Annotated in this window: 189 protein-coding genes, 4 tRNA genes, 1 other RNA gene, 9 pseudogenes, 2 riboswitches and 1 other annotated feature (2 of these 206 running past the window's edge); of the genes and pseudogenes, 166 read left to right on the top strand and 37 right to left on the bottom strand. The window is 42.4% G+C overall.

The genetic code is table 11. The features are described 5' to 3' along the window. The 11 genes and pseudogenes from rfbB to ACFSN5_RS06565 all read left to right on the top strand — a co-directional run. On the top strand, positions 1 to 682 hold the 3' portion of the coding sequence (gene rfbB / locus ACFSN5_RS06615; RefSeq protein ID WP_165210369.1) for a dTDP-glucose 4,6-dehydratase. The gene continues 365 nt to the left of window position 1, outside the view; the window shows 682 of its 1,047 coding nt (coding positions 366-1,047); its start codon lies off the left edge, out of view; the stop codon is at positions 680 to 682. Between the two features lie 112 nt (positions 683 to 794). Then, positions 795 to 1,265 carry a hypothetical protein gene (locus ACFSN5_RS06610; RefSeq protein ID WP_165210372.1) on the top strand — a complete coding sequence of 157 codons (471 nt, stop codon included), beginning with the start codon at positions 795 to 797 and terminating at the stop codon, positions 1,263 to 1,265. Between the two features lie 130 nt (positions 1,266 to 1,395). After that, positions 1,396 to 2,190: a dihydroorotate dehydrogenase electron transfer subunit gene (locus ACFSN5_RS06605; protein WP_165210375.1), complete on the top strand. Its 795-nt coding sequence runs from the start codon at positions 1,396 to 1,398 to the stop codon at positions 2,188 to 2,190. A 9-nt stretch (positions 2,191 to 2,199) separates the two neighbouring features. Further along, entirely contained in the window at positions 2,200 to 3,135 is a 936-nt protein-coding gene (locus tag ACFSN5_RS06600; protein WP_165210378.1) for a dihydroorotate dehydrogenase, read from the top strand. A 383-nt stretch (positions 3,136 to 3,518) separates the two neighbouring features. Continuing rightward, positions 3,519 to 4,217 (top strand): orotidine-5'-phosphate decarboxylase, encoded by a 699-nt coding sequence (pyrF, locus tag ACFSN5_RS06595; protein WP_165210381.1) that lies wholly within the window; start codon positions 3,519 to 3,521, stop codon positions 4,215 to 4,217. Between the two features lie 45 nt (positions 4,218 to 4,262). Beyond that, positions 4,263 to 4,892, top strand: coding sequence for an orotate phosphoribosyltransferase (gene pyrE / locus ACFSN5_RS06590; protein WP_165210384.1), 630 nt, complete (start codon positions 4,263 to 4,265; stop codon positions 4,890 to 4,892). A 41-nt stretch (positions 4,893 to 4,933) separates the two neighbouring features. Beyond that, a pseudogene (locus tag ACFSN5_RS06585) lies at positions 4,934 to 5,282 on the top strand (MmcQ/YjbR family DNA-binding protein). 10 nt (positions 5,283 to 5,292) lie between these two features. Next, complete coding sequence (locus ACFSN5_RS06580) at positions 5,293 to 5,793, top strand: YbhB/YbcL family Raf kinase inhibitor-like protein (RefSeq protein WP_165210555.1); 501 nt, start codon at positions 5,293 to 5,295, stop codon at positions 5,791 to 5,793. Positions 5,794 to 5,820: 27 nt separating this feature from the next. Next, positions 5,821 to 6,474: a uracil-DNA glycosylase gene (locus tag ACFSN5_RS06575; RefSeq protein WP_165210387.1), complete on the top strand. Its 654-nt coding sequence runs from the start codon at positions 5,821 to 5,823 to the stop codon at positions 6,472 to 6,474. A 17-nt stretch (positions 6,475 to 6,491) separates the two neighbouring features. Next, a complete protein-coding gene (locus tag ACFSN5_RS06570) occupies positions 6,492 to 7,760 on the top strand; it encodes a dihydroorotase (protein WP_165210390.1) in 1,269 nt (422 codons plus the stop codon). A 137-nt stretch (positions 7,761 to 7,897) separates the two neighbouring features. Continuing rightward, on the top strand, positions 7,898 to 10,417 hold the full coding sequence (locus ACFSN5_RS06565) for a 5'-nucleotidase C-terminal domain-containing protein (protein WP_165210393.1): 2,520 nt from the start codon (positions 7,898 to 7,900) through the stop codon (positions 10,415 to 10,417). Positions 10,418 to 10,487: 70 nt separating this feature from the next. On the opposite strand, the gene plsY is transcribed toward ACFSN5_RS06565, so the two are convergent. Further along, positions 10,488 to 11,129, bottom strand: a complete 642-nt coding sequence (gene plsY, locus ACFSN5_RS06560; protein WP_165210396.1) for a glycerol-3-phosphate 1-O-acyltransferase PlsY — start codon at positions 11,127 to 11,129, stop codon at positions 10,488 to 10,490. Between the two features lie 152 nt (positions 11,130 to 11,281). Between plsY and parE the strand changes: the two genes are divergently transcribed. The 10 genes and pseudogenes from parE to ACFSN5_RS06510 all read left to right on the top strand — a co-directional run bounded on the left by parE (position 11,282) and on the right by ACFSN5_RS06510 (position 21,420). Beyond that, positions 11,282 to 13,225 carry a DNA topoisomerase IV subunit B gene (gene parE, locus ACFSN5_RS06555; protein WP_165210558.1) on the top strand — a complete coding sequence of 648 codons (1,944 nt, stop codon included), beginning with the start codon at positions 11,282 to 11,284 and terminating at the stop codon, positions 13,223 to 13,225. 347 nt (positions 13,226 to 13,572) lie between these two features. After that, positions 13,573 to 13,979: pseudogene (locus ACFSN5_RS06550) on the top strand (GTP pyrophosphokinase); the annotation flags it as partial. A 22-nt stretch (positions 13,980 to 14,001) separates the two neighbouring features. Further along, positions 14,002 to 14,607 carry a protein adenylyltransferase Fic gene (fic, locus tag ACFSN5_RS06545; protein ID WP_165210399.1) on the top strand — a complete coding sequence of 202 codons (606 nt, stop codon included), beginning with the start codon at positions 14,002 to 14,004 and terminating at the stop codon, positions 14,605 to 14,607. A gap of 269 nt (positions 14,608 to 14,876) precedes the next feature. After that, complete coding sequence (gene parC / locus ACFSN5_RS06540; RefSeq protein WP_165210402.1) at positions 14,877 to 17,336, top strand: DNA topoisomerase IV subunit A; 2,460 nt, start codon at positions 14,877 to 14,879, stop codon at positions 17,334 to 17,336. A gap of 486 nt (positions 17,337 to 17,822) precedes the next feature. Further along, positions 17,823 to 18,845: a branched-chain amino acid aminotransferase gene (locus ACFSN5_RS06535; protein ID WP_165210405.1), complete on the top strand. Its 1,023-nt coding sequence runs from the start codon at positions 17,823 to 17,825 to the stop codon at positions 18,843 to 18,845. Between the two features lie 168 nt (positions 18,846 to 19,013). Beyond that, the gene (locus ACFSN5_RS06530; RefSeq protein WP_165210408.1) at positions 19,014 to 19,244 is read left to right on the top strand and encodes a DUF2969 domain-containing protein; all 231 of its coding nucleotides are present in this window, start codon (positions 19,014 to 19,016) and stop codon (positions 19,242 to 19,244) included. Positions 19,245 to 19,295: 51 nt separating this feature from the next. Then, a tRNA-Tyr gene (locus tag ACFSN5_RS06525) sits at positions 19,296 to 19,376 on the top strand. A gap of 155 nt (positions 19,377 to 19,531) precedes the next feature. Continuing rightward, positions 19,532 to 19,603: transfer RNA gene (locus tag ACFSN5_RS06520), tRNA-Gln, on the top strand. A gap of 115 nt (positions 19,604 to 19,718) precedes the next feature. Next, on the top strand, positions 19,719 to 20,915 hold the full coding sequence (gene rpsA / locus ACFSN5_RS06515; protein ID WP_165210411.1) for a 30S ribosomal protein S1: 1,197 nt from the start codon (positions 19,719 to 19,721) through the stop codon (positions 20,913 to 20,915). A 433-nt stretch (positions 20,916 to 21,348) separates the two neighbouring features. Continuing rightward, positions 21,349 to 21,420 (top strand) — tRNA-Arg (locus ACFSN5_RS06510). 72 nt (positions 21,421 to 21,492) lie between these two features. Here the strand turns inward: ACFSN5_RS06510 and ACFSN5_RS06505 are convergent. Continuing rightward, positions 21,493 to 22,095 carry a TVP38/TMEM64 family protein gene (locus ACFSN5_RS06505; protein ID WP_165210414.1) on the bottom strand — a complete coding sequence of 201 codons (603 nt, stop codon included), beginning with the start codon at positions 22,093 to 22,095 and terminating at the stop codon, positions 21,493 to 21,495. A gap of 75 nt (positions 22,096 to 22,170) precedes the next feature. Between ACFSN5_RS06505 and ssrA the strand changes: the two genes are divergently transcribed. Then, positions 22,171 to 22,519, top strand: a transfer-messenger RNA (tmRNA) gene (gene ssrA / locus ACFSN5_RS06500). 40 nt (positions 22,520 to 22,559) lie between these two features. After that, a complete protein-coding gene (locus ACFSN5_RS06495; RefSeq protein WP_165329133.1) occupies positions 22,560 to 23,201 on the top strand; it encodes a DUF3862 domain-containing protein in 642 nt (213 codons plus the stop codon). A gap of 50 nt (positions 23,202 to 23,251) precedes the next feature. Here the strand turns inward: ACFSN5_RS06495 and ACFSN5_RS06490 are convergent, their stop codons facing one another. From ACFSN5_RS06490 to ACFSN5_RS06480, 3 genes are read right to left on the bottom strand one after another with little or no spacing between them, the layout of a single operon-like run. Beyond that, positions 23,252 to 24,037, bottom strand: coding sequence for a hypothetical protein (locus ACFSN5_RS06490; RefSeq protein WP_165329092.1), 786 nt, complete (start codon positions 24,035 to 24,037; stop codon positions 23,252 to 23,254). Between the two features lie 9 nt (positions 24,038 to 24,046). Continuing rightward, a complete protein-coding gene (locus ACFSN5_RS06485) occupies positions 24,047 to 24,745 on the bottom strand; it encodes an ABC transporter ATP-binding protein (protein WP_165210420.1) in 699 nt (232 codons plus the stop codon). A gap of 15 nt (positions 24,746 to 24,760) precedes the next feature. After that, positions 24,761 to 25,135 carry a GntR family transcriptional regulator gene (locus tag ACFSN5_RS06480; protein WP_165210423.1) on the bottom strand — a complete coding sequence of 125 codons (375 nt, stop codon included), beginning with the start codon at positions 25,133 to 25,135 and terminating at the stop codon, positions 24,761 to 24,763. Positions 25,136 to 25,315: 180 nt separating this feature from the next. On the opposite strand from ACFSN5_RS06480, the gene ACFSN5_RS06475 reads away from it, so the two are divergent. The 12 genes from ACFSN5_RS06475 to ACFSN5_RS06420 all read left to right on the top strand — a co-directional run bounded on the left by ACFSN5_RS06475 (position 25,316) and on the right by ACFSN5_RS06420 (position 44,417). Beyond that, entirely contained in the window at positions 25,316 to 28,420 is a 3,105-nt protein-coding gene (locus ACFSN5_RS06475) for a DNA polymerase III subunit alpha (protein WP_165329091.1), read from the top strand. An 81-nt stretch (positions 28,421 to 28,501) separates the two neighbouring features. Further along, positions 28,502 to 29,515 (top strand): 6-phosphofructokinase, encoded by a 1,014-nt coding sequence (pfkA, locus tag ACFSN5_RS06470; RefSeq protein WP_165329090.1) that lies wholly within the window; start codon positions 28,502 to 28,504, stop codon positions 29,513 to 29,515. 74 nt (positions 29,516 to 29,589) lie between these two features. Further along, complete coding sequence (gene pyk / locus ACFSN5_RS06465; protein ID WP_165210432.1) at positions 29,590 to 31,092, top strand: pyruvate kinase; 1,503 nt, start codon at positions 29,590 to 29,592, stop codon at positions 31,090 to 31,092. Between the two features lie 512 nt (positions 31,093 to 31,604). After that, positions 31,605 to 32,165: a signal peptidase I gene (lepB, locus tag ACFSN5_RS06460; RefSeq protein WP_165210435.1), complete on the top strand. Its 561-nt coding sequence runs from the start codon at positions 31,605 to 31,607 to the stop codon at positions 32,163 to 32,165. A gap of 317 nt (positions 32,166 to 32,482) precedes the next feature. Further along, positions 32,483 to 34,294 (top strand): glutamine--fructose-6-phosphate transaminase (isomerizing), encoded by a 1,812-nt coding sequence (gene glmS / locus ACFSN5_RS06455; protein WP_165210438.1) that lies wholly within the window; start codon positions 32,483 to 32,485, stop codon positions 34,292 to 34,294. Positions 34,295 to 34,748: 454 nt separating this feature from the next. Next, complete coding sequence (locus tag ACFSN5_RS06450) at positions 34,749 to 36,527, top strand: PTS mannitol-specific transporter subunit IIBC (protein ID WP_165210441.1); 1,779 nt, start codon at positions 34,749 to 34,751, stop codon at positions 36,525 to 36,527. A 43-nt stretch (positions 36,528 to 36,570) separates the two neighbouring features. Continuing rightward, positions 36,571 to 38,523: a BglG family transcription antiterminator gene (locus tag ACFSN5_RS06445; protein WP_165210444.1), complete on the top strand. Its 1,953-nt coding sequence runs from the start codon at positions 36,571 to 36,573 to the stop codon at positions 38,521 to 38,523. Between the two features lie 2 nt (positions 38,524 to 38,525). Beyond that, a complete protein-coding gene (locus ACFSN5_RS06440) occupies positions 38,526 to 38,963 on the top strand; it encodes a PTS sugar transporter subunit IIA (protein WP_165210447.1) in 438 nt (145 codons plus the stop codon). Between the two features lie 22 nt (positions 38,964 to 38,985). Next, on the top strand, positions 38,986 to 40,131 hold the full coding sequence (locus ACFSN5_RS06435; RefSeq protein WP_165210564.1) for a mannitol-1-phosphate 5-dehydrogenase: 1,146 nt from the start codon (positions 38,986 to 38,988) through the stop codon (positions 40,129 to 40,131). Positions 40,132 to 40,334: 203 nt separating this feature from the next. Next, entirely contained in the window at positions 40,335 to 42,167 is a 1,833-nt protein-coding gene (locus ACFSN5_RS06430; protein ID WP_165210450.1) for a DUF262 domain-containing protein, read from the top strand. A gap of 1,021 nt (positions 42,168 to 43,188) precedes the next feature. After that, positions 43,189 to 43,389, top strand: coding sequence for a hypothetical protein (locus tag ACFSN5_RS06425; RefSeq protein WP_165210453.1), 201 nt, complete (start codon positions 43,189 to 43,191; stop codon positions 43,387 to 43,389). Between the two features lie 695 nt (positions 43,390 to 44,084). Further along, on the top strand, positions 44,085 to 44,417 hold the full coding sequence (locus ACFSN5_RS06420) for a zinc ribbon domain-containing protein YjdM (protein WP_165210456.1): 333 nt from the start codon (positions 44,085 to 44,087) through the stop codon (positions 44,415 to 44,417). Positions 44,418 to 44,497: 80 nt separating this feature from the next. Here the strand turns inward: ACFSN5_RS06420 and ACFSN5_RS06415 are convergent, their stop codons facing one another. Next, positions 44,498 to 45,523, bottom strand: coding sequence for a S66 family peptidase (locus ACFSN5_RS06415; protein WP_165210459.1), 1,026 nt, complete (start codon positions 45,521 to 45,523; stop codon positions 44,498 to 44,500). Between the two features lie 229 nt (positions 45,524 to 45,752). Here ACFSN5_RS06415 and ACFSN5_RS06410 point away from each other — a divergent pair, with 229 nt between their 5' ends. From ACFSN5_RS06410 to ACFSN5_RS06400, 3 genes are read left to right on the top strand one after another with little or no spacing between them, the layout of a single operon-like run. Beyond that, complete coding sequence (locus tag ACFSN5_RS06410; protein ID WP_165210462.1) at positions 45,753 to 46,394, top strand: amino acid ABC transporter permease; 642 nt, start codon at positions 45,753 to 45,755, stop codon at positions 46,392 to 46,394. Positions 46,395 to 46,403: 9 nt separating this feature from the next. After that, positions 46,404 to 47,036, top strand: coding sequence for an amino acid ABC transporter ATP-binding protein (locus ACFSN5_RS06405; RefSeq protein ID WP_165210465.1), 633 nt, complete (start codon positions 46,404 to 46,406; stop codon positions 47,034 to 47,036). A 14-nt stretch (positions 47,037 to 47,050) separates the two neighbouring features. Continuing rightward, positions 47,051 to 47,902 (top strand): amino acid ABC transporter substrate-binding protein, encoded by an 852-nt coding sequence (locus ACFSN5_RS06400; protein ID WP_165210468.1) that lies wholly within the window; start codon positions 47,051 to 47,053, stop codon positions 47,900 to 47,902. 634 nt (positions 47,903 to 48,536) lie between these two features. On the opposite strand, the gene ACFSN5_RS06395 is transcribed toward ACFSN5_RS06400, so the two are convergent. The 7 genes from ACFSN5_RS06395 to ACFSN5_RS06365 all read right to left on the bottom strand — a co-directional run bounded on the left by ACFSN5_RS06395 (position 48,537) and on the right by ACFSN5_RS06365 (position 58,196). After that, positions 48,537 to 49,733: a cation diffusion facilitator family transporter gene (locus ACFSN5_RS06395; protein ID WP_165210471.1), complete on the bottom strand. Its 1,197-nt coding sequence runs from the start codon at positions 49,731 to 49,733 to the stop codon at positions 48,537 to 48,539. 110 nt (positions 49,734 to 49,843) lie between these two features. After that, positions 49,844 to 51,187 (bottom strand): alanine/glycine:cation symporter family protein, encoded by a 1,344-nt coding sequence (locus ACFSN5_RS06390; protein ID WP_165210474.1) that lies wholly within the window; start codon positions 51,185 to 51,187, stop codon positions 49,844 to 49,846. A gap of 127 nt (positions 51,188 to 51,314) precedes the next feature. Beyond that, on the bottom strand, positions 51,315 to 52,676 hold the full coding sequence (locus tag ACFSN5_RS06385) for an alanine/glycine:cation symporter family protein (RefSeq protein ID WP_165210477.1): 1,362 nt from the start codon (positions 52,674 to 52,676) through the stop codon (positions 51,315 to 51,317). 129 nt (positions 52,677 to 52,805) lie between these two features. Then, positions 52,806 to 52,927, bottom strand: a riboswitch (glycine riboswitch). A 281-nt stretch (positions 52,928 to 53,208) separates the two neighbouring features. Beyond that, positions 53,209 to 54,345 (bottom strand): ABC transporter ATP-binding protein, encoded by a 1,137-nt coding sequence (locus tag ACFSN5_RS06380; protein WP_165210480.1) that lies wholly within the window; start codon positions 54,343 to 54,345, stop codon positions 53,209 to 53,211. Positions 54,346 to 54,621: 276 nt separating this feature from the next. Beyond that, the gene (locus ACFSN5_RS06375) at positions 54,622 to 55,458 is read right to left on the bottom strand and encodes a sugar ABC transporter permease (protein WP_165210483.1); all 837 of its coding nucleotides are present in this window, start codon (positions 55,456 to 55,458) and stop codon (positions 54,622 to 54,624) included. Continuing rightward, the gene (locus tag ACFSN5_RS06370) at positions 55,458 to 56,819 is read right to left on the bottom strand and encodes a carbohydrate ABC transporter permease (protein ID WP_165210486.1); all 1,362 of its coding nucleotides are present in this window, start codon (positions 56,817 to 56,819) and stop codon (positions 55,458 to 55,460) included. Before ACFSN5_RS06370 ends, ACFSN5_RS06375 begins: the two co-directional genes overlap by 1 nt. A gap of 150 nt (positions 56,820 to 56,969) precedes the next feature. Next, on the bottom strand, positions 56,970 to 58,196 hold the full coding sequence (locus ACFSN5_RS06365; RefSeq protein ID WP_165210489.1) for an extracellular solute-binding protein: 1,227 nt from the start codon (positions 58,194 to 58,196) through the stop codon (positions 56,970 to 56,972). A 916-nt stretch (positions 58,197 to 59,112) separates the two neighbouring features. Between ACFSN5_RS06365 and ACFSN5_RS06360 the strand changes: the two genes are divergently transcribed. The 12 genes from ACFSN5_RS06360 to ACFSN5_RS06305 all read left to right on the top strand — a co-directional run bounded on the left by ACFSN5_RS06360 (position 59,113) and on the right by ACFSN5_RS06305 (position 72,095). After that, positions 59,113 to 60,147, top strand: coding sequence for a LacI family DNA-binding transcriptional regulator (locus ACFSN5_RS06360; RefSeq protein ID WP_165210492.1), 1,035 nt, complete (start codon positions 59,113 to 59,115; stop codon positions 60,145 to 60,147). A 65-nt stretch (positions 60,148 to 60,212) separates the two neighbouring features. Next, positions 60,213 to 60,653 carry a DUF7679 family protein gene (locus tag ACFSN5_RS06355; protein ID WP_004229725.1) on the top strand — a complete coding sequence of 147 codons (441 nt, stop codon included), beginning with the start codon at positions 60,213 to 60,215 and terminating at the stop codon, positions 60,651 to 60,653. A gap of 322 nt (positions 60,654 to 60,975) precedes the next feature. After that, positions 60,976 to 63,270 carry a DNA helicase PcrA gene (pcrA, locus tag ACFSN5_RS06350; protein WP_165210495.1) on the top strand — a complete coding sequence of 765 codons (2,295 nt, stop codon included), beginning with the start codon at positions 60,976 to 60,978 and terminating at the stop codon, positions 63,268 to 63,270. A gap of 829 nt (positions 63,271 to 64,099) precedes the next feature. Next, positions 64,100 to 65,380, top strand: coding sequence for an O-acetylhomoserine aminocarboxypropyltransferase/cysteine synthase family protein (locus ACFSN5_RS06345; protein ID WP_004225586.1), 1,281 nt, complete (start codon positions 64,100 to 64,102; stop codon positions 65,378 to 65,380). A 15-nt stretch (positions 65,381 to 65,395) separates the two neighbouring features. Further along, a complete protein-coding gene (locus tag ACFSN5_RS06340) occupies positions 65,396 to 66,133 on the top strand; it encodes a cyclase family protein (protein ID WP_004229079.1) in 738 nt (245 codons plus the stop codon). Positions 66,134 to 66,304: 171 nt separating this feature from the next. Then, positions 66,305 to 66,823 (top strand): adenine phosphoribosyltransferase, encoded by a 519-nt coding sequence (locus tag ACFSN5_RS06335; RefSeq protein WP_004227881.1) that lies wholly within the window; start codon positions 66,305 to 66,307, stop codon positions 66,821 to 66,823. Between the two features lie 105 nt (positions 66,824 to 66,928). Continuing rightward, positions 66,929 to 67,873: a homoserine O-acetyltransferase MetA gene (gene metA, locus ACFSN5_RS06330; RefSeq protein ID WP_004227062.1), complete on the top strand. Its 945-nt coding sequence runs from the start codon at positions 66,929 to 66,931 to the stop codon at positions 67,871 to 67,873. Positions 67,874 to 67,882: 9 nt separating this feature from the next. Next, positions 67,883 to 68,575: a DnaD domain-containing protein gene (locus ACFSN5_RS06325; protein ID WP_165210501.1), complete on the top strand. Its 693-nt coding sequence runs from the start codon at positions 67,883 to 67,885 to the stop codon at positions 68,573 to 68,575. 115 nt (positions 68,576 to 68,690) lie between these two features. Next, on the top strand, positions 68,691 to 69,368 hold the full coding sequence (locus tag ACFSN5_RS06320; RefSeq protein ID WP_165329089.1) for a tRNA (adenine(22)-N(1))-methyltransferase: 678 nt from the start codon (positions 68,691 to 68,693) through the stop codon (positions 69,366 to 69,368). Next, positions 69,365 to 70,153 carry a Nif3-like dinuclear metal center hexameric protein gene (locus ACFSN5_RS06315; RefSeq protein WP_165329088.1) on the top strand — a complete coding sequence of 263 codons (789 nt, stop codon included), beginning with the start codon at positions 69,365 to 69,367 and terminating at the stop codon, positions 70,151 to 70,153. Before ACFSN5_RS06320 ends, ACFSN5_RS06315 begins: the two co-directional genes overlap by 4 nt. 9 nt (positions 70,154 to 70,162) lie before the next feature. After that, entirely contained in the window at positions 70,163 to 70,987 is an 825-nt protein-coding gene (locus ACFSN5_RS06310; protein ID WP_165210510.1) for a ZIP family metal transporter, read from the top strand. A gap of 7 nt (positions 70,988 to 70,994) precedes the next feature. Continuing rightward, the gene (locus ACFSN5_RS06305) at positions 70,995 to 72,095 is read left to right on the top strand and encodes an NAD(P)/FAD-dependent oxidoreductase (RefSeq protein WP_165210513.1); all 1,101 of its coding nucleotides are present in this window, start codon (positions 70,995 to 70,997) and stop codon (positions 72,093 to 72,095) included. A gap of 295 nt (positions 72,096 to 72,390) precedes the next feature. Here the strand turns inward: ACFSN5_RS06305 and ACFSN5_RS06300 are convergent, their stop codons facing one another. The 3 genes from ACFSN5_RS06300 to ACFSN5_RS06290 all read right to left on the bottom strand — a co-directional run bounded on the left by ACFSN5_RS06300 (position 72,391) and on the right by ACFSN5_RS06290 (position 74,546). Beyond that, a complete protein-coding gene (locus tag ACFSN5_RS06300; protein ID WP_165210516.1) occupies positions 72,391 to 72,582 on the bottom strand; it encodes a hypothetical protein in 192 nt (63 codons plus the stop codon). A gap of 68 nt (positions 72,583 to 72,650) precedes the next feature. Continuing rightward, entirely contained in the window at positions 72,651 to 73,463 is an 813-nt protein-coding gene (locus ACFSN5_RS06295) for a sugar phosphate isomerase/epimerase (RefSeq protein WP_165329087.1), read from the bottom strand. Positions 73,464 to 73,529: 66 nt separating this feature from the next. Continuing rightward, positions 73,530 to 74,546, bottom strand: coding sequence for a lactonase family protein (locus ACFSN5_RS06290; RefSeq protein WP_165329086.1), 1,017 nt, complete (start codon positions 74,544 to 74,546; stop codon positions 73,530 to 73,532). A 132-nt stretch (positions 74,547 to 74,678) separates the two neighbouring features. Between ACFSN5_RS06290 and ACFSN5_RS06285 the strand changes: the two genes are divergently transcribed. The 7 genes and pseudogenes from ACFSN5_RS06285 to budA all read left to right on the top strand — a co-directional run bounded on the left by ACFSN5_RS06285 (position 74,679) and on the right by budA (position 83,834). Continuing rightward, complete coding sequence (locus ACFSN5_RS06285) at positions 74,679 to 75,161, top strand: NUDIX hydrolase (RefSeq protein ID WP_165329085.1); 483 nt, start codon at positions 74,679 to 74,681, stop codon at positions 75,159 to 75,161. 8 nt (positions 75,162 to 75,169) lie between these two features. Beyond that, positions 75,170 to 76,339 (top strand): AI-2E family transporter, encoded by a 1,170-nt coding sequence (locus ACFSN5_RS06280; RefSeq protein ID WP_165329084.1) that lies wholly within the window; start codon positions 75,170 to 75,172, stop codon positions 76,337 to 76,339. After that, entirely contained in the window at positions 76,329 to 77,555 is a 1,227-nt protein-coding gene (locus tag ACFSN5_RS06275) for a tetratricopeptide repeat protein (protein WP_165329132.1), read from the top strand. The genes ACFSN5_RS06280 and ACFSN5_RS06275 overlap by 11 nt, the downstream gene beginning before the upstream one ends. 172 nt (positions 77,556 to 77,727) lie before the next feature. Beyond that, positions 77,728 to 77,796: pseudogene (locus tag ACFSN5_RS06270) on the top strand (YSIRK-type signal peptide-containing protein); the annotation flags it as partial. 387 nt (positions 77,797 to 78,183) lie between these two features. Further along, positions 78,184 to 80,991: pseudogene (gene ldcB, locus ACFSN5_RS06265) on the top strand (LD-carboxypeptidase LdcB/DacB); the annotation flags it as partial. Positions 80,992 to 81,366: 375 nt separating this feature from the next. Further along, positions 81,367 to 83,040, top strand: coding sequence for an acetolactate synthase AlsS (alsS, locus tag ACFSN5_RS06260; RefSeq protein ID WP_165213265.1), 1,674 nt, complete (start codon positions 81,367 to 81,369; stop codon positions 83,038 to 83,040). A 74-nt stretch (positions 83,041 to 83,114) separates the two neighbouring features. Next, positions 83,115 to 83,834 carry an acetolactate decarboxylase gene (budA, locus tag ACFSN5_RS06255; RefSeq protein WP_165213267.1) on the top strand — a complete coding sequence of 240 codons (720 nt, stop codon included), beginning with the start codon at positions 83,115 to 83,117 and terminating at the stop codon, positions 83,832 to 83,834. Positions 83,835 to 83,878: 44 nt separating this feature from the next. Here the strand turns inward: budA and ACFSN5_RS06250 are convergent, their stop codons facing one another. Further along, a complete protein-coding gene (locus ACFSN5_RS06250) occupies positions 83,879 to 84,331 on the bottom strand; it encodes a GtrA family protein (RefSeq protein WP_165213269.1) in 453 nt (150 codons plus the stop codon). 79 nt (positions 84,332 to 84,410) lie between these two features. On the opposite strand from ACFSN5_RS06250, the gene ACFSN5_RS06245 reads away from it, so the two are divergent. The 22 genes from ACFSN5_RS06245 (at position 84,411) to ACFSN5_RS06140 (ending at position 114,862) form a co-directional block, all read left to right on the top strand. Continuing rightward, a complete protein-coding gene (locus tag ACFSN5_RS06245; RefSeq protein ID WP_165213271.1) occupies positions 84,411 to 84,806 on the top strand; it encodes an ABC transporter ATP-binding protein in 396 nt (131 codons plus the stop codon). Between the two features lie 79 nt (positions 84,807 to 84,885). Then, positions 84,886 to 84,981: riboswitch (PreQ1 riboswitch) on the top strand. Between the two features lie 2 nt (positions 84,982 to 84,983). Continuing rightward, positions 84,984 to 85,484, top strand: a complete 501-nt coding sequence (locus ACFSN5_RS06240) for a QueT transporter family protein (protein ID WP_165213273.1) — start codon at positions 84,984 to 84,986, stop codon at positions 85,482 to 85,484. Between the two features lie 67 nt (positions 85,485 to 85,551). Next, positions 85,552 to 87,510 carry an NAD-dependent DNA ligase LigA gene (ligA, locus tag ACFSN5_RS06235; RefSeq protein ID WP_165213275.1) on the top strand — a complete coding sequence of 653 codons (1,959 nt, stop codon included), beginning with the start codon at positions 85,552 to 85,554 and terminating at the stop codon, positions 87,508 to 87,510. Between the two features lie 9 nt (positions 87,511 to 87,519). Next, positions 87,520 to 88,536, top strand: a complete 1,017-nt coding sequence (locus ACFSN5_RS06230) for a diacylglycerol kinase family lipid kinase (RefSeq protein ID WP_165213277.1) — start codon at positions 87,520 to 87,522, stop codon at positions 88,534 to 88,536. Positions 88,537 to 88,768: 232 nt separating this feature from the next. Continuing rightward, positions 88,769 to 88,966: a F0F1 ATP synthase subunit C gene (locus ACFSN5_RS06225; RefSeq protein ID WP_004229660.1), complete on the top strand. Its 198-nt coding sequence runs from the start codon at positions 88,769 to 88,771 to the stop codon at positions 88,964 to 88,966. A gap of 37 nt (positions 88,967 to 89,003) precedes the next feature. Then, positions 89,004 to 89,708, top strand: coding sequence for a F0F1 ATP synthase subunit A (gene atpB, locus ACFSN5_RS06220; RefSeq protein ID WP_165213279.1), 705 nt, complete (start codon positions 89,004 to 89,006; stop codon positions 89,706 to 89,708). A gap of 20 nt (positions 89,709 to 89,728) precedes the next feature. Further along, a complete protein-coding gene (gene atpF, locus ACFSN5_RS06215) occupies positions 89,729 to 90,226 on the top strand; it encodes a F0F1 ATP synthase subunit B (protein ID WP_165329082.1) in 498 nt (165 codons plus the stop codon). Further along, positions 90,226 to 90,762, top strand: coding sequence for a F0F1 ATP synthase subunit delta (locus ACFSN5_RS06210; RefSeq protein ID WP_165329081.1), 537 nt, complete (start codon positions 90,226 to 90,228; stop codon positions 90,760 to 90,762). Before atpF ends, ACFSN5_RS06210 begins: the two co-directional genes overlap by 1 nt. Before the next feature lie 15 nt (positions 90,763 to 90,777). Next, the gene (gene atpA / locus ACFSN5_RS06205; protein ID WP_165329080.1) at positions 90,778 to 92,283 is read left to right on the top strand and encodes a F0F1 ATP synthase subunit alpha; all 1,506 of its coding nucleotides are present in this window, start codon (positions 90,778 to 90,780) and stop codon (positions 92,281 to 92,283) included. Between the two features lie 12 nt (positions 92,284 to 92,295). After that, the gene (locus tag ACFSN5_RS06200) at positions 92,296 to 93,174 is read left to right on the top strand and encodes a F0F1 ATP synthase subunit gamma (RefSeq protein WP_165213285.1); all 879 of its coding nucleotides are present in this window, start codon (positions 92,296 to 92,298) and stop codon (positions 93,172 to 93,174) included. Positions 93,175 to 93,362: 188 nt separating this feature from the next. Beyond that, positions 93,363 to 94,769: a F0F1 ATP synthase subunit beta gene (gene atpD / locus ACFSN5_RS06195; RefSeq protein ID WP_165213287.1), complete on the top strand. Its 1,407-nt coding sequence runs from the start codon at positions 93,363 to 93,365 to the stop codon at positions 94,767 to 94,769. Positions 94,770 to 94,781: 12 nt separating this feature from the next. Next, positions 94,782 to 95,201 carry a F0F1 ATP synthase subunit epsilon gene (locus ACFSN5_RS06190; RefSeq protein ID WP_165213289.1) on the top strand — a complete coding sequence of 140 codons (420 nt, stop codon included), beginning with the start codon at positions 94,782 to 94,784 and terminating at the stop codon, positions 95,199 to 95,201. A 349-nt stretch (positions 95,202 to 95,550) separates the two neighbouring features. After that, positions 95,551 to 95,787: a DUF1146 family protein gene (locus tag ACFSN5_RS06185; RefSeq protein WP_241154233.1), complete on the top strand. Its 237-nt coding sequence runs from the start codon at positions 95,551 to 95,553 to the stop codon at positions 95,785 to 95,787. Between the two features lie 61 nt (positions 95,788 to 95,848). After that, the gene (gene murA / locus ACFSN5_RS06180) at positions 95,849 to 97,117 is read left to right on the top strand and encodes a UDP-N-acetylglucosamine 1-carboxyvinyltransferase (RefSeq protein ID WP_165329079.1); all 1,269 of its coding nucleotides are present in this window, start codon (positions 95,849 to 95,851) and stop codon (positions 97,115 to 97,117) included. After that, positions 97,117 to 97,308 (top strand): DNA-directed RNA polymerase subunit beta, encoded by a 192-nt coding sequence (locus ACFSN5_RS06175; protein ID WP_165329078.1) that lies wholly within the window; start codon positions 97,117 to 97,119, stop codon positions 97,306 to 97,308. Before murA ends, ACFSN5_RS06175 begins: the two co-directional genes overlap by 1 nt. Positions 97,309 to 97,362: 54 nt before the next feature. Beyond that, positions 97,363 to 98,232, top strand: coding sequence for a DNA/RNA non-specific endonuclease (locus tag ACFSN5_RS06170; protein WP_165329077.1), 870 nt, complete (start codon positions 97,363 to 97,365; stop codon positions 98,230 to 98,232). 316 nt (positions 98,233 to 98,548) lie between these two features. Then, a complete protein-coding gene (gene pheS / locus ACFSN5_RS06165; RefSeq protein ID WP_165329131.1) occupies positions 98,549 to 99,592 on the top strand; it encodes a phenylalanine--tRNA ligase subunit alpha in 1,044 nt (347 codons plus the stop codon). A gap of 20 nt (positions 99,593 to 99,612) precedes the next feature. Next, positions 99,613 to 100,134, top strand: coding sequence for a GNAT family N-acetyltransferase (locus ACFSN5_RS06160; RefSeq protein WP_165213299.1), 522 nt, complete (start codon positions 99,613 to 99,615; stop codon positions 100,132 to 100,134). A gap of 56 nt (positions 100,135 to 100,190) precedes the next feature. Continuing rightward, the gene (pheT, locus tag ACFSN5_RS06155) at positions 100,191 to 102,596 is read left to right on the top strand and encodes a phenylalanine--tRNA ligase subunit beta (RefSeq protein WP_165213301.1); all 2,406 of its coding nucleotides are present in this window, start codon (positions 100,191 to 100,193) and stop codon (positions 102,594 to 102,596) included. A gap of 360 nt (positions 102,597 to 102,956) precedes the next feature. Next, positions 102,957 to 106,238 carry a GbpC/Spa domain-containing protein gene (locus ACFSN5_RS06150; protein ID WP_165213309.1) on the top strand — a complete coding sequence of 1,094 codons (3,282 nt, stop codon included), beginning with the start codon at positions 102,957 to 102,959 and terminating at the stop codon, positions 106,236 to 106,238. 357 nt (positions 106,239 to 106,595) lie between these two features. After that, complete coding sequence (locus ACFSN5_RS06145) at positions 106,596 to 111,749, top strand: GbpC/Spa domain-containing protein (protein ID WP_165213319.1); 5,154 nt, start codon at positions 106,596 to 106,598, stop codon at positions 111,747 to 111,749. A gap of 317 nt (positions 111,750 to 112,066) precedes the next feature. Beyond that, positions 112,067 to 114,862: a cation-translocating P-type ATPase gene (locus ACFSN5_RS06140; RefSeq protein ID WP_165213321.1), complete on the top strand. Its 2,796-nt coding sequence runs from the start codon at positions 112,067 to 112,069 to the stop codon at positions 114,860 to 114,862. Between the two features lie 212 nt (positions 114,863 to 115,074). On the opposite strand, the gene ACFSN5_RS06135 is transcribed toward ACFSN5_RS06140, so the two are convergent. After that, on the bottom strand, positions 115,075 to 116,748 hold the full coding sequence (locus ACFSN5_RS06135) for a KxYKxGKxW signal peptide domain-containing protein (protein WP_165329076.1): 1,674 nt from the start codon (positions 116,746 to 116,748) through the stop codon (positions 115,075 to 115,077). A gap of 336 nt (positions 116,749 to 117,084) precedes the next feature. Continuing rightward, positions 117,085 to 117,343, bottom strand: a pseudogene (locus ACFSN5_RS06130) (IS982 family transposase); the annotation flags it as partial. Positions 117,344 to 117,909: 566 nt separating this feature from the next. On the opposite strand from ACFSN5_RS06130, the gene hisC reads away from it, so the two are divergent. From hisC to hisE, 12 genes are all read left to right on the top strand, one after another. After that, positions 117,910 to 118,956: a histidinol-phosphate transaminase gene (gene hisC, locus ACFSN5_RS06125; protein WP_165329075.1), complete on the top strand. Its 1,047-nt coding sequence runs from the start codon at positions 117,910 to 117,912 to the stop codon at positions 118,954 to 118,956. Then, complete coding sequence (locus tag ACFSN5_RS06120) at positions 118,953 to 119,927, top strand: ATP phosphoribosyltransferase regulatory subunit (protein WP_165329074.1); 975 nt, start codon at positions 118,953 to 118,955, stop codon at positions 119,925 to 119,927. Before hisC ends, ACFSN5_RS06120 begins: the two co-directional genes overlap by 4 nt. Further along, entirely contained in the window at positions 119,924 to 120,571 is a 648-nt protein-coding gene (hisG, locus tag ACFSN5_RS06115) for an ATP phosphoribosyltransferase (RefSeq protein ID WP_165329073.1), read from the top strand. Before ACFSN5_RS06120 ends, hisG begins: the two co-directional genes overlap by 4 nt. Further along, positions 120,568 to 121,851, top strand: a complete 1,284-nt coding sequence (gene hisD, locus ACFSN5_RS06110) for a histidinol dehydrogenase (protein ID WP_165329072.1) — start codon at positions 120,568 to 120,570, stop codon at positions 121,849 to 121,851. Before hisG ends, hisD begins: the two co-directional genes overlap by 4 nt. Then, complete coding sequence (serB, locus tag ACFSN5_RS06105; protein WP_165329071.1) at positions 121,838 to 122,485, top strand: phosphoserine phosphatase SerB; 648 nt, start codon at positions 121,838 to 121,840, stop codon at positions 122,483 to 122,485. Before hisD ends, serB begins: the two co-directional genes overlap by 14 nt. Next, entirely contained in the window at positions 122,485 to 123,981 is a 1,497-nt protein-coding gene (locus tag ACFSN5_RS06100; protein WP_165329070.1) for an ATP-dependent nuclease, read from the top strand. The genes serB and ACFSN5_RS06100 overlap by 1 nt, the downstream gene beginning before the upstream one ends. A gap of 21 nt (positions 123,982 to 124,002) precedes the next feature. Then, positions 124,003 to 124,587: an imidazoleglycerol-phosphate dehydratase HisB gene (gene hisB / locus ACFSN5_RS06095; protein ID WP_165329130.1), complete on the top strand. Its 585-nt coding sequence runs from the start codon at positions 124,003 to 124,005 to the stop codon at positions 124,585 to 124,587. Position 124,588: 1 nt separating this feature from the next. Then, the gene (gene hisH / locus ACFSN5_RS06090) at positions 124,589 to 125,197 is read left to right on the top strand and encodes an imidazole glycerol phosphate synthase subunit HisH (protein ID WP_165329069.1); all 609 of its coding nucleotides are present in this window, start codon (positions 124,589 to 124,591) and stop codon (positions 125,195 to 125,197) included. A gap of 329 nt (positions 125,198 to 125,526) precedes the next feature. After that, the gene (gene hisA / locus ACFSN5_RS06085; protein WP_165210593.1) at positions 125,527 to 126,246 is read left to right on the top strand and encodes a 1-(5-phosphoribosyl)-5-[(5-phosphoribosylamino)methylideneamino]imidazole-4-carboxamide isomerase; all 720 of its coding nucleotides are present in this window, start codon (positions 125,527 to 125,529) and stop codon (positions 126,244 to 126,246) included. Between the two features lies 1 nt (position 126,247). Continuing rightward, complete coding sequence (hisF, locus tag ACFSN5_RS06080; protein ID WP_165210596.1) at positions 126,248 to 127,006, top strand: imidazole glycerol phosphate synthase subunit HisF; 759 nt, start codon at positions 126,248 to 126,250, stop codon at positions 127,004 to 127,006. Beyond that, positions 127,003 to 127,332 (top strand): phosphoribosyl-AMP cyclohydrolase, encoded by a 330-nt coding sequence (gene hisI, locus ACFSN5_RS06075; protein WP_165210599.1) that lies wholly within the window; start codon positions 127,003 to 127,005, stop codon positions 127,330 to 127,332. The genes hisF and hisI overlap by 4 nt, the downstream gene beginning before the upstream one ends. Before the next feature lie 14 nt (positions 127,333 to 127,346). Further along, entirely contained in the window at positions 127,347 to 127,661 is a 315-nt protein-coding gene (gene hisE, locus ACFSN5_RS06070) for a phosphoribosyl-ATP diphosphatase (protein ID WP_165210602.1), read from the top strand. 200 nt (positions 127,662 to 127,861) lie between these two features. Here the strand turns inward: hisE and ACFSN5_RS06065 are convergent, their stop codons facing one another. Next, positions 127,862 to 130,024: an LTA synthase family protein gene (locus tag ACFSN5_RS06065; RefSeq protein ID WP_165210605.1), complete on the bottom strand. Its 2,163-nt coding sequence runs from the start codon at positions 130,022 to 130,024 to the stop codon at positions 127,862 to 127,864. Positions 130,025 to 130,141: 117 nt separating this feature from the next. On the opposite strand from ACFSN5_RS06065, the gene ACFSN5_RS06060 reads away from it, so the two are divergent. The 7 genes from ACFSN5_RS06060 (at position 130,142) to ACFSN5_RS06030 (ending at position 136,702) form a co-directional block, all read left to right on the top strand. Then, positions 130,142 to 131,302, top strand: a complete 1,161-nt coding sequence (locus ACFSN5_RS06060) for a class I SAM-dependent rRNA methyltransferase (protein WP_165329068.1) — start codon at positions 130,142 to 130,144, stop codon at positions 131,300 to 131,302. Between the two features lie 7 nt (positions 131,303 to 131,309). After that, complete coding sequence (aroD, locus tag ACFSN5_RS06055; protein WP_004229706.1) at positions 131,310 to 131,987, top strand: type I 3-dehydroquinate dehydratase; 678 nt, start codon at positions 131,310 to 131,312, stop codon at positions 131,985 to 131,987. After that, positions 131,977 to 132,843 carry a shikimate dehydrogenase gene (locus ACFSN5_RS06050; protein ID WP_165210611.1) on the top strand — a complete coding sequence of 289 codons (867 nt, stop codon included), beginning with the start codon at positions 131,977 to 131,979 and terminating at the stop codon, positions 132,841 to 132,843. Before aroD ends, ACFSN5_RS06050 begins: the two co-directional genes overlap by 11 nt. Before the next feature lie 38 nt (positions 132,844 to 132,881). Then, positions 132,882 to 133,949 (top strand): 3-dehydroquinate synthase, encoded by a 1,068-nt coding sequence (gene aroB / locus ACFSN5_RS06045; protein WP_003048890.1) that lies wholly within the window; start codon positions 132,882 to 132,884, stop codon positions 133,947 to 133,949. Next, positions 133,950 to 135,116: a chorismate synthase gene (gene aroC, locus ACFSN5_RS06040; RefSeq protein ID WP_165210614.1), complete on the top strand. Its 1,167-nt coding sequence runs from the start codon at positions 133,950 to 133,952 to the stop codon at positions 135,114 to 135,116. Between the two features lie 128 nt (positions 135,117 to 135,244). Beyond that, the gene (locus ACFSN5_RS06035; RefSeq protein ID WP_165210617.1) at positions 135,245 to 136,348 is read left to right on the top strand and encodes a prephenate dehydrogenase; all 1,104 of its coding nucleotides are present in this window, start codon (positions 135,245 to 135,247) and stop codon (positions 136,346 to 136,348) included. A gap of 12 nt (positions 136,349 to 136,360) precedes the next feature. Continuing rightward, entirely contained in the window at positions 136,361 to 136,702 is a 342-nt protein-coding gene (locus ACFSN5_RS06030) for a YlbF/YmcA family competence regulator (protein ID WP_004225626.1), read from the top strand. 69 nt (positions 136,703 to 136,771) lie between these two features. Here ACFSN5_RS06030 and ACFSN5_RS06025 read toward each other — a convergent pair whose 3' ends face one another. After that, entirely contained in the window at positions 136,772 to 137,854 is a 1,083-nt protein-coding gene (locus tag ACFSN5_RS06025; RefSeq protein ID WP_165210620.1) for a DEAD/DEAH box helicase, read from the bottom strand. A 138-nt stretch (positions 137,855 to 137,992) separates the two neighbouring features. Here ACFSN5_RS06025 and udk point away from each other — a divergent pair, with 138 nt between their 5' ends. From udk to ACFSN5_RS05955, 14 genes and pseudogenes are all read left to right on the top strand, one after another. Then, positions 137,993 to 138,619, top strand: coding sequence for a uridine kinase (udk, locus tag ACFSN5_RS06020; RefSeq protein ID WP_165210623.1), 627 nt, complete (start codon positions 137,993 to 137,995; stop codon positions 138,617 to 138,619). Positions 138,620 to 138,641: 22 nt separating this feature from the next. Continuing rightward, complete coding sequence (locus ACFSN5_RS06015) at positions 138,642 to 139,406, top strand: hypothetical protein (protein WP_241154195.1); 765 nt, start codon at positions 138,642 to 138,644, stop codon at positions 139,404 to 139,406. A 962-nt stretch (positions 139,407 to 140,368) separates the two neighbouring features. Beyond that, a complete protein-coding gene (locus ACFSN5_RS06010) occupies positions 140,369 to 141,922 on the top strand; it encodes a 2-isopropylmalate synthase (RefSeq protein WP_165329067.1) in 1,554 nt (517 codons plus the stop codon). A 49-nt stretch (positions 141,923 to 141,971) separates the two neighbouring features. Next, a complete protein-coding gene (gene leuB, locus ACFSN5_RS06005; RefSeq protein WP_165210629.1) occupies positions 141,972 to 143,009 on the top strand; it encodes a 3-isopropylmalate dehydrogenase in 1,038 nt (345 codons plus the stop codon). 2 nt (positions 143,010 to 143,011) lie between these two features. Continuing rightward, on the top strand, positions 143,012 to 143,302 hold the full coding sequence (locus ACFSN5_RS06000) for a DUF1294 domain-containing protein (protein WP_165210632.1): 291 nt from the start codon (positions 143,012 to 143,014) through the stop codon (positions 143,300 to 143,302). After that, positions 143,280 to 144,668, top strand: a complete 1,389-nt coding sequence (gene leuC, locus ACFSN5_RS05995; protein WP_165210635.1) for a 3-isopropylmalate dehydratase large subunit — start codon at positions 143,280 to 143,282, stop codon at positions 144,666 to 144,668. The genes ACFSN5_RS06000 and leuC overlap by 23 nt, the downstream gene beginning before the upstream one ends. Positions 144,669 to 144,678: 10 nt before the next feature. Next, positions 144,679 to 145,269 carry a 3-isopropylmalate dehydratase small subunit gene (leuD, locus tag ACFSN5_RS05990; protein ID WP_165210638.1) on the top strand — a complete coding sequence of 197 codons (591 nt, stop codon included), beginning with the start codon at positions 144,679 to 144,681 and terminating at the stop codon, positions 145,267 to 145,269. 99 nt (positions 145,270 to 145,368) lie between these two features. After that, entirely contained in the window at positions 145,369 to 146,154 is a 786-nt protein-coding gene (locus ACFSN5_RS05985) for an L-threonylcarbamoyladenylate synthase (RefSeq protein ID WP_165210641.1), read from the top strand. A 68-nt stretch (positions 146,155 to 146,222) separates the two neighbouring features. After that, positions 146,223 to 147,026, top strand: coding sequence for an alpha/beta fold hydrolase (locus tag ACFSN5_RS05980; protein WP_165210644.1), 804 nt, complete (start codon positions 146,223 to 146,225; stop codon positions 147,024 to 147,026). Between the two features lie 26 nt (positions 147,027 to 147,052). Beyond that, a pseudogene (locus ACFSN5_RS05975) lies at positions 147,053 to 147,242 on the top strand (class I SAM-dependent methyltransferase); the annotation flags it as partial. A 329-nt stretch (positions 147,243 to 147,571) separates the two neighbouring features. Continuing rightward, the gene (locus ACFSN5_RS05970) at positions 147,572 to 148,246 is read left to right on the top strand and encodes an MIP/aquaporin family protein (protein ID WP_165210647.1); all 675 of its coding nucleotides are present in this window, start codon (positions 147,572 to 147,574) and stop codon (positions 148,244 to 148,246) included. A 180-nt stretch (positions 148,247 to 148,426) separates the two neighbouring features. Next, the gene (locus tag ACFSN5_RS05965) at positions 148,427 to 148,924 is read left to right on the top strand and encodes a GAF domain-containing protein (RefSeq protein WP_165210650.1); all 498 of its coding nucleotides are present in this window, start codon (positions 148,427 to 148,429) and stop codon (positions 148,922 to 148,924) included. Next, complete coding sequence (gene dnaX / locus ACFSN5_RS05960; RefSeq protein ID WP_165329066.1) at positions 148,924 to 150,612, top strand: DNA polymerase III subunit gamma/tau; 1,689 nt, start codon at positions 148,924 to 148,926, stop codon at positions 150,610 to 150,612. Before ACFSN5_RS05965 ends, dnaX begins: the two co-directional genes overlap by 1 nt. 137 nt (positions 150,613 to 150,749) lie before the next feature. Further along, on the top strand, positions 150,750 to 150,971 hold the full coding sequence (locus tag ACFSN5_RS05955) for a DUF3272 family protein (RefSeq protein ID WP_277423760.1): 222 nt from the start codon (positions 150,750 to 150,752) through the stop codon (positions 150,969 to 150,971). On the opposite strand, the gene birA is transcribed toward ACFSN5_RS05955, so the two are convergent. After that, positions 150,946 to 151,887, bottom strand: coding sequence for a bifunctional biotin--[acetyl-CoA-carboxylase] ligase/biotin operon repressor BirA (gene birA / locus ACFSN5_RS05950; protein ID WP_165210656.1), 942 nt, complete (start codon positions 151,885 to 151,887; stop codon positions 150,946 to 150,948). The genes ACFSN5_RS05955 and birA overlap by 26 nt on opposite strands. 136 nt (positions 151,888 to 152,023) lie before the next feature. Between birA and ACFSN5_RS05945 the strand changes: the two genes are divergently transcribed. The 5 genes from ACFSN5_RS05945 (at position 152,024) to ACFSN5_RS05925 (ending at position 158,220) form a co-directional block, all read left to right on the top strand. Beyond that, a complete protein-coding gene (locus ACFSN5_RS05945; protein WP_165329065.1) occupies positions 152,024 to 155,023 on the top strand; it encodes a type I restriction endonuclease subunit R in 3,000 nt (999 codons plus the stop codon). A gap of 373 nt (positions 155,024 to 155,396) precedes the next feature. After that, entirely contained in the window at positions 155,397 to 155,873 is a 477-nt protein-coding gene (locus ACFSN5_RS05940) for a helix-turn-helix transcriptional regulator (protein ID WP_165329064.1), read from the top strand. Beyond that, positions 155,873 to 156,643, top strand: a complete 771-nt coding sequence (locus ACFSN5_RS05935; protein ID WP_165329063.1) for a zeta toxin family protein — start codon at positions 155,873 to 155,875, stop codon at positions 156,641 to 156,643. Before ACFSN5_RS05940 ends, ACFSN5_RS05935 begins: the two co-directional genes overlap by 1 nt. A gap of 185 nt (positions 156,644 to 156,828) precedes the next feature. After that, positions 156,829 to 157,473: a hypothetical protein gene (locus ACFSN5_RS05930; protein ID WP_165329062.1), complete on the top strand. Its 645-nt coding sequence runs from the start codon at positions 156,829 to 156,831 to the stop codon at positions 157,471 to 157,473. Positions 157,474 to 157,479: 6 nt separating this feature from the next. Then, positions 157,480 to 158,220: a Panacea domain-containing protein gene (locus ACFSN5_RS05925; RefSeq protein ID WP_165329061.1), complete on the top strand. Its 741-nt coding sequence runs from the start codon at positions 157,480 to 157,482 to the stop codon at positions 158,218 to 158,220. Between the two features lie 285 nt (positions 158,221 to 158,505). Here the strand turns inward: ACFSN5_RS05925 and ACFSN5_RS05920 are convergent, their stop codons facing one another. Beyond that, complete coding sequence (locus ACFSN5_RS05920; RefSeq protein ID WP_165329060.1) at positions 158,506 to 159,612, bottom strand: hypothetical protein; 1,107 nt, start codon at positions 159,610 to 159,612, stop codon at positions 158,506 to 158,508. Between the two features lie 707 nt (positions 159,613 to 160,319). Here ACFSN5_RS05920 and ACFSN5_RS05915 point away from each other — a divergent pair. The 9 genes from ACFSN5_RS05915 to ACFSN5_RS05875 all read left to right on the top strand — a co-directional run bounded on the left by ACFSN5_RS05915 (position 160,320) and on the right by ACFSN5_RS05875 (position 171,259). Then, positions 160,320 to 161,456, top strand: coding sequence for a hypothetical protein (locus ACFSN5_RS05915; RefSeq protein WP_165329059.1), 1,137 nt, complete (start codon positions 160,320 to 160,322; stop codon positions 161,454 to 161,456). Positions 161,457 to 162,333: 877 nt separating this feature from the next. Continuing rightward, positions 162,334 to 163,326: a DUF3644 domain-containing protein gene (locus ACFSN5_RS05910; protein ID WP_165329058.1), complete on the top strand. Its 993-nt coding sequence runs from the start codon at positions 162,334 to 162,336 to the stop codon at positions 163,324 to 163,326. Between the two features lie 253 nt (positions 163,327 to 163,579). Continuing rightward, the gene (locus tag ACFSN5_RS05905; RefSeq protein WP_165329057.1) at positions 163,580 to 165,196 is read left to right on the top strand and encodes an ATP-dependent nuclease; all 1,617 of its coding nucleotides are present in this window, start codon (positions 163,580 to 163,582) and stop codon (positions 165,194 to 165,196) included. 3 nt (positions 165,197 to 165,199) lie between these two features. Beyond that, complete coding sequence (locus tag ACFSN5_RS05900; RefSeq protein WP_165329056.1) at positions 165,200 to 166,081, top strand: HNH endonuclease; 882 nt, start codon at positions 165,200 to 165,202, stop codon at positions 166,079 to 166,081. A gap of 33 nt (positions 166,082 to 166,114) precedes the next feature. After that, positions 166,115 to 167,329 carry a restriction endonuclease subunit S gene (locus tag ACFSN5_RS05895; protein ID WP_241154241.1) on the top strand — a complete coding sequence of 405 codons (1,215 nt, stop codon included), beginning with the start codon at positions 166,115 to 166,117 and terminating at the stop codon, positions 167,327 to 167,329. Between the two features lie 13 nt (positions 167,330 to 167,342). Further along, positions 167,343 to 168,935, top strand: a complete 1,593-nt coding sequence (locus tag ACFSN5_RS05890; protein ID WP_241154240.1) for a TIGR04141 family sporadically distributed protein — start codon at positions 167,343 to 167,345, stop codon at positions 168,933 to 168,935. Between the two features lie 44 nt (positions 168,936 to 168,979). Further along, positions 168,980 to 169,732 carry a hypothetical protein gene (locus ACFSN5_RS05885; RefSeq protein WP_165329054.1) on the top strand — a complete coding sequence of 251 codons (753 nt, stop codon included), beginning with the start codon at positions 168,980 to 168,982 and terminating at the stop codon, positions 169,730 to 169,732. A gap of 194 nt (positions 169,733 to 169,926) precedes the next feature. Beyond that, the gene (locus ACFSN5_RS05880) at positions 169,927 to 170,232 is read left to right on the top strand and encodes a helix-turn-helix domain-containing protein (RefSeq protein ID WP_165329053.1); all 306 of its coding nucleotides are present in this window, start codon (positions 169,927 to 169,929) and stop codon (positions 170,230 to 170,232) included. A gap of 52 nt (positions 170,233 to 170,284) precedes the next feature. Next, positions 170,285 to 171,259 (top strand): Fic family protein, encoded by a 975-nt coding sequence (locus ACFSN5_RS05875; RefSeq protein ID WP_165329052.1) that lies wholly within the window; start codon positions 170,285 to 170,287, stop codon positions 171,257 to 171,259. Positions 171,260 to 171,413: 154 nt separating this feature from the next. On the opposite strand, the gene ACFSN5_RS05870 is transcribed toward ACFSN5_RS05875, so the two are convergent. Both ACFSN5_RS05870 and mazE read right to left on the bottom strand, forming a co-directional pair. After that, positions 171,414 to 171,755, bottom strand: a complete 342-nt coding sequence (locus ACFSN5_RS05870) for a type II toxin-antitoxin system PemK/MazF family toxin (protein ID WP_165329051.1) — start codon at positions 171,753 to 171,755, stop codon at positions 171,414 to 171,416. Beyond that, positions 171,745 to 171,972, bottom strand: coding sequence for a type II toxin-antitoxin system PemI/MazE family antitoxin (gene mazE / locus ACFSN5_RS05865; RefSeq protein WP_165329050.1), 228 nt, complete (start codon positions 171,970 to 171,972; stop codon positions 171,745 to 171,747). Before mazE ends, ACFSN5_RS05870 begins: the two co-directional genes overlap by 11 nt. 110 nt (positions 171,973 to 172,082) lie before the next feature. Between mazE and ACFSN5_RS05860 the strand changes: the two genes are divergently transcribed. The 9 genes from ACFSN5_RS05860 to ACFSN5_RS05820 all read left to right on the top strand — a co-directional run bounded on the left by ACFSN5_RS05860 (position 172,083) and on the right by ACFSN5_RS05820 (position 182,785). After that, positions 172,083 to 173,690: a type I restriction-modification system subunit M gene (locus ACFSN5_RS05860; protein WP_165329049.1), complete on the top strand. Its 1,608-nt coding sequence runs from the start codon at positions 172,083 to 172,085 to the stop codon at positions 173,688 to 173,690. 111 nt (positions 173,691 to 173,801) lie between these two features. Continuing rightward, a complete protein-coding gene (relB, locus tag ACFSN5_RS05855) occupies positions 173,802 to 174,050 on the top strand; it encodes a type II toxin-antitoxin system RelB family antitoxin (protein WP_165210695.1) in 249 nt (82 codons plus the stop codon). After that, complete coding sequence (locus ACFSN5_RS05850; RefSeq protein WP_206221351.1) at positions 174,043 to 174,297, top strand: type II toxin-antitoxin system RelE family toxin; 255 nt, start codon at positions 174,043 to 174,045, stop codon at positions 174,295 to 174,297. Before relB ends, ACFSN5_RS05850 begins: the two co-directional genes overlap by 8 nt. A 261-nt stretch (positions 174,298 to 174,558) precedes the next feature. Then, positions 174,559 to 175,926, top strand: coding sequence for an FAD-dependent oxidoreductase (locus ACFSN5_RS05845; RefSeq protein ID WP_165329048.1), 1,368 nt, complete (start codon positions 174,559 to 174,561; stop codon positions 175,924 to 175,926). Positions 175,927 to 176,630: 704 nt separating this feature from the next. After that, positions 176,631 to 177,818: a methionine adenosyltransferase gene (metK, locus tag ACFSN5_RS05840; protein ID WP_004227152.1), complete on the top strand. Its 1,188-nt coding sequence runs from the start codon at positions 176,631 to 176,633 to the stop codon at positions 177,816 to 177,818. A 367-nt stretch (positions 177,819 to 178,185) separates the two neighbouring features. Next, positions 178,186 to 179,445 (top strand): UDP-N-acetylglucosamine 1-carboxyvinyltransferase, encoded by a 1,260-nt coding sequence (locus tag ACFSN5_RS05835; protein ID WP_165329047.1) that lies wholly within the window; start codon positions 178,186 to 178,188, stop codon positions 179,443 to 179,445. Positions 179,446 to 179,866: 421 nt separating this feature from the next. Then, on the top strand, positions 179,867 to 180,502 hold the full coding sequence (locus ACFSN5_RS05830; RefSeq protein ID WP_165329046.1) for an SDR family oxidoreductase: 636 nt from the start codon (positions 179,867 to 179,869) through the stop codon (positions 180,500 to 180,502). Positions 180,503 to 180,928: 426 nt separating this feature from the next. Then, positions 180,929 to 181,555: a nitroreductase family protein gene (locus tag ACFSN5_RS05825; protein ID WP_165329045.1), complete on the top strand. Its 627-nt coding sequence runs from the start codon at positions 180,929 to 180,931 to the stop codon at positions 181,553 to 181,555. A 189-nt stretch (positions 181,556 to 181,744) separates the two neighbouring features. Continuing rightward, positions 181,745 to 182,785, top strand: a complete 1,041-nt coding sequence (locus tag ACFSN5_RS05820) for an LLM class flavin-dependent oxidoreductase (RefSeq protein WP_165210710.1) — start codon at positions 181,745 to 181,747, stop codon at positions 182,783 to 182,785. A gap of 65 nt (positions 182,786 to 182,850) precedes the next feature. Here the strand turns inward: ACFSN5_RS05820 and ACFSN5_RS05815 are convergent, their stop codons facing one another. Next, complete coding sequence (locus ACFSN5_RS05815) at positions 182,851 to 184,767, bottom strand: BglG family transcription antiterminator (protein ID WP_165210713.1); 1,917 nt, start codon at positions 184,765 to 184,767, stop codon at positions 182,851 to 182,853. Positions 184,768 to 184,990: 223 nt separating this feature from the next. On the opposite strand from ACFSN5_RS05815, the gene ACFSN5_RS05810 reads away from it, so the two are divergent. The 6 genes from ACFSN5_RS05810 to ACFSN5_RS05785 all read left to right on the top strand — a co-directional run bounded on the left by ACFSN5_RS05810 (position 184,991) and on the right by ACFSN5_RS05785 (position 188,689). Further along, positions 184,991 to 185,458 carry a PTS sugar transporter subunit IIA gene (locus ACFSN5_RS05810; RefSeq protein WP_004225791.1) on the top strand — a complete coding sequence of 156 codons (468 nt, stop codon included), beginning with the start codon at positions 184,991 to 184,993 and terminating at the stop codon, positions 185,456 to 185,458. Positions 185,459 to 185,714: 256 nt separating this feature from the next. After that, positions 185,715 to 186,032 (top strand): PTS fructose transporter subunit IIB, encoded by a 318-nt coding sequence (locus ACFSN5_RS05805; RefSeq protein ID WP_004229762.1) that lies wholly within the window; start codon positions 185,715 to 185,717, stop codon positions 186,030 to 186,032. 12 nt (positions 186,033 to 186,044) lie between these two features. Next, entirely contained in the window at positions 186,045 to 187,136 is a 1,092-nt protein-coding gene (locus ACFSN5_RS05800; RefSeq protein WP_004228918.1) for a PTS fructose transporter subunit IIC, read from the top strand. Positions 187,137 to 187,164: 28 nt separating this feature from the next. After that, positions 187,165 to 188,058, top strand: coding sequence for a ketose-bisphosphate aldolase (locus ACFSN5_RS05795; protein ID WP_165329044.1), 894 nt, complete (start codon positions 187,165 to 187,167; stop codon positions 188,056 to 188,058). A 295-nt stretch (positions 188,059 to 188,353) separates the two neighbouring features. Further along, the gene (locus ACFSN5_RS05790; protein ID WP_165329043.1) at positions 188,354 to 188,515 is read left to right on the top strand and encodes a bacteriocin; all 162 of its coding nucleotides are present in this window, start codon (positions 188,354 to 188,356) and stop codon (positions 188,513 to 188,515) included. A gap of 18 nt (positions 188,516 to 188,533) precedes the next feature. Then, positions 188,534 to 188,689, top strand: coding sequence for a bacteriocin class II family protein (locus ACFSN5_RS05785; protein ID WP_165329042.1), 156 nt, complete (start codon positions 188,534 to 188,536; stop codon positions 188,687 to 188,689). Positions 188,690 to 188,771: 82 nt separating this feature from the next. Here the strand turns inward: ACFSN5_RS05785 and ACFSN5_RS05780 are convergent, their stop codons facing one another. From ACFSN5_RS05780 to ACFSN5_RS05765, 4 genes are all read right to left on the bottom strand, one after another. After that, entirely contained in the window at positions 188,772 to 189,164 is a 393-nt protein-coding gene (locus ACFSN5_RS05780; protein ID WP_165329041.1) for a hypothetical protein, read from the bottom strand. 106 nt (positions 189,165 to 189,270) lie between these two features. Continuing rightward, positions 189,271 to 189,648 (bottom strand): hypothetical protein, encoded by a 378-nt coding sequence (locus ACFSN5_RS05775; RefSeq protein WP_165329040.1) that lies wholly within the window; start codon positions 189,646 to 189,648, stop codon positions 189,271 to 189,273. Between the two features lie 205 nt (positions 189,649 to 189,853). Further along, positions 189,854 to 191,089, bottom strand: a complete 1,236-nt coding sequence (fabF, locus tag ACFSN5_RS05770; protein ID WP_165210722.1) for a beta-ketoacyl-ACP synthase II — start codon at positions 191,087 to 191,089, stop codon at positions 189,854 to 189,856. A gap of 407 nt (positions 191,090 to 191,496) precedes the next feature. Then, a complete protein-coding gene (locus tag ACFSN5_RS05765; RefSeq protein WP_165210725.1) occupies positions 191,497 to 192,234 on the bottom strand; it encodes a DUF4064 domain-containing protein in 738 nt (245 codons plus the stop codon). Positions 192,235 to 192,814: 580 nt separating this feature from the next. On the opposite strand from ACFSN5_RS05765, the gene ACFSN5_RS05760 reads away from it, so the two are divergent. The 5 genes from ACFSN5_RS05760 to ACFSN5_RS05740 all read left to right on the top strand — a co-directional run bounded on the left by ACFSN5_RS05760 (position 192,815) and on the right by ACFSN5_RS05740 (position 197,663). Next, a complete protein-coding gene (locus tag ACFSN5_RS05760) occupies positions 192,815 to 193,255 on the top strand; it encodes a VOC family protein (protein WP_165210728.1) in 441 nt (146 codons plus the stop codon). 78 nt (positions 193,256 to 193,333) lie between these two features. Further along, entirely contained in the window at positions 193,334 to 193,702 is a 369-nt protein-coding gene (locus tag ACFSN5_RS05755; RefSeq protein ID WP_165210731.1) for a glyoxalase, read from the top strand. 14 nt (positions 193,703 to 193,716) lie between these two features. Next, positions 193,717 to 194,184, top strand: coding sequence for a GNAT family N-acetyltransferase (locus ACFSN5_RS05750; RefSeq protein WP_165210734.1), 468 nt, complete (start codon positions 193,717 to 193,719; stop codon positions 194,182 to 194,184). 822 nt (positions 194,185 to 195,006) lie between these two features. Further along, complete coding sequence (locus ACFSN5_RS05745; protein WP_165329039.1) at positions 195,007 to 196,338, top strand: hypothetical protein; 1,332 nt, start codon at positions 195,007 to 195,009, stop codon at positions 196,336 to 196,338. Next, entirely contained in the window at positions 196,335 to 197,663 is a 1,329-nt protein-coding gene (locus ACFSN5_RS05740) for a GHKL domain-containing protein (protein ID WP_165210740.1), read from the top strand. The genes ACFSN5_RS05745 and ACFSN5_RS05740 overlap by 4 nt, the downstream gene beginning before the upstream one ends. Positions 197,664 to 197,776: 113 nt before the next feature. Here the strand turns inward: ACFSN5_RS05740 and ACFSN5_RS05735 are convergent, their stop codons facing one another. Beyond that, positions 197,777 to 198,400 carry a Pr6Pr family membrane protein gene (locus ACFSN5_RS05735; protein WP_165210743.1) on the bottom strand — a complete coding sequence of 208 codons (624 nt, stop codon included), beginning with the start codon at positions 198,398 to 198,400 and terminating at the stop codon, positions 197,777 to 197,779. Between the two features lie 136 nt (positions 198,401 to 198,536). Between ACFSN5_RS05735 and ACFSN5_RS05730 the strand changes: the two genes are divergently transcribed. The 5 genes from ACFSN5_RS05730 (at position 198,537) to ACFSN5_RS05710 (ending at position 201,761) form a co-directional block, all read left to right on the top strand. Beyond that, positions 198,537 to 199,691, top strand: coding sequence for an Mbeg1-like protein (locus ACFSN5_RS05730; protein ID WP_165329038.1), 1,155 nt, complete (start codon positions 198,537 to 198,539; stop codon positions 199,689 to 199,691). A gap of 99 nt (positions 199,692 to 199,790) precedes the next feature. Next, positions 199,791 to 200,186 (top strand): stress response transcriptional regulator NmlR, encoded by a 396-nt coding sequence (gene nmlR, locus ACFSN5_RS05725; protein ID WP_165329037.1) that lies wholly within the window; start codon positions 199,791 to 199,793, stop codon positions 200,184 to 200,186. Between the two features lie 80 nt (positions 200,187 to 200,266). Further along, a tRNA-Thr gene (locus tag ACFSN5_RS05720) sits at positions 200,267 to 200,339 on the top strand. A 322-nt stretch (positions 200,340 to 200,661) separates the two neighbouring features. Then, positions 200,662 to 201,222 (top strand): hypothetical protein, encoded by a 561-nt coding sequence (locus ACFSN5_RS05715; RefSeq protein WP_165329036.1) that lies wholly within the window; start codon positions 200,662 to 200,664, stop codon positions 201,220 to 201,222. Between the two features lie 53 nt (positions 201,223 to 201,275). Continuing rightward, positions 201,276 to 201,761, top strand: coding sequence for a hypothetical protein (locus ACFSN5_RS05710; protein WP_350018427.1), 486 nt, complete (start codon positions 201,276 to 201,278; stop codon positions 201,759 to 201,761). Positions 201,762 to 201,798: 37 nt separating this feature from the next. Here the strand turns inward: ACFSN5_RS05710 and ACFSN5_RS05705 are convergent. Both ACFSN5_RS05705 and ACFSN5_RS05700 read right to left on the bottom strand, forming a co-directional pair. Beyond that, a pseudogene (locus tag ACFSN5_RS05705) lies at positions 201,799 to 202,685 on the bottom strand (fumarylacetoacetate hydrolase family protein). 506 nt (positions 202,686 to 203,191) lie between these two features. Beyond that, positions 203,192 to 207,315, bottom strand: a pseudogene (locus ACFSN5_RS05700) (GH32 C-terminal domain-containing protein); the annotation flags it as partial. Positions 207,316 to 207,877: 562 nt separating this feature from the next. On the opposite strand from ACFSN5_RS05700, the gene uvrC reads away from it, so the two are divergent. Both uvrC and gorA read left to right on the top strand, forming a co-directional pair. After that, positions 207,878 to 209,668: an excinuclease ABC subunit UvrC gene (uvrC, locus tag ACFSN5_RS05695; RefSeq protein WP_165210764.1), complete on the top strand. Its 1,791-nt coding sequence runs from the start codon at positions 207,878 to 207,880 to the stop codon at positions 209,666 to 209,668. A 177-nt stretch (positions 209,669 to 209,845) separates the two neighbouring features. Next, a complete protein-coding gene (gene gorA, locus ACFSN5_RS05690; RefSeq protein WP_165210767.1) occupies positions 209,846 to 211,198 on the top strand; it encodes a glutathione-disulfide reductase in 1,353 nt (450 codons plus the stop codon). A gap of 78 nt (positions 211,199 to 211,276) precedes the next feature. Here gorA and ACFSN5_RS05685 read toward each other — a convergent pair whose 3' ends face one another. Continuing rightward, positions 211,277 to 212,524 carry a bifunctional folylpolyglutamate synthase/dihydrofolate synthase gene (locus ACFSN5_RS05685; RefSeq protein ID WP_165210770.1) on the bottom strand — a complete coding sequence of 416 codons (1,248 nt, stop codon included), beginning with the start codon at positions 212,522 to 212,524 and terminating at the stop codon, positions 211,277 to 211,279. Continuing rightward, positions 212,524 to 213,036 carry a DUF4175 domain-containing protein gene (locus ACFSN5_RS05680; protein ID WP_165210773.1) on the bottom strand — a complete coding sequence of 171 codons (513 nt, stop codon included), beginning with the start codon at positions 213,034 to 213,036 and terminating at the stop codon, positions 212,524 to 212,526. Before ACFSN5_RS05680 ends, ACFSN5_RS05685 begins: the two co-directional genes overlap by 1 nt. A 181-nt stretch (positions 213,037 to 213,217) precedes the next feature. On the opposite strand from ACFSN5_RS05680, the gene ACFSN5_RS05675 reads away from it, so the two are divergent. The 11 genes and pseudogenes from ACFSN5_RS05675 (at position 213,218) to ACFSN5_RS05625 (ending at position 225,480) form a co-directional block, all read left to right on the top strand. Beyond that, entirely contained in the window at positions 213,218 to 214,363 is a 1,146-nt protein-coding gene (locus ACFSN5_RS05675) for a cysteine desulfurase family protein (RefSeq protein ID WP_165210776.1), read from the top strand. A gap of 57 nt (positions 214,364 to 214,420) precedes the next feature. Beyond that, a complete protein-coding gene (thiI, locus tag ACFSN5_RS05670) occupies positions 214,421 to 215,635 on the top strand; it encodes a tRNA uracil 4-sulfurtransferase ThiI (RefSeq protein WP_165211307.1) in 1,215 nt (404 codons plus the stop codon). Positions 215,636 to 215,645: 10 nt separating this feature from the next. After that, complete coding sequence (locus tag ACFSN5_RS05665; RefSeq protein WP_165210779.1) at positions 215,646 to 216,299, top strand: hypothetical protein; 654 nt, start codon at positions 215,646 to 215,648, stop codon at positions 216,297 to 216,299. Then, positions 216,274 to 216,819, top strand: coding sequence for a GNAT family N-acetyltransferase (locus tag ACFSN5_RS05660; protein ID WP_165210781.1), 546 nt, complete (start codon positions 216,274 to 216,276; stop codon positions 216,817 to 216,819). The genes ACFSN5_RS05665 and ACFSN5_RS05660 overlap by 26 nt, the downstream gene beginning before the upstream one ends. 297 nt (positions 216,820 to 217,116) lie before the next feature. Beyond that, positions 217,117 to 218,295: a CapA family protein gene (locus ACFSN5_RS05655; RefSeq protein WP_165329034.1), complete on the top strand. Its 1,179-nt coding sequence runs from the start codon at positions 217,117 to 217,119 to the stop codon at positions 218,293 to 218,295. A gap of 30 nt (positions 218,296 to 218,325) precedes the next feature. After that, a pseudogene (locus ACFSN5_RS05650) lies at positions 218,326 to 218,858 on the top strand (GNAT family N-acetyltransferase). Positions 218,859 to 218,882: 24 nt separating this feature from the next. Further along, positions 218,883 to 219,470: a TMEM175 family protein gene (locus tag ACFSN5_RS05645; RefSeq protein ID WP_002264144.1), complete on the top strand. Its 588-nt coding sequence runs from the start codon at positions 218,883 to 218,885 to the stop codon at positions 219,468 to 219,470. Between the two features lie 64 nt (positions 219,471 to 219,534). Continuing rightward, positions 219,535 to 219,635: a sequence feature (ribosomal protein L21 leader region), on the top strand. 40 nt (positions 219,636 to 219,675) lie between these two features. Then, a complete protein-coding gene (rplU, locus tag ACFSN5_RS05640) occupies positions 219,676 to 219,990 on the top strand; it encodes a 50S ribosomal protein L21 (protein ID WP_165210787.1) in 315 nt (104 codons plus the stop codon). 9 nt (positions 219,991 to 219,999) lie between these two features. Beyond that, complete coding sequence (locus tag ACFSN5_RS05635; protein ID WP_004228332.1) at positions 220,000 to 220,332, top strand: ribosomal-processing cysteine protease Prp; 333 nt, start codon at positions 220,000 to 220,002, stop codon at positions 220,330 to 220,332. Between the two features lie 23 nt (positions 220,333 to 220,355). Then, on the top strand, positions 220,356 to 220,649 hold the full coding sequence (gene rpmA, locus ACFSN5_RS05630; RefSeq protein WP_004229856.1) for a 50S ribosomal protein L27: 294 nt from the start codon (positions 220,356 to 220,358) through the stop codon (positions 220,647 to 220,649). Between the two features lie 430 nt (positions 220,650 to 221,079). Beyond that, positions 221,080 to 225,480, top strand: a complete 4,401-nt coding sequence (locus ACFSN5_RS05625) for a glycoside hydrolase family 70 protein (RefSeq protein ID WP_165210790.1) — start codon at positions 221,080 to 221,082, stop codon at positions 225,478 to 225,480. Between the two features lie 93 nt (positions 225,481 to 225,573). Here ACFSN5_RS05625 and ACFSN5_RS05620 read toward each other — a convergent pair whose 3' ends face one another. Next, positions 225,574 to 226,545, bottom strand: coding sequence for a KxYKxGKxW signal peptide domain-containing protein (locus tag ACFSN5_RS05620; protein WP_165210793.1), 972 nt, complete (start codon positions 226,543 to 226,545; stop codon positions 225,574 to 225,576). Positions 226,546 to 226,945: 400 nt separating this feature from the next. Further along, positions 226,946 to 228,376, bottom strand: a complete 1,431-nt coding sequence (locus ACFSN5_RS05615; protein ID WP_165210796.1) for a KxYKxGKxW signal peptide domain-containing protein — start codon at positions 228,374 to 228,376, stop codon at positions 226,946 to 226,948. 275 nt (positions 228,377 to 228,651) lie between these two features. Here ACFSN5_RS05615 and ACFSN5_RS05610 point away from each other — a divergent pair, with 275 nt between their 5' ends. Together ACFSN5_RS05610 and ACFSN5_RS05605 are read left to right on the top strand one after the other, a co-directional pair. Beyond that, positions 228,652 to 229,341 carry a YoaK family protein gene (locus ACFSN5_RS05610; RefSeq protein ID WP_165210799.1) on the top strand — a complete coding sequence of 230 codons (690 nt, stop codon included), beginning with the start codon at positions 228,652 to 228,654 and terminating at the stop codon, positions 229,339 to 229,341. 683 nt (positions 229,342 to 230,024) lie between these two features. Further along, positions 230,025 to 230,686, top strand: the 5' portion of a protein-coding gene (locus tag ACFSN5_RS05605) for a LysR family transcriptional regulator (protein ID WP_165210802.1). It continues 244 nt past the right edge of the window; 662 of the gene's 906 nt are visible here — the first part of the coding sequence; the start codon lies at positions 230,025 to 230,027; its stop codon lies off the right edge, out of view.

The following is a 230,686-nucleotide window of genomic DNA, read 5'->3' as shown; positions in this document are numbered from 1 at the left end:
TGTCTCTACTGACGAAGTTTATGGCGATCTTCCGCTTCGTGAAGATTTGCCAGGTCATGGTGAAGGCGAAGGTGAGAAATTCACAGCTGAAACTAAGTACAACCCATCATCGCCTTATTCATCAACCAAGGCAGCGTCTGACTTGATTGTCAAGGCATGGGTGCGCTCATTTGGTGTTAAGGCAACTATTTCAAACTGTTCAAACAACTATGGTCCTTACCAACATATTGAGAAGTTCATTCCACGTCAAATTACCAATATCCTGTCTGGTATTAGACCCAAACTTTATGGTGAAGGTAAAAACGTGCGTGACTGGATTCACACCAATGACCATTCAACTGGTGTTTGGGCTATTCTCACTAAAGGCCGTATCGGTGAAACTTATCTCATCGGTGCTGATGGTGAAAAGAACAACAAGGAGGTTCTGGAACTCATCCTTGAAAAGATGGGGCAGCCAAAAGATGCCTATGACCACGTAACAGATCGTGCGGGACATGATTTACGCTATGCCATTGACTCTACCAAACTCCGCCAAGAGCTTGGCTGGGAACCGCAATTCACCAACTTTGAAGAAGGGTTAGAAGATACCATCAAATGGTATACTGAGCATAAAGATTGGTGGCAAGCTGAAAAAGAAGCAGTCGAAGCTAATTATGCTAAGACACAAAAAGTTTTGAAATAAGGAAAACGGGCTCGCAAGCCTGTTTTTTAATAGTCCAACTGAGGACCTGAGGCTTAATTTTGCTACCATTTTATGGTAGAATAGAGAAAAATAAGAAGTAAGGGAAGTAACTATGGAGCAAATCCTGCAAGATTATCAACAACTGTTGCACAAACTAGCCGTTACTCGGCATTACCTGCATTTGTTTGAAACCGAATTAAGTATGATTCAGCACGAGCCATCACTCTTGGAATTCTCGGTTGAAACGGTTTTGATTAAGCCAGAAATTGACAAGATTTTGGAAGCCTGCCGGCCACTTAAACGTCAAGAGGAAAAGGTTCAGGCCCTGTCTTGGTATGATGAGCCATCTTTTCGCCTGATGAATAGTTCATTGGATGTTGTGGGAGACTGGCTGTCACAGCTGGCCTTCTTGGAAGAAGTAGCTGTTGCTCAACCATTTTTCTATAATCTCTTAGATCAGGACCGAGCTAAGTCTTTTGGCATCTTAGTTGATCTCTTTGGCAGTTTGCAGGTTGCTAGTGCAGCTCTCAAGGAAGAATATGAACGCCCTTATGAGGTCTTGACAGATCAATCTACAAAGTAAAATTTATGACCTTTAAAACAGTCCAGAGAGGCTAAAAAGGAACCGATAAAGGCTGAAGATTGTAGTTTTCTGCCCCTATTTGTGCGACCTTGCCCTCTGGGTGAGGTCTTTTTGTTAGAAAGGACAGCTTATGCAAGTACAAGAAAAGCCAGCTATTCTCAAAGAAAACCTCAAAGTAGTCAGTCAGGTTGAGATTGCTCCTCATATTTTTAAGATGGTGCTGACTGGACAAATGGTTCATGAAATGAAAGAAGGACAATTTCTTCATCTGCGGGTGCCCGATCCTAGTAAGCTTTTACGGCGGCCGATTTCTATCTGTGAAATTGACCAAGAAACTCAGCAGGTTAGCATAATTTATCGGATTCAGGGTATGGGGACAGAACTCTTGTCCCATTTAAAATCTGGTGATTTTGTAGACACTATGGGGCCTCAGGGAAATGGTTTTGACCTATCGGTGGTCAATCAAGGTGACAAAGTCCTCCTTATCGGCGGAGGTATCGGTGTTCCGCCGCTTTATGCAACCGCCAAGGCTCTGGCACAAAAGGGAGTAGAAGTGACAGCTGTTTTAGGCTTTGCCCATAAAGCTGCGGTCATTTTAGAAGAAGAAATGCAGCGAGTCGCCAAGGTAGTGATTACTACGGATGATGGCTCTTATGGGATCAAAGGCTATGTCTCAACGGTTGTTGATGAACTGGCCGACGATTTTGCAGCTATCTATTCCTGTGGAGCACCGGGGATGCTCAAATATGTTGATAAGAAATTTGCCGATCACCCTCATGCTTACATGTCCTTAGAAGAAAGGATGGCTTGCGGGATGGGAGCTTGCTATGCCTGTGTCGTTCATCTTAAAGACAAGTCCGAAGCTGCCAATAAGCGAGTTTGTGAGGATGGACCTGTCTTTGAAACAGGTAGTGTTGTACTCTAGGAGGTTACTATGACTGAAAATCGTTTAGCGGTTTCCTTGCCGGGCTTAGAATTGAAAAATCCTATTATCCCAGCCTCTGGCTGCTTTGGCTTTGGTCAGGAATACGCCAAGTATTACGATCTTGATAAGTTGGGCTCTATTATGATTAAGGCAACGACGAAGGAAGCACGCTTTGGCAATCCCACCCCGCGTGTTGCTGAAACACCGTCTGGCATGCTCAATGCTATCGGGCTCCAAAATCCCGGTGTTGATGCTGTTTTAGCTGAGAAACTTCCTTGGCTGCAGGAGCATTATCCTGATTTGCCCATTATCGCTAATGTTGCTGGCTTTTCTAATGAGGAGTATGCCTATGTTGCTGGAAGGATTTCACAGGCGCCAAATGTTAAAGCGATTGAGCTTAATATCTCTTGTCCCAATGTCGACCACGGTAATGCTGGCCTTCTGATTGGTCAGGTTCCTGAATTGGCTTATGCGGCAACTAAAGCTGCCGTCGAAACCTCCCAAGTCCCAGTCTATGTTAAATTAACACCTAGCGTCGCTGATATTACGCAGGTAGCCAAAGCGGTTGAAGATGCTGGTGCCACCGGCTTTACTATGATTAACACTCTAGTGGGCATGCGCTTTGACTTGCAAAGCCGAAAACCTATCATTGCCAACGGAACAGGCGGCATGAGTGGTCCAGCAGTCTTCCCAGTCGCCTTAAAATTGATTCGTCAGGTTGCCCAGAGCTCCAGTCTTCCTATTATTGGCATGGGCGGGGTTGACAGTGCTGAAGCAGCTATTGAAATGATGATAGCCGGAGCCTCAGCAATTGGTGTCGGTACAGCTAATTTCACCGCCCCCTTTGCCTGCCCCAATATTATCGCTGACCTACCCAAGGTTATGGATAAGTACAGTATTGAGAGTTTGGAAGAGCTAAGAAAAGAAGTTCGGAAAATCTTATAAATTTTCTAACGGCTGATTATCAAGTCTGTAGAGAAGTACTCTATACTGCTGTACCTCTTACAGCATTTGATTGACAGTTCAGCACCTGTAAGTTACAATAGAACCAATAATAAACCTTTAAGTTCAGTCCAGAGAGGCTAGCAAGGGAATCACGATATTAGGGGTGAGGATTGCCCTGATTTTGTCATACCTTGCCTCTTTGGCAAGGTTTTTTCTATGACGTTAGTTGAGATAGTTGACCGTAAAAGCCACACTCTGGACTCAGTTTGCACGAAAGTAAAAACGAGATTCTGCAAGATTATTGGTGATTATTGCAAGGTAGAAATTTGCTGTCAAATAAGTCTCCCATTTATCTATCAATAGAAAGGACATTCAAAACAGTTATGAGAGAATCACGCCCTATCGTCGCCCTCGACTTTCCTTCCTTCGAAGCGGTCAAAGAATTTTTAGACTGTTTCCCTCGGGAAGAAAAACTCTATGTCAAGATTGGTATGGAACTTTACTACGGGGCAGGTCCTGAGGTTGTTTCCTATGTCAAATCACTGGGACATTCCGTCTTTTTGGATTTAAAATTGCATGATATTCCCAATACGGTCAAGTCTGCCATGGCAGTTTTAGCCAAGCTTGGTGTGGATATGACTAATGTCCATGCGGCTGGTGGCGTCGAAATGATGAAAGCTGCCAGAGAAGGTTTAGGAAGGGGTCCTAAATTGATTGCTGTGACTCAGCTGACGTCTACATCTGAGGAGCAGATGAGAGACTTTCAAAATATTCAGACCAGTCTGGAAGAGTCGGTCTTGCATTATGCCCAAAAGACGCAAGAGGCTGGTTTAGACGGCGTGGTCTGCTCAGCTCATGAAGTAGCTAAAATTAAGACAGTAACTTCTGAGGACTTTATATGCTTGACCCCAGGTATTCGTCCAGCGGGCTCGGCTGTCGGTGACCAAAAACGGGTGATGACTCCAGCTGATGCTTACAGAATTGGTTCTGACTACATCGTGGTTGGACGGCCTGTTACTCAAGCTGAGGAGCCTGTCGCAGCCTATCAAGCTATTAAAGCTGAGTGGAATGCTCAAGCCTAAAACTTACAAACTAACCTAATCCCCAATTTAGAACGGAGAAACTTTATGACATTAGCATCACAAATTGCATCAGATTTACTAGATATCAAGGCGGTTTACCTGAAACCTGAGGAGCCATTCACTTGGGCTTCAGGCATCAAATCCCCAATCTATACAGACAACCGCATCACCCTTTCCTATCCTGAAACCCGCAGCTTGATTGAAAATGGCTTTGTTGAAAAAATCAAGGAAGAATTTCCAGAAGTTGAAGTGATTGCTGGGACAGCGACAGCTGGGATTCCTCACGGGGCCATCATTGCAGATAAGATGAATCTGCCATTTGCTTATATCCGCAGCAAACCCAAAGACCATGGTGCGGGAAACCAAATCGAAGGCCGGGTTGCTAAGGGGGAAAAGATGGTCATTATCGAAGATCTGATTTCAACGGGCGGCTCTGTATTGGAAGCTGTCGCAGCTGCGGAGCGCGAAGGAGCTGATGTCCTTGGTGTCGCAGCTATTTTCACCTATGAACTACCCAAGGCTGATAAGAACTTTGCTGATGCAGGGGTGAAATTGGTAACCCTATCCAACTATTCTGAACTCATCAAAGTAGCCAAGGTTCAAGGTTATATCAACGCTGACGGTCTGCAACTGCTGAAAAAATTCAAAGAGAATCAAGAAACTTGGCGGGATTGATTCTGTCGCTGTAAGAAAGAGAAAATTAATAGGAGGTTCCAATGGCTTTTGGCAATTTCACCAAGCGGGAACTGCTGGATTGGCTGGTCGATCTGACTGGAGCTGAAGAGGCTTATCCCTTTACACGTGAGAAAAGTAAGGATACACCAGTCATTCGGCATCGCCGCAATCAAAAAATGCTGGCGCTGGTGACACAGAAAAGACGGAAAACTCCTGCTCAACCTCAAACTCCAACCCGAACAGGTAGAGATGATGATGGATACCAAGGGCGTTATCCCAGCTTATCACATGAATAAAAAACACTGGCTCAGCGTTTTAGTCAATGAAACTGAGCTGAGCGAACCTGAACTTGAGGCTATGGTACTGGAAAGCAGCCGTTTAACACGTTAGGAGGTTAATGATGAAAATTACAGTTCCTTTTGAAAATAAAATTATTCCAGATCGTTACAGTAAACATACTGGTGAACTTGAATTGGGGAATGCCATTGTATCCTTCCCTTTTTCCATAGAAGATGTACCTGCGGGCACTAAGACCTTTGCTTGGTCTTTTGTTGACTACGATTCGATTCCAGTCTGCGGTTTTGCTTACATTCATTGGATAGTCGCTAATGTCCCTGCTGCTAAAACTGTGATTGAGGCAGATTTTTCCCGAACGGACAGCCAGCATCTCCATGGTAAAAACAGCCTTGTCAGCAAATTTTTATCAACAGATTTTTCGGCTATTGAAGATAATTACATCGGACCTTACCCGCCAGATAAAGATCACCTTTATACTCTAAAAGTTTATGCTTTGGATACTGAGCTTGCACTTGATCATGGGTTTTACCTTAATGAGCTGATGCATGCAGTTGAAGGTCATATCTTGGCCGAAGCTGAGATTGATTTGATCGGTAAAGTCTGATTCTGAGCTAAGAAAGGATGCTGCCCTATGGAACATTCAAGTTGGCATGAGCTGATTAAAGCTCAGTTACCCGAACATTATTTTGGGAAAATCAATGCCTTTATGGATCAGGTTTACGCCCAAGGCGTCGTCTATCCGCCGCGGGAAAAAGTTTTTAATGCCATTCAAACGACGCCTCTGGAAAAGGTTAAAGTGGTTATTATTGGTCAGGATCCTTACCATGGTCCCAAGCAGGCTCAGGGCCTGTCGTTTTCGGTACCTGAGGCTATCCCAGCCCCGCCGTCTCTGCAGAATATTCTCAAAGAGTTAGCACAGGATATTGGTCAGCGTGACCATCATGACTTGACGCCTTGGGCTAAGCAAGGTGTACTCTTGCTCAATGCTTGCTTGACAGTACCAGCTGGCCAAGCTAACGGTCACCAAGGACAGATTTGGGAGCCCTTTACAGATGCGATTATCAAGGTCGTCAACGAACAGGACAATCCCGTTGTCTTTATCCTCTGGGGAGGCTTTGCTCGCAGGAAGAAGGCCTTGATTAGCAATCCCATCCACCATATTATTGAATCTCCTCATCCTAGTCCGCTGTCAGCTAATCGTGGTTTCTTTGGCTCGCAGCCGTTTTCGAGAGCTAACGAGTTTTTGAGGGCAGATGGAATTGAGCCGGTAGACTGGCTCCGATGAAAAGGAGGACATAAAGCATGTTATTAATTAAAAATGGCCGAGTGATGGATCCCAAAACGCAATTCGATAAGATTTGTGATATCTTGGTGGATGGCGATAAAATTGTCAAAATAGCTGAAACTATTGACGTAGCAGATGCACAGGTTATTGATGCGAGTGGTCTAGTGGTGGCTCCAGGATTAGTTGATATTCACGTTCACTTCCGCGAACCCGGACAAACTCATAAAGAAGATATTCATACAGGAGCTCTAGCTGCAGCAGCAGGAGGGGTAACGACAGTGGTTATGATGGCCAATACCAATCCAACTATTTCAGATATCCCTACCCTTAAGGAAGTTTTGGCTAGTGCGGCTAAGGAGAACATTCATATCTACACCAACGCTACGGTTACCAAAAATTTTGACGGGCAGAATTTGACAGATTTTAAAGCTCTCCTAGAGGCAGGAGCTGTTTCTTTCTCGGATGATGGGATTCCTCTGCAAAGCAGCAAGCTAGTCAAAGAAGCCCTAGAATTGGCTAAGGAGAATAATACTTTCATTGCTCTGCATGAAGAAGATCCGGAACTTAATGGTATTCTTGGGTTCAACGAAACTATTGCCCGTAAGGAATTTGGTTTTTGCGGAGCAACGGGTGTGGCTGAATATAGCATGATTGCGCGTGATGCCATGATTGCTCATGCTGTTCAGGCTCATTTGCACATCCAGCACTTATCAAAAGCTGAATCTGTCCAAGTTGTTAAATTTGCCCAAGAACTGGGGGCTCCTGTAACAGCAGAAGCGGCACCCCAGCACTTCTCTAAGACCGAGGATCTACTTTTGGTCAAAGGGGCTCTAGCTAAAATGAATCCACCTCTGAGGACGGAAAGCGACCGCCTAGCTGTGATTGAAGGACTTAAATCAGGTGTTATTTCTGTCATTGCTACTGATCACGCTCCTCATCATAAGGAGGAAAAAAACGTTGAAGATATGACCAAGGCACCCTCAGGTATGACTGGGCTGGAAACCTCGCTTTCGTTGGGATTAACGAATTTAGTAGAGACTGGTGATTTGAGTCTCATGGACTTTTTGGCCAAGATGACTAGCAATCCAGCAGCTATGTATGATTTTGATGCTGGCTATCTGGCTGAAAATGGCCCAGCCGACATCCTTATATTTGCGGATAAGGAAGATCGTCTGATTTCGGATCAGTTCGCTTCCAAGGCCTCAAATTCGCCCTTTATTGGAGAGACTCTAAAGGGCGCGGTTAAGTATACTATCTGCGCTGGTCAAATTATTTATCAAGCATAATCGTGAAAAGACTAGGAGTTGTAAGCATCATCTAGTCTTTTTCTAACTTAAAAAGTTATTTTTTCTGAACAGTCTCATTTAAATTTATTACTATTTATTGTATAATGAGTAGTAATAAATTTATTTTGGAGTTCTTCATGCGCAAGCAAACAATCTTAATCCCAACCTTATCTGCCCTCTTATTCTCGACGGCAATTTTATCCAATAAAGTGTATGCTGACGAGGCAAATGCTGCTAAACAGGCAGATACTCAGGCGGACTCTATCCAGTTGACAAATTCGGGACAAGCAACAGGCGTTGAAGAACCTGCGACCGGACCGGAGGCAACCTCTGAAAAGACGATTGCGGCCAATTCGAATGAAAAAAATCTAACAACTGACCTCCTAGCTTCTGAGGCGAACAATCAAAATAAGCAAGAACAAGAAACTCCAATCACCCCCAAAGCTAGCGCTACAGAAACAGCTGTTGAAACTGCGTCAAAGTCTGGCTCGGACATCACAATTATTCATACTAATGATGTCCACGGACGACTGGTCGAAGATAATAAGAATGGTGTCATTGGCGATGCCAAGCTAGCTAGTATTGTAAAAAAATCTCGCCAGCAGGGTGAAACGCTTGTTTTTGATGCAGGAGACGCCTTTCAAGGCTTACCAATTTCCAACAGCAGTCAGGGAGAGGCGATGGCTGATGTTATGAATGCTATCGGCTATGATGCTATGACGGTAGGGAATCATGAATTTGATTTCGGCCTTTACCAGCTGAAACGTCTCAAGGAGAAGTTGCAGTTTCCTATCATCAGTTCCAATATCTATGTTAATGGTGCCCGACTCTTTGCGCCGTCAACGATTATTGATAAAACTCCGAATCAAGATGGCGATGAATTTGTTGTTATTGGAGTTACAACGCCTGAGACAGCTACCAAAACTCATCCTAATAACATTAAAGGGGTAACTTTTGCTGATCCAATAACGGAAGTTAATAATGTTATTGCTCAAACTGAGGCTCAGGCTCGGGCAGAAGGAAAGCAGTATCACAATTATGTCATTTTAAGTCACCTTGGTGTTGATGCAACAACCAAAAAAGAATGGCGGGGCGATAGCTTAGCTCACACCTTAGCCAGCAATAAATTGTTAAAGGGTAAAAATGTCATCTTGATTGATGGGCATTCTCACACAGTTTTGCAACTAAATGATGGGAATGTTACCTATAATCAAACTGGCAGCTATCTCAATAATATTGGACATATCACGTTAAATTCTGAGCGTGTTCTATCTGCAGGTGTTATCACATCTGAGCAAGCGATGACTGTTACACCTGATCCAACTGTTGCTGGTTTGCTTGAAAAAATTCAGGCTAAATATCAGGCAGAAAGTTCAAAGGTTGTTAGAGAAAACAGCCCTGTTGAATTAAATGGCGATCGTATGAATGTTCGAGTGCGACAAACTAATCTTGGCGATGCGGTTGCTGACTCGCTTTTGGCTTACGGTCAAACAGGTTTTAAGCACAAGTCTAATTTAGCAGTCACCAACGGCGGGGGACTGCGGGAGACCATTAAGCAAGGCCAGCCAATTACCAAAGGAGATATCACAGCGGTTCTGCCTTTTGGTAACAGTGTGGCTCAAATTGAGGTAACTGGTCAGGATATCCTTGATATGTTCAAGACTTCACTCGGCTCAATCACTCAGCTGAATCCTTCAGGGCAGCCAATCTTAGATGAAGCTGATAATCCTCTATTAGAACCCAGTGGCGGATTCTTACAAGTAGCGGGTGTTCGTGTTTATTATGATACCAATTTAGCAGCTGATCAACGTATCCTAGGCATCCAAATCTGGGATCCAGAGAGCGATAACTATCTGGCGTTGGACTTGACAAAAAACTACTATTTAGCTACCAATGATTTCTTAGCTGCTGGTGGAGATAATTATAGCATGCTGGGCGGCCCTCGCGAAGAAGGACCATCTATGGATCAAGTCTTTGCAGATTATCTCAAATCAGATGTAGATTTGTCACAGTATAAGGAAGTTACTCCCAATGATCGAGTAATTTCCATTTCTGCAACTCATTACTATGACAAGGATTGGATTAAGCGGCATATTAGACGCTCCGATCGTGTTCGAAAAAAGCCTCAGCCTGCACCAAGTCGTGGCTCACACAGGAAACCTGATCCAAGCAATCAACTTTCCATTCCAAAAAAGGACGGAATAGCAGGTTCAACAGGGTTGCCTGATAAAAATAAGACCGATAAAGACCTTGCTCAGTCCAAAGCTGATTCTATTTCCGATACTATCAAAGAAATGGATAAACAGCTGGAGATCAGTAAGACTCTTGATGACTTAAAAAAGGCTAAGGATGATTCAAAGTCTCAATCAGATGATGCTGCTATAGAGGATAATAAACCAGCTTCTGGTAAGGTTGATCTGCCAGATGTTAGCTCTCCAGCTACTGGCAATGCTGCTGGTTCAGGTTCAAGTTCTGGCGGGCAATCAGGAACTGGTCCAGCCGATTCCAACCTAGAGGCCAGTTCGCGTCCTAGTGGAACAAGAACTGATGTTGCTACGAATAATCGCTTTAACGAAATTTTGGTCAGCGTGGTTGGTGTGACTATCATTGCAGCTGGTGCCGTTGCAGATCACTTGCGAGTTCGTAGACGTAAATAAGTAGAATAAATAAAAAGGACATCCTTGCTGGATGCCCTTTTTGCAATAAATTGGCTGGCTAATACTAGGCTTATTTTTTAGGGTGTTGGTGGGTCAAATTCAACCCGAAGGGAACTAAACTTTCTTCCTTATTTCTAATGCGCACCATATTATCCTTGTGCCGCGTAATAATAATCAAGGCTAGACAAGAGACGACCAGAGTAAAGAGCCAGTCGTAGCTCGGTAGGATAAAATGGATAGCAGGAAAAGTGAAGAGAGTCACCAGTCCGAGTAAAGAAACAGCGATACTTGAAAAAGAAATCATACTGGTTAAGAAGAGGATTGTGAAGAAAATGGCCAGCAAAAAGAGGCAATAAAGGGGGGTGAAGCCCAAGAGGACCCCAGCGCTGGTAGCGACAGCTTTACCTCCCTTGAAGCCGGCAAAGATAGGGAAAGTATGTCCTAGAACGGCGAAGAAACCGATGATAAGGGGAGAAATAGTAGTTGCCCCACACCAGATAGGCAGAAGGACAGCCAGGGTACCCTTGAGCATATCAATCAGAAAGGTAACTGTGCCAGCTGTTTTTCCTAGCACGCGGAAGGTATTGGTCGTCCCAGTATTTCCACTGCCATATTCGCGAATATTCTTGTGGTAGAAAATTTTACCAATCCAGAGTCCAGCCGGAATGGAGCCCATTAGATAAGCAATGACGATAAAAAAAATAGTTTCCATGCTGTCATTATATCAAAAATCAAGACCTGATTACAGCTTTCTTGGAAGAAAGCCTGCTGAAAAGCATAAATTAAAGCCTTGAGGCTAAATTTTTTTGCAAATTCCTTCAAAAACTTGTAATATAAGAGGGATGAATAATTGGGAGGTCAATGTTGGCTAAAAAAGAAATTTCAATTACTAATTATAATGATGATGCTATTCAGGTGCTAGAAGGGTTGGATGCGGTCCGCAAACGTCCCGGGATGTATATCGGATCGACCGATGGAACGGGCCTCCACCACCTAGTTTGGGAGATTGTCGACAATGCTGTCGATGAGGCTCTGTCTGGCTTTGGGGATCGCATTGAAGTGGTCCTTCATCAAGACGGTTCGGTCAGCATAACCGACAGTGGTCGGGGAATGCCGACTGGCATGCACGCTACAGGCAAGCCCACAGTTGAAGTCATTTTTACCGTGCTTCATGCCGGAGGTAAGTTCGGCCAAGGCGGCTACAAGACTTCTGGTGGCCTGCATGGGGTCGGATCTTCTGTCGTTAATGCCCTGTCTAGCTGGCTGGAAGTTGAGATTACCCGTGACGGAGCCATTTATAAGCAACGATTTGAAAATGGTGGCAAACCCGTCACTACCTTAGAAAAAATCGGAACGGCACCCAAGTCCAAGTCGGGTACCAAGGTTACCTTTAAACCTGATGATACAATCTTCTCAACAACTGATTTCAAATTTAATACCATTTCTGAGCGGCTCAAGGAATCCGCCTTCCTGCTCAAGGAAGTGACCTTGGTCCTCAAGGACGAACGCACAGATGAAGCAGCTGAATTTCATTACGAAAATGGCGTACAGGATTTTGTTTCCTATCTTAATGAAGATAAGGAAACCCTGACCCCTGTTATCTATTTTGAAGGAGAAGACCAAGGCTTCCAAGTTCAGGTCGCCATGCAGTATAACGATGGCTTTTCAGATAATATCTTATCTTTTGTTAATAATGTCCGTACTAAAGACGGAGGAACTCATGAGACAGGATTAAAAACGGCCATCACAAAGGCCATGAATGATTATGCCAGAAAGACTGGTCTGCTCAAGGATAAGGATAAAAATCTGGAAGGTTCAGATTACCGTGAAGGCCTCTCTGCCGTCTTATCTATCCTTGTTCCTGAGGAACATTTGCAGTTTGAAGGGCAAACCAAGGATAAGCTGGGCAGCCCTCTGGCCCGTCCCGTTGTTGATAGCTTGGTTTCAGATCAATTGACCTTTTTCCTAATGGAAAATGGTGAGCTGGCCTCCAGTTTGGTTCGTAAGGCTATCAAAGCGCGTGATGCCCGAGAAGCAGCCCGCAAAGCTCGTGATGAAAGCCGCAATGGCAAGAAAAATAAAAAAGATAAGGGGCTTCTCTCAGGAAAACTGACCCCTGCTCAATCTAGAAATTCTAAGAAAAATGAATTGTATCTGGTGGAGGGGGACTCAGCCGGCGGATCTGCTAAGCAAGGGCGCGACCGCAAGTTCCAAGCCATTCTACCGCTGAGGGGGAAGGTGCTTAATACAGAAAAAGCCAAAATGCCCGATATCCTTAAGAACGAAGAAATCAATACCATGATTTACACGATTGGTGCTGGTGTTGGACCGGATTTCAATCTTAATGACATCAATTATGACAAGATTATTATCATGACCGATGCAGATACCGATGGTGCCCATATTCAAACGCTTTTGCTAACCTTCTTCTATAGGTACATGCGCCCACTAGTTGAAGCAGGTCATGTCTATATTGCTCTGCCGCCTCTCTATAAAATGTCTAAGGGCAAGGGTAAGAAGGAGCAGGTAGCATACGCTTGGACTGATGGTGAGCTAGAAGAGCTCCGCCAGAAATTTGGTAAAGGTTCAGTTCTTCAGCGCTATAAGGGGCTGGGTGAGATGAATGCTGACCAACTCTGGGAAACAACCATGGATCCTGACAATCGCACCTTGATTCGTGTAACTATCGAAGATCTAGCCCGTGCCGAGCGCCGCGTCTCCGTCCTCATGGGCGACAAGCCTGCCCCACGCCGCCAATGGATTGAGGATAACGTCAAGTTTACCTTGGAAGAAAGTACGGTGTTTTGATTGCTTATTTGAAAAGATAATAAAGCATCTACTTTCACAACGTAACAGGCTGTGGCCTGTCATCTCCTCACTAGCTTATCATCTGTCAATATAATATCGTTTTTGACGGATAAGCGTTATAATTGATCCGCTAAAGACGAATGAAAGCACGAGGAAAAACGGGTTTAACAAAGGTTGGATTAAGATAGTGGCTTGTGCTATGTCTGTTCTTGCAGCTCTTTACTTTATGTTTACAGACAAATTTATCTTAGGAATGATTATGCTCGCCTTTGCTGTAGGTCTTTGGGAAAAGTCGTAGACTGGACAGTGTTGCTAAAGAAGAGCGTCTTAATGCTGTGATGCCTACCAATCTCCGTGACGCCATTAATGATTATCTTATGCGAGCTGATATCGATGCATTTGCTACGTTTGCCGCGTAAAAACTTCTAAGTCACTTTTAGATAAAATCGAACGATTTAGAGAGCGCAAAGAGGTCTGTCTAGTTAATGCTATTTTAAATAATATCTTTAGTGCTCGGATGATTTTAACGTCCGAAGAGACCTCTCAGGTTATGGAACGTTTGGATATATGGCAGAAAAAATGTGGGCTGAAAAACTGGTACCTGCGGGATAAGGACGGTTATGTTGGTATTGACATCTATTTCAAAAATAAGAGAAATTTCTACTATCCATGGGAATTGCAACTATGGGATGAGAAGGATGTTGAAGGAAATGTCGCTAGCCATATTAAATATAAACGAAAATGTGTGGAGTGATTAGGTTAGTAGGTGAGGAAATATGGTTTTAGAAAATAAGTTAGGTTTGACAGATTCGCTTGAGCTCTCAAAAGCTGAAGAAAAAATCAGTAAAGAAAAAGCTAAACGTCTATTTGAAGAAAATTTATTGTCTGATAAACCTGCAGGTACTTACGAAACTTTAGCATTTATTCATGGATTTTTGTTCGAAGATATTTATGATTTTGCTGGAAAGTTGCGCTTAGTTGATTTAGCAAAGGGTGGATTTCGCTTTGCTCCCTTAGTCTACTTGAAAGCTTCGCTTAAAACCATTAACAGTATGCCTCAAGATACTTTTGATCACATTATTGAAAAATATGTTGAACTGAACATTGCCCATCCTTTTCGCGAAGGCAATGGGCGCAGCATGCGTCTCTGGTTAGACCATTTACTAAAAAATGAGATTAGTCAAGTCATCGACTGGTCACAGGTCGATAAAGAAGATTATCTTCTGGCTATGGAACGTAGTCCAGTGCGTGATATTGAAATCAAGTATATCCTCAGAAAAGCACTCACGGATGACATCGATAACCGTGAGCTCTATATGAAAGGTGTCGATCACAGTTACGATTATGAAGGTTATCGCCTTTATAGAACCGAGGAGCTGTAAGAAGAGATGATAGTTATCAGAAATCGGAAATTTCGAGTCGAAGTTTCAAATTTAGCTATGAAAGCATCAGCGGTCGCTAGCATCGCCACTTAAGAAAAGTGTCAAAAAGAAATTTTCTACGTACAATAAATAAGAAAGGAATGTTCAGCTAGCATCAACTGAACACGCCCTAAAGACTGTGTCAAAAAGATAAATCGTCTAGAAAATCTTGATTTTCTGCCGATTTCCTGTTTTGACTTTGTCTTTTTTACGGGCTTTGTATCTTAATTATGTCTAACATTCAAAACATGTCCCTTGAGGACATTATGGGAGAGCGCTTTGGCCGCTACTCCAAATATATCATTCAAGAGCGGGCTTTACCTGATATCCGTGATGGTTTGAAGCCAGTACAGCGTCGTATCCTTTATTCCATGAATAAGGACGGGAATACTCATGATAAGGGTTATCGTAAGTCTGCCAAGTCAGTCGGTAATATCATGGGGAATTTTCACCCGCATGGGGATTCATCGATTTATGATGCCATGGTGCGGATGTCGCAGGACTGGAAGAATCGTGAGATCCTCGTAGAAATGCACGGGAATAACGGTTCTATGGACGGTGATCCACCGGCTGCTATGCGGTATACAGAGGCTCGCCTGTCGGAAATTGCAGGATATCTCCTTCACGATATTGACAAAGATACAGTGCCTTGGGCCTGGAACTTTGATGATACGGAAAAAGAACCGACAGTCCTGCCTGCTGCCTTTCCCAACCTTTTGGTTAATGGAGCAACTGGTATTTCGGCTGGTTATGCGACCGATATTCCACCCCACAATCTAGCTGAGGTCATTGATGCAGTTATCTATATGATTGACCATCCTAAGGCTACGGTTGATAAGCTCATGGAATTCATGCCTGGACCAGACCTACCGACAGGCGCCATTATCCAAGGAGCTGACGAAATCCGTAAAGCTTATGAAACTGGTAAAGGGCGTGTGGTTGTGCGTTCGCGTACAGAGATTGAGCCTCTCAAAGGTGGTAAGGAACAAATTATTGTTACCGAGATTCCTTATGATGTCAACAAGGCCCTGCTGGTCAAGAAAATTGATGAGGTTCGTATCAACAATAAAGTACCTGGCATCGCTGAGGTACGGGACGAATCTGATCGTGATGGTTTGCGCATTGCCATTGAACTTAAGAAGGATGCGGACAGTCAAGCGATTCTTAACTACCTGCTTAAATACACCGACTTACAAATCAATTATAACTTTAACATGGTGGCCATCGATAATTTCACGCCAAGGCAAGTTGGGATTATTCCAATCCTGACTAGTTATATTGCCCACCGGCGGGATATTATCGTGGCCCGCTCTAAATTCGATAAGAAGAAGGCCGAAAAGCGTCTCCATATTGTAGAAGGACTGATTAGGGTACTCTCTATTTTGGATGAAGTGATTGCCTTAATTCGGGCTTCGGAAAACAAGGCGGATGCTAAGGAAAACCTTAAGGTCTCTTATGACTTTACCGAGGAGCAAGCCGAAGCTATTGTGACCTTGCAGCTCTACCGTCTGACCAATACTGACATCGTCACTTTGGAAGAGGAGGATGCAGCTCTGCGGGAGCAAATTGCTACCCTCAAAGCCATCATCGGCGATGAACGCACCATGTATAATCTCATGAAACGTGAACTCCGTGAGGTTAAAAAGAAATTTGGTAACCCTCGTCGTTCAGAACTGCAGGCTCAAGCACAAGCGATTGAAATTGATACAGCCAGCCTGATTGTCGAAGAAGACACCTATGTCAGCTTAACTCGCAGCGGCTATGTCAAACGAACCAGCCCGCGTTCCTACAATGCGTCTACACCTGAAGAACTAGGCAAGCGGGATGACGATCAAGTTGTCATCATTGCACCGGCTAAGACAACCCAGCACCTGCTGATTTTTACCAATCTCGGCAATGTCATCTACCGACCGATTCATGAACTGACTGATATTCGTTGGAAAGATATTGGTGAGCATCTTTCACAAACGGTAACAAATTTTGCGACCGATGAAGAGGTACTCTATGCCGAAATCATTGATGACTTTATCCCTGAAACTTACTTTGCAGTGACTAAGCAAGGGCAAATTAAGCGAGTGGATCGGACTGAATTTCAGCCATGGCGGAGTTATAAAACTAAATCGGTTAAGTATGCCAAACTTAAAGGTGAAGAAGATCAGATTGTTACTATTGCTCCAATCAAGTTGGATCAGGTCATGATAATTACTGAAAAAGGCTATGCCCTACACTTTTCTATTGAAGAGGTGCCTGTTGTTGGTGCTAAAGCAGCAGGAGTCAAAGCTATCAACCTTAAAGATGGTGATACCGTTAAGTCAGCTTTTATTGCCAACACTAAATCCTTCTTTATTCTGACTCAACGCGGCAGTCTCAAGCGGATGGCAATGGATGATATTCCATTAGCCAAGCGGGCAGGGCGTGGCCTGCAAGTTCTCAGAGAACTCAAGTCAAAACCGCATCGCATCTTCCTAGCAGGACCGGTCCTGTCAGATGCCAATACCCAAGACCTTGACCTCTTCAGTACAGAAGTCCAAGAATCTAATGACCAACAGATTTTGGAAGTCATGTCTAAGACTGGTAAGATTGAACAAGTCAACTTGGTTGACCTAGGTCTATCTGAGCGTACCAGCAACGGTAGTTTCATTTCAGATACCATCTCAGATGAAGAAGTCTATAAAGCAGAAGTGAAATAGCTCCATTTTAAGAAATTAGACGATTCCATCGTCTGATTTCTTTTGTTTTAGAGGATAATTAAAAGAATATTATCAAGAACAGTTCACGTTAAATAAGAAAAGTAACATGAAAATTCTATAGTTTTTACACTTATCTGCTTATCGATACTTTTGCTATTTTTGCTATTATGATGGTAAAAATTTATGGGCCCTTAATTTTGAAATTTAATCACACAGATGTAACGGTAAAAGAGCCTTATATTACTGATTGATGGTTTAAAAAATCATCAGGAATTGATTGAGAAAAGATAAGCATTGTAATGTGTCAAACTTTGATTATCCTTGGAAAAGTTTGTCAGTAGCCAATAATAAAAAAATGAACTGTTTGAAAATGAGCAACTCTTCCTATTAACCAAATTTTCTGAATTTTTCCACAAAAACCTTGAAAAAGCAACTAAAAAGGACTACAATAAAATCATATTACCTGTTAGAAAGAGGGATTGATTTATGACAGTTGATTTAGATTGGGAAAACTTGGGGTTTGAGTATCACAAACTCCCTTATCGCTACCTTTCTTATTATAAGGATGGTAAATGGGACGAAGGCAAATTGACAGAAGACGCGACTTTGCATATTTCTGAAAGCTCTCCAGCTCTGCACTATGGCCAACAAGCTTTTGAAGGATTGAAAGCCTATCGCACCAAAGATGGTTCAGTTCAACTTTTTCGTCCTGACCAAAATGCGGCTCGCCTGCAACGAACAGCTGACCGCCTCTTGATGCCACAAGTACCGACTGATAAGTTCATTGATGCTTGTAAGCAGGTCGTTAAGGCTAATGAAGACTATGTGCCGCCTTATGGTACAGGAGCAACCCTTTATCTGCGTCCTCTCTTGATTGGAGTCGGTGATGTTATCGGAGTGCATCCAGCTGATGAATATATTTTCACAGTATTCGCTATGCCAGTTGGTAACTACTTCAAGGGTGGCTTACAGCCAACTAACTTCTTGATTCAAGACGACTATGACCGAGCTGCTCCTCATGGTACAGGTGCTGCTAAGGTTGGTGGTAACTATGCGGCCAGTCTTATGCCGGGTGACATTGCCCACAATACAGGCTTCTCGGATGTCATCTATCTGGACCCTGCTACCCACACGAAGATTGAAGAAGTGGGTTCAGCAAACTTCTTCGGTATCAGTAAGGATGATGAGTTTATAACGCCGCTCAGCCCATCGATCCTGCCGTCTATCACTAAATACTCCTTGCTTTATTTGGCAGAACATAATCTTGGTCTCAAGCCTGTTCAAGGTGATGTCTTTATTGATGATTTGGATCGCTTCAAAGAAGCCGGTGCTTGCGGTACTGCAGCAGTTATCTCCCCAATTGGTGGTGTTCAACACGGTGATAATTTCCATGTCTTTTACAGTGAAACAGAAGTAGGACCTATCACCCGTAAGCTTTACGATCTCTTGACTGGTATTCAATTTGGTGATGTCGAAGGTCCAGAAGGCTGGATTTATAAGGTCGATTAAACGTTTATATACCTAATCAACTTCCTGAAAGTTTAGTTTCAGGGAGTTTTTTTGGTTAAATCGAAATGAAAAACTACTAGTTAAAAATAAATAGCATTTCACCTTGCATGCCATCATGATTTTTTGTAAAATTAAAAGGAAATTTAATCAAAATAAGGAAGTTAAACCATGGCAAAAAAAGATAAAAAAATTGAAATCCAGTTAGCGGATGCTCAAGTCCTTGTTTCAGGCAAGCGGTTGGCCGGCTACGAACTGACCATTGGGAAACGTACCGTCGGTCAAATCGTAGAAGTAGATGGTCAGTTTACGACTGTTGAAAAAGAAGGACTCAAAGATTCCTACAAAACCTTAGATCAGGCAATAGAATCAATCATTGAAAGTTACAACCTAAATCACTAAAAACTGTTGACATTAAGGGTTCCTTTATGTTAGAATGAACCCTAGTTGCATGGAAGGGTAGCGAAGAGGCTAAACGCGGCGGACTGTAAATCCGCTCCTTCGGGTTCGGGGGTTCGAATCCCTCCCCTTCCATACTCAGGATACAAAGACCGTTTAAAAATCCGTACGAAATAGGAAGCTGACGAAGCGTTAGATATAACGCTAGGAAGTTTATCTTTTTCACTAGGGTTTTAGGTCGTGTTCAACTTGGTTCTCTAATTTGTCCTGAGTATTAAGTTATTTGCTTTTGGGGTATAGCCAAGCGGTAAGGCAAGGGACTTTGACTCCCTCATGCGTTGGTTCGAATCCAGCTACCCCAGTCTGAGGTTATGAGGCTAGTCCTTAAACCGTTAAGTTATCCTTGCGGGTTGCCTTAAGAAAATATAGTGTTGTCGAGAGCTGGCCAGTTCAGTTCTTGCTGGAGGTTTTTTTAGAATGAATGAATTTGAAGATTTGCTAAACAGTGTTAGCGAAGTTAACCCTGGTGACGTTGTCACTGCTGAAGTTTTGACAGTTGATAATGATCAAGCAAACGTAATTATAGAAGGTACTGGTATTGAAGGTGTCTTGACTCTTCGTGAATTGACTAACGATCGTGAAGCTGACATTAATGACTTTGTTAAATCTGGTGATAAGATTGAAGTTCTTGTTCTTCGTCAAGTTGTTGGTAAAGACACAGATACTGTTACTTATCTTGTCTCTAAAAAACGCTTAGAAGCACGTAAAGCTTGGGATAAACTTGTCGGTCGTGAAGGTGAAGTTGTAACGGTTAAAGGAACTCGTGCCGTTAAAGGTGGACTGTCAGTAGAATTTGAAGGACTTCGTGGATTTATCCCTGCTTCTATGCTTGATACGCGTTTTGTTCGTAATACAGAACAATTTGTTGGTCAAGATATCGAAGCTAAAATCAAAGAAGTTGATCCAGCTGAAAATCGTTTTATTCTTTCGCGGCGTGAAGTTGTGGAAGAAAAGAATGCAGCAGCTCGTCAAGAAATCTTCTCTAAACTTGAAGTTGGTTCAGTTGTTCAAGGTAAAGTGGCTCGTTTAACTAGCTTCGGAGCTTTTGTTGACCTTGGCGGTGTTGATGGACTTGTTCACGTGACTGAGCTGTCTCATGAACGTAATGTATCACCTAAGTCAGTTGTTTCTGTTGGCGACGAAATTGATGTTAAAGTTCTTGCTATTGATGAAGAGGCAGGGCGTATCTCACTCTCATTGAAGGCTACAACCCCTGGACCATGGGATGGTGTTGAACAAAAATTAGCTGCTGGCGATGTTATCGATGGCAAGGTTAAGCGTTTGACTGATTTTGGTGCTTTTGTTGAAGTTCTCCCTGGTATTGATGGACTTGTTCACATTTCACAAATTTCTCACAAACGTGTTGAAAATCCAAAAGATGTCCTTTCAGTAGGTCAAGAAGTTCAAGTAAAAGTTTTGTCAGTTGATGCTGATGCAGAGCGTGTATCATTGTCAATCAAAGCTCTTCAAGAACGTCCTGCTGATGCAGAAGGCCAAGGAGAAAAACGTCAATCACGTCCACGTCGTCAAAAACGTGAAAGACGCGATTACGAATTGCCAGAAACCCAAACAGGTTTCTCAATGGCAGATCTCTTTGGAGATATTGAATTGTAAGATAAAGCAGCCTACAGGCTGTTTTTTTGTGGTCACAAGCAATATATTAGAAAAATCTTGTTTTGAGCAGACAGCGATTTGTACAGCAGAAACAGTAGGCTCTTTTTGGTATTTCAAAGAGTTTGAGTCTGGTAAACTTATCAAGTTCCTAGAGTCATTCTTGTTCCACAAGTAGTGAAAAATATTAGTATGAGAAAATTACTGAGAATCATAAGGGGACGCAAAATGCGACCAACGAGCTGGTCGCGTTCATTAAAAATTAGATCAACCACTATCCCAAGAAACTACTCGGTTACAGATCTCTTCAGATGATTTTTGTGGCTGGCTAACTTCGACTTAAATTTTGCCACTTACTTTGAGAATAACACCTATCTAAAATCTTATTATTTCCTATAGCAAAATCTTTTTGAACATGGTATAATACTATCTGTTGCCACTCTTAGTGTAATGGATATCACGTAAGATTCCGGTTCTTGAGATGGGGGTTCGATTCCCTCAGAGTGGAAAGAAAGAGGCTGAGACAAAAGTTCTCAGCCTTATTTATTTGGTCAATTTTATTTTTGCTCAGTTTCTATGACTATTTCTTAGTAAAGCCGAAAAGGTAATAGGCCCATTTACCACCAAGTTCCCAAATCAGATTATAACCGACAACAGAAATGGGTTTGGTCCAAATCATAATCATGGTGAATTTTTTCAAGGACATATTGGTCAGACCAGTGACCATGACCATGAGATCAGCTGGAGAGACAGGAGAGACCATACAGAAGATAAAGAAACGTTCATAACCGGGGCTTTCCAGCTTGGCCTCATACTTCTTAAAGGTCTCCTCTTTAACGAAAAGAAGAATAAATTTACGGCCAAAATTTTGAACCAAAATAAAAAGAATGATACTGCCAATGATAATACCGATAGAATTATAAAGCAGACCTTGCCAGAAACCAAAGACAGCAAAACCAACAATAGTCGTGACTCCACCGGGAATGATGGGTAAAACCACTTGAATAATTTGAATAAGCGTAAAAATCAGAGGGGAGAGTATCTTGTATTGAGCAACCCAGGTTTTAAAGCGCTCAAAATCACTCAGTGTTCCATCTTTAAAGAGCCAAATAACTAGAATAGCACTGACAATTAAGACTAGCCAGCCTAACCATTGAATGGCTTTCTTGAAAAATTCATACATGGTTTGATTATACCCTAATTCACTTATTTTTGCTATTTCTAACTGGATTTGTTATAATGGCTCAAGTAATGTTTAGGGGTCGTTACGGATTCGACAGGCATTATGAGGCTTGTTTTGCAACCCATCGGCAGATGTTAAAATGCCAGTTAAATATAACTGCAAAAAATACAAATTCTTACGCAGTAGCTGCCTAAACACCAGCCTGTGTGACTAATAACAGATTGCTTGTGTTTGTTTATTAGTCTTAAAATCAGCAAGCTACATTAGGTTGCAGTCAGGTCAGCCTAAAAGAGATTTACTGACTCGCAAGACTTGGGCTTGAGTTATGTGTCGAGGTCTTGTTAAATTAATACATAACCTATGGTTGTAGACGAATAAGTTAGCAGGTGTTTGGACGTGGGTTCGACTCCCACCGGCTCCATAGAAAATTTCTAATTTTCGGATAAAAGGAAGGGTTTTTTATGATGAAAAAAGTCATTACAGGTCTCATGAGTCTCCTGGCGATTACAGTTTTAGTGGCTTGCCATAAGTCAAGCAATGATGATAACTCAACGTCATCATCTTCTTTATCTCTATCATCTTCCACGCTACAGAGCTCTGATAACCATGATAATGTTCGAAAAAACTTTGATAAGGTAAGTTTGGGTAAGGCTGATAATGATTTTTCTGGGGGTACGAATTTAGCTCAGTTGAAACAATATTTCGGTGAGCCTAAAGCTCATAAGCAAGAAAAGCCTTCATCGGGGAATATCACTTTAGAAGTTTATACTTGGAATATTGGTAGTATTACTGTTGAAGTCAAGCTCTTTAACGATAGTACGCTGGTTCGTTCGATTAAAGGCTATTCTTATCATCGCTCTGCTAATTTTTCAGCTAAGGATTATCAAAATCTGAAGACTGGTTATGCCTACTCGGATATGGTAGCGAAATATGGGGCTCCCGACAGTCTATCAGAGGCAGCATCCTCAGATAAGACTGAATTACAGGCAGTCTGGTCTAGTAACCTCAAGCTCGCCAAAGGGCAAAAAGATGGTCAGATGATTCTGAACTTCACTAATGGTAAATTGACTGATAAGGAACAAACCGGCCTAGGTACGGCTAAATAAGTTATAAAAAAGACCTCTGCGAGGTCTTTTTTATGGGAGTTATATGGGAGTTATTGGATATCAACTTTATTTTTAATAATGTAATGGCTGGTTAGATACCAAACAAGAGCGAGAGCAGCATCAATGATACTACCAACAATCAGCCGCGTATTGTAATCTGTAAGAATATCTTTACTACCAGTTGCGAGTTGAAGAAAACTACTGATAAACGTCAAGATACCCTCAATAACAAAGTAGCAGACAAAGGCCATCAAAACTCGATGGTTGCGGAAGAGCTGGCCAACAGTGATAGACGCATATATCAAGAGGATATTAGAGATCCAGCTGATGATAGCGCTGACTAAGGAGAGTAGAACGCCACTTCTGATAGTTGCAACGGTGGCATTTGGAGAGGCCGATTTAAAAAATCTATAAAAAGCCGAAGTATCCTGGTGATTAACAAAACTGTAGATTAGTCCTAGGGAAAGAGCAATCACTATACAATTCCCAATGGTTAGGGTTGTAGCAACTAAGAGTTTTGAAGAAATCAGTTGACTTTCCTTAACGGGTAAGGTCAAAGTGAGATAACCTTCTCGGCCAAAGAGATTACTGTAGAAGCGTCTAATGATTAAAATCAAGGTTGCAATTAATTGACCGACAATCAAGCAGGCAAAGGCTAAGATGACCAAGATAAAGATTAGAGCCAGAAAACCGCCGCTTTCAAAAAGATCATAGTGATGGCTGATATAGGAAGCATAGAAGCTCAAAACCAAACTGGCAAGCAAAATTAAGCCATTTAGGGCTAGATACCAGTGACCGATAGCCTTAAATTCATATTTAACTAATTTACCAAACATGGGGACCTCCTAATTCTGAAACATTTCTCTAAAGAGAGCATCGATAGATTTTCCGTGTTCAAAGCGAATATCATCACTATTACCTTCAAGAATAACCTTACCCTCTTTTAGGAAGATCACATCATCCAGTATTTGCTCGACATCAGTAATCAAGTGGGTAGAAATGATCACTGATGCTTCCTCTGAATAATTGTTGATAATGGTACGCAGAATATAGTCGCGTGCTGCAGGATCAACTCCGCCGATAGGTTCATCTAACACATAAAGTTTAGCTTGACGACTCATGACTAAGATGAGTTGAACCTTTTCTTTAGTCCCTTTAGATAAGTTTTTGATCCTTTCTTTAGTATCAATGCTTAAATCTTTGAGTAGAGCTTGAGCTTTATTAACATCAAAGTCTTGGTAGAAGTCTTGAAAAAGGTTCACAGCTTGATTTACGGTCATAGTTTCGTTGAGGTAGCTGGTGTCTGGAAGATAGGAAACGATTTTTTTACTGTTGACAGATGGATGGAAACCATCGACGACTATTTCACCACTGGACTGCTTTAAAAGACCATTGATAAGTTTAATTAAGGTTGTTTTACCGGATCCATTAGGACCGAGTAGACCAACAATTTTTCCGCTAGAAACTGTTAAACTCACGTCATCTAGGGCTGCTTGCTTGCCATAAGATTTTGAAACATGATGGATTTGTAATAATTTCTCCATGCTTACGCTCTCTTTCTAATTTACTGAATTCTGTTTAAGATAATTGTCAATTTCTGCTAAAATTTCTCGGTCAGAAAAACCGATATTTTCCATATTTAACATGAAATTAGCAATTTCATCTTGAGCTAATTCTGCGCGCTTTTCTTCAATTAAACTAGCATCTTCAGTTACAAAGCGTCCCGCAGTTCGCCGTGAGAAGACCATTCCTTCCCGTTCTAACTCGGTAAAAGCTCGTTGCATGGTATTGGGATTGACTCCAGCTTCTTGGGCGTAATCGCGAACGGTCGGCAATTGTTCACCCTGCTTCATTTCCTGGCTAACGATTTTGATTTTAATATTTTTTGCAATTTGCAAATAGATTGGTGATTTTTCATCAAAGGTCCAAGCCATAGTATCTCCCTTCTAAATTTAATAATTGTCATAGATAAATGATACAGTATTTTTATTAAAAATTCAAGCTGAAAGATCCTTTAATAGCCTATAATTGGCTGTTTTTAAGGCTTTAAGTAGGATAAATGATGCGTTTCATAGTATAATAGTAGCAAGTTAAAACAAAAGAAAGGACTACCAATGTTTGCCCCCTTAGATACTAAGACAGTATATAGTTTTATGGATAGTCTGATCGATCTTAAGTCTTATGTGCAAAAGGCTAAAGACTTGGGTTATAGTCATATTGGTATTGCGGACAAGGACAATCTCTATGCAGCCTATCACTTTGCTGTAGAGGCAAAAAAAGAGGGTTTGCAGCCTGTTCTGGGCATCGAGCTAACCTTCCATCAGGATGATGAAATCTTCAGTGTGCTCCTGCTCGCTCTCAATACCCAAGGTTATAAAAATCTTCTCAAACTTTCTACGCTAAAAATGAGTGATGGGCTAATTTTAGAAGATTTATCAAATTATCAGCAGGGGTTGGCTATTCTAGTCCCTTATTTTGCTGGTCTTGAGAACCTGCAACTGCCGTTTGATTACTATATTGGAGTTTCTTTGGATAGTCCTCAGCAGGTTTACTCCAAACCTATTTTACCCTTGCAGACGGTTCGTTATTTTTCTGAAGAAGAGCGAGAAAGTCTGCAGGTCCTTCATGCCATTTCGGACAATCTCCCTTTGAAAGATGTTCAGCCGCCCAAGGCTCACCAGCAGCTTTATCCCCAGATTGAGATGGAGCAGCTTTTTCAAGAACGTTTTCCAGAGTCTTTGGAAAATTTGGAGCGAGTTTTAAATTCGGTTTCTTATCAGTTTGACCATGAACTAAAATTACCTCGCTTTAATCGCGATAAAGAGGCTGTAGTCGAGTTGCGAGAGCGAGCAGAAGCAGGACTCAAAGAAAAAGGGCTCTTTAATACCGCTTACCAAGAGCGTCTGGATAAGGAATTAGGGATTATCCATAAGATGGGTTTTGATGACTACTTTCTGATTGTTTGGGACCTTTTGCGGTTTGGTCGTTCTCGTCACTATTATATGGGTATGGGCCGGGGCTCAGCTGCAGGAAGCTTGGTAGCCTTTGCTCTTGACATTACAGGCATTGATCCTATTAAAAACAATCTGCTCTTTGAACGCTTTTTGAATGAAGAACGTTATTCCATGCCAGATATTGATATCGACCTTCCTGATGTTTATCGGACTGAGTTTCTCCGCTATGTCAGAGATCGCTACGGTAGTCGTCATTCAGCTCAGATTGTAACCTTTTCAACCTTTGGTGCTAAGCAGGCTATTCGAGATGTTTTCAAGCGCTTTGGAGCAGCTGAATATGAACTGACTAACATCACCCGCAAAATTAGTTTTCGCGATGATCTGAGTTCTGCTTACGAAAAGAATATGTCTTTTCGGCAAATTATTAACAGCAAGCTGGAATATCAAAAAGCTTTCACCATTGCAAAGAGGATTGAGGGGCTGCCCCGTCAGACCTCCATTCATGCAGCTGGTATTGTCATGAGTGATGATGACTTGACTGACCATATTCCGCTCAAGGCTGGCGAAGATATGATGATTACCCAGTATGATGCAGGAGCAGTTGAAGCTAACGGCCTTTTGAAAATGGACTTCCTAGGCCTGCGTAATCTAACCTTCGTTCAACGAATGGCCGAAAAATTAGCAGAAGAACAAGGTGTTCAGCTGGATATCAAGAGCATTGATTTGGAAGATCCTGATACCCTAGCCCTCTTTGCTGCTGGCAAGACCAAGGGAATCTTTCAGTTTGAACAAGCTGGGGCCATCAATCTCTTGAAACGAATCAAGCCAGCCAAGTTTGAAGAAATCGTTGCTACGACAAGTCTTAATCGACCTGGAGCTAGTGATTATACCGAGAACTTTATCAATCGTAAATATGGTAAAGAAGCAGTTGACCTGATCGATCCCTTGGTCGCTCCTATTTTAGAAGGGACTTACGGCATTATGCTTTATCAGGAGCAGGTCATGCAGATTGCTCAAGTGTTCGCTGGTTTCACATTGGGAAAGGCTGATCTTTTACGGCGAGCTATGTCCAAGAAAAACCAAGCAGAAATGCAGAAGATGGAAGCAGACTTTCTGCAAGGAGCTAAGGATTTGGGGCGCAATCCGTCCACTGCTAAGGAGCTTTTTGAGCGGATGGCTAAGTTCGCAGGCTATGGTTTTAATCGCAGCCATGCTTTCGCCTATTCGGCTCTAGCCTTCCAATTAGCTTATTTTAAGGCTCATTATCCTTCTATTTTTTATGATGTCATGCTCAACTATTCCAGCGCTGACTACATCACGGATGCTCTGCAAACTGATTTTACAGTTGGTACCCTATCCATTAATACGGTTCCCTATAGAGATAAGATTTCGGATGGCATCATTTACATGGGTTTAAAGAATCTCAAGGGATTTCCTAGAGAACTAGCCTATTGGATTATTGAGCAGCGTCCTTTTAAGTCAATCGAAGATTTTTTGACTCGTCTGCCAGAAAACTATCAGAAGGTAGACTACATCCTCCCTTTAATTCAGATTGGTCTCTTTGACCAATTCGAACCCAACCGCCGTAAAATCGAAGAAAATTTAGAGTCTCTCTTCACCTTTGTTCATGAGCTGGGCAGTCTCTTTGCGGAATCTTCTTACAATTGGGTTCAGGCCGAAGATTATACAGCCAGTCAAAAGTACAATTTAGAAGTCGCTCTTTTAGGCGTTGGTATTAGTCCCCATCCGCTAGTCTCCTTAGCAAAAGATTTGAAGGGAAGTTACAGTCCATTTGAAGAATTGATTGCGAATAGTCAAACCAAAGTTTTAGGACAAATTGAATCGGTGCGCGTGATTCGCACGAAATCCAAAGGAGAGCAGATGGCCTTTGTCAGTCTAACAGACACCAAGCAAAAATTGGACGTGACTGTTTTCCCCGAGGCTTATAGACAATGGAAGGCTTATCTTAAAGAAGGAGAAATCTACTATATAACTGGACGAGTCCAAGAGAGGGACGGCCATTTACAGTTGGTTCTCCAGTCTTTGGAACCGGTGAGCCAAGAGAAGTTTTGGATTCAGCTGGCTGACCATGCCCATGATCAAGAGATAGCCCAGATTTTACAAGCCTACCCAGGTTCTATTCCGGTCGTCCTCCACTATCAGGATACGAACCAAACCATGCAGAGCCAGCAGCTCTTTGTAGCCAAGTCAGAAAAGCTTCAAAAAGAGCTGACAAACTTTGTCATGAAAACGATTTATCATTAAAAAAATTCCGAAAAAAGAGCATTTTAAAAACGAATGTGCTATAATTAAAGGGTTAAAAATAATAAAGGAGTAACAGGTATAATGAAACGTATTGCTGTTTTAACCAGTGGTGGTGACGCCCCTGGCATGAACGCTGCCATTCGTGCTGTCGTTCGTAAAGCAATTGCCGAAGATATGGAAGTTTTCGGAATTAACCGTGGTTATGCTGGTATGGTTGAAGGAGACATCTTCCAATTTGATAGTCAAGCTGTCTCAAATATCATCAACCGTGGTGGTACCTTCCTTCAGTCAGCCCGCTATCCAGAATTTGCCACTCTTGAAGGGCAACTGAAAGGTATTGAACAACTTAAGAAACACGGCATTGAAGGTGTTGTTGTTGTTGGTGGTGATGGTTCTTATCATGGTGCTATGCGTTTAACAGAACACGGCTTCCCAGCAGTCGGTCTTCCAGGTACTATCGATAATGATATTGTCGGTACTGATTACACAATTGGTTTTGACACAGCGGTCACAACAGCGACAGAAGCTTTAGATAAGCTTCGCGATACTGCCTATAGTCATGGGCGAACATTTGTCGTAGAAGTAATGGGGCGTAATGCTGGTGATATTGCCCTTTGGTCTGGTATTGCAGCAGGTGCTGATCAAATTATTGTTCCAGAAGAAGGCTACGATATCAAGGATGTTGTTGCCAAGGTTAAATCTGGCTACGAAAATGGTAAACAACGCCACATTATTGTTCTAGCCGAAGGCGTTATGAGTGCTCAAGAATTTGCTGCTAAGATGAAAGAAGCAGGGGATACTAGTGATCTTCGTGCAACGAGTCTTGGGCATGTCGTTCGCGGTGGTGCTCCAACAGCCCGTGATCGTATCCTTGCTTCTTGGATGGGCGCTCACGCTGTTGAATTGCTTAAAGAGGGTCGCGGCGGACTTGCCGTTGGTATCCACAATGAGGAATTGGTAGAAAGTCCAATCCTGGGAACAGCAGAAGAAGGGGCTTTATTTAGCTTGACTGAAGATGGTAAAATTATCGTCAACAACCCACACAAAGCTCGTCTTGATTTCGCTGATTTAGCCCGTGACTTGACGACCTACTAATCAGCCCAACATTTATTAAATCTAGTTAATCCTGTCCCAAAAGGGATGTAAAATAGAGGGAGTTCATATTTATCATGAATAAACGCGTAAAAATCGTTGCAACACTTGGTCCTGCGGTAGAGATCCGTGGTGGTAAAAAATTTGGTGATGATGGTTATTGGAGTGAAAGCCTTGACCATGAAGCATCAGCAAAAAACATCGCTGGTTTAATCGAAGAAGGTGCTAATGTTTTCCGCTTCAACTTCTCACATGGTGACCACGCAGAACAAGGGGAACGTATGGAAGTTGTCCGTAAGGCAGAAGAAATCGCTGGTCAAAAAGTTGGTTTCTTGTTGGATACAAAAGGGCCTGAAATCCGTACAGAATTGTTTGCAGATGACGCTAAAGAATACTCTTATAAAACTGGTGACAAGCTTCGTGTCGCAACGAAACAAGGGATTCAATCTACAAAAGATGTGATTGCCTTGAATGTTGCCGGCGCACTTGATATCTTTGATGATGTTGAAATTGGTAAGCAAATTCTCGTTGACGATGGTAAACTTGGTCTTCGTGTTGTCGGTAAAGATGCTGCGACTCGTGAGTTTGAAGTTGAAGTTGAAAATGATGGTATCATTGCTAAACAAAAGGGTGTGAATATTCCTTATACCAAGATTCCTTTCCCAGCTTTAGCAGAACGTGATAATGCTGATATTCGCTTTGGCTTGGAACAAGGCCTTAACTTCATCGCTATTTCATTTGTCCGTACGGCTAAAGACGTTAACGAAGTTCGAGCTATCTGTGAAGAAACAGGTAATGGACATGTGAAATTGTTAGCTAAAATCGAAAATCAACAAGGCATTGATAATATCGATGAAATCATTGATGCTGCGGACGGCATCATGATTGCGCGTGGTGATATGGGTATTGAAGTCCCATTTGAAATGGTTCCAGTTTACCAAAAGATGATCATTACTAAAGTTAACGCCGCTGGTAAAATTGCTATCACAGCCACCAACATGCTTGAAACAATGACTGATAAGCCACGTGCAACACGTTCAGAAGTATCTGACGTCTTCAATGCCGTTATCGACGGTACTGATGGTACAATGTTGTCTGGTGAGTCTGCAAATGGTAAGTACCCACGCGAATCAGTTCGTACTATGGCTACCGTTGATAAGAACGCTCAAACGCTTCTCAGTGAATACGGCCGGTTGGATTCTTCTAAATTTGAACGTTCAACCAAGACAGAAGTGGTGGCATCAGCTGTTAAAGATGCTACTAACTCTATGAACATCAAATTGGTCGTAACCATTACAGAGTCTGGAAATACTGCTCGTCTGATTTCTAAGTATCGTCCGGAAGCTGATATTTTGGCTGTTACTTTTGATGAGATTACTCAAAAATCACTTATGCTTAACTGGGGTGTCATCCCAGTCGTAACTGATAAACCTGCATCTACTGATGACATGTTTGAAGTTGCTGAACGTGAAGCAGTGAAATCTGGCTTGGTTGAATCAGGTGATGACATCGTTATCGTTGCTGGTGTTCCTGTTGGTTCAGGTGGTACCAACACTATGCGTGTTCGCACTGTGAAATAAGCTATTGAAAAGCTCTATGAAAGCTATCACAGAAATGTGGTGGCTTTTTTGACTGCTTGTCTCTGGAAGTTTGGACAGTAAGGAAGAGTTTCTGCGGAAAATAAACGGTATTTCAAATTTAGAAATATATTATGAGCTACATGAAAAAGGGTGATTCCTAATGTTGAAATTTCTTCATAAATAACGGCAACATCAGTCAGATCCTAGATCTATGGGGCTACATTACTTTTGTGAGATGGCAGTGAGTCCAAGATATCTTGTATGAGTGTATATCTCATCAGCCTTGGCATGTTACCCCTGTTGATAAATTCGAGATCGAGAATGCTATGCAATTTCTCCACGGTGATGCTAGCAGCTAAGAAAAAGATACCGTTACAAATACCTAATCTAGTCCTCTAAGTCAAGGTGATCCTGTCATGTTTCTGTTGTTTTCTGATAGGGATTTGTTAAGTCACTGGCCTTTTCTAATCAATAAAGAAATGTTATAATGTAGGTCATTGGAAGGAGTTTCTATGGTTAGACGTGATCTTATAAGAAACATTATAATTTTTTTAGTCCTCATATTAGCATTTATCTTGCTGCGTATCTTTTTGTTTTCAACAGTTAGGATAACATCCGATACAGAAAATCATTATCTTAAAAAGGGCGATTTAGTGACAGTCGTTCACAAGCGCATCCCTACATATAAGGATTTTGTCGTCTATAAGGTTGACAGTAAGGAATATATTGGCCGGATTGTTGCCAAATCTAATCAAACAGTGACTTCCATGGATGATGTTCTCTATGTTGATAATAAGGTAAAAAATGAAACCTACCTAAAAAAAGAAAAGGACGCCTTTCTCAAGAAGGCTCAACCAGGTCAATACTTTACGGAAGATTTTACAGCTCAGACGATTGGTAAGAGTGATAAGGTCACTAAGGTTCCAAAAAATTCCTACTTGATTCTAAATGACGAGCGTCAAAATAAAAATGATAGCCGTAAGTTCGGATTCATTTCCAAAAAGCAAATCAAGGGAGTCGTTTCCTTCAGGCTTTGGCCTCTGAGTAAATTCGGTTTTGTAACTGTGGAGTAGCTTTGCTACTCTTTTTTGTCGCAGATAGATCGTTTCGTGCAATCTCCTCTAGCTAGCAAGGAAATGCCATTCTCAAATATTATCTTGCTTGGGAAGAGAAACTGAATCCCGATTAGCAAAAAACTGAGCTAGGGACTGTGGCTTCTTAGGCAGTAAGTTGAGATGTTTAGGGCTAATTGAACTATACCAATTTTTCTCTTGACAAAGTGAAAACATTTAAATATACTGTATTTATCGTGATTGGTTTCAAGAATAGACTAGACCAATTTAAAGCGAAATAGAAAAAGGAGAGGTAGCTTAGCTACCGATTAAAAAGTATGTGTGGAATTGTCGGTGTTGTCGGAAATCCAGAGGCAACTGATATTTTAATTCAAGGTTTGGAAAAATTGGAATACCGTGGCTATGATTCAGCCGGTATTTATGTGACGGATGGTCAATCAAGTCATCTGATTAAGGCTGTCGGGCGGATTGCTGAATTGGCAGCTAAAGTTGGCAATATAAAAGGAACTGCTGGCGTTGGTCATACGCGCTGGGCAACCCATGGACCGGCAAGCGAGGTCAATGCTCACCCTCATCAATCACAAACAGGACGTTTCACCTTGGTGCATAACGGTGTGATTGAAAACTATCTTGATATTAAAAATACCTATCTTGCTGACCATGATTTCAAGGGGCAGACAGATACAGAAATTGCGGTGCATCTGATTGGTAAATTTGTCGAAGAAGATGGCCTCGATGTTTTATCTGCCTTCAAGAAAGCTCTTTCTATTATTGAAGGATCTTATGCCTTCGCCTTCATGGATGCTAATGATAGCGAAACGATCTATGTTGCCAAGAATAAATCACCGCTTTTGATCGGCTTGGGTGATGGCTACAATATGGTTTGTTCCGATGCCATGGCTATGATTCGCGAAACTAACCAGTTCATGGAAATTCATGATAAAGAGCTGGTTGTTGTTAAAGCTGACAGTGTTCAAGTGCAGGACTATGATGGCAATGTGCAAGAACGTTCTAGCTACACAGCAGAGTTAGACTTATCTGATATTGGTAAGGGAACCTATCCTTTCTATATGCTGAAAGAAATTGATGAACAGCCAACCGTTATGCGCAAGCTTATCAATACTTATGCAGATAGTCAAGGTAAAATGACGGTTGATCCTGCCATTGTTAAATCTGTTCAAGAGGCTGATCGTATTTATATCTTGGCAGCCGGAACCTCTTATAACGCTGGTTTTGCTGCCAAATCAATGTTTGAACAGTTGACGGATACGCCAGTTGAGCTTGGCGTTGCTTCTGAATGGGGCTATAATATGCCCCTTTTGAGCAAGAAACCTATGTTCGTTCTTCTCAGCCAATCTGGTGAAACGGCTGACAGCCGTCAGGTCTTGGTTAAGGCCAATGCCATGGGAATTCCAAGTTTGACTGTAACGAATGTTCCAGGTTCTACCTTATCGCGTGAAGCAACTTATACGATGCTCCTTCATGCTGGTCCAGAAATTGCTGTTGCTTCTACTAAGGCCTATACGGCTCAAATTGCAGCTCTTGCCTTCTTGGCTAAGGCTGTCGGTGAAGCCAATGGTAAGCAAGAAGCTCTTGACTTTGATTTAGTTCATGAATTATCCATCGTAGCTCAATCCATCGAATCAACCTTATCTGAAAAAGATGTCATCGCTAAGAAGGTTGAAAAGCTCTTGCCAACCAGCCGCAACGCTTTTTACATCGGTCGCGGTACTGATTATTTCGTGGCTATGGAAGCTTCCCTCAAGCTCAAAGAAATCTCTTATATCCAATGTGAAGGTTTTGCGGCTGGTGAGCTTAAACACGGGACAATTTCTTTGATTGAAGAAGGAGTACCAGTTCTAGCTCTTATCTCTTCCAGTCCTAAAGTAGCTGCCCACACTCGTGGTAATATCCAAGAAGTGGCAGCCCGTGGTGCCAGTGTATTGACTGTTGTCGAAGAAGATCTGGCAACAGATGCTGATGATATTATTGTCAATAAGGTCCACCCTTATTTAGCTCCAATCTCTATGGTTATCCCAACTCAACTGATTGCTTACTTTGCTTCCTTGCAGCGCGGATTGGATGTTGATAAACCGCGTAACTTGGCCAAAGCTGTTACCGTAGAATAGCAAGAGAAGGCGATAAGAAAAGGACTGGGTGGCTAGAAACAGGCCTAAGTGATGATTTCCAGCGACTGCCTAGGCTTTCTGATTATATTGAACAGAGAAGAGAGCATAAAGCTTTTGTTACTGATGCTTAAAGGAAAAAGCTCATGTGACAGCTTCAACGGTTGACTCGTCTATACTTATTTTAAAAATCAAGCTTAAGAAGTTTTTCTTAGGCTTTTTGAATGGCTTGAGTTGATGTCTCCAATAAGCCGAGCAGCTTTGTCAAAGATTTGTCTTTGTGGCAAAGATTTTTTGCCAAAGTTTGAGTGTTTTGGCAAAAAGAAAAGTCTTATAATAAAATCGTAGAAGATTGAAAGGAAACGAATAAGCTGCAGGAGAGAAAACACTCATCTCACTGGAGATTTTAATTTAGTTTCTAGTTTTCAATAATTCCATTTTAAAGGAGGATATCTTCATGTCTAACGGGAATTCATTGAAAGTCAGAATCCAGAAACTGGGGACTGCACTTTCAAATATGGTTATGCCAAATATTGGTGCCTTCATTGCCTGGGGGGTAGCAGCTTCGCTCTTCATTGCAACGGGTTACCTCCCTAATAAGGACCTAGATGCCAATGTTGTCGGTCCTATGCTAAAATACGTCCTGCCACTTCTGATTGGTTATACGGGTGGTTATAATGTTCATAAACAACGCGGTGGCGTTATCGGGGCTATTGCTTCTTTCGGTGCCATTGCCGGTTCAACCGTTACGATGTTCATCGGTGCTATGATTATGGGGCCTTTGTCCGCCTGGGTATTGAAGAAATTTGACGAAAAGGTTCAGCCAAAAATCAAAACTGGTTTTGAAATGCTGGTGAATAACTTCTCACTCGGTTTAATTGGTTTTGCCTTCATGGTTTTATCTTTCTTCATCATTGGCCCAATCGTAGCGCAATTGACCGAATGGGTTGGTATCGGTGTAGAAGCTATTGTCAAGGTTCATCTCCTGCCAATTGCGAACTTGATTATTGAACCAGCTAAGATTCTTTTCCTCAACAATGCTCTTAACCACGGTATCTTCACTCCACTTGGTACAGAACAGGTAGCTAAGGTTGGTAAGTCGGTTCTCTTCTTGCTGGAGGCAAATCCTGGACCAGGTCTCGGTGTGCTGATTGCCTATGCTGTCTTTGGTAAAGGTTCAGCGAAATCCTCTTCTTGGGGAGCTATGATTATCCACTTCTTTGGTGGTATCCATGAAATTTACTTCCCTTACGTTATGATGAAACCAGCTATGTTCTTAGCTGTTATTGCCGGTGGTTTGGCCGGAACTTTCACCTTCCAAACACTGGGAGCTGGATTGACAGCGCCTGCTTCGCCGGGTTCTATTATCGCTATTATGGGGATGGCGCCTAAAGGCTGGGGACCTCACTTGGTCGTTTTAGCCGGTGTCTTTGCGGCAGCTATAGTATCTTTCTTGGTAGCTTCCGTTATCTTGAAATCCGATAAGTCTGATGATGATTCCCTAGAAGCGGCTCAAGCGGCTACCCAAGCGGCTAAGGCAGAATCTAAAGGGGCAACTGCTCAGCCAATGGCTAACTCAGGCGATATTACAGCAGACAATATCCAACAAATTATCTTTGCCTGTGATGCTGGTATGGGAAGCTCAGCTATGGGGGCCTCAATCCTGCGTGATAAGGTTAAGAAATCCGGTTTGGATATTCCGGTAACTAACATGGCCATCTCTAACCTGACCGATAAAGATCATACCTTGATCGTTACTCAGGAAGAGTTAGCAGATCGGGCGGCTGAACGAACTCCTAGCAGTGTTCATGTTACCGTTGATAATTTCTTAGCAACACCTAAATATGATGAGATTGTTGGCCTTCTAGCTGGCGAAGCTACAGCTAATCAAACGGCAGCAGCTCCTCAAACAGAAGCAGAAGGACAGATTGCCGATGATTTAGATTTGAACTACATTGATGAGGTTGTTTTTGCCCATGGTAAGGCAGAAGGCTCAGCCACTATGGGACAAGCTACTCTGGAACTCATCTTTAAAAATCATGGTATTGGTATCCCGGTTTCTAAGGCAAGCAATGAAAATCTTAGCAACTTTAACGCCAAGAATATTTTGGTAGTGACGACAATTGCTAATCAATCGGCTGCTCAGACTCATGCTCCGCATGCGCAATACTTGGTTGTAGACAGTCTAGTAACGACACCGGAATATGATAAGATGGTTGCTCGGATGCATAAATAAGTCAAGATTTTTAAAGGCTGATTAAAAGTAGTACAATGGGCTTATGATATTGACAAAACGTGAAGAAAAACTAGTTAAGGCTTTCCTCGATGCAGGAAAGCTTTCCATAGGTGATATTCAAAAGGTTTTGAATGTGTCTCAAAGGACAGCCTATCGGACTATTTCAGACTTGACTGATAGCCTGAAAGCAGTAGGAATTCAGTTGAAAAAAGAGCAAAAAAAGTTTGCCCTATCAGGAGACCTTTCCAAATTAAGCTCTCTCTACAGTCAAGAAGATTATAGCCGCAGCGAACGCCTTAATCTGATTTGTTTAGCTCTATTGAGGGCCGATAAACCTTTGACCAACGCCTATTTTCAAGAAGAACTTATGGTTAGCAATGTCACTGTTATTCAAGATATCACTGATGTTGAAAATCGTCTCGCTGAATTCGATGTTCAGATGGAACGAAAGCAGGGCTACTTTTTGAGGCTGACGGCAGAGCAGCACCGCTATTTATTGGCTGTGCTCCTGACTCATCTGATCAGATCAGCCGATTTCAAAGCAGGTCAATTTGGTCAGTGGGCTAATAATCTAGAGGAACCGCTCAAAAAGGCTAAACAGGCTTTCCGTGAAGCCCAAGCCTTTATGCCAGAAATGGATCCTAAGTTATTGCAATTTTTCACTATCCTTCTGGCCCTTTCCAAGTATTTTGGACAACCTAAGGCTGTAACGCATGTCAGCAAGCAGTCTTTGGAACTAGCCCAGAAACTTTTTGCCACATATTCGAAATTGACAGCCCAAGCTTATGCTATTAATGATATCGTTTATTGGGCAGATCGATTCGATGAACTTTATATCAAACGTCAAGAAAATCCTCTCTATGTAGAAACGTTTGATAGTCAGTATTTTTATAATGTGACTAATTTGATTGATAAGGTCTCCTCTTTTACCAAGATTAACTTTGTTAAGGATAAGACCCTCTTTCATTTTCTCTTTCATCACTTACGCTTGAGTTTGGCTATCCCTCAGCTCTTTCCTGATCAGTCGGTCTCATCAACAGCACATCTGGTGGCTTATCAAAATGAGTTTCTCCATCGGATCATTCGGCTGGTGGTCAAAGATCTCTTTCCTGCCTATCTGCAAAATGAAGCTGAGTATGAATTGATAACACTCCACTTTGCTTCCAGCATTAGGCGGAGTCCGGATATCTATCCGATTCAGATTTTGCTGCTGACCAACCAGCGTCCCTTGGCTATCGAACTTCTGATTACTAGGATAAAGTCGATTGCGCCTTTTGTTCAGTCGGTTCAAGTCAAGCGCCTTGAGGAATTTGATGCCTCCTATTTGGAAACTTATGATTATGTTCTAGCGACTAGTCCCAATGAGTACGAAGGGGTTGATGTTATTTCGACCTATCCGAATACGGCAGAGATTTTGCGCCTGCAAGATCGTTTGCAGGCGGTTCAATTAGACCGCAATCAGCAAAGAGAACGCAATATTGAGCTGGTTGGCAAAACCGATTTACAGCTTTATTTAGAGGCAAATCGGGAGCTCTTGGATCGTTTTCAGTTAAGAACATTAGACAATGCGTCTTCTTTCGAAGAGACAGTAGCTGAAATTGTCCAAGATTTGCCTTTCATTTCAGATCGGGACTATTTGACAGAAAAACTGCTTAAGCGTTTTTCCCTAAGTCCCTTTGCCATTCCTGAAACCGGCTTGGCCTTGTTGCATACGCAGTCTCACGCAGTAGAAAAAAGTCAGTTCATGGTTTATCAATTAAAGCAGGGCGTTGAAGCTTTGTCAATGAACCATGAGAAGGAAGAAGTCAGTCGGATTTTGGTTATGCTGACGAAGGACAATAGTCAAGATGAAGTCAAAAAACTGATGTCGGCTATCGGCCAGTCCATTATTGAAAACCATCTCTATACTGAAATTTATAAAACTGGTAATCAGGAGATTATCTACCAATTATTAAATAAGATTTTTACAGAAACAATCAAAGATTTGGAGACTTAACTATGGAATTTGAAAAAACACTGATTAAACTTAATCAGCAATTTGCCACTAAGGAAGAAGCTATCCGTTACTGCGGTCAACTTTTGGCAGACAGCGGCTATGTTAATCCTGAATATATCGAGGCTATGGTGCAGCGTGACCAAGAGCTATCGGTCTATATGGGGAATTTCATTGCCATTCCGCACGGAACAGACGAGGCCAAAAAGGAAGTGCTCAAGTCTGGCATCACAGTCGTTCAAGTACCCAAGGGGGTTAATTTTGGAACAGAGGAGGAACCACAAATCGCAACAGTCCTCTTTGGAATCGCTGGTATCGGTGATGAACACTTGGAGATGATTCAAAAGATTTCCATCTTCTGTGCGGATGTTGACAATGTCGTTAAATTAGCCGATGCTCAGTCTGAGGATGAAGTTATTCGCTTATTAAACAGTGTTGCCTAGATAGAAGGAAAAGAGGTTTATGATGAAAAAAGCAGTACACTTTGGTGCCGGAAATATCGGCCGAGGCTTTATTGGTGAGATTTTATTTGAAAATCATTTTGATATTACCTTTGTTGATGTTAACGAAGCCATTATCAATGCGCTTAATGAGCGCCACAGTTATGAGATTGAAATTGCTGAGGACGGTCAGCGTCATATCGCTGTGTCAGGTGTTAGCGGTATCAATAATGCTCAAGATCCAGAGGCTGTCGTGGCAGCTATCACACAAGCAGATATTATCACTACGGCCATTGGTCCTAATATCCTACCGCTTATCGCTGAATTGGTAGCAAAGGGGATCGAAGCCCGCCAAGCCGCTGGCAGTCAGCAGGCCATTGATGTTTTAGCCTGCGAAAATATGATTGGCGGGTCAGAATTCCTCTGGTCCGAAGTGCAGAAGCACTTATCTGAAGCTGGTCTGGCCTATGCTAAGGAATATGTCGGCTTCCCTAATGCGGCTGTCGATCGCATTGTTCCGGCGCAAAGCCATGAAGATCCTCTTTTTGTGGTGGTTGAACCCTTCAAAGAGTGGGTTGTTGAAACTGGCCGCATGAAAAATAAGGCATTGAAACTGGACGGTGTTCATTATGAAGAAGAATTGACGCCTTTCATTGAGCGCAAGCTCTTCTCAGTCAACTCTGGTCATGCGACATCTGCCTATACAGGTGCCTTCTATGGCGCCCAAACGATCCTTGAAGCACTTAAAAACGAAACGGTTAAAGCTAATGTCGAAGCAGTTCTAGCAGAGATCCGCAGTCTCTTGATAGCTAAATGGGGCTTTGATGAAGCAGCCTTGGTTGATTATCATAAGGTCATCATCTCTCGCTTTGAAAATCCTTATATTGTCGACGATGTGACCCGTGTTGCCCGCACGCCAATCCGCAAATTGGGCTTTGATGAGCGCTTTATCCGCCCGATTCGTGAATTAAAAGAGCGCGGACTTTCCTATGACAATCTTTTAAAAACCGTCGCCTTTGTCTTCAAATACAATGATCCTGAAGACCCGCAATCTGTTGAATTGCAAGACCTCTTGGCTAGCAAGTCGCTACCAGAGGTTATCGCCCAAGTCACAGACCTTAAAGACCAGGATCTCATTAAAGAGATTGAAAATGCAGTCACTTCAATCTAGAAATAGACAGCAGTCATGTTAAAAGCAAGCTAAATTGATAGCTTGCTTTTTTTATAGCTCTGAAAAGTAATTTTTAAACGTATTATTAAATTTTCTGAAATTAGTGTATAATTAAAGAGGAGGTATATAGTAACTATTAATATCAATATTTATTTATTACAATTAGTCAAGTGTAGCACAAACTTAGCAGTAGGAGTAATGTAATGTCAACAACAATTGAAGTCAATAAGCAGACAGTTAAACAACTTTTAGAAACAGGAAAAAATAAAATATTTGTTATTCCTGAGTATCAGAGGCCATATGCTTGGACAGCTGATCAAATTCAGACTTTATTTGATGACCTTGTGGAATATACAGAGACTACTGCAGGCAATAATAGTAGTGAAGAAAGTACTTACTTTTTGGGGACGATTGTTTCGTATGAAAATGATGATAATGAGCAGGAAATTATTGATGGTCAGCAACGCATTACTTCACTATTCTTACTATTAAGAGCTATATACTCTAAGTTGGTTTCAATGAGTGAAACACCACAGTCAAAAAATTTCATCACACAAATTGAATCAGCCTTGTGGCAGCAAGATGAGCTAACCGCAGAAGTTGATTTTGAGAAGATATTAATTATTTCTAGGGTGATGGGAGAAGAAGGTAATGAAATCTTTTCTAATATTTTAGTTACTGGTACAGTGAAAAAAGGAGCAAAAGATAATTATTCTCTTAACTACAGTTTATTGACAAAATTAATTGAAGAGTATGCTAGCAAAGAGCCAGAGTTGTTTTATTGGTTAATTCGGAATATATTAAATAGGGCAATTTTACTTCCTATTACTGCTGATACACAAGATACTGCCCTAACCATATTTTCAACTCTGAATGACCGGGGATTAGCATTATCTGACGCTGATATTTTTAAAGCTAAGATATATAATCACCTAGATGAAACGGACAAACAATCTTTCATTGAACATTGGAAACAGCTTGATGAAAATGCAATAAACGCAAATGAAAGTATACAAAAGCTATTCTATTATTATATGTTCTATTTAAGAGCAAAAGAGAATGATAAAAATACAACAACGCCTGGTATAAGGAAATATTATTCTCAAAATCAGTATAAAAGACTCTATGCTAAGAACTTGTTAACTGAGTTAAGTGCATTGTTAAATTTATGGATTGTTGTTAACAATAATACAATAATTGATGATGAAGCTTGGTCAGAAAATAACGAGATTCTAAAAGTCTTAGACGCCTTGTCCTCATACCCGAATGAATTCTGGAAATATCCTGTTGTTATTTACTATTTAAGATATAAGGATTCTGTGGAATTTGAAAGTAACTTTCTAACTTTCCTCAGACGTTTGTTCGCAGTTCTATCTGCTCGGTATATAGTAACTCCAACTATTAATGCTGTAAAGCGCAGCATATTGAATTTAAATGCAGAAGTTTACCGCTCTGAAAATCCAAAATTTGATTTTAAACCTGTTGATGAAGAGGAATTAAAAGAAAAGATAAAATATTCTCATAGAAACACAGTTCGAATGATTTTGAAAGTTCTTGCCTATCAAAAACAAGAAGGTTTACTTCCTCCTAAGTGGGAAATTGAGCATATCTTGCCTCAAAAATGGCAAAGTAGTTACTTTCCAGATAGTACAGAACAAGAAGTAAAACTTCTTACCGAACATATTGGCAATAAACTTCCTTTTGAGAAGAGACTGAATATTATTGCGGGTAATGGTTATTTCCAAAAAAAGCAAGATAGTTATAATAAATCAAAAATTGCAATTGTTCAAGAGTTATCTCAAGAAAAATCTAAATGGGGACTAGATGATATTAGAGAAAGAGATATAAGGATTTCGGATAACTTGCTGGATTTGCTTAAATCGTGGGGGTTAAACAAGATTGATTCGGAAAATAATAACAATAATGAATCAAAATATGAAATTCCTGCTGATAGAATAAAAGACTATAATCAATTTTTGAAGATGTTCAATAAGGAAGACTCAGATAATAATAGGAAACAATTTTTACAAATATAGATAATAATTCTTATAGACTATTTGCTCCCCGATCCTACAGTAGAATAGTACTATTAATGCAAATGGAAGAATAGGAGTGAATAAAGATTGTAATAATAGCGAAGTTTAGATGTTAGAGTAAAATAAATAGTTTAGTAGACTGCTTTACTCCCAAAACAAAATCTTAGGTCACTTTGAAAAATTCTCTTTGTAGTCATTTATCTTGTAAGCGGTAAGAATTTGTAGAATAGTAATAATTAAACCTTGATGAGATTAGAGGATAGAGTAACATCTGTTCTCTTTTTTGTTACCTTTAGTTTTAATTTTGTGGGACTGTTATACTCGAAGAAGCTCCATCATTTCTGACAATGAGAGTTGGCTACTAGTAGTCATTCCGCAGTTTGCGTTGGTTGCCAAGCAGTATTTGCTGGCTATCTATTGACCGAGAGAACGGTACAAACCACCTATTTGATGGGGAAGCTGGATTAGTTTAGGACTTAATAGAATTGTAATTTAGCTCAGTTTAAAAAATGCTATAATCAAATGTGATTTCTGACTGATTGAAAAGGACATAGGGTAGTGGCCAAAGCTCAGGATGCTGATAGGATTTTCAACACTAGTGAAACAAATTATTTAAGTTCGTCTGAAAAATCCGTGACAAACTAGGCGTGACCCTGAGCTAGATATGAGTTGCTGCTGGATTTGCCTTCTGATTTCTTGGTGATTTTGTATATAGGGGTTCTTCTATTGAAGGGGTTCTCTACTTTGCAAAAAATTTACAGCTGGAAATGGGAAAGATCCTCACACGGCACTTATTAAAAATTGGGCAACTTTAAACTAGAGCACCAGCTTAATGGTTGACTACCTCTGGAATGATAGCGATGGCTATTACGAGCAGGATCTGTGATTTTAGCAAGTACGAAAATGGGCAACATTATCTCAGGAGTAAAGAGAAAGTCCTTAAGTAAAGATAGAAAAATCTTGTCGCAGTCTGATAACAAAGGTCAGCAATAGATATCCACTAAAGAGAGGGGAAGCGAGTATGGAAGAAGATAATGAATTTGAATCAGCTTTTTCGACAGGCAAGGAAAATAATTCTCCTATCTTTTCAGGCCGAGATCCAAAGCCAGTGCCTGAAAAGAAAGACGCCAAAAGCTTTAAAAAAGGGCTCATACTAGCCTTTGGTGGAGTTATCGGGGTCACATTTTTAATCGTGTTAGTTGTTTTTATAGTGAATAGATAATTTTGGTCTGACTGCAAAATTTAAGCATGGCCTTGCTAAAGGAGCAAGGACCTGTACTTAGACTTATCAGGAATTTCAGAGTTTGAAAATGAGTAGTTCTTATGGACAGAGGACTTCAATAAAAGGAACGGATATGATAAGATTGCCAGTCAATACGGAAAAAGAGAGGATCACTTTCCCACAATAGTCTAAGTTTGAGTTATTGCCCTAATCCAGACAATTTGGATCTGAGCGTTGATAAGAAAGATAAAAACTGCTACCACACTTGCAAATCATTAAGTAACTGGGAAATAAGGATTTTTGCCCCAAGAGGAAGCTAGGGATTTTTTGAGAAAACTAAGTCTGATAACCTTGAAGTTGGGATAGTAAAAACGGTTAAGGAGAAGAGAGTTATCACTCTGTCATTACGAAATTGGAATACCCACACGAAAATAACTTTCTCCGGCCTGATGGTCTTGGACTAGAGTTTACGATAACCTATATAAATAGCTATGCAGTAAAGACTATTATCAAGTAACTATGAACTCTGCACAAAACAGACAGTATACGTTAAATAAAAAGAACTCTTCTAAAGAATAGTAGAAGCTCCTTACCTGAGGATTTCTGGCAGTTTCCCTTACCTCAAAACTAGCTTGCCCAGCTATCAGAATTAGGGTAAAATAGCTTAGTAAGTATTTTTAGAAAAGGAAAAATCTATGTCTTTACCAAATTGCCCCAAATGTAACTCGGAGTATGTTTACGAGGATGGTATCCTTTTGGTCTGTCCAGAATGTGCTTATGAGTGGGATCCAAACGAAGCTGCCGAAGAAGAAGGCTTAGTCGTTCTTGACAGTAACGGTACGCGTCTGTCTGATGGTGACAGCGTTACGATCGTTAAAAATCTCAAGGTCAAGGGAGCTTCAAAGGATCTCAAGCAAGGGACTCGTATAAAAAATATCCGACTGGTCGAAGGGAATCACAATATCGACTGTAAGATTGATGGCTTTGGTGCCATGAAACTCAAGTCAGAGTTTGTTAAAAAAATATAAATCCCTATAAAGTTCAAGGCAAAGACCTTGGGCTTTTTAACTGAAAAGACGAGGGCGAATTTATGTCGCCTCGTCTTCTACTATGATTGAAATCTAATGACAGATGCGGCCGCATCTACTTTGGCTGGGACACCCAAAGGAATGATAGCTCTAGGGGTAGCGTGCCCAACGTTGACATTATAAAGAATGGAGATATCTGTATCAATCACTTCCAGCAAGATTCGTTTATAGTCATCATAATAGGTTTCATCCATAGGCTTACCAACAATGACACCATTCAGGACCTCAAAAATACCAGTAGTTTTTAATGTTTCCAGCATGGTACGATAAAGGGCAGGTTCTGGTTTCTCTTCACTGGTTTCCAACAGGAGAATTTTTCCCTGCCAATCACTCAAACTGGGAAAGAGCTGATAACGCTGACAGAGGGCACTGCTGTCTTCATAGCGTGATGAATCAAAAATTTGATAGAGAGATTCCAAACACCCGCCTAGGATCGCTCCTTCAAATTGAGGACTTCCCTTCAATAACTCAAAGTCTTCATTTTTATGCATAATCCGACTGGTTCCTAAGACCTTGGGACTAAAATCTGTCCGCTCCTCATACCAGATAGCACTGGGCCTGATTTCTGAGATGCGACCTGTTTCTAGCAGTTCTTTAAAGTAATGAAAGGAGTAGGGCAGCATCCCTTGGTCTAATTCACAGATATCTGGCAAAAAGGCTTGACCGTAGAAGGTTTTAAGTCCTAACTTATGCAACATCAAGTGATTCATAGTAGTATCGGAAAACCCTAAAAAGATTTTTTGCTGGAGCGCTTGTTGCAGTTCGTTATGGTCAAATAAGTAAGGCAGGAGGCGGTGGGTATCATCGCCGCCAATAGCGCATAATATCATATCAATGGTAGGGTCTTTAAAAGCAGTGAGTAGATCTTGTGCTCTGGCTTGAGGATTCTCCCGCAGATAGTCAATACCTTTGAGAGCATGGTCTAAAAAAACAACTTCCAGCCCCAGCTGCTCCAAGCGTTTGACCCCTAAGTCCGCTTCAAACTTAATAAATTCCTCCCCAAGGATACCGCTGGACAGACTGACAATCCCAATCTTTTTAATCATAAAGGGCGCCTCCTTTTTGAAAATTACCAGCATTATAGCATACTAACCCTTGCTAGGAAAGGCTGAAAATAGTTGTGGATCTGTTTTTACCGATAAGTAATTTTGAAAATTTCAAAGAGAAGAATACAAATGTATTTTTTTCATTTTTATATGAATAAAAATAAATTGAGCTTTCAAACTGTCTGAGAATTTGGTATAATAAGGCATATCTTCACGTTAGGAGCCAGCTATGTCGTATGTATTAGAAATTCTTCCTGCACTCTTGAATGGAGCTCTCGTAACCTTACAGGTTTTCTGTATCGTTATCGTCTTATCCATTCCTTTAGGGATAGTCCTTGCCTTTTTGATGCAGATTAAGTTCAAGCCCTTAAACTGGCTTTTAACGCTCTATGTTTGGGTGATGCGCGGGACTCCGCTCCTCTTGCAGCTCATCTTCTTTTACTATGTTCTGCCAAGCGTTGGGATTGTCTTTGATCGGTTGCCAGCTGCTGTTTTGGCTTTTACTCTCAACTATGCAGCCTACTTTGCGGAAATTTTCCGCGGCGGTATTGCTGCTATCCCTAAGGGACAGTATGAGGCAGCTAAGGTCTTGAAATTCACCCAGTTACAAACCATCCGCTATATTATCTTGCCGCAGGTGGTTAAAATTGTTCTGCCGAGTGTCTTTAATGAGGTCATCAATTTGGTTAAGGATTCCTCACTAGTCTATGTACTGGGAGTCGGCGATCTTCTCTTGGAGAGCCGAACAGCTTCCAACCGTGACGCCAGCTTGGCTCCTATGTTTGTTGCGGGTGCCATCTACCTGCTCTTAGTTGGTGTAGTGACCCTAGCCTCTAAACGTATTGAAAAGAAATTTAATTTTTATAAGTAGGAGGGGTCTATGTTATTAGAATTAAAAAATATCTCCAAACAGTTCGGCCACAAACAGATTTTTAAAGCGTTTAATCTTAATGTAGAAGAAGGAAAGATTTTAGCCATTGTAGGCCCTTCCGGTGGCGGGAAAACGACCCTCTTGAGGATGCTGGCTGGGCTAGAAACAATCGATTCTGGTCAAGTCATTTATCAGGGGGCAGAAGTCCCTTTGAATCACTTAGAATCCGAAAATATTTTGGGTTTTGTGTTCCAAGATTTTCAGCTTTTCCCTCATTTGACAGTGCTGGAAAATCTGATGCTCTCTCCGACCAAAACGATGGGGATCACTAAGGAAGAGGCTCTGAGAAAAGCCAAGGAACTACTAGCCAAATTAGGCCTCGAAGAGCACGGACAGGCCTATCCTTTTTCTCTTTCCGGCGGTCAGAAACAGCGGGTCGCTTTTGCGCGTGCTATGATGATTGATCCCAAAATCATTGGCTATGATGAGCCAACTTCGGCCTTAGATCCCGCTTTGCGCCAGGAGGTTGAAAAGTTGATTTTGCAAAACCGTGAAATGGGCATTACCCAGATTGTTATTACGCATGATATGGATTTTGCCAAAAATGTTGCGGACGATATTTTGACGATTAACCCTAAATAGATAAAGGATAGACGATGAAAAAACTAATAAGAAGTCTCTCCATGGGATTGATGCTCCTTCTGGCAGCCTTGGTCTTAGTAGCCTGCAGCTCTCGGTCTAACTTCGCGACCGAGACGGATCAGTGGTCAACCTACAGTAAGGAAAAAACGATTAAAATTGGTTTTGATGCTACCTTTGTACCCATGGGCTTTGAAGAAAAAAATGGTAAGTACACCGGTTTCGATGTGGACTTAGCCAATGCTGTGTTTAAAAAGTATGGTATCAAGGTAGAGTGGCAGGCTATCGACTGGGACATGAAAGAAACCGAGCTCAAGAATGGGACCATCGATCTGATTTGGAACGGTTATTCTGTGACCGATGAGCGCAAGAAAGAACTTACCTTCACCGATCCTTACATGGTTAACCAGCAGGTGGTCGTGACCAAGAAGTCCTCCAATATTTCCAGCATCGATATGATGTCTGGAAAGAGATTAGGAGCCCAAGCTGGCTCCTCAGGCTATGATGCCTTTGAAAGTCAGCCTAACCTGCTCAAGAATAAGGTCAAGGATAAGAAGGCAATCCAATATTCGACCTTTACTCAGGCTCTGATTGACCTGAAGGCGGGCCGAATTGACGGCCTCTTGATCGACCGTGTTTATGCCAATTATTACCTCGAACAAGAAGGAGAGCTGGACAGCTACAATATTATACCAGCTGGCTATGAAGCTGAGAGCTTTGCTGTCGGCGCCCGCAAGTCTGATAAGACCTTGGTGAAAAAAATCAACCGAGCCTTCAAAGAACTTTACCAAGACGGCCAATTCCAGAAGATTTCCAAGAACTGGTTTGGTGAAGATGTGGCAACCAAGCAAGTTAAGAATACAAATTAGAGAGTGGGACAGACAGCCATGATGGCTTAGCCTTCGCCCACAAAATATTGTAATCTCCGGAGATTACGTATAAAAAAGATTTTCATTTTAGAAATTCTTTATCATCAACTCCGATTTCACAAAACATAAAATATAAAACGAACAATGATGAATTTCAGATGATTAAAATTCTATCGTTGTTCGTTTTATGACAGGACAGCTGACTTTTATTTCATGTTTCTTTCGTACCAATAGACAGAGCCTAACAGAAAGAGAGTGGCTAGAAATCACCATTTTATGACGATTTCTAGCCACTCTCTCACATTTTAAGGTTCAGGCCTTTGCCGCTTTCCTATTCTTAGGCGGCAGGCCTTGGCAGTTTATCTCCAGACTGCTTAAGAAGGTGCCTGAAAATGGGATTGCACTACAAGATGATAACCAACCAGCAGTGGTTCATTGGTGCTAAAGTACCTAATGAACTGTGCAGGGGAAAGACTTCTTGGCAGAGCCAACAAGCCTTTATCCCAACCACTGCACCTAGCAAATATAATTGACTAAATAAAACAAGGCTGAGAACTTTTGTCTCAGCCTCTCACCACTGTGCCAAACTGCTCTATCCAAAGCTGATAGGAGGAAGAACTTTTGTCCTATCCTCTTATGCTCTCTGTTCTGGGGTGATTTGGTGAAATACTAGTTTCCAAGTTTCATGGCGTCGCCAGATGCTGACATGCTGCTGATTTTCCAGACGATAGGTAATCAGCTTGGTCTTCTGACTGATAGAGGTCATTTTGAAGTACTGAAAATTGCTGGAGTAGTAGGGGGCCAGCTCAAGAAAACGATGCTGAGTCAAGACCTGACCATGCTCATTGACCAGCATAAAATCCTCGGCAATATAAGTCTCATAGTCAGGGATCTTGGCTAAAACTAGCTTTTCAAATTTGTAGAGCTTATTGTAAACATTATCGGAAATTTCATCCTCAGGAATGGGAGCCGGCTCGACGTGGATGTCCACATCGTAGACTTGAAAGTCATCGTGGAGCAGCTGCTCTACTTGTTCGGTAATGGCATGGCTTTCATAGACAGAGAGGTCAGGATTCATTTCTAGGACGAGATCGAGGAAGATATTAGAACCATAGGTTCGGCCCCGTTGGGATTTGACGGCTGTAATCTTGGGAATTTGTAGGATAGCCTTTTCATATTCAGCCAGTTGTTTATCGTCAAATCCGTCTGATAAGCTAAAGGTGGCCTGAATAAAAATGTCGTAAGCCGTCTTGAGAATGAAGTAACAGATAATGATGGCAGCAATCCGGTCAATGATGGCTAGGTTCATAGAACTAGCAACGATGGCAACCGAAGTTCCCAGCGAAGTCACCGCATCTGACAGGTTATCCTTGGAGGCCGCCAGAAGCGCTGATGACTTAACCTTCTTAGAGAGATGGCGGTTGTAGAAGTAGACACCGTACATGACCAGAGCTGAAATCAGACCGACCGAGGCACCCAGAGGGTCAATGGCCGTTTGACTATTACTGAGGAGCTTTTTAATGGTTTCCATGAGGACCTGAAAACCAACCAGAAACATGATAAAAGAGGTCAAGAGACTGGCAAGATCCTCAATCTTCCAGTGGCCAAAGCGGTGGTCCTCATCGGCCGGTCGACTAGCCAAATAGAGGCCAACTAAAAGGATAAGATTACTCATGATATCCGATAGATTATTAAACCCATCGGCTGTCAGCGATGAGGAATGGAGTATGTAGCCAGAGAGGAGTTTGCCTAGAGCGAGGACCAGATAGGCAAAAATAGAGACAATGGGCCCCCGTCTAGCAAATTTAATCGATTCTTCCGCAGTCACCATAGGTCCTCCTAAATAATTATAATGGCTTTATTATAGCAGAATTGCTGGCATCAAGCCAATCAAGTTACTGTCAAAAAATCCCCTAGATTTGCCTAAGGGATATCTTTTTATTATTTGCTCAAATCTAGCTCAGATTTAGCAAAATATTTTTTGGTTTCCGCAAGGATGATTGGAGAAAGTCCCAGCAGGGCTACCAGATTGGGGAAGGCCATCAGGCCATTGACAATATCAGCGATGGCCCAGATGGTTTCCAGCTTGATAAAGCCCCCGATAGCTACCATAGCCACGAAAAATGCCCGATAAACTGGAATGGACTTAGCTCCAAAGAGAAATTCAAAACAGCGTTCTCCATAGTAAGACCAACCTAAGATAGTTGTAAAGGCGAAGAGGACAAGACTGACAGTCAAAGCTAAAATTCCCCAATTGCCAAAGACAGACGCAAAGGCTGATTGGGTCAGGATGGCTCCGTCTAAGTTTGAGGACCAGCCGCCTGTAACAATGATAGCCATCCCCGTCAGAGTACAGATGATGATAGTATCAATAAAGGTTCCTGTCATAGAAATCAGCCCCTGCTCAACGGGTTCTTCAGTTTTGGCAGCAGCAGCGGCGATAGGAGCAGAACCAAGCCCAGACTCATTGGAGAAGACCCCACGAGCAACCCCTTTTTGCAGGGCGACCATGACCGTTGCTCCTATAAAACCGCCAGCAGCAGCGTGGCCAGTAAAGGCAGAAGAGAAGACTAGTCCGATACTGGGCAGAAGTTTGTCATAGTTAACTGCCAGAATAGTGAGGCCGGCTAGAACATAGATAACAGCCATAAATGGGACTACCAAGGTGGAGACACGTGAGATGGATTGAATACCACCGAAGATAATAATAGCAACGAGAATAGCTAGGACGACACTGACATAACGGGGGTCCCAGCCGATACTGTTTTTGATGGAATCGGTGATAGAGTTAACTTGGGTGAAGGTACCCGATCCTAAGAGGGCCGTCATGGTTCCAAAGATAGCAAAGAGAATTGCCAGCCATTTCCAATTTCTACCCAGACCATTGACGATGTAGTACATAGGCCCGCCAGCGATTTCACCATTTTCATCTTTTTCGCGGAATCTAATAGCCAAGAGTCCTTCGGAATACTTGGTTGCCATCCCGAAGAAGGCTGCCATCCACATCCAAAAGAGAGCTCCGGGGCCACCTGCCTTGATAGCCGTGGCCACTCCAACAATGTTTCCTGTTCCGACCGTAGCGGCCAGAGCCGTACAGAGGGCAGCGAAGCTGGAGACGTCTCCATGACCTTCGCTATCAGCGAAAATCAAGCGAAGAGCCTTGGGAAGTTTAACAATCTGCAGCAATCCCAAACGAATACTGAGATAGATCCCAGTCCCAACTAAAAGGATAAGAAGGGGCGGGCCCCAGATGAAGGTGTCAATCTTATTGAAAAAATCTAGCATAGTATTTCCTATCTTTTTCTTTTATATGGCAGGAAAAAGGGGCTAGTTGTCTAGCCCCGCCTGACACATTCTAAAATATATACCTTCGTATTATATAAAAATGTGACTGGAATTTCAAATTCTACTTTTAATTATCAAATGATTTGCCAGCCTTGCGCTTGAAGTATGACTGAGTTTCCTTGATGATAATGGGTGACAGGACTAAGAGGGCAATCAAATTTGGCAGAGCCATGAGGCCATTAACAATATCTGCAATTTTCCAAATGACCTGCAACTGCAGATAGCCGCCAAGTGCTACCATGAGGACAAAGATACAGCGGTAAATGGTGATGCCCTTAGTCCCAAAGACAAATTCGACACAGCGTTCCCCATAGTAAGACCATCCCAAGATAGTTGTAAAAGCGAAAAGGGCCAAAGACAAGGTCAGGACCAAACTACCGATATGGCCAAAGACAGAAGCAAAGGCCGATTGAGTAACAGCAGCCCCTTCTAAGCCCTTGACAGACCATTGACCAGTAATCAAGATGGAAAGTCCGGTTAGGGTACAGATGATGATCGTGTCGATAAAAGTTCCTGTCATGGAAATCAGCCCCTGCTCAACAGGTTCTTCAGTTTTGGCAGCAGCTGCAGCGATGGGAGCAGATCCCAGACCAGATTCATTAGAGAAGACCCCACGAGCAACCCCTAGACGAATGGCCTGCATAACTGTTGCCCCAGTGAATCCGCCAACAGCTGCTGTCGGTGTGAAAGCTGATTTAAAGACAGCGACAAGAGTTGGGATTAGGTTGTGGAAGTTGATGGCGATGATGGTTACAGTTGCCAGAATATAGAGAGCAGCCATAAAAGGGACCACTTTTTCTGAGACCTTGGAGATGGATTGAATACCGCCAAAGACGATGATCGCAACCAAGATTGCAATGACAATGCTAACCACTTTGGGTGACCAAGCAAAAGTATTTTGCAGGGAGCCCGTGATAGAATTAACCTGAGAAAAAGTCCCGATACCAAGTAAAGCAACCAAAATTCCTGCTAAAGCAAAGAAGTAAGCAAGCGGTTTAGCAATGACTTTTAAGCGGCCGGTAATCCCATTGGTAATATAATACATAGGTCCGCCGGACACTTGGCCGTTATCATCCTGGGTCCGATACTTGATAGCCAGCAGCCCTTCGGCATACTTCGTAGCCATCCCAAAGAAGGCTGCCATCCACATCCAGAAGAGGGCTCCCGGTCCGCCAGTTCCAATAGCCGTAGCAACCCCGACAATATTTCCGGTTCCAATGGTAGCGGCTAAGGCAGTTGCTAAAGCTGCGAAACTGGAGATATCTCCTTCACCTTGGTCTTCTGCAAAGATGAGTTTGAAAGCCTTAGGTAAGCGTAGCACTTGCAAGAATCCCAAGCGAATGGTTAAATAAATCCCCGTTCCAACTAAGAGTACCAGCAGGGGCGGCCCCCAAACAATATCATCAATTTTCGTAAAAAAGTCCAGCATGACTATTCCTCCAAAGTTCTAAGATTATCAAGCACCTACACAGGATTAGTCCAAGCAAAAAAGCCCAGACTAATCTGATTCTGGACTTGGAGGTACTAACAGCACACCCAAAAAAGCCTTGATCTTTTGGGCTGAATTTCTGTCCTTTTGCCTGAGAGTTTGAGTAAAGCGAATTTACCTTGCCCCTTCGGCGTTTTCTAGCTATTGGGCTACCTGTCCCTTCAGTAGAAAATCTCTCCAGAAGTCCGTCCATCATCAGTCCCATTCTATGACTAGAAACCTGAGAGCATTACTCCTTCGGCGAAAGGTCTAACCTTTTCTCTCCTGATGATTTCAATCGGTTATTTGATAAATATGCTACTAGTTTAGCTAAATATCCGAATGCTGTCAAGACGAATTTAAGAAATTACCCATTAAAGACGAATAATCTTAGAGAGAATTGCCACAAAGGGCCCTAAGTTTATTCGTATTGTTATAAGATATAGAAAAACTCCAAGAGCTAGGAACCCTTGGAGTTTGTAATGATAAGCCGTTAAGCGTCAATGCGTTTAGTCGTTGCCTTATCAAAGAAATGTCCTTTAGCGACATTGAAGGCCACATTGATGTGTTCACCTGGGGCTAAGTAATCGCGGGCATTGACCCGAGAGGCAAATTCTTGATTACCGACCTTACAGTAGAGCACGGAGTCGCTACCCAATAATTCGGAGATTTCGACGCTAGCATTAACAACAGCAGATGGGAAGGTTGTTTGAGCAATCTCAGCTGCAGAGATATCCTCCGGACGAATACCAAAGGTAACTTCCTTGCCCATATAGCCCTTGCTTTCTAAAAGTTTCTTTTGGCCTTCGCTCAGGGAGATCTCAAAACCTTTGCCATCGGAGATAGTGTCATGATTGACAGTGACATCGAAGAAATTCATAGCTGGACTGCCAATGAAACCTGCAACAAATTTATTGGCTGGTTTGTTGTAGAGTTCCTGCGGTGTTCCGATTTGCTCCACCTTACCAACCGTACCTGTACCAGCTTCGTTCTTACTAGCTGACATGATGACAATCCGGTCAGCCAAAGTCATAGCTTCGGTTTGGTCGTGGGTCACATAGATGGTCGTTGCTCCAATCCGACGGTGAAGTTTTGCAATTTCGGCACGCATAGATACCCGCAATTTAGCATCCAAATTTGACAGAGGTTCATCCATCAAGAAAACCTTAGCATCACGCACAATTGCTCGTCCCATGGCCACCCGTTGCCGTTGACCACCAGACAGGTCAGCTGGTTTACGATTGAGTAATTCTTTCAGACCGAGAATATCGGCTGTTTCCTCAACTCGTTTACGAATCTCATCCTTCTTATACTTCCGCAGCTCCAGTCCAAAGGCCATATTTTCATAGACAGTCATGTGGGGATAGAGAGCGTAGTTTTGGAATACCATAGCAATATCACGGTCTTTGGGAGATTTATCATTAACTAAAACATTATCAATATAGAGTTCTCCCTTGCTGATTTCTTCTAAGCCAGCAATCATTCGCAGGGTAGTTGATTTACCGCAACCAGAAGGGCCTACAAAAACGATAAATTCCTGATCTTTGATATCAAGGTTGAAATCTTCAACAGAGTAGTAGTCGCTGTTGGGATATTTTTTATAAATTTTATCAAGTTTTAATGTTGTCATAATATTTTCCTTTTATCTAAGATGAACCCAGTTCATTGATTATAGTGATGACCAGTAAAATGTTAAGTGATTGAGTGAAAGGTGAATCACTCAAACATCAATACAGCAAAGACGGTTGTGTAAAGAGCGCCATTGAGTTCGAGTGACAAGTTTCTGACAAAAAGATTGGCAGCTGCTTTAGCTTGAGCTAACTCAGATACGAACACCTTTAGATTAAAGATTGGGTGTCATTTTTTTAACTGTCTAAGATTTAGTTGACGCTCTTACATCTTACTTTTATTTCACAGAACCGCTGGTAATACCTTCAACATAGTATTTTTGCATGTACAGAAAGAGGAGGGTAATGGGGATAGCGATAATTACAGAACCAGCAGCAAAGGCTTTGAACCATTCATTGATAGTATCTTGTTCCAACATGGCAAAAAGTCCGATGGCTACTGTATATTTTTCTGTCGCATCTCCCAAGATAACCTTAGCGAAGATAAAGTCCATCCAAGGGGCGATGAAAGTAGTCAAGGCTGTATAGACAATGATAGGTTTAGATAAAGGCAGGGTAATCTTGAAGAAGATATCCTTGCGGGTTGCGCCATCAATCATAGCTGATTCATCCAAGGAATAAGGAATGGTATCAAAGAATCCTTTGGCAATGTAGAAACCAAGGGCAGCTCCAGCAGAATAAACTAATACAAGAGCTGTTAGGGTCTGGGTCAAGTCAAGGGCCTTCAAGATGTAGTAGATGGCAATCATGGACATGAAGCCAGGAAACATATTGAGGACCAGAGCCAGTTTCAAAAAACTATTGCGGAATTTGAATTTAATCCGACTGAGCGAGTAGGCGATAGCCACCGTAATGAACGTTGAGATAACACAAGAGCAGATGGCAACGATCAGAGTGTTCATAAACCATCTCGCAAAAGGAAAGGAATCGTTGTTAAAGAGCTTGATATAGTTGTCCAGTGTAAAGGTTTTGGGAATGATATAGCTGACAAAAGCTGTTCCCTCACCACGAAAAGAAGTCAAAACGACCCAGAAAATAGGGAAGAGCCAGATGATGGACAAGATAACCAGCAGAAGATAGGTTAGACTTAAATTAATGCGCTTTTTTGTTTTCATTATTTGACAGCCCCTTCCTTATAAGAACTTGTTCTTGTGTAGGCCAGCAAGCTAAAAGCAGCAGACAGGATGAAAATCAAAATACCAATAACAGAAGCAAGATTGTAGTCCTTAGCTGAAACAGTCAGCTTGTAAAGCCAGGTTACCAAGAGATCTGTTGAACCCGCCTGATAGAAGTTAGGATTATTTGGACCACCACCGGTTAAAAGATAAATAACGTTGAAGTTATTGATATTACCGATGAACTGTTGGATTAGAGTAGGGGTCATGATAATCAAAATTTGTGGAAAGGTAATCCGTTTGAAAATTTGGAACTTGCTTGCTCCATCAATTTCAGCAGCTTCCAATTGTTCTTGAGGCAGGTTCATAATAATGGACGTTGATACCAACATGGTATAAGGGATACCGACCCACATATTGACAATAATAATCGAGACCTTAGCCCAAGTTGGATTAGTCAAGAATGGCAGAGGATGGCTAGTAAAACCGAAATTCATCAGGAGCTCATTCAAAGGTCCGCCAGGTGCCAGAAGGTTTTTCATAATCAAAAGGGAAATAAAAATTGGAACGGCAATGGTGATAACGAAAATCGTCCGCCAGAGCTTCTTAAATTTCAGACCTTTAGTATTGATAATCAGTGCCAAGATAATCCCAAAGAAAAAATTGGTGATGGTAGCAAAGACAGCCCAAATTAAAGTCCAAGTCAGGATTGGAAAGAAGGAACCAGCCATTCGACCAGTTAGGACATTACCGAAGTTGGAGAACCCAACCCAATGGAAGAGACTGCCTGGTGGCAAGTGATTATGGTCAAAATTGGTGAAGGCTAAGCAAACCATGTAAACCAGAGGGACAATGGTAAAGAGCAGGACTCCCAGAAGAGGAATGGACATCATGGACATGTGGAAACGGCCATCTGCCAGACTGGCAAAATCTTCTCTAAAGCTTGGCACGTTGAGCCCTTCAGATTTAATCACATAAAGATTGCGAGCACTTTTTAGATTACACCAATAAATGTAAGCAAAAACACAGCAGAAGACTAGGGCTGCAATCCCAAAGATGAGGAGCAGCATAGAGTTATCACCGTCGACAGTCTTGGTAATTTCAATACCATCAACAGTTTCTGTTACGGTTCCTTGAGTATGGGTTCCTAAGGTAATCAGGCCTTTGAAAGCGGGGATAACCTGCAGAACAAAGCTGATCAGAAAGATGATTTCTGATAGAAGGAAAAACAGTCCCTTAATAATTTGCTTGTTTGCGAGATTGGCTGCCCCCATAATCAGGGGAGACAACTTAATGTCTAGGCCTCCATTTTTGAGCGCCTCTCGCACAGCTACCTTTTCGTAGTAGTTAGAGTTGTTCATGTGTAGCCTCCAAAAAGTAAATCAAAATATACTTTATTTAACTCATGAGTTAAACTGTAAGGAGCAAAAATTATTTTCTCGAGATAAGACAAGGAGGCTGAGATAAAGCTCTCAACCTCTCGGTCTATTCTATTCAGGAAGGTATGAGTCTTATTTCGTTGAAGCCAAGTCTTTATCGAATTGTTGAAGTTTAGTCATGTAGTCAGCTTGAGAAATTTTACCAGAATAAGGTCCACTAAGCAATGGAGCTGATAAATTCCAGAAGGTTGACATTTGGCTAATCTTAGGCATTACAACAGTGTAGTCACTTGAGCTTGTCATAGTCGCAACAACCTTAGCTAATGGGTCAGAAGTTACGGCATCTGAAGCTTGAACATCCTTGTTAGAAGGAACAATGCTGCGAGTCTTGAATTGGTTGGCTTGACTATCTTTTTCAGTCAAGAAAGCAGCCAATTTGTAAGCAGCAGCGATACGTTTGCTATTGCCCTTAGCAGGAGCTTGGTTAACAGCATAGAGTTTAACACCCATAAAGGCCTTTTGTTGGACTTCTTGTTCACCAATTTGAACAGTTGGGTAAACAGCTACTCCCATCTTACCTTTACCAAGGGCTTTCAGAGCATCTGGGTAGTTCCAAGGTCCAGTTTCGATAGCATCTACAGAAGCGTTACCGAATTTAGAAACAGCTTCGTTATCAGGGACGTTGACAAAGCCAGAATTATCCTTTTGATTAGCTAGCCATTGCATAACAGCGACCCCTTTTTCGTTAGCCCAGTTTGTTCCTTTAACATCTTCACCATTTGCTCCGAAGAGGTTATTACCAACAGACAACATCAATGGTGCAATAGCATACGCATTAACCTCATTGAGACTAGCACCAAATTTTGCTTTAGAAGTCATGGTTTCGTAAGATTTAACATCTTCGGCAGACAATTTATCTTTATTGTAAAGAAGAACTTGTGATTCAACACCGAATGGGAAGGCATAGGTCTTGCCCTTATATTGAGCACCAGCTACAGCATTTTCAACATTGTTTGCTTTAACTTCTTTCACATATTTGTCAGGAATTGGTTGGATGATTTTTGCTTCAACCAGCTGCCCTAATTGGTCATGAGGCATTGAGAAGACATCAGCAGCAGCGGCAGAGTCTTTAGAAACCACTTCTTGAGCCTTCGAATCGTTAGATTCTTTGACTTCAATCTTGATACCCTTGTTTTCTTTTTCAAAAGCTTTGATGGTGTCAGAATAAGACTTCTTAGCACCAGTTGGAACCCAGAGCTTGAGGGTCGTACCAGAAGACTTGTTGCCAGAGCAAGCTGCTAGGGTTACGACGGATAACAAGGCGACACCGCCTGCAATCACCTTTTTCCATTTTTTCATGTTTATTCCTCCTAAAACATAAAAATTAAATTTACAATGTTATTATGAAATCGTTTGCAAAAAAAGTCAAGTATTTTTATAAACATATCCTATAAAAATATATTTGAAGAACTTTCTTAGTCTTAGAAGTACTGAAATAACAACAGTTTTAGTTAAAATAGCAAAATGACTAAATAGCACGCAAACGCTTGCATAAATTATTGCATTTTAGCCATATTGTTGTAAAATTGAGGAGTGAAAGACTTACAAACAGAGAGTGAGACAAAAATCAGTAGGGAGTGAGATCAACCTAAAAATTGAAAATTTTGGTTCTCACCACTCCTTAATTTTAAGGTGATGGCTTGAAAGAGAAGAGTCTCTCCCCAGACTTTTTAATCCCCCCACACAGCTCAAAAGGTTCCTCTGACCTTTTGAGGTCGGAAATAAGATGAACGATGGTCATCACATTCGTTTAGGTCTGTCTGTTTCGGTCTTATGACAACAGGAAAACCAACCACTGCGTCAATCTGGTAAATCTAGAATAATGCTAGGAGTCTGGACTTTTGTCCTAGACTCCTTATGCAGGCAAAATGATGGGAATAAACTCATATTTTAATCATTCGACTGATTATGAATCCGTTACTCAATCATAACTTTGATAATATTCTCATATTAATGACTCAAGAAAACCGAAAATCTCCTAGTGTGGTGAAAATCTCTGACAGCCTAGTATGTATCGAGACTTTTGCGACTGTTTATCTTTGGGAAAGATACCCTTTATCTATTGAATTGAGTTTTAAAGTCATAAATTGAAAAATATCAGAAATAGTGCTAGCCCAATTAACTGTGAGACTAAGGAGTTCTCGTTGCTTGGAATTAAATGGTTTACTTTTACGCGAAAAGAATTTAGCTACTTTTTAGAAGGGAGAGGATTATTTTGGTGACTATAAAGGATGTGGCAGAACGAGCAGGTGTCAGTCCCTCGACTGTCAGTCGAACCCTAAAGAATAGCTCTGCCATTTCGCAGAAAACAAAAGATAAGGTCAGAAAGACTATGAAGGAACTGGGGTATGTCCCAAACATTGCTGCTAAAATGTTGGCCAGTACTGATAGCCATGCTATTGGTGTTGTTTTCCCACCAATGATCAAGCAGGATCGGCATAGCCAACCCTTCAATATGGAGATTTTGACTGTTATCAATCATGAAGCTAAAAAGCACCACTATACCATTTCTGTTGTTGTAGGTTCATCAATAACTGAGTTGGAAGAGCAAATCAAGCGGATGTATGCTGAAAAGCGAGTGGATGGTTTTGTCGTCCTCTATTCTATGGCTGATGACCCAGTACAAAAATTTCTTAGGAATAATCAAATTCCCTTTGTCATTCTGGGAACACCAGTTGACTATGAGAATGAAACAACCTATGTTGATAATGACAATAAGCTCATGGCTCGTACAGCTGTCGATTATCTGGCTGAGCTTGGTCACCGTAATATTCTCTTTGTGACCGATGATCAGACCAGTGAAGTTTTTCTTGAGCGTTATATTGGCTATGAGATCGGCATGAGTCGAAAAGATTTGATTAGCCACTCTTCTGTGCTATTTGATCAATCGGATCTGCCGAATCTTCAAAAGTTTTATGACTATGTTCAGGCTAAGCATATCACGGCTCTAGTGGTTATTGATGATATGACCGCTCTCAAGGTTATGGAATTCTTCAATTGTCATGGTTTACAGGTACCGGATGATTTGTCTCTAGTTTCTTTTAACAATTCTCCTTATGCCCACATTATCCATCCTTATTTGACGTCTTTTGATATTGATATTTCAAGTTTGGGAAGGGTTACCTTTGAACGAATTTTGGCTCTGGTTCAAAAAAAGGCAAAAAATCAGGCTAAGGTTTTGGTTCCCTTTAGCTTGAAGAAGCGGGAAAGTGTGCGTGATGTCAGAGAATCAAGAGATGAAAATTCTTGAGCTAACTAGGAACGCTTATTTGGGAGCTTATGCTATAATAACTCTAACTGTAAGGGGGAGAGGTTATGGCCAAGCGTAAGAAAATTTTCTATGTCCAAGTGGAATTTTTAAATGGTAAGCGCTGGCACTATCAGCTGCCCCGCGACCTGCAAAAGCCTATGCGGATGCATTTCCATGAGCATCCTGATGATTGGAAAAACCTGCTTTTCGGGGCTTTGATAAATGTCCCGACGGACGTTTACAAAGAGTCCAATAATTACCAACCCCTCATACACTTGGCTCGGGTTCGTAAGCTTTACTATCGTTACGAGGAGCAGTACTGGCGAACTAGAGGCCAATTTTTAACCAGAGAGAATTGGCAGACAGCCGGTTTGAAACATTTTAGGGAGAGCGTTCGCTTTCTGCGACATGATTTCAGATGGCGAAACAAGCTGATTATCACTTTAGATTATTGCCGTTGGCGCTATCGCTACCGAAATTTTTTGAAAAAAGCAGGAAATATCTGATTTCTTTAGTCTGATTTAAGCAAAACCAGCTATACTATAACCATCCTAAATAAACTTTTCTTTTTCATAATCTCCGAGGAAGTGCCTAGCCGTTTGGTTAGGTTCTTTCTATTTGTATTTCTTTAAAAATAGGGTGCCTTTCCTAGGGACTACATCACCTGCGTTCAGATTTCTAATTTTTTGCGAAGACTAAATTCTCAGGCTAATTTTCAGATTTTACAGCTGCATAGAACTTAAGCATTTTCTGCGAAGTACTTAACGGCTTAGTATCTTTTTCATATTTGTGTTATAATTTTAGGGCGAAATTGAAAGGGAGAAAAGCATGAATCCTTTACTGAATGGAATGAATGACAAACAAGCAGAAGCGGTCAAAACAACGCAAGGACCGCTTTTGATTATGGCTGGAGCAGGCTCTGGTAAGACCAGAGTTTTGACTCACCGAATTGCTTATTTAATTGACGAAAAGATGGTTAATCCGTGGAATATTCTGGCTATCACTTTTACCAATAAGGCAGCTAGAGAAATGCGGGAGCGGGCCATGCTGCTCAATCCAGCTACCGAAGAGACCTTGATTGCGACCTTCCACTCCATGTGCGTACGGATTTTACGGCGGGACGCTGATCATATTGGCTATGACCGTAATTTCACCATCGTTGACCCTGGCGAACAGCGTACCCTTATGAAGCGAATCATCAAAAGTCTCAATCTAGATTCGAAAAAATGGAATGAGCGAGCTATTTTGGGAACGATTTCTAATGCTAAGAATGACTTGATTGATGAAATTGCTTATGAGAGTCAAGCTGGTGATATGTACACGCAGATTGTTGCCAAGTGCTACAAAGCTTATCAGGAAGAATTGCGCCGCAGCGAAGCCATGGACTTTGATGATTTGATCATGCTGACGCTTCGCCTCTTCGACAGTCACCCCAATGTTTTGGCTTATTATCAGCAGCGCTATCAGTATATCCATGTCGATGAGTATCAAGATACCAATCATGCCCAGTATCAGCTGGTTAAGCTCTTGGCATCTCGCTTTAAAAATATCTGCGTAGTCGGGGATGCTGACCAATCCATCTACGGCTGGCGCGGTGCTGATATGCAGAATATCCTAGATTTTGAAAAGGATTATCCTGAGGCCGCAGTTGTTCTCTTGGAAGAAAATTATCGCTCCACCAAGAAAATCCTTCAAGCCGCCAATGATGTGATCAATCATAATCGTAATCGGCGTCCTAAAAAACTTTGGACACAGAATGCGGACGGTGAAGAAATCACGTATTACCGTGCCAATGATGAAAGGGATGAGGCCGTTTTTGTCGCTTCAACGATTGACCGAGAAGTGCGCGACAATGGACGTGATTTCAAGGACTTCGCTGTCCTCTACCGTACCAATGCTCAGTCACGGACTATTGAAGAAGCCCTGCTCAAATCCAACATTCCCTACACTATGGTTGGCGGTACCAAGTTCTACAGCCGCAAGGAAATCCGTGATGTCATTTCTTATCTCAATGTTATTGCCAATACCCATGACAATATCAGCTATGAGCGAATTGTTAACGAGCCCAAGCGAGGTGTGGGACCTGGCACATTGGAGAAAATACGGACCTTTGCTCTTGGGCAGAATCTCAGTCTACTGGAAGCCTCTGAGCAAATCATGCTCTCGCCTATAAAGGGGAAGGCAGCACAGGCCGTTTGGGATTTAGCTAACACGCTATTGACGCTGCGATCAGACTTAGATAAATACAGCCTTACCGAGTTAGTAGAAGAAGTACTAGACAATACTGGTTATTTGGAAGCCTTGCAGCTGCAAAACACCTTAGAAAGTCAGGCTCGGATTGAAAATATTGAAGAATTCTTGACCGTTACTAAAAACTTTGATGACAATAAGGAAGATGCTCCTGAAGATGAAACTGGTCTGGATAGGCTCAGCCGTTTCCTTAACGACTTGGCTCTGATTGCAGATACTGATGATGGTGATGCCGAATCAGCTGAGGTGACCCTCATGACCCTGCATGCGGCCAAGGGATTAGAGTTTCCTGTCGTCTTTCTCATCGGTATGGAAGAAAATGTTTTTCCTTTGAGTCGGGCAGCCGAAGATCAAGATGAGTTAGAAGAGGAACGCCGTCTGGCCTATGTTGGGATTACCCGAGCGGAAGAAGTCCTCTACCTAACCAATGCCAATAGTCGCACCCTCTTTGGGAAATCCAGCTACAATCGGCCAACACGTTTTATCAAGGAAATTTCCGATGATCTGCTGAATTACCAGGGTCTGGCTCGGCCTGTCAATACGTCCTTTGTGGCTAGTTATAGTGACAGCAGCGAAACGAAGTTTGGTCAAGGTATGAGTTTAGCTCAGGCTCTGCAAGCCAGAAAATCCCAAGCAGCTCCTAAATCCTTTGCACCCGCCCGCCCCGCAGGGGCTCAAGCTCAGTCAGCAGGTTCTGATAAGCCGGCTGTCGATTGGCAAATCGGTGACATCGCTCACCACCGTAAGTGGGGGGATGGTACAGTACTAGAAGTCTCCGGATCCGGCAAGACACAGGAACTCAAAATCAATTTCCCAGAAGTCGGTCTCAAAAAAGTTTTGGCCAGTGTGGCGCCGATTGAAAAAGGAAGCTAAAAATAACCCTTCGCTAACCGCCTTATTTGAAAGAGCAGCCTATCGAGATAAGGCAGGCAGCATGGAGGTCTACCTGCGCCCTCATTTCCCTTCTATGAGATTCAGACTTCTCAAAGACAGGCCTTGTATCAGGATTTTCTAAACAATGAAAAGAGCCAAAACAGATTGACCAGAAACTTTTAGAGGCTTGCTGGCAGGCGAACCAGTGTGACTACCAATATTTTGTCGGAGATTACCTGAGAGCCTTTCAAAAAGTGCTGATCCTTGAGGATATTCCTAGAATAGAGCGTTTTGCAAGGAGCAAGCAGCGGTCGAATATGATTGGTTTTCTGGACAGGATTAGCGGTGAAATTGGCCTCATTGATAAATGTGTTAATGATGTGATGCCGGCCTGAGCAAATGATGATAATGACTTTTGGATGAAACGGCTGGCTTATTGACCATCAGCTGGGAAGAAAGACAGCTACCGATACAGTACTGCTTGAGCAAATTTTAGCAGCCAACCTTGGAAACGATGAGTTTTTCATAAATAAGGAAACGGTTGGGTTCTGTGAGATTGCTCAAAAATAGATTCTGACTGGGTACGATATTTTTTCAAAGAATATGGGCACCTCATGTCCTCCTTGTTTATCAAGGAAAGCAGCAAGCATTTATAATCTCAGTGAGCCAATTCTAAATGTGGATAGATTTTAGACGAATCAATCTGATATTTTTACCATAAACGCATGAGATATAGCTTTCGGCTATATCTTTTTTATTTAGATAACTATTAGTCAAGAAAAAGTTTTAGGTGTAAAATAAGCCTAATGATATCTATGGAGGAATGATTATGACAACAGACTATTCATTTGAAACCCTACAGCTGCACGCCGGTCAAACAGTCGATCCAACGACTAAATCACGTGCCCTGCCGATTTACCAAACCACATCCTATGTTTTTAATGATTCGCAGGATGCTGAGGATTCTTTTGCTCTGCGGACAGAAGGAAATATCTATACGCGGATTACCAATCCAACGACTGCCGTTTTTGAAGAGCGGATGGCAGCGTTAGAAGGCGGTGTCGGTGCTTTGGCGACGGCTTCTGGCATGGCAGCCATTACTTATACGGCTCTTGCTTTAGCGCATGCTGGGGACCACATTGTATCAGCAACGACAGTATACGGCGGTACCTTTAACTTACTCAAAGAAACCCTGCCGCGCTATGGAATTACAACCAGTTTTGTGGACGTGGCTGATTTTGCCGCTATCGAAGCCGCTGTTAAGGACAACACCAAGTTTATTTTAGCTGAGACGCTGGGAAATCCCTTGGGGAATGTTGCTGATCTTGAAAAACTCGCAGAGATTGCCCATCGTCATAGTATTCCTTTGGTTGTTGACAATACCTTTGCCACCCCTTATCTCATCAATGTTTTCTCATACGGTGTTGATATTGCCGTGCATTCGGCCACTAAATTTATCGGCGGTCACGGTACTTCTATCGGTGGTGTAATTGTGGACTCGGGCCAATTTGACTGGGAAAAATCCGGGAAATTCCCGCAGTTTGTCGATGAAGATCCGTCTTATCACAATCTCAGCTATACCCGTGATATCGGGGCAGCAGCCTTTATTACAGCGGTTCGCACACAATTGCTGCGCGATACCGGTGCCTGCCTCTCGCCCTTCAATGCCTTTCTTCTGACACAAGGACTGGAGACTTTGTCTCTGCGGGTTGAACGCCATGTTGAAAATGCCAAGAAAATCGCAGAATATCTGGAAAATCATCCTAAAGTGACTAAGGTCAACTACGCCAGTCTGCCATCAAGTCCTTACTACGAATTGGCACAAAAATATCTGCCTAAGGGTGCCAGCTCCATCTTTACCTTCAATGTCGCAGGAGGAGCAGAAGCTGCTCGTAAGGTGATTGACAGCTTAGCCATTTTTTCAGATCTTGCCAATGTCGCTGATGCTAAGTCTCTTGTGGTGCATCCGGCCACCACAACTCACGGTCAGATGAGTCCGGAGGATCTCCTTGCCTGCGGTATTGAACCTAACCAAATCCGTATTTCTATCGGTTTGGAAAATGTCAATGATTTGATTAGTGATTTGGATCAAGCTTTAAAACAGATATAATTTGGGAGGTTTTTTATGGTAAGTCTGAAAGAAGCCTTTGCCATCTTTAAACAGGCAAAATTAGTTGATTTAACCCATCAAATTTCAGAGACCAGTCCCCATTTTCCTGCCTTACCAGCTCTTGAAAAAAAGGACATTTTTACCCTTGAAGATGGTTTTCATGTCCAACAATTCAAAGTGGTCGGTCAATACGGCACACATATTGATGCCCCTGTTCATTTTGTGGAAGGCGGTAAATGGCTGGATGAACTCCCCCTAGAAGACCTTTTCTTGCCTCTTTATGTTTTGGACTTATCCAAAGAGGTTGCTGAAAATCCCAATTATGAAGTGCGGGTAGAGGATATTTTAGATTTTGAAAAGAAACATGGCAGGATAGAAGCAGCTGCCTTTGTCGCTTTTCGGAGTGACTGGTCTAAAAGATGGCCCAACCAAGACGCTATCAGGAATCTCAACACTCAAGGTGTGCAAGAAACGCCGGGCTGGAGTCGGGAAGCTCTGGAGTTCCTCATCAAAGAGAGAAAGGTTAAGGCTCTCGGACATGAAACCTTAGATACCGATAGTGGTCAGACGGCTGCTAAAAATGGAGCTCTCCTTAATGAATATTATCTTCTGGAACAAGGCATTTACCAGCTGGAAGTCATGGCTAATTTGGATCAAGTTCCAGCAACTGGCAGCTTTATTGCTATTAGTTATCCCCATTGGGAAAAAGCCACCGGTTCCCCTGTTAGAGCCTTTGCCTATGTTGAACAATGAGAAATTTGGTAGTCAATTTGGCTACCAAATTTTTCGTCCTTATTTCAGGCTGAGGTCTTCTTGATGAGGACTGAGCCCTATGCTTCAAAATAATTTTTAAATCTTTTATGCCAATTTATGCTATAATGAAATGTAAAACATTTTTGGCTGAGAGCCGATAGAAAGAGCGTTATGGATTTAACAAAGTATATTGCATCAATTAAAGATTACCCTCAAAAAGGCATTACCTTCCGTGATATTTCTCCTTTAATGGCTGATGGCAATGCCTACAGCTATGCTGTTCGTGAGATTGTCCAGTACGCTACAGACAAAAAGATTGATATGATTGTTGGACCTGAAGCGCGCGGTTTCATCGTTGGTTGTCCAGTTGCCTATGAATTGGGAATCGGCTTTGCACCAGTGCGTAAGCCTGGTAAATTACCCCGCGAGGTTATCTCTGCTGACTATCAAAAAGAATATGGGATGGATACCTTGACCATGCATGCTGATTCTATTAAACCAGGTCAACGGGTCCTAATCGTGGATGACTTGCTGGCGACAGGCGGAACAGTTAAGGCCACCATTGAGATGGTAGAACGTCTTGGGGGGATTGTTGCTGGCTGTGCCTTCCTGATTGAGCTGGATGGCCTTAATGGCCGTCAGGCTATCGAGGGTTACGATACTAAAATTTTGATGAACTTCCCCGGCTGAGAGTTATAGACAGGACTTATAGCCTAACCTAACAAGGTTCTATTTGAAAAGCCTATCCCCATGTTTTATAATAGAAGTAGTCTATTATAGAATGGGGATATTTTCATGCCAATTACGCTCAATAAGAAATTGCCAGCCGTTGATATTTTAAAAAATGAGAATATCTTCGTTATGGATGATGCCCGGGCGAGAGGACAGGATATCCGGCCTATCAAGGTTTTGATTCTCAATCTCATGCCAACCAAGGAAGCGACGGAAACTCAGCTCTTACGCTATCTGTCCAATACGCCCCTGCAAGTCAAGCTGGACTTCCTTTATATGACCAGTCACCAACCTAAAAATACCAAGCCTGAACATCTGGAGACCTTCTACAAAACCTTTGCGGATATTAAGGCTGACTATTTTGATGGCCTGATTATCACAGGGGCACCGGTTGAAACCCTGCCTTTTGAGGCAGTAGACTATTGGCAGGAGCTCTGCCAAATTTTTGACTGGGCTAGGCGCCATGTCTACTCGACCTTGCACCTCTGTTGGGGAGCTCAAGCCGGCCTTTATTATAGGTATGGGGTTGATAAGGCTTTGATGGATCATAAGCTATCTGGTATCTACTCTCAGGATGTGGTTGAGCATTTTTCTCCCCTTATGCGGGGTTTTGATGATAGTTTCCTATCTCCCCATTCTAGGCATACCCAAGTGACGGAAGCAGATGTACGTGCCAAGACCAATCTGCAAATTCTAGCCAAAGGGGAGGAAGTTGGCCTGTCCATTTTAGCCAGCCGCGATTTGCGGGAGGTTTATAGCTTTGGGCATCTGGAGTATGACCGCGATACTCTTAAGCGAGAGTATCAGAGAGATATGAGGGCCCATAAGGGGCCTAGTCTGCCGGTCAATTATTTTCCCCAAGGCCAACCAAGCCAGCAACCGCCCCTCCGCTGGAGTTTAGCAGCTTCAACCTTCTTCACCAACTGGCTCAATTATGCTGTCTACCAAGAAACGCCTTACCGCTTGGAGGATTTGGAAAAAACAGGCAGCCTCTACGGTTATTTATAAAGAGGAACTATGACATTTTTAGAGAATTATCAAAACGGCAATCTGGTTCTGCCCAGCAGCCTACTCTTTCATTTTAAAGACATTTTTTCAAGCGCCGATGATTATTTGGTCTGGCAGTTCTTCTATCTGCAAAATACGACCAAGGTGGACGAAATGCCTTCCAGCCGAGTCGCAGATGCCTTGGGCAAAACGGTGGCAGAAATTAATCAAGCTATCTCCAATCTGACCAATCAAGAACTCTTGGTCATGAAGACTATTGAATTGGATGGTGAGACTGATATTATCTTTGATGCCAGTCCAGTTCTCAAGCGCTTGGATGACTTGCTTGGCAGTTCAGCTCAAGGCAGTCCAGCCCAACTAGATCCTCTTGATAATGCCAATGACTTGCAGGCCCTTATCAATGATTTTGAAAAGTCAGGCTGGATGCTGACGCCCTTTGAATTGGAGGACCTGCAAAAATATATCCGAGAAGACGGTCTCAGTCCGGACTTAATCCGTGAGGCCCTCAAAGAGAGCATTTTCAATAGCAAACGCAATTGGAAATACCTGACAGCTATTCTGCGACGCTGGACCCGTGATGGAATTACGACGGTTCGGCAAATTGAGGAGCGCCGTCAAGAGCGGGATCAAGCAAATCCTACTAAGGTTCAGGTATCGGATGATTTCCTCAATGCCATGAATCTTTGGAATGAGCAGGATTGACGGAATAAGGCGATAATGATCGTTAAAGAGGCTGAGACACAAATGGTCTTGGCCTTTTGCCGTTCTAACCGAAGATAAGGAGGCAAGAAGGCGTTTTTCTGCTATAATAATGATTATGGAAACAAATATTTCACAGCGTCTGCTGGATGTGGCAGATTTTATTCCCGGAGGGGCTAAATTGTTGGATGTGGGTAGCGATCACGCCTATCTCCCTATCTATCTTTTACAGGAAGGGCTGATCAACTCGGCCATTGCCGGCGAGGTTGCACAGGGGCCTTGCAGGTCTGCTCTGGCTAATGTAGCGGCAGCTGGCTTAAACCAGCAAATAGAGGTCCGTCTAGCTGACGGCCTAGATGCCTTTGATCCTGCTGATGGCGTGACGACTATTGCTATCTGTGGCATGGGGGGGCGACTGATTGCGGATATTTTGACAGCTGGTCAGGAAAAGTTAACAGATTTAGATCGTCTGGTTCTCCAGCCTAATAATCGCGAGGATGATGTCCGAGCCTGGCTGTCGGACCATGATTTTCACATTATTGCCGAAAAGGTCATGACAGAAAAGGAAAAATTCTACGAAATCATTGTGGCCCAGCCCGGACAGGAAGGGCTCAGTCCATTCGAGCAGCGCTTTGGTCCGCGGCACCTAGAAGAAAGATCAGCAGGCTTTCTAGCCAAATGGCGCAGAGAATTGGGAAAATTAGAGTTGGCCCTGAACAGGATTCCAGAAGCAAATCAAGGAGATCGACAGGCCATCAAACAAAGAATAGAAGCTATCAAGGAGGCGATTAAGTGAAGGCTACAGAATTTATTGACAAATATGAAAGCTACTGTCCGCAAGAACTTTCAATGGAGGGGGATATATCAGGTCTCCAAGTAGGAAACCTAGATAAGGATATTAAGCGGGTCATGGTGACCTTGGATGTCCGAGAAAATACAGTGGCAGAAGCTATCGAAAAAGAGATTGACTTGATTATTACCAAGCACGCTCCCATTTTTCGCCCTCTCAAGGATCTGACTAGCAGTCCACGCAATGACATCCTTTTAGACCTAGTCAAGCACGATATTGCTGTCTACGTCAGCCATACCAATATTGATATCGTTCCTGATGGTCTCAATGACTGGTTTTGTGACCTCTTGGATATCCAAGAAAGAGAGTACTTGACCCCTACAGCTGATGGTTATGGTATTGGCCGTGTAGGAAATATTCACCCACAAAGCTTAGAAGACTTAGCCCTAAAAGTTAAAGCTGCCTTTGATTTGGACAGTGTCCGATTGGTTTGTTATAATGGTGCTAATCCAACCGTCAGTCGGATCGCCATCTGCGGTGGCAGCGGTCAGAATTTTTACCAGGATGCCCTAGCTAAAGGGGCTCAGGTATTTATAACGGGCGACATTTATTACCACACCGCCCAAGATATGCTGACGGATGGCCTTCTGGCTATAGATCCTGGTCACCACATTGAAGTACTCTTTATTGAAAAATTACTGGTGAAGCTGACAGCTTGGAAAGAAGCGGCAGGCTGGGATCTAGATATTCTACCAAGTCAGTCTTCCACCAATCCTTTTAGTCATCTTTAGGAGGTAGGTATGGACTGGATTTTATCACAAAATGTCGTTTTATTAGCCCTCCTAGCAGGCCTCTTTACTTGGGGCTGTACTATTGTTGGAGCAGCTATCGTTTTCTTTTTTAAAGCCATCAGTCGACGGCTTTTAGACACCATGATGGGCTTTGCGGCGGGCGTTATGATTGCCGCTTCGTTCTGGTCCCTCTTAGAGCCTTCCATTAGCTATTCCAAAGCTGACTATGGTGGTTGGTCTTGGGTCCCAGCAGCAGTTGGCTTTTTGGTGGGGGGACTGGCCCTTCGCTTGATTGATGCCCTAGTTCCCCACCTGCACTTGGATAAGGCCGATGTCAGTCAAGCCGAAGGCCTTCAGCCTCCAAAGAAATTGTCCAAGACAGCCCTGCTTTTCTTGGCTATTACCATCCATAACTTTCCAGAAGGGTTGGCTGTCGGTGTCACTTTTGGGGCATTAGCTGGTGGTCATCCTAGCCAAGCGGCTCTCTTAGGTGCTATTGGATTGGCTATTGGGATTGGCCTTCAGAATGTTCCTGAAGGAGCAGCTCTATCTATTCCAATTCGGGCCGATGGTAAGTCACGCCTGCGAGCTTTCTATCTAGGGTCTATGTCAGCAATCGTTGAGCCCATCGGAGCAGTTTTAGGAGCGGGTCTAGTCATGCTGATGATGCCCATCCTCCCTTATGCTCTTTCCTTTGCAGCTGGTGCCATGATCTTCGTTGTGGTTGAAGAATTGATCCCAGAATCTCAGACTAATGGTAATACTGATATTGCGACTTTAGGTTTGATGCTTGGTTTTGTGATAATGATGGTCATGGATGTGGCCTTAGGATAGGAGAACTATGAAAGTTGCAGTAGTCGGGGCAGGTATCGTTGGAGCAACGGCTGCCTATTATCTCTCAAAAGAAAGAGACTGTCAGCTGACGGTCTTTGATCATGGACAAGGTCAGGCAACCAAAGCAGCAGCTGGTATTATCAGTCCCTGGTTTTCCAAGCGGCGCAATAAAGCTTGGTATAAAATGGCTCGTCTGGGAGCTGATTGCTATAAGGACCTGATAACTGACTTGCAGAATGATGGTTGGGATACTAGCTTCTATAAGCAGACAGGTGTCTACTTGCTCAAGCATGATGAGACTAAGTTGGCAGAGCTAAAAGCGTTGGCCAGCAGTCGGCGAGAGGAATCCCCTCTGATTGGTCAACTTGAAATTATAAATCAGAAAGAAGTGAATAAGAGGTTTCCAAATTTGCAAGGCTTTGACCAGCTGCTCTACGCCTCTGGCGGCGCTCGAGTTGAAGGAGCCAGTCTAACTGAGACTCTTTTGGCAGCCAGTAGCTGTCAGGTCATTCAGGGAAAGGTCAGTTTGAAAGTCTTGGCAGACGGAACCTATCAGCTCGCTGGCCAGTCCTTTGATCAGGTTCTGTTAGCAACAGGGGCCTGGTTGCCAGAAATTCTTGAACCGCTCGGTTATGAAGTGGCTGTCCGTCCTCAGAAAGGTCAGTTGCGAGACTATTTCTTTGATGATTTACTAACTGATAACTGGCCTGTTGTCATGCCAGAAGGAGAACTGGATATTATTCCTTTTAAGGCAGGACAAGTGTCGGTAGGCGCTAGTCACGAAAATGAGCAGGGCTATGATTTGACACCAGATGCTCAGATTTTACAGGAGTTAGAAAGTCAGGCTGAGACCTATCTGCCTATTCTTTCTCGTGCTACACGGCATCAAGAACGGGTGGGAACCCGAGCCTATACCAGTGACTTTGCTCCTTTTTATGGGCAAGTTCCTGAACTGACGGGGGTCTTTGCAGCCTCAGGCTTAGGATCATCAGGCTTAACCACAGGCCCTCTGATTGCCAAAGAGTTAGTCAATCTCTTGGTAGGGAAGTCTGGTCAGCTGGATAAGAAAGACTATCCCATCGAACGCTATATAAATAAGAAAAGTTGAGTGTGAACGTCAACTTTTTTGTTTTCCAAAAGTATTGCCCTTTAATCTCAGTAAAATATCTCACCAGACAGAGTAATAAGCGGTTACGTTTGGGAAAAGATATGAGAGCTGAGTTTCAAAACCCCCGTTTGACAACTGGTTTGAACTAAAGTTATAAGACCATAAAGCCTGCTGGTTAAAGATGTTAATTTTTACTAAAGTCTCATAAATAAAAAACACAACCGAAATCTTTTGACACCTTAGTGATGGAAGAGTTAGTTGTGTTTTTTGCTGAGAGCTAACATTTTCTCAATTATTATTTACCAAAAAGGCCCTTAACCTTGTCTAGGACGCCATCAGCATCCTTGACGCCTGCCAAGAGATCCTTGGCTTGATTAAAATAGTCACCCAAATCATCTTTGTGCTGTTCTATAAAAGCTTGAGCAGCTGAGAAATCCTTCTTCTCAATCAGTTCCTTAACTTGGTTAAATAGTTCGCTTGGATTCATTGTTTCTCTCCTTTATTTTATGGTAAGACCGAGATTATTCTTTTATTAAAGCATAACCCTTTTAAATATCAAACTAGATTGCTTAAAAACGCATGGCTGGCTAATTGTTCTTGCGGATCATTGATATTCTTGACGACAATTTCATAGATGGCGCTGGCTTGTGGATTAAGTCGCTCTAAAACGCCTGACCAATCGGTAATGCCTTGTCCTAAAGGAAGACTATCATGAATCTGCCCCATAGTGTCTACTAAGTGGTAGTGATGACTGTTGACTTTTAATCTTTCCAGAGAATCTAATAAAGCTTGGTTATCTCCTTTGGCTTTAATCAAGGCATGAGAAGTATCGAAAGCTAAGCGATACCCTCTTGCTAAAATCTCTTGGTCATAGCTAGGGTCTCCAAAGAAAAAAATTGGTGAAATACCATTTTCAAAGAGAATTTGTTGCCCACCCAGCTGACTAAACTGGTCCAAGCGCTCAAATGACGCTTGTTTGGCATTTTCAAGGCTACCATAATAATCTAGTACTTGAGGATTTTTAAGTTCATAAGAACCATGGATCAAAACTTGACAATCATGGTCGAAAGCCAGCTCCAGTAAATCATTCGTTGACTTTTCTAGAAAGTAGTAGGTCTCAGGAAAGAGAACCTGCGGGATAATCATTTCTAGAAATTCTCCCTGATACTTCATGGGTTGATGCAGCACAATCCGTCTAGTCGCCTGCTCCTGAACCTGCAAGATAGCCTCTTCTAGCCGCTTGAGTCCTTCCTTAGAAAAATCCTCTTGGCTGGTGTAAAATTCAAAAACCTCCGGCTTATAGCGGAGGCGGCTGGCTAATTGCTGAGGGTCAGCAGATGCCTTGAGCCCTAAGATAGGTTTGAACATGTGGATATCTCCTGTAAATGATCTAGTTTTATAATCACATTGATATACCTTATCAGCCTTGCCCTCTTAGGAGCTAGGTCTATTAACCAGACAAACAGCTTCAGGGACATAAAAATCATGGTTGACCTCTGTCAGTTTCCCAGTTTCTGGATGGCGTTGGAAGACGGTTACATTATCCGAATCTTGATGAGCAACTAATAAATACTTTTCGTCAGCAGTCAGGCAGATGTCTCTTGGTGTTTGGCCATGACTGGGAACGATATCAATCAAGTGAATATAGCCGTCCAGAATAAATTGGTAGCAGGCGATGGAATTGTGGCCACGGTTGGATACGTAGAGAAACCAACCATCACTGGTCACTTCAATAGCAGCAGGAGCATTGAAGCCAGAGTAGTCATCTGGTAAGGTGGTGATGGATTGATAAGTCTCGAAATTCCCACACCCTTGATAAATCAAATTATGAATCGTAGAGTCGAGCTCACAGACCACAAAGGCGTGTTTAAAAATAGGGTGGAAGGCCAGATGACGGGGACCGCTGCCAGCAGGGAAGTGGTAATTATCAATAGGCTGTACCCTGCCAGACTCACTCAAGGCATAGCTGGTCAACTCATCAGTTCCCAAATCACAGGTCAATAAGTAGCGATCGGGGCTGATACCAGCGAAATGAATCCTAGCATGATCTTGATGAGCATGAGGACCAGTACCCTGATGGACAATCCGATTGACCAGTTTCAAACGACCATCATATTGACGCTTATAAATAAGAGCCTGGCCTGTATGGTAATTAGCTGAGAAAATTAAATCTCGCTTGTCATCTGAACCTAGGTGACAAGGAGCTGCCCCATCCTCAAGTACCTGATTAAGAGGTTGAAAATCAGGTGAGTAACTCGCAACCCCTCCTTGATCCTTATCACTAGCGATACTATAGAGACAGTCATCAGCACTGAAAGCCAGATAAGTTGGATTTTGCTGGCTGGCAACTAAGTGGAGATTGGCCAGTTGCCCAGTCTCATTGTCAAAATCAGCCTTATAAATTCCCTGAGATTGTCGCTTAGTATAGGTACCAAAATAGATTTCTTCCATATTATCCTCTCTGTCTAAAGACTGGTCGTTTATCTGTTACCAGCCGATCTGCAAGCTGTAAAGCCTTTTCTATGAAGAAATTATAGCATTTTTTTGTTAAAATAGGAGCAAAGATTGAGAAAGAAGGCAAGTATGACCAAACTAGCCACCATCTGCTATATTGATAATGGAAAAGAGCTGCTTCTCATGCTCCGCAATAAGAAGCCTAATGATGTCCATGAAGGCAAGTGGATTTCTGTTGGAGGTAAGCTTGAAGCGGGTGAAACGCCTGAGGAATGTGCCCAAAGAGAAATTTTCGAAGAAACCCATCTGATCGTTAAGAAAATGGATTTTAAAGGCCTGATTACCTTTCCTGAATTCACACCGGGACATGACTGGTACACCTATGTCTTTAAGGTAACGGATTTTGAAGGCGATTTGATTTCTGATGAAGAGTCACGCGAAGGCACACTGGAATGGGTTCCCTATGACCAAGTTCTGTCCAAGCCAACTTGGGAGGGGGACTATGAGATGTTTAAGTGGATCTTGCAGGATGCCCCTTTTTTCTCAGCTAAGTTTACCTACGACCAATCAGGAAACTTGATTGAAAAAGCCGTTCAATTTTATGATAACTAAGGAATAACATGGATAAGAAAAACGAAAAATTTTATGAGAGTTGGTTTTATAAATGGGTCCTTGATAATCGCTTCGTCAGCAGTCTGATTGTGATCATCTTGACTTTTCTGGCTCTTTATCTCTTGACTCAAGTCAGCTTTATTTTTACAGCTTTAGCTGGCTTTGTTACCGTAGTTCTGTTACCGATTGTTATTTCGGTTTTGATTTACTATCTGCTTAAACCTCCGGTTCAATTTGTCGAACGCCATCTGCATGTCAGGCGAACATGGGCCATAAGTCTGGTTTATGTGTTGATTGTTGGTCTCTTGGTTTGGGGCGGTTCCAGTCTCGTTCCCATGTTACAGGATCAAGTTCTGTCTTTCATCAATAATTTGCCTCATTATATCAAGTCTGTTGAACATCAGATCAACCAAATCCTAGCTGATCATCGCTTTGAAATGATTCGCCCTCAATTGGAAGATTGGGTGAACAATTACAGTAGCAAGGCAGTTGATTATGCTGAAAATTTCTCTAAAAATATTGTCAGCTGGGCCGGAGACTTTGCCTCAGCCGTGACCAGGGTAGCTATCGCCATCGTGATGATGCCTTTTATCGTTTTTTACCTGCTGCGCGACAGTGACAAACTCAAGGGAAATATTCTTAAAACCATTCCAGTCAATTGGCGCAAGCCGATTTCTCGGATTCTCAGCGATGTCAATTCTCAATGGCAAGGCTATGTGCAGGGGCAAGTAACCGTAGCCATTATTGTTGGGATCATGTTCTCCATCCTCTTTTCAATTATCGGTCTGCGCTATGCTGTAGCATTGGGAATTTTAGCAGGTTTTCTCAATATGATTCCCTATCTTGGTTCCTTCTTAGCTCTGATTCCGGCTATGATTCTAGGGCTCGTTGAAGGACCTTGGATGCTGGTTAAAGTTTTGATTGTCTTTGTTGTTGAGCAAACCATCGAGGGACGTTTTGTTTCGCCTCTAGTCTTGGGAACAAAGCTCAGCATTCACCCGATTATGATTCTCTTCATCCTTTTGGCCTCTGGTTCCGTCTTTGGTGTTTGGGGAGTGCTTTTAGGAATCCCAGTCTATTCAGCCCTGAAAGTTGTTGTCAAGGAAATCTTTGACTGGTATCGTGATTTTAGTGGCCTGTACAATGAAGAAAGTGAGCAAGACGACCGTGTTAAATAGTGAAAAAATGATTGCCTCTCTGGATCAGGGAGACTTGGAGCACGCTAACAAATATTTCAAGAGAGCCTTGGCTCAAGACGATGCCGAGACGCTTTTATCCTTGGCCCAATATCTCGAAAGTATCGGTTTTTTACCGCAAGCTAAGGAAATCTATCTGCAAGAGTTGGCTGCCTATCCCGAAGTAGCCATCAATTTAGCCCAAATTGCAGCAGAAGATGGCGAAATTGAAGAGGCCTTCGGCTATCTGGATACTATAGATCCAGAGGATCCTAATTACCTGTCTGCTCTCATGGTCATGGCAGATCTCTATGATATAGAAGGATTGACCGATGTGGCGCGTGAAAAGATGCTGGAGGCTTCACAAATCAGCGAGGAACCTTTGATTATCTTTGGCTTGGCTGAGCTGGATTATCAGCTGGGGAATTTTGACCAAGCGATTAAAGAATACGCCCAACTAGATAATCGTGAGATTCTGGGAACAACAGGTGTATCGACCTACCAGCGTATCGGCCGTGCCTATGCCAGCTTAGGAAAATTTGAAGCAGCTGTGGAATTTTTGGAAAAAGCAGTTCAAATCGAATATGAGGATGCAACTGTTTTTGAATTGGCAACTATTCTCTATGATCAAGAGGAATATCAGAAAGCCAACCTTTACTTCAAACAGCTGGACACTATGAACCCTGATTTTGAAGGTTATGAATACGTCTACGCCCTCTCTCTGCATGAAGAGCATAAGATAGAAGAAGCTCTTAAATTAGTCCAGCAAGGCCTGTCCAAAAATGAGTTTGACAGTCAGCTCTTGCTTCTAGCCTCCCAACTGTCCTATGAAAATCATGACAGCAAGGCAGCAGAAACTTATCTCTTATCTGCTAAGGATTTGGCAGAAGATCTAGAGGATGTTCTGATGCGACTGTCTAACCTTTATCTGGAAGAGGAGCGCTATCAGGGAGTCCTTGCCCTTGAGCAGGAAGATATTGACAGCGTTCTGACCAAGTGGAACTTAGCCAAGGCATATCAGGCCCTCGATCAGGAAGAAGAAGCGCTGGAGCATTTTCAAGCTATTGCTGATGACCTCAAGGACAATCCGGAGTTTCTGCAGGACTATGCCTACATTTTGAGGGAATTTGGCTACCGCGATCAGGCCCGTCAAATCGTCCAGCACTACCTAGAATTGGTACCAGATGATATGAATATGGCTGAATTTTTGGGGGAATAAGTAAAAATTGGTAATCGAAGGCTTAACGGCCTTCTTTTTTTATGGGATAATTTTTCAAAAATATGACAAAAATTACAATTATATGTTGAAAACGCTTTCTTTTATTGTTATAATAATCCTAGAGATTAACTTATAACAAAACAAATATTTTAGTAAGAAAGGAGATTAATTCATGAAAAGAGCTCCTATTTGGAATGAAAGACAACGTTTTTCCATTCGTAAATATTCCTTTGGTGCGGCCTCAGTCCTAATCGGTGCTAGTTTATTCTTCGGCGGTCAAGTACTGGCTGATGAACAAGCAGTGCCAGCGAGTCAGCCTCAAGACCAAACGGTTCAAACCACCGTTGCCGACCAGCCCGTTCAAGATGGGAATAGCTTAGCTTCTCAGACAGAAGACAGTAACACTGCAGTCCTTTCAGACAAGGCATCTGTGTCTCAACAAGCTAGTCAGGATTCAGCTCAGGCCACGGCAGAAACGTCTGCTCCCACAGACGCTGTGACAAGTACTGCAGCAGCAACGCCAGCTAGGGTGGACACTGCCACCCAGACGGATGTTATGCCCGCTCAGGTTGAGGCACAATCAGCAGTTCAAACGGTTAGTGTCACCTCACAGCAGAACGAAAGTTCAGCACCGACTCAAGCAAAGCCAGCTGTGACGAGAGCGTCTGTGGCGACAACGGTTCAAGCGGTTGGCAAAGATATCCCAAGTTCAGGCTATTATACCTATCCAGAGCGTACAGAAGTCAAGAATAGTCCCTCTGCCAGTGCGCCCCTCGCCTTTTACGCCAATGCTGGTGACCGTGTTTACTATGACCAAGTGCTCACTCAAGATGGCTATCAATGGCTGAGCTACAAATCTTACAGCGGCATTCGCCGTTATGCCAATATTGCAAAGCTAGAGGTTAAGGAAGTTCCAGCACCCTCAGTCCCTAAAACTCAGTCCGGAACCGGTGGCAAAGATATCCCAAGTTCAGGCTATTATACCTATCCAGAGCGTACAGAAGTCAAGAATAGTCCCTCTGCCAGTGCGCCCCTCGCCTTTTACGCCAATGCTGGTGACCGTGTTTACTATGACCAAGTGCTCACTCAAGATGGCTATCAATGGCTGAGCTACAAATCTTACAGCGGCATTCGCCGTTATGCCAATATTGCAAAGCTAGAGGTTAAGGAAGTTCCAGCACCCTCAGTCCCTAAAACTCAGTCCGGAACCGGTGGCAAAGATATCCCAAGTTCAGGCTATTATACCTATCCAGAGCGTACAGAAGTCAAGAATAGTCCGTCTGCCAGTGCACCCCTCGCCTTTTACGCCAATGCTGGTGACCGTGTTTACTATGACCAAGTGCTCACTCAAGATGGCTATCAATGGCTGAGCTACAAGTCTTACAGCGGTATTCGCCGTTATGCCAATATTGCAAAGCTAGAGGTTAAGGAAGTTCCAGCACCTAAGACAGACAATCAGTCAGCAGGAGACAGCGAAACTACTTTTCCAACCCTGCAGCGTTACACCTTCGATCGGGAAGTCGCGGTTAAAAACGAAGCCAGGGCAGCCGCTAAGACAGAGTTCACCTTTACCAAAGGAGAAGGGGTTAACTATGATAAGGAACTCAAGGCCGATGGCTACAAGTGGATCTCTTACGTTTCATACAGCGGTATCCGCCGCTATGTCATGCTGGACAAGCTGCCCAATTCTCAGCCATCAGAATCCAAACTGACCGGGCAAATCAGTGTTGAGAACCAAACGAGCCAAGGCTTTGATGTCAGGATTTCCAATGTTTCAGACAGCAAGGGTATCCTAGCCGTCAAGGTGCCTATCTGGACGGACCGAAATGACCAAGATGATATCATCTGGTATGACGGCGTTAAGCAGGGAGATGGTACTTACAAGGTAGCGGTCAAACTGTCTGACCATAAGAATGAAACCGGCACCTACAATATCCACCTGTATTATGTTGAAACTGACGGAGCTATGAAAGGGGTTGCCGCACAACAGGTTAAGGTGGCTGAACCTCAAGTTACCAGAACCGGAACCCTCTCCTTTAGTAACAAGGATAACGGCGACTTCGATGTCATCGTTTCGACTGTCACCGACAGCCAAGGACTTAAGGCGGTTAAGGTGCCCGTCTGGACAGATAGGAACGACCAAGATGATATCATCTGGTATGATGGCGTTAAACAAGCTGATGGGACCTACAAGGTCACCGTCAGAGTGTCCGACCATAAGAATGAAACGGGCCTCTATAATATCCATCTCTATTACCTAGAAAATGATGGCAAGCTGGTTGGTATAACAGGTCAGCAGCATCGCTCAGAAGCTAAGAAGATGGATAAACGGGTGACCGGAACTCTTGCTATTCAAAATCAGACTTCCGATGGTTTTGATGTCCTGATTACCAATGTGTCGAACAGCAACGGTATTGTAGCGGTCAAGGTTCCTGTTTGGACCAGCAATCGTGACCAAGATGATATTATCTGGTATGATGCTAATAAACAGGCCGATAATAGTTATAAAGTGACTGTGAAACTGTCTGAACATCAGTATGAGACAGGTACCTATATGATTCATCTGTACTATGTCGACAACAATAATAAGCTGGTTGGGGTAGCTGCCACCCAGACAACGGTTCCTGAGCCAACACCAGGAGAAAAGAAGAGCCCTTCTTATAATGGTTCTTACTATTATGTTGCAGGTAAGCATGGACCAATCCTGATTGTCAATAAAAAATATGCTCTGTCCAGTTCATACAATCCGGGTGAAAACGCCGTTGCCAAAGATGCTTTTGTTCGGTTGCGTAATGACATGATTAATCAGGGATACAATGTTGGTTATGCCTATAGTGGATTTAGAACGTATGACTATCAAAAGAATCTTTATCAATCTTACGTCAATCAAGACGGTCAAGCAGCAGCTGATCGTTATTCCGCAAGGCCAGGCTATAGTGAGCACCAAACTGGTCTAACTTTTGATTTAACCGATAGATCTGGTAACTTGCTCGAAGATCAAGCAGCAGCTCAGTGGTTAAGAGACAATGCCCATCGTTACGGCTTTATCGTTCGCTATCAACCTGGTAAGGAAAGCATTACGGGCTTTATGCAAGAGCCTTGGCATATCCGCTATATTGGTCAAGAAGCCCAAGATATTCACGAGTCTGGTTTGAGTTTAGAAGAATACCTAGGTGTTGAAGGCGGTGACTACGGCAGTCCAGCTAATTCGCCATTACAAAGTCACGCCCAAGCAAATGCTATTCCTTCTAGTGGCCGCTATACCTTTACCAGGGAATCTTATGTGAGGTCTGCTCCTAGCCAATCAAGTCCAGCTCTGGCAACCTATACTGTAGGTCAAAGTGTCAATTATGATAGTGTCAGAAATGCAGAGGGCAAAACATGGATTTCTTACATAGCCTACAGTGGCAACCGCCGTTATATCGCAATTGATTAGTTAAACAGTCCAGTGGACTGTTTAAGGGGGGCTTGAAAATGGAACTGCACCCCAAGATAAGGACCTCCAATCAGCAGTGGTTCATTGGTGCTAAAGCACCTAATGAACTGTGCAGGGGAAAGACTTCTTGGTAGAGCCAACAAGTCTTTCTCCCAACCACTGCGCTAAACTGTTATTACTGCAAAAATAGGAGGATGGAATACTTTTTTTCCAGCCTCTTTTTAATGCTCATTATTTCACAAACTTTCTAACTAGAAAATGTTAAAAAACGTGCTATAATTGATATACATTATGTAAAAAGTTAAGGGAAACTTTGTGAAATTTTTTAAATATCACAGGAGCTTCCTTTTTATTGTTAGAAAGTTAGGTAAGGATATGACAGAAGAACAGAACTACGGAGCTGACCTAGTAGTAGATAGTCTCATCAACCACGATGTCAAGTATGTCTTTGGTATTCCTGGTGCCAAAATTGACCGAGTTTTTGATACCCTTGAGGATAAGGGGCCTGAGTTGATTGTAGCCCGCCATGAACAAAATGCGGTCTTTATGGCGCAAGGGGTTGGACGGATTACAGGTGAGCCGGGAGTCGTTATTGCAACCTCAGGTCCGGGGGTGTCCAATATGGCCACAGGGCTAGTAACAGCTACCGATGAAGGGGATCCTGTTCTGGCTATCGGTGGTCAAGTTAAACGGGCTGACCTGCTCAAACGTGCCCATCAGTCCATGAACAATGTGGCCATGATGGCGCCGATTACCAAGTATGCCGCAGAAGTTCAGGAGCCTGATACGATTTCTGAAACTCTAGCTAATGCCTACCGCTATGCTAAGCTAGGAAAGCCGGGAGCAAGCTTCATTTCTATTCCGCAGGATGTGACTGACAGTCAGGTTTCGGTCAAGGCGATCAAACCCCTGACTGATCCTAAGATGGGATCAGCCTCGGTTGATGATATTAACTATTTGGCTCAAGCCATTCGCAATGCTGCTCTGCCTGTTCTTCTTTTAGGAAACGGCGCTTCAACCAGACGTGTAACGGCAGCTTTACGCCGTCTTCTCCAAGCTGTTAAGCTTCCTGTCGTGGAAACCTTCCAAGGGGCTGGTATTGTTTCTCGTGATTTAGAAGAAGAGACCTTCTTCGGCCGGGTTGGCCTTTTCCGCAATCAACCGGGGGATATGTTGCTTAAACGTTCCGACTTGGTTATCGCAATTGGTTATGATCCCATTGAATATGAAGCTCGTAACTGGAATGCTGAAATCTCTGCCCGCATTGTCGTGATTGATACTGATACGGCAGAAATTGATACCTATTTTCAGCCTGAGCGGGAATTGATTGGTAATATTGCAGAAACCATTGATCTGCTGTTACCAGCCATTTCCGGCTATAGACTGCCCGAAGGTTCAGTTGAGTACTTGCAAAATCTCAAGAAAGAAGTTGTTCAAGACCTCAAGTTTGATACGAAGTCTAAAACTGGCCTCATCCATCCTCTGGATGTCATCGAGGTTTTGCAAGATAATGTTGCTGATGATATGACGGTTACTGTTGATGTTGGCAGTCACTATATTTGGATGGCCCGTTACTTTAAGTCTTATGAAGCCCGTCATTTGCTTTTCTCAAATGGGATGCAGACCTTAGGTGTCTCTCTGCCTTGGGCAATCTCGGCAGCTCTCTTGCGGCCAAATACCAAGGTGGTCTCTATCTCTGGTGATGGCGGTTTCCTCTTTTCAGCTCAGGAATTGGAAACAGCTGTCCGTCTCAAACTGCCAATTGTTCATCTTATTTGGAATGATGGTAAATATGACATGGTTAAATTCCAAGAAGAGAAGAAGTATGGCCGTTCCTCAGGGGTTGACTTTGGCTCGGTTGATTTTGTAAAATATGCAGAGAGTTTCGGAGCTAAGGGCTACCGCGTAGATAGTAAGGAAAACTTCCAAGCTACCCTCAAACAAGCCCTAGTTGATGCTGATCAGGGACCTGTTTTGATTGATATCCCAATTGACTATAAGGATAATACCGCCTTGGCTGAAACTATTTTGCCGGAAGAGTTTTATTAATATTTGTAGTTAGATTGACGCTTGTAAGCAGTTATAATGACGGGTTCTTAAAAAGAAAGAAGGATATAAACGACATGGCAGATGTCATTAAATTATTTCAGTATAATACCTTGAATGCCCTCTTCGCAGGTCTCTACGATGGTTCCATGACCATCGGAGAATTGCTTAAGCATGGCGACTTGGGTATTGGTACACTTGATTCCATTGATGGAGAACTGGTTATTCTCGATGGCAAGGCTTATCAAACCACTAGCAAAAATGGCAACCTTAAAGTTGTTGAAGTGAAGCCAGATACCAAGGTTCCCTATGCTGCGGTGGTTCCCCACCATGCAGAGGTGGTCTTTAAACAGCGCTATGAAACAACGGATAAGGAGCTGGAAGATCGGATTGAATCCTATTACGATGGAGCAAATCTTTTTCGTTCCATTAAAATCAAGGGACATTTCAAACACATGCATGTCCGCATGATTCCAAGAGCTCAAAGTGGAGAAAAATTTGCGGAAGTTGCTACCCGCCAACCCGAGTATACGGCTGAGGATGTCTCAGGAACCATTGTTGGTTTTTGGACACCTGAGATGTTCCATGGAGTCAGTGTAGCTGGCTATCACCTCCACTTTATTTCTGATGACTTAGTTTTTGGCGGTCATGTCATGGATTATGTCATGACTGATGGGACAGTAGAGATTGGTCCGGTTGATCAATTGGACCAACGCTTCCCAGTTCAGGACCGCAATTATCTCTTTGCGAAATTTAATTTGGATGAATTGAAGGAAGACATTAATAAATCTGAATAACAGAAAAAATCTGGCCTGATAAAGCCAGATTTTTTAGGTATTATTTAGTCTACTTTTTTATTATCAAAGATGAAAAGTTTGCTCAAAATATAATTGATTAAAATGATTAAGATCTGACTGATAGCTCCGACAATGCCGTTAACCATAGCAAGGTTATCATTGACAAACTGGCCGACTAGATGCGGAAAGCTATTGACGAAGATGAAGGTCATACCAAAATCAAGCCCCAGAGTGAGCAGGCGGGCAGTGACAAATTTGATAAAGCGGCCAAACCAACCAGATCTAGCTTGATTGAAAACCCAAATATCATTAGTCACAAAGGCGAAAATAATAGCGATAGCATTAGCTGCAACCGTCGTTGTCAGGGGCATGCGCAAAAGAGCAAAGAGGCCAACTCGGCTAATCATATAGACGATGGTGGTCAATCCGCCGAAAAAAAGATACTTCATGGCTTCATTATTCCAAGCCCAAATAATGAGAGATTTAATTTTTTTCATATCATTACTTTAGCATAAAAGCGATGGATATGCTAGAATGGGCAGTAAAATTTAAAATTAAAATAAAAGGAAAATTCTTATGAAACGTTGGCAGGCCCCTTTGATTATAGTATGGCTGGTTGCATTAATCATTATCTTTCCAGGTAACTGGGTGCTTTCGTTGTATGGTCTAGCTTGGGAAACAAGGGTTATGCATATCGGTTTGATTTTGCTGATTTCCAGTCCAAGTTTGGTCTTGCTATTGCTCGGTAAACTAACTTGGTGGAGAAGCTTCCTTCTTGCTGCCGTTCCGACCTTGATTGTTTTTATTCTGGTGACGACTTTTGGGATTTCTCCTTTTTCCAACTACCGTGACCAAGGAGACTATCTCATTAGTGAAGAAGGGCACTTTAAGCGAACTCACGATGACTATCATATTAAGCAGAAGTATTTTATTATGGAAAAAAAGGTCGTCAAGAAGGTTAAACTGGATTAGAGTAACTAAGGGGCGCTCTAAGAGAACGTAATCAGTTGAAGGCTGAGCCAGTCAGGCTGCCTTCTTTTTTAATGAGACTTGTGCTATACTAAAAAGGCTGGCTTTCAGCCCTTGGTGCTTAACTCTTTTCACCAAGCATATTTTAAGCGGTCATCCCGCTAAAGGAGAATAAATAAGATGAAATTTTCAGTCCGTGATTTGGTGCAAATTGCCTTAGTGGCTGCCCTCTATTTTATTTTTACGGCCATGCCTCCCTTTAATGCTATCAGCTACGGCGCTTATCAGTTCCGCCTATCTGAAATGCTCAATTTTTTAGCTTTTTATAAGTCAAAATATATTATCGCCCTAACTCTAGGCTGTGCTATTTCCAATTTTTATAGCTTTGGTCCTATTGATGTTCTTGTCGGCAGTGCACAAACCCTGCTGGTTGTCAGCCTAGGTGTCTATCTTTTCAGGAAATTTATGGATCAAACTGTTTTGGGTTACAATCTGGCCTTTTTCTACTTCAATCTGCTCTTTTCATCTAGCATGTTCATCATTGCTGCAGAATTGAATATTGTCAGCCATGTCCCATTTTTCTTGACTTGGTTGACAACAGCAGTAGGAGAATTTGCCTCTCTGTTAGTTGGCGGCTACCTCATCAGCCTACTGGCCAAACGTATTGATTTAACAAAATGACAAAAAGCCTTCTCAGAGGGCTTTTTGTCTTAATTCCCTTCTTATTTCATGATATAATAAAGATACTATGGAAAATCGTATGAAAGAGCTGGTTGCCCAGCTGAATCGTTATGCTCGCGAATATTACACTGAAGATAAGCCGTCTGTTTCAGATGCTCAGTACGATAAACTTTATCGAGAATTGATTGACTTAGAGCAGGCTCACCCGGAGCTCGTTCAGCCTGATAGTCCCACCCACCGAGTTGGCGGTTTGGTGCTAGAAGGCTTTGAAAAATACACTCATGAGTATCCGCTCTTTTCTCTGCAGGATGCCTTTTCACGTGAGGAGCTGGACGATTTTGACCGTCGAGTTAAGTCGGAGTTCCCTTCGGCTTCCTACTTGGCTGAGTTGAAGATTGACGGTCTGTCCATCTCTCTTACCTATATTGATGGCCAGCTGCAAATCGGGGCTACCAGAGGGGACGGAACGGTTGGAGAAAATATTACTGAAAATCTCAAGCGAATTCCAGACATCCCCTTAAGTCTGCCTGGTGGTGAAACCATTACGGTGCGTGGTGAAGCCTATCTGCCAAGGACTTCCTTTGAAGCTATCAATGCTAAAAGACGAGAAGAAGGTCAAGATGAATTTGCTAATCCAAGAAATGCAGCTGCTGGAACTCTGCGTCAGTTAGATACCTCGGTTGTTGCCGAAAGAAAGCTAGCTACTTTCATCTACCAAGAGGCTGGCGAAACCAATTTTCCCACCCAAGAAGCCGTCTTAGAAGGGTTTGCTAAACTGGGTTTTGTCGTCAATCCTCGTCGGATCGTTACCAGCTCCATGGATGAGATCTGGGATTTCATTCAAGCCGTACAAGCAGACCGTGAACACTTAGCCTACGATATCGACGGTATTGTTATCAAGGTTAATAGTCTAGCCATGCAGGAAGAACTGGGCTTTACGGTCAAGGCTCCTCGCTGGGCTATTGCCTATAAGTTTCCTGCTGAAGAAAAAGAGGCTAAAATCCTCTCGGTTGACTGGACTGTCGGTCGGACAGGCGTTGTTACACCCACAGCTAATCTGACTCCCGTTCAATTAGCAGGTACAACAGTCAGTCGGGCCACTCTCCACAATGTTGATTATATTGCCGACAAGGACATCCGTCTCGATGATACGGTTCTGGTCTATAAGGCTGGCGATATCATTCCAGCTGTTCTCAATGTTGTCATGGAGAAACGGCAGGATCAAGTACCTATGACGATCCCGCAAACCTGTCCATCTTGCCAGAGCCAGCTCGTGCATTATGAAGATGAAGTTGCCTTACGCTGTGTCAATCCTCGCTGTCCGGCTCAGCTCAAGGAAAAACTGATTCACTTCGCCAGCCGCGATGCTATGAATATCACGGGCTTAGGCCCCTCAATGATTGAAAAAGTGTATCAGGCTGATTTGGTTCAGGATGTGGCTGACCTCTACCAGCTGACAGTTGAGAACTTGCTGACTTTGGACGGTGTGAAAGAGAAGTCAGCTGGCAAGCTCTTCCAAGCCATTTCAGCTTCTAAGGAAAATTCGGCCGAAAAGCTGCTCTTTGGCTTGGGGATTCGCCATGTTGGTGCCAAGGCCAGCAAACTGCTTTTAGAAAAATTCGGCTCCTTAAACGCTCTCATGGTGGCTGGATTTGATGCTATTGCTGAAATTGAAGGACTGGGTGGTGTCATTGCTCAGTCGCTCCAAGATTATTTTGCGACCGCCGGAGCCAAACAGCTAATGGCTGAATTAGAGGCAGCAGGACTTAATTTTGAATATCTAGGTAAGCGAGTAGCCGAGGATGCAACCTTGTCAGGAATGACCGTTGTTCTGACAGGTAAGTTGGTCAGCCTCAAACGCAGTCAGGCCAAAGAAAAATTAGAAAATCTAGGTGCCAAGGTCACCGGTTCAGTATCTAAGAATACGGATATTGTGGTTGCAGGAACGGATGCTGGCTCTAAGCTGACCAAGGCTCAGGAGTTAGGCATTACCATTCGCGATGAAGAATGGTTGTCTAATTTATAGGAGGAGAAAATGCGACGAAAACGTGCCCGCCTGATTTATAATCCAACATCAGGTCAGGAAATTATGAAAAAAAACGTAGCCGAAGTCCTTAATATTTTAGAAGGCTTTGGTTATGAAACCTCAGCTTTTCAGACAACCCCCGAACCTGACTCGGCTAAGAATGAGGCAACTCGGGCAGCTAAAGCTGGCTTTTCTTTGGTTATTGCAGCTGGGGGAGATGGAACTATCAATGAGGTGGTCAACGGCTTAGCGCCCCTGACTAAGCGGCCCAAAGTAGCTTTAATTCCAACAGGGACGACTAATGATCTGGCTCGGGCTCTCAAAATTCCTCGTGGTAATCCTGTTGAAGCAGCCAAGATTATCGGCAAAAACCAATTGATTCATTTGGATGTTGGCCGAGCTCATGGCGATACCTATTTTGTCAATATTGCAGCCGCAGGAACCTTGACCGAACTGACCTACAGTGTGCCAAGCCAGCTCAAGACCATGATTGGCTATTTAGCTTATTTAGTCAAAGGGGTTGAACTTCTGCCTCGAGTTAAAACAGCTCGGGTGAAGATTACTCATGACCAAGGTGTCTATGATGGTGAAGCTTCAATGATCTTTGCCGCCATCACTAATTCAGTGGGTGGCTTTGAAACCATTGCTCCTGATGCAAAATTAGATGATGGTAAATTTACCTTGATTATTGTCAAAACAGCTAATCTAATTGATATTGCCCGTCTAGTACGCAAGCTGCTTCAGGGCGGTAAACATATCGGCGATAAGCGGATTGAATACATCAAGACCAGTAAAATCGTCATTGAACCTCAGACTGATGACCGGATGATGATCAATCTGGATGGTGAATACGGCGGCGATGCTCCAATTACCTTGGAAAATCTAAAAAATCATCTGGATTTCTTCGCAGATACCGACGAGATTTCTGACGATGCCTTCGATTTAGATACTGAGGAATTAGCCCTTGAAGCCATCGCCCAGAAATTCTCCCACGAAGTTGATGAGCTTGGAGATGAAGATCAATAGAAAAAGCAGGTGCAGACCTGTTTTTTCTATTGATAGAGGTGTCGACATAGACCCTATTTTAGAAGACTGCCAAAGTCTTGGAATTCCAAGTAAAAAGCCGATGATGAGCACGAAATTCTAAGTTTAAACAAAAGAGTCAGGAGTAAGCCTTTACAAATTCGTGAAATCATTGACTTTCCCACCAAATAGGACTAAAATAACTAGGTAAAAAATTTTAAAGGAGAATTCTATCATGAATTTAACGATCTTAGGTCTCGGACTTGCCGTTATGGGTGTATCAATCGGTGAAGGTATCTTGGTTGCCAATATTGCTAAGGCAGCTGCTCGCCAACCAGAAATGTTCAGTAAACTGCAAACCTTGATGTTTACTGGTGTTGCCTTTATCGAAGGTACCTTTTTCGTTCTCTTTGCGCTTAGCTACATTGTGTAAACTTAGCCAAATTTTAGAGAAGAAGGAGGGATAAGGATTGGAATCTACAACTAATCCAAGCGTATCTTTTTTAGGTATCACATTTGATTTGACCATTTTAGGTATGTCTCTCTTGACGGTCTTGGTGATTTTTTTCATGGTTTTCTGGGCCACTCGTAAGATGTCCCTTAAACCTAAGGGAAAACAAAATGTCCTTGAGTTTTTGTATGAATTCGTCAATAACACGATTTCGCAAAATCTAGGTGGTTATACTAAAAATTATAGTTTGCTCCTCTTTGTCATCTTTACTTTTGTTTTCACAGCTAATAATATTGGCTTGATTACAGCTATTAGGACAGGGAAACTAAATTTTTGGACATCACCAACTTCAAACTTTGGCGTTACCATTACTCTCTCTTTGTTGATTGCGCTTGTCTGCCATGTTGAAGGCGTGCGCAAAAGGGGCGTTAAGGGTTACCTCAAGGGTTTCCTAGCTCCTTACCCAGCTATGTTGCCCATGAATATTTTGGAGCAATTTACAAACATTGCGTCTCTGGCTCTGCGGCTTTTTGGTAATATCTTTTCTGGTGAAGTTGTTACTGGCCTAATTTTGAAGTTAGCTATGGTCTCCATCTTTACAGGACCTCTGGCCTTTGTACTCAATTTGCTCTGGGTTGCCTTTTCAGCCTTTATTGGCTTCATTCAAGCCTATGTCTTTATCATCCTTAGTTCCAACTATATAGGTGGTAAAGTTAATGATTAATAGAGAAAGTGAGGAGAAATATGTCTATACTGATTAATAGTACAACCCTTGGTAATATCATTATTACGACCGGTTCTGTCCTTCTCCTGCTTATCTTGATTCGTAAGTTTGCTTGGAAGCAGCTTACTGGAATCTTTAAAGCACGTGAGGAAAAGATTGCTAAGGATATTGATGATGCTGAAAATGCTCGTCAACAAGCTGAAAGCTATGCCCAAAAGCGTCAAGCTGAACTGAATGCTGCGAAAGATGATGCCGCTAAAATCATTGATGATGCTAAAGAAACGGGTCAAGCTCAGGGAAGTAAAATTGTCGCAGATGCGCGTGCAGATGCTGAGCGCCTGAAGGAAAAAGCTAACCAAGATATCGCTCAAAATAAGGCAGAAGCCCTTTCAAGTGTGAAGGGAGATGTGGCTGATTTGACTGTCTTGTTGGCTGAAAAAGTCATGGCCAAAAATTTGGACAGGTCAGCTCAATCTGATTTGATTGACCAATATCTTGATCAGCTAGGAGATGCCTAATGGATCGTAAAACACAAGCTCTTGTTGAGCAATATGCCGACAGCCTGAGTCAAGTGGCCCTTGAGAAAGGTCTTGTGTCTGAGATTCAAGAAGAACTCTCAACCTATTTGACAGTTTTCAAAGAGACCCAGCTCTCTGCCTACCTGTCAAGTCTTGCACTTGCTCGTGAAGACAAGGTCAGTTTAGTGAGAAGTCTTGAAGAGTTTTCATCACATTATTTGAAAAATTTCTTTGAAGTCATCTTGCTTAACGAACGTGAACGTTTGATTGAGCCAATCTTTCAAGCTGTTTCGGACAAACTGGTTCAAGCAACCCGTGAATTTCCTGTGACGGTGACAACTGCTGTCCCTCTGACACAAGAGCAGAAGGAACGGATTCTCAAGCTCAGTCACCAAAAATTCGAAATTAATGCCCGAGACATTATTGAAGAACTTGATGACGCAATCATCGGTGGCTTTGTCCTCAAGGCCAATAATAAAATAATTGATACTAGTATTCGCAGTCAATTACAACAACTAAAAAACAATCTTAAATAGAAAGTGGTGTGACTTTTGGCCATTAATGCTCAAGAAATTAGTGCTTTAATTAAAAAGCAAATTGAAAACTTCCAGCCAAATTTTGACGTCACTGAAACTGGTGTAGTAACTTACGTTGGTGATGGGATTGCCCGAGCTCGCGGCTTGGATAATGCCATGGCCGGTGAGCTGCTCGAATTCCAAAATGGTGCTTATGGTATGGCTCAAAACCTTGAGTCCAATGATGTTGGTATCATCATCCTAGGAGATTTCTCAGAGATCACTGAAGGAGATACCGTTAAGCGTACCGGTAAAATCATGGAAGTCCCAGTTGGTCCAGAACTGATTGGCCGGGTGGTCAACCCGCTTGGTCAACCTGTTGATGGACTTGGTGATATTAACACAAATGCAACCCGTCCGGTTGAAACACCTGCACCGGGTGTTATGCAACGTAAGAGTGTCTCAGAACCTCTACAAACAGGACTCAAAGCTATTGATGCCTTGGTACCAATTGGTCGTGGACAACGGGAATTGGTTATCGGAGACCGTCAAACGGGTAAAACCTCGGTTGCCATTGATGCTATCTTGAACCAAAAGGATCAAGATATGATTTGTATCTATGTTGCCATCGGTCAAAAGGAATCGACAGTTCGTAACCAAGTGGAAACCTTACGTAAGTATGGTGCCCTTGATTATACTATCGTTGTGACAGCCTCTGCTTCACAGCCTTCACCTTTGGTTTACATCGCACCTTATGCTGGTGTCGCCATGGCTGAAGAGTTTATGTATAACGGTAAGCATGTTTTAATTGTTTATGATGATTTATCTAAGCAAGCTGTAGCCTACCGTGAACTGTCTCTTTTGCTCCGTCGTCCGCCAGGACGTGAAGCCTACCCAGGGGATGTTTTCTACTTGCACAGCCGTCTTTTGGAACGGTCTGCCAAGGTGTCTGATGAATTGGGTGGCGGTTCTATTACGGCGCTGCCTTTCATTGAAACGCAAGCAGGTGACATTTCGGCTTACATTGCGACCAATGTCATTTCTATTACCGACGGACAAATCTTTTTGCAAGAAAACCTCTTTAATTCAGGCATTCGCCCAGCTATCGATGCAGGGTCATCGGTATCACGGGTTGGGGGTTCGGCCCAAATTAAGGCCATGAAGAAGGTTGCCGGTACCCTGCGTTTGGATTTGGCTTCTTACCGTGAGTTGGAAGCCTTCACCCAATTCGGTTCTGATTTGGATGAAGCAACTCAGGCTAAATTGAATCGTGGCCGCAGGACAGTAGAAGTCCTCAAACAGCCAGTTCATCAGCCGCTTCCAGTTGAAAAACAAGTATTGATTCTTTATGCTTTAACCCATGGTTTCTTGGATAGTGTTCCAGTTAACGATATCTTGACCTTTGAACAAGCGATATATGAGTACTTTGAGGTACATCATGCTGATATCTTTGAAACGATTCGGACCACGAAAGACCTTCCTGAAGAAGCCGTTTTGGATGCTGCCATTCAAGACTTTAAAGATCAGTCTTCATTTGAATAAGGAGGCAGACTTATGGCAGGTTCTCTGAGTGAAATCAAAACAAGAATTGTTTCAACCGAAAAAACAAGTAAAATTACGAGTGCCATGCAAATGGTATCTGCCGCTAAATTGACGAAGTCTGAACAAGCTGCTAAGGATTTTCAAGTCTATGCGTCCAAGATTCGTCAAATCACAACAGATTTGCTGCATGCTGAGTTGACCAATGGTTCCGACAATCCCATGTTAGCCGCTCGTCCCGTTAAACGGACTGGCTATATTGTCATTACTTCTGACAAAGGTTTGGTCGGTGGCTATAATGCTAAGATTCTCAAGGCAGTCATGGACTTGATTGAGGAATATCACAGTGAAAAGAATGACTACGCCATTATCTCTATCGGTGGTACTGGCTCGGACTTCTTTAAAGCTCGTGGGATTGACCTAGCCTTTGAACTGCGCGGTCTGGAAGATCAACCAGCTTTTGATCAAGTCTCGCAAATCATTTCGCAGTCTGTTGAAATGTATAAAGAAGAGCTCTTCGATGAGCTTTATGTCTGCTACAACCACCATATCAATAGCTTGACCAGTCAGGTACGGGTCGAACAGATGTTGCCCATTGTTGACCTTGATGCTAACGAATCCGAAAAGGAGGCTTCCAATGCTTTTGAATTGGAACCTGATCGGGAAGCCATCTTGGAACAACTCTTACCTCAATATACAGAGAGTTTGATTTATGGGGCTATTGTCGATGCCAAGACAGCTGAACATGCGGCGGGTATGACAGCTATGCAGACAGCGACAGACAACTCGAAGAATGTCATTAATGACTTGACCATTCAATATAATCGGGCTCGCCAAGCAGCGATTACGCAAGAAATTACTGAAATTGTTGCTGGTGCTAACGCCTTGGAATAATTGGTCAAGAAGCGGTCGTTCTTTTAGAACGAAGTTTCAGCTATTGTGCTAAGACGCTTAAGTTTTAGTCCCATGATTTGAATAGAGATTTATTTTGTGAGAGAAAGGGAGCTTAGTTTCCTTATCCTCTAGGAAAATCTTCAGTAGACGAAAGAGTTCTTTATATCATAAATTGAAAGGAATTTAGCATGAGCTCAGGCAAAATTGCTCAGGTTGTTGGACCTGTTGTTGACGTTAAGTTTGCAACAGACGATAAGCTTCCTGAGATTAATAATGCATTGGTCGTTTATAAAAACAACGATAAGAAAGAAAAAATCGTGCTCGAAGTTGCCCTTGAATTGGGTGACGGTCTTGTGCGTACCATTGCTATGGAATCAACTGATGGGCTTACGCGTGGACTAGAAGTTCTCGATACTGGTCGTGCCATTAGTGTACCAGTTGGTAAAGAAACTCTAGGACGTGTCTTCAATGTGCTTGGTGAAACCATTGATTTGGATGAGCCATTCGCAGAAGATGCAGAGCGTGAACCTATCCATAAGAAAGCTCCTAGCTTTGATGAATTATCAACCTCATCAGAAATCTTGGAAACAGGCATTAAGGTTATCGACCTTTTGGCTCCCTACTTAAAAGGTGGTAAGGTCGGCCTCTTTGGTGGTGCCGGTGTTGGTAAAACGGTCCTGATTCAAGAGCTGATTCACAACATTGCACAAGAACATGGTGGAATTTCCGTCTTCACCGGTGTTGGTGAACGGACTCGTGAAGGTAATGACCTTTATTGGGAAATGAAAGAATCGGGAGTTATCGAAAAGACCGCCATGGTCTTTGGTCAAATGAATGAACCACCAGGAGCACGCATGCGTGTTGCCTTGACTGGTCTGACGTTGGCAGAATACTTCCGTGATGTTGAAGGTCAAGACGTTCTGCTCTTTATTGACAATATCTTCCGCTTTACTCAAGCCGGTTCTGAAGTATCAGCTCTGCTTGGCCGGATGCCATCAGCCGTTGGTTACCAACCCACATTGGCTACAGAAATGGGGCAATTGCAGGAACGGATTACGTCAACTAAGAAGGGTTCTGTCACCTCAATTCAAGCTATCTATGTACCAGCCGATGACTATACTGACCCAGCGCCAGCAACAGCTTTCGCGCATTTGGATTCAACTACTAACTTGGAACGTAAGCTGACTCAAATGGGAATTTACCCAGCGGTCGATCCTCTGGCTTCAAGCTCTCGTGCTTTGGCGCCGGAAATTGTCGGTGAGGAACACTACCAAGTAGCAACAGAAGTGCAACGAGTCTTGCAACGTTATAATGAATTGCAAGATATCATCGCCATCTTGGGTATGGATGAATTGTCAGATGATGAAAAAGTCTTGGTTGGTCGTGCCCGTCGCATCCAATTCTTCCTGTCACAAAACTTTAACGTGGCGGAACAATTTACAGGACAGCCAGGTTCCTATGTACCAGTCGCTGAAACGGTTCGCGGCTTCAAGGAAATTCTGGATGGGAAATACGATGACCTACCAGAAGACGCTTTCCGTAGTGTTGGTCCAATCGAGGATGTTGTTGAAAAAGCTAAAAAAATGGGCTTTTAATGAGGTGATGCTATGACTGATCATATGACAGTACAGATCGTAACACCTGATGGGATTCGTTATGATCACCATGCCACTTATATTTCAGTGACTACAACTGATGGTGAGATGGGGATCTTGGCTAATCACGTCAACACCATTGCTCCGCTGACAGTCCATGAGATGAAAATCCGTCGTATTGACGATGATAATCATGTCGACTGGGTTGCTGTCAATGGTGGTATCCTTGAAATTAAGGACAATACCGTGACGATTGTAGCGGATTCGGCCGAGCGATCACGTGATATTGATATTTCACGAGCTGAGCGGGCTAAACAAAGAGCTGAACGCAAGTTGCACGAGGCGGAAGCCAGTCATCAAATTGATGATGTTCGCCGCGCTCAAGTCGCTCTGCGCCGTGCCCTCAATCGTATCAGCGTTGGGAATAAATAAAAAGGTCCTGTGGACCTTTTTATCCCGAGCCTTGAAATCAGAAAGCGAGGCCGGTTCTGTAGACCTTTTTATCCCGAGCCTTGAAATCAGAAAGCGAGGCCGGTTCTGTGGACCTTTTTATCCCGAGCCTTGAAATCAGAAAGCGTAGCTGGTTCAGTGAACCTTTTAGATAACAAGAAGCTCCCAATTTTGGGGGCTTTTTAGGTCTTTCTTGCTATTCTCAAGTCTATTGAATGCTGTAAAAGGCTGTCAGAAAAAGACAATTAAGCCAGAACTATACTAGAGAGCAGTGGAAGCGAAGCTGGTTTTCTTTTTGGTTTATCATGCGTATTCATGATAAAATAAGGTCATGGAAATTTTACAATCACTTATTACTATCATTTGCCATCTCTTTTTTATTCTCATGAGTTTTCATCTCTTAACTCGTTTAGTCAATTGGGAAAAAATTTTACGTGTTAATCCCGATAATTTCAGGCAGATTAATCTTTTAGTCATGTTTCTGTCTATTGGTCTAGGCTTTTTGGTCAGCTCTTTCTTTTTATCTGTTATATCCCTTTCTATGACAATTCTTACTACAGTTCACTAAAGCGGCTTTTTCTTAATCTTATGATATAATAAGGAAAATACTTGCGAAAAATGGAGAAAGCATGGATAGAATTATTATTAAGGGTGGTCAAACACGCTTACAAGGTGAAGTGACGATTGAAGGGGCTAAGAATGCGGTTCTTCCTCTTTTAGCAGCAACAATTTTGCCTGCTCAAGGCCAGACTGTACTGAGCAATGTCCCGATTTTATCGGATGTCTTTACTATGAATAATGTGGTTCGGGGCCTAAATGTTGAAGTCGATTTTGATCAAGAACAAAATCAAGTTACCGTGGATGCTACTGGACAGCTTTTGGATGAGGCTCCTTATGAATATGTCAGTCAAATGCGGGCATCTATCGTTGTTCTAGGGCCTATTTTGGCTCGTAATGGTCATGCCAAGGTTTCTATGCCAGGTGGCTGTACCATCGGCAGCCGTCCCATTGATCTTCACCTCAAGGGGTTGGAGGCCATGGGAGCCAAGATTAGCCAAGTAGGCGGGGATATCACTGCGACAGCTGACCATCTGAAAGGAACAAATATTTATATGGATTTCCCTTCAGTAGGAGCGACGCAAAATCTCATGATGGCAGCTACTTTGGCTCAAGGGACAACCATTATTGAAAATGCAGCTCGGGAGCCAGAAATTGTTGATCTAGCTATCCTTCTCAATAAAATGGGAGCCAATGTCCGCGGAGCTGGGACAGAAACCTTGACCATCAAGGGTGTGGATCAGCTGCACGGTGCGGAACACGATGTCGTTCAAGACAGAATAGAAGCCGGCACCTTTATGGTAGCTGCAGCTATGACCTCTGGTGATGTTCTGGTTAAGTCAGCTGTTTGGGAACACAATCGCCCCTTAATTTCCAAGCTTTTGGAAATGGGAGTAGAAGTCACAGAGGAAGACGAGGGTATCCGTGTCAAATCAGATGTCAGCAAGTTGAAACCAGTGACTGTGAAGACACTGCCCCATCCAGGCTTCCCCACGGATATGCAGGCTCAATTCACAGCCCTGATGGCCGTTGTAAGAGGTGAATCGACCATGATTGAAACTGTCTTTGAGAACCGTTTCCAGCATTTAGAAGAAATGCGTCGGATGGGATTAAACTCAGAAATCATGCGAGATACGGCCATTATCCACGGCGGTCAAGACTTACAAGGGGCTCAGGTTATGTCAACAGATCTGCGAGCTAGCGCAGCCTTGATTTTGATTGGGATGGTAGCCCAAGGGACGACAACAGTTGGGAAATTAACCCATTTGGATCGTGGCTACTATAAATTCCACGAGAAGTTGGCAGCGTTAGGAGCAGATATTGAGAGGGTGAATGACTAATGGTGAAATCAGGTTGGGCCTATATTAGACATCAGTTAGCTTTAATTCTACTGGTTACTTTTCTTTGCCTAGTCTTTTTTGCGGTTGGCTTGATGCTTGGTTATGCTGTCCTCGGCCAAGGTCACAATCCCTTGACTATCTTATCACCGGATAAGTGGCAATCCTTGATTGATAAATTTACTGGAAAATAAGTTAAAATCCCGATAAGCAAGCAGGCTAATCGGGATTTTTCGAGAGAGATTATTATGGTGAAAAAATCAAAATCAACGATGAAACGGGAGCAAAAAGCCCTGCTTTCGCTGGTCAGTTTAGTTGTCTTTTTAATACTGGGTTTGCTGGCAACTACTGATCAATTATCCGATCAAAATCCAATCAAGCAAGTAGCTCAGCAGCTAACGGGAGAGCAGCAGAAAAGGTCTAAGTTTAGTGATGAGGCTCCGAGTCGAGACTTAGCCGATAGTGTGCTGACTCAAGAAGTTAGAAACCAACTCCCGGCTGAAATTAGCTGGAATGGCTCAGGAGCTTATATTCTTAATGGGAATAAAACCAATTTGGACGCTCGGGTGGCTAGTACTCCCTATGTCAACAATCAGACAAAAGTCGTCCAAGGTCAGACGGTCCCAAGTCTCGCCAATGCCCTCCTGACCAAATCTACCCGTCAGTATCGTAACCGTCAGGAAACAGGTAACGGCTCAACAGACTGGACACCGGCAGGCTGGCATCAGCGAACGGGTCTTTCTGGTGTCTATGATCATGCCATAGATCGTGGCCATTTGATTGCTTATTCCTTAGCGGGTAGTCTAAGAGGTTTCGATGCTTCAACAAGCAATCCGGCCAATGTCGCAGTCCAGACAGCCTGGGCTAATGAAGCCAGCAGTGAGAATTCGACGGGACAGAATTACTATGAAACCCAGATCCGCAAGGCCCTGGATAAGCGCAAGCGGGTTCGCTACCGAGTGACCTTAATTTATCAAGGCGACAACTTAATTGCCTCAGGCAGCCATCTGGAAGCCAAGTCATCCGATGGCAGTCTGGAATTTAATGTCTTTATTCCTAACGTGCAACGGGATTTGATACTGGATTACTACACAGGACAGGTGAAGCTTGAGTCCTGAGAAATTCTAGGAAAAGAGCTTAAGAATCTTGCCAGCCGAACAAAATTTTGTTAGAATAAAAACAATTGAATAGAGAGTCTGTGAGACTAGTAGCTAGGTCATACTTGAAAAGGGAATGTGAATCATCGACTGGAAGTTCACTCGAGGAAAGCCTTGTGAATTCACTCATATTAAGGACTTAACAAATTAAGGTCTAGTTAGCTAGATGAAAACGGATGGTACCGCGTGTCAACGCTCCGAATTTATGGAGTTTTGGCAAGCGGTTTTTCTTGTTCCTGCAGCTCTGACCTTAGTGATGATGAAAGGAAATCTCAAGATGGATTTACAGAGACAGTTAGAAGAGCTAAAAGTCTCAACCAAGGCTAAGCTCAAAGAAATGAATGGCAATCATAGTAAAGAATTGCAAGACCTGCGGGTTGCTGTTTTAGGTAAGAAGGGATCATTGACAGAACTACTCAAGGGGCTCAAAGACCTATCAAGTGAGATGCGCCCAGTTATTGGTAAACAAGTTAACGAGGTGCGTGATGTTCTGACACAGGCTTTTGAAGAGCAGGCTAAAATTGTTGAAGCTGCTAAGATTCGAGCCCAATTAGAATCAGAAACACTGGATGTGACACTGCCAGGCCGCAAGGTTAATCTTGGAAACCGGCATATCTTGACGCAAACATCCGAAGAAATTGAAGATATTTTTCTTGGTATGGGCTTTCAAGTCGTTGATGGATTTGAAGTTGAGAGTGACTATTACAACTTTGAACGAATGAATCTGCCTAAGAATCACCCAGCTCGGGATATGCAGGATACCTTCTATATCACTGAAGACATCTTGCTCAGAACTCATACCAGCCCTGTCCAAGCTCGTACTCTGGATCAACATGATTTCTCTGAGGGACCGCTCAAGATGATTTCACCGGGACGTGTATTTCGTCGCGATACTGATGATGCTACCCATTCTCACCAGTTCCATCAAATTGAAGGTCTGGTTGTCGGCGAAAATATTTCCATGGGGGATCTCAAGGGCACCCTGCAAATGATCAGCCAGAAGATGTTCGGAGCAGACCGCAAGATTCGCCTGCGTCCATCCTATTTTCCATTCACCGAGCCATCTGTTGAGGTTGATGTCTCTTGCTTCAAGTGCGGCGGTCAAGGCTGTAACGTCTGCAAGAAGACCGGTTGGATTGAGATCCTCGGTGCCGGAATGGTTCACCCAAGTGTCTTAGAGATGTCTGGCGTCGACTCTGAAAAATATTCAGGCTTTGCCTTTGGTCTTGGTCAAGAACGGATTGCCATGCTGCGTTACGGTATCAATGATATTCGCAGCTTTTATCAAGGTGATGTTCGCTTCTCAGCCCAATTCAAATAAAGATGTTTAGGGAGGTTCCTATGACCCTCAAACTTAGAGAAATTAAGCAGGCTGACTTACCAGCTCTGCAAGCTTTGGCAATTGAAACTTTTCGCCAGACCTTTGCCCATGACAATAGTCCCCAGCAGTTGGCAGAGTATTTTGCCCAAGTTTATTCGCTGGAGACCTTAAAACAAGAACTGGCCAATCCAGAATCCCTGCATATTTTGGCAGAAGTGGATGGTCAGCCCGCCGGCTTTCTCAAGACTAATTGGGGAGCTGCCCAGACAGAAAATGAATTGGATGCGGCCTATGAAATTCAAAGACTCTATGTTCTGCAGGAATTTCAAGGGCAAGGTATTGGCAAGAGGCTCTTTGAGTACGCCCTTGAGCAAGCTCAGCAGTCTGGTTTTGAGTGGGCCTGGTTAGGGGTCTGGGAAAAGAATGTCAAGGCACAAAAGTTTTATGCCAAGTACGGCTTTGAGCGCTTTAGCCAACATGCCTTCTCCGTTTCTGAGGATAAGGTTGATGTGGATTGGCTTTTAAAGAAGAAACTGAAATAATAGGAGGGAAGCACAAAATGGGTCATTAGGATTGACCTATAAGTGCTAACGAAATTATGCTTGTATCATATAAATGGTTAAAAGAGCTGGTTGACGTGGATGTCACAACAGCCGAGCTCGCTGAAAAAATGTCAACGACAGGGATCGAGGTCGAAGGTGTAGAAACACCGGCTAAGAGTCTGTCTAAACTCGTTGTGGGAGATGTTTTATCGTGTGAAGATGTTCCAGATACCCATCTTCATCTCTGTCAAGTGGATACTGGCGATGAGGAACCGCGTCAGATTGTTTGCGGTGCTCCAAATATTGCCGCTGGTCAAAAAGTTATTGTCGCTTTGCCCGGTGCCCGCATAGCCGATAATTACAAGATTAAAAAAGGAAAAATCCGCGGCATGGAATCGTTGGGAATGATTTGTTCCCTACAAGAATTGGGTCTGTCTGAATCCATTGTTCCCAAAGAATTTTCCGATGGGATTCAAATACTACCTAAAGCGGCAGTGCCTGGGGAAAGTGTCTTCCCCTACTTGGATTTAGATGATGAGATTATTGAACTGGCTATCACTCCTAATCGAGCAGACGCCCTATCTATGCGTGGGGTTGCTTACGAAGTTGCGGCCATCTATGGCAAGTCTGTCCATTTCCCTGAAAGAGATGTGCATGAAGGTGCTCAAAAGGCAGCTGAGAAGATTGCTGTTGCCATTGAGTCTGATAAAGCCCTGACCTACAAGGCTCGGGTAGTTGAAAATGTAACCGTTGCATCAAGTCCCCAATGGCTGCAGAACCTGCTCATGAATGCTGGTATTCGTCCGATTAATAATGTGGTCGATGTGACCAATTATGTCCTTCTCTATTTTGGACAGCCAATGCATGCTTTTGATTATGACAAATTTGCTGACAAGACCATTGTTGCCCGCGATGCCCGCCCTGGTGAAAAATTGGTTACCCTTGATGGTGAAGAACGCGAATTGATTGCTGATGATTTGGTTATCAGCGTAGCAGATCAGGCGGTAGCGCTAGCTGGTGTTATGGGCGGTCAGTCAACTGAAATTGATTCCGCTAGTCAAACCGTTGTCCTCGAAGCTGCTGTCTTTGATGGTCAATCCATCCGTAAGACAAGCTCTCGTCTCAACCTGCGCTCCGAAAGTTCTTCCCGCTTTGAAAAAGGTATTAACTATGACACAGTCGGTCAAGCTCTCGATTATGCAGCGGCTATGCTGGACGAATTGGCCGGTGGTCAAACCCTAGCTGGTCAAGTGGAAGCAGGTAGCTTGCCGACAGAACCCGTCCAAGTTTCAACCAGTTTGGATTATGTCAATGTTCGCTTGGGAACCCAACTGACCATGGCTGACATCCAAGATATCTTTGCCAAACTGGATTTCCCAGTAGCCGGAAATGAAGAACGCTTCACCGTTACTGTCCCTCGTCGCCGTTGGGATATTGCTATTCAGGCTGATTTGGTTGAAGAAATCGCTCGGATCTACGGTTACGATAAATTACCAACTACCCTGCCTGAAGCTGCAGGAACAGCAGGAGAATTAACCAGCACTCAAAAACTTCGGCGCAGGGTGCGGACTATTGCCGAAGGTGCAGGTCTCTCTGAAATCATTTCCTACGCTTTAACAACACCAGAAAAAGCCGTTCAATTCACACAAAATCCTACCAATGTGACCGAACTCATGTGGCCGATGTCCATCGAACGTTCAGCTTTACGGCAAAACATTGTAGCTGGTATGTTGGATACCATTGCCTACAATGTTGCCCGTAAGAATAAGGATATAGCTATCTATGAAATTGGAAAGGTCTTTGAACAGAAGGGCAATCCAAAAGCAGACCTCCCGACCGAGTTGGATACCTTTGCCCTAGCAGTGACGGGTCTGGTGGCAGAAAAGGATTTCCAGACAGAGGCTCAGCCAGTCGATTTCTTCTATGTCAAGGGAATCTTAGAAACTCTCTTTGCTAAATTGGATTTATCGGTTGAGTTTGTAGCAGAATCAGGCTTAGCTGCCATGCACCCTGGCCGAACTGCCAGCCTCATCTTAGATGGTCAGCCCCTTGGTTTTGTTGGCCAAATCCACCCAGAAGTAGCGAAAGACTACGGTATTCCTGAAACCTACGTGGCAGAAATCAATTTGACAGCTGTCCAGAATAAATTACAACCGGCTTCTGCCTTTGTGGAGATTCCCAAATTCCCAAGTGTTTCCCGTGATATAGCACTTTTGGTCGATCAAGCTGTCAGCCACCAAGCCATCCTCGATGCTATTCAAGGAGCTGGCGTCAAACGGCTGATTAAGATCAAACTCTTTGATGTTTATGCTGGCCACAATATTGCGCATGGTAAGAAGTCTATGGCCTACAGCCTGACCTTCCAAAATCCAAGCGATAACTTGACTGACGAAGAAGTGGCTAAGTACATGGAAAAAATTACTAAGGCCCTGACTGAAAAAGTTTCAGCAGAAGTGCGTTAAGAGAACCTAAAAAAAATCTAGCTAAGATAGTTTTGTTATCAAGGCTAGATTTTTTCTATTTCCGAATGTTCAAATAGCTAACGAGAAACTTCGGAAGAAGGACCCAAGAAAAACATGAAAGTTTTCAGAAAACAGACAAAAATCCAGCAACCCTGGTTTTTATAAAAAGAAATTTTTAAGCTAGGAAAATAACTCAAAGCCCTATTCTACTGGGTTTTGAGTAACATAAAGTTTTCCGAAAAATAATTTGAATAGCAGAATAGTTTGGCTCATTGTAATTTTTTTGTTATAATACTAATTAGTATTTAAAGGTTCTAATCTATTAAATACAGGGAAAGAATTTCTGGGAGGAAAGATTACATGGAAAAACATTCTCAACGCTATTCCATCCGCAAGTATAGCTTTGGAGCAGCGTCTGTTTTGCTGGGAACCGCAGCCTTTGCCCTTTCGGCAACGACTGCCCTGGCAGACGAAAATTCGACTGTCCCAGCCGCTGATAACGCTGGTTCTTCTGCGGAAGTAGCAGCGAATCAAGCTGGTCCGCAAACTAAGGTGATTAATCAGACGACTGTTGGTGATACCACTACAACGACTAAAGAAGTAACATCACCTGAATTGGAAACAGCTAAGGAAAATGCACAAAAGGCTAATGTCCCTGCTGAGGAAACTGAGGCGAAGGTCCAACCTTCTGTTGAAGCTGCTGATGCTGATAACAAGGCGCAAGCAGAGGCAATCAACAAGTCGGTAACTGACTATCAAACTCAACAAGCTGCTTATGAAAAAGCCAAAGCTGAGTATGATAGCAAATCAGCTGAAAAAGCGGCAGCCGATAAGTTAAATGCCCAAGCTAAAGGTGCCTACGATGCGGCTATGATTCAGTACAATCAAGATAAGGCTGCTTACGATGCTGCCCTTGCTCAGTACAATATTGACAAAGCAACGTACGCTCAACAAAAGATTCAATACGAAGTGAGTCTGGCAGAAAAAGAAGCGGCTGATAAGGCCAATGCTGCTGCCAAGCTCAAGTATGACCAAGAAATGCAAGCTTACAATGCTGCTAAGGCCGACTATGATTCAGCGCTTGCTCAATATAATGCGGACAAGAAAAAATATGATGCCGCCAAGGCTACTTATGACAGTAAACTAGCTGAAAAAGCAGCAGCTGATAAGGCTAATGCAGCTGCCAAGCTCAAGTATGACCAAGAAAAAGCGGTTTATGATCAAGCTAAGGCCAAGTATGATCAAGACTTGGCTAAGTACCAGCAAGATAAGGCTAAGTACGATTCCGCCAAGGCTACTTATGACAGTAAACTAGCTGAAAAAGCAGCAGCTGATAAGGCTAATGCAGCTGCCAAGCTCAAGTATGACCAAGAAAAAGCGGTTTATGATCAAGCTAAGGCCAAGTACGATCAAGACTTGGCTAAGTACCAGCAAGATAAGGCTAAGTACGATTCCGCCAAGTCGACCTACGACAGCAAGTTAGCTGAGAAAGCAGCAGCGGAAAAGATCAATGCTGAAAATGAAGCAAAATACAATCAGGCTAAGGAAGCTTATAATCAAGCCAGGGCCCAATATGAGCATCAATTGGCTGAATACCAAACCAAATATGAACATTGGAAAAACTCTAAGGATGCTTACGATAAATTCCTAGCTGACCACAATCTGACAGAAACTCAAGCCGCTCAAGAATTGATTTTTGAGCGCGAAAAAGATGCGGTTCACACCATTGAAGGTATCAATACTTACCTGACACCTGAAGCACAAAAACGCATTGGAACAAGCGCTGTTAATCAATACCGTTCAAATGAAATTAAAGAAGGCGATGTTGTTACTAATAGTCCTTATGGTAATAAGGACAACGAATGGCTGCAAGTCAAAGAAGGCGATAAGTTCACTGTAACTTACGATGGCCTGTCTCAATCCAAGATGATTATCGAAGGTGTTCCGCAGGACATTAATAAGGTTATCTATCACTATAGTATTGATGAATTGCCATCATTTAACAAGGCAGGTATTGCTAAAGTAAGCAACGACCCAACTGTTACCTTGACTGTCGGTGCTTCAACTGATGATCCTAATAAGGCTGTTAAAGTTACCGTTGATATCGAGTTCTATGACAAGAATGGTCAAAAATATGATTTGACCAAGCGTAAAGCTATCGTAGCTCTCAACTCACTTAACCACTGGACTGGTGCAGCCTATGTATCTGGGGAAGATATGCCGCGTGCTTTAACAGTTGAAGCTCGGGATACTGAAGGCAATACTGTACGTGGTACTTGGAATCCTTATGCTGATGGCAGCCATCCAGACATTAAGAATGGTGAAGTCCAAACGAAGTCTGGCTATGCAGACTTCGGCGGTAAGACTGTCATTATTTCGGCTGATAATCCGCTCAAAATTGTCACTCAAAGTTATACTGTTGCTCCAAACAGCCTTGAAACGCTCACAGGTGAAGCCATTACTGAGGAAAGTTCTGTTAAAGCATCCGGTAGTGCTAATGCCCACTCAATCGGAAGTCAAAACTACTCCTATGAGGATGAAGGTGTTCAAAAAGATGACGTTATCGGTAGTTACTATGTAGATGCTGAAACTGGTCTGATTACCTTCGTACCTAAGAAAAAATTCCAAAATGTTGAACATCAAGAGTTTGTTAATATTGGGGATAACCAATATATTGCTATTCCAAACTCAAGTGTTACTTATGATCCTAATACCCATGAAGTAACTTCTCAAGCCGATAATCAATACATTGAGCATGGTGCAGTCTTTAATGGGGAATCAACTCCCACACTTCCAGGCTGGGATAATGAAGACTCACCTTACCTCTATTACGGTGGTGCTGGTATGCGGATGACAAATGGTCACCTTGTCTTTACGGCTAAAGGTGCCAATGCCGTAGGTGCGCCAACAATCTACTGGTTTGCCATCAACTCCACTGTTGGTTATCCTAAGAATCCAGGAGAAGAGCCACCAAAACCTAAGGCGCCGACTCCGCCAACTCCACCAAAGAAGGTTATCGTCGAAGTTCCAGGTGAACCACATGAGCCAACCCCACCAACCTCACCGGTAGCTCCAGAACCACCTAAGATGACAATAATTGAAGTCCCAGGTGAACCACATGAGCCAACTGCACCAACGCCGCCAGTAGCTCCAGAACCACCTAAGATGATAACAATTGAGGTCCCAGGTGAGCCACATAAGCCAACCCCACCGACTGCCCCAGTACCGCCAACAAAACCTAAGACCATAACAGTAGTTGTCCCTAAGAAACCAAACGAGCCAAAAGCTCCGACCCTTCCTAATCCTCCTCGGCCACCTAAGACGATTTCTGTTGAGGTTCCAAATGAGCCAACCCCGCCAACAAAACCTTCAGTGAAATGGCATAAGAACATCATTGTTGAAAGCGTGAAGACTCCTAAACCAGGAGTTCCAACCCCTCCAACAGTTCCAAACACCCCACCAAAATCTGTACAACCGGTCAAGTCAGAAAATCCAACCCCTGCTCAGCCGCAACCGGCTGCAGAAAAAACTCTGCCTCAGACTGGTGATAGCAACAGCTATGGTGTGACCGTCTTCGGTGCCGGTATTATTGCCTTCTCCATCATAACGATGCTCGGTGCGATGAAGCGCAAAGAAAACTAAACCATCAGTTCCAACCTAATTTGTCAATTATTTATCTAGATCGAACTCAGCCCACCCTTCCTGAGTTCATATCATGATAAATTTGAGGGAAGATCTTCGGATCTTCTCTTTTTTTTATTGGATAGGCACCAAGCAATAAATCAAACTTCATCACGGATAGCATTTGATAATATTTCTGAATATTAAAGTAGAAAAGTTATTTTCTTATAAGCGCTTTCATTTCTTTTCAATACAGTATTTTTTAAGTCAAATTAATTTGTAGTAACAAATTACTGTGTTATAATCTAAATTGCGTGTTTAAATTTTCTAAAACTTTAAGTGCGAGAGAGATGAATAATTTTGGAGGAAAATTTTCAAATGGAAAAAAATGCACAACGTTTTTCTATCAGAAAATACAGTTTTGGTGCGGCGTCTGTCTTACTTGGGACAGCTGTCTTTGTCCTTAGTGCCCCTACTGTATTGGCTGATGAAACGGCAGGTAATTCTGGAGCTGGTACAAGCCAGCCGACTAGCAGTACGGCCGACATGGGAGTAAGTTCGGCGGCTGCTGATCAGGAAACGACTAGCGTAGTTTCTGTAGAAAAGGAAGATGATACGACAACGGTGACGAGTCAAGTGACCTCATCTGCCTTAGAGGATGCCAAAACCAAGGCTGAACAAGCGGGTGTTCAGGTGGAAGAGACTGAGCCCCAAGTTCAACCGTCTGCTGAAGCAGCTGCAGCTGACAATCAAGCGCAGGTTCAAGAAGTGAAGACAGCTACTGAAGCCCAAAAAGCTGCAGATGCTGACTATGCTCAAAAACAGGCTGAGTATGAAGCAGCTGTAAAAGCAAACGAAGCAGCGATAGCAACAAATACTCAAATCCAAGCAGATAACGCCGCCGCGCAATCCGCCTATGAGCAAGCGAAAGCTCAGTATGATAGCGATCTTGCTCAATATGAAATGGCTAAGGCATCGTATGACACTGCTAAAGCAACTTACGAAGCAGCAGTTGCTGAAAAAGCCAAAGCTGATGCTCGCAATGCTGAGGCTAAAGCAGCTTATGAATCAGCTCTTCAAGTTTACAACGACGAACAAACTAAATATGAAGCTGCGAAATCATTTTATGAATCTACCAAAGTAGCACATGATCAGGCTGTAGCAACCAACCAACAAATTCAATCGGATAATGCAGCCGCTCAAGCCGCCTATGAGCAAGCGCAAACTGCTTACCAAGCGGCTCAAGCCAAGTACGAGCAAGACAAGGCGGCTTACGATAAGGCGGTAGCCGCTAAGACAGCCGCGGAAGCGCAAAACACGCAAACGCAGGCAGATAACGCTGCAGCGCAAGCCGCTTACGAACAAGCGCAAACTGCTTACCAAACGGCACAAGCCAAGTATGAGCAAGACAAGGCTGCCTATGATCAGGCGGTAGCGGATAAAGCCGCTGCAGAAGCGCAAAACCAACAAATTCAATCGGATAACACTGCCGCTCAATCCACCTATGAAAAGGCACAAGCGGCTTATCAGGCAGCTCAAGCTCAATACGAGCAAGACAAGGCGGCTTACGATAAGGCTGTAGCTGACAAAGCAGCTGCAGAAGCGCAAAACCAACAGATACAATCCGATAACACTGCCGCTCAATCCACCTATAAAAAGGCACAGGCTGATTATCAAACTGCTCAAGCCAAGTACGAGCAAGACAAGGCCGCTTATGATAAGGCCGTAGCCGCTAAGGCAGCCGCAGAAGCACAAAATCGCCAAATTCAATCGGATAACACTGCCGCGCAATCCGCCTATGAAAAGGCACAGGCTGATTATCAAACTGCTCAAGCCAAGTACGAGCAAGACAAGGCCGCTTATGATAAGGCCGTAGCCGATAAAGCAGCTGCAGAAGCACAAAACCGCCAAATTCAATCGGATAACGCCGCCGCGCAATCCGCCTATGAAAAGGCACAGGCTGATTATCAAACTGCCCAAGCCAAGTACGAGCAAGACAAGGCCGCTTATGATAAGGCCGTAGCCGCTAAGGCAGCCGCAGAAGCACAAAATCGCCAAATCCAAGCTGATAATACAGCCGCTCAAACCGCTTACGAGCAAGCCCAAGCGGCTTATCAGGCAGCTCAAGCTCAATACGAGCAAGACAAGGCGGTTTATGATAAAGCTGTAGCAGACAAGGCAGCTGCAGAAGCACAAAATCGCCAAATTCAAGCAGATAACGCAGCTGCGCAAGAAGCCTATGAGCAAGCACAAGCTGACTATCAAGCAGCACAGGCTAAGTACGAGCAAGACAAGGCCGCTTATGATAAGGCCGTAGCCGATAAAGCAGCCGCAGAAGCGCAAAACCAACAGATTCAAGCAGATAACACTGCTGCTCAATCCGCCTATGAAAAGGCACAAGCTGACTATCAAGCAGCACAGGCTAAGTATGACCAAGACAAGGCCGCTTATGATAAAGCTGTAGCAGACAAGGCAGATGTTGAAGCCAAGAATGCACAGATTGAAGCAGACAATACTGCTGCACAAGAAGTGTATGATAAGGCCGTTACTGTCTATGAAGCTGCTAAAGAGCAGTATAAAAAAGATCTTGAAGCTTATAATCAGGCGCTTCAAGCTAAAGCCGCCGCAGAGGCTCAAAACCAACAAATCACAGCAGAAAATCAAGCCGCAAGAGATGCCTACAATACAGCTAAAGCGGAATATGATGCTAAAAAGGCCGAGTACGATCAGGCTAAAGCTAAATATGATGCCGATAAGGCCGAGTATGATGCTAAGACAGCTGAGAAGGCCGAAGCGGATAAGGCTAATGCCGAAGCTGAAGCCAAATACAATGCTGATAAAGCCCAGTTTGAAAAAGACACCATTGATTATAATACTAAGCTTTTAGAGTATGAAACAGCTCTAAAACAGTATGAAAATGCTAAAGAGGCTTATGATAAGTTCTTAGCTGATACTGGTTTAACTCAAGTTCAAGCAACTCAAGAGCTGACCTTCTTACGTGAACCTAGTGCCACTCATAAGATTGATGGTATCAGTGCTTATGTGACTCGAGATGCCCAGCAACGTTTGGCTAATGATGGTGGGGTTAAACAGTACGACTCTAACAAACTTCAAGCAGGTGACGTTGTTAGTACAACTCCTTATGCCAATAATGAGGCTGAATGGCTGAGCATTAAAGTCGGTGACAAATTCTCTGTCACCTACGATGGCCTGTCTAAGTCAAAGATGATCGTTGATGGTGTCGAGCGTGACATCAGCCGCGTCATTTATCGCTATGAAATTCTCAACCTTCCATCATACGATGGCAAAGGAATTGCCAAAGTGGATGCCGATCCAACAGTTACTCTAACAGTCGGAGCGTCAACCGATAAGCCAGGAGAGTCGATTAAGGTCGCAGTAGATATTGAGTTCTACAATGAAAATGGTCAGATGTATGATCTCTCTCAGCGCAAGGCTATCGTTGCTCTCAACTCTCTCAATCACTGGAAGGGAGCCGCTTATGCTAATGGATCGGATAAACCGCGTGAACTTGTTGTAGAAGCCAAAGATATTGATGGCAATACAGTTCGTGGCACATGGAATCCTTATGCGGATGGCAGTGCACCAAATCTTAATAATGGTGCTCCAGTGGTAAAATCGGGTTATGCTGATTTTGGTGGCAAGACGGTTAATATTTCAGAGTCTAATCCACTTAAGATTATTGCCCAGAAGGCTGGCTGGAATGGACAAGGCTGGGTTGTAGAAAAAGAAACGACTGTATTTGGAAATGCTGTCTATGCTTCAGGCGGCGGGAATGGCCATTCAACAGGTCTCGAGGAATACAAATTTGGAGATCAGGATGACATTCTTGGGACCTACGTGGTTGATCAGGCAACGGGGTTGATTAGCTTTACCCCTAAGAAGAAATTCCAAACGATCGAGCATCAAGAGTTTGTTAATATTGGAAATAAAGAGTTTGTTGCTATTCCAAACTCAAGTGTTACCTATAATCCTGCCACTAAGGAAGTAACATCAGAAAAAGATAACCAGTATATCGAAAATGGTGCAGTCTTTAATGGTGAAACGACACCTACCCTGCGTGGTTGGGACGACGCAGATTCGCCTTACCTCTACTATGGTGGTGCAGGGGTTAAGATGACTGATGGTCATCTGGTATTTACAGCATCAGGCGCCAATGCAGAAGCCCAACCGACCGTTTACTGGTTTGCGATTAATTCAAATGTCGGTTTCCCTAAGGATCCAGGAGAAGAACCAAAGGCACCAGAAAAACCGACGCCTCCAGCACCGCCGACGCCAAAAATAATTGATGTACCAACGCCTCCTAAGGAGCCAACGTCGCCGACGCCGCCAACGGAACCAAGAGAAAAACCAACCGTTACGGTTCCCGATGAGCCGACGCCTCCAGTAGAGCCGACCCCACCAACCCCAGTGATTCCAACACCGAAGTTGGATCTTCCGCCAGTTCCCGATGAGCCAACGCCACCGACTCCACCGAGTGCACCAGACGTGAAGCCGATGGTAGATGTGCCATCTGTACCGAACGAACCAACGCCACCGACTCCACCAACGGCACCGGACGTGAAGCCGATGGTAGATGTTCCATCGGTGCCAGACGAACCAACGCCCCCAGCACCGCCGAGTGCACCAGACGTGAAGCCGATGGTAGACATTCCGTCGGTGCCAGACGAGCCAACACCACCGACTCCACCGAGTGCACCAGACGTGAAGCCAAAGGTAGATGTGCCATCTGTACCGAACGAACCAACGCCACCGACGCCCCCAACAGCACCGAACGTGAAGCCGATGGTAGACGTTCCATCGGTGCCAGACGAGCCAACGCCACCGACGCCCCCAACGGCACCGGACGTGAAGCCGATGGTAGACGTTCCATCGGTGCCAGATGAGCCAACGCCGCCGACGCCCCCAACAGCGCCGGACGTGAAGCCAGAGGTAGACATTCCGTCGGTACCGAACGAACCAACGCCACCGACGCCCCCAACAGCGCCGGAAGTGAAGCCGATGGTAGACGTTCCATCTGTACCGGACGAGCCAACGCCGCCGACCCCACCAACAGCGCCGGATGTGAAGCCAGAGGTAGATGTGCCATCGGTGCCAGATGAGCCAACGCCGCCGACCCCACCAATGGCACCAAAATACGACATTGTAGAAATACCGGCTGATCCAGGTTCAGAGCCCACCCCTCCAACACCACCAGCTGAACCAAATTACAAACCAACTGTAGACGTTCCAGAAATACCAGAAGCTCCGGAACGCAAACAAATTTCTGTGAAATGGCACAAGAATTTGATAGTTGAAACATTCAAGGATCCTAAACCAGAAAAACCAGCGCCTAAGGAATCTGTCATTCCTGTTAAGGTTGCTGAGCCGACCCCAGTACCTGTGACATCTGAAAAGACGCTGCCACAGACTGGTGAACGCAATAGCTATGGACTGGCTGTCTTTGGTATAGGGATGACAGCCTTTGCGACTGCAACCCTGCTTGGTTCATTGAAAAAGCGTGAGGAATATTAAGCCTGAACAAATTTTAGACAAGATTTTCCAATAGACTTGTTCGGTAACCAAAACTGGAATGCTAATGTCATGAAAACTGGAGATGAAAGCCCTGAAATTTTACTCAGAACATTTAAAAATGGTTAAACTGAGTTATTGGTGGTCTTATCAATTATAAAATGCCTTAGTTTTTCAACAAGTCTAATAAAAATGATAAAAGAGAGGATTGAAGTCCTCTCTTTTGCAATAGATGAAAGCATTAATTTCTTTTCAGGTTTTTCTTCCATTTTTTCCAAATAGTGCTAAAATGTAGGTGTAATTAGAAAGAAGGCGGTTACATGAGTGACCAATCGTATAACTATCAAAGTCTCTCGACGGAGGAGCTTTACCAAAGTTTAGCAACCCGCCAAACAGGACTTCATAATGAAGAGGTCAGCCAAAGGCAAAGCCAATACGGCAAAAACCTTTTGGCCAGCGGCAAGCAGGAATCTAAGCTGCTAAAGTTTTTCAAGAATTTTACCAGTCTAATGGCCATCCTCCTCTGGGTAGGCGGTCTGGTAGCTATTCTCTCAGGAACCTTTGAGCTGGGAATTGCTATTTGGTTGGTCAATGTGATCAATGGTGTCTTTAGTTTCATCCAAGAAAATCGAGCTCAAAAAGCGACCGATGCTCTGAAAAATATGCTACCCTCTTATGCTCGAGTTGTCCGTGATGGAATCGAGCAGAAGATCCTAGCTGAGGATCTGGTACCGGGTGATATCCTCCTGATTGAAGAAGGAGACAAAATTTCGGCTGATGCTCGGATCATTCTCTCAACTGATTTGCAGGTCAACCAATCAGCCCTGACAGGGGAATCCAATCCTGTCCGCAAGAATGCCAAGGTTGTCACCGATGGCGATATTACTGCTCTGGAAGCTGACAACCTAGTTTTTGCAGGGACAACAGTCGCTAATGGCTCGGCTCGAGTTGCGGTCACCAAGATTGCCATGCAGACAGAATTTGGTAAAATTGCTGACTTGACCCAGACAGTGGCTGATGAAAAGAGCCCTCTGCAAAAGGAAGTGGATCGTCTGACCAAACAGATTTCACTCATTGCCATGAGTGTTGGTATTTTCTTCTTTATCGCTTCTGTCTTCTTTGTCAAAGAGCCGATGGCTAAGGCCTTCATCTTCTCTTTGGGGATGATTGTCGCCTTCATTCCGGAAGGGCTCCTGCCCACTATTACCTTATCCTTAGCTATGGCTGTACAAAGAATGGCCAAGCAGAACGCCCTAGTCAAGAAGCTCTCTTCTGTTGAAACATTGGGAGAAACCTCGGTCATTTGTTCAGATAAGACAGGGACTTTAACCAAGAATGAGATGACTGTTCACAATCTCTGGACCCCTAAGAAAGAGTACAAGTTGACAGGTCTGGGCTATGCGCCTGTTGGCCAGGTGCTCCTTCATGGTCAAGAGGTTAGGGCAGCCCAAGATACCGACCTCAATTGGCTCTTGCGAGGCGCAACCCTCTGCAGCAATGCCAAAATCAGCAATCCCAACGCTGACAATCCTAATTATACAGTTTTGGGGGATCCAACTGAAGCCTGCTTAGAAGTGGCTGCCCAAAAGGCTGGGATTGATTTATCAGACAATGAATCCGAAAATTATCGGATTAAGGAACTCCCTTTTGATTCAGATCGCAAGCGGATGACCACCTTTAACCATCTTGCAGAGGCTATTGACGGCAAAGCAACAGCCTCATTTACCAAGGGAGCCCCAAAAGAAATTTTGGAACTTAGCCCCTATATTCGTGAAAATGGTCAGATCAGGGAGCTGAGCGAACGTGAAAAATCAACTATCCTGAGAGCCAATGATGCCTATGCGCAAAAGGGCTTGCGAGTCTTGGCTCTAGCCTGTCGACTTTACGACGACGAATCAAATATTGCAGCTGCTACCATTGACACTGCTGAAAAAGATATGATTTTCATGGGGCTATTGGTTATGCAAGACCCTCCTCGTGAAGGCGTCAAAGAGGCTGTTGTCAAATGCCATGCGGCTGATATCCGGATCATCATGATGACCGGGGACTATGATCTGACCGCTGTCAGCATTGCTAAGAGTATTGGTATTGTTAAAACTGAGCAGCCACGGGTCATCAGCGGCCGGATTTTAGAGGGTATGTCTGATACCGACTTGCAAGAAGCTCTCAAGGATGAAGTCATCTTTGCTCGGATTGCTCCGGAACAAAAGTTCCGCATTGTTACCAATCTGCAAGCGCTGGGCCATGTTGTCGCTGTCACAGGAGACGGGGTCAATGATGCTCCCGCTCTCAAAAAGGCTGATATCGGTGTAGCTATGGGGATTACCGGTACTGATGTGGCCAAGGAATCGGCGGATATGATTCTGACGGATGACCACTTCACCTCCATTGTTAGGGCCATTGAAGAAGGTCGAGCCATCTATAGTAACTTGCGTAAGTTCCTCAGCTATATCTTTAATAGTAACACTTCTGAAGCGGTGCCATCAGCGGTCTTTCTCTTTTCTAAAGGTCTTGTCCCTCTGCCTTTGAGCGTTATGCAAATTCTAGCTATAGACCTAGGGAGTGATATGATGCCTGCCTTGGGATTGGGCGTTGAACAGCCGGAAGAAGGTATTATGAACCAGCCGCCCCGAGCCAAGACTGATCGCCTCATCAATCCTAAGATGCTAGTAAAATCCTTTCTCTGGTATGGTGGTATGGAGGCCCTAGTAGCGATGCTTGCCTTCTTTGCGGTTTTTGCCCTGCACGGTCAAAGTTTAACGGACCTGCCTGCAAGCGGAGAGTTCTACCGGGAAGCAACCACTATGACTCTGGGCGCTATCATCTTTTGCCAAATTGGTCAGGTCATGAACTGTCGGACCCAGAGTCAGTCCATTTTTAAGCGAGGTTTCTTTACTAACCGTACCATCAACTTGGGTCTGGCCCTCGAAATCCTCCTCTTTAGCCTTTTGGCTTATATTCCTTTCCTCAATGGTCTCTTTAACACTGCGCCAATCTCCAGCTTAGAATGGGGTATCCTCATACTCTGTCCAATTCCAATCTTCCTGATTGAAGAAATCAGAAAAGCTTGGCTGCGTCAAAGATACAGCACTCATTCTCAAAGAAAATCAAAATGAAACTAGGAGTAGGAGAAAAGCCGCAGGTAGTCTGTGGAAAATAAGTCAAGCCTAGTTTGTATCCTAAAGTGGAGCATGGCGAAGCCAACAGTGTAGCATTTTGAGTTTCAAAGGTGTTCATAAAAGCTTGTCCATAAAAAACGGCCCCGACTCCATCTGGAATCGGGGCTTCTTTAGTATCTATCTAAAGCGGAAGAAGGAACTAATCAGAATTAGTCTATGCGACTGGGATTGCCATCGGCATCGAAGTGATAGAGGGTACCATCAATAGTATAGTCTCCATCTTTAGCCTGCACGCCGTCTTTATCAAAATAGCGCTGGGTATTATCAATGGTTTGCCAGCCAGTCAGTGCTTGACCAGCTTCCCTGTCAAAGTAATACCAGTTGCCCCCTATTTCTTTATATTGGCTGGTGATAGGGTTACCGTCTTCATTAAAGTAGTAGGTCTTACCATCAATAGTCTGGCTGCTGTTGGTAATGGCAAAACCGTCTTGACTGAAGTAGTAGGTCTTGCCGTCAACTGTTATTAACTTGTCTCTAACGGCATAACCCTCTTGGTCAAAATAGAGGTAGCCTGTTTTAATATCGCCAAGGTGGGGCCGCAGTGGATGATAGTTGATAGAGCCCCAGTAAAGCGTATGGCGAGCCAAGGTATTGTCTTTGTTAATCAAAATAGGATCAACATTAGCTGAAACATCGTCTAATTTAAGACCAGGGGTCAGCAATTCTCCTCGATAATCATAGGCCTTACCATCTTTGCCAATTTTAACGAGGAAATTATTATAATAAAGTCTTGAAAAATGGTATTCCTCGCCGTTGATATACTGAACGCCGCTGACCTTTTGGCCAGTTTTATCATCAATAAAGACGTGACCGTAGCCATTGTCAGACCTTTCAAAATGGCCAGTGATGCTAGGGTGTTCTTCATTTTGGTTACCCGATGGATTGCCGTTATCGTCAAAATGATAGAGCAGGCCGTCGATTGTCTTATCAATGTTCTTAGCTTGGACACCATTATCGTCAAAGTAACGTTTGGTACCATCGATGGTTTGCCAAGATTTTAACGGCTGACCGTTATCTTTATCAAGATAGTACCAATTTCCATCGACTTCGGCATAAGCCCCCTTGACCTGAGAACCATCTGGCCTAAAGAAGTAGGTGTTTCCTTGAAAAGTTTTCAGCCCTGTCAGAAGTTGACCAGTTTCATCAGCACAGTACCAAGTTGATCCATGGTCAGGTGTAAAGAATTGATTTTCAACTAGTTGGCCATTATCTTGGAAGTAATAGAGCAGACCATCAATCGTTTGGAAGCCGATTAGGTTTTGACCGTTACCGTCACTGTAAAATTTACCGGTATCCCCTTTGTACCAGCCAGCAGCAGGAGTTGCGATGGCTGTTTGTTCCGTATCCATTCGAGTATTTTGGTTGAATGTGTGGGTTTCACTGACGCTTCCAGAACTGTTTTGATCTTCCCGATGTTTAGTAACATCGGTTTCAGAATTGGCATCTGAAACTTCTGGACTGATGGAGTCTGAAACAGCTACCGTCCCGGTATCATTGGTAAGTTCTTGTTGCTCTCCCTTGGCAGAAGCAGACTGAGTACCTTCTGAATCAGCAATCTCAGTAACTCCTTGCATCTGGGACTTAGCCTCAGGTGTTGTCGCCGTTTCAACGGTTTTACCATCAGTGATGGGACTAGTTTCAGTCGCTTCAGCAGGACCGATGTCGCTTGTCTGACTGCTTGCGATTGAATTACCCGCTGGAGCTATCGCTTGGTCCGCACTGACTCTCACAGCTCCCAGACCAGTCAGCATCACTACCATCGTTGCGATGGCTACCCAGTGTTTTTTGACCTTGTGCATTTTAACACGTCGTTTGATTTCCATAGTTAGCCTCCTTCTAATGGCTGAAGAGAAGAGCTCTAACGGCTTGTCTTATGGCCATCCAAGCTATCAGCAGCTTGGTTTATAAACATTAAAGCTTTCTCAAAATTATTATATCACTAGTTGGAAACGTTTACAATAACAGTTAATAAGTCTTAGGCAGACTGGCCCGCCTTCAAATTTGAGGACTGACAATAAAGAAAATTTTAACAAAAACAGTAGGAACTCATGTTTGAACAGGTGCTGGGAGGCATAGCCTCCTTCGGACGAGACAATCCTATATAGTAGTCTGAACCCGTGGTGCTAGTAAAAAAATCCTAGGTTATAAGCAAAGATAGCCTACTCTACCAAAGCTTCAAACCCTTTAAACGTCTCGCTAATGGCCTTTCGATGTCAAACTCAGAACACAAAACTGAAAACCGTGTTTCAATAGTTCTCCTTTCAGCCTTGAGCCTCCAATGATGATGCTTTTTGTACGCCTCAAAGGCGTCCAAAAACAGTAGCCCTTCTGGATTAAATGCTGTTTAAAAATCTGACGGAGGTAACCTAAGTCCGCTAAAACAACAGAAACAGTTGTGTTCTCAAGCAGTTCTTCAGCTTTGTGAACTAAAAATATAAACTAGCACCACGGGTTAGCCTGAAGTTGTTCTGCAGCATACATTTTCTACCGTCTTCAGTTTATGTACTTTGCACAATTTATTTAGCCTTCCCGATTGTCCTTATTTTTATGGGACCCACCCTCGATCATCAGGTCACTGGTGTTGCTATTTTATCAAGGAGTGAAGAGTGGCGGCAATAAATACGCGATAAATTGTCAGAAAACTATTTTTGCTGTTGAAATTGTCAGAATTTTTTGCTATACTAGTTTGCAATAAGAAAAAGCGATGAGAGAACAAGCACCAAATCAACTGACAGAGAGTGCCGTTGCTGAGAAAGGCATCTAGATTTGGTCACACAGTCTTGAGCGCAGGTGCGAACTTTACCAGTAGTGCCTGACGGGTGGTTCCGTTAAGAGCCAGAAGTCTTTGACTTCAAGAGGAAAGACAGGTGACTGTTTTTCGAATTAAGGTGGAACCACGTTGCGACGTCCTTGCAAAAATTTTTTTGCGAGGGCTTTTTATTAATCTAAAATCGCATGAGTACCATTACTATAAGGAGGTTTTTATGATTAGAGGTCTGAGAGAGATTGAACCTTATGTGGCTGGTAGTCAGCCTCAAGGTAAGCGAATCATTAAGCTGAATACTAATGAAAATGCCTACCCCCCCAGTCCTAAGGTGGCTGAGGCTTTGAAGGTATTTGACAGCGCCAATCTGCGTAAATATTCTACACTAACTCAAGAAGAGCTGCGTCAGGCCCTGTCTGCTCGTTTGGGGGTAACAGCTGACCAGATTATCCTCGGTAACGGTTCCGATGATATCCTTTCCATGGCTTTTTTGGCTTTCTTTAACAATGATGAACCTATTTTATTTCCAGATTTGACTTATGGATTTTATAAGGTCTGGGCTGACTTATACGATATCGCCTATCATGAGGTACCGCTGACCAGTCAGTTTGAGATAGATCCTGCAGATTATCAGGCGCTAAACGGCGGTCTTGTTATCGCTAATCCTAATGCCCCGACAGGTATTTATAAGCCTCTGGATGAACTGGAAAAGATCATTCAGGCCAATCAAGATGTCGTTATCATTATTGACGAAGCCTATATTAGTTTTGGTGGGGAAACGGCCCTGCCTTTACTGGAAAAATATCCCAACCTTTTTATCACGCGCACCTTTTCCAAAGATGCCTCCCTAGCAGGTTTGCGCGTGGGCTATGGTGTTGGCAGCCCCGAATTGATCAAGGTTATCGAGACTGTCAAAAACTCTCTCAACCCTTATGCCGTTGACAGCATAGCGGAAAAATTAGCACTAGCAGCTGTCGATGACTGGGATTACTACAGCAATAACTGTCAAAAAATTATGGAGACCCGTGACTGGTTTACCAAAGAACTCGCAGCCATAGGTTTTGAGGTTTTACCGAGCTCGGCCAACTTTGTCTTGGTCAAACCGACTCTAGCAGCTCAGGAACTCTTTCAGTATTTACAGACTAAGAATATCTATGTCCGTTATTTTCCTAAAGTAGAGAGGATTAAGGAATATTTACGCATCTCTATCGGTCGACAGGAAGAAATGGAGAAAGTCATAATGATCATTCAAGAGGTAGTTTCATGAAAAAAACAACATTACCAGTAGGTATGCACGACAAATTATTTAAGCGGGCTGCGACCATGTATCGTTTAGAACGTGATATTAGTGATTTGCTGATAGAACGTCAGTTCAGGCGCATTGAAACGCCGACCTTGGAGCATGCGGAAGTGTTTGGCGATGAGCTGAAAAATACTCACTATCATCTCTTCGATAAGTCGGGGGATTTGCTCAGTCTGCGACCAGATATTACCAGTCAGATTGGACGAGTCATTGCCTCAACTCAAGTAGAGACACCGATTAAATTTTCCTACTCAGGAAAGGTCTTTCACTACAATGAAGAACTGCGCGGTCTACTCAATGAACACACTCAAGCCGGCGTAGAGATTGTCGGTTACCCAGCTGATAAAGCACTTAAAGAAGCTGTCTTGTCGGCTAAAGCAGCTCTAGACGTAGCTGGGGTTAAGGTCTATCAGTTCGAGTTTTCCCATGCAGCCATTTTACAGACTATCTATGATGCATTAGGCTTGGACGAAGTGAGCCAGCATCAGTTGGAAGGAGCGATTATTGATAAAAATATCACAGCTCTCCATACCTTTACTGAGGTCCATCCTAGCGAATTTGATACCTTCATTGAGGCTCTGCCTTTCTTATTTGGAGAAAGTCACAATGTGCTGACGAAAGCTCGTGCTTTGGTTAAACACGAGAGAATATTAAAAGCTTTTGATAATTTAGAAGACCTGCTGGGAGATATCTATCGCTTTTTGCCTCAGACAACAATTGATCTAGCACAGGTTCCTTCGCTGCCTTACTATACCGGTATGATGTTCAAAGTTTTTGGTGAAAATGTCCCGGATGCTTTCGTATCCGGTGGCCGTTATGACAAGCTGTTTGAACGTTTTGGGGCAGCAGAGCTGACAGCTGTTGGTTGGGCGGTCGATTTAGATAGTATTTATCAGGCCATTCATAATAGTTTGGAAGGAGGTGGTCTGCGATGACAGTACAAATGACGATAGCGCTCACGAAGGGACGAATTGAAAAAGATACGGTTAACCTCCTGAAACAGGCCGGTTTTGATATGGCATTCATGGCTGACAAGGGGCGCAGTCTTATTTTTGAAAGTCCTGATAAACGTTTTCGCTTCTTGTTAGTCAAGGCACCGGATGTTACCACTTACGTTCACCATGGTGTCGCTGATATTGGCGTAGTGGGCAAAGATGTACTTATGGAGCATCCGACAGGTTATCTTGAAATGCTGGATTTGAATATTGGCCTTTGTAAATTCGCCGTAGCTTCGATTCCGAGTTTTAACCCAACCGATCATAAGCGCAAGCGTATTGCGACGAAGTATCCCACAGTTGCAACGGATTTTTATAATCAAAAAGGAGAGGATGTCGAAATCATCTCTATTCAAGGAAGTGTTGAAATTGCTCCTGTCATCGGTTTAGCTGATGCCATTGTTGATATTGTCGAAACGGGCAATACCCTAAAAGCCAATGGCCTAGAGGTATTTGAAAATATTTGTCGTATCTCAGCCAGGATGATTGTCAACAAGGCTGCCCTTAAAAATAATCCCCAAATACTGCCTTTCATCAAAAAAATTGAAGCAATTGTTGGAGACGAGGAGGTACCTTTTCAATGAAACGTCTAACAGGAACTAATGAAACTATATCTAAGATTCTCTATCAAGAACAGCTGGAGCTGAGCCGGGAGAACCTCGATGTTGAGGAAACTGTCCGCGCTATTATTGAAGATGTGAAAAGTCGCGGTGATGAAGCACTGCGCGAGTATTCTGCAACATTTGATAAGGTTGATCTCACAGACTTTGAAGTCAGTCAGGACTTAATTGACCGCGCTTTTGCAGAAGTTGACAAGGATGTTCTGACAGCTCTTGAAAATGCCAAGTCTAATATTGAATCTTACCACCGCCAGCAGCTGGAGACAGGCTTTGAAGATCAGCCATCAGACGGTGTCCTTCGCGGCCAGCTCATCCGTCCGATTGAGCGCGTAGGCGTCTACGTGCCGGGAGGAACAGCGGCTTACCCGTCCTCAGTCCTCATGAATGTCATTCCGGCTAAGATTGCTGGTGTCAGGGAAATTATTATGATCACGCCGCCGCAAGAACATTTTGTGCCAGCCATTTTGGTTGCGGCTAAGCTCGCTGGTGTGGATAAGATTTACCAAGTGGGCGGTGCCCAAGGCGTTGCTGCCCTGGCTTACGGCACTCAAACCATTCCAAAAGTGGATAAGGTTACAGGTCCTGGTAATATCTTTGTGGCAACGGCTAAGAAACAGGTTTACGGTATTGTCGGAATTGATATGATTGCTGGTCCTTCAGAAATTGGTGTCATCGCTGACAGTACAGCAACCCCAGCTTACGTAGCGGCAGACTTGCTCTCACAGGCCGAACACGATGTCCGAGCGCGGGCGATTTTGGTAACGGATTCTGAAGAACTGGCTGATGCGGTTGAAGCAGAAATTGAAGCGCAGCTGAAGCGGTTACCCCGCAAGGCCATTGCCCGTCCGTCTATCGAAAATAATGGACGCATTATCATCGCAGCCAATACTGCGGATATGTTTGACCTTATGAACAAGGTGGCGCCTGAGCACTTGGAAATTGCTATGGAGAATGCCTATGACTACCTAAATCAGGTCGAAAATGCTGGTTCTGTCTTTTTAGGACACTATACGAGCGAACCGATTGGTGATTATTATGCTGGTGCTAATCATATCCTACCGACCACAGCAACCAGCCGCTTCTCATCTGCTCTGGGAGTGCATGACTTTGTCAAACGCATCCAGTATACCCAGTACAGTAAGGCAGCGGTCAACAGTGCAGAAAAAGATATTACAACTTTGGCCTATGCCGAGGGTCTGCAAGCACATGCGAAAGCGATTGAGGTAAGAAATGGCCAAAATTAAAGGATTGTTAGTCATGGACGTGGATTCAACCCTCGTTCAGGAAGAAGTGATTGATTTGCTGGGAGAAGAAGCAGGTGTTGGCGCCCAAGTTGCGGAGATCACCGAGCGCGCTATGAGAGGAGAACTTGATTTCAAGCAGGCGTTGCAAGAGCGGGTGACTGCACTAAAAGGTTTGCCAGAGACCATTTTTGACCAAGTCTATCAGCGTATTCACTTTAATAAGGGAGCTAGGGAATTGGTAGCTGAACTTCATGCGCGTGGCTATAAGGTCGGTTTGGTATCCGGTGGCTTCCATGAAACAGTTGATCGCTTGGCTGAGGAAGTCGGTATTGATTACGTTATGGCTAACCACTTGGAAGTAGTGGATGGCAACTTGACTGGAAAGACCTATGGTGACATTGTAACCAAGGATGTCAAGGTGCAAAAACTTCGCGAGTGGGCTGCGGAAAATGGGCTGACGTTGGCAGACACTGTTGCTATGGGTGACGGAGCCAATGATCTGCCCATGATTCACGAGGCTGGTATCGGCATTGCTTTTTGTGCCAAGCCCATTGTTCGCGAGCAATCACCTTACCAAATCAATGAAGCTGATTTGTATAAGGTGATTGAGATAGTGGATGAGGTGGAACTTTAATGTATATTTCAAAAATTACTTTAGAAAATTTTAGATGTTTTGAAGGCAAGACAGATATTCTTTTAAACAGTGGAATAAACTTTTTTGTTGGTGATAATAACGCTGGTAAAACTACTATTTTTAAGGCAGTTGAATTTATAAAATCTGGGAAAATAAAGGAGGAATGGATCACTAAGAATCTTTCTAAAGATGCAGAAGTTTCAGTAGAACTTGAACTAAAAGGGGATGATGTTGCTCAATTATTAGGGACAGATAAATTAAAAAAATATCAATCATATCTTGTAGGTGATGATAAATTAATTTTGAAAAGAAGTTCAAAAGAGTCAACATGGACAGATTCAAAGGGTAAGGAAAAAAATATTAGTCTAAAAAATATTACTTTTTATAATCCTGAAACGAAAGTTTTTGAAAATCCTTCAGGGATTGATACTGTTCTTTCGTCTTTGTTTGACACACAATTCGTCTACTCGGATTTGAAAAATGAAGATTATCAAGGTTTTGGAAAGACTAATATTGCTGGACGATTAATTAGCGATGTTACAGAGCAATTTAAAACAAGTCCGGAATGGCAAGAATTAAAAAGGGCTCATAGTGTTGCTTTTGGTACCGAAGGTTTGGCTCAGTTACTCTCAGAAGTTCAAAGTAGGGTACAAGGGATTCTTAATGAGCAATATGGTGAAGCGAAAGTAGAGTTTAATTTTGGTCTTCCTACTTTAGATAATTTTTTTAAGAATGGTAATATATTGCTTGAAGAGAATGGAATAAAAACAGATGTTTCCGAGAAGGGGACGGGAATGCAACGGGCATTAGCTCTGAGCCTCATTCAAGTCTATGCAGGTATTGATAACCAAGTAAGCGGTATTCTCAAAACACCACTCTTTTTCTTCATTGATGAACCTGAAACATTCTTACATCCTCAGGCACAAGATAAGTTATTAGCTTCTCTAGAGAAAATTTCTGATAATTCACAAATATTTATTACGACACATTCCCCATATTTGTTAAGAAGTTATAATAAGAATAGTCATAAACTGTACATCTTTTCAAGAAATCCAGATGAAAAAAGAATTCAAGAAGATACTCACATTGGGATTCTACCATATAGTCCCTCTTGGGGAGAAATTAATTATTTTGCATTTAAAGTCGCCAGTCCTGAATTTCATAATGAATTATTTGGTGAACTTCACAACCTAGCAAGAAGTAAAAATAAAACATTTGAAAATGGTTCAAAGACAGTTGGTAAGGGAATTTCTTGTTTTGATACTTGGTTATCAGAAAGATCGGATGTTATTCCAACTGATCTTGAACATGTTAATTTTAAAGGCAAAGTAAACAATAGTTATCAAGATAAAACAATGACATCTTATATAAGAAATCACATAGATCATCCTGGTGACTATCCAGATGGACAGCCAGTTAGAAAAAAACCAACAATAGAAGAAATTAAAGATTCTATTGAATTTATGCTTAAGGTATATGAATCAGAATTAAAATGATTTGGAGGAGCTTCTATGAGATTGAGACAAGCAAGCATTGAACGCAACACCTTTGAAACCAAAATCAAACTGAGTCTGAATTTGGATGTACAGGAGCCTGTTGATATTGATACTGGTATAGGCTTTTTTGACCACATGCTGACACTTTTTGCTCGTCATGGACGGATGTCGTTAGTTGTCAAAGCTGATGGTGACTTGTATGTAGACAGCCACCATACGGTTGAAGATGTAGGGATCGTTCTTGGTCAAGCCCTCAAAGAGGCACTAGGTGACAAGGCTGGTATCAATCGTTATGGGACCAGCTTTGTGCCTATGGACGAAACGCTAGGTATGGCCAGTCTTGATTTGTCAGGGCGCAGCTACTTGGTTTTTGATTGTAGATTTGAGAATCCAAAACTGGGCAATTTTGATACCGAATTGGTCGAAGAATTTTTCCAAGCGTTAGTTTTTAATGTTCAGATGAACCTGCACCTTAAGATTTTACATGGAAAGAATACCCACCACAAGGCAGAAAGTCTTTTTAAGGCGACGGGACGGGCGCTGCGCGAAGCAGTAACCATTAACCCAGAAATTCACGGGGTTAACTCAACTAAAGGACTCTTGTGATATGAAAATTATTGTTATTGATTACGATGCCGGTAATACAGCTAATGTCTTACGGGCACTGTCTAAAATTGGTGTCGAAGCTGAGTTATCAGCTGATTCCGCTAAGATTTTAGCAGCAGACGGCTTGATTTTACCAGGTGTCGGTGCCTATCCGACAGCTATGGAGGAATTGAGCAAACGCAGGTTGGTACCTGCTATCAAGGAAGCTGTTGCCAAAGGCACACCACTATTGGGGATTTGTCTGGGCATGCAATTGCTGACCGAAACAGGGCTGGAGCATCATGAAACGGCTGGCCTAGGCTTCATTTCAGGCGTGACACGTGAAATCCCAGCCAAGGATGGTTTCCCAGTACCCCACATGGGCTGGAATGATTTGCAGGTCAAACAAGCAACTGCACTGACAGTGGATCTGGATCAGCAGAATGTCTATTTTGTGCATAGCTATTTTACAGATGTTCCTAAAGAATACATTGATGCCACTGCTGATTACGATATCGAAGTGCCAGCTATGATTCATAAGGACAATGTCTACGGCGCTCAATTTCATCCGGAAAAATCAGGTGCTGTAGGACTTGGTATTCTCAAACGATTTGTGGATTTGTGTAAGTAGCTCGGCTATTAGGAACGAAGTGAGTAGAAACAGATACCCTCGCCGTAGTGGAATAGGACGCAATCTTTCGAGAGAGTTTGGCTTGAAACTTAGTCATGAAACCGAAGGTTTGCTGACATCCCCACCACATAAGGAGAGTATTAATAACAGAGTTATTTTGAACTAGATAATAAAAAAGAAAGGAAGGTTCAGGGATAAGATCAAGTAAGTTTTTTGAACTGAACCCGAGCTAAAAGCGTCGTGAAAAAGTTAAACTTCCTTGTGTGCGGGCACACGTCGTCAGTTTCCTATTTTCATCTCGCTTTCTTAACGCTCTTGGTATCTTAATTATGCAAATTTTACCTGCGATTGATATTAAAGATGGACAGGCGGTTCGTCTGTTTAAGGGGGACTTTAACCAGAAAACAGTAGTCAACCCCGATGTATTGGGGCAAGCACGGATTTTTGCAGATGCGGGCATTCAGTTTATCCATGTGGTGGATCTGGATGGCGCTCTGGACGGCCGTGCTACTAACCGTGATTTGATTGCAGCGCTTAAAGTTGCGACAGGTCTAGGCGTTGAGGTAGGCGGCGGCATTCGTACGCTTGAACAGATTGCGGACTACCTTGCAGTAGGGATCGACCGCGTTATCATTGGTTCGATGGCTGTTAAAAATCCTGCTTTTGTCAAAGCTGCATTGGACAAGTTTGGATCGGATAAGATTGTGGTCGGCATTGACGCTAAAAATGGCTATGTGGCCACCGAAGGATGGCTGGAAACCAGTACCGTTGACTACATCAGCTTGGCCAAGGAAATGGAAAAAATGGGGGTTAAGCTCTTTGTTTACACGGATGTTGACCGCGACGGTACGCTGACGGGTCCTAATTTTGACCATTACAAACAATTAGTAACCGAACTGACAACCGCTCAGGTCATTGCTTCCGGCGGAATCGCTGAGCTATCGGATTTGACTAAACTACAAGAGTTGGGTGTAGCAGGGACTATTGTTGGTAAGGCCTACTATAATGGCAATATCAACTTGGAGGAGCTCAAAGAATTGGAGAAGTGAGATGCTGAAAAAACGGATTATTCCTTGTCTGGATGTCAAGAATGGGCGTGTTGTCAAAGGAATCAATTTTGTCAATTTAACCGATGTGGGTGACCCTGTTGACTCAGCGCGTGCTTACTATGAGGCCGGCTGTGATGAACTGGTTTTTCTGGACATTACGGCGACCCATGAGGAGCGCGATACAACAGTGGATATGGTGCGTCGCGTTGCCGATCAGGTCTTTATCCCCTTTACAGTCGGCGGCGGCATTCGCTCGGCTGAGGACATGAATAAGATGCTCAAGGCCGGTGCGGATAAGGTTGCTATCAATTCATCTGCTCTGGCTAATCCCCAGCTCATCAAGGAATGTGCTGAAAAATTTGGCTGTCAGTGTGTGGTTGTGGCCATTGATGCCAAGAAGCAGGCAGACGGCAGCTGGCATGTTTATGTGGCTGGCGGCCGCAAAGATACCGGCAGAAATTTGATTGACTGGGTCAAAGAAGCGGTTAGTTTGGGAGCAGGTGAAATTCTCCTCACCTCGATGGATAAAGATGGCACAAAATCTGGTTTTGATTTAGATATGCTCAATGCTGTAGCAGCAGTAGCGGACGTGCCTATTATCGCTTCAGGTGGTGCAGGCAACAGTGATCATATGGTAGAAGTTTTCGAGAAAACACCAGCAACTGGTGCTTTAGCAGCTTCTATCTTTCACTACGGAGAAGTAGCTATTGCTGATACCAAAAAAGCTATGACTAAGGCAGGAATTGAGGTGAGATTATGACAGCTATCAAACTTGATTTTGCTAAGCAGGGCGGACTGATTCCAGTTATTGTGACGGACCATTTCACAGGACAGGTCCTTATGCTGGCTTATATGAATGAGGAAAGCTATCGGCTAACCCTCAAAACCAAGCAGATGCACTATTGGAGTCGCAGCCGCAACGAGCTCTGGCATAAAGGGGCAACTTCTGGTCACTATCAGTATGTCAAATCCATTGCAACCGACTGCGACCAAGATACCCTGCTCATCGCAGTTGAGCAGGTCGGCGCTGCCTGCCACACTGGAGCCTATTCTTGTTTTTTTAATGAGATATATTCTGAAGATTAGAAAGGAACTATGATATGCTAGAAACACTGTACCAAGAAGCACTAGATCGTAAGCAAAACCCTAAAGAAGGCTCTTACACTAATTATCTCTTTGACAAAGGATTGGATAAGATTCTCAAAAAGGTCGGTGAAGAAGCAACAGAAGTTGTTATTGCTGCCAAAAATGCTGACAAAGATGAAATTGCTAACGAGACGGCAGATGTTCTCTACCATTTAGCCGTTATGTTAGTCGAAACCGGTGTCACCCCAGACGATATCGAAACTGTTCTTAAATCCCGCCAAGGCAAACAAAGTAGAATCCATGACCGCAGAGAAGTGACAGATTATTAAAAGAGAGCCATCAATGAGATATTCCAAGAACTTGTTTTAAGTTCTGAAGGTTTTTTGATGAAATATGGTATCTGCTTTTCTGTGTGAGATTAATAGATTATTCGATCAATGGAATGAAAAAATGATTTAATTTATCGATAGGTAAAATACAAAAAGTAGTCGAATTTTTAAACTCGGCTACTTTTGATTTGTGTTTTGATTTATTTAGAACTTGAAGAACTAGAGCTGCCAGAGCTATCAGTTCCATGAATTTCTGCATAAGACTTAGCCTCATAAAGATCTTCTGATGTTTCGTTACCGCGTTGGTGGAAGAGGCTGGTTGACTTGTCCCCCTTCTTCTTATTAATCTTTTTGAGCTGGGTCATTGATTTTGTGTAGGAATAGTCACTGGCATCTGCTGGTTTTAAGCCAGGAATATCAGCAAAGCGTAGCAGATCACCGGTTTGTACCTTATCACTGTAAGATAGCTGGTCGGCAGCAGCATTGCGATATTTTTCGAGCTCAGCCTTGGTCTGCTCGTTTGGCTCAGTGATTTCTTGTCCATTTTGTGTGTAGTAGGTCTTACCGCCATAGCTGGTGTAGGTTGGTGTAAGGTAATAACCTGATGTCCGCAGGGGAACGAAATTATCATTTTTAGGTGATAGCAGGTCTTGTCCCATTTGGACGTAATCCTTAGTATCAATTCCTAGAAGATGGAGCAGAGTCGGCAGAGAATCAATTTCACCGCCGTAGGTATCGCTGACAAAGCCATTGGTATAACCTGGAATGTTAATAATATAAGGAACTTTTTGCATCATAGCATTGTCGTAATCAGACCAGGTTTCAGAATCTTTGCCCAGCAGCGGAGCCAGACTGGTATTGCGATCGTTGGAAATACCATAATGATCCCCATACAGGACAATGATAGACTTATCATAGAGACCGCTGGCCTTGAGATAATCAAAGAAAGACTTGATGGCTGAATCCAAGTAGTTAGCCGTCGAGAAATAACCGTTAACTGTATCATCTCCAGTATCAGCCAACGGGAAACCTAGTTCATTTTTATCACCGTTGAGGCTGGTGTAAGGATAATGGTTTGATACAGTGATGAACTTGGTGTAGAAGGGTTGCTGCAGCTGTTCCAGATATTTGATGGAGTCTTTAAAAAGATACTTATCATTGAGTCCATACTGGAAAGAATTAGAACTATCTTGTTTCTCAAAATAGGTAGAGTCGAAGAAGTAATTGTAGCCCCACTGTTTATAAGTATTGTTACGATTCCAAAAACTTCCGGTATTTCCGTGGAAGACAGCACTGGAGTAGCCACCTTTTTGAGCGAGGATCGAAGGAGTAGCATAGGCAGTATTATCACCGCCGTAGTTAACCATATAGGAACCGTTATTCAGACCATAAAGGGAAGTTTCCATCATGGTTTCAGCATCAGAAGTTTTACCGTTTTTAACTTGGTTAAAGAAATTGGAGAAGGAAATCGAAGATTTGGAGTGGTAGAGGGAATTAAGGAAAGGTGTGACTTCGTATTCTTTATCATCTGCCTTGAGCTTGTAGTCAATCAAAAATTGTTGGAAGCTTTCCAAGTGAATAACGATAACATTGCGTCCCTTGGCAATGCCGAAATATTTGCTATCGGGAGCGGCGTAATTTTTCTTGGCATAATCTTGCACCTCTTTAAGGTCACCAGCTGTTGCTGCACTTCTTTCCTTTTGTGCTTGATAGGTTTGATTGGCGCTGTAAGTCATAAAGGCTGGTAGGCCAATACCGCGCACGACATAATAGTTGGAGAAACCGCGGGTCAGAAGCTGAGGCCGGATGGTTTCAGCAGCGAAAAGATTCGCTGAGAAGAAGAGGACCGACAGAGCAGTGACAGCGAAACTGGCTCGCTTATTGAAAAATCGCTTATCTGATTTAATTTTCTTAAAAGCTAGCAAGAGGGCAAAGAAAACTACATCTACCAAATAGAAAAGATCGGTTACTTCAAAGAGATTGGCAGCAGAATCCCCCAAACCAGCGGCCGCCTTGGAACTGGCCAACAAGGTATTCACAGTAATAAAATCGGTGAACTCTCTAAAATAGACAGAGTTTCCAATAATAAGGATATTTAAAACCAAATAGAGCAGGATTTCCAAACTGTAGAAAACTTTGCTATTCTTGAAATAGAGGGGAAGTCCTAAGATCAGAAGTCCTAAGGGTAGTGGATTAAAAATCGCCACGACAATCTGGGCAGTGTCCTCTAATTCCAAGTTAAAATCAACACTATAGGCCCAGAGTGATTTTATCCAATAAAAAAAGAGAAGGACTAATACAAAGCCGAGTCGTGTATTAATAATATTGCCCAATTTCTTTAAGGGGCTTAAATACTTTTTCATTCCATATCCTCATTAATTTTAATTTCAGAAAAAATCCAGTTTACATTATACCACAATTTAATTTTTAGGCAGGAAACGAGGTAGAAAGTTTCCTGAAATTTTGGTACAATACTTAGTATGAATAAGCTTATTGTGGATGTCTTGGTTGAAAAGAAAATCAATCGTGGAATTCAGCTCCTTCAAGGACGGGATTTTAATGATTTTTCTATGACGGACCAAGTTCTTGGCCTTTATAATACCGAGGGAAAATTTCTGGGGACAGCCTACCTTTCCAAACAAAATAAGGGAATTGGCTGGTTGATCTCGCGAAAGAGCGTCCAATTAGATAAGCCTTTCTTTATCGACCTTTTTGAAAAAGCCAGAGCCAAACGGCAGGTTTATGAAAACGATGATCTGACTACAGCTTACCGCCTCTTCAATCAGGACGGTGATAATTTTGGTGGAGTCAGCATTGATCGCTATGGGGATTATGCCTTGTTCTCTTGGTATAACGCTTATCTTTATAGCTTAAAAGATAGCATTGTGGCGGCCTTTCAAGAAGTTTATCCTGAGCTTGTTGGGGCTTACGAAAAGGTTCGTTTTGAGGGTTTGGATTACCAATCTGCCCATCTTTACGGTCAAGAGGCTCCTGATCGTTTGACTATTTTAGAAAACGGCGTTAGCTACAATGTTTTTCTCAATGATGGTTTAATGACAGGGATTTTTCTGGACCAACGTGAAGTCAGAGCCAGTCTCACCAACGGTTTGGCCTTGGGGAAGACGATTCTCAATACCTTTTCCTACACAGCTGCTTTTTCGGTAGCTGCTGCCATGGGAGGCGCAGTAGAAACAACCTCGGTTGACTTAGCCAAGCGGTCTCGCGAGCTGTCGCAGGCGCATTTCCTAGCCAATGGTCTAGCTATGGATCAGCACAAGTTGGTTGTCATGGATATCTTTGACTATTATCGTTATGCCAAACGTAAGGGCTTGACTTATGATCTCATCGTCATCGATCCCCCCAGTTTTTCTTGCCATAAAAAACAGACTTTTTCGGTGGCAAAGGACTATCACAAGTTGATTTCCCAAGCTTTAGAAATTATCAAACCCGGCGGAATTCTTATCGCTTCTACCAATGCTTCCAACCTGTCGATTGGACAATTCAAAAAGCAGTTGGAAAAAGGTTTTGCAGGTCACAAACACCATTATCTCAATTTAAAGCAGTTGCCCGCTGATTTTGCGGTCAATCAAGCTGATCAAACAAGTAATTATTTAAAAGTATACACAATAAAGGTAGAGTAGTAAAAATATGAAAATAGTAGTTCCCGTAATGCCTCGTTCCCTAGACGAGGTCAATCAGCTTGATGCTGCCAAATACGACCACGCTGATATCATCGAATGGCGGGCCGATTTCTTGCCTAAGGATGATATTATCAAGGTAGCCCCAGCCATTTTTGAAAAATTTCCCGGTCGAGAAATCATCTTTACCTTGCGAACTCAAGCAGAGGGCGGCCAGATTTCTTTGCCTGATGAAGAGTATGTCAGCTTGATTAAGGAAGTATCGTCCCTTTATCATCCTGACTATATCGACTTTGAATATTATTCTCATCAGGACATCTTCTCACAAATGTTGGAATTTCCAAATCTGATTTTGTCCTATCATAATTTCGAAGAAACACCAGATAATCTGATGAGTATTCTGTCTGAGCTGACGACCCTGACCCCTCGAGTGGTCAAGGTTGCTGTCATGCCCCAGACTGAGCAAGATGTCTTGGATTTGATGAATTTCACCAGAGGTTTCAAGGTGCTCAATCCTGAACAGGATTATGTCACCATGGCTATGGGCAAGCTCGGTCAGGTTTCTCGCCTCGCTAGCGATTTGATGGGATCATCTTGGACCTTTGCTAGTGTTGACGAAGCGAGTGCACCAGGCCAAATCGGCTTGGCTGATATGTTTAAAGTAAGGGAGATTCTTGATGCAGATTGATGGATATACGCGGATGGCTGCAGTCGTCGCGCGGCCGATTAAGCATTCTATTTCGCCTTTTATTCATAACTATGCCTTCGATATTACGGGTGTTAATGGTGTTTATGTAGCTTGGGACATTCCAGAAGAAGACTTGCAGGAGTCTGTCCAAAATGTCCGCCGTTATGACATGTTTGGGATTAACATTTCTATGCCCTATAAGCAGGTGGTAATCCCTTTTTTGGATGAATTAGATCAGGCGGCCCAGCTGATTGGCGCTGTCAATACAGTTGTCAACCGTCAGGGACACTTGGTTGGCTACAATACCGATGGCTACGGTTTTTTCAAGGCATTAGAAAAAGATGATGGTTTTACTATCAAAGATAAGACCATGACCATCCTTGGCGGCGGTGGAGCTGCAACCTCTATCATTGTGCAGGCAGCTCTCAATGGCGCAAAGAGAATCAACATCTTTAACCAGACTCAATTTTTGGAAGAAACTAAGGCCAAGGCTGAAAAATATGCAGCAGCAACGGATGTCCAGTTGGATGTCTTCCCAGTTGAAGACCAAACCTTGATTCAGGAAAAAATCTTGGAAAGTGACCTTCTGGTCAATGCTACTAGCGTTGGCATGGACGGTAAATCTATGGTCCTTGCTGACGACACCGATTTGCCAGCCGGTCTAAGAGTGGCTGATACCATCTACCAGCCCTTTGAGACTCCCTTTCTAAAATACGCCAGAAGCAAGGGCCTCAAGGCCAGTAATGGTCTAGGTATGTTGCTCTATCAAGCCGCTAAAGCTTTTGAACTGTGGACTGAACAAGTCATGCCGACAGATGAAATTTGGCGGGAACTAGAAAAGCGCTACGATGTTTAAAAATAGATCCTAATAAGCATAGATTAAAGGGAGGCAGTATGAAGTTACGTGTCGATTTGAGTCACAGTCCCTACGACTTAGTTGTTGAAAAGGGATGCCTGAGTCAGGTAGGAGACTGGGTGGCTGGCCTCTGGGGCAAGCAAAAGATTACCATTATTACTGATAACCATGTCGGTGGCCTCTATGCTGAAAAGGTCAAATTAAGGCTGGAAGCAGCGGGTTTTGAGGCCCATGTTTTTGACTTTCTTGAAGGTGAAGCCAGTAAGACCTTGACTACAGCCAATAAAGCCTATGAATTTCTGATTAAAGCCGGTATGACCCGAAGTGACGGCATTATTGCCTTAGGTGGCGGTGTTGTTGGCGATCTGGCAGGTTTCGTGGCTTCAACCTATATGCGGGGCATTCACTTCCTGCAGATTCCTACCAGCCTGACAGCTCAAGTTGATTCGTCTATCGGAGGTAAAACGGGTGTCAATACTCCTTGGGCTAAAAATATTGTCGGCACCTTTGCCCAGCCCGATGGGGTTTTGATTGATCCTGATACCTTAAAAACTTTAGGCAAGCGTGAATTAATTGAAGGCATGGGTGAGGTCGTTAAATACGGTTTGATTGATGACTTAGAACTCTGGCAGGAATTGCAGACCATGTCTGGTTCAAAAGAGTCTATTCTAGAACACGCTGAATCTATTATTTACCATTCCTGCAATGTCAAACGTAAGATTGTTGTGGAAGATGAATTTGAAGGCGGTGTTCGCATGTACCTAAACTTCGGTCACACGATCGGCCATGCTATTGAGCAAACAGCTGGCTATGGCAAGGTTATGCACGGTGAAGCTGTGGCTATCGGTATGGTACAGATTGCTAAGGTGGCTGAAAAGAAAGGTCTTATGCTTCAGGGAATTTCGCAAGAAATTGCCAATATGTGTACTAAATTTGGCTTGCCAACAGATTTTGAACCTTGGGATGTGGACAAACTCTACCAAGCTCTCAGTCACGATAAAAAGGCTCGCGGTAAGGATATTAAAATCGTACTGGTTCCTGAAATTGGTCAAGCCAGCATCACTCAAATTCCCCTGACAGAAATGAAAGATTATTTGGTGAAGTAGATGAGATATTTAACAGCTGGTGAGTCGCACGGTCCCCGTCTGACTGCCATTATTGAAGGGGTTCCTGCTGGCCTTCCGCTGACAGCTGAGGACATCAACGGTGACTTGAAACGCCGTCAGGGCGGTTATGGCCGCGGTGGCCGCATGAAAATTGAAAGCGACCACATTGTCTTTACTTCTGGTGTCCGTCACGGTAAGACAACTGGTGCCCCCATTACGATGGATGTGGTTAATCGGGACCACCAGAAATGGTTGGATATCATGTCCGCAGAGGATATTGAGGAACGTCTAAAGAGCAAGCGCAAGATCACCCATCCCAGGCCTGGTCATGCTGACCTAGTCGGTGGCATGAAATACCGCTTTGAAGATTTACGCAATTCCTTGGAACGCTCATCTGCCCGTGAAACCACTATGCGGGTAGCTATCGGAGCCGTGGCCAAGCGGATTCTTGCCGAGCTTGATATCGAAATTGCCAACCATGTTGTTGTCTTCGGCGGCAAGGAAATTGATGTGCCAGATGGTCTTTCCGTTGCTCAAATTAAGGACTTAGCCGCTAAGTCAGATGTTTCCATTGTTAACCAAGAGCGGGAGCAGGAAATTAAAGACTACATTGACCAGATTAAAAAAGACGGCGACACTATCGGTGGTGTTGTGGAAACGGTTGTCGGCGGTGTACCGGCAGGTCTGGGCTCTTATGTTCAGTGGGACAGAAAGCTGGACGCTAAGTTGGCACAAGCTGTCGTCTCTATCAATGCTTTTAAAGGGGTTGAATTTGGTCTCGGTTTTAAAGATGGTTATCTGCCTGGCAGTCAGGTCATGGATGAAATTCTCTGGAACCCAGAAGACGGCTACACTCGTAAAACTAATAATCTAGGTGGCTTTGAAGGTGGCATGACCAATGGACAGCCTCTGGTTATCCGCGGGGTTATGAAACCTATTCCGACTCTCTATAAACCGCTCATGTCCGTTGATATTGAAACGCATGAGCCATATAAGGCCACCGTTGAGCGATCCGATCCGACAGCCCTGCCAGCAGCAGGTGTGGTTATGGAAGCCGTTGTTGCTACGGTCCTAGCTAATGAAATTCTTGAAACCTTCACCTCTGACAATCTTGAAGAATTAAAAGAAGCCGTCGATCGCCATCGAGACTATATCAAGAATTTTTGAATAAATAAAAAAGTTTGGGATAAAAGTAAGCTTCTTATTTCCCAAACTTTAGCATCAGAGAGTAAGCTCATTGATTGGTATTGAGCCTACCGATTGGGATTCAGTCCCCTAGAAGCTTAGGAGCGCTTATGAAAACAAAAACGATCTATATTGCAGGTCTAGGACTCATTGGTGGCTCCTTGGCCTTGGGCATCAAGCGAGATCACCCAAACTATGAGGTGCTAGGTTACAATCGCTCTGATAAATCTCGCAATATCGCCTTGGAACGGGGGCTCGTTGATCAGGCGACTGCCAATTTTGCAGAGTTTGCTCCTAGAGCAGATGTCATTATTCTAGCGGTTCCTATCAAACAGACTATTGATTTTATCAAGGCCTTGGCGGATATGCCATTAAAAGATAATGTCCTTATTACTGATGCTGGTTCAACCAAGGCTGAGATTGTGATAGCGGCGGAAAAATATCTGGATCCGTCCAAGGTCCAATTTGTTGGTTCCCATCCTATGGCTGGTTCTCATAAGTCAGGAGCCATTGCTGCGGATGTTAATCTCTTTGAAAATGCCTACTATATTTTTACCCCGACCAATCTAACTAGAGAAACGACTATTCCTGAAATGAAGGATCTCCTGACAGGTCTCCATGCTCGCTTTGTTCAAATTGAAGCCGCTGAGCACGACCAAGTGACGGGGCAGGTTTCCCATTTTCCTCATGTCTTAGCTGCCAGCCTCATGGAACAGGCGGGTGATTACGCTAAGGACCACGAACTAACCAATCATTTTGCGGCTGGTGGTTTTCGAGATATGACACGGATTGCTGAGAGTGAGCCTGGCATGTGGACTTCAATTCTTTTGAGCAATCAGGAAGCTGTCTTGGGTCGAATTGCTGATTTTAAGACTCATTTGGACAATGTGGCCCAACTGATTTCAGCTGGGGATGCTGATGGAATTTGGAATTTCTTTAATCAAGCTCGCCTGACCAGAAAAGCTATGGAAATTCATAAAAAGGGCGGTGTTGACAGTGGCTTTGATCTCTATGTCACTATTCCCGACGAAGAAGACAGTATTCTCAAGGTCCTAGAAGTCCTGCGGGGTATCTCCGTCATGAATATTCGTATTAACGAGGAGAACAGAGAAGATATCAATGGGATTCTCCAAATTACCTTTAAAAATCAGAAAGACCAAGCTAAGGCTATGGCTCTGCTTGGCAAACATGAAGACTATAATGTAACCCTCTAAAAGGAGACAGAAATGACAACTAATATTTATGATTTAGCAAATGAATTGGAGCGTGGCATCCGCGCCTTGCCAGAATACCATACCTTGGCTGAGCAAAAGGCTAAGATTGATGGGGATGAGGAAGCTAAGCAACTGTTCACTGAATTCACCAGCTTCCAAGAAGGCATCTATAACGCCATGCAATCAGGTCAAATGCCCAGTCAAGATGATCAAAAGAAGATGCAGGAGATGGGGCAAAAAATTGAGGCCAATCCGATCCTCAAGGCCTACATTGAAGCCCAGCAAGCCCTGTCCGTCTATCTCAACGATATTGAGAAGATCGTTTTCAAGCCTTTGGCTGATTTAAATAAGTGATGAATGAAGGTCGAAGGCCTCACAGTAGTACAAGAAAAGCCACTCTGCTAGGAGTGGTTTTTCATATCTCTATTTCTCATAAAATGCTTGATTCTTGAGCTCAATTTCTCGAACATGAGCGAATTTTTTGAGCTTTTTCAAATCTTCAGGATGGCTGACCAAGGTGACAACAGCACCATCCTTGCCCATTCGGCCGGTTCGGCCGGTTCGATGCGTATAGGCTTCCTTATCACGAGGGAGTTCGTAATTGACGACCGTTTCCAGATTTTCAATATCAATTCCTCTGGCAACAAGATCAGTCGCCAGTAACAGGGCTAATTCATGATTTTTAAATTTTTCTAGAATAACTTTACGGAATTTGACATTAACGTCACTAGCTAGGGAAACAGCAGAAGCACCACTGTATTGCAGGCGTTCCTCAGCGGCTCCTAAGTCGGAGAGACTGTTAAAGAAAACAAGTCCGCGAAACTCAGGAATATTTGAGAGCTTGCGTAGTAGTTCTAGCCTATGGCGTTTGTCCACTTGAAGATAGTAGTGGCTGATATTGTCCAGTTTTTGGTTGCTCAGGTTGATCTCTAGTGTCTCCTCAGCTAGCTGGTTGCGGTCGATCTTAGCTGTGGCACTCATATAAATCAGTTGATGGTCTCGTGGAACGTGGTGGCAGATCTTGCTGACAAACTGGTACTGAGAATCACTCAACAGTTCATCAAATTCATCCAAGACGATGGTATCGACATTCATCATCTTGACTTTTTTAAGTTTGACTAGCTCTAAGACACGACCGGGAGTTCCGATTAAAATCTGAGGCCCTTTTTTCAAGCGTTCAATCTGCCGTTTTTGGCTGGAACCTGAAAGCAGAACTTGGGCCGTATAACCAAGTGGTTCTGCCCAATCTTTGGTGACATCAAAAATTTGACCGGCTAATTCAGTGTTGGGGGCTAGGATTAAAATTTGTTGGGCTTTTTTGCTGGTCAATTTACTCAGGAGTGGTAGAAGGTAAGCCAGTGTTTTTCCGGTTCCGGTTGGACTGATTCCTAAAACAGTCTGGCCAGAGAGGATTGGCCCGAAGGCTTGTTCTTGGATTGGTGTCAGCTCCTGAATGCCAGCCGATTTTAATTGTTCTGCTAAAAGTGATGGTAATTGAATAGACATAGTGGATTCCTTAATTCTAGTTCGGGACTTTGTAAACAGAGTCTAATGGTCTTCTGTCCCTTTAATAGTGACTTTAATTATATCATCTTTTAGGGTATAATAGGGGATGATTTTAGATTAGATATGAGTAAGGTTCTTATGCAGAAAAAAACGATTATTATTGGCGTGACAGGCGGTTCTGGCGGTGGTAAAACCAGTGTATCTCGGGAAATTCTCAATCATTTTCCTAATTCAAAGATTGCAATGATTGAACATGATTCCTACTATAAGGATCAATCCCACCTGACCCTTGAGGAGCGAATATCAACCAATTACGATCACCCTCTGGCTTTCGATACGGATCTCATGATTGAGCATATCAAGGAGCTGCAAGCTGGCCGGCCCGTTGATATCCCCATCTATGATTATACCCAGCATACCAGAAGCAATGAAACTTATCGGCAGGAGCCTCAGGATGTCTTTATTGTTGAAGGTATTTTGGTGCTGGAAGATGAGCGTCTGAGAGACTTGATGGATATCAAACTTTTTGTCGATACCGATGATGATATTAGGATTATTCGACGGATCAAAAGGGATATGCTGGAGCGAGGCCGCAGTCTAGATAGTATTATCGAGCAATACACCAGCGTGGTTAAACCCATGTATCATCAGTTTATCGAGCCAACCAAACGCTATGCCGACATCGTTATCCCAGAAGGAGTTTCCAATACCGTAGCTATTGATCTCATCAATACTAAGATCGCCTCAATTTTAGGTGAGAAATAGGTTTGTAATTGGAGAAAGTATCATGAAGAAAATATTGCTGAGTATGAGTCTCAGTTTGGCTGTGATCAGTTTGACAGCCTGTGTTCCTTTTTCATTTAATGAATTTCAACATAAGGAGAGCCCTGCGTCATCATCTAGCAGTGATCAAGAAATTGAGGTTATTAACGAAAGTGACTTTAAGAAATTGGCTCAGGTAGAAGAAAAGGCTGTTCAAGATAATGAGCCCGCCGATCCTAAGCAAAAGTCCCATCAGCTGGCCTCAGCCCCAAATGGATTTTCAAGGACCGATGGTTCAGGTAAGGCGTTAATTGATTGGCGGTATTATGATATTCCTAATACTTGGATTCTTGATTCTTCTAGAACTAAGGATGGTCAACGTGATGTCACTTATGAAGCCAGTTCTGGGGATCCTCAGATCTATGCCCTGCTCTATACCCTGAATGCCTACGATAAGTCTCCATTTGATGGTGGAAAGCATTATGCCGATAGCGATTTAGATACTATTCTCGAGCAGGATCAGCAGAAATTTAACTATAAGACGACAGTGACTATCAGGGATAAAACCTGGCATGTTGGCTTGACCAACAGTAAGAAGGATAAGTTTGCCCAACTCACATTTTATTATATGGAAAATACAGGCAGTTTTTCGGATTCGATTCTGGTTGGCTCGCTTGTTTTTCCCTTAAATTCTGATGCTAGTGATTTTGATGAGAAGCTAAACACTAATATCGGTTATCTCAAAAATATACTGGAGCAGGTTACGCATAAGGTTGAGGCCCAACAGTAACTAGAAAAGGCTGGGAAAAAGTATTCCAGCCTTCTTTTTTGTAGTAATAACGGCTTGACGCAGTGACTGGGAGTAAGACTTGTTGACTATACCAAGAAGTCTTACCCCTGCACAGTTCATTAGTGCTTTAGCCTCACTGAACCACTGCTGATTGGTAGTCCTAACCCCTTGCTCTTCAATTGTTTGCACAACTGTGCGGAGGTGGGTTAAAAAGCTCTGGTAGAGCTTTTTAATCGGGAAATAAAGCTTGCAAGGCAAGTGTCAAAATGCTCCAGTGGACTTTGGCAGTCTGGGGATAGACTGCCAAAGCCTGCCACCTAAAAATAAGAAAGTGGCAGAGACCTGAGTCTTAAAATAAGAGAGCGAGGAAAATCAAAATCGTGATTTTATCACGATTTACTGATTTTTTATACGTAATCTTCAGAGATTACAATGCTTTGTAGATGAGGGCTAAGCTATCATGGCTGTTTGTCCCACTCTCACTTTCTTTCTAATGGCTAAGTGAGAGAATTTTCTATCTCAAATTATGCGATTTTTCAGAAAATTTCTAAAAAAGCCTTGACATTGATTTGCAAATACGTTAGGATAATAAACAAGAAAACATCGAAAGGAAAAAGTCAAATGATGACACGTTCTATGACAGTCTTGTTGTTGAGGTGTGAGGGCTAATGCAAAAGCATTAGTCCTGTTTGGCTTACCAAGCGGGATTTACAAAACATCTCGCTTGGCGGGATGTTTTTTTAATGGAAATGCAAAGGCCTGTTGTATGCAGTAAAATTTCCCCAGAAAAATAGAAGACTGACACTGTGTCTATTACATGACACGAGGAAGTTTATTTTTCCCTAAGAAGTTAGTGTCATTCTTAGTTCTCTGGCTAAATTTGTCACTAAGGTTTTGACATAGCCTTAAGGCCAGTATTTACCCACTTTTAATCAATCATTACCCAGAAGAAAGAGGTCATTATGCGTAAAGTAGAATTTCTTGATACCAGTCTTCGTGATGGGGAACAAACCCCTGGTGTTAATTTCTCTGTCAAAGAAAAGGTTGCCATCGCTAAGCAGTTAGAAAAATGGGGTATTTCTGCTATTGAGGCAGGTTTCCCAGCTGCCAGTCCCGACTCTTTTGAAGCAGTTAAGCAGATTGCTGCAGCTATGACTAAGACAGCTGTTACGGGTCTGGCTCGTTCAGTCAAATCTGACATTGATGCTTGCTATCAGGCCCTCAAGGATGCCAAGTATCCCCAATGTCATGTCTTTATAGCCACTAGTCCTATCCATCGGGAATTTAAGCTAAAAAAATCCAAAGAAGAAATTTTGGACGTCATCAAAGAACATGTTTCCTATGCCCGCCAGTATTTCGATGTCGTTGAATTTTCTCCTGAGGATGCTACTCGGACCGAGCTTGATTATCTTCTGGAAGTGGTTCAGACGGCTGTTGATGCAGGAGCAACCTACATCAATATTCCAGATACGGTTGGTTTTACGACGCCAAGTGAATTCGGCCATATCTTTAAATACTTGATTGAAAATGTCAAATCTGATCGCAATATTATTTTCAGTCCCCACTGTCATGATGATCTGGGAATGGCAACAGCCAATACTCTGGCTGCCATTAAAAATGGTGCCGGCCGTATTGAGGGAACCGTTAACGGTATCGGTGAGCGGGCTGGTAATGTTGCCTTGGAAGAAGTGGCGGTAGCCCTCAAAATTCGTGAAGATTATTTCAAGGTTACTAGTGATATCGTTCTCAACGAAACCACCAATACTTCAGCTATAGTTTCACGGTTCTCAGGTATTCCAGTTCCTAAGAATAAGGCTGTAGTCGGTGGCAATGCCTTCTCGCATGAATCGGGTATTCACCAAGATGGTGTTCTCAAAAACCCACTCACCTATGAAATCATTACTCCCGAGCTGGTTGGCGTCAAGAAAAATTCTCTGCCACTGGGCAAACTCTCCGGTCGTCATGCCTTTGTTGAGAAACTTAAGGAATTGAATTTGGACTTTGCTGAGGCCGAAATAAAAGACCTCTTTGCTAAGTTCAAAAAGTTGGCTGACAAGAAACACGATATCAGAGATGCTGATATCATCGCCTTGGTCGAAGGGGTTGATATTGAAAATCCAGAAGGTTTCCACTTTGCCGATTTGAAATTGATCTCTAATCAAGACGAAACCGTTACAGCAGTAGTTTCTATGGCTAATAAGGATGCTGAGGCTGTAGATACAGTGGCTAATGGTAAGGGATCTGTTGAAGCGGCCTTCAATGCCATTGATAAATTCTTCAATCAAACTGTTCGCCTACTCAGTTATAGTATTGATGCAATTACCGATGGTATTGATGCCCAAGCCCGAGTAGCTGTATCTGTTGAGAACGTTGATACAGGGACTATTTTCAATGCTACAGGTGTCGATTTTGATGTTATGAAGGCCAGTGCTATTGCCTATATTAATGCTAACGTTCTGGTGCAAAAAGAAAATGATGGCCAAATTGGTCGCAGAGTATCAGAAAAAGACTTCTAAGCAGACCGATTAATAGTCCTTGAATAAAACATTTAAAAAGGAAAGCGTAATGACCAAAAAAATTGTAACCTTAGCAGGGGACGGAATTGGCCCCGAGATTATGACGGCGGGCTTGGAAGTACTGGAAGCTGTCGCCAAAAAGATCAATTTTGACTATGAGTTGGATGCTCAGCCTTTTGGCGGTGCAGGTATTGACCAGGCCGGTCACCCCCTACCAGAAGCAACTCTAGCAGCAGCACGTTCAGCTGATGCTATTCTCTTGGCAGCTATCGGCAGTCCCCAATACGATAGAGCCCCAGTTAGACCTGAGCAGGGCCTCTTAGCTCTGCGTAAGGAACTCAACCTTTTTGCCAATATTCGTCCGGTAAAAATTTTCGAAGCGCTCAAGCATCTGTCTCCTCTGAAACCCGAACGAATTGACGGTGTTGATTTTGTCGTGGTAAGGGAATTGACCGGCGGAATCTATTTCGGTCAGCATGACCTTAAAGAAGCAGCAGCGCGTGACATCAATGATTATTCAGCTGAAGAAATTCGACGCATTGTCCGCAAGGCCTTTACCATTGCTCAGGGCCGAGGCAAAAAGGTGACCAGTATTGATAAACAAAATGTCCTAGCGACTTCCAAACTCTGGCGCAAAGTTGTGGAACAAGTGGCTCAGGAATTTCCTGATGTGACATTGGAACACCAATTAGTCGATAGTGCTGCTATGCTGATGATTACCGACCCGGCCCGTTTCGATGTCGTCGTGACAGAAAATCTTTTTGGGGATATCCTGTCAGATGAATCATCGGTGTTACCTGGCACCCTTGGGGTCATGCCCTCGGCCAGCCATTCACAAGACGGTCCCAGTCTTTATGAACCCATCCATGGCTCGGCTCCAGATATTGCTGGTCAAGGAATTGCTAATCCTGTTAGCATGATTCTCTCGGTTGCTATGATGCTGCGAGATTCCTTTGACGAGCAGGCAGGAGCAAGCATGATTGAGCAGGCTGTCGATACGACCCTTAAGCAGGGTGTCTTAACCCGTGACTTAGGCGGTCAGGCGACAACAGCTCAGATGACAGCAGCGATTATAGCTAATCTTTAAAGATGAGGCTAATTTTAAGTTTAGGGCTTATCCTTTGGAATCTGATCGCCTTTGTTGTCTATGGTCTGGATAAAAGACGAGCCATCAAGGGAGCTTGGCGCATATCTGAAAAGTCTTTGATTTTGCTGAGTTTGGCTGGAGCAGGTTTGGGATCTGCGCTAGCCAGTCATCTTTTTCATCATAAAACTCGCAAGTGGTATTTTAGATTTTCTTGGGCTCTAGGCCTGCTAATCGACTTGCTCTTAATCTATTGTTTATGGAGATTTAAAAATGAGTGGACAATCAATTTTTGATAAGGTCTGGGACCGCCATGTCATAACTGGTACGGAAGGCGACCCCCAGCTGATGTATGTGGATCAGCACTACATTCACGAAGTAACCAGTCCTCAAGCCTTCGATGGCTTGAGAGAAGCAGAACGTAAAGTTCGTAGGCCTGACTTGACTTTTGGAACCTTTGACCATAATGTACCAACCGTTAATATCTACGATATTCGAGATGTTATTTCCAAGGCTCAGATGGATGCCCTAGCTCGCAATCTTAAGGAATTTGACATTCCCCACGCGGCCCACGGCTCTGCTAACCAAGGTATCGTCCACATGGTCGGTCCAGAAACTGGTAGAACCCAGCCCGGTAAATTTATTGTCTGTGGGGATAGTCACACAGCTACTCATGGCGCTTTCGGAGCTATCGGATTTGGTATTGGAACGACGGAAGTTGAACACGTCTTTGCCACCCAAACTATTTGGCAGGTCAAACCCAAGAAGCTTTTGGTTAAATTTGTCGGGCAGCCACAAAAAGGTGTCTATGCCAAGGATTATGTCCTAGCCCTGATTGCCCAGTATGGCGTATCCGTCGGAGTCGGCTATGTGGTTGAATATACAGGAGAAGCTGTTCAAGCCCTCTCCATGGAAGAACGGATGACAATCTGCAATATGTCTATTGAGTTTGGCTCCAAAATAGGTATCATGAATCCAGACCAGACCACTTTTGACTATATCAAAGGGCGAGAACAGGCTCCTAAGGGAGAAAAATTTGACCAAGCTGTTGCCGATTGGAAGACGCTGGTCTCGGATCCAGATGCCCACTATGATAAGATCATTGAGCTTGATGTTTCTGAGCTAGCTCCTATGGTCACTTGGGGAACCAATCCTTCTATGGGCGTGGCTTTTGACCAGCCCTTCCCAGACATTCGTGATATGAACGATGAACGGGCCTATAACTACATGGATACTAGACCCGGCCAAAAAGTTGAGGACTTAGACATTGGTTACGTCTTCCTTGGTTCCTGTACCAATGCCAGACTGAGTGATCTTAAATTAGCAGCTAAATTTGTAGAAGGTAAGCATATTGCCCCAAACCTGACGGCTATTGTAGTACCTGGCTCCAGACCAGTCAAGACAGCTGCGGAAAAGCTAGGTTTGGATAAAATCTTTACCGATGCTGGATTTGAATGGCGGGATCCTGGTTGTTCTATGTGTCTGGGGATGAATCCAGACAAGGTTCCTGCCGGTGTTCACTGTGCCTCAACCAGCAACCGTAACTTTGAAGATCGTCAGGGCGTCGGAGCCAGAACTCACCTCTGCAGTCCAGCTATGGCAGCCGCAGCAGCAATTGCCGGTCACTTTGTCGATGTCCGCCAATTACCGGAAGCCCAGTAGGAGGAGTAAAATGGAAAAATTTACCGTTTATACAGGGACTACCGTGCCTCTGATGAATGACAATATCGACACCGACCAGATTCTACCCAAACAGTTCCTCAAACTGATAGATAAGAAGGGCTTTGGCAAATACCTGATGTATGAGTGGCGCTATGTTGATGACAATTACACTGAAAATCCTGATTTTATCTTCAATACAGTTCCCTATCGCAAGGCAACTATCTTAATTACAGGGGATAATTTCGGAGCAGGTTCCTCAAGGGAACACGCAGCCTGGGCCTTGGCCGACTACGGTTTCAAGGTAATCATCGCTGGCTCTTTCGGTGATATCCACTATAATAATGACCTCAACAATGGTATTCTGCCCATTGTCCAACCCTTAGAAGTTCGTCAGAAGTTGGCTCAGTTAGCGCCGACAGACCAGATCACCGTTGATCTTCCTGAACAAAAGATTCTATCACCAGTAGGGGAGTTTAGCTTCGAAATTGATGGCGATTGGAAACACAAGCTCCTCAATGGTCTCGATGATATTGGTATTACACTTCAATATGAAGATTTAATCGCTGAGTACGAAAAAAATCGCCCAAGCTATTGGCAGTAGTAATGCTTGATTGGTTTTTGAAAATTCTGAAAAAACCTTGAAAATACCAACTTTTCATGATAAAATAAGCGAAATAATTGATTAAAAATGGAGAAAAATATGACAAAACACATTCAATGGGACGGAAATCTTTCACAAGAAGGACTTGAGATTGTAAAAGGTGAAGGCGGCTGTATCGTCTGCCCAACCAAGGTCGGCTACATCATTATGACTAGCGACAAGGCTGGTTTGGAACGCAAGTTCGCTGCCAAGAACCGTAACCGCAACAAGCCAGGTGTGGTACTCTGCGGGAGCATGGATGAGCTTCGTGCTCTGGCTCAGTTAACCCCAGAAATTGAAAGCTTCTACCAAAAGCATTGGGATCAAGATATCCTGCTGGGCTGTATCCTCCCTTGGAAGGAAGAGGCCTATACTAAGCTCCAAGCTTTTGGGGATGGCCGTGAAGAGCTGATGACCGATAGTCGCAAGACATCTTGCTTTGTTATCAAGTTTGGTGTAGCTGGTGAACAGATTGCCAAGGAAATGTGGGAAAAAGAAGGTAAGATGGTCTATGCATCCTCTGCCAACCCATCTGGTAAAGGTAACCGTGGTAAGGTTGAAGGCATTGGCCAACGCATCGAAGAAGCCGTTGACTTGGTTATCGAAGCAGACGACTATGTTGCTTCTATCCAACCCGATAAGAATGTTGAAACCCGCTATGAACAAGGTGTGATGGTTTCTATGGTTGATAAGGACGGTAAACTCATTCCTGAACAAGGCAAAGGTAGCCGCTCTATTGATAACTGTCCGGTCGTTATTCGCAAGGGCCTAGATATTGACAAAATTATGATGAACCTGTCAGATACCTTCAACTCTTGGAATTACCGCCAAGGTGAATACTATTAAGAAGAATCGAATCACTCATCAGAGTGATTTTTTGCTATCATAACTACTGTTATTCTAGGAGAACTGCAATGTATAAAGCTAAAAACGCTTCATTCAAGAGAGATAATTTAGAGGTTGACTACCTTACTTTTGGCTTGGGCAAGCAGCCGCTAATTTTGATTTCAGGATTGAGCCTGTCACGCTTGCGTGGGAAGGCTTGGCAGATGTCTGTTATGTACCGGCTCTTTGCCAAAGATTATAAAGTTTATATGTTTGACCGCAGAAATCATATCCCGACAGGTTATCGAGTATCAGATATGGCAGATGATTTAGCCTTGGTGATGACAGCGTTAGGTCTTAAAAGTGCGCATGTTGTTGGAATATCACAGGGCGGTATGATTGCCCAAAGTTTAGCCATTAACTATCCAGAATTGGTTAGCCGCTTAGTGCTGGGAGTAACCCTGTCGCAGCAAAATGCTCGTGTTCAGTCAACTATTGGCGGCTGGATCGCCTTAGCCCAAAAACATAATTGGGAAGATTTAATCAAGGACATGTTTGCCAAAATGTATTCGGACACCTATGTGCGCAAACACAGATGGCTGATTGCACTCTTGGCTAAATGCTTAAAACCAAAGGAAATTGAGCGTTTTCTGATTTTGGCTGAAGCCTGTCTGACCTTTGATGTCTACGAAGATCTCCCGACCATCAACTGTCCGACACTTGTCATTGGCGGTGCGAAAGATTTGGTAGTATCTGGCCAAGCAAGTCTAGAGCTGGCAGATAAGCTGGGCTGTTCTGTCTACCTTTATGAAAATTTGGGACACTCAGCCTATAGTGAAGCTAAAGATTTTAATCAGAGGGTCTTTGATTTTTTGCAAAAGAAAAGTGGTTAAATGAAATCAACGTGAAAAACCTCGACCAGATACATTTCACTATTTTGGATCCTGAGAAGATCGATTTTCTAGCTGCGAGTATTGACTTGGTTTGTGGTTTTCACATATATTTTTGCTGGGATGATTTGAGCGCGCAGCTTAAGTGAAATTTACCGCTTACTGAAAGAGAAGGGACAGTTATTACTGGCTTGTGAGCAGAACAAATTGAATTATTTCCCGGTTTAGTTGAAAAGTGCTGAAAACTGTTAAGTTTTATCACCCTTTTGGCTTTCAATAGTTAGCTTCCCATCGGAGGGCTATGAATAGCTTATTTTTGCGAAAAAATATGGCTCTTTGTCGACTGTAGTGGGTGACTTATAATGAACAACGAGAGAGGACCACTGTGGTCTTTTTCATTTGTGAAAGAATTCCAGATTTTCTGAAAATAATCAAGTCAAATACATTACAAAAATATTGCATTTTTAAGTCGTATCATTTGATTGCTCAAAGAAGCCAAGCTATAATAAATTCTGTGCTAAAAATAAATAATTTTTTGGGAGGGAAAAATGAAAAAATTTTTCGCAGAATTAATCGGAACTTTTATCCTCGTTTTTGTTGGAACGGGGACTGTCGCCTTTGGTAATGGTATGGAGGGAATCGGCCATGTTGGTATCGCTCTGGCTTTCGGTTTGTCAATCGTAGCAGCAGCCTACTCAGTTGGTACGGTATCAGGTGCCCACCTCAACCCAGCGGTTTCTATCGCTATGTTTATCAATAAGCGTCTTAGCGCTAAAGACCTAGCAAACTACATCGTGGCTCAAGTTATTGGTGCCTTCTTAGCGTCAGTATTCCTTGACTTCTTGGTAAGCAATTCGGGACTGTCAGTTGATAAGGTTGGTCTTGGGCAAAATGCTTTGGCTGACGGTGTCACTGCTCTGGGCGGTTTCCTCTTTGAAGCTGTTGCTAGCTTTATCTTTATCTTGGTCATTGTGACTGTGACATCGGAAAGTAAAGGCAACGGAAAAATAGCTGGTATTGTTATCGGCTTGACCTTGGCTTTGATGATCCTTGTGGGACTAAATATCACAGGTCTTTCTGTTAACCCAGCACGTAGCTTGGCACCAGCACTCTTTATCGGAGGTTCTGCTCTCAAGCAAGTTTGGATTTTTATTTTGGCTCCAATCGTAGGCGGTGTTTTGGCTGCTATCGTTGGTGATAAATTACTGGGAACCGAAGACTAAGTCCATTTAATAACAATTCGAGACTAGATCTGAACTTTATGGTCTGGTCTTTTTTCTTAATTTTCCCAGCTTTTTAGAGTCCGCTCGCATTAAGGAAGAAGATAAAAAGTAAATGTTGAAATTGATTTAGCCTTAACGCATCAACTCGCTTAGATAGGTAATTTTTGCTATAATAGCCTTATGACAAATGTAGAGAAAAAATCCACTTATGAATTGTTATTAGCCCAATTAGAAGCTCTTTTGGAAGGGGAGACTAACGTCCTTGCCAATCTGGCTAATGCTTCGGCCTTGATTAAAGAAGCTCTGCCCAATTCGGTATTTGCAGGTTTTTATCTGTTTGATGGACAAGAGCTTATTCTCGGTCCTTTTCAAGGGAAAGTTTCCTGTGTTCATATTGCCCTTGGTAAGGGTGTCTGCGGTGAGTCTGCCCAGAAAAATCAGACTTTGATTGTTGACGATGTGACCCAGCACGCCAATTATATTTCCTGTGATTCGGCAGCAATGTCAGAAATTGTCGTCCCTATCTATCAAGACGGCCAGCTGCTGGGGGTCCTAGATTTGGATTCGAGTCTAGTTGGTGATTATGATGAGACTGACCGAGTTTATCTCGAAAGATTTGTGGCTATTCTGCTTGAGAAAACAGACTGGGATTTTGCCATGTTTGGAGTTAAGGACTAATGTATCAAGCTCTTTATCGAAAATACAGAAGCCAAACTTTTGAGGAATTAGTCGGCCAAGAAGTAGTAGCGACCACTCTCAGGCAGGCCGTGGCTTCTGGTAAAATCAGTCATGCCTATCTCTTCTCGGGATCGCGGGGGACTGGGAAGACCAGTGTGGCTAAAATCTTTGCTAAGGCCATGAACTGTCCCCATCAGGTGGACGGTGAGCCCTGCAATCAGTGTGATATCTGCCATGATATTACCGAAGGCAGTCTAGAAGACGTGATCGAAATTGATGCTGCTTCTAACAATGGAGTAGATGAGATTCGCGAAATCCGTGACAAATCAACCTATGCTCCCAGTCGAGCCACCTACAAGGTCTATATCATTGACGAAGTCCACATGCTTTCAACCGGGGCCTTCAATGCCTTGCTTAAGACCTTGGAGGAACCGACGGAGAATGTCGTTTTTATCCTAGCAACGACCGAATTGCACAAGATTCCGGCTACCATCCTCTCGCGGGTACAGCGTTTTGAATTCAAAGCTATCAAGCAAGCGGCTATTCGCCAGCACATGGCTGAAATTCTGGACAAGGAAGGCATCGCTTATGAGGATGAGGCTCTCAACCTGATTGCCCGTCAGGCCGAAGGCGGGATGCGGGATGCCCTGTCCATCTTAGATCAAGCCCTCAGCCTGTCAGCTGACAATCAAATCACAGCAGCCATTGCCGAAGAAATCACTGGTTCAGTCGGTCAGGCTGCTTTGGACGATTATTTGGCCCATCTTATCCAGAAGGACAGTCTAGCGGCTTTGACCGATCTCAATACGATCTTTGATAGTGGTAAGAGTATGAGCCGGTTTGCGACTGATCTCTTGGATTATCTACGGGATATTCTCATGGTGCAGGCTGGCGGTCAGGCCAGTCGGACGAGTCAGGCCTTCCAGGACAATTTGAGCTTGGAGCAAGGACGGCTCTTTGCTATGATTGATAGGATTACTCAGGCTATGCCTGAGCTCAAAAACGGCACTCAGCCAAAAATCTATGCTGAGATGATGACCATTCAACTGGCTGAATCTAAACAAGAGGATAGTCCAGCCCAATCAGATGATTCAGGTGATTGGCGAAGGGAAATCCAAGAACTTAGGCAAGAGGTCAGCAAGCTCAAAGCCCAGCTGGAAGCAGGCAACTTCGCCACCCCAGCTTCAGTTACCAAACCTAAGGCTTCCACTAACTTCAAATTCAAGGTTGATAAGGCTAAGATTTTGACTATCATGGAAGAAACAGTGGCTGACAGTGAGAAGTCCCGTCAGTATCTGGATGCCCTCAAAAGCTCTTGGAATGAAATTCTAGATTCCATCGGGCCTCAGGATAGAGCCTTGCTTTTGGGGTCTGAACCTGTCTTAGCTAATAGTGAAAATGCCATTCTGGCCTTTCAGGCAGCCTTCAATGCTGAGCAGGCCATGAAGCGCACCGATCTCAATACCATGTTTGGCAATATCATGAGTCAGGCAGCCGGCTTCTCACCGCAAATTATGGCAGTGCCTAAAGCGGACTTTGAGAAAATCCGAACAGAATTTGCTCAAAAAATGCGTGATCAAAAAGGAGCTGCCGCTTCAGCCGAACCAGCAACAGAGGACGAGTCGGACAGCCTGATTCCAGATGGTTTTGAATTTCTTTCCGACAGACTAAAAGTAGAAGAAGACTAGAGGGAATTATGTGATTGATATTTTGCAGCATTCAATCAGGTCAATCCAATGACGGCTAAACAGTCATAAATGGCTCAATCTTTTCATGAGAACAAAAATCCACCATTGCGGTGGATTTTCTGCTATAATTAGCTTATATGAATAGATTACAGTTTATCAGCATGGCGCTCTGGTGTGCTTTAGAAAGCTATTTTTTCAGCGAAGCCTTGCTTACAGGACATTTTTGGTTAGCCGGTTTTTGGGCTTTCCTGATTTTGCGTAATTTACAAAATGCCTATCTGGCAGACCGTCTGCTTAAGGAATTGCTCAAATCCTTGCCTCATGGACAAGGACCTAAGACTCCCAAGAAGAGAGACTGATCTCACCGGAGTTGAGGAGCTTTTCCTGACCGTCATCAAGTTGTACCACTAGCTGACCGCTGTCGGTGATGTCAGTCGCTAAGCCCGCATAAGATAGCTGATTTTCCACGAAAGTCACTCGTTTATCCAGAACGAGTGACTTTTCTTTGTAAACCTTTATCAAGTCACGCTCAGGCGTTTCTAGGAAAATGTTCCAGATTTCTGAAATCAACTGATTGCGGGTAATTGGAGTCTGAGTGGTAAATAGACTGGCAGCCTTGTCACGCAGATCCTTAGGGAACTCTGGTACGAGAAAATTGAGCCCCACCCCAATGATGACATCGGTAATCAGCCCCGTCTCAATAGATGAAATGGCTTCAGTCAGAATGCCCGCTAATTTCTTATGTCCCAGATAGATATCATTGACCCATTTGATCTGGCAGTCAATTCCCGTTAGACGGGAGATTGCCTTGACAATGCTGGAAGCGACCATGAGGGTGTAGGCAGGAGCCTGATCATGGGGCAGGTTGGGCTGTAGATGAAGAGACATATAGATACCACCCGACTCAGGCGAGAAGAAGGGGCGGGCAAAGCGCCCTCGGGCATTTTTTTGATTAGGAGCTAGGTAGAGAGCAGGGCTGGTCTGCTCTTTTTCAATCCCCTCCTTGGCATCTAGCTGGGTAGAGGAAGAAGTTTCATTGTAATAGACCTTGAGACCAGTAGCTTGGCTGATTTCCTTCGGCAGAAGCAAGTCTCCCAGAACCAGATGGTAGCCTCGATTTTTGACGGATTCGATAACCAACCCCTTATTTTCAAGAACTTTCATCGATTTCCAAATAGCTGTTCGTGAAACTTCTAACTGTTCAGCTAAATCCTGTCCGCTGACAAAACTGTCAGTTTCATGTAAAATTTTGTAGATTTTTTCATAGGTTTTCATAAAATTTCCTCATTCTTCTGCCTTTATTGTAGCATAAAAAATAAGAAGAAAGGGATTAGTTTTTCAAATGACTGCAGCAATCAACTGACTTTCTGCTATAATAAAACTATCAATTTTAATTTAGAAAGTCACCAATATGCAAACGACTAGAGAAGCTGAACTGGAAAATCAGCTCATTGAACAATTGATTACAGGCGAGAGTCAGTGGAGCCTGCGTGAGGACCTACGCACAGAAGAAGACCTCTGGGATAATTTCTTTGCTAAGCTGGAGCAAAATAATACAGCTGCTCTCAACGGCCATCCCCTGACTAATCAGGAAAAGGAGCAGATCAAGGGACAGCTGGATTTTACCAGCTATTACGAGGCAGCCAAATGGCTGGTCGGTGAAAATGGGATTGCCAAGGTTGATCTCCAGCGTGAGGACGCGGCTTTAGACAATGCCCGTCTCTCGGTCATCTGGCGTGACAATGTCGCAGGCGGCAGATCATCCTACGAAGTTGTCCATCAAGTCGTCCGCAATCGCTCAAAAGAGCTTGACCGTGACCGCAGGACAGATGTCAGCTTGCTGATCAACGGCCTGCCGCTTATCCATATCGAGCTCAAGAGTGCCAGTCATTCGACAGATGAAGCCTTCAATCAGATTCAGAAATACGACCGTGAAGGGAAATTCCGCGGCATTTTTTCAAGCATCCAGATGTTTGTCATCTCCAATAAGACCAATACCCGCTATATCGCTGCCACCAAGGCCGACAAGCTCAATAGGAAATTTCTCACCAAGTGGGTGGACGACAAGAATCAGCCGGTTGAAGAGCTTTTTACTTTCGCCCAGCAGGTCCTCTCGATTCCCCGTGCTCACCAGATGGTCATGCAGTATTCGGTGATTGATGATGATAAGAAGGCCTTGATCCTGCTGCGCCCCTATCAAATTCATGCCATCGAGGCGGTTCAGGAAGCCAGCAAGAAGCAGGAGTCAGGCTATGTCTGGCATACCACAGGTTCTGGTAAGACCCTGACGTCCTATAAGGTAGCCCGCAACCTTCTGCAGATTCCTTCCATCAAAAAGACCATCTTTGTGGTGGATCGCCGTGACCTAGACCAGCAGACGACCTCTAGCTTTCTGTCCTATGCCACCAATGATGTCATTGATATTGACGAGACCGACAGTACCCACGATCTGGTCAAGCGCCTAACCGGCAATGACAAGCGCGTGGTGGTAACCACCATCCAGAAGCTCTCCACTCTCATGCGTAAGATTGATGAAGGCCGCTATAGCAAGGATACCCAGAAAATCAAGCAGCTCAAGGTCGCTTTCGTGGTCGATGAGTGCCACCGAGCAGTCACGCCTCAAGCCCATCAGGCTATCTCACGCTTCTTTGTCCATGCCCTCTGGTATGGCTTCACAGGGACACCTATCTTTGGTGAAAATAAACGCCAGCAGCTGGGCAACCTAGCGCAAACAACCGAAGAACTCTACGGTCGCAAGCTCCACGAGTATACGGTCAAGGAGGCCATTCACGATGGCGCTGTCCTAGGCTTCAAAGTCGACTACAAAAGCACCCTGCTTCTTGATGAAGGGGCTGATGAAAAAACTATCCCAGATCAAGCCTATGAAAACGAAGAACACATGCTGCAGGTCCTCGATACCATCATTAACCATTCCAAGGGGCCGCTAGGCTTTAAAAACGGCGTTGGCAAGACCTACAATGCTATCCTGACGGTCAAGTCTATCCCCATGGCACAGAAGTACTACGACCTTATCCAGCGTATCAAAAAGGGTGAGACGACCATCAAGGTTAGCGAGTCCGTCAAGCGTGTCCTTCCAGACTTCCCCAAGGTCGCCATCACCTACTCGGTCACTGAAAATGAAGAGGATTCCCACTCGAATCAAGAGAAGATGCAAGCATCCTTGAGCGACTACAATAAAGAGTTTGGTACCCACTTTACAACAGCTGACTTGCGCAGTTACAACACCGACGTCAACAACCGCCTAGCTCGCAAGAAGGACAAGTACCTCTTTCGAGCCGAGCAGCTGGATCTGGTCATCGTGGTCAATCGTCTTTTGACCGGCTTTGATGCGCCTTGTCTGTCCACTCTTTTTATCGACCGCAAGCCCATGCAGCCACAGGATCTGATTCAGGCTTTTAGCCGGACCAATCGGATCTTTGATAAGAATAAACTCCACGGTCAGATCATCACCTTTCAGGTGCCAAATAGCTTCAAAGCAGCCGTCGATAATGCCCTCCAGCTCTACTCAAACGGCGGCCAGACCAGTGTCCTAGCCCCAGACTGGGAGGAAGAAAAGACCAATTTCGAAGCCAAGCTCACTGCCTTTCGCAGTCAAATCTCAGAAGAACCGGGCCTTGGCCTGACACCAGAGCAAGCCACAACTCAAGAGCTCAAAGTCTTTGCTAAGGCCTTTCAGGAGTTTGATAAGCGTCTGGCCTCGCTCCAAGTCTACCAAGAGTATGACGAGACAGAGCTCTATGCTGAATACGGTCTCAGCACAGACCAGTTAGAGACCTATATGGGCGTCTATCAAAATGTCCTTGCTGAGCTCAAACATCGGCGCGAGGAAGAAGGAATAGAAGAAGAGGAACCCATCAACTATCTCTACGAGATCGAGTCTGTCCATGTCGATGAAATCAACTACGAGTATATTCTCTCCCTTATCCAAGCCCTGATCCCGCAGGAGGGTCAAGAAGCGGCCGACCTTTCAGACAAGGATCTCGCCACTATCGATGACTATATCGCCAATCTCGCTAAAACCAACAGCAGCCTAGCTCAAGTCATGTCCACCCTCTGGTATCAAATCAAGAGTGATCCCGAAAGCTACCGTGGACAATCCTTGAGCGCTGTCTTAGATGAGATGGTAGCAGAGGTCATCCAAGGCCATGTCACAGAGTTAGCCAAGAAATGGTATATCGGCGAGGACGAACTCAGCTACCTAGTCAGCCACTACCAAAAAGGCCGTAAAAAGCAAGAAGGCGAAAGCCAGCTAGCAGCCAGCCAACGCTACCAAGACTACAAAGCCCAAGTCGCAGAACCCCTCAACCCCCTCCTCTACAAAAAGAACATCAAAACTGACTACACCAACCTCATCGAAAACATCATCGAACCCCTACGACTAAGACGGTAATAACAAGATACAAAGGGCGTAAAAAGCGACCAGGATTTTAGGAAGGTGACGCCGTGTGCTTGCACACAAGGAAGCTTATCTAAATCCCGAGCTTTTAGCCCGTGTTCAGTTATTAAGATACGAAGCTATTAAGCGTTCTAAAGGAATTTAGGAAATGGAGTGACTATTTATTGAGAATCTAGCGACATTTTATCTAACTTCATAGGAACGTAGGTGAATTCAGTTCTCCCAAATCTAGAAGCCCCTCCATCATACATGTCAGGTCTGTTTCTAGTAAATAATCCCAAACGCACCAAATTTGGTGCGTTTTATGGTATAATGATACAAGTTAATGTGATGCTTCACGGCTCGATATCTTAATAAGGAGGATTTTATGATCGGTGAAAATATTAAAACGCTTCGCAAATCCCTTGGTCTGACACAACCTCAGTTTGCTGAGAAACTCGGTGTGTCACGCAACAGTCTCAGCCGCTACGAAAATGGCACCAGTCCAGTTTCAACAGCCTTAATCGATCGCATCTGCCATGTTTTTAATGTATCCTATCTTAGCCTGGTGGGTGAGGACAAGCTCCTGACACCTGTTGAAGATTATCAGCTCACCCTCAAGATAGAAGTCTTCAAGGAACGTGCGTCAGCTGTCCTAGCAAACCTTTATCGCTACCAAGAGGCTAAAGCTATTCCTTTTGATGATGCCAGCAATCCATGGGTCATCATGAGCGATGATCTATCAGATTTACTCAATACGCAAATCTATCTCATTAACACTTTTGAAGAGTTAGAGCGCTACACTGGTTATCTTGACGGTATTGAGCGTATGCTAGATACAGCCCATCATCAGGTGGTGGCTTGATGGACTTAGGTCGATACCATCAGGCAGATTTTGACCGAGCCCTCAGCCGAAACCTAGGCGCATTGACGCGAAACAAGATTTCCTCAGATAAACCGCAGGCTATCTTACTGGGAGGGCAGAGTGGAGCTGGTAAAACGACCATTCATCGGATCAAGCAAAAGGAATTTCAAGGGAATATCATTATCATTGATGGTGATAGTTTTCGCCCTCAACACCCTAACTATCTTTCTCTTCAGAAAAAGTACGGCAAGGACAGTGTCAACTATACCAAAGGATTTGCGGGAGCCATGGTTGAAGTCTTAGTCGATGAACTCAGCCAGCGCGGTTATCATCTCCTCATTGAGGGAACCCTTAGAACCGTAGAGGTTCCCGAATCAACAGCAACTCTCCTGAAAAAGCGTGGTTATATGGTCTCGCTGGCCATTATGGCAACCAAACCTGAGCTGTCTTACCTGAGCACTCAGCTTCGCTATCAAGAGCTCTATAGCAAGGATCCTAATCAAGCCAGAGCGACACCAAAAGAGCATCATGATTTAATCGTTGACAATCTCGTCGAAAACCTAAGAGCATTAGAAGAAGCCGAGACATTCGATCGCATCCAGCTCTATCATAGAGATAAGCAGTGTCTCTATGATTCTGAACAAAATCACGGTTCTGCCTCCCGTATCCTCCAAGAGACCTTATTTGGAAACTGGACCCCAGTCGAAAGAGCCATGCTCGAGATGGGGGAGAGCCAGCTAAGGGACTTACATCAAGAGAATGAGACGTAAAAAGCTAGTGATATCAGATACCAAAAAACAAGATTCTCCTTTGACTCAGATATGATGAATAAACAAATGGGCAATAAAGCTTGATAGCAGGTGGTATAATTTTATAGCTAAAACGCCTAAGTATACCTCATTTAGTGCATTTTATGGTATAATTCCTAGTGATATCGCCTCAAAGGATGTGGATTATGTTTGATGAAATTGTAAGTTTAATAAATGAAATTGGTAAGCTGCATCAAGATTTTTCACATAATTTTTTTAAGGGACATATCGCTTACGATTATAACCTGAAAAAAACTAGAGTAGACAAAGTTTTACAAGAGACCTCTTATGATGAAACCTTTATTAGTTTAGTGGATGATTATATTGAAGAACTATCATACTGGCTTATTTTTCTTGAATTTGATTCAGAGTCCTTAATTTTGGAAACGCGTTTTAGGGGAAAGAATAAGGAGTCAGCTCTTAATAAGTTATACTACTATCGCGTAGGAAAATCAGATCCTACAATACCTGTTCAAAAATGCTTGAATGATTTGCTTGGATTTCGCATTATTATTAATAATGCGATTAATTACGATTGTCTATTGGATAAAATAAAGCGGTCAGATAAATTGAATATAAAATTATTTAGACCCTATGTTAGAACAGATAAAAACTACAAAGGTATCCATCTGTACGTCAAAAGTGATAATAACCATTATTTCCCTTGGGAAATTCAGATTTGGCAAAAGTCTGATGAGATTTCTAACGAACGTTCTCACCGAAATCATAAAGAAAAACGCCAATATATCAATTGGACAGAAATATACAAAGAGTATCAAAGAAAGGAGTAACAGAACATGGTTCAGCATATTATCGCTATTGCAAGTTCTTACCGACTGGGTAAGCGAATTGCTTGGCATTATACAGCCGACGTCATCAGTAAAGATGTCTTGACAGAATTAAGAGATAAAACAGACAGGCTACTAGGACGTCCAGACTATGTTATCCATAAATTAACAACGGATTCGAAAGATTGGAGCAGTGTTGTTAATAAGGATAGTTTCTTTGCGGATTTAGAAGTCTATGATTCATTAGATGATTTTCTACAAGTTGTAGCTGCAGATAAAGAAATTACTGCGCTTGACATTGCTAAGTATCTCTTATCAGTACTGCCTATGTCCAACCTAAAGCTCCAAAAGATGATTTATTTAGTCTATGCGGATTATCTAACAAAGACTGGTAAAAGGTTATTTGAAGATAAGATTATTGCCATGCAGTATGGCCCAGTTATTCCCACTGTTTACGATAACTACAAAGGAAATGGTAAGGAAGAAATTGCTGAAGCTTCAGACGATAAAACAGATGTTCATCTAGACGGTATTACAGTACCTCTGACCCTTGCAAAGATGTTGCAAGCAGATGATAACCAAACCATACTAGCTTCCATTAAGGCCACTTTAGAAATATTTGGTAAGAAATCAGCAGGTCAGTTGGTGGATATCACCCACAGAGCTGAAAGTCCATGGAGCCAGGTGAGATTATTTGATGAAATTACTGACAATATCATCTTAAAATACCATAATATCGAACTAGTTTAAGGATATCGCTAACAAATCACTATCTTTTTCTATATTTAAGTTTCCAGCTATTTTAAAAGATATCCTAAACTATATTAGCTATCTCTCAATTTTGGCTATTTCAGGAGATAAGTCGGAGAATTCTTACATCTGTCTCTTAAAAAATAGGAAAATTAAGAGATAGAAAGAGTCAGGATATACAAAAAAACTAACCACTCTATGTCCTAAAAACAAACACAGATATTAGTGTGAGAGAAGAAGCCATCCCTGTCGGTACTATCGTCAGGGATGTTGTGTTTATTGTATTCAATTTTTATTGCTTAAATATTTTCTTCTCATTTTCTTACGAGCTTCAAATTTTCTAAATTCTTTATCAATGACTCTTATTCTGAATCCAAATAATGAATCAAAACTCAAGTATCGTTTTCCAGATTTATTACCGCTTTTTAGCATTCTATTCATAGTTCTAATCAAAATAGCTGAAAATAGCACAATCACAAAAATAAGGATTAGAGATATTATCATACTCCTAGAAGTTAAGAACCTATTACTCCAATCAATAATTGCATTTACTAGACTCCAACGATTAAACTTATTTGGCTCAATAGCAATAATTTTATCAGAGCCTTTAAAAAATATATTCATTATCCAATCAGTAACAGATTTTTTAATTTTATAAGGCAGTATTTTTTTAATAGCCATCGTTATAGCAAACGAAATATTGACAAAAATGATATAGGCCTTTGCTATTGCATCTTTTCGTTTTTGTTCGGTTGAAATGCTAAAATCTTTTTTAATCGTCCTATTTTTAATTGTGTGATAAAAATTTAAAAAATCATCAGAGATAAGCCAGTTTAACGAGAGTGATATTATTGTAAACAGCGCGGTTGCAAAAGTTTCATTGTGGAATAGAAACAAAATAATCAGCAAGCATAGTTTTAGAATATTACCAAACTTATCCTGAAAGATTACTCTACTCATGTAATCAAATACGACCCAAATAGCATTTAAGTAACAATAGATTGAAAGTATTGAAATTTCTAAAGTATGGGATTCTATATTTTTACCATAAGCTATAATTAATAGAAAAACTATATTCACTAATAAAATAAAAATGGCAGATATGCAAAGAAGTTCTTTTGGAAATTTCAATTTACCTTCTGGCATTCTTAAAAATTTTGGTAATTGATATTCAATATCGCAAGTAATGCCTTTTCGATAAGCCCATTGAGAATAATAAAGTAGATATGATATGGATACTATAGAGGTAACCACATAAATAAAGGCATATATGAAAGAGTCTCTATTTGCAATAAAAAATAGCGGGATGGAGCTTATTGCAGAGCAAATTCCAACTAATTTGAAGGAGCACTGAAATTTTCTGTTTAGTATATGCTTGTTCCGATTTATCATTACTACTATCTCTTTAATTATTATTAATCATAATTTTATCAATTTATACTTCTTGATTCAATTACATATAAATTAACATTATGAATAAAATTCATCTATTTTGCTTAATAAACTACATGTTATAGTGTAGTGTGTCATTATGGAATTTTTATACTATTTTGCAAATATTATAATTAGGATGTTATACAATTGATAGTAAGAGTAAGAATAAGATATAATTAGCACGGAAATTTTGTCGTGTTCTTTTGATAGATAAAACAACAATGACCGTGATGAGGAAGTTAAGAAATTAGTTAAAAACACTTCGTTTAAAAAAGACGATAAACGATCTTTTGGAGAATATGGAGTTTATAATGCTGCTGTTACAAATAATCTTGGTTACAATCAAGATTATTACTATCATCGCTAAAACAAAAGATGTAAACGGTGTTGTCCCTGAAGAGCAGTATTTAACCGTAACAAACTAGAAAGATAGAGATTTTTTTAATTTAATTTTACGGCACCGGAACAATTTTGTTCAACCAAATATAGCGTTGATTATGCCAAGTATGGGGAATAATTTCAAATTTCTCTTGGGGTAGCAAAATCGGTTGCTTTTAATATACTGAAAGGGGTCTAAAAACCGCGTGGTTGAGCGGTTTTTTAATTAGTTGGAAAATGAGAAACATGGTATAATGGACGTAATTCAAGCTTGACAGGAGGAAATTTTGAAACTGCACATCTTTGATAATTTTTTGACTAGTATATCAGTTGTAGGTGAAGTAGTGAGTTCATTAAAATGGCTCCCCTTAAGACCAATGATAAATTTCTGGAATAACAGAAAAAAGGTTTCTATTATAGATAATGGGATATACAATATTGGTAAATACTTAGGTGAAATTAAGTTACTTTCTAACATCTCAAACGGATATTCAAGTCCATTTCTTCATAGAGTGATTGTTGAGACTTCCAGAAAAGATAAATTTAATTTAACAGATATTAGCCTAGAAGATATCAACTATGAGGAATATCATTATTCAGAAATTTTATATGATGGTGGATTTTTCAACGAAAATCAATATTTTACTATCGTAGGGATTAATAATGGAAATGAGGTCGGTCATAGCGATAAGATATCTATTAAATTTCAGCCTTTAAAAATTGGACAAGCTGATGGAACCTACTCCTTAACCATTGATGTGATAAATCACGAAAATGAGATTGGCCCTGGGAATATTCAAAGCATTTACTCAAAGAAAATTACTGATGAAGATTCAATTCTGCATTTTTTCTCTAAAAATTTTGATCAGTATGATAGGCTAAAAATCATAGTTCAATTTGAGAACAACTCATGTTCCCCACTAACTAGTATCATTGCGTACGATCCAGAAAATCATTCGTTTACCGTTAATGGAAGAGGTTTTTTAGGTCCTATTGAAAAGTATCCTTTAATGAATCTAGAAACTAGGCCTACTATTCTAAAACGACCAATTACTGTTCAGCTGAGTAAAGGCTCTAATCAAATAGATTTTTTAGTTGCTACACAAGAGGCATGTATCCTTTCTTATAATCTAGCTTTTTGGAGTGGAAAAAAGAAATTTAATACAAATTTTAAATCAGAAATTACAGTGAAAGTTCCTCATTATACTCAAGAGGAGAATACAATATATGGAAGAATTTATGACTTTTTGGCATTCCAAGTTAAAAAGAATATTAAAATTCATGAATTCAAATATAATGTAGACTACTTGAGTTCATTAAAAAAACAAGCAAAAAAGTCTGATAATAATAATCTTTATTATGTACTTAATTTTATTTACGATTACAAAGAATTAGTCGCTAAATTCTCAGACACAAAGTTGTAAAAAGAAATTTTTAAAAATGGCTATTATTCCATCAAGGGATATGTGAAATCATTTAATCGATTATTAGAGTTATTCGGAAACTAACTTATTCAGTAATTGACAATGCCACAAATAAACTAGGCTTAGCAATTGACAAAGGCGATCGGTCGCTGGGCGTTAAGTGATGACGTTTAGCATTATGATTTAGGTAGTTCATTTTGTTGACCTTCTGTCCGTTTGATCACTTACAGCATAGTCCAAATGAACTTTTTGCGGACTAAAAGAATGAATTAACGCCACAGATTAGTTTTTTATAATACAGAAGAAGTGGCAAATAAATTTTCAAAATCAATAATTGAGAGAGCATAGATTAAGCACAATGGAATTAAATAGCTTAACATATTATGAGATATAGCATTAATCATATTTTTGATAGATTATATGATGAGTCACTAACCAAAGCAGCCCAAATCAGAGGCTGCTTTTAAAATATTCAAATTTTCGAGCAAAGAAAAAAGACCCTCAAACTTTACTGAGGGTCTAAAGAACAGCTATACTAAAAAAGATAACCCCAGGCGCGTGTGAATTCTCGTCCATTGACTTACTCCCATTCGGGAACACAGCGTTAATCCTTCGAAAGTTATCTTTATCAGGTTTATTCTAACATATAAAATGGATAATACCAAAGGCCAAATAAATTTTGCCAATGGTTAAATACCCTGTTTGAAGATCAGCCATTTCTAGTCTGATCTTTTTCTTTTGGTAAAATAGCAGAGCTAAAGACAGTAAGAATTGTTTGAAAATTAAGGAACCATCCTTTGAGAGGGACAGAAGTGGTGGTATAATAGTAACGAGAATAAGTCATTAGATGTAATTATTAGAATAAGAGAGGTAGATAATGTCGAAAGAGTCCCAATTGAAAGATAATTTAGTTGAAAAAAGTATTGAAGCCTTTATTATGGGATTAGAAATTTATAATAAACCCACAATTAAATATCGAATAGAAGGATTCAGCTTCTTTATCTGTAATGCATGGGAACTGATGTTAAAGGCAGAACTAATTAATCGTGGGAAAAGTATTTACTTTAAAGATAATCCAGAACGGACAATTTCTATAGAAAAAGCTGTTGAAAATATTTTTACAAATAGTAACGGTGCCTTAAGAAAAAATCTAGAGCAGATTATTAAATTAAGAAATACAAGCACACATTTTATTACCGAGGATTATGAATATATCTATGCTCCCCTTTTTCAGGCCTGTGTGATAAATTTTGTTAGTAAAATGGAAGAGTTTCACAGTGTTGATATAACACAATATATTGCTCAAAATTTTTTAACTTTATCTGTTCGCTTAGAGCATTTGACTGAAGATGAAATTAGAGCAAAATATACCGGTGAAATGGCAGAGCATTTTCTAAAAGAAAAAAGTAAAATTGAAAAGTCAACTGTAATTAATAATACCGATTTTGCAATCCCAGTTGAAACAAAATTTTATATCACTAAAAATAAAAAAGAGGCTGATTTAAGCCTCAATATTGATAAAAATTCTGAAATAACCACAAGAGTCTTGCGAGAAGTTAAGAATCCAAATGATTTATATCCTTTGACTACTAAAGACGTTATTAAAAGTGTAAATAAAAGACTCAAAGCCCAAAAGATATTACTCAGTAAAGAAAGAAATGGTGAAATCGTACAAACTGTTTTTACATCTTATGATTTGCAATTATTTAATTCGTTTTATGATATCAAAAACAATGAAAAGTTTTGTTTTCATTATAAAATTGGAAATCGTTTTGGCTACTCACAACGATTATGTGATTTCTTAATTGAAGAAATATCTAAAGATCCCCAAAATTTTGTTCAACATCTGAAAAAAGGAATAAAAAAATAAGATAACCCCAGGCGCGTGTGAATTCTCGTCCATTGACTTACTCCCATTCGGGAACACAGCGTTAATCCTTCACAAGTTATCTTTACTAAGTCTATTCTAACACATGTATTTAATAATGCCAAGAACAAAGTGAAGTTTGAAGTTATGACCAATGTTATTTTTATAGATTATATAATTATTTTCAGAGAGCTTTAGAAAAATGTTTTGACTCAAATATAGAAAATAAAATCAGGATAGATGAAGGAACAAATTTATGAATAACACCCAGTTTAAAAAGTTTAAAAGATATATCGATAAAAGAAAAGATTACTCTGAATATAAGAACCATTTATTTTTAGAGCAAAATCATTGGGATGACTACGGTTATGAAACTCTTTTCGAAGTATACATGCCTAATGAAATAGGAAAACTTGTGTACTTAGGCTCTATCAATATAGCAAATTTAGAAGCTGAAAAAATAAATATTTCTGATGAAAAAGTAGGCTCAATAAAAAAATATAAAACATTTGAAGATCCTCAGTTTAAAGATGAATTTAAACAACTAGATAATAATTTTATTTCCTTGGGGAATGAGCGTTTTTATATTGAATTGCATAAGAATTTTAACAGTCAGCAGTGTGAGTCTATATTGACGGGTTTAAACGATTTAGCTGTTTTAGGATCAAGTATTAATGATGAATTATGGAATAAAGAAATTGTTTCTCATTCTTTATTACGGCCGTATAAGGGAAGCAAAAAAGAGGCTGAGGAGTATATTAAGCATACACTGAATCCTGTAGCTATAGAGGGGAAACGCAATGGTTACGATATTACCTATTCATACTTTTCAGAAGATAAGTTAATTAATGAAGTAAATTTTGTCGCAGACCCAGAAGAAGTATTACCGCAAAATATTCACGCGATTATAGGAAATAATGGTGTAGGAAAAACAACATTTTTTAAAGATATTTTATTGTTAGCCGCAAATAAGAAGCTAAAATTTCATTCAGGTTTTAAATTAAATGATAAGGAAATGGAAGTACGATTCAGTACACAAGACGATATTAAAATAGATACTCCTAATGATTATTTTTCAAAAATATTATTTATATCATTTAGTCCTTTTGATAAATTAACTTTCCAAGGTGATAAACCTATTGGACGTGATAATATAGATTACCTAGGCTTATATAAAAAAGGAAAGGAACCTTTGCGCTTAGAAGAGTTGAAGAAAGAGTATGAAAGTATTGTAGAAGATTTAAGCGAGAGTAGAGATAATCTGAGCCTTTTTGTAGAATTGATTTCTAAAAGTAACGCTTTTCCTAAGAGTTTTATCCCCAGTGAACTCAATCTTGATGGTGACCTACAAGATTTAAAATCACGATTAAAGGAGTTATTTAATTTATCTAGTTCTGGACAAAAGATTGTGATCTTATCAATTTCGAAGCTCATTTTAGAAACTAAAAAATATTCTCTTGTATTAATTGATGAACCAGAGTTGTTTTTACACCCCCCTCTGGTCTCTAATTTTATTAGAGCTATCTCAGAGATAATGGAAAGAAAGAATGGATTCTGTTTGTTGACAACCCATTCTCCAATTATTATTCAAGAACTTCCAAAAGATTGTGTCAAAATAATGGAAAAAGATGAACGCGGATTCTTTAAAATGTCCGAGCCACCGTACCAAACATTCGGAGAAAATTTATCAACTCTAACAACTACTATTTTTAAATTGGATCAATACAATTCAGGTTTTTATTTACTTATAAAGGATATTATAAATACTCCAGAAAAGTATGGACTTACTGATGAAGAGCTGGATAGTATTGATTTAGGGAGAGATGCGAGTCTTTTTAGAAAATTACTAATGATGAAGAGAGATGATAAGTAGATAATGTTTGAAAAAATAAGTAAAAATGATTCTAATTATCGAAAGCTTTTAGATAATTTATCCAATGAAAATATTAGTGATGAGGAAAAGAAAGTCTTAAAACTTTTAAAGTTATTATATGATGAAGGAGCATTAGATAATTATCCAAACACTGAGGTAACTGATTTCTTAACATGCCATATAGATAAGAATAAAAAAATTTTTCAGAACATAAAGGTTAAGAAATTTTGGGAGCGTTATCGCTCAAGAATAGAAAGATATAATGTCGTTGCTAACATTAATTTTTGTCCAGCGTGTGGGATTACTTTCTATCCACAGTTTGGCTATCACAAGACGCTTGAACACATTTTCCCAAAAAGTTTTTATCACCAATTAGTAATATATCCAGATAATTTAGTTTATTATTGTGAACATTGCAATAAATGCAAAGGAGATAAATTTGATTACTTGAATATTTATCATCCTTACTTCACGATACTTGAAAAGTATGATGATGAAATAATATTGAGGATCCGTAAAGAAAATAATGGGAAAATTGACTATCAAATTAAGATCAGTCGATCAGCTCCTAAGGAGGTTAGAGACCTATTTAACAATATGTTTGGAATTGCTGGAAAATATAGAGATTATATTTTGCAATTTTTAAATAGTGAGATTAGCACTCTTGAAGTTATTTTTGGTGATTCTTTAAGGAAGATAGAAAATAAGGAAGAGCAACTTGAACTTATGAAGAGTTACTTAGAACAATTATACTCCGTGGATGTAGATAGAAATCCATTTTGTATAACCACGACTGAGCGAACTATTATGCAAAAGCTAGATGAAGTCATCCATTCAAATATTGGTTTAGTTGCTGAATATTTTATCAATGAAATGAAAGTATAAGGATTTGAAAGATTAAGATGGGAGAAGTAAATAGTGAAACAAAATGTACCTAAACTCAGATTCAAAGAACTTGAAGAGGAATGGAAATATGATTTTTTATCAAATTTAGTTGATAAAGTTCGGGAGAAAAATACTGAAAATAAATATACCGAGACTCTTACGAATTCAGCAGAATTTGGAATTGTAAATCAACGAGATTTTTTTGATAAAGACATTTCTAATAAGAAAAATTTAGATGGGTATTATGTTGTAAGGCCAGATGATTTTGTTTATAATCCAAGAATTTCAAATCTTGCACCTGTGGGACCAATAAAGAGAAATAAATTAGGGCGAGTTGGAGTGATGTCCCCTCTTTACTTTGTGTTTCGAGGTAAAGAAAACTATAGAATTGATTTGAATTTTCTAGAAACATATTTTCAGTCCAATCATTGGCATCGTTTCATGAAATTAAACGGAGATTCTGGCGCTAGATCTGACAGATTTGCTATTAAAGATTCAGTTTTCATAACAATGCCTCTCCCTCTCCCTTCCCTCCTCGAACAATCCGCTATCGGGTCGCTTTTCCAGATGCTTGATGAGCTCTTGTCTGCCTATAAGGATAATTTGGCCAACTATCAAGCCTTTAAGGCGTCCATGCTGTCCAAGATGTTTCCAAAGGCAGGACAGACCACACCTGAAATCCGCTTAGATGGATTTGATGGCGAGTGGGAGGAGAAGAAGTTGGGAGATATTGGTTCAGTTGCCATGAATAAGCGTATCTTTAAAGATGAAACATCTGAACAAGGCGATATTCCCTTCTTTAAAATTGGGACATTTGGTGGTGAACCAGATGCATTTATCACTAGAGAAAAATTTGAAGAATATAAAAACAAGTACCCTTATCCGGAAGTAGGCGATATTCTAATTTCAGCATCTGGAAGTATTGGGAGAACTGTTGAATACAAGGGAGAAGAAGCCTATTTCCAAGATTCAAACATTGTATGGTTAAAACACAATGGGAGACTTGACAATCAGTTTTTAAAACAATTTTATAGTATTGTTAAATGGAGTGGTATTGAAGGTACTACCATCAAACGACTTTACAACAAAAATATATTGGAAACAACTATATTTGTTCCAGATATTGAAGAACAAAAATTGATTGGAGCATTTTTTTTAAAACTGGATAGTTTAATGTCATCCTATCAAGAAAAAATCGACCAACTTGAAACCTTGAAGAAGAAGCTGTTGCAGGATATGTTTGTTTAGAAAGGTTGTATCAGTGGGAAAAAAATCAACTCAGATTTCATTATTTTTACATAGTGAATCCGTTAAAAGTTTTCAAGAGTGTTTAAAAGATAATTTAAAGTATCAAGAATATGAACTTAGACAAGATGTTGGTATGGAAGGGAAAATTTTTGTTCATGAACCCAATTCAAATTTACCATCTTGGTCAGAAGAACTAGGTACTTTATCTAAAACAACAATTCCTTTTCAACCAAACACCTCTAATAAAGCGGTCGTAATTCTAAGGACTCTAAATAGATATTTTAGTTTAACTTATGGATACGGGCGTTCAATGTTGAGAGATTCAACAATTATTAGAAACTTCGGATTGAAAACAGTAGCAAATTTAATAGACAGTCAAAAAATTAGAAGCATGAATGTTTCTAGTCTTGAAGATGTTATAGTAGCGTCGCAAAGGCAAAGTTCTCAATATGCTTCACAAGATCTATTCAATCTTGATTTTCAAAAAGATTTACTTCAATCGGTATCTGGTGCTCCGAAACAGGAAAATATTGCGACATTTTTAGCTGGTACTGATAGCCTTGTCGCAACAAGAAAGATGGATATTTTAGAAATAAAAGATAACATAGAATTCTATTATAATAGTTATAAAAAAGATGACTATAAAACAAAAGGTTTTGCCTGGCTAGATAATATTCAAGAGGTAAAAGACAAAAGTTTAAAAAATCAGTTGAATAACCATTTGGAGCAAAAAATTATAGATAGAGAATTCCCAATTATTGCCCCAAATGCTATCATTGATTGGAATAATGTTGAAGGCTTTTATATTAGTGGCTCAGGTAATAGAAAAAAGACATATTCAATTGAAATAGATTATAAGGATTACTTTGAAAAACTTATTTCTAAAGAAAGAAAAAGTTCTTTTATTGAAGTGTTAAAGAGACATAAACTAGTTGCTAAATATATTAGAGAAGATGGGGAAGTAAAAATTGATAATATTTATTCTTCGTTAGTTTTTGAATTAGAATTAGATAATTTAAAATATATTTTATGTTATGGCTCTTGGTATAAAATAGATGCAGATTTTTATTCTAGTATAAAAGGCATAATTGATGAGGATAATCTACAATCTTCAATAATAATTCCTGATGCTAAAGAGGGTGAAAATGAAGGAGATTATAATGAGAGGATATCAAAAGATTGCAAGAATTTTCACCTCTTGGACAAAAGAACTTATCGATCGGCGGGATATGGAAGAAGCAGCGTTGAAGTTGCGGACGTTATCACAGACGATTTTCAATTGATTCATGTAAAGAAAGGGGGGTCATCTTCTAAACTTAGTCATTTATTTGCTCAAGGAGCAGTTTCTGCCTCAATCCTTGCACAAGATAATGGGATGAAAAAATTTATCAATGGGCAAATTAACCAAGAACTTATTCCGGTTGACTCTTCTAATGAAGAGTTTGAAATTGTTTTTGCAATAATAGATAAGCGCGTAAACGACGATACAAAAAATTCTGATATCCTTCCTTTTTTCTCTATGGTTAATCTGTCTAACACTATTAATCAATTGAAAAGCATGGGATTCAAGTATTCAATTCTAAAAATTCCTATTACTGATTCATAATAAAAATCAGAGTAGACCAAACTAATCTCCTGAAAGGTAAAACTATGGTATCAGTTACTCAGCGTATTAAACAAATCAAACAGCCTTATGGAGGCTACTTACCGCCTAAGTTATTCTCTGTTGATGAGCTGACAGATGGTAAGGAACTTAGTGGTGAGGAGAATATTCACGCTTCGCTGGTAGGGCTTTGTGTAGACTATCTGACACGGTTTATGAATGGTGCGCCGCTAGAAGAAGCTTTTAAGATTTCTTTGTACGGAGCCCTTATGATAGAGAAATCAGAGCTAGCTTTCGATTTACTTTCACAGATTACTAGTCTTGACGATACTTCTATTATCAGTGCTTGTCAGTTAGCTGGTTTTGATGTGGTCTATAGAGCAGGTCGGCTAGGATATAAACCTGTTGAAGAGATTGTGCCAGATGCGGCAACAATTTTGAATATCCGTATGATGGTGGAGAGAAGTCTGACCTTCTTTGAAGAGTACGGTCCGATTGTAAAGGATGGCTTTACCTTTGAAGGTGGCTACACTGATACCATTACTACTGGAGACGGTGATTATTTAACGGCAGATACTCTGTGGGATTTTAAGGTTTCAAAAACTAAGCCCAACAAAGACCAGACGCTTCAGCTATTGGTCTATTACCTGATGGGGATGCAATCCATTCATCCCGAGTTTCAATCGATAGAAAAACTAGGGCTCTATAATCCAAGACAAAATAAAGTTTTCCTTTTGAGTCTAGCAGATATTTCTGATGAGATTTTAGAGACAGTCCGAAAGGAAGTTATTGGCTACTAAAAAATCCGCTCATAATCCGCTTAAAATCCGCTCATTTTGATGAGCGGATTGCGGGCTATCGGTAATAAGGCTGTTCGTCACCAAGGTGCTTTAATAACTTTAAAGTATTTACGATTAATAACTTTTAAGTTATAATATATAAGAAAGAAATTGCTCAGTACACGATGATAAGTAAAGAAAAGAGGCCAAGAAGAATGATTAAGAACAATCCAGCTATTGGCAGACGCTGGGAAGATGTTCAAGCAGAATTATTTACACCTGAGGAATTGCGTGAAAGTGATTTGAGAGTGGCTGTTATGCTTGAGCTCATTAAGGCTAGACAGGAAAAGGGCATCAGTCAAAAGAAATTGGAGCAGCTCAGTGGCGTTAGCCAGCCTGTTATTGCTCGGATGGAGTCTGGAAAAACCAGTCCGCAACTCGATACCGTTTTGAAAGTGCTAGCCAGTCTTGGAAAGACCTTAGCTGTTGTTCCCTTGGAACAAAAAGAGAGTCATTCGTAGCACTGAGACTAGAAAGAGCTGTCCCCAAACTAGTTTTTAGAAAGGAGCGCCTATGCAGCCCTCATACCGTATTACTGAAAAGATGTTGAACCAGGTTCAGCGGATTTCGGAGCTGACGACCCAGCTGGCCTTGGAGCGGCGGGAGTTGCACCTGCGTAAGGAAAATCGGGTTCGCTCGATCCAGTCCTCCCTAGCCATTGAAAATAACAGTCTGAGTTTGGAACAGGTGACGGCTGTGATTGACGGTAAGCGCGTGCTTGGTCCACCTAAGGATATTCATGAGGTGGAAAATGCCTATGAAGCTTATGAGCGTGCTTTTAGACTAGATCCTTACCGTCTGGAGGATTTCTTAGAAGCGCACAGACTGCTGACCAAGGATTTGGTTAAGCATGCTGGTCAGTTTCGCACTGGTGATGTTGGTGTCTATGACAGTACAGGTCACGTAGTGCATGTTGGTGCCCGTCCTCAGTTTGTACCCGCTTTAGTTGAGGATTTATTTGCATGGGCCAAAGCTAGTAGCGTGTCGGATTTTGTCAAATCCTGTGTGGTCCACTTTGAGTTGGAAATTATCCATCCTTTCGAGGATGGCAACGGACGCATGGGACGTCTCTGGCAGAGTCTGATTCTCAGTCAGTCCAACCCCATCTTTGAGTGGTTACCTGTTGAGTCGGTGATTTACCATCATCAGCAAGGCTACTACGATGCCCTTACCCTCAGCAATCAAGCAAATGACTCAACTGTCTTCATCGAGTTCATGCTGGATGCTATTTTAGAGACCCTGCAGGAATACCAGACAGCCCAGCCTACTAGCTCCGTAACGTTAAAACCTAAAGAAGAAGCCGTCTGGCAAAAAATCAGAACCTACCTCCTTGAGCATGGTGTCATTACCACTTCCTTAGCACAAGACTTGATTGGCTTGAGTGAAGCCAGTACCCGTCGCTATCTATCCTTGTTCGTTCAAAAGGATTTGCTGACACTAGAAGGATCGACACGTGACAGGCATTATAAGCTGCCAACCCCTCACTAAAAAATCCGCTCATAATCCGCTTAAAATCCGCTCATTTTTGTGAGCGGATTGCGAGATATTTCTATAGTGACACGGCTATGATGAGACAGCAAGCAAACAATTCAGCCATAACAAAAAATACTGGACGAATTTTTGTCCAGTATCGTAAAGAGCTTTAAAAGATAAACGTGATCAGTTGTTTAACGATGGCAAATTCTTGATCATCCAGTTCAGCAATCTTTTCAATGTGTCTTGCCTTGAAGTCGAAGGTATGCAGCTGAAAGGGATTGACAGCACCGTCCACCTTTTTTGAATGAACAGGAACTAACAAGCCTTTTTCTCTTAACTTAGCTTGGCCGTGTGTAATGGGACAGACAGCCACAAATCCTGTACGCCTGCTGTAGTTTTTATTGGAAACGACCAGAGCTGGTCGGCGTTTTTGAATGTCCTTACCAGCAGAAGGGCCAAAGTCAATCCAGACAATATCTTGCCTTTGGGGAATGTAACTAGAATTCATTATCAAGTAACCTCAGGTCCGCAAAGTCATCTTCCATCCCTAAATCATCATTGCCATCAAAGGGATTCTTAATTTTTGGAGCTAGGAGAATAACGCCATTTCGCCCTCTTTCAATGATGAATTCTTGCCCAGCCTCAACGTGCAATTCTTTAGGAAGCGTTACAGTTACGGAATTTCCTACTTTTCTTGCTTTTATGTATGGTAGCCATGTGAGCACCTCCAGATGTTTTTATATCGTATACACAAGTATATCATGCTCCCTTTGCTTTTCCAAATATGGCTGACCTACATTAATACGAAAATTATTTTTAGAAAGTGAAAAAATTTATGTCAGAAACGCCTACCTCACAAGCCCTTTATCAGGCACTTTGGAATTCGGCGGATATCCTCCGCTCCAAAATGGATGCCAATGAGTACAAGTCCTATCTCTTGGGCTTAGTCTTTTACAAGTATCTCTCAGATAAGATGCTTTTTGAAGTCTCTAAGACCATGGAGGAGCCGACAGATGATTTGGAGCAGGCGCTTGAACTTTACCGCAGGTATTATGCGGACGAGGAGACCCATGAGGACTTGATCGATGTCATCATGGATCAGATGTCCTATAGCATTGAGCCCGATCTGACCTTTACGGCTCTTATCGCTACGATCAATGACGGGACCTTCCAGCTGGAGTCCTTAGCTCAGGGCTTTCGCGATATTGAGCGCAGTGATGATCTCTTTGAAAATCTCTTTGAGGATATCGACCTCTACTCCAAAAAGCTGGGAGCAACGCCTCAGAAGCAGAACCAGACCATTGCCAGTGTCATGAAGGAGCTGGCTGGTTTGGATATTGCTGGTCACGCTGGCGATATGCTGGGCGATGCCTATGAGTATCTGATCGGTCAATTTGCTTCTGACTCGGGTAAAAAAGCCGGAGAGTTCTATACGCCCCAGCCTGTGGCTAAGCTCATGACCCGCATTGCCCTGCAGGGGCGTGAGGATCAGAAGGGCTTTAGCCTCTATGACCCGACCATGGGATCTGGCTCACTGCTGCTCAATGCCAAGAAGTACAGTCACCAGTCAGGCACGGTCAGTTATTACGGTCAGGAGCTCAATACCTCGACTTACAACCTCGCTCGCATGAACATGATCCTGCACGATGTCCCTGTTGAGAACCAGCATCTCAACAACGGCGACACACTGGACGCCGACTGGCCTGATGAGGAGCCGACCAATTTCGACGGTGTCCTCATGAATCCGCCTTACTCAGCCAAATGGTCTGCGGACTCTGGTTTCCTAGAGGATCCTCGCTTTTCACCCTATGGCAAGCTAGCACCCAAGTCCAAGGCTGATTTCGCCTTCCTCTTGCACGGTTATTATCATCTCAAGCAGGACGGCGGGGTTATGGCTATCGTCTTACCTCACGGGGTTCTTTTCCGTGGCAATGCCGAAGGTCAGATCCGCCAGCACCTCCTTGAAGAAGGAGCTATCGATACTGTGATTGGCCTGCCAGCTAATATCTTCTTTAATACCAGCATTCCGACGACGGTCATCATTCTCAAAAAGAACCGTGACGCCTCTGACCGCAGTGTCTACTTTATCGACGCTTCCAAGGAGTTTGATAAGGGCAAGAATCAGAACACCATGACAGACGCTCACATCGAGAAGATCCTGGACGCTTATACCCAGCGCCGTGATGTGGACAAGTTCGCCCATCTGGCTAGTTTTGAGGAGATTGTCGAGAACGACTACAACCTCAATATCCCCCGCTATGTCGATACATTTGAGGAAGAAGAAGTAGCCCCACTTCCAGACATCATGGCCGATATAACCAAGACCAACCAAACCATCAAGGAGAAATCTGCCCAACTAGAAAGCCTCCTCAAGGACCTGCACGGCACCACCCCAGAAGCACAAGCCGAGCTGGACGAGTTTTTGAAAGGGTTGAAACTGTAATCTGGATACAGCTATTAGTCATTTTATAATGGCTCCACCTTCTACCTTTGGAGATTGACTTTTATCAAATCAAGTAATACAATGGTATTACCGAGAGGATAGGAGGAAATTATGGCAACTATTACATTGAAAGTCTCTGAAGCAGATAAGACATTTATGAAAGCCATGGCAAAGTTTGAAGGGGTCTCCCTGTCTGAATTGATTCGCAACAAGACCATAGAATCCCTAGAGGATGAATACGATGCCCATGTCGGTGAGTTAGCCTATCAAGAATATCTAGATGACCTCAAAGCAGGTCATGAGCCAATGAGCTGGGAGGATATGCTAGCTGAACTTGATTTGGAGGATGATCTTGTATAAGTTGGTTCCGACTAAAAGGTTTATCAAACAGCTTAAAAAGCTAGATAAGTTTACGCAAAAGCGAATCACAGCTTACTTATCCTCACATGCTCTGGATGATCCAAGGCAGTACGGAAAAGCTCTTAGTGCTAATCGCACTGGTCAATGGCGGTATCGCATTGGTGATTATCGGGTCATCTGTCAGATTCAAGACCAGGAATTGATCGTATTAACCTTGTCAGTTGGCCACCGACGCGATATTTATTAAGTTTTCAAGATAGAGAATCACTGGCGTCAGAAAGCTGGTGTTTTTTCTTTTTTTGTTAGTGTCTGATTATTTCTGACTGGATAAACAGACCCTCCCAAATTTATAATCCAATTATTTGAGATATTGCAATGAGAGCAGTAGAATGAGGGCGTAGTGGGAGGCGGTTACTTTTCACTGCGCTACATCGGAAATCTGACGGGTGAGGTCAGTTATCGTCTCACCTCGTCCTAATATATTTATAGCTTATCAGGAGGTCTATCTATGAGTAAGCAGAAAGTTATTATTGTCGGCGCATCGCACGGTGGGCATGAGTCCGCCATTGAGCTGCTGGATCGCTACCGTGACCTGGACGTGACCATCTATGAAGCTGGAGACTTCGTTTCCTTTATGTCCTGCGGGATGGAGCTCTACCTCAAGGATGAGGTGACAGCCAAGGATGATGTTCGCAATTTTGCGCCGGCTGATTTGGAAGCAAAAGGCGGTAAGATTGTTAACAACCACCAAGTCACCGCCATTCATCCAGAGCAAAAAACCGTGACGGTCAAGGATATGCACTCGGGTCAGTCCGAGGAAGTGGCCTATGACAAGTTGATTTTGAGCTCTGGTGTCCGTCCAGTCAGTCTGCCGGTTGAAGGAGCTGATCTTGACTATATCTACCTCATGCGTGGGTATGATTGGGCGACTAAAATCAAGGAAGCTCTAGAATCGTCTAACATCCAAAATGTTGTTGTCATCGGTGCTGGCTATATCGGCCTAGAAGCTGTCGATGTCTTTGCCAGCCGAGGCAAGCGGGTTAGCTTGGTTGATGTGATTGACCGCCCGCTAGGGACCTATCTCAATCCTGAGTTGGCTGATCTGGTAGCAGAAGAGCTTAAGCGTCACGATATCGACCTCTATATGAATGCCAAGGTCGAGCGCTTCCAAGGCTCCGACAAGGTCCAAACAGTCGTCACTGACAAGGGAGACATCAAAGCTGATCTAGTGATTGTCGCAGCAGGAGTTCAGCCTAACACCGACTGGCTGCAGGGAACGGTTGATCTAGAATCACGTGGTTTTATCAAGATTGATGAATATTTCCGCACGAATCTGCCTGATGTCTATGCCATTGGGGATGCTGTTCAGCCTCTGTCCATTCCTGCCGGTAAGCCCATGCCAATTGCTCTTGCAACAACAGCTCGGCGTGAAGCCCAGTATCTGGTCAAACATCTCTTTGAAGCTAAACCGAGTCAAGCTTTTGCGGGAGTTGTTGGTTCCTCTGCTCTCAGTGTCTTTGACTATCATTTTGCAACTAGTGGCCTCAATGCCTTTACGGCAGAACGAGCAGGTGTCTCTTACAAGACTAGTTTCTACCATGACCGTCTGCGTCCGGCCTATATTCCTGATGACCATAATCCAGAAGTTTATGTCAGCCTAACCTATAATCCTCTGACCCATCAGATTTTGGGCGGAGCTGTGCTGTCCTCCTATGATGTCACAGCTCAGGGTAATGTTCTATCGCTGGCTGTCGGTCACAAGATGACCTTGGAAGATCTAGCTCAGGCTGATTTCTTCTTCCAACCAGGATTTGATCGGCAATGGAGTCTGCTTAATCTGGCAGCTCAGCATGCTTTGGATTTAGCACTGTTTTAAATCTAATACTAATTTCAGAATTCTACCAAGCATTTTTAATAAGAAAATTAATACAAATTCAGAAATTCTGTAAAAATTCTGTGCAGGGATTTGGAAGGTTGGCCACGCCAGCCATCAATATGATTAATGGGGGAAGTCTTTCTAAATCTTAGGAACTTCCCTTTTTTTATGTTAGAATAATGATGTTAATGAGTCCCGAAAAGGCGGTTTGACTGGCTAAAGCCTTCGGTGGGTGGCTTGCGGATTCGTTTGGTCTGTTTCTAAGCACAGCCAGAGGATCCCTTGTCTGTCCACTGACCCTTTAGCTCGGTCAAACTCAGTATCTTACTGAGAAACCGGTTCTTTGTAACTCTACCCAAATGTCGGGCACTAAAGTGTCTTGTCATTTGACGCCAGGTCGCTGTCAGGCGGTCTGGCTAGTCGACTTACTCGTTTTTTGAAGTGCTTTAATACGAAGCGCTTCAAGGACGTCGTAACTCATCACCAAGGAGGGCGTATCTCGCCTTCCTTGTAGCCAACTTACTAATTTTTTTGTTACTCGAAGTAACAGAAAAAAGACCCGTCGTAACTCGGCAAAAACCTGACACCAATTATTTGGTCATTTGGCGTCAGTCCTACAAGCCAAGCCGAATTGGTCAGTCAGCATATTTGTCCTTGGAGCGACCTCAGTTGGCACATTTTATTTTTTAAGGGGGGACATTTTTATGTCAGAACGTAAACTTTTCACGTCTGAGTCAGTTTCGGAAGGGCATCCTGATAAGATTGCCGACCAAATTTCAGACGCCGTTTTAGATGCGATTTTGGAGCAGGATCCAGACGCTCATGTAGCAGCGGAAACAGCTGTTTATACAGGTTCGGTCCATGTCTTTGGTGAAATCTCCACAACCGCCTATGTCGATATCAACCGCGTGGTACGCGATACTATTGCTGATATTGGGTACACGGATGCTAATTACGGTTTTGCAGCCGATTCGGTGGGGGTACACCCGTCATTGATTGAGCAGTCGCCAGATATCGCTCAAGGAGTTAACAATGCCTTGGAAGCACGTGAGGGTCACGATGATGAACTGAGTTTGATTGGAGCAGGAGACCAAGGGCTGATGTTTGGCTTTGCTGTCAATGAAACGCCCGAACTGATGCCGCTGCCTATCTCCTTATCCCACAAGTTAGTCAAAAAATTGGCTGATTTGCGAAAGTCAGGGGCTATCAGCTACCTGCGACCTGATGCCAAGTCTCAGGTAACGGTTGAGTACGATGAGAATGACAAACCTGTCCGTGTGGATACGGTAGTCATCTCTACGCAACATGACCCTGATGTCACTCAAGAACAAATTCATGCGGATGTTATTGAGCAGGTTATCAAGGCTGTTATTCCGGCTCAGTATTTGGATGATAAGACCAAGTTTTATATCAATCCAACTGGCCGCTTTGTTATCGGCGGCCCTCAAGGGGACTCTGGTTTGACCGGCCGTAAGATTATTGTGGATACTTACGGTGGATACGCCCGCCACGGCGGCGGTGCCTTCTCAGGTAAGGATGCCACTAAGGTTGACCGGTCGGCCTCTTATGCCGCTCGTTATATCGCCAAAAATATTGTCGCTGCCGGTTTGGCTGACAAGGCTGAGGTTCAGTTGGCCTATGCCATCGGTGTGGCCCATCCGGTTTCTGTTCGGGTGGATACCTTTGGAACTGGTCAAGTTTCTGAAAGCAAGCTAGAAGCAGCAGTAAGAGAAAACTTCGATTTGCGACCAGCTGGTATTATCAAAATGCTGGATCTCAAACGGCCCATCTATCGCCAAACGGCAGCTTACGGCCACATGGGCCGAACCGATATCGACCTGCCATGGGAAAAATTGGACAAGGTGGATGCCCTCAAAGCAGCTGTCAACTAAGCAAACGAACTACACTCCTGAACGGGTGTAGTTTTTTTGTGTCAAGAAATAGTCCCACTCAGATTCCTAAAAAGCAGTACGATCCTGCCACTCCACCGTTAAGATTGGGCAACCATTAATTTGAGTAAAGCTAGATTCCCAGATTAGGTTCCAGACATTTTAGAACAGAAAATTTGGGTTGAGAAAGGCAGATAAACTCAGACAGCATTAAGTCTCAGCCTAATGTAATCTTCGGTCTCTCTCTGAGGATTGGAACTTATGCTGAGAACTATCCTATTTTTATGAGATATTTGCCACTCGTTGTCAAATTCCTTAATCTCTGCTATAATGAAAAGGTTGAATTCAAGTGATAGAAAGAAAATAAGGTATGCGAAAAATTATTATCAATGGAGGTAGGCCGCTTTCAGGTGAAGTGGCTGTATCAGGTGCGAAAAATTCTGTTGTTGCTCTGATTCCCGCCATTATTCTAGCAGATGATCCCGTGACTCTGGATGGAGTGCCTGCCATCAGTGATGTAGACAGTCTGGTAGAAATCATGGAGATCATGGGAGCTAAGGTCAAGCGTGATGGTGAAACGCTTGAAATTGACCCGCGCGGTGTCAAAGATATGCCCATGCCATTCGGTAAAATCAACAGTCTGCGAGCTTCTTATTACTTTTATGGAAGTCTCCTAGGTCGCTTTGGTCAGGCTGTCGTCGGTCTGCCTGGTGGTTGTGATTTGGGTCCACGTCCGATTGACCTACACCTTAAGGCTTTTGAAGCCATGGGAGCCAGTATTTCCTATGAAGCAGAAGCTATGCGTTTGGCGACTAATGGCAAGCCCATGCAAGGGGCTCATATCTATATGGATACAGTCAGCGTTGGTGCGACGATCAATACTATGCTGGCAGCGGTCAAGGCCCAAGGCCGAACCGTGATTGAAAATGCTGCCAGAGAGCCTGAAATCATTGATGTAGCGACCTTACTTAATAATATGGGAGCGCATGTTCGTGGAGCTGGAACCAATATCATTACCATTGATGGCGTTGAACGTCTAGGCGGGACCCGTCACCAAGTCATTCCAGACCGAATTGAGGCTGGTACCTATATCGCCATGGCGGCGGCTATTGGTGAGGGTGTCCGTATTACCAATGTCCTCTACGAACACTTGGATAGCTTTATTTCCAAACTGGAGGAAATGGGCGTTCGGATGACCGTTGACGAAGATGCAATCTATGTTGAAAAGCAGAAGAACCTCAAGGCCATTTCTGTTCGGACCTCACCTTATCCGGGCTTTGCGACTGATTTGCAACAGCCGATTACTCCGCTCTTATTGACAGCCCACGGTCGAGGAACTATCCTTGATACTATCTATGAAAAACGTATTAATCATGTGCCAGAACTGGCTCGCATGGGGGCTGATATCACAGTTCTAGGAGGTAAAATCGTCTACAATGGCCCAAGTCAATTGACTGGAGCAGCAGTTAAGGCAACCGACCTGCGGGCTGGAGCTGCCTTGGTAACGGCTGGATTAATGGCTAAGGGACAGACTGAGATCACCAATATTGAATTTATCCTGCGAGGCTATGCCAATATTATTGAAAAATTGACAGCCTTGGGAGCAGATATTAAATTGGTGGAAGAATAAGCAAAGAAGAGGCTGGGCAAAAAATCGTCCAGTCTTCTTGTTTTGGAATAAACTTTTGGCGCAGTGGTTGGCAGTGAGACTAGCTCTGCTAGCCTTATCTACAATCTTCAACTGTCTCCCAGACAGTTGACCTCCATTTTTCCACAAGGCCAAAGCGGAAAACCTAGTCAACTGTGCAGGGGTGGAATAAAACTTGCAAAGCAAGTGTCAAAACGGTCTGGAAAGAGACCGTTTCAGGTCATCACCTTAAAATCATGGAGTGGAGAGAACCAAAATTTTCAATTTTTGGGTTGATCCTACTCCCGTTTTTTTGTTTACCTCCTTCCGGTAGCAATTTTTGGACAGAACTTTAATAAAGCGATAGAATAAATCCATCTAGCCTTTGGTGATTACTAAAGCAAATATTCTAAGGAGAATTACAATGAAAATTTTTATTATTGGAGCCAACGGCCGAGTCGCAAGTGAACTGTCTGAACGTCTGGTCTCGGCTGGTCATACGATTTACGCGGGCGTTAGAGATTTATCCAAGGTCGAGGAAACTGAAAAGGTCAAGCCTATCTCCTTCAATCTCCATGATTCTGTAGCGGATTTGGCTAAGAGCCTACGCGGTATGGATGTCATTTATTTCTTAGCGGGTTCACGAGGTAAGGATCTCTTGCAAACTGATGCTTTCGGCGCTGTCAAATCAATGCAGGCAGCTCAATTAGCCGGCATCAAACGCTATATCATGCTCAGTTCTCTCTTTGCGACAGAGCCAGAAAAGTGGAACCAAGCGGGCTTAGACCAATTGACGGACTATAATATTGCTAAGTTTTTTGCCGATAATTACCTGGTGTATCAGACAGACCTAGACTATACAATCCTGCAGCCAGGCGGTTTAGCGGAAGAAGCAGGAACTGGGCTGGTAACCTTTGCTCCTGAAAAGGTTGGTCGCAATCCTATTCCTGATGTGGCAGAAGTTCTGGCCAAAATCATCCAGTATCCAAATACTAAGGGAAAGATCATTCAAATGCTGTCAGGTACTGAAAGCATTGATGCTGGTATGGCAAAACTATAGGAAGCTCTTGCGGCAGAAGAAAATCTGCGCGATACACTATGCGCTGGAAAGCCAGTTTGCGAAGTCATGTAATATGCCGCGTTAGGATGCTTCTTAAACAGCCTATGATAATTTGTTTGAAAAGAGAATCTCTATTATGAGTGGAGAGCCTCTTTTTTCATCGCTGATAAATATCAGTCTAGCTGCCGATGGCTAGTTTTCACCGAACAGATTGAATGCCGCATAGTTTCAATCATGCGGATACCTCTTATGGCATGAAACGGGTCGAAGTTCGGAGTCGACAGGCCAATCCCATTTGGAACACATTTTTTATGATAGCTCGCTCGATAAAAGCACTTAGCTGCTGCATCAATGTGGTGGGGCATGCTGTGATCTTATGTGAGAATGGCGGCGACTGGATGAAGATTTTTAAGAAAGAATAAAAAAATGAAAACCAATAATTTTGATGCTATTATTTTTGGCCGTCGCTCAATTCGTCTCTATGATGACACGGTTAAGATTCCCCGCGAAGAAATGCTGGCAATGATTGATGAGGCGGTGACTGCTCCGTCTTCTGTCAATATGCAGCCTTGGCGTTTCGTTGTGGTGGATAGTCCGGAAGGAAAGGAAAAATTGGCTCCTCTTGTCGGCAGCAACCAGACTCAAAATGACACATCTTCAGCTATGATACTGATTTTTGGAGATTTGCAATGCTATGAATACGGTCAGACTATCTACGATACAGCTGTTGAACAAGGAAAGATGTCAGCCGATGTGCGGGATCGGCAGCTGTCAGTTATTATCCCTATGTATCAGTCTTTGACTAAGGAAGCCATGACCGGTATCGTTAAGATTGATGCCAGCCTAGCTGCGATGCAGCTGATGCTGATTGCTCGTGCTCATGGTTATGACACCAATCCAATTGGTGGCTTTGACGCTGAACATCTGGCGGAGACCTTTGGTTTGGATAAGAAACGCTATGTGCCGGTTATGATTCTTTCCATCGGACAGGCTAAAGAGACAGGTCATGACTCTGTTCGACTTAGAGCTGAAACGATTACCAGTTTTATGTAAGATAGATTAGATTTGTTCGATAACCAAAGTGAGTACGGTCAAACTCATGACACCTGCATGCGAAAAGCCCTAAAACTTTAATCAGAATATTTAAAATGGTTAAGCTGAGTGGGTTTGTAGTATTAGCAATTCTGAAATGCTTTAGTTTTCGAACAAGTCTATTATTCTAAAATTTAGAAAGTAGTAATAATGAAAGTTTCCGTTTTAAATCTCCTGCCACTGCGGCAAGGACAAGACTACCAAGCAGCTATGACAGATATGGTGACTCTGGCGCAAAAACTTGAGGAGCTGAACTATCATCGTCTGTGGATTGCTGAGCATCACAATATGAAAAGTGTGGCTTCTAGTGCTACAGTCCTTCTCATGCAGCACGCCCTAGCTAATACAAATCATATACGTATCGGCTCTGGTGGTATTATGCTTCCCAACCACAGTCCTTATATAGTAGCTGAGCAGTTTGGGACCTTGGAGACCTTGTATCCTAATCGCGTTGATCTAGGTCTGGGCAGAGCACCAGGGACAGATATGGTGACCGCTCGAGCTCTTCGCCGGACAGATGATCTCAATCCCCATTTTGCGGAAGATCTAGCTGAACTAGCTGGTTACTTTAATGACAGCAATCCTGTTCACGCCTACCCGGCAGCAGGACTCGCACTGCCATTTTATATCTTGGGTTCCAGCACGGACAGTGCTTATCTGGCAGCCAAGTTAGGTCTTCCCTATGCCTTCGCCTCCCATTTTGCACCAGCTATGATGGAAGAAGCGATAGCTATTTATCGGAGAAATTTCCAAGCATCTGACTCTTTGGATCAGCCTTACGTTATCTTGGGAGCCAATGCCATTCTTGCTGATAGCAATCAAGAAGCGCAGCGTTTGGCAACGACTCAACTGCAGTCTTTTCTAGGAATAGTGACAGGTCAGCCAAATGGTTTACAGCCGCCACTGGATAGTGAAGAGCAGGTTTGGCAATCTTATGTGGAAGCGACTAAGGTTCCGCATTTTGGCCCGATTGCCTTTCAGCGCGAAGATATTATCCATCGGGAAAAAATGATTGTCAAGCAGATGTCGCAGGTTTCCTTGATAGGTGATTCAACGACAGTGAGCCAGCAAATTCAGGAATTAAAAGACAGGGTTGAATTTGATGAACTCATTGTTAACAGTTATATCTATGACCAAGCTGCACAGATACATTCCTTTGCCTTGCTTAAAGCAGCAGTAGATCGATTTTAAGAATAAAAGAGACCGCTCAGAATAATCTGGGCGGTCTTTTAGCGCTCAAAGGCATTGCAGTTGGTTTATTCAGTGTTAAAAATTTTATCGAGTGTTTTCATATCCTTATTCCTTAATAGGTCTTCTTGCAGAGCTTTTGATGTTGTAAAGTCTAAAAGTTTTTCATAAATATACTCTAGGGATTTGATATCCTCTGGTCTGATAGCCAGTAAAAAGACGAATTTAATATGACTCTGGTTCCAGTAAATACCTTTGGGAATAATGGCCACTGAGATAACACTTTTCTTGACACTATGGTTAATAGGATGAGGAATGGCTACGATATTGTCTAAGACAGTGTTCGAAATCTCCTCCCTTTTAAACACATCTTGCGCAAAAGACTCGGTAACATAGCCTTTTTGAAGCAATTCATTGGCTAGAGTTTTTATAAGGTCTGTCTTTGTAATTTTATCAGGAAAAGTTTTTATAAATAAAGGATTAAAAAGTTGCAAAGTTGTTCGCTTGGAACGGATAATTTTTTCCAAATCCTTAAAGTTTTGTTCAAAATTACTAATATCGAAATAATAAATCTTATCACTTACCTTAATTGGAATAGTCGTTACAAAGAGATCGTAAGCACTTTTGTCAGTGCTGTCAAATTCCTTCAGTGACAAGTGATCAATACTGTCAATTAAATTGGGGAAATAACGTTCCAGCCTTGTTTGAATAATGGAACTCAAAATTTTTCCGGTACCGCAGATGATGGCTATTTTGATTTTATCGCGGGATGAATTTTTGTATTTTTCAATAGCATTAGCAAAATATAAGGCGATGTAAGCTATTTCATCTTCGGAGAAAGTTAACTGAAAAATATTTTCTATCCTAGACATTTCGCTAGCGGCCAAATCAAAAGCGTAAGGAAAATTATTTTTGATATGCTGGCTAATCGGATTGGTTCGGTTACCTTTGATCACAAGGACATTTAAAGCACGGATAATATGGTTAGTGAGATTGCTTTTGAGATTATTATCATAAATCCAAGCATCTGAAATTTTTTGGTCAAGGTGGTTGAGTAGTGATTGGACAATATCGTGTGCTAATTGAATATTATCTTCGCTAAGGTTGAGTCGTTCAATGATATTTGGATAGTTCTCGGAAAGAATGAAAAGGATGTAAGACTGTTCATAAGCTGATAGCTTAATCTGAAAAGTCTCATTTAACGCCGAGATAAACTCATTAAATTCACTCTGATACGGAGGAGATAATTTGAGCTCTGGCTTAAATGCTGTATGTAACTGATGTCCATATTTAATACGGCTGAGGGTTAAAAGAATCGCAGAAAAACTATTTCTTTCAAAAAAATCGGTACTATTTAATTTAATGCCATCTATGAAATTATAGAAGATTGTCGAAAAGATCTTATAGTCAATATTATTACAGATATCCCTGACTGACTTATTTTTCCCAGAGATGAAGTCATAGAGATTATCTCGAAAAATTAAATTTAGAATGGCGGAACGAATATCGCTCTCCTCAGCTGAAATGTAGTAACCGACATTGCTCTTATTAATAATCTGAATGTGGTAGGGGGCTAGGAGCTGCTTCAGGTTTCTAAAATCATTATAGAGAGTGTTTTGGCTGATATAGAAGGTATTTAAAAGATAGTCTTGACGAACATAATTATCGGTAGTCAGAAAAACTCTCAATAAGAAATCAATTCTATTTTTAGCTGATGTAAATAAGAACGTCCCTTGGTCATCATGATGCCAAAAGTATTCAAATTTCTCCTTATCGGTATAGTTAAGCAGATAGCCCTTTCGCCGGACTAGTTCAATTTCAGCACCATTATCGCTAATATAGTCGTTAATCATCTTAATATCATGTCTTAAGGTTCTGCTGGAAATATTCAGCTCTTTGCAAAGAATATCCTGAGAGACTGGAAGATGCTTGGTTATGAGGTAGTTTAAGATATTATCTAATCTTGCGTAATCTAATTTGGACATAATGTAATCCTCCAATCTAACCTTATTTCTATTATAAATATAACACAAAAGCAACAGAGTCCTTTTTACATAATTTCCTACAAAAATGGTGATAAGCGTGAAAATATTTTACACATAAAAGTACATATCTAATGGAAAAACGAGTTAGTGACAGCAAACCATTGAAGATGTAGGATTATAGGTAAAGAAAGAAAATAAGCGCGATAGAAAGGAGAAGTGGGGAATGAGCTCTAATAAAATAGATATGGATATATCAACAATAGTGACTCCCGACTTAATTTCACTTGATTTAAAATCAAGAACAAAGTTAGGGGTTATTGAGGAACTGACTGATTTATTGTATAAGCATCAGGATGTTAGTGATAAGCAGGCTTTTATCAGAGATGTCCTTTTTCGAGAGACAGAAGGGCTAACTGGAATCGGTCAAGGTGTCGCCATTCCACACGGGAAATCTCCTGCCGTTAGCCATACAACGATTGCCATCGGTTTATCAAAATTTCCCATTGAATGGGAGAGCCTTGATAGTGAGCCCGTGACAGCAGTCATCCTTTTTGCAGTAAGGGACAGGGATTCAAATACGCTTCACTTAAAATTGCTGCAAAAGGTTGCAATGTTACTGGCTGACGATGGCTTTATTGATAGGCTTCATAAGGTCTCATCGAAAGAAGAACTCATTGAGCTCTTGAAATAAAATTGAGTCTACCACTTGCGATGATGCGATATTAGACAGGCCTTCCTAGAATCTTACCGATTCTTCGTTAGGCCCCTAAAATTCTTTGAGTCGTTTAACGGCTTTGTATCTTAGGAATTGAACACGGGACTAATTCCCTTGGAAAAAAGACAGCTTGTCTCGGAAATCAGGATTTCCGGCCAATCTTCTATTTTTCTGTCGGGAATTTTCGCTAAAGCGAACCGTCCCTTTGTATCTTAATGAAGGAGGTATCAAAATGAAAATTGTAGCTGTAGCTGCTTGCACATCAGGGATTGCCCATACCTATATTGCTAAGCAAAAACTTATTCGTGCTGCTGAATCTTTAGGGCATACAATCCATGTTGAAACGCAAGGAACAATCGGTGTGGAAGATGAACTGAGCACTGAAGATATTAAAAATGCCGATGTCGCTATCTTAGCTGTTGATATCCAAACAACAGGTAATGATCGTTTTAAAGGCCTGCCAACCATTAAAGTACCTACCTCTGTTGTTGTTAAGGCTCCAAAACAATTGTTGGAAGAGGTAGAAGCAAAATTGCAAGCTAAAAAATAAGGAGGAGTTAAGATGAAGAAAGTTGGTCAAGAAATAAAGCGCCACTTGATGACGGCCATATCCTATATGCTTCCATTGGTTGTCGCTTCGGGACTTTTAATTGCCATCGGAAATTTGATGGGAGGTCAGAATGTTGATAGTTTAAAATCCATGTCTATTCCTGATGCGATGACAACATTGGGGGTATTTGGGATGGGTCTCTTGCCATCCTTTATTGGTGGGTATATCTCCTATTCCATCGCAGACAGGCCTGGTATTGCACCTGGATTTTTAATGGGTCAGATTGCATCTTTTTTAGGCGCTGGTTTCCTAGGAGGAATCATCGGTGGCTTTATTTCGGGTTACATTGCACTCTTAGTCAAGAGGTATTTGAAAGTACCGAATTGGGCTCAAGCACTCATGCCTATGATGATCATTCCAACCCTATCCGCTATTATCGGTGGTCTGATTATGTTTTTTGTACTTGGAGCTCCTCTGACAGTCGCAACGGCTGCTTTAACAGGATTTATTAAGGGATTGGATCAGTCTCAGAAAGCGCTGTACGGTTTTATTATCGGTTTTATCGGCTGTCTTGATTACGGTGGTGCCATTTCGAAGGTTCCAAATCTTATCTGTGATGGCTTGTTACTAGATGGGATTACAGGTCCTGAAGGAATTAAGGTACTGGCTGCCATGGTACCCCCGATTGGTGTCACTTTCGCTTACCTCTTATCCAGAATTGTCAAAAAACCAATTTATTCCAAACAAGAAATCAATGCCATTAAGGTAGCCTTCCCAATGGGATTGTGCATGATTTCAGAAGGCGTCATTCCTATTGCGATGAATGATTTAATTCGTACAGTTATTGCGACCTCTTTAGGCTGTGGGGTCACTGGAGCCATTAGTTACGCTTTTGATAATGGTAGCCCTGTTCCATCAGGAGGTGTATTTGTTATTCCTGCCATGTCGAGACCTCTAGTAGCCATCCTTGCTCTCTTAATCGGTTCCTGCGTGACAGCAGTGCTCTTAGTTATTTTAAAGAAAGCTAGAGCTGAAGATGAAGAAGATCTTGATTTGGATGACAGCGAGGAAGAAGTTGATTTGTCGGGATTGACCTTTGAGTAAACTAGAGAAAAATTTGGAGGAAATGATTATGTTAATCAATATGGAACAAATGTTAGCTATTGCTCAGGAAAATAAATTTGCTGTTGGGGCCTATAATATTTCAAATTTAGAATTGGCTAGAATTGTGATTGAACAATGTGAGGCAGATAATGCTCCGGCCATTATTGAGGTTCATCCTACGGAAGTCTTTTACTGCAAAGATGATTTCTTTGCCTACATTCTGCAACGGATTAAAAACAGTCAAATTCCCTTTGTTCTTCACCTAGATCATGGTGATAATTTAGATAGCGTTGCAAGGGCAATTCATAATGGCTTTAGCTCAGTGATGATAGATGGTTCTCTCTTATCTTGGGATGAGAATGTTGATATCACAAGAAAAACTGTTGAGATGTGTCATAGAGTGGGCGTTAGTGTTGAAGGAGAACTGGGGACCATCGGTCAGACAGGACGCGCAGTTGAAGATGGCCTAAAGAATGGTATTTATACTAAGCCGGATGATGCCAAGCAATTTGTTGAAGAAACAGGTGTCGATACGCTAGCCGTCGGAATTGGTACGGCTCATGGTATTTATCCTAAAAATGTCACCCCTGAAATTCGGATTGATATTTTAAAGGATATTGTTAGTCAGGTCGAGGTCCCCTTAGTACTGCATGGCGGTTCATCAAACCCTGATGGACAAATTGCAGAAGCTGTTAAAAATGGTATTTCCAAGGTTAATATTTCCTCTGATTTCAAACATGCCTTTTTTAACAAAGTCAGAGAAGTCTTAGCTAATGATGAAGGCTGGGATCCCAACAATTTATTCCCGGTTTGCATTGAAGAAGGCAAGAAAGTAGTTCACCATAAGAATCAATTATTTAACGCCCTTGATAAAGCACCACTTTATAAGGAACTATCACCTTGGAGAGCAGAATTTTTGTAAAAAATGAAAACTAATAATATTTTAACAGTAACAAACATTAGAAGAAAATTTAAGATTATGAGATTACCCTAATATTTATGTATAATTAATTTTTATACAAATATTGTGGCATGGGATTCATTTTTTGAGTAAAATTACTGGTAAAAAAGCAATTAAAAAGTAGAATTATTTTAATTTTTGTCGATTCACGACAAAATTTGGCCGTTTCATGACATTTTTGTGCACAGTTAGAAAAATATGCTATCCTTTAGATGTTCGTCGCGATTGAACAACTACATTTGAGGAGGATATTATTATGTCACAAGAATTGAATTTTACTGAATTAACAACAAGTGAATTATCGAATATCAGAGGTGGTGGTATAGGCGGCTTAGTCTCACTTATTGTCGCTAGCGCTGAGGCTGAGTATAACATTAGTTATGCTCTTGGTGAAAAGGCTTACTATGATAGCCATTAATACTAAAGGAGGAAAATCATGAAACAGTCAAATGAATTAACCAAAGAAGAATTATCTACCATAGTTGGTGGACAAGAATTTGGAAAAAACTATTGGTCTTACAGTCCAGTAGTTGGATATGTCCCGCTTTTAGGCTATTATAATGGCTACCAGCATGCTAAACATAGCAGTTAATAGAAAATAAGATGTAAAAAGCCTCACTTAGAAAATCTAAGTGAGGCTTTTCAGTGATTTGATTTTCAAGAACTATTAATTCTTATTGAAAATTCTGGTTTGGCATTTGCGGAGTTTGAGGCTGATCAAATTTCTTAAGTGAAGTTAAGTAGATGATACCAGCGATAATTGGGAAGATATCAGCAATCATTGCTGTTAATGGTCCAATAGGTAAGGCGATAATGAAGAAAATATGAGCCACCATTGGAACGAAATTCGTTCCTTTAAATTTGACTATGCCAATAATCCCCATAATCAAAGTAGCAATTCTAAAGGCCAGTGCAGGGAGACTAAGGAACATAAATGCAGAAGATATAACTCCTCTAGCAGCTAAAACCATTAAGGTCGCACAGATAAACGAAATCACTCCACCAATCACTCCGAGTAAACCGTTCGCTTGGGCTAGTTTTTTCAAACCAGCATTATTGTTTGTCATAAGATAAATTCCTCCTAAAATTAGTACCCTACTAGTTTAACAGATATAGTTATCATTGATTGTTACAAAATGACAACAATTTTAAGCAGGCTTTAAGTGCATACAGTTATCCCTCGAAATCTTTAAGACCTTGCTTGTAGAAATGACCGCCTATGATACAGCTAATATCTGCGATAAAACCAAAGAAGATATTAACGGGGAGAGCAATGATAAAGAGGGTATGAGATGCCGATGGAATATTATTTTGTCCAGAATATTTTCTCATAGCCAGAAGGCCATAGATAAAGGTGACAATTTTTATCATGAGACTGATAAGAGCAAACACTAGATAGATGAGTCCTGCTAGGGCTTCATCATCGGAAGTCGTTGACCGAAAGGCCATATAGGAAAAGATCCCCCACTTTAACAGTCTTAGAACTAGAGCCAATCCCCCTCCATATAAACCTAATTTAGCATTAATGCTGGCTAAGTTATTCGATTTCATATCTTTCTCCTTAGATACTTATGCTTGCTTGATTCAGTCTATCAGAGAGAAGCAGTTAATGCAAATTAAGTTGCGATGACAAAAGTTAAGCTGAAGTAGAATGGATCACCAACATTTGAGCGTTGACAATTTAATGGTTTGTACCTAATTGAGACAAAAAAAGCACCAGGCGGGCTTATCCTGATGTGATAGTCAATAAACGGCCTTAATTTTCCCATTTTTTAAAGACCAGAACAGCATTGGATCCCCCAAAACCAAAGGTATTGGAGAGGGCGAACTTGATTTTGGTCCTGTAGCCTTGCTTGATAATGATATTGGCCTCAATATCATCACCTAGATCCCGAGTTCCTGCTGTCATGGGAACAAAATTGTGGTTAATCGCTTGGATTGTGGCTATCGCCTCAACTCCCCCTGTTGCTCCTTGGAGATGGCCGGTAAAAGATTTCGTAGAAGAAACAGGGACTTCTTTGCCCAAGACACTTACGATAGCCTGACTTTCAGCGAGATCATTTGCGGGAGTTGATGTTCCGTGGGCATTGACATAGTCAACTTGGTCTGGCTGTATCTGGGCGTCATTTAGGGCCAAGCGAATAGCTTTCGCTGCACCTAGACCGCCGGGAGACGGGCTGGTCACGTGGTAGGCGTCACAGTTATTACCATAACCGATAACCTCAGCTAGAATTGTGGCTCCTCTAGCCTGAGCGTGCTCTAGGCTCTCCAGTACCAAAACACCGGCCCCTTCGCCGATGACAAAACCATTTCTGTCCTTATCGAAAGGAATTGAGGCACGGTTGGGATCCTGCGTTCTAGAAACTGCGGTCAGGGCATCGAAACCGCCGACACCGATCTCAGTAATTGGAGCTTCAGCACCGCCTGCAAGAATGATATCATGACTACCTCGTTTGATTTCACGAAAAGCTTGTCCTATCGCATCGTTGGATGAGGAGCAAGCGGTAGAAATGGATTTGCAGCTGCCTTTAGCCCCAATACTGATAGCAACATTGGCTGCGGGCATATTATAGAAGGCCTTGGAAACAAAATCTGGACTGATTGCTGTCATCCCTAAATCATTCATGGCGATAATCTGTTCCTGAAATTCCTGCAGGCCTCCAACTGTTGATGATATCATGACGCCAATTCTATCATAATCAAGCCCAGTCTGATCAGTCAGTCCAGCTGCTTCAAACGCCTCTTGTGCAGCATAGATTGCATACAGACCGCTCAAATCTTTCTTGTCTAAGTCTTCTTGGCTGAAATACTTATCAAAAGGGAAATTCTGAACCTGACCGGCATTAACAACCTGACTGGAACTGGTATCAAAACGGGTGATTGGCCCAATACCAATTTTGCCACTTTCTAGACTAGTCCAAAATTCTTGAGGATTATTGCCGATAGCGGAAGTGATACCATAACCTGTAATCACAACACGATTTTTATTCATATAGTAGTCTCATTTCTCCATAAAGTTTTTAACTGATTAAATAGTACTACATATTATTTATTTTGACCAGAGCTCACAGTAAAAGGGAGTGGGATCAACCCAAAAATTGAAAATTTCGGATTGATCCCACTCCCGCACAACGTACAGCTCAGGAACCTTTCGAGGTTGGCAATAAGATTCATCACATTCGTTTAGGTTTTCTGCATTGGCCTTATGGCAAAAGGAAAACCAGCAGAGGAGTCTGAGAAGAGGAGCCTGAGACAAAAGTCCAAACTCGTTAGTATGTTCTAGATTAACCAGATTGACGTAACCAACAAGTCTTGCTCCCAGTCACTGTGCTAAGAGTTTATTCCAAAATAGGGAGACTGGGGGAGTTTTTGGCCAGCATCTGGACTTTGTTCGTTTTCTTAGGCCTCTGGCGAATCAGAACTTGCTGGCACCTCTGTAGACATTGGAGTTTGGTACGACTCCGCTGTTGCAAAAGACTTTTGTGAATTTGAGGACTGTGCTTGAAGGCTAGCCTGAGTTTGATCCGACACTTGTGGGTCAGAAAAAGCTTGCGTCATCTGCGAACCAGCATTTTGCGCATTGGTTTGGACGCTGGTGTTGGACTGTGCAGGCAGTCCTTGGTCTTGATGGTAAGTACCCATCCAGACTGGCTCTTGCTGGAAATGAGTAGTAGTATTTCCTTGATTTTGGTAGTAGCTTTGTTGATTTGGAAATCCATTATAGGGGTAAGGATTCTGAGGGATAAAAGGCTGATCCAGCTTTGGCAGTGCAACAAGGAAAAGAATTCCTCCGGTGATAGATAGGATATCCGCAGCGAATCCGCCCAATAAGGGAAAGATATTAATTCCGAAAGCCACAATCAACAAGATTGGTGCTGCAACACTTACTCTTGGATCTTTGGAAAATTTAACGACTCCTAAAATCCCAAACACAAGAATAGCAATACGAATCATTAAAATGAATATAGTAAATATTAGCGCAGTTGCGAAAAAGGATCCAGCTGAATCGCTGTCAAAACTTGCGGCCGAGAAGGCACCGATATCGATGACTGTCTTAATAATCCTCAATATAAGGGTGAGAATCCCTCCAATTAAGCCAACGAAACCGGCAGCTTTAGCTAAAGTTTTCTGGTTCATAACGTTTCCCTCCATCTGAATTTTCTACTAGCCTACCAGATAGTGGTTAGAAAATCAAGGCAGATTATTAGGACTCATTTTTTGCTTGTAACAATAAGAGCTGATTGTAGTAAGCAAAAGGTTAACAAGACAAGAGCAGTAGTGACTGAAACCAGAAGCAACTAACTCAGATTAATTGGGCCTGTTTCATCATCTTTACATCTGATAAAGAATCCGGTGAAAGGAGCAGTGAAGCGAATAAGAAGACAAACAAATCCCAGAGCTTAGTCGTTTATAGGTTATTGGCGCTTAGCTAATTTAGAAAGGAGAAAAAGGGAAGACTTCTGTCAATTAGGTTACCTTACTTATCCCGTTTTAATATCGAGTAGCTTTGGCATTTATTTTTTCCTTTATTTCTTTATTAGTAGTATTATAAACTCATACAGATTAGATCTAAAAATACTGTAGAATAAATTTATCCGAGTTTTGTTTGGGTGTTAATAGGGGATTAATCCGTATCAGACTATGTTCCAAACTGTTTGATTGACCAAACTATCTCTATGTAGTAATATATAAAAGCTAAAAAGAATTGAGGGAAGAAATGATTAAAGCTATTGAACTTTATTTAGTAACGGACAAAGACGGCCAGGCGGCTGTCGATTTTTATGAGCAGGTCTTTGGTGCTAAAATTTTAGCCAAGACTACTTTTGGTCAAGCCATTCCTGACTGTCCAGAAGAAAACAAGAATCTGCTCTTAAATGCGCAGCTGGATATTGGTGGAATTCACCTGCAAATTTCTGATAATAACCCAGAAGCTGACTACATTTTGGGGAATAATATCTCAGCCTGTCTTCAGCTTGATGATGCAGATCAGGCGCGTGAACTATATGATCAATTAGCCCAAGAAGCCCGTCATATCGAGTTAGAGCTGCAGGAGATGCCTTGGAGTCCCGCTTACGGAATCATTGTTGATAAATTCGGCATGACGTGGCAAATTAATACGACTATTGAGGGCTTTGTATCTGAAAATGTAAACTTCTAAAATAATTTTGTATCCGTAAAGATGCGTTAGGCAAATATTCCCATTTGCTGAAAAAAAGACTATAATGTGAGGTAAACGATGTTAAATAAAGAAGTAGGAATTATGCTCTATGTGGATGATGTAGATTCTGAGAGGGATTTTTGGCAGACCATCGGTTGTAAAATTGAATCGGAAACGGAAACCATGGGGTATCCAAGTTTTAAGATGCGGCCGACAGCTGACAGTTCAGCACTCTTTACCGTTTATGCCAAAGAGTTTATCCGTCAAGTTTCCCCCGAGGTTGTAGACAACCAGCCTAGTCTCTTATTTGAGAGTGAGGAGCTTTTGATGCTTCATGCTAAGATTTCAGCTGTGACTGACAAAGTTGGGCCCATCCAGACTGATCCCTTCCCAAGCTTTAATTTCGCCAGCCCAAGCGGTCATTATTACGTTGTTAAAGGTGTTTAAATGGAGGTAACGATATGGCAATTCGGCGTGCAAAGGTAGCGGATATTCCCGCATTGGAGAAACTTTTGGAAGATATCCTCTTGGTTCACCATCGCGTCCGGCCCGACCTTTTTAAGGAGACAGGTAAGAAATTTACCCGTCAAGAGTTGGAAGAACTGGTGCTCGAGGAGTCCAAGCCAATTTTTGTTTATGAAGACGAGCGAGGAAATATCCTAGGTCACCTCTTTACTGTCATTGAAAAGCATGAGGGGAATACTGACCAACCTCGCAAGACCCTCTTTATTGACGATCTTTGCGTGGCAGAAGAAGCGCGTGGTCAGCAAATTGGCCAGAAACTCTTCAATTTTGCTCGTGCCTACGCCAAGGAACTTGGCTGTTATAACTTGACTCTCCACGTTTGGAATGCCAATGAAGGGGCTTTGCGTTTTTACAAGCGTCAAGGTTTGCAGGAACAGTTTACTTCAATGGAAGAAATCCTGTAAACCAGAAGTTCCAATAGGCGCTCTGAGACTATTCATTTGAACTTACAGAGCTTTGTAAGAGTTTTTACAAGGCTTTTCTATTACCATAAAAATTCTGCGTCGCTGCCTGACTATGATAATCTGAAGGCGATGGTTAAGCTGATTATTATTGGTTTTATACTCAGTTAAAATCAAAGTTAGCCTTTTAGACGTCCATTAATCTTAAGGAAACGATGCAGTTACGGCAGAGGCTTGTTCCCTAAGGAATCCGAACTTGATAACAAACGAGAGTGAGACAAACAGCCATGATAGCCTAGCCCCCACCCACAAAGCATTGTAATCTCTGGAGATTACGTATAAAAAAATCGGTAAATTGTTATGAAATGGTGATTTCGTTTTTCTGCGTTCTTTTATTTTTAGACTCTGTCCTCTGCCGCTCCCTTGTTTTTAGGCAGTCTATCCCCAGCTGCCAAACGCCACTGGAGACTTTCAATCTCACTTTCACACGGTTTGATTGGGATACAAAGCCATTAAGCCATGCAAGGGAATTTAGGAAAATCGACGCAGGTGATAAAAAGTACCTAGGAGATTTTATGCTTTTAGTAGCCAAATTTAATTTGTAAAGACAACAACTCTGTGCAGCATTGTAGACGTGTTTAATGACATAAGACAGCTATTAAAATGAGCACACGAAGGGATAACGAGGATGGCTACACTAGAATTTAAAATGAGATTGTGTGGATATTTTCAATGATTTCTCATTTTTCTTGATTTTACTAGTTTCCCTAGGGTGGGGATTATGTTAAAATAACTTTATATTAACAGTTTACGGAAAGGACTCACATGTCCCTAGCACTATTATCAGTAGCCATCATCCAGCAGTTTATGCTCAAACTGATCCTTTGTGCAGCCGAATGGTCATTATTTACTTATGTGACGGGAATCAGGCCTAGGTTTTATAAGGTCGGTTTTTTGATTGGACTGCACATGGTTCTGTCTTTTTTTCTAACACCTTATATTGGTGAAGTTACGGTTGGTCTCTTACTTTATTTTGTGATTATTAGTTATAAGATGCCTAAAAGCCGTCTTGTGGAAAATTTTTTCTTTGCCCTCTATCCGCCGGTTCTCTTTTCCATTCTTTGGAATTTTGTGGCAAGAATTGTTTTTCCCTTCCTCTTTAATAATCACCCTTTGAATTATTTTCTGGACAGCTTCGTCTGGAATATGCTGATTTTGATTGCTGTAACTCTATTAGAACGATTTTTACGGGAGTTCTATCAGATTGACTACATCTCCATGAAGAACAGTGTCTGGCTGGATAAGCGAACTCAAAGTAATTTTTGGGTTACTCTGTCGGAAATGCTGAGTTATTTTATTCTGTATTATTTCCTTGTGTTTATGCAGCGGCTGCATATTGGAAAGTTACTGGGAATTCCTGTTTCCGTACTGATAATCGTAGTTACAGTTGTTTATTTGGCAGTTTTAATGAAGGTTCTCATCCTGATTGACTATTATTCAAGGGAATATCTAAAGGATTTGAGGCGTACGGAACAAAAGCACTATCTGGAAAATCTAGAAAGTTATAGCCAGCAAATCGAAGAACTGTATCAGTCGGTTCGTTCTTTCCGGCATGATTACAACAATATTTTACTCAGTTTGAAAGGGAGTATTGAAAGTGGTGACCTCCATCTGGTTACCCGAGTTTTCGATGAGATTTTCCAGGAAAATATTGCTGGTTTGGATTCAAGGGATCGTCAGGCTAAATTGATTAATATCATGATGCCCGAGATTAAGTCCTTTCTCTTTATCAAAATAGGGGAATTTGAGAGCCAGAATTATAAGCTGGTCTTGAATATTCCTGATATTATCATGGACTGCGGTGTTTCAAGTTCTGCGGGACTGACTATTTTTTCAGAAATGTTTGACAGAGTTATGCCTTGGTTGAAGGAAAATCCTGCAGGTTTAGTCAATGTGAGAATTATTGAGGAAAATGGCGTTCAATCCTTTAGTTTGGAATTTACACCTTATCAGCAGGCGGCCTTGGATCAATTAGCTGACTTGTCGCTTGAAAGCCGAAGGAATCTTAATCACTACCGTAAATTGACCTTTGCACAAGGAGTACATGATCAAACCTTCTACCAAGAATTACGTGTTAGGAGGAAGTCAGACCGATGATAGTTTTAAAACAGTTATTATTTTCTTGGACAATTTTCTGGTCTGGCTGGTATGTCTTCAACTGGATCAGTAAACTCAATTTGCCTCTGAAAAAACTGCTTCCGGTTTCAGTTTTTTCAGCTATTGTTATCTTTTTCAGTTCCAAAACAGGCACAGTAGTGGATGTTGTTCATCTCTTATTAATTGAATTCATCTTCTTTAAGTTTCAGCCTAAACGTGAACTCCTTTTCTATGCCTTCTATACGGCTATTGGACTTGAATTTCTCCTCAGCCTGTCTTACTATATTGTCTTTGGTATGGATCCTAATCAGATCGACTTAGCGGCCTACCCGCTGACCAAGTTGATTCTTGCTAATCTTTTGGTTATCCCTGAATACTGGGTTGTCCATACTATCTTTAACCTCAATTTTAAATCAATAACGGAAAGCGAAAGCAGTAGAGTTAAGAAATTCTTAGTTGAAATCACAGTGGCTCTCTTTATCTCTTATGTTATTTTGCACGCTGTTTATCTTCTGCGTTACATCAATAATCCTACCATTGATTGGATTTCTGACAATCGCAACAAGGTCATTTTTATTGGGGTGACAGTATTTTGCTGGTTTCTCTTTGGTTTCAACCGCTGGATTAGACGGACTTTGAAGGAAGATATTGAAACTGACCGGGAAATGCACATCGCTAACCTAGAATCTTACAATCATCGGGTTGAGTCGCTTTATGCTGAATTGAGTAGTTTTAAGAAAAATTACCAAGCAGCTTTAGAAAAATTGGCTAAGAGCATTGCCAGCCAAGATATGACTAAGATTCAATCAACTTACAATGAGATTATGGGCGATGCTGCCCAAGATCAGCAGCTGATTCAATCTAAAAACCTTGACATTGGTAAGCTCTCATCTATCCATATTTCACCGATTAAAAGCATGCTGTCGGCTAAGATTTTGTTGGCTCAGGAAGAAGGACTAGAAGTTACTATTGAAGCACCTGATGAAATTAATCAGATTCCGATGAAGATTATTGATTTAGTCACTATTATTGGTATTTTGAGCGATAATGCTATTGAGGCTGCCAAAGAATCCAAAGATAAGGCTGTCAATGTGGCCTATTTCAAGGTTGATAATCAGCAGTTCTTTGTGATTGAAAACTCAACCAAAGAAGAACAAGTCGCTATCAGCCATATTTTTGAAAATGGCTACTCGTCAAAAGGAGAAGATCGTGGGATCGGCTTAGCCAATGTGGAGCGAATTATTTCTCAGTATGCTAATGTCAGTCTTTCGACACGGTCGGCAGATTATTGCTTCCGGCAAACCCTGTCAATGACAGAGAACTAGTCACAATTAAGGCTTTTGGGATGTTCCCAGAGCCTTTTGTTTTGTAAAAAAGCCCCTGCTCTATTGAGCAAGGATCCTTTTGATTTATTTTAAAGATTCGTTTTCTTAACTGGTTACCGCTTTTTCCCAAGAATTTTCTTGGTGAGAAAGAGTATATAGCCGATAATGATATAAAAGATGGCCAGAACTAGAATATAAGTCAGGACGTAGTCCCAGCCTTTTCTTGTAACGTTGAGAAAGAAGTAGGGAAAGGGGCTGTCTAAGCTACCAGGAATTGGCCATTTCAAGATAAGACCATTGAGAAGAGCCCAGATACAATAGAGAATAGGCATAAGAGTCCAAACTAGGGGATCTAATGCTTTATAAATATTTTTACGATCAAAGATAAGGGTGTCACCAATCATGCCAAGCGGTGCGATATAGTGAACTAAGAAGTTTCGGATGTTCCAGTAATCAGCTGGGGTTACCTTAGGTGCTAGCATAAAGTGATAAACTAAGAAAGTCAAAGTAATGACCAGAGTTGTACTTCCCTTAATCCGCAACAAGGTGGGATGCTGATTGATGGAACCTCCTTTAGCTTCTAAATAGATATGGTAAAAATGACTGGAAAAAACAAGGATATTGGACAGAACAGTATAGTAAAGTATCATTCCAGGCCCATCTTTGGCAATCTGCATTGAGACACCGATAAGACCGCAGAAACCAAAAATGAGACGATAGATTTGTGTTAAAGACATCAGTATATAACTCTCCCAAATTATTTAATCTGTTTACTATACTACCATAGTTGAAGGCTTTCGACTAGCTGCTTAGCATAATTTTCAGATATCTTTAAAATTATGCTATACTGGTGCTAGTAGAGAGGGAGATTTTATGCCAAATATTTTAGACTATATCAAAAATCATGGTGAAAAAACTTTTTCAGACTTGATGCTCAACAGCATTGATATAGCTATTATCAACGAATTGGGTTACCTGCCTTTAGGAGAACAGTTACATTTAACGCAGCCAGTTACCTTGCAGGCACTGAAAGAAGATTTTCAGGCCAGCGGTAAAAAAGTTCACTATTCCTTTACTGTTACCAAGCAGCGTGTGGAGCTTTTGAAAGCTGTCCTTGCTGCTCCACGCTATCAAGGCTTGAGTTTGGTCTCTTATATCAATGATATTGATCCGCAATTTGAAAAGCAATTTGCTGCGATGGTTCTCAGTCTGCCGAATATTAATCATTATCAGGTTATTTTCCGAGGAACTGATGAAACGCTTATCGGTTGGAAGGAAGATTTTAAGATGACTTATGCCAGTGAGATTCCTGCACAGCGGCAAGCCTTAGCCTACCTGATTAAGATTTTAGAGGCTAGCGACTGTCGCTATACTGTAACAGGTCATTCTAAGGGTGGCAATCTGGCTCTCTACGCCGCAGCTAATTTACCAGAAGATTTTCAAGCAAGGATTGACCAATTATTTATCTTTGATGCACCGGGCCTGCATAATCGCGTTTTGCACAGTCAGGGTTATCAGGCCATTCGGGATAAGGTGCTCTGTCTGAGACCCAAGGATTCCATAGTTGGCAGTATGTTAAAAAATGACCTTGCTAGCTGCTTTATTGAAAGCAAGGCCATCGGAACTTTCCAGCATGACGTGGCCACTTGGGAAGTGAATGGTACAGACTGGCAATTTGCTTCCGGTCCATCTGAACTCAGTCAGGCTTTAGAAGAGACCTTTAGTCAATGGACACAAGAGCTTTCCAAGCAAGAGCTCAAAATTCTCTTTGATACAGTCTTTGATCTTTTCTTGGAGAATGATGTTGCCACTCTGGATGATTTTCAAGCTGACATTCTTAAAAGTGCCAAAACAATTATGACAGCTTTCTCCCAGCTCCCGGCTGACAAACGGCAATTACTCAATAAATCAGCGCTCAGTCTCTTGAGTATCTTTGTGAAATCACGTTTTGAACAACTCAATTTTCCAAATCCCAAACAGTTATCAGAAAAATGGCGGAACTTGTTAGGAGAGAGGGAAGAACGATAAGGGCCCTTTAGCTTATAACAAATAAAGGTTATCCCTTGACTTGGAGTTAACTCCAAGGCTTACAATGTTGAGGATTAATAAGTAAAAGGACACATATTGATGAATATTAAGAAAGTGAGCGAGTTAACTGGGATTTCTGCAGATACCATTCGCTACTACGAAAGGATTGGTTTGATTCCACCAGTGACGCGCAATCAAGCTGGAGTTCGTGATTTTACAGAGCATGATATCTCTATTTTGCAATTCATTCGCTGTTTTAAAAGGGCTGGTCTGAGTATCGGGGCTCTGAAAGCCTACACGGAACTCTTGCAAGCTGGTGATGAGAATATTCAGGCCCGCCTGACTATCCTTAAAGAGCAACGGGAAGGCCTACAGAAGCGCATCGACGATTTAAATGAGGCCCTGAAGCGATTGAATTATAAAATCGATAATTACGAGAATAAGATTGCTCTCAAAGAGAAGCGGCTTTTTCATAATAGTAAAGACAGTGGATAGGCCTAGAATGAGATTTAAGAAAAAAATAAGTAAAAAATCTTGACAGATTGAAAACAAATTGATAAACTATAGGAGTAGTTGCCGATTTAGCTCAGTCGGTAGAGCAACGCACTCGTAACGCGTAGGTCGTAGGTTCAATTCCTGCAATCGGCATTCTTCATAGACCACTAGTGGCATTGCTTAGCAGTGCCACTTTTTTGAAGGCAAGGAGAAGTTGAGAAGTGTAGTCAAAATATCAAGAGGCTGTCTTAAAGGGCATCTTATGGATGTGGGTGAGGGGCAGCAGTCTATTCAGCTCTTTGACTTGAGCGATTGTGTAGAATTGTATTGTGATGATGGCAAATACTAGCTGGTCTCGATTTGGGAGTTTTGCAATGTTGCTGCTAGAGCAGGTAAGGAAATTTCTGCTGACCGAAAAAACTGCAATGACCTGTGTATCCTTAAGCGAGCCTAGTTATTAGTGAGGAGAATAATTGTGATCAAGACACCGTCACGAAAACTTGTTGGTTGGGCTATGGGCCTGCAGCTTATCGCTTCCTTAGTCATAATACCAACGCTTATTTTTATCATCATTTTTGTAGTTTCCGCAAGTTTTAGGGAAAATGCTTTATCTTTCTTGGCGCATGTACTGGGACTAGGAAATTACGAAGATGACTTTACTACAGACTTTCTTAGAGTCGTCTGGTTTATGTATTCACTTTATGCTTACTTTCTTTTTCTGCTGATTTTGAATCTTGGCGCTAATATTGTGAGTATTATTGCCGCCAGCGTTTGGTCTCGGCATTTTGGCTTTTTGATTAGCTTCCTTTTAGCATGGGGGCTTGAGTTTATTTTTGTTGCCGTAGCTTGGTCATCAATTTATGCGAGCCAAGAAAACATTAGCCGGATATTTATAACCGGCCTGATTGGCTTAGGACTTGCAAAAATTGCCCAAGTCTGTGTGATAACTGGCTTATTTATCTTAGCGGGTAAAGAAATCAAGGCTAGTCAGCAAGGCCAACAAATGATTTATCAGCAAGGGTTAAATGACTATTAATAATAAGAAAAAATAAAAGAATGGTTTGGCCGCAATGCCAAATATTAGTTGTGATGAAAAATACTAGAAATTTCGACTGTGAAGGCTCTGCGGATGATCAAATGCAAAATGCTGAATGGCAGTTGAAAATAAAGCAAGTAAAGATAGCAAGAAATTTCCAGCTAGTTTCAGCAGGATTGTTAATGATGTGGTTTTTTAAGCAAAGCAGCTTACTAGTTCATACAAACGATCCTGCAGAGGAGATGATTGGTTGGATAATAGCATCGGCGATTGTTCTCCCAATTAGCCTAGGTGCTATGATACTGATTTTAGTCCCTCCTATTATTACTCTCATTTTTGGCTTTGGTGTGACAAAGGGGTTAACGTTTAGAATCCTAATCACTTTGCTTGGAATTTTAGAATTTGTATGTTTTGGCTTAGCAGCTGTATCCTATTGCATATTCCAACCCAAACTTTTTCTCTTATTTACTGCCATAGAGATCGTTTTGAAATTCGCAAGCTTCGTATTTAATAGCCGCTTACTAAAGAAAGTAAAGTAGAGGATATGTAAAAAATAACCATCAGCAAGGCTGGTGGCTATTTTTCATATCTAATGGTATTTTCTAAAGTTCCGATTCCGCTGATGGAGACGGTGACAGTGTCCCCTTGAGTCAGCCAGTCTAGCTGATTAGGATTGTGGCCCATAATGACACCAGAGGGTGTACCAGTGAAAATTAAATCATCTGGTTCAAGTGTCATATATTGTGAGAGGTAACTGACAATTTCTTGCGGACTGTAGAGCATATCGGTCAGCGGAGCTTCTTGAACGATTTGGCCATTAACCTTGGTTGTTAAGCGGGCTTGGCCTAGGTTCATTTGATCCTTAGTCAGCAGACTTGGTCCGACAGGAGCAAAACCATCTAGTGACTTACCTATCAGCCATTGACTGGTTTGAAATTGAAGCTTACGCGCTGTAACGTCATTACCGACGGTGTAGCCAAAGATCGCTTGATCAGCCTCATCCAAGGTGAGGTTTTTAGCATTTTTACCGACGACGATGACCAATTCACCTTCGTAATCATATTCCCAATCGTTATTAGGAAGAAAGATGGGAGAGCCGTGACTGTTGAGGCTGGTCGCTAGCTTATTGAAAATTTCTGGGACCTGAGGTTTGTCCATCTGCACTTCAGTAATATGGTTTTTGTAGTTTAGGCCAACGGCCAAGATTTTTCTGGGGTGGCTGACGACCGGATAGAAGGCGTAGTCTTCTATCGTATCCAACCAGTAGCAGCTGTCAATTTGGCTCAAATCAGATTCTAAAAGAAATTGAAGTCCCTTGTAAACTTTGCCGTCAAAGAGATTTTCCATAGTAAAATCGGGAACTTCTTCAACCTGATCAAAGTAGGAAGTTAATTTAAGCCAACCAGCTGCCGTTTGGACAACGAGTTCAGGTTTTTGGCCAATTCGATCACACTGAGTTTCATAGGAATCCCCTTTCTACAAGATAGCAGGCCGTTAAGTGACTCAAAGAATTTAGGAAAATGGACAGCGAAGCATTAAAGCTTCTGGGATATTTTATCTAAATTCACAGAATCATAGGCGGGTCCAATTATAAGCTTTTTGAAAGTGTTTGAATTTTTCTGCTTTTATTATAACAAAATAGGACTAACCTGACTGGAAATAAAGGGGGAGCAGGCATGTCAGAAAATCACCAGCGTTTGTAGTGTAGGAAAGCATCAGCTATAAGAAAGGCGATCAGCACAGGTGAAGGCCAATCTTCAGTCATGGTATGACAAGGCTGGAAATAGTTGGTCGGCTAATGTTCATTTGTTTGTGTTTTTGCCATGTGGTTGGAAATTAGTCATGATGAAAGAAATTCGTGTATGGGATTTGGCTGAGAAATTGTCCTAGGATGGTTTTGATTGATGTCAGAGAAGCAGATGAATAGGAGCATCCTGTCGCAAACGGTCTAGTCTAGCTGAGGCTTGATCTATTTAATTTGACGGCCGTCTTGATCAAAGTAACAGATTTCGCCATTGATGACCTGTCTGCCCGTCACTCTGAGACCATTATCTTTATCAAGATAATACCACGTTTTGCCACCATCGGGGGTCACAAAACGGCCCTTGATTTGTTTGCCTGTTTCATCAAAAGTATAACGTTTGCCCTTGATCGTTTGACCGCCTGTTAAAACTTGTCCGTTGTCCTTGTCAAGGTAATACCACGTTTGTCCGCTATCAGGAGAGGCAAAGTCACCTTTGACTTGAGAACCGTCAGCATTGAAGTAATAGGTTTTCCCTTGTATCGTTTGCAGTCCAGTCAGAACATGTCCGTTGTCTTTATCAAGGTAATACCACGTTTGTCCGCCATCAGGAGAGGCAAAGTCGCCTTTAACTTGAGAACCGTCGGCGTTAAAGTAGTAAGTTTTACCTTGTATCATTTGCAGCCCTGTCAGAACTTGCCCGTTGTCCTTGTCAAGGTAATACCAAGTTTGTCCGCCATCAGGAGAGGCAAAGTTGCCTTTGACTTGGGAACCGTCAGCATTGAAGTAATAGGTTTTCCCTTGTATCGTTTGCAGTCCAGTCAGAACTTGTCCATTGTCCTTGTCAAGGTAATACCAAGTTTGTCCGCCATCAGGAGAAGCGAAGTCTCCCTTGACTTGGGAACCATCGGCGTTGAAGTAATGGGTTTTCCCTTGTATCGTTTGCAGTCCAGTCAGAACATGTCCGTTGTTCTTGTCAAGGTAATACCATGTTTGTCCGCCATCAGGAGAAGCGAAGTCGCCTTTGACTTGAGAACCGTCGGCGTTGAAGTAATGGGTGTTGCCATCAATGCTCGTTAAACCAGTTGCTAATTGCCCATCGGCCTTACGATAATACCAGTGTTGGTTAGCTGTGAACCAACCTTGAGGCTTAACGTCTTGATTGAGCGGGGTCAGATAGACATTTTGGAAGGCTACAGCACCATCCCACAGTCCTAGGCCAACATAAGCTTGATTAAAATAGTCTTTGACAGATGCAAATTTGTGGTTCATGACTTCCTGACCATCAATACTCAGGCTGACACTGTCCTTGGTCTTGTTAATAAGCAAATGGTGGTAGTGATTATCGTTAAGTGCTGTATTCAGCGGTTGTTCAGCGATAGTATCTCCTTGGAAGTAGTACAGTCTGACACTAGCCTGATCGCCCAGTTGGAAGGCATAGGCGTTGGCTGGGTCGGTTGCTGGAGAGGCAAAAAAGATGTTAACTAAACCTTTTTGATATTTGACGTCAGCTTCCAGTTTGTATTCAGAGTAAGGGAGGCGCTCGGTCGACATGATGGCATCGTTAGCACTGGTATTGCTGTCAAGCAACTCTTTATCATCAACAACCCACTGACCAGAAATGACTTTGAGATCTTTTAAGTTGGTCTTGAAATTATTCTCAAAGATACTAATCTTATAGGTTTTAGTCAAGTTAGGATTTTCTTTAGAGCTTGCTGTCAGAGTCAAAGTCCCTGCCTTTTTAGCCGTCAGGGTTACCTTACTGCCAGATTGACTAAAATCAACAAGGTCGGGTTTATCCAATTGCCAATTGATATCTTGCTTAACTTGGGCGGGAGCCAAATAGGCTTCGAAACTGGTTGATTGGCCAAGATTTAAACGTGTTTCAGTTTGGCCGGTTCCGACCAGTTTGAAAGGTTTATCAGCTGCAACTTTATCAGTCCAGATGGATTTGAGAGGGTAGAAATAAATATCAGCCTTGGCGTCGCCTCCTTCTGCGAAGACACTGGCTCCCAAACTGTCTGGGGCTGGGAAAATTTGGTTAGCACCAGTAACGGTATCCCCCTTGGCGAAAACTTCTAAACTGGATCGATCAACGAAAATATGGAGAGAAATACTGCCGTCAGCATTGGTCGTCACCTTTTGCTTGTTGACCTCGGCAAATTTATCGTTAAGAATGACTCCAGACTTGGTTCGGTCAATGGAGAGCTCTTCTTGCTTCAAATCATAGACCACCAGTGTCTCTTGGTCTTTGGATTGGCGGACTTTAAAGCCGACCTTAGTCGTCGTCGCACTTGGCCTAAAGGTTGCAACAATTTCATAACTATCAGATTTGACATCCTTGAGTAGATCATTTTGAGCTGTAACGGTAACGTCTTGATAGCTGATGGCTTTAGCAGTATCCCGAAGTGTTTTGTAAATTTCAAGCGGTGTTTGCGTCAGAACGTAAGTGCCATTTTCCTTGACCAAGCCCAACTGGAGATTAAGATTGTAAGTACCGTTGAAATCTTGGTCAACTGTTTTAGCGACTAGATTGCAATAGTCCCACGTATTCATCCAATTCAGTTCCGTCAATTTCGGAATGGTTGGATTGGCTTCGGTACCAAAGTCCTGAACATAGTAGGTCATAGCGGCATAAGAATCTTTGCCAAAGTTCATCACACCGTCAGATTCTTTATAAGCTTGATCTGGGCTGAAGGTCCACTTGCCGTCAACTTGCTTGAAGTCACCTACCTTATAGTAACGGCCGCCGCGAGAAAGCACCCATTTGATCGTGCCATCCTCTGTTTGGATTGGATAGAAGTCGGGACACTCAGTGTGGATATCAGGGTAAGTCGATTCAACTGACCAATCTCGTAGATTATCGAAGAATAGATACGCAAAGGACCACCAGCTAGCACCATGAACCACTTATTATTCCAATGGAAGACTTTAGGATCACGAAAATCCTTGCTTTGCAGTGGGTCATCGGACCAATCTGCCGCCACTTGATCAACCTTGATCCACGTTTGACCTTCATCAGAGCTATAAGCTAATTTAATCCGTTGTCCGTTACCATCGGCAGTGACCAAAGCCACTAAACCGCCTTGACCATCCTTGAAGAAGCCAGAACTATTGTGTTCATCGACTACAATACAGCCTGAGAACATGGTACCGTTAGTGTCGGGATAGAGAGCGATAGGCTGGTCTTCCCAATGAATCAGGTCTGTACTGGTGGCATGAGCCCAGTGCATTGGTCCCCATACCTGATCATCATAGAATTGGTAGAAGAGATGGTATTTACCCTTGTAATAGACTAAACCATTAGGGTCATTTCCCCAGCCATCCTTGACGGAATAGTGGTACTGGTCACGGAAGAGTTCGTTGTAGTAGACTTCCTTGGCTTGCCGGCGATGAACATTGATCCGATAAGTCAGACTGGCTTGATTAGCTTCGGTAGTAACTGTGCTGGTTACAGTCAAGTAATTAGCACCGACAGCCAGAGGAATATCATCGTTTAACTGATATTCTTTACCAGTGCTGTCGCTAATCGTAATCTGAGCCTTATCGTTCTTTGGTTTAATGGCTAATTTAACACTGGATGCTGCATTATCAACATATTGGATGCTGACGGGAGCATTGGAAAGGAACTGACCTTTCTTCTCAACTTGACCTTTGTCAGACGTGACAGTAATGTCAGCTAGTTCAGGATTTAGATTATCAGTAATTGGGGTATAGTAAGTATTTTGGAAGACGGCTTCACCGTTCCAGTTAAGCAGGCCCAGATACCCCTCTTTAATGACGGTTCTTTGACCTTTGTCTTCTTTTTGCAGGGTATAGTCACCTGTAGAACCGACTAAGTGCCCATTAATGTAGAAGGATAGCCAGGAATCAATAGCAACAACTCTGAGAAAGTAATTGCCATCGGCGCTAGGTTCGATTTGCTTTTCATCAATCAGCTGCTGGTCTTCTCCTCTGTCCCAACGCCAGAATTTACTCTTCTTTGTGCCTCCATCAATGTTAATGGCATAACTATTTTGAACATTATTAGGATCTGTACTCCGGAAGATTAGACCGACAGCTCCTTGTTCTTTCAAAAATTTGATATCTGTTGAATAGACAAAATCACCAGCCTTAATGTCAGAAATATTCCAGCTGTCTCCCTTGTCTAAGGCATTGCTGTAGAGACCGTCATCTCGAACTTCCCAAGTTCCGTTTGTTGATTTGAGGTTGGTCAAATTGGTTTGATAGCCCTTTTCAGCAACCTGAGCCACATCAGCTTTTTCGACAGTGATACCAGCATCGGCTCTTTCAGCCACTGGCGTTGCATCGTCGGAAGTAGCGACTTCTGCTTGATCAGCTTCTGAATCAACAGTTGATCCGCCTTCGTCGGTCGATTGTGCTATCCTCTCTGCTTGTTGGGATGAAGTGGTATTTCCACTTATTTCCGCACTGTTATCTTTACTCTCAATAACAGCTTGGCTATTGGCTGGGATTGTTGTTGCCCCTTCTGACGTTTCATCAGACTTGATGGTGTCAGCCACTTGTGCATTGGGAGTGCTAGTAGCTGGTGCCGTTTCCCCAGCAAAAACAGGATTGCTAAGAGCCAGTCCTGCAACCAGCAGAGTAACCAAACTGCAGCCGTAAACCCAATGTTTGCCGCGTTTGTGCATATACCAGCCATGTGTTTTTGTTTCCTTTGACGGACTATCTTTCATGATAGATTTCCTCCTTTTTTGCGTCTTGCCTTTATTATAAAACTCTTGTGAGCGCTTTACAATATGCAAATAACAATTCTCTATTTGCAAAAATCATATAAAAAATAATGAGAATATTATTTTAATGCAGGTTTTGCCACCTTTTTAGAGGAAAATCTGCCATTATCCAATCGTGTCAATTACTGTCCCTAAAAATGAGATTTGTTATAATAATTCTATGAATGAATTGATTAAGCACAAGTTGGAGTTGCTGCCAGCTAGTCCTGGTTGCTACATCCACAAGGACAAAAATGGTACTATCATCTATGTGGGAAAGGCTAAGAATCTGAAAAATCGGGTGCGATCTTATTTTCACGGCAGTCACGATACGAAGACGGAGATGCTGGTCTCAGAAATCGCCGATTTTGAGTATATCGTCACGGGATCCAATACCGAAGCCCTTCTCCTAGAAATCAATCTGATTCAGGAGAATATGCCCAAGTATAATATTCGGCTCAAGGATGACAAATCCTACCCTTATATTAAGATTACTAACGAGGTTTATCCTCGCCTCATGATTACCCGTCAGGTTCACCGCAAAGATGGGATTTATTTTGGTCCTTACCCCGATTCAGGAGCAGCAACCGAGATTAAGCGTCTGCTGGATCGTATTTTCCCTTTTAAAAAATGTACCAATCCAGCTAATAAGGTTTGTTTTTACTATCATTTAGGACAATGCAATGCCCACACTGTTTGCCACACTGATCAGGCTTACTGGGACGGTCTCAAAGAGGATGTCAAAAATTTCCTCAACGGCAAGGATAATAAGATTGTCGATCAAATCCGCGATAAAATGCTTAAAGCGTCAGAGCTGATGGAGTTTGAGCGAGCTGCCGAGTACCGTGATCTTTTGGAAGCTATCAGTACCCTGCGTACCAAGCAGCGAATCATGAACCAAGATATGATTGATCGCGATATTTTTGGCTATTATGTCGACAAGGGTTGGATGTGTGTACAGGTCTTTTTCGTCCGTCAGGGCAAGCTCATTCAGCGGGATGTCAATATGTTTCCCTACTACAATGAGCCTGAAGAGGATTTTCTCACCTATGTCGGTCAATTCTATCGTGAGAGCAAGCACTTTCTACCTAAAGAAGTTTTTATTCCGCAGGATATTGATGCTGAGCTTGTCAAGGCGGTCGTAAGAACCAAGGTTATTAAACCACAGCGCGGCGAGAAGAAGCAGTTAGTCAACCTAGCGACCAAGAATGCCAGAGTCAGTCTGCAGCAAAAGTTTGACCTTTTGGAAAAAGATATCAGAAAGACCAAAGGAGCTATTGAAAATCTTGGAGAATTGCTCAATATCCCAGCCCCTCGCCGTATTGAAGCCTTTGATAATTCCAATATTCAAGGAACTAGTCCAGTTGCTGCTATGGTCGTCTTCGTTGACGGTAAACCCAGTAAGAAAGACTATCGTAAGTTTAAAATCAAGACGGTTGTTGGCCCAGATGACTATGCCAGTATGCGTGAGGTTATTTATCGTCGCTACAGTCGGGTCATGCGAGATGGTTTGACACCACCTGATTTAATCGTGATCGATGGTGGACAAGGTCAGGTCAATATTGCAAAGGAGGTCATCCAAGACCGTCTAGGCTTAGACATTCCTATTGCAGGTCTTCAAAAAAACGATAAGCACCAAACCCATGAATTGCTCTTTGGTGATCCTCTGGAAGTCATTGATCTGCCACGGAACTCCGAGGAATTCTTTCTCCTTCAGCGTGTACAAGATGAGGTCCACCGCTTTGCTATTACCTTCCATCGTCAGGTTCGCAGCAAGAATAGCTTCAGCTCCAAATTGGACGGCATTTCTGGCCTTGGACCTAAACGCAAGCAGCTCCTGCTCAAGCATTACAAAAGCCTGACCAAGATTCAAGAAGCAGATGTGGATGATATCGTCAACTGTGGCATACCGAGGAATGTAGCAGAGGCAGTAAAGGAAGCACTGACACAAGAAGTTGTAGATAAGACATAGAAAAAGATAAACTCAAGTGTGTTACAGCTTTTTTATCTGAAGCAAGGATAATTAGGAGTAAAAATTAGTAAAAGGCAGGCGATAAGATCGTTTGCCTTTTATAGTCGTATCAGAAAATTGCCTGCCTTCCCTATTTATGATACTCTAAGTCTACTGAAACGATAGAAAGGGATTCTTATGGTAAAAGAATACGATTATATTGTCCTTGGCGGTGGTTCTGGGGGGATTGCTTCGGCTAACCGAGCTGCTATGCATGGCGCAAAAGTGCTCTTGATTGAGGCAGCGGAGACTGGCGGGACCTGTGTCAACCGTGGTTGTGTTCCTAAAAAGGTCATGTGGTATGGGGCTCAGGTTGCTGAAGCGATTCATAAGTATGCTGGTGAATACGGTTTTACAGTGGGAGATACAACTTTTGATTTTACGACCCTGAAAAATAACCGTGAAGCCTACATTGACCGTATCCATGGCTCCTATGAACGAGGATTTGCGGCAAATGGTGTAGAGGTACTGAATGCTTATGTCACCTTTCTTGATGCCCATATCTTAGAAGCTGACGGTGAAACCTATACAGCGCCCCATATTCTCATTGCGACAGGTGGGCACGCCCTCGTTCCTGATATCCCGGGAGCTGAGTATGGTATCACTTCCGATGGCTTCTTTGAGTTAGATGTGGTTCCTAAGCGCGTGGCTATTGTAGGAGCTGGCTATATCGGTGTTGAGATTGCTGGTCTCCTTCATACCCTAGGCAGTGATGCCCACCTCTTTGTTCGTAAGGATCGCCCTCTTCGCAACTGGGACAATTACCTAACGGACGCTCTCATGGAAGAAATGGAAAAAGACGGTCCAACCCTGCATAAACATTGTGTACCAAAAGCAGTGGTCAAGAATGCTGATGGTTCCTTAACCCTCATCTTTGAAAATGGTGAGGAGCATACCACTGATGTCATTATCTGGGCTATTGGGCGTGTCGCTAACACGAAGGGCTACGGACTGGAAAACACCGGTGTGGCGCTTAACGAGCGTGGCTTTATCCAAGCTGATGAATACGAAAATACCAATGTATCAGGTGTTTACGCTATCGGTGATGTCAACGGTAAGATCGAGTTAACCCCAGTTGCCATCAAGGCAGGACGTCAGCTGTCAGAGCGTCTCTTCAACGGTCAAACAACAGCTAAGATGGATTATACCAATGTCCCAACCGTAGTCTTTAGTCACCCAGCCATGGGCAAGGTTGGCTTGACGGAAGAACAAGCTATTAAGCAGTATGGGAAAGATCAAATCAAAGTCTATACCTCATCCTTTACTTCTATGTATACAGCCTTGGCTGACAATCGCCAAGTGGCTCGCATGAAATTAGTTGTTCAAGGCGAAGATGAAAGAGTTGTCGGCCTCCACGGTATCGGCTATGGTGTTGACGAAATGATCCAAGGGTTCGCGGTTGCGATTAAGATGGGAGCTACCAAAGCTGATCTTGACAACACTGTCGCTATCCACCCGACAGGTGCGGAAGAATTTGTTACGATGAGATAAGGCTAATAGATCTGCATCAAACGGAGGACAAGATAAAAGACAAAAAATCCCAAATCAATTCATGATTTGGGATTTTAGCTAGTTCTTTTGATCCAAAAGATAACGGCGCACTTCCGAAATAAAATAGAGGGAGCCTGTCACGATAAAGAGATCGTCAGAATCCTTGGCCTTATCCAGCCATTCTCGAAAATCAGCAACCTTTGAGTAGGTTTCAGGGTAGTCTGCTAAATCGGCTGCTTCTGGGAAAGCAAAAGTGGTGACGCTGAGCTCCAGCCCCTCTAGCAGCGTTAACATTCCAGAAAGATTTTTTCGCTTTAAGCCTGCAAAAAGCAGCTGTTTAGAGCGGTTTGGGAAATCTGTTTTTAAAAGATTGATTAGGGCCTGAATACCTTGGGGATTGTGGGCTCCGTCCAGCAGAATGTTAGGTTCGATTAGTTCACCGCGACCGGGCCAGAAAGCAGATCGTAAACCAGTCCTGATTGCAGCCTCATCGATCTTAGGAAAATGTTTTTGAAGAAGGAGACTGGCCTCAGTGGCCAAGGCTGCATTATATTGCTGGTGAGACCCGAGAAGGCTCAGGCTTAAATGCTGCAAGCTGCCCAACGGACCTTTGAAATCAAAGCCATTGCTGGTATCCTCAATCCAAAAGTCCCGACCTGCTTGATAGAGGGGAGCTTGTAACTGCTTGGCTTCATTTTCAAAAACGATCTGAGCTTTCTGAGGGACTGGACCAAGAATTATTGAGCGTCCAGACTTGATGGCTCCGGCCTTATGCCAGACAATGTCTTCCAGACGGTTGCCCAAGGTATCCAAATGATCATAACCAATAGAAGTGCAGATAGTAGCCAAGGGCGTAATGATATTAGTTGAATCAAAGCGGCCGCCGACTCCAGCTTCGATGATGGCGATATCAACTGGCTGTACACGCTCAAAATACAGGAAAGCAAGAACCGTGACTAATTCAAATTCTGTCAAAGTCCCCATCTCTGTCTCAGTCAGTTTCTCTAGCCAAGGGCGGACTAAATCGAAAGTTCTTACTAGATCTTGGTCGCTGATAGGCTGGCCGTCAACAGCTATTCTTTCATTAAAACGAGTGATAAAAGGCGAGGTAAAGGTCCCAGTCTTGTAGCCGGCTTGACTAAAGATAGCTTGGAGCAAAGCAGTGGTTGAACCTTTGCCATTAGTCCCGACAATATGAAGACTGGGAAAGCCTGCTTGGGGCCTTCCCAGTTTATCTAATAGCCAATTTAATCGCCTGAAATCAGGCCGGCGTCCATAAGCCTTGTGGCTGTGGATAGTTTGCAAGGTTTCTTGATAGGTTAGCATTATTGTTGAGGTGTCTGGCCAGCGTCTCCGCCAGTTTGCCCTTGATCAGTCGTACCAGCATTTCCATCAGTTTGCCCTTGGTCGATCTGACCTCCTTGGTCACTAGCTTGTCCAGAATCAGCTGCTTCTCCATTTTGATCCTGTCCTTGGGTTTGATCCTCTGTTGGCTGACCATCTTGCGTTTGACTGTTGTTAGCATCGCTAGAACTTGCCTGACTATTGCTGTCCTCTTTTTCTTTAATGACCGTTGTCGTAGAAGTGTCAGATGATTTGTCGTTATTGGAATTATTGCGGGAGATAGCAAAATAACCCAGTGCCCCCAAAATAGTAACAAGCCCTGCCGCAATAGCCACTATTTTTTGCAGTGCTGAGAAACCTTTCTTAGCGCCACGAGCAATTTTTTTAGTAGCTCTTGCCTTAGGAATACGTCTTTCTGTTTCTTGGCGAATAGGGGTGTGACTAAGTTCCGTATTTTCTTTCTTTCTGCGTTGCGAACGTGAGTATTGAGACATGGTGAATTTTCTCCTTAAAAAAGTTTTCTAGCTACTAGTTTACCAAAATCTGAAAAAAAATTCTTAAATAAAGTGGCAGGGTCATTTCTCTTCATGTCCGAACCTTGAATCGGTTTTCTGCCTGCCTCTTGCCTATTAAATTATGCTATAATGAAACTAATTGACTGTTAAAGGAACGACTATGATTTATTTTGATAATTCAGCTACAACCCAACCCTATTCCGAAGCCCTTCACAGCTATCAAGAGGTGGCAGCTAAAATTTTCGGTAATCCTTCCAGCCTGCATGGCCTTGGCGACCAAGCAACCCGTTTGCTGGAGGCTTCTCGCAAGCAAATTGCTCAGCTATTAGGCAAGTCAGCTGAAGAAATTTTTTTCACATCTGGCGGAACTGAGAGCGATAACTGGGCCATCAAGGGACTAGCCTTTGAAAAAGCCCCCTACGGCAAACATATTATCGTGTCAGATATTGAACATCCAGCTGTCAAAGAATCTGCTAAATGGTTGGCTACTCAAGGATTTGAGGTCTCTTATGCCCCTGTTGACAGCCGCGGCTTTGTAGATGTGAAACAATTAGCTGGCCTCCTACGGTCGGATACCATCCTGGTCTCAGTCATGGCTGTCAATAATGAAATTGGTTCTGTCCAGCCTATCCAAGCTATTTCAGAAATTTTGGCTGATCGGCCGACTATCTCTTTTCATGTAGATGCTGTTCAAGCTATCGGAAAAATTCCGACTGCCAGCTATTTGACTGACCGAGTTGACTTTGCTTCCTTCTCGGGACATAAGTTTCACGCGGTTCGTGGTGTCGGCTTTCTCTATAAGAAGGTTGGTAAGCGCATCAGTCCGCTTTTGACAGGAGGCGGTCAGGAAAATGGATTGCGCTCAACGACTGAAAACCTAGCCGGTATTGCGGCTATGGCCAAAGCCCTGCGTTTGACCTTGGCTAAGGAAGAAACGGCCCTGCCTCGGATTGCGGCGATGAAAGCTATTATCTACGATGAATTGAGTAAGTACCCTGATATCAAGCTCTTTTCTGAAAAAAGTCAAGACTTTGCTCCCAATATTTTAACCTTTGGCATTAAGGGAGTTAGGGGAGAAGTAGTGGTACATGCGTTTGAAGAGCATCAAATTTATATCTCCACCACCAGTGCCTGCTCCTCTAAGGCTGGCAAACCAGCCGGTACGCTGATTTCGATGGGAGTACCGACCAAGGCAGCTCAGACAGCTGTCCGAATCAGCCTGGATGATGACAATGATATGAGTCAAGTTGAGCAGTTCCTAACTATCTTTAAACAAGTTTACGAAAAGACCAAGAAAGTCCGTTAAGGATAAGAAATAAGAAAGGATGTCCGGCAGTTGATCGTCGGACTTTTGAAAGATGATATGCAGTATTCTGAAATTATGATTCGCTACGGTGAGCTTTCGACTAAGGGGAAAAATCGCATGCGTTTCATTAATACGCTCAAACGCAATATGCAAGATGTTCTCTCTATCTACCCAGAGGTCACGGTAACAGCAGACCGAGATCGCGGTCATGTTTTCCTTAATGGGGCTGACTACCGTCCTGTCGCTGAAAGTCTCAAGCAGATTTTTGGCATTCAAGCCTTTTCACCAGTTTATAAATTGGAAAAAGATATGCCCACCCTGCGGAAGGCTGTCCAAGACATTATGGCTGGTCTCTATCATGAAGGACTAACCTTCAAGGTTTCCAGTAAACGCAGCGATCATCAATTTGCATTAGACAGTCGTGAGCTCAATCAAGATCTTGGTGGAGCCGTCTTTGATGTCCTCCCTAATATCAAGGCTCAGATGAAAAAGCCTGATATTACTCTCAAGGTAGAAATCCGTGATGAAGCAGCCTATATCTCTCATGAAGAAATTAAGGGTGCTGGCGGTCTGCCAGTTGGCACAGCAGGCAAAGGTATGCTCATGCTCTCAGGTGGTATTGATTCACCTGTAGCAGGCTATTTGGCTCTCAAACGAGGGGTAGATATTGAAGCAGTCCACTTCGCTAGCCCACCTTATACCAGTCCGGGTGCTTTGAAGAAGGCGCAGGATTTGACGCGTAAATTAACGAAATTTGGCGGAAATATCCAATTTATCGAAGTTCCCTTTGCGGAGATTCAAGAGGAAATAAAGGAAAAGGCACCCGAAGCCTACCTCATGACCCTGACTCGTCGCTTTATGATGCGGATTACCGATAGGATCCGTGAGCAGCGCCATGGTTTGGTCATCATAAATGGCGAAAGTCTCGGCCAGGTTGCCAGTCAAACACTAGAATCCATGCAAGCCATTAATGCGGTAACAGCAACGCCAGTCATCCGTCCAGTGGTCACTATGGATAAACTGGAAATCATTGATATCGCCGAAAAAATTGATACTTTTGAGATTTCTATCCAACCTTTTGAAGATTGCTGTACCATTTTTGCACCTGACCGTCCCAAAACCAATCCTAAAATCAAAAATGTCGAGCAGTACGAAGCTCGACTCGATGTTGAAGGCCTTATTGATCGTGCGGTTAAAGGCATTATGGTTTCTGAAATCACACCGGAAGGTCAAAACGATGCCGTAGATGATATGATTGAGGACTTGTTGTAGGGGATGATAAGTGCGCAATATCTGGGAGTTTTTAAATGGAGTACTTGGCCCTTATAATTGGGATCGCCATGCGATTAATGTGCTAGGCAGCTCTAATCCATCTTCATCAGGTGCTTATTCTGCAGGATTTTTAATAGCGGTTATACTATTTGTCCTAGTGGCAGCTTATTTCCTGAAACTAGTAGTCATTGCTCCAGAATGGGAGGAGTCGACTGCTAAATCAAAGAAAAAGACTGCTAAACAGTTAAAGAAGTCTTTAACAGAAAAATTTTTTTCAGAGAATTTTTTGTTTTATTGTTTCTTAATGGGGATGATCTTCTGCTTTTGGTTATATCCTTCTATAAGAAGTTACCAAGCTCACCGTTATTTTACAGATAAAAGAAATCAGGTGACTGACTTTAAATTTATGTCAGTTACTGACTATCAGGCTGATAATGGTGGCCGTTATAGTGATCCAAGTATTTATTTAGATTTGAAAGGTTACCCTAACGGTAAGAACTATTCAGTGTTTGTTTCGGATGCTAATTCTACGCAAGTTGCCAAGGTAAGAAATACTGGGAAAAATCAACTGGTCATAGTTGGACTTAATAAATCAGGCAAACCTGTTCACATTTGGTTCACAGAAAGAAAAGCAACAAATGAAGCTATTATCGAAATCGGTTAAGAAGCGAAAGAGCGTCTCAAAGAGTTTAGTAAGTGATCTTGAATCACTTTACCTCACAGCCTTTCCTCCCGAAGAACGCCTTGACTGGGATTGGTTACTGAAGAAAGCGGATTCTGGTCAAGCAGATTTTGTAGCTTATTATGATGATTCAGATTTTGTTGGTTTCACCTACAGTCTTATGTCAGATACAGTCTATTATCTGCTCTTTCTAGCAGTAGTGGAGGACAAGCATTCCCAAGGTTATGGTTCGGCCATCCTAGCCAAAGTAGCCCAACAAGCAGGCAGTCGGATAAGAGTTTTGGTTATTGAGCCCTCAGATCAGGCCGCCAGCAATTACGGTCAGCGGCTCCGCCGTCTGGCCTTCTACCAATCGAATGGTTATCATTTAACTCCCCACTATTATTATGAAGGTCCAGAAGTGTATCAAGTTATGGCTAGTCAAACAAGGCTCCCTCTTGCTGATTTCACGAACTTGGCTAAGCTGATTGAACAAACAGGAGTTGAGATTGGCGTGGATTAGGGAGACAGCTGTCCATGACAGGAATGTTGGCTATTTTTGACCACATTGATCATTTCAATATGTGGTCTTTAAACGCTGACTTTCTCTATATGAGGATAAGCTTTTTTTATCTAACCTTTTCGGTAGTTGTTGCTTCTTGTTTAATTTCAGTTTCATGAGAGTGGGATAAGAATAAATCAAAATCGTGATTTTATCACGATTTTAATTTTTAATTGGAGTGATTTTTCTAATAGTAGTTTTTTGAAAGCGGAAACATGCTATAATACTGTATAAATAATAAACAAAAGGGGAATGTCTATGAAAAAGTTGCCACTCTCAAGAACTAGCCTTATCTGTGTGACCTTGGTTCTGGCCATTCTTGTGGTGGCCGCGTTTTACGATGCGAGCGGCTTGGCTAAGAAGTCTGAAACAAAGTCTGGTCAGGTACAAACTGCTAGAGTTGTAGCCAATGGTGATATCCTAATCCACGATATTCTCTACATGAGCGCTAGACAGTCGGATGGCAGCTATGATTTCAATCCCTACTTCAAGTATGCAAAAAATTGGATTTCAGATGCTGATTTGGCCCTTGGAGATTATGAGGGAACGATTAGCAGTGATTACCCTCTTGCAGGTTACCCTCTTTTCAACGCTCCTAGCTCTATTGCCACGACTTTAAAAGAGGCGGGCTATGATGTTATTGACTTGGCCCACAATCATATTTTGGATTCCGGTCTGTCTGGAGCTCTGGAAACTGCTCAAACTTTCAATAAGCTTGGGTTAGATACCATAGGTATCTATCAGAGAAATCGCCGCAAGGAGCCCTTTCTTATAAAAAAGGTTAATGGGATTAAAATTGCTATCCTAGGATATTCCTATGGCTATAACGGCATGGAGTCCAATCTAAGTAAGAGCGAGCACAAAAAGCATTTATCCGACTTGAATGAAAAGCAAATGAAAGCCGAACTCGCCCAAGCTGAAAAGCAGGCGGATATCACTGTTGTCATGCCACAGATGGGAGTGGAATACCAAAAGGATCCGACCAATGAACAAGTCCAGCTCTATCATAAGATGATCGACTGGGGAGCCGATGTCATCTTTGGCGGTCATCCCCATGTGGTGGAACCAGCAGAGACCTTGCATAAGGATGGACAAAAGAAATTTATCATCTATTCTATGGGAAATTTTATCTCCAACCAAAATCAAGAAACAGTTGATGATATTTGGACCGAACGTGGTTTGCTGATGGATGTGACTTTTGAAAAGGCGGGTCAAAAGACTGTTATCAAAACCGTCAAAGCTCATCCAACCATGGTTTGGCGGCAGCCTACCGGCCAAACAGTTGATGAAGGTTATGATGCCTATAATTATCAAACGTTGGTTCTGGAGGATTTCATCAAAGGCGGTAAATACCGTCATAAATTAGATAGTGCCATGAAAGAGAAGGTTGATACAGCCTATAAAGAAATGAAGGAATTGGTGAATTTAAAATGGTAGCAAAGATATGGTTGATAAGAAAGGGAATCAATGACTTTAGCTCAGCAAAAAGTGAAGTTTTTTAGTAAAGCTTATCATGATGTTAAAAGATTATATCTTTCAGCTTTTCCACCTCGTGAGCGCTTTCCTTATTTTTGCTTGCTGCTAAATAGCTTGCGCTCTCTGGTGACTTGCTATGCCTATTATGATAAGGAACGCTTTGTTGGTTTTGCTTATATTATTGAATCTAAGGAGCAGGTGTTTATCCTTTTTTTAGCTGTTAATGGGTCAGTTCGCTCCAAAGGATATGGCAGTATGATATTAGCACAGATTCGTGAATATGCTGGAAGAAAACCGCTTATTTTAACGATAGAGCCTGTCGAGAAAGACGCGCCAATAGTGAACAAAGAAGACAGCGGCTGTCCTTTTATGAGCGCAATGGATACCAACTGACATCTCATTACTATTACGAGGGGCAGGAGCGCTATCAGATATTGACTACGGAACAGAGTATTGATTTAGAACGTTTTCAAAAATTAGTCAAAAGAGCGGTTCTGGGCTTAGTGCCAATAACAGTACAGTAGGAAACATAATGAGAGAGGTTTACAATGACAAAGGAACGTTTAGCTGCGTTTACAGATGCTATACTGGCTATTATCATGACAATCTTAGTTTTAGAATTAAAGAAACCAAACCCTATTTCTTGGGAAAATCTATGGCAGTTACGAATGAATTTCTTTGCCTATACTATTTCCTTCTTTTGGTTAGGGGCCATGTGGGTTTTATTGCATCGTAATTGGCATGATATTAAAAGTATTTCCAATAAAACAGTTTGGCAGTCTTTATTAATGCTGTTTTTCTCTTCTTTTTTTCCTTATGCCACTAATCTGGTTGCAAGTGATTTCAATAATTCAGCTGCTCAGTCCTTTTATGGTATTATTGTGATAGCGATATCTTGTTCAAATTTGTGGATGCAGAGTGATCTTTCGCATATTAAGGAAAACCAAAAGGCAGAAGCCATCCAAACTTTCTCTGTCAAAAAGAGTCGATGGCTAAAACTTGATATGTTTTTGAAAACTTTAGGATTGTTTTTAAGTTTGACCATTTGGCCATCGGCTATGATGTATACTGTTCTATTTGTTTCTTTGGCTATTGTTTTTCCTAATTCGATTACTGAAGAGAAAAAAGCTAAATAAATTAACTGTACTCCTTGAAATACCTAAGTGACTATGCTATACTATAAAAGTTGACTAATATGCACATCCTGTGCAACCGCACGAAAATCGTTTGAGACTTTAGTAAAAAGTCTCAGTCAAGTAAGAGTTCGGCTCTCACGATTCTAGGCGAGTCTTCACAAGAAGGATTTTATCCTTCGTCCAAAAATCTTATAGGAGGTGCATAATGAGCACATACGCAATCATCAAAACTGGTGGAAAACAAGTTAAAGTTGAAGTCGGTCAAGCAATCTACGTTGAAAAACTTGACGTTGAAGCAGGGGCAGAAGTGACATTTGATCAAGTCGTTCTTGTTGGTGGAGATGCTACTAAGGTTGGTAGCCCTCTTGTTGACGGAGCTAGCGTTGTTGGAACTGTTGAAAAACAAGGAAAACAAAAGAAGGTTGTATCATACAAATACAAACCTAAAAAAGGTAGCCACCGTAAACAAGGTCACCGTCAACCTTACACCAAGGTTGTTATCAACGTGATCAACGCTTAATTTCTAATCATGATTGAAGCAACATTTACCAAAGACGCAAAAGGTTGGTCTGGGATGCAAATTACAGGTCACGCCGGCAGTGGTGAGTATGGCTTTGATGTGATTTGTGCTTCGGTTTCTATGCTGGCCCTTAACTTTATCAATTCGGTAGAAGTTTTGACCGGTAAGTCGCCGAAAATGGAATTAGCAGATGAAGGAGGCTTTCTCAAGGTTGAAAAGCCTCAAGAACTGGCTCCTCATCAAGAGCAGGTTTGGCAGACGCTATTTGCTTCGGTCGTTATCGGCTTGGAAAATTTAGCGGAAAATTCATCTCAGTATGTTGCCCGGCCTGTCATAAAATAAGCTTTCAACGAAAGGAAAATATTATGATTAAACTTAATCTTTCTAACTTGCAATACTTCGCTCACAAAAAAGGTGGAGGTTCTACATCAAACGGACGTGACTCAGAAAGCAAGCGCCTTGGTGCTAAAGCTGCTGACGGTCAAACCGTAACTGGTGGTTCAATTCTTTACCGTCAACGCGGAACTCATATCTATCCAGGTGCCAATGTTGGCCGCGGAGGAGATGATACCCTCTTCGCTAAGGTTGAAGGTGTTGTTCGCTTTGAACGTAAAGGACGCGATAGGAAGCAAGTATCTGTTTACCCAATCGCAAAATAAGCAGAAAGCAGGCTTCGGGCCTGTTTTTTTATTGCCTTCATCATCAACTGAGAGAAGAATAAACAAGTAGTTGGCGAACGAGAGCAGTTATGGGACAATTCTCGTTTTCTTTACGGTCTATCGAATTGGAGATAGTATTTGCTAGCTAATCGTTCTGTTCTTAACGAAATGACTTTGTATTATTAAGTAAGAAGAATGATGCTTTATGACAAGTTATGACATAAATTTTGAAAAAGGAAGTCATCTGAAAACGTTTACGAGAGATTTTCCGGCAATTTTTCTTTTAAAATCAACAAGAAAACGTTTAACATAATTGTCAATAACTAGAAATAATTTTAAAATTATGTTAGAATAGCTTGACGATTAAAATAGTTTAACTATTAAAAAAGTTAGACATCGTTACTTTTTTCAAATTAGGAGGACTCCCTTGATGGAGAAGAATGTACACTACAAGATGCACAAGGTCAAAAAGAGATGGGTAACTATTTCTGTTGCATCTGCCACTATGCTTGCTTCAGCACTCGGTGCTTCAGTAGCCAGTGCTGATACGGACGCCGCAGCAACTGATGCGAACAATGCTGCAAATGCTGCGGTAGCAGGAGATCAGGCAGTTAGCGGCCAAGATAATCAGGCTGCACCCCTTCCTGCCACTGCGACATCAGAAGATGCTGGTTCAACTGAAGAAGTAGCAGTTAACCAAGACGCTCAGGTCGCAAACACTGATGGGCAAGAAGCTCAATGGGTTCCTAGCACAGATAATAATTCAGAAGTCTCTGATGCTGTGACGCCTCAAGCTGCTGTAGCTGCAACTGATGCCCAATCTGTTCCCCAAGCCTTGACTAATCTGTCAAACGTCAAACAGGTTGATGGAAAGTATTATTATTACGATGCTGATGGGAATGTGAAAAAGAATTTCGCTGTCAGTGTTGGTGATGCTATTTTTTACTTTGATGAAACCGGCGCTTATAAAGATACATCAAAAGTAGGTGCTGACAAGACTTCGTCTTCGGCTAATCAGACAACAGCAACATTTGCGGCTAATAACCGTGCTTACAGCACAGCAGCAGAAAACTTTGAAGCTATTGATAACTATCTGACAGCTGACTCATGGTATCGTCCAAAATCCATCTTGAAAGATGGCAAAACTTGGACAGAATCGACCAAAGATGATTTCCGTCCGCTTTTGATGGCTTGGTGGCCTGATACCGAAACAAAACGTAACTATGTCAACTACATGAACAAGGTTGTCGGTATTGACAAAACTTATACCGCCGAAACTAGCCAAGCTGATTTGACAGCAGCAGCAGAATTAGTTCAAGCGCGTATTGAGCAAAGAATTACAAGTGAAAAGAATACTAAATGGCTTCGCGAGGCAATTTCTGCCTTTGTTAAGACCCAACCGCAATGGAATGGTGAAAGTGAAAAACCTTATGATGACCACCTGCAAAATGGTGCTCTCAAGTTCGACAATGAAACAGCTTTAACACCTGATACTCAGTCTGGTTACCGTATTCTTAACCGCACGCCGACCAACCAAACGGGTTCTTTGGATCCTCGTTTCACCTTCAACCAAAATGATCCGCTTGGAGGCTACGAGTATCTCTTAGCTAACGATGTGGACAACTCCAACCCAGTTGTACAAGCTGAAAGCCTGAACTGGTTGCACTACCTTCTTAACTTCGGTAGTATTTATGCTAATGATCCAGAAGCCAACTTTGACTCTATCCGTGTCGATGCGGTGGATAATGTTGATGCCGATCTATTGCAAATCTCTAGCGACTACCTTAAGTCTGCTTACAAGATTGATAAAAATAATAAAAATGCCAACGACCATGTTTCTATCGTAGAAGCATGGAGTGATAATGATACACCTTATCTTCACGATGAAGGTGACAACCTCATGAATATGGATAACAAGTTCCGTTTGTCAATGCTTTGGTCATTGGCTAAGCCACTTGATAAACGTTCTGGCTTGAATCCGTTGATTCACAACAGTGTGGTTGACCGTGAAGTTGATGATCGTGAAGTGGAAAAAATTCCAAGTTATAGCTTTGCTCGTGCCCACGATAGTGAAGTACAAGATTTGATTCGTGATATCATCAAGGCAGAAATTAATCCAAATTCATTTGGATATTCATTCACTCAAGAAGAAATTGATCAGGCCTTCAAGATCTACAACGAAGACTTGAAGAAGACCAACAAGAAATATACGCACTACAATGTGCCGTTGTCTTACACTCTGCTCCTAACAAATAAAGGCTCTATCCCACGTATTTACTACGGAGATATGTTTACTGACGATGGCCAATACATGGCTAACAAGACCGTGAACTACAATGCCATCGAGTCCCTTTTGAAGGCACGGATGAAGTATGTTTCAGGTGGACAAGCCATGCAAAACTACCAAATTGGTAATGGTGAAATCTTGACATCTGTCCGTTACGGTAAGGGTGCTCTTAAACAAAGCGATAAGGGTGATGCAACAACTCGCACATCAGGTATCGGTGTTGTTATGGGGAACCAGCCAAACTTTAGTTTGGAAGGTAAAGTAGTAGCCCTCAATATGGGTGCTGCCCATGCTAATCAAGAATACCGTGCCCTTATGGTATCAACTAAAGACGGTGTTGCTACCTACGCTACAGATGCAGATGCTAGCAAGGCTGGTATGATTAAGCGTACGGATGAAAATGGTTATTTGTACTTCTTGAATGACGACCTTAAAGGTGTGGCTAACCCACAAATTTCTGGTTTCCTTCAAGTTTGGGTACCAGTTGGTGCACCAGCTGACCAAGATATCCGTGTTGCAGCTAGCGATGCCGCAAGCACAGATGGCAAATCCCTTCACCAAGATGCTGCTATGGACTCACGCGTTATGTTTGAAGGTTTCTCTAACTTCCAAGCTTTCGCAACCAAGGAAGACGAATATACTAATGTTGTCATTGCTAAAAACGTTGACAAATTCGTTTCATGGGGAATCACAGACTTCGAAATGGCACCACAGTACGTGTCATCTACAGACGGTCAATTCCTTGATTCTGTTATCCAAAACGGTTATGCCTTTACTGACCGCTATGACCTTGGTATGTCTAAGGCAAATAAATATGGTACCGCAGAACATCTCGTTAAAGCCATTAAAGCGCTTCATAAAGCTGGACTAAAAGTTATGGCAGACTGGGTTCCAGACCAAATGTATACCTTCCCTAAAAAAGAAGTGGTTACCGTTACTCGGACAGATAAATTTGGTAAACCAATTGCTGGCAGTCAAATCAACCATACTCTTTATGTAACAGATACTAAAGGCTCTGGTGATGACTACCAAGCTAAATACGGTGGTGCCTTCCTTGATGAATTGAAGGAGAAATATCCTGAACTCTTCACCAAGAAACAAATTTCTACCGGTCAGGCAATAGATCCATCTGTTAAGATTAAACAATGGTCTGCTAAATACTTCAATGGCAGCAATATCCTTGGACGCGGTGCTAACTATGTCCTCAGCGACCAAGCAAGCAATAAGTATTTCAACGTTGCAGAAGGTAAGGTCTTCTTGCCAGGTGCTATGCTTGGAAAAGTTGTTGAGTCAGGTATTCGCTTCGATGGTAAAGGATATATCTATAACTCCAGCACAACTGGTGAGCAAGTTAAGGATAGCTTCATCACCGAAGCAGGAAATCTTTACTACTTCGGTAAAGACGGATACATGGTTATGGGTGCTCAAAACATTCAAGGAGCCAATTATTACTTCCTCGCTAATGGTGCTGCCCTTCGCAATAGTATCTTCACTGATCAAGATGGTAAGAGCCACTACTACGCTAATGATGGTAAACGTTATGAAAATGGTTACTATCAATTTGGCAATGATAGCTGGCGCTACTTTGAAAACGGTGTAATGGCTGTTGGTGTAACACGAGTTGCCGGACACGACCAATACTTCGATAAGGATGGTATCCAAGCTAAGAACAAGATTATCGTTACTCGCGATGGTAAGGTTCGTTACTTCGATGAGCATAACGGTAATGCAGTAACCAATGCCTTCATTTCTGACCAAGCTGGTCACTGGTACTACCTTGGTAAAGATGGTGTTGCGGTTACCGGTGCGCAAACTGTTGGCAAACAACATCTCTACTTTGAGGCTAACGGTCAACAAGTCAAGGGTGATTTTGTAACAGCTAAAGATGGTAAACTGTACTTCTTTGATGCTGACTCTGGTGACATGTGGACTGATACCTTTGTCCAAGATAAGACTGGTCACTGGTTCTATCTTGGTAAGGATGGTGCAGCTGTTACTGGTGCACAAACTGTTCGTGGTCAAAAACTCTACTTCAAGGCTAATGGCCAACAAGTTAAAGGGGACATCGTCAAGGGCGCTGATGGTAAGATTCGTTACTATGATGCTAACTCAGGCGACCAAGTTTATAACCGCACTGTTAAGGGGTCAGATGGTAAGACTTATATCATCGGTAAAGATGGTGTAGCTATCACCCAAACCATTGCTAAAGGTCAAACCATCAAAGATGGATCAGTTCTCCGTTTCTACAGTATGGAAGGCCAATTGGTGACTGGCAGCGGCTGGTACTCAAACGCTCAAGGTCAATGGCTGTACGTTAAAAACGGCCAAGTCTTGACTGGTCTGCAAACAGTTGGTAGCCAGCGTGTCTACTTTGACGCAAACGGTATCCAAGCCAAAGGCAAAGCCGTAAGAACTTCTGATGGCAAACTTCGTTATTTTGATGCTAACTCAGGCAGCATGATTACGAATCAATGGAAAGAAGTTAACGGTCAGTATTATTATTTCGATAATAATGGCGTTGCCATCTACCGTGGTTGGAACTAATAAAGGTTGTAAAATCACAGCTATTTAAAAGACTTCCTCACTCGAGGAAGTCTTTTTTATTTGTTAGAGTAGTTTTGGATTTGGATAAGGTCGTTAAGCTTTAGTTGCAATACCATTGGCGTCGATATTATATTTTTGACTGCCATCGTAGATGCTTGTATTACGCAGCATATCACCTGTATTGAGGTCGAAGTAGCGGTAATTGTTACCATCCGTATTGACTAGTTTTCCTTTAACTTGTTGATGGTTATAGGTATTAAACATGAGGGTACGACCATCAGGAGTGGTTGTCAGTCCGGACGCTACAGAACCATCAGCTTGGTAATAGAGCCAAGCAATACCTACCTTGGCACCTGGTGCAACACCGCGGTAGTCCTGAGTATCAATTTGGCGGAAGCGATCTTTCCACATATCACCTGTGTCTTGGTCGAAGTAGTATTCTTTTCCATCAATCTTCACAGTGTCGCCTTTTACTTGTTTACCCGTTGTGGTATCGAAATAGAGCGTTTGACCATTGATGCTTTGCAAACCTTTGGCCAAGCTGCCATCTTCATTAGCGTAATACCATGCATTATCGCCAGTTGTATAGAAACCAGTCTGCTTATCTTGATCAACCACATTGGCATCATCTTTGCTGATAATGGCGTGACTATCCCTGATTTTAGGACTAGCTTGCTCTTGCTGGGCATCATTCGTTTGAACTTGAACCGCATCTTGACTGGCTGCCTGAGCTTGATTAACAGCAGCAGCTACCTGTTCAGGTTGGCTAGGCTGATCAACGGCTTGCCATTTTTGCTCAGTATCCGTTTGAACCTGTTCAGTCCCAGAAACTGTTTCTTGGTCTGTTGCTGGCTGATTCTCTGCCTGAATATTTTGACCTTGTTGAGTCTCAGTAGGTTTAGTCACAACAGCAGCACTATCGCCACGTACTACGGTAGAATCTTGCTGGTCAGCTTTGACTGAACCAGAAGCCAGCAAAGCAGCCGACAGGACAGTAGTAGTACCAGCAATGGTTACCCAACGCTTTTTCACTTTGTGCATCGTATAAGTTCTCTTTCCTTGCATAAAATTTACCTCCTTATGCCCCTGTATTGTACCATACTGTGGAAAGCCTGTCGGCATCGTCTTTAAAACGATTACAGATTGTAACCTCGATGTGATAAATCTCATTTTTTAGCAAGAAAATTAATCTTCAAGAAAACTTAAAGTGTAGTCGAGTTATCCCGGATCAGACTAGTCGACGAGTCACAGACATCCTTAACTATTCAGCGAATAATTAGGTCTCTAGATAAAGTCAGCGACAGACTATAATACTGAAGATTGGTAAGGCTAGGTCAATAAATAGCATTTTGATTTTTAAAGAGTAGTAAATTCTAGAAAAGGGGCTCATGATTTTATGGAAAGAGAAAAAGCAGACCCGAATGCGGTCTGCCGCTAAGATTTGGAGAAATTAAGTGTTAAATGATTAGTTTGTTTTCACCCAATTCCACTTGTCGTTGGCATCTTTTTTGTAAACAGATACGCTGCCATCATAATTTCGGCGATAGCCATCATCAGCAGTTCCGTCAGCGCTTAGATGAATCCAACCATCTTCGATTTTAATTCTTTGATTCGTAACCATTGCACCATTCTCACCAAAATAGTAGAGGTTGCCATCATGTCCAACAAGTCTATTTATAGCTTGTTCACCGTAAAGGGGGGAGAAGAAAAGTTTTTGACCATTGATCGTCTGCATGCCAGTCGCTGGCAGACCGTCCTGACCGATATAAACCCAGGCATTGTAGTGAAAAGAATGCGGATCATTGTAGAAGTCCTTTTGCTCAAAATGGCCGTGCTGTTGCGTATCTTCTGGATGATCAGGTGTTGTTTTAGTAGCGTGACCATCTTCGTTAAGATGATAGGTAATACCTTTGATAGTTATGTCGGTATTTGTCAGCATTTCGCCAGTATCTGGATCAAAATAATAGTCGTGTCCGCTAATAGTTTGAAGGCGTCCTTTAACTTGAGCTCCTATATTGCGTTTAAAATATGGGGTATTTATGACTTTATCTGGAGTTATGAAGTACATCTCTCTACCGTCGATAGTTTGCCACCCAGTACGCATGCTGCCATCTGCTCCGAAATAATACCAATCAGGATATTTGCTATTATCAGAATCATAGCTTGTTATTTGAGCAAAACGGTTAGTCCACATTTCACCGGTATCTGGATCAAAATGGTAGGTGTCTCCATCAAGCGTGACATTAACCCCTTTAGCTTGAGTGCCGTTTTTGTCGAAGTAAAGTCGCTGTCCATTAATATTCAGCCAGCCAGTCACCTTTTGCTTATTGGCATCAAGGAAGTACCACTTCCCATTTTTTTCATTGAATGAATTAGCAGCTTGGCTGTTGTTGGGCGCTTGGATGGTTAACCCAGCAGGCTGAGCTGGAGTTGCTGGTTGAGCTGCCTGATTGTTGGCTGGTGCCTCTTGTTTTTGGTTTGCTTGGTCATTTTGAGCGGCGGCTTGATTGGCAACTTGCCCCTCTTGTTTCTCAGCGACTTGGTTATTTTGCTCTTCTTGTTTTTGCCTTTCCTGAATAGCTTCTTCAGCTTGACCTTGATCACCGCCTGATCCATCTTGACCAGGGGCTACTTCAGGAGTGCCTTGAACTGGTTTTTGTTCGGCAGCTGGAGCTTCTTGCTGCACAACAGGTGCTTGTTCTGCTTTTTGATCATCGGCCTGATTGATTTCGGTATTTTGCTGAGCAGCTGCCTGTTCTTGAGGAGCTGGGGTCACTTGGTCAGCACTGGCTTGACTGCCAGCTGCAAAAAGTGCTGTAGCAGCTGTTGCGGTTACCGCGATGGTCACCCAGTGCTTTTTAACTTTATGCAGTTTGTAATGTGTCTTCTCTTGCATAATTTTCCTCCTTAATACTAGGTGCAAGTAAAATTGTTCGAATAAATGGGGAGAGATTCCAAACAATTTAGACAATTAACGTGTTTTTGTCTGATTACTCAGACACTTGTATTTTAACATAGAAACAAGCTTACTTTAAGTTAGATTCCGGTAAATCAGGGAAATGATAGGAAAATGTAACTTTTGAAATAATTATCTCAATTGAGAATAAATTGTAAATTTCAATGAAAAGGGGTAAAATGAGCTTATAACAATTGGAGTAGGGATAAATCGAAATGGCAAAGAAACTTTCGGTAATGCCTCAAGACACGCGCCTGATGGCCTTTTTCTTAGGATCGGTTGGTGGTTGCCTTGATGTTTTTTCAAATATGCAATTCGGTACTTTGATTGCCACGCAAACAGGGAACATGCTTCTCTTAATTGCTGACTGGGGTCAAGGCCATCCTGAGCGAACAATTGCCAGCATTTTATCTCTGGTCTGCTTTACTGTGGGATTTTTATTGGGAATTCTTGTTAAGGAGCACGCTAAGAACGCTCATTGGCGGAGTCTGAGTGTCCTGCCCTTAGCCATAACCAGTTTTCTATACCCATTTTTTCCAAGGGACGAATTCTTCTGGATTCCGCTTTTATCTGCCAGCACAGGTCTTATGATGCTGACCTTCACGGGCACTAAGGTTCAAGACCATGCCTATGTTATTATGATGACCTCAGGGAACTACCGAAAGATGGTTACGGCCTGGTTTAATCTTTTTCGAGGCAAGGGCAATCACCGTCAGACCAAGCGTCAGGCTATCAACTACAGTATAGTCGTCGGTAGCTTTGTAGGCGGTGCCATTATCACAGGGATTTTGACCCATTTAGTAGGACCTTATGCTATCTGGTGTGTCAGCTTGGTCCTTCTGGCTATTATTATTGTCTACACGACCTTGGTTAAAGCCTATCACTTAGAAGATGAAAATATTTAAAAGGAGAGTGGGACTCAATCAGTAAATCGTGATAACATCGCGATTTTGATTTTTCCTGCTCTCTTATTTTAAACCCCAGATCTCTGCCACTTTCCTGTTTTTAGCTGGCAGGCTTTGGCAGTCTATCCCCAGACTGCCAAAGTCAACTGGAGCATTTTGACACTTGCTTTGCAAGCTTTATTTCCCGATTAAAAAGCTCTACCAGAGCGTTTTAACCCACCTCCCTCAAAAGGTCTGGGAGTTCTTTTGAGGTTGGAAATAAGATGAACAAAGTTCATCACATTAGATAACCTCCAACAGTTCCCCAAACTGTTGGAGCTATCACTTGAGTGGTAGTTAAACAGCCCAGTGGACTGTTTAAGGGAGCGCCTGAAAACGCCTGAAAATAGGAATGCGCCCCGAGATAAGGACTGTCAATCAGCAGTGGTTCATTGGTGCTAAAGTACCTAATGAACTGTGCAGGGGGAAGACTAAGTCGGTAAGCCAACAAGTCTTACTCCCAACCGCTGCGTCAATCTAGTAAATCTAGAACAAGGCTAAGAGTCTGAACTTTGGTCTCAGACTCTTTTTTAAGACCATTAATAAGGAACAAGGGAAATGCTAATAAATTTTTGTTATAATAATTCAGTAAGCTCACGAACGATTAAATTCTGAGCAATGATTGAAAGCAAGTAATAAGCAATATGAATATTCAACAATTACGCTATGTGGTAGCAATAGCTAACAGCGGAACCTTTCGAGAAGCTGCATCCAAACTTTTTGTCAGTCAACCCAGTCTTTCGGTGGCAGTCAAGGACTTGGAGTCTGAGTTAGGTTTTCAAATTTTTACGCGGACAACAACGGGAACTGTTTTGACTAGCCGAGGAATGGTTTTTTATGAGAAAGCTTTGGATGTTGTGCGGGGCTTCGACTCTTTTGAGAAGCAGTACACGAAGCCTGATGGTGATCACTATCAATTTTCTATCGCGAGTCAGCACTATGATTTTTTGCCGCCGTTGGTGACCACTTTTTCGCAGCGCTATCCAGATTATAAGGATTTTCGGATCTTTGAATCAACGACGGTTCAGATATTAGATGAGGTTGGTCAGGGGCACAGCGATATCGGCATTATCTACCTCAATCGCCAAAACAATAAAGGAATTCAGCAGAAGATGTCCAAGTTAGGCTTGGAAATGGTTGAATTGATTCCGTTTAAAACCCATATCTATCTGCGGAAAAATCACCCGCTGGCTCAGAAGACTAGCTTGACCATGGAGGATTTGGCTGGCCTGCCAACAGTTCGCTTTACCCAAGATAAGGATGAATACCCCTACTATTCAGAAAATTTTGTAGACACTAGTGACAG

The sequence above is a fragment of the Streptococcus tangpeifui genome (genome assembly GCF_044503215.1).
GTDB classification, from domain to species: domain Bacteria; phylum Bacillota; class Bacilli; order Lactobacillales; family Streptococcaceae; genus Streptococcus; species Streptococcus tangpeifui.
The sequence above is the reverse complement of the archived record's forward strand: the minus strand, read 5'-3'. Positions and strand labels throughout refer to the sequence as shown.

Excerpts from the sequence above, each read along its gene's own strand:
- fabF (WP_165210722.1), bottom strand. The coding sequence starts at position 191,089 with ATGAATAAAAATCGTGTTGTGATTACAGGTTATGGTATCACTTCCGCT.
- ACFSN5_RS05820 (WP_165210710.1), top strand. The coding sequence starts at position 181,745 with ATGAAAGTTTCCGTTTTAAATCTCCTGCCACTGCGGCAAGGACAAGAC.
- ACFSN5_RS05750 (WP_165210734.1), top strand. The coding sequence starts at position 193,717 with ATGGCAATTCGGCGTGCAAAGGTAGCGGATATTCCCGCATTGGAGAAA.
- ACFSN5_RS06250 (WP_165213269.1), bottom strand. The coding sequence starts at position 84,331 with ATGAAAAAAATTAAATCTCTCATTATTTGGGCTTGGAATAATGAAGCC.
- ACFSN5_RS05920 (WP_165329060.1), bottom strand. The coding sequence starts at position 159,612 with ATGATAAATCGGAACAAGCATATACTAAACAGAAAATTTCAGTGCTCC.
- ACFSN5_RS06600 (WP_165210378.1), top strand. The coding sequence starts at position 2,200 with ATGACTGAAAATCGTTTAGCGGTTTCCTTGCCGGGCTTAGAATTGAAA.
- leuB (WP_165210629.1), top strand. The coding sequence starts at position 141,972 with ATGACCAAAAAAATTGTAACCTTAGCAGGGGACGGAATTGGCCCCGAG.
- ACFSN5_RS05925 (WP_165329061.1), top strand. The coding sequence starts at position 157,480 with ATGGTTCAGCATATTATCGCTATTGCAAGTTCTTACCGACTGGGTAAG.
- ACFSN5_RS06530 (WP_165210408.1), top strand. The coding sequence starts at position 19,014 with ATGGCAAAAAAAGATAAAAAAATTGAAATCCAGTTAGCGGATGCTCAA.
- ACFSN5_RS06230 (WP_165213277.1), top strand. The coding sequence starts at position 87,520 with ATGCGACGAAAACGTGCCCGCCTGATTTATAATCCAACATCAGGTCAG.
- hisH (WP_165329069.1), top strand. The coding sequence starts at position 124,589 with ATGAAAATTATTGTTATTGATTACGATGCCGGTAATACAGCTAATGTC.
- metA (WP_004227062.1), top strand. The coding sequence starts at position 66,929 with ATGCCAATTACGCTCAATAAGAAATTGCCAGCCGTTGATATTTTAAAA.
- ligA (WP_165213275.1), top strand. The coding sequence starts at position 85,552 with ATGGAAAATCGTATGAAAGAGCTGGTTGCCCAGCTGAATCGTTATGCT.
- ACFSN5_RS06145 (WP_165213319.1), top strand. The coding sequence starts at position 106,596 with ATGGAAAAAAATGCACAACGTTTTTCTATCAGAAAATACAGTTTTGGT.
- ACFSN5_RS05760 (WP_165210728.1), top strand. The coding sequence starts at position 192,815 with ATGATTAAAGCTATTGAACTTTATTTAGTAACGGACAAAGACGGCCAG.
- ACFSN5_RS06290 (WP_165329086.1), bottom strand. The coding sequence starts at position 74,546 with ATGGAAGAAATCTATTTTGGTACCTATACTAAGCGACAATCTCAGGGA.
- hisI (WP_165210599.1), top strand. The coding sequence starts at position 127,003 with ATGACAGCTATCAAACTTGATTTTGCTAAGCAGGGCGGACTGATTCCA.
- pheT (WP_165213301.1), top strand. The coding sequence starts at position 100,191 with ATGCTTGTATCATATAAATGGTTAAAAGAGCTGGTTGACGTGGATGTC.
- ACFSN5_RS06305 (WP_165210513.1), top strand. The coding sequence starts at position 70,995 with ATGAAAGTTGCAGTAGTCGGGGCAGGTATCGTTGGAGCAACGGCTGCC.
- hisG (WP_165329073.1), top strand. The coding sequence starts at position 119,924 with ATGACAGTACAAATGACGATAGCGCTCACGAAGGGACGAATTGAAAAA.
- ACFSN5_RS06320 (WP_165329089.1), top strand. The coding sequence starts at position 68,691 with ATGGAAACAAATATTTCACAGCGTCTGCTGGATGTGGCAGATTTTATT.
- ACFSN5_RS05965 (WP_165210650.1), top strand. The coding sequence starts at position 148,427 with ATGACAAATGTAGAGAAAAAATCCACTTATGAATTGTTATTAGCCCAA.
- ACFSN5_RS06060 (WP_165329068.1), top strand. The coding sequence starts at position 130,142 with ATGAATAAGCTTATTGTGGATGTCTTGGTTGAAAAGAAAATCAATCGT.
- ACFSN5_RS05935 (WP_165329063.1), top strand. The coding sequence starts at position 155,873 with ATGGACTTAGGTCGATACCATCAGGCAGATTTTGACCGAGCCCTCAGC.
- ACFSN5_RS05970 (WP_165210647.1), top strand. The coding sequence starts at position 147,572 with ATGAAAAAATTTTTCGCAGAATTAATCGGAACTTTTATCCTCGTTTTT.
- ACFSN5_RS05830 (WP_165329046.1), top strand. The coding sequence starts at position 179,867 with ATGAAAATTTTTATTATTGGAGCCAACGGCCGAGTCGCAAGTGAACTG.
- ACFSN5_RS05740 (WP_165210740.1), top strand. The coding sequence starts at position 196,335 with ATGATAGTTTTAAAACAGTTATTATTTTCTTGGACAATTTTCTGGTCT.
- gorA (WP_165210767.1), top strand. The coding sequence starts at position 209,846 with ATGGTAAAAGAATACGATTATATTGTCCTTGGCGGTGGTTCTGGGGGG.
- ACFSN5_RS06495 (WP_165329133.1), top strand. The coding sequence starts at position 22,560 with ATGAAAAAAGTCATTACAGGTCTCATGAGTCTCCTGGCGATTACAGTT.
- ACFSN5_RS06575 (WP_165210387.1), top strand. The coding sequence starts at position 5,821 with ATGGAACATTCAAGTTGGCATGAGCTGATTAAAGCTCAGTTACCCGAA.
- ACFSN5_RS06335 (WP_004227881.1), top strand. The coding sequence starts at position 66,305 with ATGGATTTAACAAAGTATATTGCATCAATTAAAGATTACCCTCAAAAA.
- ACFSN5_RS05655 (WP_165329034.1), top strand. The coding sequence starts at position 217,117 with ATGAAAAAGTTGCCACTCTCAAGAACTAGCCTTATCTGTGTGACCTTG.
- ACFSN5_RS05645 (WP_002264144.1), top strand. The coding sequence starts at position 218,883 with ATGACAAAGGAACGTTTAGCTGCGTTTACAGATGCTATACTGGCTATT.
- ACFSN5_RS05755 (WP_165210731.1), top strand. The coding sequence starts at position 193,334 with ATGTTAAATAAAGAAGTAGGAATTATGCTCTATGTGGATGATGTAGAT.
- ACFSN5_RS06035 (WP_165210617.1), top strand. The coding sequence starts at position 135,245 with ATGAAAACAAAAACGATCTATATTGCAGGTCTAGGACTCATTGGTGGC.
- ACFSN5_RS05905 (WP_165329057.1), top strand. The coding sequence starts at position 163,580 with ATGAATAACACCCAGTTTAAAAAGTTTAAAAGATATATCGATAAAAGA.
- ACFSN5_RS06200 (WP_165213285.1), top strand. The coding sequence starts at position 92,296 with ATGGCAGGTTCTCTGAGTGAAATCAAAACAAGAATTGTTTCAACCGAA.
- ACFSN5_RS05620 (WP_165210793.1), bottom strand. The coding sequence starts at position 226,545 with ATGCAAGGAAAGAGAACTTATACGATGCACAAAGTGAAAAAGCGTTGG.
- aroC (WP_165210614.1), top strand. The coding sequence starts at position 133,950 with ATGAGATATTTAACAGCTGGTGAGTCGCACGGTCCCCGTCTGACTGCC.
- ACFSN5_RS05805 (WP_004229762.1), top strand. The coding sequence starts at position 185,715 with ATGAAAATTGTAGCTGTAGCTGCTTGCACATCAGGGATTGCCCATACC.
- atpD (WP_165213287.1), top strand. The coding sequence starts at position 93,363 with ATGAGCTCAGGCAAAATTGCTCAGGTTGTTGGACCTGTTGTTGACGTT.
- ACFSN5_RS06065 (WP_165210605.1), bottom strand. The coding sequence starts at position 130,024 with ATGAAAAAGTATTTAAGCCCCTTAAAGAAATTGGGCAATATTATTAAT.
- rplU (WP_165210787.1), top strand. The coding sequence starts at position 219,676 with ATGAGCACATACGCAATCATCAAAACTGGTGGAAAACAAGTTAAAGTT.
- fic (WP_165210399.1), top strand. The coding sequence starts at position 14,002 with ATGGTTTTAGAAAATAAGTTAGGTTTGACAGATTCGCTTGAGCTCTCA.
- plsY (WP_165210396.1), bottom strand. The coding sequence starts at position 11,129 with ATGGAAACTATTTTTTTTATCGTCATTGCTTATCTAATGGGCTCCATT.
- glmS (WP_165210438.1), top strand. The coding sequence starts at position 32,483 with ATGTGTGGAATTGTCGGTGTTGTCGGAAATCCAGAGGCAACTGATATT.
- rpmA (WP_004229856.1), top strand. The coding sequence starts at position 220,356 with ATGATTAAACTTAATCTTTCTAACTTGCAATACTTCGCTCACAAAAAA.
- ACFSN5_RS06420 (WP_165210456.1), top strand. The coding sequence starts at position 44,085 with ATGTCTTTACCAAATTGCCCCAAATGTAACTCGGAGTATGTTTACGAG.
- ACFSN5_RS06430 (WP_165210450.1), top strand. The coding sequence starts at position 40,335 with ATGTCAACAACAATTGAAGTCAATAAGCAGACAGTTAAACAACTTTTA.
- rpsA (WP_165210411.1), top strand. The coding sequence starts at position 19,719 with ATGAATGAATTTGAAGATTTGCTAAACAGTGTTAGCGAAGTTAACCCT.
- ACFSN5_RS05765 (WP_165210725.1), bottom strand. The coding sequence starts at position 192,234 with ATGAACCAGAAAACTTTAGCTAAAGCTGCCGGTTTCGTTGGCTTAATT.
- ACFSN5_RS06405 (WP_165210465.1), top strand. The coding sequence starts at position 46,404 with ATGTTATTAGAATTAAAAAATATCTCCAAACAGTTCGGCCACAAACAG.
- ACFSN5_RS06450 (WP_165210441.1), top strand. The coding sequence starts at position 34,749 with ATGTCTAACGGGAATTCATTGAAAGTCAGAATCCAGAAACTGGGGACT.
- lepB (WP_165210435.1), top strand. The coding sequence starts at position 31,605 with ATGGTTAGACGTGATCTTATAAGAAACATTATAATTTTTTTAGTCCTC.
- ACFSN5_RS06300 (WP_165210516.1), bottom strand. The coding sequence starts at position 72,582 with ATGAATCCAAGCGAACTATTTAACCAAGTTAAGGAACTGATTGAGAAG.
- ACFSN5_RS06410 (WP_165210462.1), top strand. The coding sequence starts at position 45,753 with ATGTCGTATGTATTAGAAATTCTTCCTGCACTCTTGAATGGAGCTCTC.
- ACFSN5_RS06025 (WP_165210620.1), bottom strand. The coding sequence starts at position 137,854 with ATGTCTATTCAATTACCATCACTTTTAGCAGAACAATTAAAATCGGCT.
- hisD (WP_165329072.1), top strand. The coding sequence starts at position 120,568 with ATGAAACGTCTAACAGGAACTAATGAAACTATATCTAAGATTCTCTAT.
- ACFSN5_RS05610 (WP_165210799.1), top strand. The coding sequence starts at position 228,652 with ATGGCAAAGAAACTTTCGGTAATGCCTCAAGACACGCGCCTGATGGCC.
- ACFSN5_RS06175 (WP_165329078.1), top strand. The coding sequence starts at position 97,117 with ATGGTGAAATCAGGTTGGGCCTATATTAGACATCAGTTAGCTTTAATT.
- ACFSN5_RS06400 (WP_165210468.1), top strand. The coding sequence starts at position 47,051 with ATGAAAAAACTAATAAGAAGTCTCTCCATGGGATTGATGCTCCTTCTG.
- ACFSN5_RS06160 (WP_165213299.1), top strand. The coding sequence starts at position 99,613 with ATGACCCTCAAACTTAGAGAAATTAAGCAGGCTGACTTACCAGCTCTG.
- ACFSN5_RS06140 (WP_165213321.1), top strand. The coding sequence starts at position 112,067 with ATGAGTGACCAATCGTATAACTATCAAAGTCTCTCGACGGAGGAGCTT.
- ACFSN5_RS06485 (WP_165210420.1), bottom strand. The coding sequence starts at position 24,745 with ATGGAGAAATTATTACAAATCCATCATGTTTCAAAATCTTATGGCAAG.
- ACFSN5_RS06100 (WP_165329070.1), top strand. The coding sequence starts at position 122,485 with ATGTATATTTCAAAAATTACTTTAGAAAATTTTAGATGTTTTGAAGGC.
- ACFSN5_RS06000 (WP_165210632.1), top strand. The coding sequence starts at position 143,012 with ATGAGGCTAATTTTAAGTTTAGGGCTTATCCTTTGGAATCTGATCGCC.
- ACFSN5_RS05945 (WP_165329065.1), top strand. The coding sequence starts at position 152,024 with ATGCAAACGACTAGAGAAGCTGAACTGGAAAATCAGCTCATTGAACAA.
- hisC (WP_165329075.1), top strand. The coding sequence starts at position 117,910 with ATGATTAGAGGTCTGAGAGAGATTGAACCTTATGTGGCTGGTAGTCAG.
- ACFSN5_RS06535 (WP_165210405.1), top strand. The coding sequence starts at position 17,823 with ATGACAGTTGATTTAGATTGGGAAAACTTGGGGTTTGAGTATCACAAA.
- ACFSN5_RS06030 (WP_004225626.1), top strand. The coding sequence starts at position 136,361 with ATGACAACTAATATTTATGATTTAGCAAATGAATTGGAGCGTGGCATC.
- ACFSN5_RS05835 (WP_165329047.1), top strand. The coding sequence starts at position 178,186 with ATGCGAAAAATTATTATCAATGGAGGTAGGCCGCTTTCAGGTGAAGTG.
- ACFSN5_RS06010 (WP_165329067.1), top strand. The coding sequence starts at position 140,369 with ATGCGTAAAGTAGAATTTCTTGATACCAGTCTTCGTGATGGGGAACAA.
- ACFSN5_RS05985 (WP_165210641.1), top strand. The coding sequence starts at position 145,369 with ATGACAAAACACATTCAATGGGACGGAAATCTTTCACAAGAAGGACTT.
- ACFSN5_RS05810 (WP_004225791.1), top strand. The coding sequence starts at position 184,991 with ATGAGCTCTAATAAAATAGATATGGATATATCAACAATAGTGACTCCC.
- ACFSN5_RS06580 (WP_165210555.1), top strand. The coding sequence starts at position 5,293 with ATGAAAATTACAGTTCCTTTTGAAAATAAAATTATTCCAGATCGTTAC.
- ACFSN5_RS06425 (WP_165210453.1), top strand. The coding sequence starts at position 43,189 with ATGGAAGAAGATAATGAATTTGAATCAGCTTTTTCGACAGGCAAGGAA.
- ACFSN5_RS06365 (WP_165210489.1), bottom strand. The coding sequence starts at position 58,196 with ATGAAAAAATGGAAAAAGGTGATTGCAGGCGGTGTCGCCTTGTTATCC.
- ACFSN5_RS06185 (WP_241154233.1), top strand. The coding sequence starts at position 95,551 with ATGGAAATTTTACAATCACTTATTACTATCATTTGCCATCTCTTTTTT.
- ACFSN5_RS06605 (WP_165210375.1), top strand. The coding sequence starts at position 1,396 with ATGCAAGTACAAGAAAAGCCAGCTATTCTCAAAGAAAACCTCAAAGTA.
- ACFSN5_RS06415 (WP_165210459.1), bottom strand. The coding sequence starts at position 45,523 with ATGATTAAAAAGATTGGGATTGTCAGTCTGTCCAGCGGTATCCTTGGG.
- murA (WP_165329079.1), top strand. The coding sequence starts at position 95,849 with ATGGATAGAATTATTATTAAGGGTGGTCAAACACGCTTACAAGGTGAA.
- ACFSN5_RS05785 (WP_165329042.1), top strand. The coding sequence starts at position 188,534 with ATGAAACAGTCAAATGAATTAACCAAAGAAGAATTATCTACCATAGTT.
- ACFSN5_RS05790 (WP_165329043.1), top strand. The coding sequence starts at position 188,354 with ATGTCACAAGAATTGAATTTTACTGAATTAACAACAAGTGAATTATCG.
- serB (WP_165329071.1), top strand. The coding sequence starts at position 121,838 with ATGGCCAAAATTAAAGGATTGTTAGTCATGGACGTGGATTCAACCCTC.
- ACFSN5_RS05980 (WP_165210644.1), top strand. The coding sequence starts at position 146,223 with ATGTATAAAGCTAAAAACGCTTCATTCAAGAGAGATAATTTAGAGGTT.
- ACFSN5_RS06240 (WP_165213273.1), top strand. The coding sequence starts at position 84,984 with ATGAAATTTTCAGTCCGTGATTTGGTGCAAATTGCCTTAGTGGCTGCC.
- ACFSN5_RS05800 (WP_004228918.1), top strand. The coding sequence starts at position 186,045 with ATGAAGAAAGTTGGTCAAGAAATAAAGCGCCACTTGATGACGGCCATA.
- ACFSN5_RS06390 (WP_165210474.1), bottom strand. The coding sequence starts at position 51,187 with ATGCTAGATTTTTTCAATAAGATTGACACCTTCATCTGGGGCCCGCCC.
- ACFSN5_RS05955 (WP_277423760.1), top strand. The coding sequence starts at position 150,750 with ATGAATAGATTACAGTTTATCAGCATGGCGCTCTGGTGTGCTTTAGAA.
- ACFSN5_RS06480 (WP_165210423.1), bottom strand. The coding sequence starts at position 25,135 with ATGGCTTGGACCTTTGATGAAAAATCACCAATCTATTTGCAAATTGCA.
- ACFSN5_RS05880 (WP_165329053.1), top strand. The coding sequence starts at position 169,927 with ATGATTAAGAACAATCCAGCTATTGGCAGACGCTGGGAAGATGTTCAA.
- atpF (WP_165329082.1), top strand. The coding sequence starts at position 89,729 with ATGTCTATACTGATTAATAGTACAACCCTTGGTAATATCATTATTACG.
- ACFSN5_RS06565 (WP_165210393.1), top strand. The coding sequence starts at position 7,898 with ATGCGCAAGCAAACAATCTTAATCCCAACCTTATCTGCCCTCTTATTC.
- ACFSN5_RS06375 (WP_165210483.1), bottom strand. The coding sequence starts at position 55,458 with ATGAAAACAAAAAAGCGCATTAATTTAAGTCTAACCTATCTTCTGCTG.
- hisA (WP_165210593.1), top strand. The coding sequence starts at position 125,527 with ATGCAAATTTTACCTGCGATTGATATTAAAGATGGACAGGCGGTTCGT.
- pyrF (WP_165210381.1), top strand. The coding sequence starts at position 3,519 with ATGAGAGAATCACGCCCTATCGTCGCCCTCGACTTTCCTTCCTTCGAA.
- ACFSN5_RS06570 (WP_165210390.1), top strand. The coding sequence starts at position 6,492 with ATGTTATTAATTAAAAATGGCCGAGTGATGGATCCCAAAACGCAATTC.
- nmlR (WP_165329037.1), top strand. The coding sequence starts at position 199,791 with ATGAATATTAAGAAAGTGAGCGAGTTAACTGGGATTTCTGCAGATACC.
- ACFSN5_RS06505 (WP_165210414.1), bottom strand. The coding sequence starts at position 22,095 with ATGTATGAATTTTTCAAGAAAGCCATTCAATGGTTAGGCTGGCTAGTC.
- ACFSN5_RS06210 (WP_165329081.1), top strand. The coding sequence starts at position 90,226 with ATGGATCGTAAAACACAAGCTCTTGTTGAGCAATATGCCGACAGCCTG.
- ACFSN5_RS06135 (WP_165329076.1), bottom strand. The coding sequence starts at position 116,748 with ATGGAAATCAAACGACGTGTTAAAATGCACAAGGTCAAAAAACACTGG.
- ACFSN5_RS05910 (WP_165329058.1), top strand. The coding sequence starts at position 162,334 with ATGTCGAAAGAGTCCCAATTGAAAGATAATTTAGTTGAAAAAAGTATT.
- hisF (WP_165210596.1), top strand. The coding sequence starts at position 126,248 with ATGCTGAAAAAACGGATTATTCCTTGTCTGGATGTCAAGAATGGGCGT.
- ACFSN5_RS05675 (WP_165210776.1), top strand. The coding sequence starts at position 213,218 with ATGATTTATTTTGATAATTCAGCTACAACCCAACCCTATTCCGAAGCC.
- ACFSN5_RS06445 (WP_165210444.1), top strand. The coding sequence starts at position 36,571 with ATGATATTGACAAAACGTGAAGAAAAACTAGTTAAGGCTTTCCTCGAT.
- ACFSN5_RS06475 (WP_165329091.1), top strand. The coding sequence starts at position 25,316 with ATGTTTGCCCCCTTAGATACTAAGACAGTATATAGTTTTATGGATAGT.
- ACFSN5_RS06355 (WP_004229725.1), top strand. The coding sequence starts at position 60,213 with ATGGCCAAGCGTAAGAAAATTTTCTATGTCCAAGTGGAATTTTTAAAT.
- ACFSN5_RS06440 (WP_165210447.1), top strand. The coding sequence starts at position 38,526 with ATGGAATTTGAAAAAACACTGATTAAACTTAATCAGCAATTTGCCACT.
- ACFSN5_RS05635 (WP_004228332.1), top strand. The coding sequence starts at position 220,000 with ATGATTGAAGCAACATTTACCAAAGACGCAAAAGGTTGGTCTGGGATG.
- ACFSN5_RS06385 (WP_165210477.1), bottom strand. The coding sequence starts at position 52,676 with ATGCTGGACTTTTTTACGAAAATTGATGATATTGTTTGGGGGCCGCCC.
- pyk (WP_165210432.1), top strand. The coding sequence starts at position 29,590 with ATGAATAAACGCGTAAAAATCGTTGCAACACTTGGTCCTGCGGTAGAG.
- ACFSN5_RS06190 (WP_165213289.1), top strand. The coding sequence starts at position 94,782 with ATGACTGATCATATGACAGTACAGATCGTAACACCTGATGGGATTCGT.
- ACFSN5_RS05735 (WP_165210743.1), bottom strand. The coding sequence starts at position 198,400 with ATGTCTTTAACACAAATCTATCGTCTCATTTTTGGTTTCTGCGGTCTT.
- udk (WP_165210623.1), top strand. The coding sequence starts at position 137,993 with ATGCAGAAAAAAACGATTATTATTGGCGTGACAGGCGGTTCTGGCGGT.
- ACFSN5_RS05680 (WP_165210773.1), bottom strand. The coding sequence starts at position 213,036 with ATGTCTCAATACTCACGTTCGCAACGCAGAAAGAAAGAAAATACGGAA.
- leuD (WP_165210638.1), top strand. The coding sequence starts at position 144,679 with ATGGAAAAATTTACCGTTTATACAGGGACTACCGTGCCTCTGATGAAT.
- ACFSN5_RS05900 (WP_165329056.1), top strand. The coding sequence starts at position 165,200 with ATGTTTGAAAAAATAAGTAAAAATGATTCTAATTATCGAAAGCTTTTA.
- ACFSN5_RS06610 (WP_165210372.1), top strand. The coding sequence starts at position 795 with ATGGAGCAAATCCTGCAAGATTATCAACAACTGTTGCACAAACTAGCC.
- ACFSN5_RS05845 (WP_165329048.1), top strand. The coding sequence starts at position 174,559 with ATGAGTAAGCAGAAAGTTATTATTGTCGGCGCATCGCACGGTGGGCAT.
- birA (WP_165210656.1), bottom strand. The coding sequence starts at position 151,887 with ATGAAAACCTATGAAAAAATCTACAAAATTTTACATGAAACTGACAGT.
- metK (WP_004227152.1), top strand. The coding sequence starts at position 176,631 with ATGTCAGAACGTAAACTTTTCACGTCTGAGTCAGTTTCGGAAGGGCAT.
- pfkA (WP_165329090.1), top strand. The coding sequence starts at position 28,502 with ATGAAACGTATTGCTGTTTTAACCAGTGGTGGTGACGCCCCTGGCATG.
- ACFSN5_RS06370 (WP_165210486.1), bottom strand. The coding sequence starts at position 56,819 with ATGAACAACTCTAACTACTACGAAAAGGTAGCTGTGCGAGAGGCGCTC.
- ACFSN5_RS06435 (WP_165210564.1), top strand. The coding sequence starts at position 38,986 with ATGAAAAAAGCAGTACACTTTGGTGCCGGAAATATCGGCCGAGGCTTT.
- aroD (WP_004229706.1), top strand. The coding sequence starts at position 131,310 with ATGAAAATAGTAGTTCCCGTAATGCCTCGTTCCCTAGACGAGGTCAAT.
- ACFSN5_RS06120 (WP_165329074.1), top strand. The coding sequence starts at position 118,953 with ATGAAAAAAACAACATTACCAGTAGGTATGCACGACAAATTATTTAAG.
- ACFSN5_RS05815 (WP_165210713.1), bottom strand. The coding sequence starts at position 184,767 with ATGTCCAAATTAGATTACGCAAGATTAGATAATATCTTAAACTACCTC.
- ACFSN5_RS06345 (WP_004225586.1), top strand. The coding sequence starts at position 64,100 with ATGACAACAGACTATTCATTTGAAACCCTACAGCTGCACGCCGGTCAA.
- ACFSN5_RS06225 (WP_004229660.1), top strand. The coding sequence starts at position 88,769 with ATGAATTTAACGATCTTAGGTCTCGGACTTGCCGTTATGGGTGTATCA.
- pcrA (WP_165210495.1), top strand. The coding sequence starts at position 60,976 with ATGAATCCTTTACTGAATGGAATGAATGACAAACAAGCAGAAGCGGTC.
- ACFSN5_RS06325 (WP_165210501.1), top strand. The coding sequence starts at position 67,883 with ATGACATTTTTAGAGAATTATCAAAACGGCAATCTGGTTCTGCCCAGC.
- ACFSN5_RS05780 (WP_165329041.1), bottom strand. The coding sequence starts at position 189,164 with ATGACAAACAATAATGCTGGTTTGAAAAAACTAGCCCAAGCGAACGGT.
- ACFSN5_RS06395 (WP_165210471.1), bottom strand. The coding sequence starts at position 49,733 with ATGGTGACTGCGGAAGAATCGATTAAATTTGCTAGACGGGGGCCCATT.
- ACFSN5_RS05660 (WP_165210781.1), top strand. The coding sequence starts at position 216,274 with ATGAAGCTATTATCGAAATCGGTTAAGAAGCGAAAGAGCGTCTCAAAG.
- ACFSN5_RS06280 (WP_165329084.1), top strand. The coding sequence starts at position 75,170 with ATGGATAAGAAAAACGAAAAATTTTATGAGAGTTGGTTTTATAAATGG.
- ACFSN5_RS06380 (WP_165210480.1), bottom strand. The coding sequence starts at position 54,345 with ATGACAACATTAAAACTTGATAAAATTTATAAAAAATATCCCAACAGC.
- parC (WP_165210402.1), top strand. The coding sequence starts at position 14,877 with ATGTCTAACATTCAAAACATGTCCCTTGAGGACATTATGGGAGAGCGC.
- alsS (WP_165213265.1), top strand. The coding sequence starts at position 81,367 with ATGACAGAAGAACAGAACTACGGAGCTGACCTAGTAGTAGATAGTCTC.
- ACFSN5_RS05625 (WP_165210790.1), top strand. The coding sequence starts at position 221,080 with ATGGAGAAGAATGTACACTACAAGATGCACAAGGTCAAAAAGAGATGG.
- ACFSN5_RS06340 (WP_004229079.1), top strand. The coding sequence starts at position 65,396 with ATGGTAAGTCTGAAAGAAGCCTTTGCCATCTTTAAACAGGCAAAATTA.
- ACFSN5_RS05685 (WP_165210770.1), bottom strand. The coding sequence starts at position 212,524 with ATGCTAACCTATCAAGAAACCTTGCAAACTATCCACAGCCACAAGGCT.
- thiI (WP_165211307.1), top strand. The coding sequence starts at position 214,421 with ATGCAGTATTCTGAAATTATGATTCGCTACGGTGAGCTTTCGACTAAG.
- ACFSN5_RS05860 (WP_165329049.1), top strand. The coding sequence starts at position 172,083 with ATGTCAGAAACGCCTACCTCACAAGCCCTTTATCAGGCACTTTGGAAT.
- ACFSN5_RS06150 (WP_165213309.1), top strand. The coding sequence starts at position 102,957 with ATGGAAAAACATTCTCAACGCTATTCCATCCGCAAGTATAGCTTTGGA.
- ACFSN5_RS05825 (WP_165329045.1), top strand. The coding sequence starts at position 180,929 with ATGAAAACCAATAATTTTGATGCTATTATTTTTGGCCGTCGCTCAATT.
- ACFSN5_RS06050 (WP_165210611.1), top strand. The coding sequence starts at position 131,977 with ATGCAGATTGATGGATATACGCGGATGGCTGCAGTCGTCGCGCGGCCG.
- ACFSN5_RS05615 (WP_165210796.1), bottom strand. The coding sequence starts at position 228,376 with ATGCAAGAGAAGACACATTACAAACTGCATAAAGTTAAAAAGCACTGG.
- leuC (WP_165210635.1), top strand. The coding sequence starts at position 143,280 with ATGAGTGGACAATCAATTTTTGATAAGGTCTGGGACCGCCATGTCATA.
- budA (WP_165213267.1), top strand. The coding sequence starts at position 83,115 with ATGGCAGATGTCATTAAATTATTTCAGTATAATACCTTGAATGCCCTC.
- ACFSN5_RS05885 (WP_165329054.1), top strand. The coding sequence starts at position 168,980 with ATGGTATCAGTTACTCAGCGTATTAAACAAATCAAACAGCCTTATGGA.
- ACFSN5_RS06310 (WP_165210510.1), top strand. The coding sequence starts at position 70,163 with ATGGACTGGATTTTATCACAAAATGTCGTTTTATTAGCCCTCCTAGCA.
- ACFSN5_RS06170 (WP_165329077.1), top strand. The coding sequence starts at position 97,363 with ATGGTGAAAAAATCAAAATCAACGATGAAACGGGAGCAAAAAGCCCTG.
- aroB (WP_003048890.1), top strand. The coding sequence starts at position 132,882 with ATGAAGTTACGTGTCGATTTGAGTCACAGTCCCTACGACTTAGTTGTT.
- ACFSN5_RS06295 (WP_165329087.1), bottom strand. The coding sequence starts at position 73,463 with ATGTTCAAACCTATCTTAGGGCTCAAGGCATCTGCTGACCCTCAGCAA.
- ACFSN5_RS06245 (WP_165213271.1), top strand. The coding sequence starts at position 84,411 with ATGAAACGTTGGCAGGCCCCTTTGATTATAGTATGGCTGGTTGCATTA.
- ACFSN5_RS05745 (WP_165329039.1), top strand. The coding sequence starts at position 195,007 with ATGTCCCTAGCACTATTATCAGTAGCCATCATCCAGCAGTTTATGCTC.
- ACFSN5_RS05795 (WP_165329044.1), top strand. The coding sequence starts at position 187,165 with ATGTTAATCAATATGGAACAAATGTTAGCTATTGCTCAGGAAAATAAA.
- dnaX (WP_165329066.1), top strand. The coding sequence starts at position 148,924 with ATGTATCAAGCTCTTTATCGAAAATACAGAAGCCAAACTTTTGAGGAA.
- ACFSN5_RS05875 (WP_165329052.1), top strand. The coding sequence starts at position 170,285 with ATGCAGCCCTCATACCGTATTACTGAAAAGATGTTGAACCAGGTTCAG.
- ACFSN5_RS06015 (WP_241154195.1), top strand. The coding sequence starts at position 138,642 with ATGAAGAAAATATTGCTGAGTATGAGTCTCAGTTTGGCTGTGATCAGT.
- ACFSN5_RS06285 (WP_165329085.1), top strand. The coding sequence starts at position 74,679 with ATGACCAAACTAGCCACCATCTGCTATATTGATAATGGAAAAGAGCTG.
- relB (WP_165210695.1), top strand. The coding sequence starts at position 173,802 with ATGGCAACTATTACATTGAAAGTCTCTGAAGCAGATAAGACATTTATG.
- ACFSN5_RS05775 (WP_165329040.1), bottom strand. The coding sequence starts at position 189,648 with ATGAAATCGAATAACTTAGCCAGCATTAATGCTAAATTAGGTTTATAT.
- pyrE (WP_165210384.1), top strand. The coding sequence starts at position 4,263 with ATGACATTAGCATCACAAATTGCATCAGATTTACTAGATATCAAGGCG.
- ACFSN5_RS06490 (WP_165329092.1), bottom strand. The coding sequence starts at position 24,037 with ATGTTTGGTAAATTAGTTAAATATGAATTTAAGGCTATCGGTCACTGG.
- hisE (WP_165210602.1), top strand. The coding sequence starts at position 127,347 with ATGCTAGAAACACTGTACCAAGAAGCACTAGATCGTAAGCAAAACCCT.
- pheS (WP_165329131.1), top strand. The coding sequence starts at position 98,549 with ATGGATTTACAGAGACAGTTAGAAGAGCTAAAAGTCTCAACCAAGGCT.
- ACFSN5_RS05730 (WP_165329038.1), top strand. The coding sequence starts at position 198,537 with ATGCCAAATATTTTAGACTATATCAAAAATCATGGTGAAAAAACTTTT.
- ACFSN5_RS05940 (WP_165329064.1), top strand. The coding sequence starts at position 155,397 with ATGATCGGTGAAAATATTAAAACGCTTCGCAAATCCCTTGGTCTGACA.
- uvrC (WP_165210764.1), top strand. The coding sequence starts at position 207,878 with ATGAATGAATTGATTAAGCACAAGTTGGAGTTGCTGCCAGCTAGTCCT.
- ACFSN5_RS05930 (WP_165329062.1), top strand. The coding sequence starts at position 156,829 with ATGTTTGATGAAATTGTAAGTTTAATAAATGAAATTGGTAAGCTGCAT.
- ACFSN5_RS05710 (WP_350018427.1), top strand. The coding sequence starts at position 201,276 with ATGAAAAATACTAGAAATTTCGACTGTGAAGGCTCTGCGGATGATCAA.
- ACFSN5_RS05870 (WP_165329051.1), bottom strand. The coding sequence starts at position 171,755 with ATGAATTCTAGTTACATTCCCCAAAGGCAAGATATTGTCTGGATTGAC.